The following is a 220,787-nucleotide window of genomic DNA, read 5'->3' as shown; positions in this document are numbered from 1 at the left end:
GGATATGAGGGGTCGTATGACCGGGTGGCTGCCTTCAGCAGGCAATGGAAGGTGGGTCAAATGGAGAGGGTCAAATCTGCGAGCAAATCAACATCCATGACCTCACGTTCGCCGGACGGCGATGCCCGAGATCCACAAATCTTTGTTGTTCTAGCTACAAATATTCTTTGTTTCTAATCCTCTTGCCTGAACCTTATGATGTCTTGGCCACTTGGCAGGTGGAGATCAAGGGCCCGGACCGCATCTTCAACCGCCACCATCCACCCGGATTCCCGAATCGATATGCATTGTAAAACGCTCAAAGAAAGATCATGTGTTCGCGCCGTATGCCCGCCGTTCATTTTCAATCTCCTGCTGCGCGCCACGGCACGTCGCACGCAGTAGAGGGAACTGCCTGCTCCCTTCCGTTCATCGCGTATGCATGCCTGGTACTGCCGGCGCTCACGCTCACTTCCGCGCCCGCATCGCAACTGGCCTGGTCCGGTTCAGCGCATGGGGGGCGCTCCCTTGAATCGGCGATTACTGTAGAAGGAAAGAACGATGAAAGAAGAAGAAATTCGTCAGCAAGCCTATGCCATGCCGTTCACGAGCCCGGCCTTTCCCAGGGGGCCTTATCGTTTCAATGACCGGGAGTATCTGGTCATCACCTACCGTACCGATGTGGACAAATTACGTGCGGTAGTTCCCGAACCCCTGGAAATCGATCCCGACCAGCCCTTCGTGAAATACGAGTTCATGCGGATGCCGGACTCTACCGGATTTGGCGATTATACGGAATCCGGACAAGTCATTCCGGTGAGATTCCAGGGGCGCAAAGGCAGCTACAGCCATTCCATGTTCCTCGACGATGACCCGCCGATCGCCGGTGGGCGCGAATTGTGGGGCTTTCCCAAGAAGCTGGCCAAGCCTTCCCTGAAGGTCGAAACCGACTGCCTCGTCGGCACGCTCGATTATGGCTCGGTGCGGGTGGCAACAGCCAGCATGGGATACAAGCACCACCGGCTGGACTTGGAGTCACTGCTTGCCTCCCTTGCCACGCCGAACTTCCTGCTCAAGATCATCCCGCACGTCGATGGCACGGTGCGTATCTGCGAACTCGTTGAATACCATCTCGAAGACATCGAGCTGAAATGGGGCTTCAGCGGACCGGCGGCGCTCTCCCTGACCTCCCACGCACTGGCCCCGGTCGGTGACCTGCCGATCCAGGAGATCGTATCGGCGGCGCATTTCAAGGCCGACCTCACGTTGGGCTTGGGCAAGGTCGTCCACGACTACCTGCGCTAATCCATTCGTCACACACCATAGGGATAGAAATGCGTCTCGACAATAAAGTTGCCATCGTCACCGGTGCTGCCAGCGGCATCGGCAAGGAAATCGCCCTCACGTTTTCCCGTGCAGGCGCCAAGGTCGCCATCGCCGACCTCAATCTGGAAGCCGCCGTCGCAACGGCAGCGGAAATCGAAAAAATCGCTGGCAAGGGGCAAGCCATCGGTGTAGCGATGGATGTGTCCAGCGAAGAGCAGGTCAACACTGGCATCGACAACGTGGTCCGCCACTTTGGCCGCCTCGACGTGCTGGTGAGCAATGCGGGCATTCAGATCGTCGCGCCGCTGGACCAGTTCGATTTCGTCAAATGGAAACAGATGCTGGCCATCCACCTCGATGGCGCCTTCCTGACCACCAAGGCCGCACTGCGCCACATGTATCAGCTCGGTAATGGCGGCAGCATCATCTATATGGGCTCCGTACATTCGAAGGAAGCCTCCTTGCTGAAGGCCCCCTATGTGACTGCCAAGCATGGCCTGATCGGCTTGGCCAAGGCGGTGGCAAAGGAGGGCGCCAAGCATGGCGTGCGCGCCAATGTCGTCTGCCCGGGCTTCGTCCGTACACCGCTGGTGGAAAAGCAGATCCCCGAACAGGCGAGCACGCTCGGCATTTCCGAGCAAGACGTGGTAAAGAACGTCATGCTCAAGGAGACCGTCGACGGCGAGTTCACCACCGTCCAAGATGTGGCCGAAGCCACCCTCTTCTTTGCAGGTTTTGGCAGCAATGCGCTGACCGGACAATCCCTAGTCGTCAGCCACGGCTGGTTCATGCAGTAATCCACGAGAGCGACAATGCACAAGCCCCATTCCCGTCCCGCTGCAAGGCAATCCGGTAAAGGACGCAGCTCCTTCGAATGCATCGCATTGGTCCTGCAGGGGGGAGGTGCACTGGGCTCCTACCAAGCGGGCGTTTATGAGGCGCTGGCCGAAGCCGAAGTTCATCCGGACTGGATTGCGGGTATCTCCATCGGCGCGATCAATTCCGCCATCATCGCCGGCAATGCTCCGCAGGACCGGGTCGCGAAGCTCAAGGGCTTCTGGGATTGCATCACTGCCAATCCGGTCCTGGATATGGCCGTGTTATCCGAAGTCTATGGTCCGAACGGTGACTTTGCGCGGGGTCTGTTCAACCAGCTCAGCGCCGGCATGGCGCTCTTCAAAGGGGCGGCGGGGTTCTTTGAGCCGCGCCGGCCGTCGCCCTTTTTTCATCCCAATGGTAGCCTTGGTGCGACCAGCTTCTACGACACCTCCGCATTGAAGGGGACGCTTGAACGCTTCATCGATTTCGACCGGATCAACAGCAGGGAAACACGCCTGAGCGTGGGTGCCGTCAATGTCCGGACCGGCAACTTCACGTATTTCGATACGGAAACCCATCTGATCCGGCCAGAGCACATCATGGCAAGCGGCTCCCTGCCACCTGGTTTCCCGGCAACCGAAATCGACGGTGAATTCTATTGGGACGGTGGACTGATCTCGAACACGCCACTGCAATGGGTCGCGGATGGTCCGACGCGCCAGGATACCCTCGCCTTCCAGGTTGATCTGTGGAGCGCTGAAGGCAACCTGCCCGGCAACCTGGTCGATGTCACGACCCGCCAGAAAGACATCCAGTATTCCAGCCGCACACGCAACGCGACCGATCATTTCAAGCGCGTGCAGCGGGTGCGCGGCGCATTGGCCAACCTGCTGCAGAAGCTGCCGCGCCAATTGCAGGACATGGAAGGAATGGAGCTGCTGCGGGAGGTGGCCGATCACAAGGCCTACAACATCGTGCACCTGATCTATCGTTCGCGCCAGTATGAGAGCCATTCCAAGGACTACGAATTCTCGCGGCTGACCATGCAGGAACACTGGCAGGCAGGATATGAGGATGCCGTGGCGACGCTGAAGCACCCTGAGATATTCGAGCGGCCGTCGAACCAGGAGAATGTAACGATCTTCGACAGGCTGGGGAAAAACCGGCGCGCCTGAGGTGGTCGGAGGCCATTTGATGGACGATAGGTTTTCCGTTTGGCTAACCTGGGAGTACCGTCACCGCTGCCATCGGCAGCAGTGACAATCGTATCTGCTCGCGGAGCGGAACGGACTGGTTCGCCAGATGGTGAGAATAAATTGAATAACAGGTTCATCGATCCCGCACTCATGCATATGCTCGTCTACCTTCATGAGGAAGGCAGTATCAGTGGCGCAGCCAAGTGTATGCATCTTACCCAGCAGGCCGTGAGCGCGCAGCTCAAACGGCTGGAGGAATTGGCCGGCCGGCCGCTGGTCTGCCGACAGAATCAGCGGATAGAACTTACCCCTGATGGTGAGGTGGTCCTGCTGGCGGCAAGAAAGGTGGTGGATATCGCCAATCGTATCCGCTACCAGTTTTCCAACACGCCGCTGGATGGTTCCGTACGCTTCGGATTTACGCAGGGCTTCAGCCTGCCCATGCTGTTTTCCTTGCTCAGCGAGCTGCGCCGTGCCCAGCCTCGCCTGGAAGTGCGCTGTGAGACCGGCCGTACCAGCCAGCTGCTGACCAAGCTGGAGGCCGGCGGGCTCGATGTGGTGTTGGGGGCGCAAGCCGATGGGAATACCCAGGGGGAAGTGATGCGCCGCGAGCGCTTGGTGTGGGTCGGCGACCTGCATCACCTGGTGCGCCCAGGAATGACCATCCCGCTGGTGGTCCTGCCTGCACCGACTTTCATCCGTGAACATATCTTCGACACGCTCAGCTCGGCCGGTCACAAGTGGACCGTGCATTTCGAAAGCGACGATCCCGCCTCGCTGCGAACGGCGATCCGTTCCGGGTGGGGGATTTCCCTGTTCAACGAAGAAACCGTGCGGAGCGATTTCACCCTGCCTCATGCCATGGAGACGACGCTGCTGCCATTTCCCGGTTACGTCGAATTCTTCATGCGCTACAACCCGCTCAGGAACGATGCACTGATCCACTCCTTCGCCTCGGTGCTGCGCAACGTGCTCAACAGGCCGGAGGGCATCTAGTCCGGTGTTACGAGAAATCGGTCATGGAATATGACCGCCTTCCCTTCAAGGAACGCGGCCATATCCCATGCACCTTCAGCAGCGCAAGCTCAGATTGGATTGACCGCAGCGTGCGCGTAATAGCCGGCAATGGCGCTGATCTTGCGGTCGGCACCTCCATCATGGGCGTACCCGACCGTCACTGGCCTGCGGGGTCAGATCCTGGTCGCATTCCGCTTCCCAGCCGCCCCCCAAGGCCTGTGCCAGGCTGACCGTGGCGCTGAGGCGATCGGCGCGGGCCTGCACCTCCAGCAGCTGCGCCGAGAGCAATCCGCGCTGCGCATCCAGCTGTTCCAGATAGGGCGAATAACCGGCGCGGTAGCGTTTGCGGCTCATCGCCAGGGCTTCGCGCAGGGCCACCTCCTGCTCCTGCACGGCCTGTTGCTGGGCCTGGGCTGCGCGTACGGCGGCCAGTGCATCCTCCACGTCGCGCCAGGCCACCAGCACGGCTTTCTGGTAGGCATACGCGGCTTCATCGCGGCGCGCAGCGGTGGCGTCGGCTTGCGCGCGCAGGCGTCCGCCATCCAGCAGCGGCGCCAGGATGCTGCCACCGGCGGAGAAGATCGATAGCGGATCAGGCAGGAGGTTGGAGCCCACCACGCCGCCGCTGAGGCCGATGCGCAGCGAAGGCATCAGCGCTGCGCGGGCGGCATCCAGGCTGTGGTCTGCCGCCACCAGTTGCTGTTCGGCCTGGTAGATGTCCGGCCGCTGGCGCAGCAACGCGGCGGGTTGGTCGGGCCGGATCGCTGGCAGCGCGAGTGTCTGCAGGCTGGAGCCTGGGGCCAGCGGTAGCGCGGGCTGGCCGGCCAGCAGGCTCAAGGCATTTTCATCGCGGCTGATCGCCATCCGAGTAGAGGCGATGAGCTGCTCGGCAGAGGCATATTCGGACTGCGACTGCTCCACTTCGAGCCGGCTGGAATAGCCCTGCTGGGCGCGTCGCCACGCCAGTTGCAGGGATTCGCCGCGCATTTGCAGGGTCTGCTTGAGGACCTCCAGGCGAGCCTCGTGGGCGCGCAAGGCGATGTAGGTGCTGGTGGTGGTGGCGATCAGTGCCAGCCGCAAGGTACTGCGCGCGGCGTCAGTGGCCAGCAGGGTGGCGCGTGCAGCGGCATCCTGGTCGGCCAGACGGCCGAAGAGGTCCAGTTCGTAGGACAGCGACAGCTCCGCTTGCCACGCATCCTGGACGCGCGCACGCCCGAATGCATCGACGTCACCTTGGTGTGCTCCCATGCCCGAGGCCGACAACGAAGGCATGCGCTGCGCCGTAGCGAATCGGCTGGAGGCACGCGCCTGCTGTACGCGTGCAGCGGCCATGGCGAGATCGCTGTTGCCGGCCAGGACCTGGTCCACCAACTGGTCCAGGACCGGGTCCCCAAAGGCTTCCCACCAGCGCGAAAGGCTGATGCCTGATGTGGGGAGCAGCGGCTCGCGCCATTGCGCCGGCAACGTCACGGCAGCCTGTTCCGGCCGCCCGGGACGAGGACCGGCGCAAGCCGCCAGTACGACTGCCAGGGCCACCAACGTAATCATTTTCGCCGAGCGGGCAGGCCTGGTCATCGCTTCTGCTCCACCATGCGACCGGGGTCGACCGTGGCCTCCACCGACATGCCGGGGCGCAGCAGGGCCGCAGAGGCCGCGTCATCGAAGACGATCTTCACGCCGATGCGCTGGGGAATCTTGACGAAGTTGCCGGTAGTGGTATCGGGCTTGATGGCCGCGAATTCCGAGCCTGCTGCGGGTGCTAACAGCTGCACGCGACCGGATAGACGCCGTCCTTGCAGTGCATCGATGCGCACTTCGGCGTATTGCCCCGGGCGCATCGCGGCGGTCTGCGCTTCCTTGAAATGCGCCACCACCCAGCGCTCGGCCGGCACCAGTTGCAGCAGCGGCGTACCGTTGGTGACGTACTGGCCCAAACGCACGCCGACTTCGCCGAGCTGTCCATCCTCGGCGGCGCGGATCACGGTGTTGTCCAGGTCGATCTGCGCCAGCCGCAGTTGCGCGCGTGCAGCCTCCACATTGGCGACCAGCGCGTCGCGTCCGACTTCGACGGTACGCAGGTCTTGCCGGGCCATGTCAACTGCGGCGCTGGCCTGGCGCACCTGGGCCTCGGCCTGGGCGTGGGCCGCCAGGTTCTGGTCGCGTTCACGCAGCGCTACCGAACCATCGGAGACCAGTTCATCGACCCGCGCCAGATCCACACGGGCGCGCTGCAATTGCGCCTGCGCGTTGGTCAGCGCGGCTTCCTGCGCGGTGATGGCGGCAGCCCGTGCGCGTCTTGCCTGGGTGGCGTTTTCCAGCTGGGCGATCTGCGCGGCCACGGCGGCTTTGGCCTGTTCCAACCTTGCGGCATAGATGCGGCTGTCGATGCGCACCAGCACCTGGCCGCGCTGCACCTGCTGGTAATCCTTGACCGCTACCTCCACCACGTAGCCGCTGACCTGGGGCGCGATCATGGCGGTACGGCCGCGTACGTAGGCGTTGTCAGTGCGCTGGAGCGGGTCGTCGAAAGGCGGCAGGTGCCAGCCGCGCAGGACCAGCAAGACGGCAGCGGCCAGCACCACCAGTGCCAGCACCAGGCGCAGGCGCGACACCTTGGGTGGCAGGCCAGCGGGGGCGCGTGAAGATGTTTCGGGAAGGTTGGTGTTCATGCTGCGTGCTCCGGTCCCCGGCGTGCTGCACGCCGACGGCCATAGGTTTCACAAGCCAGATAGGCGGCCACTGCCAGGGCGGCCAGCGCCACCAGGCGGAAGACATCGTTGTAGGCCAGCGTGTTGGCTTCGGTCATGAGCGATTGCATTAGTGCGCCGCTGCCTTGCGCCAGCCGTGCGGCAATCTGCGGATCGGAAGCCAGCAGGCGCTCGGACATCACTTGCGCATGCACCTTGGCCATGATGGTCTGGACGCTGCCGAGCAAGGCTGAACCGGCCAGCCCACCGATGTTCTGGGTGATGCTGAACAGGACGATGAAACTGACCAGGTGATCGGCACCGCGCGCCCTCATGCGCAGGAAACCGAACACCAGCGTGGGACCGACGAAGAGCGTTGTACCGAAGGCCACCAGCGACTGGCTGAGATAGAGTTGCGGCGGACGGGTGAGACTGTTGCTGCCGCTGTCCAGCCAGGCGGCCAGGGCGATGGCGAGCGCCGCCGCCGCAACCTGCCATGACAGGTTGCGTTCCGACAACGTGAGTGTGGCCGCAATGATGCCGAGGAACATGGCTGCGGTGACCGCGAGGAAGAGACCATGCAACTGGTCGTTGTTAAGGCCGCCGGCACTGAGCAGGCCGACGGCGCCATAGGTCTGCTCAGCCAGTGCGATGCGTACCAGGAAGGCCACCATGGCGAAGCGCACGATGTCGCCCGTCAGCATCCAGCGCAGTTGCAACAGCGGGCGGGCGCGTTGACGCTCGATCATCCAGGCCGCGCCGGCCAGCACCACCGCGCCGGCCAGCGCCAGGCCCAGCCAGGGCGTATCGGTCCACCACAGGATGCGGCCCAGTCCGAGTACCGCCGAGAGCAGCAGCCCGGCCGGTACCAAGAGCGAGACCGTCACCAGGTCCATACCCTCGAAGGCCTGACTGCGCTCGCTGGGCGGAAGCGGCACCAGGGTCATGGCACCCATCAACACCAGGGCGATGAGCAGCTCGGTCAGCAGTAGCCCTTGCCATTGCGAAACGGCTAGGAAATCCAGCGACATCAGGCGCGCCAGCGGCGGCCCGAATTGCGGCAGGCTCACGCCGAGCACCAATGCCAGCGGCCGGGCTTTCAGCGAGAAGACCTGCAGCAGGTGATAGATGGTGGTCGTAGTCAGGGCCGCTGCGGCCAGGCCGCAGGCGGCGCGCACGACGATGGCTGCCGCCAGTCCAGGCAGGCACAAGTGCAGCAGGGCGGCCAGGACATAGGTCGCCAGCAGGGAGAGGGTGACCTGGGGGATGCCGAATTGCGCGCGCGCTTTGACGAGGACCAGATTGGCGCAGGCGTTGAAACCGACATAGACCGCCGGCAGCAGGCTGGCTTCGGCCGTGTAGAGACCTTGTCCGCCGGCCAGGTTGGCGATGTTGACGTTGACCATGCCATTGCCGAAAGTGGCCCCGATTCCGGCCAGTACGGCGATGGCAGCATAGGCGGCACGGCGCCAGAGGGCATGCGTGGCGATGTAGGGCGAGCCTGGAAAGGCTGGCGCTTCCGGCACAGCGGGCATGGGGCGTTCTGGTGTTCGGTCAACCATGGCAGGGCGGCGCGGCAGAGAGGGGCTAAAGGGAGCTCAGTGATGCCGTGACAGCTCGGGCGCCTTAGTTGATGGGCGTGCGGTCGCGGCTTTGTATTGCTGCCATGGTACTGAGGGGAGTCGGTGATGAGAAACAAAAAATATTTGTGGTGGCTACAAAAGTTATTTGTGTGCAGGCGATGCAGGCATATCAATCACCAATCATTTCGAAGCACAACTCGCGCGGCAAGCGTGAACTGACCCCATAAAGTTGGGCGGTCAATAGCCGGTTAAGGCCTCAAGGGTGGCATTTCTTTCGGCATTGGCGACATGCCTTCCGCCATCACCGACACGACATTCAAGCCCCCACCCCTCTCTCACTCCGCCAATCTCGCCAAGATAAACATACGCTGGAACGGCAGCAAGGTACTGCCATCCGTGCGCGGCGGATAGGCCAGTTGCATCCGGCGCGCATAGTCGGCGCGAAAATTGCGCAGCTGTTCGCCTTCCATTTTTTCAAGGTAGGGCCGCAGGCTGCTGCCGCTGGCCCATTCCAGCACCGGGTCGGCTCCCTTGAGGATATGCAGGTAGGTAGTCTGCCAGATGTCCAGAGCCGTCACCCGTGGCCGCAGCAGGTCGTAGTAGGCGCCCATGTCCAGTACATTGCGCCGCTCCGACACCTCACCCAGCACACCGGCATAAGCGGGCGAGCGTGCCAGCTCCACCTGTGCCAGTCGCAAGGGCGCGTCGTGCATGATCGGCATCTGCACCGCCAGGCAACCGCCCGGATTGAGGAAGGACAACAAGCGCGGAAACAGTTGTTCGTGATCCGGCAACCATTGCAAGGTGGCGTTGGTGTAGATCAGGTCCAGCTTGTGCTCGGGCGTCCAGCGATTCAGGTCAGCAGCGATGAAGCGCCCCCGTGGCAGGTTCGCGCGTGCCTTGGCCAGCATGTCCTCGGATCCGTCTACGCCGAGCACATCCGCTTCGGGCCAGCGCTGCTGCAACAAGGCGGTCAGGTTGCCGGCTCCGCAACCTAGATCGAGGATACGCGCCGGCGTCTGCGCTGGCAGATGCACCATCAGGTCCAGCGCGGGACGCAGGCGTTCTCCACCGAAACGCAGATACTGGGCGGCGTCCCACTGCACCTGGATTTGCTTGGGGTCTTGATGGTCGGGCATGCCTTGCTCCTCTGAGGTTCTGTGGATCTCTGATTCAACGATTCAAACGGCAGTCCAGGGTCTGCCACGGCTCGCCCGCAGATGCGCCGCGCCGGCCTCGCTGAGCGTCACCTCGGCCACACCGCCGGGCGTATGCAGACGCGTCAGATAACCGCGCGCGTTTGCCTCTTCCCATACCGGCAGGCGGGGACACGAGGTGCGCCAGATCTCGATCACCTCGCTGTAAGGCCGTGCGTCAGCGCCTATCCATTCGAGAAGATCGAGCACCAGAGGCCCGACGGCATCGTAGGCGTCCGCTTCGGTGGGGCCGCGCCGGGCCTGACCAAGCACCTCCGGATTGACGACGTGTATCGGATGTCCGCCCGCAAAGGACACGATCTGTTCGAAGATGTCGCTGAACTGCAGCTCGAACTCGTCTTCCGTCACGTAGCCGATATGGGGAGTACACACCACGTTGGGCATGTGCAGCAGGGGATGCTGCGGATCCCGCAACGGCTCCTTCTCATAGACATCCACAGCGGCCATGCCGGGCCGGCCGGCGTGCATCGCCTGCTCCAGCGCGCCCGGGGCAATCAATCCGGCGCGGCTGGTGTTCACCAGCAGGGCTGAGGGTTTCATCCGGGCCAGGTCGTGCGCCGTGACGATGCCGCGCGTGGCTGGCACCAGGCGCATATGCAGTGACAGCACGTCGCAGGTCTCGAAGAAAGCCTGCTTGTCGGGAGCGACGTCCCAGCCATCTTGCCGGGCGCGCAGTTGCGAAGCGTCGCTGGCCCAGATCAATACCTTCATGCCGAAGGCCGCACCGTAAGCCGCCACCTCGGCGCCAATACGCCCATATCCGTAGATGCCCAGCGTTCGCCCGCGCAAGGTCTTGCCCACGCCGATCTGCCAGCGCCCCTCCTGCAGCGCCCGCATCTGTTGCGGGATCTGGCGCATGGCGGCAAGTATCAATCCCCAGCTCAGTTCGGCGGCGGCGTACGACGGGGTATCGGCATGCTGGTTCGAGGAGACGATCACACCGTGCGCAGTGCAGGCATCGATATCGATATGAGGGAAGACGCTGCGCTGGCTGATCAGGCGCAGTTTCGGCAGGCAGGCGATGAGCGCTGCACGGATCTGCGTACGCTCGCGGATCAGAACAAGCACCTCGGTATCGCGAAGACGCTCGGCCAGCGCATCCACGTCCTGCACGTGATCGTTCCAGATGGTCACGGTATGGCCGTCCAGCTTGCGAAAACAGGGCAGGCCGCGCAGCGTGTCGAAATAATCGTCCAATATGGTGATGTTCATGATTGGCTTCCCTCCTGGCTGACTGCTATCTTGAGCGCGTCAGGTCAGGCGGTAAAATGAAATTATTTCGGAGATTAATAAGTTTCTCTTATGAAAATAGACATCCTCGGTGTGCAGGCGTTTATCGCGATTGCCGATCAGGGCAGCTTCCAGGGGGCCGCCGATGCCTTGCATGTGACACAGACAGCGGTGACCTTGCGTTTGCGCAAGCTTGAGGATTTCCTCGGTGTCACGCTGATGGAACGCACCACACGTTCAATCGCTCTTACCGAAATCGGGCAGGACTTCCTGCCCCAGGCGCGCCGCCTCCTGACCGAACTGGCCGGGGCGCTGGTCGAGATTCGCGAGTCCGGCATCGCCAGACGGGGGGACGTCTCGATCGCCTGCGTACCCACCGTGGGCGTGCAGTATCTGCCGCGCATCATGCAGGCCTACTCGGCGCGTTATCCGCACAACCGCATCAAGATTCTCGATCACGCTTCTTCCGCCGTGGCCGAGGCGGTGCTGCGTCGGGAGGCGGAATTCGGCATCAACGTTGCCCGGGAACATCATCCTGAACTGGTCAGCCTTCCACTCACCGAGGATCGCTACGTGCTGATCTGCCACAAGGATCATGCTCTGGCCAGACGGCGGCGCATCGCCTGGACGCAACTGCAATCCCATCCGCTGATCTTTGCAGGCGAGGTGAGCGGCAATCGGGCCTTGCTTGATCCCGCACTGGAAGCCCATGGCATCGCCTTGCGTTCCTTCTACGAAGTGCAGCGCAGTTCGACCGCAGTGGGGCTGGTGGCGCAGGGTGTAGGCGTGGCGGTGGTGCCACAGCTGGCCATCCAGGAAGGCGCCTATCCCCATGTGCGCATGGTCAAACTCGTCGACCCTGTCGTGTCTCGGCACCTGGTGCTCATCACGCGCAAGACTGCGCATCTGTCACCGGCAGCCCAGGCGCTCTACGACATGATCCGTGAGCAGGAAGGCGGTCGCTGACGCAGAGACGGAGCAACAGGTCATGGACACCCCGCCACTCCCTGCGCTTCGGGCGGTCCCGAGGCAGCCATGTCTTCGGCCCATTCCGCTCTGATGTTATCAGTCTGATACTGCACTATTGCAAGTCTTCTGGCATGTTAATGTCAGAGCAATATTTCGACCCATTTGTTGATACCGGCGATGCGTAACGCGCCGCCAGGCTGGCAATTGCCTGGGCAAATGCGTAGATGGCGTGAGGGGACACAAGAAGATGATGAATTATTTTAAGAATCGACGTCTTCCCAAAAAAATGTTCAGCGTCATGCTGGTGATGCGAGAGACCTTTATTCTGATGCTCCCGCTCTATCTGCTCATGTCTGTACTGGAGCTCGCGATGACGCTGGTCTCCACGCACACGAACCAGGCAGACCTCTACTTCACGCTTCAGCAGATATCCAATCCGATCAAGGACGCCCTTCCCTTCGTGGTCGCAGCTCTCCTGGGATACAAGCTGGCGAAGTTCAGGAAGATGGAGCCCGCACTGGTCGGCGCCACCAGCGGCGTGAGTCTGGCCGTCGTCTTGTGGTCCATCAGGGATAGTGGTGACTGGTCGACCGCCGCCATACTGCCGAGCGTCTACAGCATTGCCCTGCCTCTTTGGACCGTCTTCTTGTACAGCCTGGTGAGGCGACTCCGTTTTCTGTCGGTCGACGTCAAGGTGGTGAGTCATCTCCTGGCCGGCAGCCTCAACGGGATAGTGCCAACGATCGTCGCAGTCCTGGTCAACGCGCTGGTATTTCACTATCTGTCCGCATCGTTGATTGCAGGCCTGGAAAGCTTCAGTGACTCACTTAACCATCTCCCCCTCCTGATCCAGGGAAGCATTCGTATCGTTGCCGTGCACGCGCTATGGTTTATCGGCATTCACGGCAATTACGTCTATACCAGTCTGACTTACGGAAACGATCTTGCCCAGGTGGTCGTCAATGGATTCACGCTGGGCAGCCTGCTCAATACTTTTGTCCTGTTCGGGGGGGCAGGCGGTACGTTGGCGATGCTGCTGGCCATAGCGCTGCGCCGGCGCACCATGCGGGAACAACTGGTGGCCAAGATATCCTTGCCACTGCAGTTTTTTAACATCAACGACATCCTGCTGTTTGGATACCCGATTGTCTTCAATCCATATCTGCTGATTCCCTTCATTGCGTTCCCACTGCTCGGTTTTTGGTTGGCCTATGCCGCCGCCGTGTTCAATCTCATCCCGCTGACAGAGAACGTGCACTGGATTCTTCCGTTCGGCCTGAATGCATGGACAGCCGGCGGTGGCAGTATCGTCACCGTCATCTTCCAGCTGGCGATGCTCGCACTGGGCGCTGCCATCTACTACCCGTTCCTGGCCTGGGAGAATGGCGATGGCATCAAGAAGAAATTGCAGCGGGTCTTCGCCACGGATGATCTTCCGGAAGCACGCCTTGATGTTCCCGAAGACGCCTATGTGATCCGCCAGAAGTCTGCCTTGCAGTCACACGCACAGGCCATGGAAGCCTTTCGCCTGTTGGCCGAGGGATCGCTTGAATTGTGGTACCAGCCGCAAGTGGATGTGCGGACCATGCAGATCTATGGCTTTGAGGCGCTGCTGAGGCTGCGCATGGCCGATGGAACAATCATCGGCCCCTGGTTCATCCAGAAACTGGAAAGCGCAGGATATTCCGATGTCCTCAACAACTGGGTCATCAACCGGGCGATAGAAGACCTGGGCGTCTGGCAGGAAGATGGTTTTACGCCCCGGATAAGTATCAATCTCACGGCGGATTTCCTGGCGTCAGATGAAAAGGTCATGGCGCTCTTGGCGCAGGTGGAAAAACGCGTGATCGACCTGAACCTGGAAATGCTGGAGAGCTCATTCACGGAAAAATTCGCGGATCTTGCCGGCAACATAGAGTTGCTGCGCTCTCGCGGACTCACCTTGTCGATTGATGATTTTGGTACCGGTTACTCCAATCTCGGTTTGCTGCACAAGATCGGTATCGATAGCGTCAAGCTGGACAAGAGCCTGATTGCGGATATAGACAAGCCACGTGGCCAGCTACTCTATCAAGAGCTATGCAAGCTGCTCAAGGCATTTGGCTACAGGCTGGTCGCCGAAGGCGTGGAGACCGAAGAGCAACTCGCTTTCGTCAGGCAATGCAACGTCGATATCGTGCAGGGTTGGTACTTTTCCAAAGCACTGCCGCCAGCGCTGGCGCGTACTTATTCTCCTGTGGAGGCGTCCTCACATCATCAAGACGACAGGAAGAGGACCTAAGTGACCTTGCCGGCAATCCTGGCCGTAGCCATGCCACGTGGCGCCATCAGCCTACATTGCCGCCTTTGGACGTCTGCCCCGCACTCTGATGCGACAGCAGATAGTCGGGCGCCGTGTTCATGATGTGCAGCGACTGCTCAACCACCTTAGAGAACACCGGGCCCGCCACCACCGCACCGAAGTAGGCTCCCGCGCTTGGGGCGTCGATGGTCACGGCGACAATCACGTCGGGATGTTCAATGGGCGCGATGCCGGCGAAGGATGCGCGGTACTTGCCGGCGGCATAGGCCCCGCCGATGGCTTCGCGCGAGGTGCCCGACTTGCCGCCGACGGAATAGCTGGGCGGCTGCAGGCGCGATTTCCGGTCACCGGAACCGGCGGCAATCCAGAGCATATGGCGCATCTCGGCCGCGACCGCGGGCGAATAGACATAGGTCCCCTCGGGTGCCGCATCGCGCTTGAGGATGGAGAGCGGCAACACCTTGCCATCATTGGTAAAGGCCGTGTACGCGTGCGCCAGCTGCAGCAGCGACGATGACATGCCGTAGCCATAGGCCATGGTGGCCTGCTCGATCGGCTTCCAGGTCTTCCAGCTGCGTAGCCGCCCCGGCGTCACCCCCGGGAATTCGATATCGGGCCGCTGACCAAACCCCAGCTTGGTAAAGGTGCTCCACATTTCCTGCGCCTGGAGCTTTTGCGAAACGACGGTCATGCCGATGTTGCTGGATTTCTCGATCACCCCCTCCATCGTCAGCACGCCATGGTCGCTCACGTCGGAGATGGTGGCGCCAGCGAAGCGGTAACGGCCTGGCGAGGTGTTGATGGTCTCCTGTGGCGTCACGCGATGAAGCTCAAGGGCCGTGCCCATGGTGATCGGCTTCATGACCGAACCGAGCTCGAACGCATCGGTCACGGCACGATTGCGCAGGGCGCTTCCGGAGAGGTTCTGCCGCTGGTTCGGGTCGTAGGTGGGATAGTTCGCCAGCGCGAGAACCTCGCCGGTGCGGGCGTTGAGAACCACCACGCTGCCGGCCTTGGCCTTGTTGTCCTGCACGGCTTCGCTCAGGTCCTTGTAGGCCAGGTACTGGATCCTGCTATCGATGGAAAGCTGGATGTCCTGCCCGTTCTTCGGCGACACCTGATTGTCGATGTCCTCGATCACCCGGCCCAGCCTATCCTTGATGACGTGCCTGGAGCCGGGCTGTCCGCTGAGCTCCTTGTTGAATTCCAGCTCGATGCCTTCCTGTCCCTTGTCCGCGATATTGGTGAAGCCCACGATGTTGGAAGAATATTCAGCCTCAGGATACTCGCGCTTGTATTCGGATCCGAAGTACAGCCCCTTGACCTTGAGCGCTGCGACCTGCTGGGCGATCGGGAGACTGAGCTGATGGTCGATCCAGACGAAGGAGCGTTGCTTGTCATTGAGCTTCTGTGACAGCTCGGTCGCGGGCAGACCCAGTATGTGCGACAGGGACGCAAGCTGGTCTGCGCTCAACTCCAGGTCCTGCGGCGTGGCCCAGAGATTTTTCGCCGGTGCGCTCTCGGCGAGAATCTGGTTGTTCCTGTCCAGTACCCGGCCCCGGTAGGCGGGCAACTCCAGGGAGCGGGCGAAGCGTATCTCTCCCTGCTGTTCATAGAAGTCGTGGTCGGCGATCTGCACCCAGATGGCACGCAGGACAAGCGCGAGAAATGCCAGCGCGAAGGTAAACATCAGCAGCGTGCTCCGTCCGGCCGGCAGCTTCTTGTTCAACAATGGATTGGAGGAAAACTTGACGTACCTGGCGATTCTGGGTTTCTGCATTTCAATCTCATGCGCGGCTTCGGGCGCTAGAGCCTATCACTTTCTGCGGCTTTACATTTGAGACGGCACCTTCGAGCACTGGCCATCCACTTCAGGTGACCGGCATGCGGGAATCCGTGGATGCGCTCATCGTCATGTGGTTACGCAATAAGTACGAAAAATGTACATTTCGCCACATCAATTATTTCCTCGCAATAACTATTGGACACCGTTCGGGACAGCAAAACACGTCGCAATAGCCACTTCAGGAAATTTAACCGGACAAACCTCGCCAAGGACGCGCAATCCATACGTGACGATTTACGATTTATGGCAAGATCTGACATCACAGAAAATCCCGCTGCCTGAAGTCGTCGCCACCCAGGCTGCGACCACGGTAACCGAACGATGATGCCAGCACTGCCCCCTTCACCAACGATCAGCGTGGCCCTCGTCGAAGACGATACCCACGTCCAGATCGCGTTCCAGCACGCGCTGGCACAGGCCGCCGACATGCACCTGCTCTCGGTGTCCGGCACGCTGGCGCAGGCACGGCTGGCGCTCGCAGCGGCTGCGCCGGATGTGTTGCTGGTGGACATCGGCCTGCCCGACGGCTGCGGGATCGAACTGATCCGGCTCGTCCATGCACAGTATCCACAGTGCAATATCATGGTCTGCACCACCTTCGGTGACGAGGACCACGTCATGCAATCCATCGAGGCCGGTGCCTCGGGTTACCTGCTCAAGGACAGCGCGGCCGCCAATATCGTGACGGAGATCCGCAACCTGCAGGCGGGCGGCAGCCCGATCAGTCCGCTGATCGCGCGCCAGGTGCTGCTGCGCTTCCGGGGCAATGCCGCCAGAAATCAGGCTGCTGTTCCCGCCGTGCAGGCAGTCGCCGAAAGCGCCAGGCAAGAAGCACCGGCAGGCCTGTCGGCACGTGAAACGGAAGTCCTGGAATTCATCACGCGCGGTTTCACCGCCGAGGAAATCGCCGGCCTCATGGGCATCACCCGCAACACCGTACTCACCTTCATCCGCCGCATCTACGCCAAGCTGGAAGTCCATTCCAAGACCGAAGCCATCTTCGAGGCCCGCAGCCGCGGCTGGATCCGTACATGACATCGCCAGGCAGCACGTACCGCCGGCATGGGCTCACGGCCTGGCCGGGCAGCATGCTGCTGATGCTGCTGGCGCTATTGCTGCTGTGCGTGCTGCTGGCACACGCCAGGCCGGCAGCGGCCATGGCGGTGCAGCATCTCGACCAGGCCGAGATGCTGGTCACGCCGCCGTCCCAGTCCAGACCGCTGACGTCCGTCTTCGATGCCACGACCTTGCCCGGCCAGTGGACACCGGTCTCCCTGCCGCACCGCTTCGTCCTCCCCGCCAGCCCCGGGGCGGCCGTGACGCCTGGCATGGCAACGGTCTGGTATCGCCTGGCACTTCCCCCCCTGCCGGCCACCCATGACGAGATCTCGCTACACCTCTTGCGCTGGCAGGCCGCCGGGCAACTGGCGGTGTACGGCGATGGCAAGCTGCTGTACCGCTCGCGCGGCACACCGACCTGGAACCACTTCCGCCACCCCGCCCTCTTCATCCCCCTGCGCGATACCCCCGAAGAGCCGCTGCCGCGTAGTCTGCTGATCCGCCTCGATATCTATTCCGGCGCCACCGGGGCCATCTCCTCGCTCTACGTGGGCGACAGCGACGACATCTATCCGCGCTTTGTGCTGCGCGAATGGCTGGAGTACCAGCTGCCCTTCATGATGAGCGCCGCCTTCCTGGCCGTGGGCCTGTTCTCGTTCTGCGTGTGGCTGGTGCGGCGCCAGGAGCCCATCTACCTGCTGGTGTTCATCATCGCCGTGTGTACCATCACGCGGCGCTGGCATTTCTTCGCCAGCCTGGAATCACTGCCGATCTCCGACCAGTGGTTCGGCTGGCTGACCTACAACGCGTTGAACTGGCAGATCGTGGCGCTGCAGTTCTTCTCCTGCCTGCTGCATAAACGGGATCACCGCTGGTTCAATCGCGGCATGATGGCCTTCTCCCTGGTCATGAGCGCGGCCACGCTGCCGCTGTCGAGCCTGCAGCCGGGCATGGTGCTGCTCAAGCCCATGCTGTATGTGGGGCCGATCCTGTTTGCCATCGTGATGGTGGTGCGCAGCGTCATCGACAGCTGGCGCAGCCGCTCGCTGGAGGCCTGCCTGCTGGCGGGCTGGATGACGACCAGCCTGCTCTTCGGCATCTATGACTGGTTCAAGGTCAAGAACCAGTTCGATATCGAGGGTTTCTACCTGACACCGTATTCGTCGATGATGATGTTCATCGTCATCCTGTACATCCTGTTCCGCCGCTACGTCAACGCCATCGCCGAGGCCGAGCGGGGCAGGCAGACCCTGGCGATGCGCCTCCTCCAGCGCGAGGCCGAACTGGCAGAAAGCTACGAACGCCTGCGCGACGTGGAGAAGGCGCAGACCCTCAGCATGGAGCGGCAGCGCATGATGCAGGACATGCACGACGTGCTGGGCCTGTCCCTGATCGGTGCCTTGCGGCGCGTGGAACATGGCAAGCTGGACGAACATGAGGTGGCGCAGATCCTCAGCGCCTGCATCGACGACCTGAAACTGGCCATCGACTCCCTGGAACCGGTCGATGCCGACCTGCTGCTGTTGCTGGCCACGCTGCGCTTCCGCCTGGGCAGCCGGCTTGACGCCAGCGGTATCACGCTGCTGTGGCAAGTCGATACCGTACCGCCCCTGCCCTGGCTGGATCCGCGCCATGCCCTGCATATCCTGCGCATCCTGCAGGAGGCGCTGGGCAACATCATCAAGCACACCGGTGCCAGCGAGATCGCGGTCTCCACGCAGGCCGACGAACGCAGCGTCCAGGTGGTCGTGCGTGACAACGGTGGTGGCTTCGATCTCGAAGAAGGCCTGGCCAGGGGCGGCAAGGGCTTGCGCAACCAGATGCGCCGGGCCGAGACCATCGGCGCGAAGATTGAATGGCGGCAATGGACGCAAGGAACGCTGATGGTGTTGCACCTGCCTCTGGTGCAGTAGGCGACGAGAAGATCCTCCCCGGAATCCATTTACCGGGATAAGGGATTCCGGGGCGGGAAAGTCCGGCCGGGTGACCGGAGACATGCACCGACAAGGTCGCAGCTTGCCAGGCATACGCCGCAACCTTTATTTCTGACCTCGTGGTTGCAGCGGCGGGACGGTGAAGAACGCACATACCCGTGTCCGGGATCTGGCGGCCAGCAGAATGTAAGCGCAGCCGCAGCAAACGTATGTCCCCAGTTCTGGGGACAGGCTTGCACTGACAAGCAATGGCTCGCCAGTCTCTATCCTGGCTGCAACTAGGTTCGCCGCTTGGCGGCGTACATGGCCTCGTCGGCACGCGCCATGAGGGTGTGGAAATCACCAATGCCATCGGCCGGCAGCGTGGCCACGCCAATGGAGACACGCAATGCCTGCAGCGGCCAGCTGGCGCGCGCGAGCGCTCCCTGGATGCGTTCGCTGACGACCTGGGCGCCTTCCACCGGGGTATCGGGCAGGATGACGGCGAATTCGTCGCCGCCATATCGGGCCACGAAATCGCTGCTGCGCAAGGGCATGGGCAACAACTCGCCCAGCCGCGCCAGGGCCGCATCGCCCGCCTGGTGCCCATGGGCATCGTTGTATTGCTTGAAGCGGTTGACGTCGATCATCAGCAGCGACAGCGGCGCGCTATGACGCAGGTGACGGCTCCACTCGTGCTTGAGATGCTGGTCGAAGGCGCGCCGGTTGCCCACGCCGGTGAGGCAATCGGTGAGGGCCAGGCGTTGCAGGCGTACCAGTTCCTGCCAGCTGTCGAGCTGGCTGGCCAGCTGCCGCGCCAGCAAGGCATGCATCTCGCGCTGCGCCTGGTTCAGTTGCCGCGGCTTGTGATCGAACAGGCAGAGCGTACCGAGGTATTGCCCGCCAGCATTGCCGAAGGCCACGCTGGCATAGAAGCGCACATCGGGCATGGCTTCCCTGATCATCGAGGCGGCATAGGGCGCGTGCAATTGCAGGTCCTCGATCTCGGTGAGGGCACCGGCACGATCGAGCGAGGCTTCGCACAGGGAGAAATCGAGATCGCTGCGCATGGCTTGCGTCTGGCCGGGCAGCATCCACCACTGCGACCGGGGAAAGCCGCGTTCGCGGATCGGGCCAGGTCCGCTGCGGCCGACATTGCCCATCGTCGTGCGCAGCAACGACACCATGGAGATCGGCACATCCCCCATCCTGCGGGCCATCAGGGTGATGTCGCTGAACAGGCGTCCGAGTGCTTCGTCGCTGTCCTGGAACGATGTCGACGAACGCGGGATGATGAGATCCGGTCCAGATTCGACAAGGGTTTCCGGGGCATGGACGATCATGTTCTGTTCCTGGTGGCGAGGGCGGGAGCGCGACGGGAAATACGCCGAAAGCGCAATGTAATGCCGCCATCCCCCCCTGCCTATCCCCAGTTCTGGTGACAAGCCCTGTCTTGCATCTTTCCTATAATTGGGCATCCGCCAGTCCATCGGGGCCCGTGACAACGCGCCCGCCGACGACACCAGCCCATCCATGCCATCCACACCGACCAGCCTTACCGCGCCTGCCAGGCCATCGCCGATCCGCGTGGCCCTGGTGGAAGACGATGCCGGCTTTGCCGGCAGCCTGGCTGCGACCTTGCAGCAGGCCGACGATCTGCGCCTGATCGCGGTCGCCGCGACCCGCAATGAAGCCATGGTGCTGCTGGAACAGGCCGCGCCGGATCTGCTGCTGGTCGAGCTGGGCCTCTCCGATGGCGCCGCCATCGACGTCATCGCTCATGCCAGCGCGGCGTGGCCGCGGTGCGCCATCATGGCCTGTACCACCTTTGGTGAAGAGGGAGATGTCCTGCGCGCCATCGAGGCCGGTGCGCATGGCTATCTGCTCAAGGATAGCAACGCCGCCACCATCCTGTGCGAACTCCGTAACCTCCATCGCGGCGGCAGCCCCATCAGCCCGCTCATCGCCCGACGCATCCTGGCCAGGTTCCGCCCGGCACCGACCAGCACGGTCTTGTCCGAACGCGAAATGAAGACCCTGGAATGCATCACCCAGGGTTACACCGCCGATGAAATCGCGCGGCGCACGGCCGTGCCGCCGCACACCGTGCTGGCCGACATCCGGCATGTCTACGCCATGCTCAAGCTACCGGCGCGCGTGCAGGCCGGCGATCCCCGGCAAAGGCATGCCCTGCTGGCGCAATGATGCAACAGGCCGGCAAGGCAAGCAGACGACAAGACGGGAAAGGCCCAACCGCTCAGTCGCGGCGACTGCTGCACAGGTGATCCGGCGCAATGCCGGCGATGCTGGTCACGCCCAGCATGCCCATGTCGCGCCGCACTTCCTGGCGGATCAGTTCCAGCGCATGGGCCACACCGGCCTCGCCGCCGATGGTTGCGGCATAGTTGAACGGACGGCCTATCCACGCCGCCCTCGCCCCCAGGGCCAGCGCCTTCAGGACATCGGTACCGCGCCGCACACCACTGTCGATCATGACCGGGAAGTCCCCCGCGGCCTCGACCATCTCCGGCAATACCCTCAACGGAGCGACGCTGCCATCGAGCTGGCGGCCGCCATGGTTGGAGACGATGACCGCATCGGCGCCAATGGCCTTGGCGCGGCGCAAGTCAGCCACGTTGAGGATGCCCTTGATCACCAGCGGCCCTTTCCACATGGCACGCACGCGCAGCACATGCTCCCAGTTCAGATGCCCGCGATCGGCAAAGTCGCGCAGCACGCTGGAAGACATGATGGGCGCACCGCGCGTGGCGTAGTTGTTCTCGAAGTGCGGCATGCCGTGATGCAACAGCGTGCGGGCAAATGTCCCCAGCAGCCAGCGCGGATGCGTCACGCCCTGCCAGGCTAGCGCCAGGCTAGGACGCAGGGGGGTGGAAAAACCGGCGCGTATATTGTTTTCGCGATTGGCGGTGACCGGTGTGTCCACCGTCAGCACCAGCGTTTCCACGCCGGCGGCCTGCACGCGCCGGATCAGCGCATCGATCTGCTCCTGATGACCGGGCAGGTAGGCCTGGAACCAGGTGCCGGGCGCGGCCTGCATGACTTCCTCCAGGCGGATCAGCGAGGAGCCGCTCATGATGCACAAGGCCCCGGCCTTGCGCGCAGCTACCGCCAGGGCAATGTCGCCACGATAGCTGGTCATGGCGGCGATGCCCATGGGCGCCACGCCCACCGGCATGGTGTAGCGCTGGCCGAACAGCTCGACCGAGGTATCGATGGTTGATACGTCCACCAGGACATTGGGCTTGAAAGCGTAGTGGCCGTAGGCCGCGCGATTGGCGTTGATGGAGACCTCGTCCTCCACCGCCCCCGAGACGTAGGCGAACAGGGGCTTGGGCAGGCGCTTCCTGGCGGCGTTCTCGAAGTCATGCAGCGACAGGTAGCGTTTCAGGGCGTGGGCAGTCATGCGATGGGCGAGGTCAATGGAATCAATGCGGTCGATGGGCAAGGAGGCGGCAAGCCGGACTACGATACCTCAAAGGCCGAAAGGCTTCAGGACCTTGTCCAGCCAGGCCTGCTCGACGCGTCCATTGGCGATCTCGGCGCGGATGCCGTCCTCCAGCTCGGCGGTCTTGCGCGCCGCCGTGATGAGGGCCTCGGCCTGCTCTGGCGGGAAGGCCACGATGCCATCCTCGTCACCGACGACGATATCGCCAGGCCGCACCACCTGGCCATCGATGCTGACTGGCACGTTGATCTGGCCGGGGCCATTCTTGTAGGGACCACGATGGCTGACAGCGCGCGCATAGCAGGGGAAATCCGCCTGCGCGAAGGCCGCCGTATCGCGCACCGCGCAGTCCAGCACGAAGCCGGCGCAGCCGCGTTGCTGCGCGTACAGCATGATCAGTTCGCCCACCAGCGCATTGCTGGTCTCGCCGCCGCCATCGACCACCAGCACATGGCCAGGCTGCATCATCATCAGCGCCTTGTAGATCAGCAGGTTGTCGCCGGGGCGGGTCTTGACGGTCAGGGCGGTACCGACCAGCTTGCGCGAGCGATGGATGCGTTGCAGCCCGGTGATGCCCGAGAGCCGCTGCAGGTTGTCGCTCAGGTGCGAGACCACGATGCCCTCCAGCGCCGCGACGGTGGCAGCGGGCGCCAGCGCGGGGGCGGGATGGATGAGGAAAGAGGGATGGCTCATGTCGGAGGCTTTCAAAAGACGGAGAAGCGGGTTCAGTCCTGCACCGGCTCGGCGATGGTGAGCAGCACCAGGAAACTGATCAGGGAGCCGATGGCCATGAAGGAGAACACGTAGTCCCAGCCGTAGTTGTCCAGCAGCATGCCGGTGGCCAGCGGGGCTATCGCACCTCCGATCTGGCCGCCCATGTTGACCACCGAACTGGCGATGGGGAAGGTCTTGCGATCGGCCACGCCCATGGGATAGGCCATATAGGCCGAGAAGCCGAAGCTGAGCAGGATGCCAGTAGCAAAGAGCAGCATGCCGTAGCTCAGGGGATCGGCCGGCGAATGGATCAGTGCGTACATCATGCCGGCAGTGGCCAGGGCCGAGAGCATCATGCCGGGCTTGCGACGACGCGCCAGCAGCCGGTCCGAGACCAGGCCACCGAGCAGGTTGCCAATCACCGCACCCACCCAGGGGGCGGCTGCCACGAAGCCCATGTTCATGACGGAGAATTTCTTGACCGACAGCAGGTAGGTCGGGATCCAGGCCAGCAGCACATTGGAGATGCCCAGCTGGAAGCAGTAACCCAGTGCGCAACCCAGCACGTTCCAGGAGCGGAAGACACTCTTGTTGTCGGTCAGCGGTGCCAGCTTGCGGGCACGCACCAGGGTATCCAGCCAGGCCGGGGCTGCACGGCTGGCCCGCACCGGGGTCGCTGCGGCAGTCACGGTAGTCGCGGCGGTGGCCACCGGCGTGGCGCCAGTGATGTAATCCAGCTCGGCCTGGTTCACGCGCGCACTCTGCGCCGGATGTTCGGTCACCAGGAAATACCAGATGACCGAAAACAAGATCCCCGGTACGGCAAAGACGATGAAGATCTCGCGCCATCCCCACAGCGCGATGATGGCCGCACACAGCGGCGGCACGATCACCGGACCGAACTTCACCGACGAGAGGAAGATGCCGGCGGCGGTACCCTTTTCATGCGGCGGGAACCAGTTGTTGATGGTCGCCGCGATGCCCACCGGCAGCGGTCCCTCGGCCAGTCCCAGGGCGAAGCGATAGATCTTCAGGCCGATCACCGAACTGGTGGTGCCGAGCAGGCCGGTGAAGACCGAGGTCAGCAGCATGGCACCGGTGAAGATGCGGCGCACGCCGAAGCGGCTGGTGGCAAACCCCGCCGGCAACTGCGCCAGTGCATAGGCAAACAGGAACAGGCTCAGCAAGGCGCCGGCCTGGGTATTGCTCATCGCGAACTCCTTGCGGATGAAGGGCAAGGCTACCCCGATGTTGGCGCGGTCGGCGGCGGCAATGGTGTAGATGAGGAAGATCAGTGCGGCCACTACCCAGCGAAAACGGGTGGGGCGGCTAAGGTTGGCAATGGGCGATGGGGATGCAGCCTGGGCTGTCGGTTGCGACATGCGATGGTCTCCGTGCTCTGGTGTGGTGGCGTCCAATGCTTCTGCGGCATTGCTTGACGATTTGCTTGCTGTGGGCGATTCTAAATAGGATAGACAGCCACGTAAAACGACTTGATTGACCATAATATAGTCATCAAAAGACTATTTGATTTCCTCCTGCCTTTCATCCCTGCGTCCCGGAGACCATGTTCCCTCACGCCATCGATACCTTCCTGGAGATCGTCCGCACCGGCAGCCAGAGCGCCGCGGCCGATACCCTGAACCTGACCCAGACCTCCATCAGCAAACGCATCCGTGCGCTGGAGGACGAGTTGGGCATGCAATTGCTCGAACGCGGCAAGGGCATCCGCCAGGTCCGGCTCACGCCCAGCGGCGAGGAGTTCCTGCGCATCGCCGAGCAGTGGCACCTGCTCTCGCGCGAGGTCAAGATCCTGGGGTCGCAGGGACCGCGCCTGAGCCTGACCATCGGCGCGGTGGATAGCCTGAACGTATTCGTCTTCCCGCGCCTGTATCGTCAGCTGCATGCCGAGCACCCGTCCATGAAGATCGAGATCCGCACGCTGCACTCCGACGAGATGTACGAGAAGATCGAGCAGCGCCAGCTCGACCTGGCCTTCACCCTGCGCGAGCGCAGCCATCCCAACGTCAAGGTGGATGTCTTCTTCACCTCGCCCATGGTGGTATTGAGCCTGCGCGGGGGCAGATCGAAAGCGCTCCGGAAGGTGCGCCCGCAGGATCTCTCGGCCGACCACGAACTCTTCGTTCCCTGGGGCCGCAGCTTCGATGCCTGGCACGACCACTGGTGGGATCCGCTGACGCCCTCGCGCATCAAGCTCGACAGCGGTTACCTGATCCTGTCGATGCTGCACCATCCCGATCAATGGGCCATCGTGCCGCGCTGGCTAGCGCAGGCCAGCCTGGCCAACGGCCCCTACCTGATCCGCGAACTCACCGATCCGCCACCGCCGTATACTTGCTACCGTCTCTCGCACAGGCAGTCCACCAGCGGCATGGCGCGCAGCATCGCCATCGTCGACAGTCACTGCCAGCGATTGTTTGGCAACGGGATCGGCGCCGACTTCCCCGGCTGGTGAGGCCGCTGGCCATGACGATCGTGCAGCGCTGCGACAGTGAATCCTTCTTGCATCTAGTACTGTGAGCACCATGACCTTGAAGCAACTTGAGGCGTTCTATTGGGCTGCCACCCTGGGCAGCTTTTCCATCGCCTCCACTCGTCTCAACATCACCCAGTCGACCCTGTCCAAGCGCCTGGCCGAACTGGAAACCTCGCTGGGCGTGTCACTCTTCGATCGCTCTGCGCAGCGCTCGGTGCTGACCGAGCATGGCCAGCACATCCTCGATCACGCGCACCGCATCCTGGTCATGGAGGGTGAACTCAAGGCCCTGCTGGACATGCCGCAACCGCTGAGCGGCACCTGTCGCTTTGGCGTCAGCGAACTGACGGCGCTGACCTGGTTCCCCAAGTTCGTCTCGCGCATCAATGCCGAACATCCCCTGCTGGTGCTGGAACCGTATATCGACCTGGCCTCGGCGCTGGAGAAAAAACTGCTGCGCGGCGAGCTGGATTTCGCCATCCTGCCGCGCACCGCCTCCGACACCACCCAGCTCTCGGCGATCCCGCTGGCCACGCTGGAGTTCGCCTGGATGTCGTCGCCCCGGCGCATCGCCGCCGGCAAGGTGCTGAGCAAGAAGGATATCCAGCTGCATCCCGTCATCACCATGACCAGCGAGTCGAGACTGACCGAGTCCTTCCACCTCTGGGCGGCACAGCATGGCGTGCCGGCGCGCCGGGTACTGGCCTGCAACAGCCTCAGCGCCATCGTCGGCCTGACAATCGCCGACGTCGGTATCAGCTTCCTGCCGCGCCACTTCCTCCAGCCCATGGTGGACCAGCACAAGCTCAACGCCTTCCAGTGCGATCCGCCCCTGCCCTCGATCGAGTATTGCCTGCGCTGGCGCAGCGACGACACCCGCGCCCTCGTCCCCAGCCTGGCCAGCCTGGCCCAGCAGGAGGTCGACTACACTCTCACCTACGGCTTCTGAGGCTGGCCGTTCAGGCCAAGGTCTCGTTGACGCCGATCACGCCGGCCGCGCGCAGCGCCTCGTCCAGCCAGGGCGAGACCAGGATGCCGTCCTCGATTTCCTGGATGCGCTGAGCCTCGGCCTTGAGTTTCTTTTCTGCCGCGGCCAGCACGCTGTCAACGTCGCGACGGGGAATAACGACCACGCCATCGGCGTCACCCACCACCAGGTCACCTGGCTCCACGGCCACATCGCCAATCGAGATGGCCTGGCCGATACGACCATCCAGGCCCTTGGTCGGACCAGCCGGATTGCGGCCGGCGGCGAACACCGGGAAGGGACCGTCGTTCAGGGTATCGACATCACGCGCGGCACCATCGACCACAAAACCGCCCAGCCCGGCCGCCTGCGCCTGGGTCACCATCAGCTCGCCGAACAGCGCGCTGGACTCATAGCCCTTGCCATCGACGATGATGATGTCGCCCGGCTTGGCCAGCGCCAGCGCAACGTGGAACAGCAGGTTGTCGCCGCCGCGCACTTCCACCGGGAAGGCCGGACCGGCCAGCTTCATGGCGGGCACCAGCGGCTGCACGCGGGCGTTGAGCGCACCACGGCGGCCGGCCACGTCACAGAGGATGGCGGCCTGGTAGGCACGCGCCCTGGCTACCTGGTCAGCGGATACGCGTTCGAATTCGGCGACGTTGTCAAACTTCGTGGTCTTCATGATGAGATCCTGTTGTAGAGAGAAAAGAGAAATCGCCCTGCCTGCTCAGGCGGCCCGCACGAGGTGCGCCGGCTGCCGACCAGCCAGCACATCGATGCAGGCCTGCGCCGCGCCACTGCCCATGCGCAGCAGCGAGTCACGGCTGCTGCCGGCGACATGCGGCGAGCCGACGAAGTTGGGCAGGTCCAGCAGCGGATGGTCGGCCGGTGGTGGCTCCACCTCGAAGACATCGCTGCCGGCTCCGGCGATGACGCCGTCGCGCAGGGCCGCGTGCAGGGCGACCTCGTCCACCACGCCACCACGTGCGGCATTGATGAGGATGGCGGTGGACTTCATGGCCGCCAGCTGGGCGGCGCCGATCAGGTGGCGGGTGCTCTCCAGCCGTGGCACATGCAGGCTCAGCACATCGGCCTGGCGCAGGATGCTGTCGATGTCAGCCACCCGGGTCGCACCTGCAGCGGCGAAGGCGGCATCGCCGGCATAGGGGTCATAGGCCAGCACCGCCGCGCCGAATGCGCCCCGGAAGAGACGACTGGTGCGGCTGCCGATATCACCCAGGCCGATCAGGCCCAGCGTCTTGCCGCCCAGCTCCAGGCCGTCCTGCACGGGGCTGCCGGCGCCATCGCGCAGCTTGCCGTGCGACAGCGGGATGCGTCGCGCCACCGCCAGTGCCAGCGCCAGCACGTACTCGGCGACCGCATCGGCATTGGCGCCGGGCGTGTTGGTGACCAGGATGCCGCGCTGGCTGGCGGCGGCGAGATCGATGTTGTCCACGCCGCTGCCATGCTTGGCCACGATCTTCAGGCGACGCGCCTGGGCCAGCTCCGGCGCACGGACCGGGAAGGTACGCACGATCAGCGCCTCGGCCTCGACGCACCAGTCACGCTCGCGCGAGGCCGGGAAGTCGACGACCTCGTGTTGCTGCCGGAGTTGGGTGACCGCCTCGGGGGCGATGCGGTCCATGATGAAAATTGCCATTGACTGCCTTACAGAAGAAGAACGCGTTGAAGCGATACCGGATCAGGCCTGGACCGTCTTGCCGGTGCTACCCACAGCGGGCTCGGCGACCCGGCTGCGCGGCCGGGGTTCGATCATGCTCAGCACCAGGAAGAAGGTGATCAGCGAACTCAGCGCCAGCAGGCCGAACACCCAGTCCCAATCGAGGTTGTCGAGAATGACGCCGACCACGAAGGGGGTGAAGGCGCCGCCCAGCGAGCCGGCGAAGTTGACGATGGAAGCGGCGAACGGCACCTTTTCCTTGGTAGCGATCCCCATGGGATAGACCAGGAAGGTGGAGTAACCCAGGTTGAGCAGCACGCCGGCCACGAAGAACAGGGCCGCCAGTGCGGTCGGCTCGCTGGGCGCGGCGATGAGGGTGTACATCATCACCACGGTCGCGGCCGAGGTGATCAGCATCACCGGCTTGCGACGCTTGCCGAAGAAATTGTCCGACAGCCAGCCGCCCAGCAGATTGCCGACGATGGCGCCGACCCAGGGGGCGGAGGCGACCACGCCCATCTTCATGATGGAGAAATGCTTGACCGACACCAGGTAGGTCGGCACCCAGGTCATGATGGCGTAGGTGATGCCGACCATGAAGAAGTAGCCCAGCGCGCAAGCCCAGACATTCCAGGAACGCAGGATCTCGGCATTGCTCTTGAGCAGTTCGATCTCGCGCAGGCGGATCAGCTTGTCCAGCCAGCCGCCAGAGACATGCGCACGGCCCCGGCCGGTCTGTGCCACCGCGCCCAGGGCAGCCGACTCCTTGATGTAGGCCTGCTCCTGCGGCGAGCACTTGCTGACCTCGGAAGGATCGTCGCGCACCAGCCAGTACCAGAGGAAGGCACTGAGGAAGCCCGGCACCGCAAAGATGTAGAACACTTCGCGCCAGCCATAGTGCAGCATCAGCCAGGCGCACAGCGGCGGCACGAAGGCCGGCGCGAACTTGATGGCCGACATGAACACGCCCGTGGCCAGGCCTTTTTCATGCGGCGGGAACCAGCGGTTGATGGTGGAGACGATACCGATATTGATCGGCCCCTCGGCCGCGCCCAGGATGGCGCGTGACGCCTTGATCTGGAAGGCGCTGCCGGCGGCACCGGTGAGGAAGGTCGACAGCGAGGTCAGGACCATCGAGCCGACCAGGATCTTGCGGATCCCGAAGCGTTCGAACAGGTAGCCGGCCGGGATCTGGATCAGCGCGTAGGTGATGTAGAACAGGCTCGCCAGGGCGCCGACGTCGGTATTGCTGAGATGGAAGTCCTTGCGGATTTCGGGGATGGTGACACCGATGTTGGCGCGGTCGGCGCCGGCAATCATGTAGGTCACGTAGATCATGACAAGCACGAGCCAGCGATAGCCGGTGCGCTTGCTTGCAGCTGCAGTAGACATGTCTCTCCTCTTCTGGGTCGGCCCGTCGGATGCGGGCCTTACAGGGAGGAGATGCTAGTGCAAGCCTTGCTGCGGGAGGGAGTGAAATATATCGATTCCGGGATAGTCGGAAATGTCACCGTCACCGCCATCACCGGCCCGGGCAGGAACTTGCTCCTGCCCGGCGATCATCTCAATACCCGATCTCGGCGGCGATCGTGACCACCACCACGGCCATCACGCTCAGGGCCAGCACCAGCGGCAAGGCGAAGCGCACCCACTGGCCGTAGCCGACCCGGGAGATCGCCAGGAAGGCCAGCGTCAGGCCAGAGGAAGGATTGATGATGCCCATGATGCCATTGCCCAGCAGGAAAGCCAGGACACAGGTCTGCCCGCTCAGGCCCGAGAGGTGCGCAATGGGCGCCAGGATGGGCATGCTGATGGCGGCCTTGCCCGAGGTCGAGGGCACCAGCAGGTCCAGCACGGCCTCAATCAACATGATGCCGCTGCCCACCACGGCGCGGCTCTGTCCTTCCACCAGGGAGGCCAGCTTCACGATGACGGTATCGAGCACCATGCTGCGCTGGAGGACCAGCTCGATGGTGGCGGCCAGGCCGATGAGCAAGGCCGCCAGCATCATGCCCTTCATGCCCTGCACGAAGGCGTCGGCCGCCTCGCGCGCACCGAGCCGGCCGACCATGGCGATGACCATGGCCAGGGCAATGTAGAAGGCGCTCAGCTCGCCGTTGTGCCACTTGAACTCGGGCGCGGCCCAGACCAGCACCAGGGTAGCGGCGGCAATCACCAGCAACACCGCCTTATGGACGCCCGCCAGCCGGGGGACGGCCTGCACCTCGGTGATAATGGCGTAGCCCGAGCCGCGCAGGCGATAGAGGAAATAGGCCACCGCCATCACGATGGCCAGCACGAATACCACCAACCGCAAGCCCGCGCCGCTGAACAGGGGCACCGAGGCAATACCCTGCGCCACTGGCAGCACGATGGGATTGCTCACCGAGGCCACGTAGCCCAGCTTCGCGCCGAAGGCCAGCATGGACAAGGAGAGCAGCGGGCTGATCTTGAGCCGCTCGCCCAGCGCCAGCACGATGGGCAGCAGCACCAGGTATTCCGACATCAGGCCCAGGAAGGTACTGCCCAGCCCGATCACGGTGATCAGCAGGGGGCCCAGCACATACAGGTTGCCGCGCGAGGCATGCACCAGCCGGTCCAGGCCGGCATCGAGCGCGCCGGTACGCTTGAAGACCTCGAACATGCCGCCCACGAACATGACCATGAAGATCAGCGCCGAGGTCTTGGTGAGCCCGTCGGGAATGGCCCGCAGCAACGATACCGCCGTGGCCGGATAGGCTCGCTCGACACTGCTGGCCGGGGTCGAGAGCGAGAACAGGGTCAGCAGGTCGTTGTGCTTGTCGATGGCCTGGTAACTACCCGGCTCGACCAGCTTGCCGTTGCGGGCGAACTGCCCGGCATCGAGCAGGTAGGTCAGCGACATGGCCATCACCAGGATGCCCAGCATCATCAGGATGGGATGCAGCGTGCGCTTGTGGGGTGTCGCCCCCTCGGCGGAGATGGATGGATTCACGTTGTTGTCTCTCTCTTCAAGGTCAGGAAATCTTGTGTCCCAGTTGTCGCGACAGCTCACGGGCGGCTTCGCTCATCTCGCGCACCAGCTCGGGCAGCGCCTTCTTGTGATAGCGGCTTTCGACAATCGACATGCCCAGCGCCGCCAGCACGTTGCCGCGCGCATCCATTACCGGCACCGCAATGGCGACGGCGCCGGGGGTGGCTTCGCCCTGGCTCAAGGCATAGCCGTTCTCGACGATGGCGGCCAGCTCCTCGTGCAGCGCGGCCGCATCGCTGCGGGTGCGTCCGGTGAACTGCTTCAGCGGACGCTTGAGCAGGCGCTCCCGTTCGGCCTCGGGCGCATAGGCCATCAGCAGCTTGCCGGACGCGCCCACATGGACCGGCCGCCGATTGCCGATCACGCCATGCACCCGCACTGCATGGGTCGACTCCACCCGGGCGATGCAGACCGTCTCGAAACCGTCCCGCACCCGCACCTGGCAGGCTTCGTTGAACATCTCCACCAGCTTGAGCAGCGGCGCCTGGGCGGCGGCGGCCAGGTCGATCTGGCGGCCGGCGGCCAGGCCCATCACCAGCGCCTGGGTGCCCAGGCGATAGACCGCCGGATCGCCCACCCGCTCCACCAGCCGGTGGCCGGCCAGCGTGGTCAGCAGGCGGAAGGCCCGCGAGGTGTTCATGTCGGCGCAGTCGGCCAGCTCGCTCAGGTTCAGACCCGGTCGGTCGGTGATGATGGCCAGCAGTTGCAGGGCTGAATCCACAGAGGCAACGGTGTAGTCGTTCATGGTCGATGTGCGATGTTCGGTGTAGGGACGGAGGCGCAGATGTCAGGGTCAGGCCGGGAAGGCGCCGGCGGGATCTCCAATGACCGCAGCGAAATGCACCAGGAAGCGATCGATATCGGCTTTCAGGCGTGGATAGTTGGCCGATTTCTCGCCGCTGCTTTCCTGCATGTACAGGGCGCGGTTGATCTCGATCTGGATGCTGTGGCACCCCTGCGCCGGCGCGCCGTAGGTGCGCACGATATCGCCGCCGCGATACGGCGTATTGACCAGGGTGCGGTATCCCATGGCGCTGAACTGGTCGGCGATCCACTGCGTGGCACGCGGATCGGCGCTGCTGCCCAGGCGGTCGCTGATGACGAAGTCGGGACGGGCCTGGCCGGCATCCTCGTTCATGGCATTGCCGGTCGATTTCATCGAGTGCAGGTCCAGGTGCCATACCTGGCGGTGCGCCTGCAGGGCGGCATCGATGAGTTGCCGCAATGCCTGACGGTAGGGCAGGTAGTAGTGGTGGAGACGGTTCTCCACCTCGGCCACGCTCAGTGCGCGGTCGTACATCGGGATGCCGGGCAGCGCAAAGCGGCGGATCAGGCCCTGGCCGCGCCGGCTGTAGTCCGACGGCTGGCTGGGATGGGGCCAGGGCGTGGCCATGAGCGCCGGATCGATGTCATCGGCGGCGCGGTTGGCGTCGATATAGGTGCGCGGGAAGCGCGCGCACAGCAGCGGCGCGCCCAGCGCGGTGGCCGACGACCAGAGCTCGTCCAGATAGCCGTCCCATCCGGTGCGCACGGCCTCGACCGGCGCGGCCGGGCGGAAGTCATCCGGGAAGCTGAAACCGCTATGGGGCGAATCCAGCACCAGCGGGATGGAAGGCGCCAGCGCGGGCTGGATGAAATAGGCGGGATGATTGGCGTTCATTTTTTATACAGTAAAAATATGTTTTCACTATTTAAAAACACTGTCACCGTTTTGTCAAATCGCGCCTAAGTCGTTGTTGTCGAAGTACTTTTTTCCACCCTGCCGGAGCGAGGTCGTAACTGGCGCAACTAGCGCATCCGGAAAAACGGAATGCAGGAACGCCAAATAAAAAAGCCGGATACCGCAACACGGTATCCGGCTGACGGAGCAGGAGAGACGCTCCAAAGCAAACAAAAAAATCCCTGCGACGGTATGGCAGGATCAGAAGGAGTGCTTCACCCCCAGGTTGATGCCACGGTTGCCGGTCCCAGTATCGGAGGCGTTACCGACGAAAAAGGTATTGGCGGCGGCGACGTTCTTCCTGCGCATGTAGGCAATGACGCCATAGAGTTCGGTGCGCTGCGACAGCGCGTGGTAGACGCCCAGCGCATATTGGTCCACGTCGGCATCGCTGGTGGAGCGGTCATTGTGGTAAATGATCGATGTCGCGAAACGGTTGCTGCCCAGGGTGTAGGTCGCGCCGACGAGCAGGTCACGGCTGTTCAGGCCGCCATCGCTGTTGTTGAGCGCATAGCCGGCGTGCAGCCTGAGCGCGCCGATCAGGTAGGCGCCCAGCAAGGCGCGCGAGCGGGTCGTACTGAGTGGCGTGCTGTTCAGGGTGGGGGCATCATTGAAGGTCGCATAGACCAGGCGCGCTGCCAGCGGTCCATTGGCATAGGCCAGTTCGCCGTTGAGATTGCGCCCCGCCGCTTCGCGCCCGGCTACCTCGCCTGCGCCGTACAGGGCATTGACATTGAAGCCGCCAAAGACCGGGCTGGTATAGCGGACGGCGTTGTTGATGCGGGTGCCTGCCATCTGCAGGATGTTGTTGGCGCGTCCTGCCGAACCGGTCTTGAAGGGATCGGCCACTTCATTGACCGCGAGGTAGAGCAGCGAATACTGGCGACCGACCGACACCGCACCGAAACCGCCATCCAGGCCGACATAGGATTGCCGCCCGAAGATGCCGCCACCGGCGTTGAGCGAGCCATCGTCCGTATTGAAGCCGGTTTCCAGCACGAAGCTGGCGCCCATGCCGCCACCCAGGTCTTCCCTGCCCTTGAAGCCGATGCGCGATCCGGCCGAGGCGCCGCCGCTGATCTTGGCGACGCTGCCGTTCTTGCCGCCGTTTTCCAGTACCAGGCCGCTGTCGACCACGCCGTAGATCGTGACCGAGGACTGCGCCTGTGCGGTGCCGGCTGCGCACAGTGCGAGCGCGACGAGTGTTTTCTTCATGTTGTCTCCGAGGTTTTCCGAGCTTGTTTTCGGGATTGTTATTGGTCGCCGGTCTTCAAGACCACGCGACCGATCTTTGGCACGATGACCAAATAGCTGAACACGCCCAGTGCGGCATGCGCGCCGACGAACACCAGCGCATAGGTAAAGGAGCCCTTGACCGCCACCAGGTAGCCGATGATGATCGGCGCGACGATGCCAGCGATGTTGCCCACGCAGTTGAAGAGCGCACCGGTGAGGCCGATGATTTCCTTGGGCGAGGTATCGGCCACCACGGCCCAGCCCAGTGCGCCCACGCCCTTGCCGAAGAAGGCGATCATCATCACGCCCACCACGACCCACTGGCTGTCGGTGTAGTTGGCCAGGATCATGATGCTCGACAGGCCCAGTCCGGCGACGATGGGGATCTTGCGCGCCCAGGTCAGCGTGAGGCCGTGCCGGATCAGGCGGTCCGAGACGAAGCCGCCCAGCAGGCCGCCGATGAAACCGCAGATCGCCGGCAGCGAGGCGATGAAACCGGCCTTGAGGATGGACATGCCGCGCTCCTGCACCAGGTAGATCGGGAACCAGGTGAGGAAGAAGTACGACAGCACGTTGACGCAATACTGGCCCAGATACACGCCCAGCAGCATGCGGTTGCCCAGCAACTGGCGCAGGTAGCGCCAGTCGGACTGGCCTTTGGCCTGCGGCTGTGCCGGTGCGTGGTCCATGTTCACCAGCGCGCCACCGGCGGCGATGTAGTCGAACTCGGGCTGGCCGATGCGACGATGCTTGCGCGGGCTGTCGATGACGCGCAGCCACGCCAGCCCGATCAGCACGCCCAGGCCGCCCATGAACAAGAACACGTGCTGCCAGCCGTAGTGGAAGATCACCCAGCCCATGATGGGCGCGAACAGCACCACGGCGAAATATTGCGCCGAGCTGAAGATGGCCGAGGCTGTACCGCGCTCGGCGGTCGGGAACCAGGCCGCCACCAGGCGACCATTGGCCGGGAAGGACGGCGCCTCGGCCAGGCCGACCAGGAAGCGCAGCACGAACAGGCCGGCGATGAGATTGGCCGGTCCCAGCACTTCGACGGTACCCTGCAGCGCCGTGAAGCTCGACCACAGGATGATGCTGGCCGCATAGACGCGCCGGGAACCGAACCTGTCGAGCAACCAGCCGCCCGGCAACTGTCCGATCACATAGGCCCAGCTGAAGGCTGAAAACACGTAACCCAGCTCAATGGGGCTGATCCCCAGTTGCGCCCTCATCGACGATGCCGCCATGGAAAGAATGGCGCGGTCGGCGAAGTTGAAGGTAGTGACCACGAACAGCATGAACAGGATCAGGTAGCGGACGTGACCGACCTGGGCCTTTGCTGACGCCTGGGCAGGCGCTGCCGACTGCAGGTCGGCGCTGCGATCTCTCTGATTCACGTTTTTCTCCTCGGTATGCAGCGGCCTGCCCGGCTGGGCGGCCACCTTGTTTCTTGTTGTATTGGGGGGAAGCGGTTGGGCGGGGATGCCTCAGATGCGGTGGGAATCCACCTTCCATTCGGCAGCCTTGGCCGACAGCGTGAAACCCAGTCCCGCTTGCTTAGGCAGCTGCATGCAGCCGTCGGCGATGGTGAGGCGTTCATTGAAGGCCGGCTCCAGCCATTCGATGTGCTCGACCCAGCTTTCATGCGGGTAGGCGCAGGCCAGATGGATATGCACTTCCATGACGAAGTGCGGCGCCAGCTTCAGGCGCTGCAGGTCGGCCACGGCCATGATCTTCAGGAAGGGAGTGATGCCGCCGATGCGCGGTGCATCCGCCTGCAGATAGGTGACCGAACGCTGCTTGATCAGCTCATGTACCTCGGCCACCGAACTGAGCATCTCGCCGGTACCGACCGGCGTATCCAGGCGCGAGGTCAGCTCTGCGTGACCTTCGTAGTCATAGGCGCTGAGCGGCTCCTCGATCCAGGTCAGGTTGAATTTTTCCAGTGCGCGGCCGGCGCGCAGGGCGTAGCTCAAGTCCCATTGCTGGTTGGCATCGACCATCAGCGGCACGTCCGGGCCGATGTGCTCGCGCACGGCGGCCACGCGGGCCAGGTCCTTGGCCAGGTCCTTCTGCCCCACCTTCAGCTTGATGCCGCCGATACCACGCGCCAGCGAGGCGTCGACGTTCTTCAGCACTTCGTCGATCGGTGCATTCAGGTAGCCGCCGGAGGTGTTGTAGCACGGCACCGCATCGCGATAGGCGCCCAGCAGCTTGCCGATGGAGACACCAGCCTGCTTTGCCTTGAGATCCCACAAGGCGATGTCGAAGGCGGCGATGGCCTGCACGGTCACGCCGGTGCGCGCCACCGACGCGCCGATCCAGGCCATCTTTTCCCACAGGCGGCCGATGTCGCTGGCGTCTTCGCCGATGAGCACTTCGGCGATTTCCCGGGCATGGGCATACAGCGCGGCGCCACCGGCGCGCAGCGAATAGCTGAAGCCGAAGCCCTGGCCGCCCGCTTCGGTGTGGATGGTAGCCGTCAGCATGTCCACGTGAGCCAAGGGCTTTTGCTTGCCGGCAAGTACCTTGGCATCGCTGAGTGGCTTGTTGAGGGGCACCTTGTACAAGGCGATATCGACGTTCTTGATGGTGTTCATGCGGCCTGTCTCCGAAAAAACCGTGAAAAGATGGACGCAGTATTGCAGGATCACGGATCATCGTCAATCGATCATGCATGATCCATGATGCCTGATGTATGGTTTTTGCCAAAAATGGTAAGATCGCCCGATGAATTCCCCGCGCCCCAAGACCCCGATCAAACTCGTCAAATCTCCCCTTTCCGAGCTCGCCTACATCGAGCTGAAACGGCAGATCCTGGACCGCGAGCTCCTGCCCGGGGACCGGCTCAACATCGACGCCCTGTCGCGCTCCTGCGGTATCAGCACCTCACCCCTGCGGGAAGCGCTGGCGCGCCTGACGGCCGAGGGCCTGGTGGCCTTCGCGGCCAATACGGGGTTTTCGGTGGAGTCGCTGCCGGATGCGCAGAAGATGGCGCAGATGATGGATTTCCGCCTGCTCATGGAAGAGCATTGCGCACGCCTGGGCGCCGACAGGAAGGATGCGGACACGGCCGCCATGTTGCAGCAGCTGCATCACGAGATGGTGGCCCTGCGCAAGAGCGGCGTCACCTACCAGGAGCACCGCGCCTACATCGACCTGGAACAGCGCTTCCACCAGGCCATCGTCGATAGCGCCGGCAATGACAGCATCTCCCATGCCTATCGCAACCTGCACCTGATCCTGGCGGTCTCGCGCCTGTCGGTGGTATCGGGCAGCAACCAGGTCGGCAGCGATGCCGCCATGCAGGAACACCAGGAAATCGTCACCGCCTTTGCAGAGGGCGATGGCGCACGGGCGGCGGCAGCGGTGCGGGGTCACTTGCAGGGCGCGGCGCAGCGCATGGCGCCGCATGCCTGAAGCGGTCCGCAATAGCACTTTGCGCAGCGCTATCCGCATCTCTTCGAATCCCCTAGAATTCAGATGGATACGGCTTATTCCATCTAGAAAATGAATATCAAGTTACGCAGGATAGAAGTCTTCATGGCGGTAGTCCGGCACGGTGGCTTCTCCGCTGCCGCCACTGCCCTGCACATCGCCCAGTCGGCCGTCAGCATCGCCATGAAAGAACTGGAACGCGAGATCGGCAGCACCCTGTTCCTGCGTACCCGCCGCACGGTCGAACTCACCGACAGCGGCCGCCTGCTGCGTGACCGCGCGGCGCCGGCGATGGCCTTGCTGGCCGGCGTGAAAGACGAGATCCGCAGCCTCGACAACCTGTCCATCGGACAAATCCGCATCGCCGCGCCAGCCATGGTGACCCAGTTCGCGCTGGGCGATGCAATCGTTTCCTTCATGCAGCAACATCCCGGCATCCGCATCCGGGCCTTCCAGGCGGGCGCGCTGGAGATCGAGGAACTGGTGCGCACCGAAGCGCTGGACTTCGGCCTGACCGCCTATCGCGGCGCGCAGGTGGATGTCGAATCCGAACCGCTGTGGAGCATCGACAATGTGGCCTGCATGTCCACGACCATGGCACAGCAGCTGCGCTGCTCCTCCAGCATCGGCTGGAAGAAGTTACTGGGATGTCCGCTGGCGGCCTATCCGCAAGGCCATCACCAGCGCGAACTGATGGAGCGCTACGCCGCCCGGCTCGGCATTGCCTTGAACATCGTCCTCGAATCCGACAATCCGGCGCTGCTGCTGTCGGCCGTGCGGGCAGGCCACGCCGCCACGACCCTGCCCTTGCCGGCAATTGCCAGCGAGCCCGACATCCAGCCGCTACGACTGCCCCATGAAGAAGGTGACCAGCTCAAGGTCGGCCTGTGCTGGCCAGCCGGACGGCCACTGAGCCGGGCCGCACGGGCCCTGCTGGAACATCTGCGGGCCTACCCGCAGCAGATCCGCAAGGGCCGCAAGAAGGGATAGGCCGACGGCGTCCCCACGCCGCCGGCCCGGCAAGCGTTCAGGTGTGCTTGCGCAGGAGGCCCAGCAGGATCGCCGCTGTCTCGGCGGGGAACTGGTCCACGAAGAAATGACCTCCCGGCAGCGAGACAGGTTCGGTATCGACACAGCGCTTGCGCCATTCAGCCGGAATATCGAAGAGCTTGCCCATGGCACCATTGGCGCCATAGAACACCAGTGTCGGACAAGCCACCTTGGTCCCGATGTCGGAACTGTCGTGCTGCAGGTCGATGGAAGCACCGGCCCGGTAGTCGCAGCAGGAGCCATGGATCATGTCCGGCTTGCGCCAGGACGCACGATAGGCCGCCAGCATCGCCGGATCGAAATCCGATACGCGCGTTGCGCCCCAGCCCAGCAGGCAGGTTTCATAGAACAGATCGGGATTGGCGCCGATCATCTGCTCCGGGAACGGCGCCGGCTGCTGCAGGAAATACCAGTGCCAGTAGGAGGCCGCCACCAGGCGATTGGTATCCATGAACATGGCGTGGGTGGGGACGATGTCCATGACGGTCAGGGTCAGGACATTGTCGGGATGATCCAGCGCCATCCGGTGCCCCGTCCGTCCACCACGATCGTGGCCGATCAGATGGAAGCGCTCGAAGCCCAGCTTCTGCATGAGTGCGCGCTGGTCCTGGGCGAAGGTGCGGAACGAATAGTTGTCGTTGTCCGGCAAGCCCTTCGGCTTGCCCGAATCACCATAGCCGCGCAGGTCGGCACAGACCACCGTGTAATGCTGCGCCAGGATGGGCGCCACTTTTGTCCACATCGCCCGGTTCTGGGGAAAGCCGTGCAGCAGCAACAGCGGCGGCCCATTGCCGCCGATGGAATAGGCAATGCTGACTTCACCGACATTGATGTAATCATTTCTGAATCCTGGCATCTCCACTTTCGTCTCCTCTGTTGAAACACGTATCGGGTTACGGCAATCGCATTCACGCGCCAGCACCTGCGCAAAGCGGATGACCCGCTCCATGACGCTGGCCGCACAGGCTTCGGGCCGGATGCGCCAGTCGTCGATGACACAATCGCCGCCCGGGCTGGCGCGCAGCAGCGCCACCCCCAGCTCACGTTGTCCGGTATGGACGATGATGACCATGGCGTTGTCATCGTCATAGCGCTGGCGAAGATCCGGCACGTGGCCCACTTCCCGTGGTGACGGGAAGAAGCCCTGGACCAGGCGTTCATCGCGCGGCCATTCGGCAATGCGTACGTCAAGGCCATCACCTTCCCCGCCATGCGAGACTGGTGCCATGAACGCATCAGGCAAAGGCGTAGCCAGGCAGCCCATCGGGACGCTCCTGCAAACGGGAAAATGGGAGATGTTGCTAGGCCGTCTGGGCCAGGGCCTTCTGGCTGACCCTGGCGATGAACCTGTCGCCATCGACGATGTAGCGCTCATGCGTTCCGGCGCCGATGAGCTCCTGGCTGTCGTAGCACTCCACGACGAAGCGCAGCCGCTTGCCGTCCACTTCCACCAGCTCCACCGATGCCGTGACCGCCATGCCCACCGGCGTGGCCGCGCAATGGCTGACGTCGACATGGGTGCCCACCGTGCGCTCGCCCGAGGCCAGGAATGGCTTGAGTGCCTCCACGCAGGTCCACTCCAGCAAACCCACCATGAAGGCCGTGGCGAACACTGGAGGCATGTCGGCAAAGCCGCTGAAGCAGGTCGACATGGCCGGTACTGTCAGGGCCTCGGTGACGACGATACGTTCTTCATGGCGCAGGCCGGGGGCGAGCGTGTCAGGCATCACGGTCTCCCTGAACACGGCCGTCGACGCGGCCCGCGCGGATGGACAGCGGCCAGGTGACGCGCCGGCGCACGGCCGGATCACCCCATTGGCGGCGCAGTTCGGTGGCAAAATCATCGGCCGGGTTGCCGCCCAGCGCTTTCTGTGCGGCCTTCACGGCCGACCAGGTATGGATGTAGCCGATCAGGTCGTCCACGTTCCACTGGACCTCGATGGCCAGCGGTGGCAAGTCCAGCGGCGCGAAGGGAAAGGCGAGGCTGGCATAGCCCTCTTCCACATGGCGCCGCTCCGGCGGCCAGTAGGGGCCGATGGTCTGGTAGTAGAACTTCTGCACGATCTCATCGATCGGGCCTTCCACATGCAGCACGCCGTAGGTGATCAGGGCGATCACGGCCCGCTCCCGCGCCACCCGGCGCACCTCGGCATAGAACTTGTCCAGGTCGAGCCAGTGCGCGGCTTGCGCCACGGTGACCAGGTCCACGCTGGCATCGGGCAGGCCGCTCTCCTCGGCCAGGGCGGCGCGATAGCTCACCCCCTGGCACGGCGTGGCCGCCGCTATCTGTGCGGCGCTGGCATCGGTGGCGATGACTTCCCCGAAGCGCTGCGCCAGCAGGACCGACAGCTGGCCAGTGCCGCAGCCGCAATCCAGCACGCGCTCCTGCGCCGGGCTGATGCCGGCCAGCGCATCCACCAGTGCGGACGGATAGGTCGGACGATGGGCGGCATAACCCGCCGAACCGGTCGAGAAATGATCCTTGAAATTGCCGTTGCTCATGGGGCTCTCCTGCTTAGCGATGATTCATATACTAAGTCGATTCAAGCCATTCATTGCATATAACTTTTATATGGATTCCATCGCCCGGGCAGAACGATCGTCGCCAGGCGCCAGCCGAGCCGGGTTGCCGGACGTGGCGGTCATCCGGGCAGAAAAGTAGGTACTGAACTTACCTTGCTCGTGGAGGGCAGGACGTGGGCAGGACGCCACAGTCGGTGAAGGGAGAATGGAACGGAGAGAAAGGAAGGCAAGGTGGCGGCACGCGGGATGCCGCCACTGCGGAACGCCTATGGCGCTGCCGACGACATCCACCCCCAGCGCGCAAAGATCTTGCGTCCCTCCTCCGAGGCCAGGTAACGCACAAACTCACCGGCTTCGGCGACGCTCTTGCCCCGGGTGGTCAGGACCACCCCGGTATCACGATAGATGCGATAGGGTTCCTCCACCTCCACCAGTTGCGCCAGCGCGGGGTTGGCGACCTGCCAGATGTTCCAGATCAGCCAGGCATCGATATCGGCGTGGGTGGTCCACATCTCCCTGGCGGCAGCGCTGTTGGCCGCCTCCGGCAAGACCATGTTGCGGCGCAATTGCCGCACGGTCTCGATATCGCCCCGGCGTCCGGCCACGTCTTCCCACAATCCGGTCTGCCCTGCACCAGCCACCGCCAGCACCTTCACGCCGGGTTTCAACAGGTCGCCGAAACCCTGGATATGGCGGGGGTTACCGGGGCGCACGAGGATCGCGACGGGTCGCAGGTACAGGGGCTCTACATCGTGCAGGTCGAAGGCACCGGGCAACGCCTTGGCGAAATCACCCATCATGTTCTCGGCGCCGCTGAAGACGATATCGGCATCGTCGCGCGCACGCTCCACCCATTGCGGCGTCGGGCCGGCCACCACATTGACGGTGACATGGTGCAGCTTGCCGAAGCTGGCGGCGGCTTCCTTCATCGCCGGGGCGGGTCCGCCCGGACCATAGACATGCAGGGTGACCGGTTCGGCCATGGCCGATATCGAGGCGGCCATCAGGAGGCCAGCCAGTACCGCGCCCAGCGAGGAGAAGCGGCGCAGTGGGGACATGCTCGTACTCATTGTCTTATCTCCGGAGAAATCATCGTTGAATGGTTTCTGCCGAGGATAGGACGCGAAGGGGCGCGATCGCATGACAATCGGATGACAATATCGACATCTTTCTGACCAGTGCTGACCCGGGTCATCCGCCGCGCCACTGTCACTGAGCCATCACTGTGCCGCCAATGCCCGCCCGATCACCATTCGCTGGATGTCGTTGGCGCCTTCGTAGATCTGGCTGATGCGCACATCGCGGTAGATGCGCTCGACCGGGAAGTCGCGCGTATAGCCCACGCCGCCATGGATCTGGATGGCGTCCGAGGCGATCTTCTCGGCGGCCTCGGAAGCAAACATCTTGGCCATGGAGGCTTCCTTCAGGCAGGGCAGCCCCTGATCCTTCAGGGTGGCCGCGCGCCAGACCAGCAGGCGGGCGGCGTCGAGCTGGGTGTTCATGTCGGCCAGGCGGAAGCTCACGGCCTGGTGCTCGATGATGGGTACGCCAAAGGTCTCGCGCTCCTTGGCATACCTGAGCGCGGCCTCGAAGGCGGCGCGCGCCATGCCCACGCTCTGCGCGGCAATGCCGATGCGGCCTGCCTCCAGGTTGGAGAGGGCGATGCGATAGCCCTCGCCTTCGGCCCCCAGCAGCGCGCTGGCGGGTACGCGGCAGTTTTCCAGCAGGATCTGTACGGTGTCGGAGGCATGCTGGCCCATCTTTTCCTCGGTACGGCCGACGATGAAACCGGGCGTCTTGCACGGCACCAGGAAGCAGGAGATGCCACGCTTGCCGGCCGCCTTGTCGGTGACGGCAAAGACGATGGCGACCTCGGCATGCTTGCCGCTGGTGATGAACTGCTTCACGCCATTGAGCACATAGTGGTCGCCGTCGCGCTCGGCGCGGGTGCGCAGGGCCGCCGCATCCGAACCGGTATGCGGCTCGGTGAGGCAGAAGCAACCCAGCATCTCGCCCCGGGCCAGCGGGATGAGCCATTCCTGCTTCTGTGCCTGGCTGCCGTATTTCTGCGTGATGCCGCAGGCCAGCGAGTTCTGCACCGAGACGATGGTGGAGGTGGCGCCATCACCTGCGGCAATTTCTTCCAGCGCCAGCACCAGGCTCATGTAATCCATACCGGCGCCACCCCATTCTTCGGGCACGCACATGCCCATGGCGCCGAGCGCGCCCAGCTCCTTGAGCGCCTCGGCGGGAAAGGTGTGGTGGACATCCCAGTCGGCGGCGAAGGGCGCCAGCCGCTCCTGGGCGAACGCGCGCATGGCGTCGCGGATCATTTCCTGTTCGGATGTGAGTATCACGGGGTCACCTCTGGTTGGGCTGTGGACAAATCAACTGCTGGTCAGAACACGGCCTCACAGCATTTCAACGGCCACCGCCGTGGCTTCGCCACCGCCCAGGCACAGGCTGGCGATGCCGGTCTTCTGGCCACGCTGGCGCAAGGCACCCAGCAGCGTGACCAGGATGCGTGCACCCGAGGCGCCGATGGGATGGCCCAGCGCGCAGGCGCCGCCGTGGACGTTGATGCGGTCCACGTCGATATCGAGTTCGCGGCTGACTGCCATCGGCACGGTGGCAAAGGCCTCGTTGATTTCAAACAGGTCGGTGCTGCTGCGGTCCAGGCCGGTCCTGGCGAAGAGCTTGCGGATCGCACCGATGGGTGCCCGCGGGAAATCGGCCGGCGCGCCGGCATGGGTGACGTGGCCGAGGATGCGGGCAATGGGCGTCAAGCCCAGCGCCTGTGCCCGCGATTGCGTCATCAGCACCAGTGCGGCCGCGCCATCGGAGATCGAAGACGAGTTGGCCGCCGTCACCGTGCCGCCGGCGCGGAAGGCCGGCTTGAGGCTGGGGATGCGGTCGAGCTTGACCGAGAGCGGGCCTTCATCGGTGCTCACCACGGTACTGCCCTTCTTGCCGGCCACCTCGATGGGGGCGATCTCCCACTGGAAGCGCCCTTCCTCGATGGCCGCCCGGGCAAGCTGGGTGGAGCGGATGGCAAAGGCATCCTGTTCTTCGCGGGTGAAGCCCATGGCGGTGGCGCAGTCTTCGGCGAAGGTCCCCATGAGGCGACCGCGATGCTCGTCCGAATAGGCATCTTCCAGGCCGTCGAAGAACATGTGGTCGATCAGCCGGTCATGGCCGAGCCGGTAACCGCGACGCGCCTTGGGCAGCAGGTAGGGGGCATTGCTCATGGATTCCATGCCACCGGCCACGACGATGGAGGACGATCCCGCCAGGATGCTGTCATGCCCCAGCATGACGGCCATCATCGCCGAACCGCAGACCTTGTGGATGGTGCTGCACGTGACTTCCACCGGCAGACCCGCGCGCAAGGCCGCCTGGCGTGCCGGCGCCTGGCCCAGTCCGGCCTGCAGCACGCAGCCCATGAAGACCTGGTCGACCTGGTCTGCGGCGATGCCGGCGCGGGCGAGCGCCGCCGCAATCGCATGGGCGCCCAGTTGCGGCGTGGGAAGATCGGCCAGCGCACCCTGGAAATTGCCCATGGGTGTGCGGGCGGCCGAGACGATGACGATGGAGTCGTTGGCCATGTTGGCCTCCTTCATGGTTTCAGTGGTTGTCGCTGGCGGCACGGCCGCTCAGCGGGAATTCATGCGCAGTGCGCCATCCATGCGGATGACTTCGCCGTTGAGATACTGGTTCTGCAGGATGTGCTCCACCAGCGAGGAAAACTCGGAGGGCTTGCCCAGGCGCGGCGGGAAAGGCACGCTCTTGCCCAGCGACTCCAGCACCTCCGGTGGCATGGCCAGCATCATCGGGGTCTCGATGATGCCGGGCGCGATGGTGACCACGCGGATGCCATGGCGCGCCAGGTCACGCGCCATCGGCAGGGTCATGGCGACCACGCCCCCCTTGGAGGCGGCATAGGCGACCTGGCCCATCTGGCCATCGAAGGCGGCAATGGAGGCTGTGTTGATGATCACGCCGCGCTCGCCAGAGGCGTCCGGCGTGGACTGGCTGATGTACTGCGCCGCCAGGCGGGCCATGTTGAAGCTGCCGACCAGGTTGATGTTGAGGGCGCGCAGGAAGCTGTCCAGCCGGTGCGGTCCGTCCTTGCCCAGCAGCTTTTCGCCGGGCGCGATGCCGGCGCAGTTGACCAGGCCCACCACCTCGCCCATGGACGCGGCGGCCGCAAAGGCGGCCTCGGCACTGGTCTCGCTGGTGACATCGGTCTGCACGAAGCGGGCCTGCTCGCCCAGGAAGGCTTTCCATTTCTCGCCGGCCACCGGATTGATATCGGCCAGCAATACCTTGGCCGATGCCTTCAGCAGCGCCTCGGCCGTGGCCGCGCCCAGGCCGGAGGCGGCACCGGTGACGACATATACGCCCTTCTTGATTCCCATGATGAGTCCTCGTTCAGATGTCAGGTGGTGGCCGGTGCGCCTGCAGCGGCCCGGTCGGCTTCGCGCTTGCGCAGCACGAATCGTTGTAGTTTGCCACTGGGCGTCTTGGGCAGGGCATCGACGAACTCGATGGCACGCGGATAGGCATGCGCCGACAGGCGCCGCTTGACGTGCTGGCTCAGTTCCTCGGCCAGGGCATCGCTGGCCTGGAACGCCTCCCTCAGCACGATGAAGGCCTTGACGATCTCGGTGCGCTCCGGGTCGGGCACGCCGATGACGGCCACATCGGCCACGGCCGCGTGCTCCAGCAGCGCGCTTTCCACATCGAAGGGGCCGATGCGGTAGCCCGAGGAGGTGATGACGTCGTCGGCGCGGCCGATGAAACTGATGCTGCCGTCGGGCTCCAGCTCGACGTTGTCGCCGGTGGCGTAGTAACCGCCGGCGATGGCCGGGGTCTCCTGCTGCCAGTAGCCGCTGAACCACAGCAGCGGCGAGCGGGCGATGTCGATAGCCAGTTCACCGGGCTGGTTGGCGCCCAGTTCGCGGCGCTCGTCGTCCAGCACCACCACACGGTAGCCGGGCATGGCATAGCCGGCCGACCCCGGCTGTACCGGATGGGCCAGGCCATGGTGATTGTTGACCACCATGCCCAGCTCGGTCTGGCCGTAGTGGTCGTAGATGGGCGTGGCCAGGGCGCTGTCGAACCAGCGCATCACCTCGGCATTGAGCGGCTCGCCGGCACTGCTGACGACGCGCAGCCGCCCCTTGCAGGGCGCCGCCGCCTCGTCACCGGCGGCCATCATCATGCGATAGGCGGTGGGCGCGCCGGCCAGGCTGGTGATGCCCAGGCGCGCGATGAGCGCATAGGCACCCTCGACCGTGAAGGCGGCTTCGTTCAGGGTGGTGGCATGGCCCAGCACCAGCGGACCCAGGACGGCGTAGTACAGGCCATAGGCCCAGCCGGGGTCGGCGATGTTCCAGAACCTGTCTTCGGGCAGCAGCCCCACGGCATCGCGCATGTAGACCGAGAAGGCCTGCAAGGCGCGCAGCGGCACCGGTACCCCCTTGGCGGCGCCAGTGGTGCCGGAGGTGGACATCATCAGCATCAGGTCCGAGCCCCGGCGCATCACCGGGGCAAACTGGTCGGACTGCGCGGCCATCTGCGTGTGGAAATCGAGATCGCCGGGCAACAGGCTCTCAGGCGTAGTGCCGACCGTACAGACCAGCGGGCAGGCCGGCAGGTCCGCCAGCTTCTGGCGATTGGCGGTATTGGTGACCACCAGGCGGGCGTTTGAGACTTGCAGGCGATGCTCGATGGCCTTGGGGCCGAAGGCGGTAAAGAGCGGCTGGTAGACGGCACCGGCGCGCAGGGTACCCAGGATCGTCACCAGCAGCTCGGGCGTGCGCGGCAGCAGGCCCGCCACCACGTCACCGGCACCGATGCCCTGCTGCGCCAGCAGGTTGGCGAAGCGGGCCGAGGCTCGGCTCAGTTGCGCAAAGCTGTAGGCCTGGTGCCGGCCATCGAGGGCGATGTAATCCAGCGCCACCTTGTCGCCATCGATATGACGGTCGCAACATTCGACACAGGCATTGATGCCGTCCTCGAAGTCGCCCTGGAATTGCCCGGTCACCCGGGCGAGGCTGAAGCCGGCGACGGCTTCGGCATAGTCGCGATGAGTGCGATGGTTGCGATGGTCGCGATGACCCACATACGGCTTGGACACGCCTGTCTCCTTTATCAGAATGAACGCTGATTTCTTGTTTTGTGCGTATGCTGCGGATACTAGAGACCCCAAAGCTGGCAGGCAATGACATAACTTGCCTCATAATCTGACTGCTTTTGCCATATCCCGAGGAAACGATGGATCCCCACAGCATTGCCTACTCATTCGTGGAAGACGCGCTTGGATGCCTGTCGCGACAGGGCTTTGCGACTGATGGCGCGCTGCGCGCCGCCGGCCTGGAGGGCGGGGCGAAGGAGGCGGTGACTGCACTGCAATATGGCAAACTCTGGCGCGAAATTGCGCGCCAGAGTGACGATGAGTTCTTTGGCCTGGCGGCGCGACCGATGCGGCAGGGCAGTTTCACCCTGATGTGTCATGCCGTGCTGCACACTGGCACGCTGGCCCAGGCGCTGCATCGGGCGCTGCGCTTCCTGCGCATTGTGCTCGACGAGCCCTATGGCGAGCTGCGGGTCGAAGATGGGCGAGCGCAGATCGTGCTGGTCCGCAACCGCTCCCCCTACCCGGCCTTCGCCTACCGCACCTTCCTGCTGCTGGTGCTGGGCCTGGCCTGCTGGCTGGTGGGCCGGCGCATCGCGCTGCAGCGCATCGACTTTGCCTGTTCCATCCCCGAGGAGCGGCCGGATTACCTGCAATTCTTCGGCGTGCCGGTGCATTTCGGCCAGCCCCGTTGCGTGCTCAGCTTCGATGCCGCCTACCTCGACCTGCCGGTGATCCGCAACGATGCGGCGCTGCGGGCGTTCCTGCGCGAAGCGCCGGGCAACCTGCTGGTGCGTTACCGGCACGACACCGGCTGGGTCACGCGCTTGCGCGCCCATCTCAAGGAAAAAGCGCCGGCCGACTGGCCGGACTTCGATGCGCTGGCTGCGCAGCTGGGCGTGTCGGCGGCCACGTTGCGGCGCCGCTTGCGCGAGGAAGGGCAGAGCTTTGCCTCGCTCAAGGATGAGATTCGCAGCGGCCTGGCCCAGACCCTGCTGCGTCAGGGCGAACTGAGCGTGGCCAGCGTGGCCGCGCAGTTGGGCTTTACCGAGCCCAGCGCGTTTCACCGGGCGTTTCGCAAATGGACGGGACTGAGCCCGGGGACCTTCAGGCGGGATCTGCAGGAAGCCCGCCCCCCCGCCTAGGCGCTTCGCAGCGCCCCAGGGGTAGGTCAGCTACCCGCGCTGGAGCGCTCCAGGCGCATGGCAATGACGAAGCGGTCCGAGGGATGGGTGGACACGCTGACCTCGAAGACCTGCCCGGCCGCATCGATGTACTGGCGGATGATTTCCAGTCCGGCGCTGCCGGGAGTGACTCCCAGCGCGTCAGCGGCTTGCGCCTCGATCAGGATGCCGCGCACCACCTGGCGGATCTCGGCCACGCGGCGGCCATAGCGGCGCTCGATGAGCGCGCTGATCAGCGTGGCCGGCTCGGCGCGCACCATCTCACCGATATCGGCGTATTGCGGATCGACATAGACGTCGGTCCAGCCCACCGCCTGCCCGCCGGCGCTGTCGGCGCGCAGGCTGGAGATGCGCAACCAGCGCGAGTGCGCGGCACATCCCAGCTTCTTGGCCAGGGCCGCATCCAGGGTGGTCTCGCCGATGCCCTGCACCGCGCGCACATTGCTGGTGCCGAATTGCACCAGGTCTTCCAGCGAGCCCAGCGAAGGACGGAAGTCGTTCTTGGGCGTGGCTGATTCCACCCGCGTCCCGGCGTTCTTCTTGCGCGACACCAGACCCAGTTGCTGCAACTCATGCAAGGCCGCACGCACCGTGTGGCGACTGGTGTTGTACATCCCGCACAACTCCAGTTCGCCCGGCAGCACGCTCCCGACCGGGTAGCGTCCGGCGGCGATGTTCTCGGTCAGGTCCTGGGCAATCTCGGCGAAATGCGGCTTGGTGGCTGGATGTTTCATGGCGTCTTCGGTTGTGGCCGGGATTGTACGCCGAAATAGCACTTGCCTTATATGTTCGGACATATTAGAGTAAATATGTTCGAACATATAGAATTGCCGGCGATCCGCCAGCACCGGCGGAGGCCGGCTTGTCAGGCAACCCAGAGGAGATGTCATGTCCAGCTTCATTCCGGCGGCGAGCACCGTCGTCGATTCCATCCTGTACCGCGACGCATTCGGCACGGCCGCCATGCGCGCAGTGTTTTCCGACCAGTCGCTGATCCAGCGCTACATCGATGTGGAAGTGGCCCTGGCCAAGGCTGAGGCGCGCGTCGGCGTGATCCCGGCCGAGGCCGCCGAGGCGATCGCGCGCGAATCGAAGATCGAGCGCATCGATTTCGACCACATGCGCCACGAGACCGACATCGTCGGCTACCCCATCCTGCCGCTGGTGCACCAGCTGGTGGCCATGTGTGGCGAGGCGGGGCGCTACGTGCACTGGGGCGCCACCACCCAGGACATCATGGACACCGCCGTCGCCCTGCAGGTACGCGATGCGCTGGACATGATCGATGCCGACATCCGCGCCCTGCGCGCCATCCTGGCCGACCTGGCCGCGCGCCACCGCGACACGCCCATGGCCGGCCGCACCCACCTGCAACAGGCCCTGCCGGTGACCTTCGGCTACAAGGTCGCCATCTGGCTGGCCATGTTCGACCGCCACCAGGAACGCCTGGCGCAACTGCGCCCGCGCGTGGCCGTGGTGGAGTTCGCCGGTGCCGCAGGTACCCTGGCCTCGATCGGCGCCAAGGGCTTCGAGGTACAGCAGGCGCTGGCCGAGGAACTCGGCCTGGGCGTGCCGGCCACCACCTGGCACGTGGCACGCGACGGCCTGGCCGAAGCGGTCAACCTGCTGGCGCTGGTCACCGGTTCGCTGGGCAAGATCGCGCTGGACATCATGATCATGGCCTCCACCGAGTTCGCCGAAGTCTATGAACCCTTCGTCAAGGGTCGTGGCGCCAGCAGCACCATGCCGCAAAAGCGCAACCCGATTTCCAGCGAACTGATGCTGGCCGCCTCCAAGGCGGTGCGCCAGCATGCCGGTCTGATGGTCGATGCCATGGTGCAGGATTTCGAGCGTGCCACCGGCCCCTGGCATGCCGAATGGATCGCCATTCCCGAGAGCTTCATCCTCAGCGCCGGTGCCCTGCACCAGGCCAAGTTTGCGCTGGGTGGCCTGATCGTCGATACCGAACAGATGAAGCGCAACCTGGGCATCAGCCGGGGCCTGATCGTGGCCGAGGCCGTGATGATGGGCATGGCGCCGCACATCGGCCGCCAGCAGGCGCATGACGTGCTGTACGACGCCTGCCGCACCGTCAACGACAAGGGCGGCACGCTGGCCGAGGCACTGGCGGCGTTGCCGGAGGTGACCGCGCATTTCGACCGCGCCGCCATCGACCGCATGACCGACCCGGCCAATTACCTGGGCCTGGCGCCAAAGATGGTGGACCGCGCGCTAGCGCAGTCGGCCGGCCGCTGAACCGACGGCGAGGAGAAGACAATCATGACTGCACAACAAGATCGCCACGACGACATCATCGCAGCCCCGCGCAAGCTCCCCTGGTACCGCAAGCTCGGCACGCAAGTGCTGATCTCGCTGGTGCTGGGGATCGCGGCGGGCCTGCTCTTTCCTAAATTCTCGACGCAACTCAAGACGCTGGGCGACATGTTCCTCTCGCTCATCAAGTGTGGCGTGGCGCCGCTGGTGTTCCTGACCATCGTCCACGGCATCGCCTCGGCCGGCGACATCCGTAGTGCCGGCCGGGTCGGCTGGCGTTCCATCGTCTATTTCGAGGTGGTCTCCACCTTTGCCCTGGTGCTGGGCCTGCTGGCGGGCAACCTGCTGCAGACCGGCGCCGGCATGGCGGCGGTGGCCGGCGCGGTGGCGGTCCCGGTGGCCGCGACCAAGGCGGCGCCGCAGGGCTTCCTGGAATTTTTGCATCACATCGTGCCGGACAACTTCATCGGTGCCTTCACCAAGGGCGAGTTGCTGCAAGTGGTGGTGCTGGCGGTGATGACCGGCATCGGCGTGCTGGCCATCCCCGAGCGCAAGCGCTTGAAAATCAATGAAGGCCTGGACCAGATCTCCGAGATCCTGTTCTCCTTCATCAACCTGGTGATGAAACTGGCGCCCATCGGTACCTTTGGTGCGGTGGCCTATTCGGTCGGCAGCAGTGGCACGGCGGTACTGATCGCGCTCACGCAGCTGGTGCTGAGCTTCTATGGCGTGGTGCTGCTGTTCGTGCTGCTGGTGCTGGGTGCGGTGGCACGCCTGGCGGGTTTCAGCCTGTGGCGCTTCCTGAAGTACATCAAGGATGAGATCTTCATCGTGCTCGGCACCGCCTCCTCGGAGAGCGCCCTGCCGCGCCTGCTGGTGAAGCTGGAACGCCTGGGCTGCGGCAAGCAGACCGTGGGCCTGGTACTGCCCACCGGCTATGCCTTCAACCTGGACGGTACCTCGATCTTCATGGCCATGGGGGTGATGTTCATCTCGCATGCCTATGGCGTGCCGCTGTCCTTCGACCAGCAGATCGGCATCCTGCTGCTGATGCTGCTGACCTCCAAGGGCGCGGCCACGGTCTCGGGCGGATCCTTTGTGGTGTTCGCCGCCACCGTGACCTCCACCGGCCTGCTGCCCATCGAAGGTCTGGCGCTGATCTTCGGCGTCTACCGCTTCATGTCGATGGCCATCGCCACCTGCAACACCGTGGGCAATAGCGTGGCCACGGTGGTCATCGCCAAGTGGGCCGGCACCTTCGATGCCAGCGCCGCCGAACGCCATCTGTATCCGGAGCGCCATCCCGGCACCGCCGCAGCCGACGAGGCGCTCAGCGCATCGGTGCCGTTGCGGCAATCCGGCGGCAAGGCCTGATCTCGCTCGCCTCCCTCACAGGCGGTCGGCTTCGATGATCGCCTGGGCAAACTCGGCCGGCGCTTCCTGCGGCAGGTTGTGGCCGATGCCGCCGCCCAGCGTGTGATGCGCATAGGGGCCAGCGAAACGCTTGCGGTAGGCCGCCGGATCCAGGTGCGGCGCGCCGTTGGCGTCGCCCTCCAGCGTCACGGTCGGCACCGTGATGGTGGGGAAGCTGCCCAGGCGCTGCTCCAGCGCATCGTACTGGGTCTGCCCCGGCACCAGGCCCAGGCGCCAGCGGTAGTTGTGGACCACGATGGCCACATGGTCGGGATTGTCGAAGGCGGCGGCGCTGCGGGCGTAGGTGGCTTCGTCGAAATTCCACTTCGGTGAGGCGGTCTTCCAGATCAGGCGGTTGAAGTCACGGCGATACTTTTCGTAACCGGCCACGCCACGATCGGTGGCCAGGTAGAACTGGTACCACCAATCCAGCTCGGCCTGCGGCGGCAAGGGCTGGCGACCGGCATCGACATTGGTCATCAGGTAGCCGCTCACCGACACCAGCGCCTTGACCCGCTGCGGCCATTGCGCGGCGATGATGCAGGCGGTGCGGGCACCCCAGTCGAAGGCGCCGAAGATGGCGCGGTTGATCTTCAGGGCATCCATCAGGGCGATGATGTCCAGTGCCACCACGGCTTGCTGGCCGTTGCGTGCGGTGCTGTCCGAGAGGAAGCGCGTGCTGCCATAGCCGCGCAGGTACGGCACGATGACCCGGTAGCCGGCCGCCGCCAGGACGGGGGCGACGTCGACGAAGCTGTGGATGTCGTAGGGCCAGCCGTGCAGCAGGATCACCACCGGTCCGTCGGCCGGGCCGGCCTCGGCATAACCGACGTTGAGCAGGCCGGCATTGATCTGGCGGATGGTAGCGAAGCTGTTGCCGGAAGCGGCGCTGGCGGACCCTGTGCTCAGGGTGGCCTCGGCGGCGCGCGCCAGGCTAGGCAGGGCGAACTGTGCGGCGGCCAGGGTGGCTGCGGTGGCGCCGAAGAGGCGGCGGCGTTGGATATTGATTTCTTGGGACATCACATTCTCCGGTTGCGTGGAAGGGGCAAGACGGAGAATGCGCCGTGGATGTATCCGGCTTGTGTACCGGAAATGGCCTCCTTGCAAGCCTGTGTAGCGGACATGCCGCCAGATACATTGGGATACGCAAGCCTCAGCGCAAGGACGACAGCAGCAGCTCGGCCTCCAGTCCGGGTTGACCATCGCTGCGATTGCGCAGTGTCAGCGTCCCCTCCAGGGCCGCGCTCAGTTGCTGTGCAATGGCCAGGCCCAGGCCGGCGCCCCCGGTCTGGCGGTTGCGCGAGGACTCCAGCCGGAAGAAAGGCTGGAACACCGCCTCCAGCTGATGTTCGTCAATGCCGGGACCGGGATCGCGGACCAGGATCGCCACCGATCCGCCGTCCAGCTGGCGCACCTCGACCTCGGCGGCACCGCCGAACTTGAGGGCGTTGTCGATCAGGTTGCCCAGTATGCGGCGCAAGGCATGCGGCCGGGTCGCCAGCGCCAGCGTCGCCAGCGCGGCGTGCAGGGACACCGCGCGGCCGGTGTCCTGATAATCGAACACCATGCTCTCCAGGAACGAGGCCAGATCGATGCGTACCGCCTGCTCGGTGCTGCCGTGGGCGCTGCGCGCATAGGCGATACCGTCCTGCACCAGCCGTTCGATCTCGCCCAGGTCATTGATGAGCTTGTCACGCTCCACGCCGGGATCGGCCATCTCGGCGCGCAGTTTCATGCGCGTGATCGGCGTCTGCAGATCGTGCGAAATGGCCGCCAGGATCTGCACCCGCTCCTGCAGGTAGTGCGAGATGCGCTCGTGCATGGCATTGAAGGCCTTGGCCGCGTGGGCTACCTCGGCCGGGCCGTCTTCCTGCAAGGGTGTGGCATGGCGGCGCAGGTCCAGGCCGTCGGCGGCATCGGCCAGATCGGCCAGGGGCCGTAGGGCCTGCCGCACCGCAATCCAGCTGCACAGCACCAGCAACAGCAACTGTGCCACCAGCACATAGGGCAGCCATTGCGTGAGCGGTTTCATGGCGGGCGTGATATCCACCGCCAGGGCGCTGCCGTCGGAGAGCCGCAGGTGGGCCTGCAGGTGCTCGCGCGGCCCCGGCAGGGTCTGCATCTGGAAGGGATAGCGGCTACCCAGGGCGGCATGGATCTTGGCGGCGATGGCCTGCGCGCGCGCGGACAGCTCGTTGCTGCCCGCCCTGCCCTCGCCGATCACGTAACCATAGGTGGCCCGTTGCAAGGGGCCGATCCAGGCGGGGCGCTCGGCAGCCGGCAAGCGGTCCAGGATGGCCACCGAGGTCGCCACGTCGTTCTCCAGGGTATCGAGCATGACCTCGCGGGCCGCGCTGTAGCGCTCGAAGAACAGCACCGAGAACGACAGCACATGTGCCAGCGCCAGCCCCGCCAGCAGGATCAGGAACAGCCGCGCGCGCAAGGTGCGGGGGCGCCGCAGCAGCGCAGCAGGGGCAGCAGCAGTCACGAGCGCGCCTCCTCGATGGTGACCGGCATCGAGAAGACATAGCCTTCGTTGCGGATGGTCTTGATGTAGCGCGGCTCGCGGGCATCGTCTTCCAGGCGCTGGCGCACCCGGCTCACCAGCAGGTCGATGGAGCGGTCGAAGATCTCCGCGCCACGCCCCTGGGTCAGGCTGAGCAACTGGTCGCGGTTGAGCACCCGCTGCGGATGATCGACGAAGACCCGCAGCAACCGGTACTCGGCGCCGCTGAGGGTGACCACCATGCCATCCGGCGCCAGCAGGTTGCGCTCGCTGGTATCCAGGCGCCAGGTACCGAAGCGCAGCATCTTGCCGGCCTCGCTGACCTGCAGGTTGGGCGGCAGCATGCGGGTGCGGCGCAGCACCGACTTGATGCGCGCCAGCAGCTCGCGCGCGGCAAAGGGCTTGGCCAGGTAGTCGTCGGCGCCCATCTCCAGGCCGATCACGCGGTCGGTCTCCTCGGCACGCGCGGTCAGCATGATCACCGGGACGGCCTTGTGCTTGCCGGCGCGCAGCTCGCGACACAGTACCAGGCCATCGTCGCCGGGCATCATGATGTCCAGCACCACCAGGTCCACCGCATTGCTGGCCAGGAAGGAGCGCATCTGGCGGCCATCGGCGGCGACATCCACGCGCAGGCCGTTCTTCTTGAGGTAAGCCGCTACCAGTTCCCGGATCTCCCGGTCGTCGTCGACGATGAGGACGTGATCGATGTGTTCCACTTGCCTGCCTTTCGTATGCGTGTCGGTTGGATGGCCAGCCTGTCTTTTACGTGGTGCAGCGCCATCGCGCAAGCACCGCACCGGGGGGATTTGTACCTCAATGTATCCGGAGTACGGATCGACACAGGGACTGACACTTGCGCCCCGTCACGACACATATCCGATACACGGGCGCGGTTTCATGCGGGGGTCGCCACACAGATGACGTTTCCCCGTCCCGGAGCCTTCCATGATCCTCTATCTTGCCGCCTTCCTTGGCGGACTGCTGACCCTGCTCAGTCCCTGCATCCTGCCGGTCCTGCCCTTCCTGCTGGCGCGTGCCGGCCAACCCTGGCTGACCGTGCGCCTGCCCATGCTGGCCGGCATGGCGCTGGTCTTTGCGGCCGTGACCACGCTGGCCTCGGCCGGCGCGGCCTGGACCGTGCAGCTCAACGATATCGGCCGCAGCGCCGCCCTGCTGGTGATGGCGCTGTTCGGCCTGGCGCTGCTGTGGCCGCCGCTGGCGGTCCTGCTGGGCGTGCCGGGCGTCGCGCTGGGTAACCGCCTGGCCGACCAGGCCACGCGCCATCGCCATGCCATCGGCAACTCGCTGCTGCTGGGCGCGGCTACGGGCCTGCTGTGGACACCCTGCGCCGGCCCCATCCTCGGCCTGCTGCTCTCGGGCGCCGCCTGGCAGGGCCCCGGTATCGGCAGTGCCACGCTGTTGCTGGCCTATGCGGCCGGCGCGGCCACCGGTCTGGGCCTGGGCATGTTTGCCGGCGCCCGGCTGATGAGCGTGACCCGCCGCCTGCGGCCTGCCAGCCAGTGGCTGCAGCGCGGCCTGGGCGTGGCCGTGCTGGCCGGTGTCGCCAGCGTGGCGGCAGGCGCCGACCTGGGCCTGCCGGGTAGCAGCGGCGCCACCGAACACCTGGAAACGCTGGTGCTCGACACCCTCGCCCCCAGCCGGGGAGCGACGGGCGGCGAGAACACTCGTCCCTACCGCAGCCAGCTCCCGGTACAGGGCCAGCTGCCATCGCTGGAGGGTGCGGTCCAATGGCTGAACTCGCCACCGCTGACCGCCGAGCAGTTGCGCGGCAAGGTCGTGCTGGTGGATTTCTGGACCTATTCCTGCATCAACTGCATCCGCACCCTGCCCTATGTCCGTGCCTGGGCCGAGAAGTACAAGGATCAGGGCCTGGTGGTCATCGGCGTGCACACCCCGGAGTTCGCCTTCGAGAAGAAGATCGACAACGTCAGGAAGGCCGTGGACGAATTCCATCTCGGCTTCCCGGTGGCGGTCGATAGCGATTTCCGTCTCTGGCGCGCCTTCGACAACAACTACTGGCCGGCCTTCTACCTGGCCGATGCCCAGGGCCGGCTGCGCTATCACCAGTTCGGTGAAGGCCACTACGCGCAATCGGAACAGGCCATCCGCGAGCTGCTCCGGGAAGCCGGCAGCGACCAGGCTGCAGCGGCGCTCTCCGCCCCCGACGCCCCGGGCATCCAGGCCGCACCCGACCTGGCCCGGCTGGAGTCGGATGAAACCTATCTCGGCTATCGCCAGGCCAGCGGCTTCACGGGCCGCCCAGGGCTGCGTGCCGATGTCGCGGCGGATTACACCGCCGTGGAACCGGGCCTGAACCAGTGGAGCCTGGCCGGCAACTGGCGGGTCGGCGCCGAGGCGATCACGCTGCAACAGGCCGGCGGCAGCATCCGCTACCGCTTCTCGGCACGCGACCTGCACCTGGTACTGGGTCCGGCCGAGGATGGCCGTCCGGTGCGCCTGCAGGTGAGTGTCGATGGCAAGCCGCCCGGTGCACTGCACGGCAGCGACACCGACGCCGCCGGCAATGCGACGGTGACCCGTACGCGGCTGTTCCAGCTGGTGCGCCAGCGCGGCGATGTCGGGCCGCATACCTTCGAAGTGCGCTTTCTCGATCCGGGCGCGACGGCCTATGCCTTCACGTTCGGCTGAGCCCTCCCGGCTATTTCCTCTTCCCCAACCCACCAAGGAAACACCATGAAACTCTATCTCAACGAGATCTCCTCAGCCGCCTCGCGGGTCCGTATCGCGCTGGCCATCAAGAACATCAACGTCGAGACCGTGGCCGTCACCATCCTCGGTGAGCATCCGGAAAACCGCAGTGCCGACTACCTGCGCATCAATCCGCAAGGCCTGGTGCCGGCGCTGGTGACCGACCAGGGCACGCTGATCACGCAATCCATCGCCATCATCGAATACCTGGACGAATGGCAACCGGAACCGCCCCTGCTGCCACAGGACCTGGAACTGCGCGCGCTGTCGCGCTCGGTCGCCATTGCCATCGCCGCCGAGATCCACGCGCTGGTGCCGCCGCGCATTGCCCGCCGCCTGGCGGCCTTGCCCGGGGTGGATGCCGCCGTCATCGCCGACTGGAACCGCCACTGGACCGTCGAAGGCCTGGGCGCCGTCGAACAGCTGCTGCAAACCCGCCGCGCCGGTCCCTACATCGGCGGCCAGCAGCCGTCGCTGGGCGATATCCTGTTGTTCCCGCAGGCCATCAATGCCGAGCGCATGGGCATCGATCTGGCGCAATGGCCGACCCTGGCAGCCATCCACGCGCGCCTCAAGGACATCCCCGCCTTTGCCGACAACGCCCCGGCACCGCGACGATAGGCCGCCAGGCCGGCGGTGCTGCTTAGAAATATCGAATACACGCATTCGATATTTGCATTGGAGCCGCCGCCGCCGGCTCGCTACACTCTGAAGGCATATCAGCCCTCCCGTGAAGCGATCATGGCCAAGACCCTCTACGACAAACTCATCGACAGTCACCTGGTGCGTCCCCTAAGCGACGATGGCAGGCAGGTGCTGCTCTACGTCGACCGTACCGTCCTCAACGAATACACCTCGCCACAGGCCTTCACCGGCCTGCGCCAGGCCGGGCGACCGGTGTGGCGGCCGCAGGCGGCGCTGGGCACGGTGGACCACGTCAATCCGACGGCGGCCCAGCGCAGCGCGCGCATGCCCGATGCCGGTGCGGCACGCCAGACCAGCTACTTCGCCGAGAACTGCCGCGATTTCGGTATCGAACTCTTCGACGTCCTGCATCCGCTGCAGGGCATCGAACACGTCGTCATGCCGGAGATCGGGCTGGTGCTGCCGGGCATGGTGATCGCCGCCGGCGACAGTCACACCACCACCTACGGCGCCCTGGGGGCGCTGGGTTTCGGCATCGGCACTTCCGACATCGAGCACTACCTGGCCACCCAGACCCTGGTCTACCAGCGCCTCAAGACCATGCGCGTGAGCGTCAACGGCAGGCTGGGCGCGGGAGTGCGCTCCAAGGACATCATCATGGCGCTGGTGGGCAAGATCGGCGCAGCCGGCGCCACCGGTTACGCGCTGGAGTTCCAGGGCGAGGCCATCGCGGCCTTGAGCGTGGAAGCGCGCATGACCATCTGCAACATGGCCGTGGAATGCGGCGCACGCGGCGCCATCATCGCCCCCGATGACAAGGTGCTGGACTACCTGCGCGGTCGTCCGCGCGCGCCCCAGGGCGCGCTGTGGGATGCCGCCGTGGCGGCCTGGCGGCAACTGGCCAGCGATGCCGACGCCGTCTTCGATGCCGAGGTGCAACTGGACGCCGCTGCGATCGCCCCCATGGTGACCTGGGGCACCAGCCCCGACCAGGCCGTGCACATCGACGCCATCCTGCCCGACCCCGCCGGCGAAGCCGATCCGGCGCGCCGCCAGGGCATGCAGCGCGCCCTCGACTACATGGGCCTGCGGGCCGGCCAGCGGGCGGACTCGATTGCCATCCAGCGCGCCTTCATCGGCTCCTGTACCAATGCACGCATCGAGGACTTGCGCGATGCGGCGCAGGTCCTGCGTGGTCGCAAGATCGCCAGCGGTGTGCTGGCCATGGTGGTGCCTGGCTCCTCGCAGGTGCGGCGCCAGGCCGAGCAGGAGGGACTGGACCAGGTCTTCATCGCCGCCGGTTTCGAGTGGCGCCAGTCGGGCTGCTCGATGTGCCTGGCCATGAACGACGACATCCTCGCCAGCGGCGAACGTTGCGCCTCCAGCACCAACCGCAATTTCGAAGGCCGCCAGGGTGCCGGTGGCCGTACTCACCTGATGAGCCCGGCCATGGTGGCCGCGGCCGCCATCGCCGGCCATCTGGCCGATGCCCGCCGCTACCTGGAGGAAAACTGACATGGCCGCATTCACCACCGTCGAGGGGATCGCCGCGCCGCTGCCGGCGGCCAACATCGATACCGATGTCATCATGCCCAAGCAATTCCTCAAGGGCATAGACCGTAGCGGCCTGGATCGCGGCCTGCTGCATGATCTGCGCTTTGACGACGGCGGCCTGCCGCGCAGCGATTTCATCCTCAACCAGCCGGCCTGGAACGCTGCCAGCTTCCTGGTGGTGGGGGACAACTTCGGTTGTGGCTCCAGCCGTGAGCACGCGGTCTGGGGCCTGATGCAATATGGCGTGCGCGCCCTGATCGGCACTTCCTATGCCGGCATCTTCTTCGACAACTGCGCCCGCAACGGTCTCTTGGCCATCACCCTGCCGCCAGCCGAGGTGGCCACGCTACTGGCCCGCGTGGCCCAAGCCGACAGCAACCGCTTGACGATCGACCTGGCGCAGCAGACCATCACGGCAGCGGACCTGGCGATCCACTTCGACATCGATCCGCTGCGCAAGCAGGCCCTGCTGCTGGGGCTGGACGCGGTCGGCCAGACCCTGGCCCTGCGCGACGATATCCTGGCGTTCCAGGAGCGACATTTCGAGACCAGCCCATGGTTACGTTGAGCAAGGACACGCCGCAGGCATTTTCGGAGGCAGGTGACTCGCCCTTCCTGGAAGGCTTTGCGCTACGCGATTTCACCACCGCCACGGGCGTACGCATCCGCTTCGCCATGGCCGGCAGCGGCCCGGCGCTGCTGCTCATCCACGGTCATCCACAGACCCATGTGACCTGGCGCAAGATCGCCCCCGCACTGGCACGCCGCTATACGGTGGTGGCGCCCGACCTGCGCGGCTATGGCGACAGCGACAAACCCGAGGGCGGGCCGGACCACGTCAACTATGCCAAGCGCGCCATGGCGGCCGATCTGGCCGAGCTGATGGCGGCACTCGGGCAGCCGCGCTATGCGGTGGTCGGCCATGACCGTGGCGCCCGTGTGGCGCACCGGCTGGCGCTGGATCATCCACAGGCGGTGAGTCGGGTGGCGCTGTTCGACATCGCCCCCACCGCCACCATGTATGCCCGCACCGACAAGGAATTTGCCACCCGCTATTTCTGGTGGTTCTTCCTGATCCAGCCCTACCCGCTGCCGGAACGGCTGATCGAGGCCGATCCCGAGTTCTTCCTGCGCAAGCATATCGATGGCCAGAACAAGATCGCCGGTGCCACCGAGCCCGCCGCCTTCGCCGAATACCTGCGCTGCTACCTCGATCCACGCACGCGCCACGCGATCTGCGAAGACTACCGCGCCGCCGCCGGCATCGACCTGCAGCATGACGAGGCCGACCGCGACCAGCGCATCAGCGCACCGGTGCTGGCCTTGTGGGGTGGTCGCGGGACGGTGGGGGCGCTCTATGACGTGCTGCAGACCTGGCGCGAGAAAGCCCTCGACGTGCGCGGTCGCGCACTCGATTGCGGTCACACCTTGCAGGAAGAATTGCCGGAAGACGTACTGGCCGAGCTGGATCAGTTCCTGGCCGACTGAGCGGCACGCTCGACCACGCGCTCCCAGAAGCGCTCGGCCGCACGCGGCTGGCGCACGCGGGGGCGGAACAGATGGATCTCCAGCCTGACCTCGTCACCGGCATCGCCCAGCTGCACCAGGCGGCCGGACTGCAGGTCTTCGCCGACCAGGCTCAGCGGCGACCACACCACACCGCGGCCATCACGCGCCATGGTCACCAGCATGGTCGCCAGGTGCGAGGAGAACACCGGCTCCGGCAAGGGCGGGCGCTGGGCCGCCTCCCAGGCTGCCTTGAGGATGCGGCCCATGCCGGACGAATCCGAATACGCCAGGAAGGGGCCGCTGCGCAGCACATCGCTGCCCGCCAGCGCCGGCGCGGCCACCGGCACCATCACATCCTCCCCCAGCATGACCGACTTGAAGCGATCGCCCGCCAGCAGGTTGCTTGCCGCACGGTGGTGATGACACAACAGGAACTGCACCGCGCCATCGATCATCAGGCGCTCGCAGGCCTGCATGCTGTCGGCGGTCCACTGGATGGTGGACATGAGCGGCTCTTCGCGCTCCAGCGTGCGCAACCAGGGAGGAAAGAAACTCAGGGACAGGGCATGGGTGGAGGCGAACAGCAGTTTCTCGGTCACCGCCTGGGCCGCGCTCAAGGCATCCTGGCGGCCGGTTTCAAGCTGGCGCAGCACTTCCTCGGCAAAGGGTTGCAGGCGCTCGCCGGCCGGCGTGAGCTGCACCACGCGGGCGGCACGGTCGAATAGCGGCGCGCCAACCCAGTCTTCCAGGCAGCGGATGCGGCGGCTGAAGGCGGGCTGGCTGATGGCCCGCTCCTCGGCCGCGCGTGAAAATCCCCCCGTGCGAATGACGGCGACGAAGTCTTCCAGCCAAGTCGTGTCCATGTCGTGCTGCCGCTCCCTGTATCGTTGCACTGGCCGCCTCGTGCGGCAACGTGCGTGGCTGGCGCATTTTAGCGCGCCCTCCGGGACTGGCAAGCAGGTCGATGCACTCAGACGCCGGCCAAGACCACCAGGCCAGGCACCGGCTGCTGCATTTCCACGCGCAGGCTCTCCTCCTGCATGATGGCCACATGAAAGCCGGCGGCGCGCAAACCCCGCTCCAGGTAATCGCGCCGATGGCGGAAGCGACCGCTGGGGTGCAGGAAGTAACCCTGCCCGGCGATATCGTCGTCCACCTCCGCCGTCTCGGCGGTGAAGAAGAAATAGCCGCCATCGCGCAGGGCATGCCGTGCCGCTGCAAAGAAACGCTCCAGTCCGCCGCAATAGATCACCACGTCACAGGCGGCGATCAGGTCGTATTGCCCGCCCTGCCCTTCCATCCAGTCGCTGGCCTCGACCTGGGCCAGATGATGGTAGCTGCCCCGTTCGCGCGCATGGCGCAACATGTTGGCCGACAGGTCCACGCCGTCGAGCCGGCGCGCGCGGGGCGCCAGTACCGGTGCGCACAGGCCGGTGCCACAGCCAACGTCGAGGATGTCGCCTGCGGCCCTGGCCGGCCCCATGGCGCCCTCCAGCAGGCGCGCCAGGATCTGCGGGCCTCGGTATTCCAGGTTGCCCACCAGGTTGTGGTCGAAGTTGTCGGCGTAGTCGTCGAAGCGCCTGGCGACGTAGTCCTGCGAGGCCGAGGTCACCGGTGCGCCGGCGTAGGCGTCAAGCATGTGGCGCGCCACCGGATTGGCCGGCTCGTCGGCCAGCCATTGCCGGCACACCTGGGCCGCCTCATCGACCTGGCCCAGAAAATAATAGGAAATGGCCAGCATCTCGGGCGACTTGCCCTCGTGCGGCGGCAATACGTAAGCCTGGCACTGGTAGCGCGAGGCCTGCATGCGCTCACCGGTTTGCTCGTAGAGCGCCGCCAGTTGCAGCATGGCCGGCGCCAGCTGCGGCGCCAGTTCAAGGGCGCGCAGCAAGGCCTGGATCGCCTCGGCATGCTGGCCCTGCTCGCGCAGGGCAGCGCCGCAATTGTTCCAGAACTGCGCATCATCGGGACGCAACGCCAGCGCCTGCCGATAGGCGGCCACAGCCTCGCCGTAGCGCCGACAGGCAAACAGCACGTTGCCCTGGTCATTGCACCAGTCAGCCTGTTGCGGCGCCAGCACTGCCGCCTGCTGCAGGCTGGCCAGCGCCTCGTCGTGGCGGCCATCCTGGTGCATCAGGATGCCCAGGTAATGCAGCGCCGCCGCATGGTCGGCATCGAGCTCCAGCAGGACGCGATATTCCTGCTCGGCCTCGGCCAGTTGACCGGCGGCATGCAGCCTGAAGGCCTCCTCGAAGGTCTGTGCCATGAATTCCGTCAATTCCCCTGCGTGCGACATCGTTGTCCCCTCCGCGTGACCGACAGGCCACGGTGCGATTGCGTCACCGGGATTGCCCGGCATGGATGCGACGGTCGCAACACTGCGTCCGTCTGCCCCCCAAATTCGCCGGTCAGGCTGTCAGGGTTACAGGGATTGAGGGAAAATGTCGAACAATATTTTTTACGCGGACTGTAACCGGACCGGCGGCCCCAGCGAATGGCTAGGGCGACGTGTCCTCAGGCAGGTCGCCCATGTCCACGACCCATTCACTGTTGATCCGGAGCCCGCATGAACCTGCTTTCCCTGTGGCAGCGCGCCACCCGCCGCTCCCCGGCCACCTCGCGGAACGCTGCGTCTTCCCCCGATGAACAACTGTTGTTCAGCCTGTATCTGCTGGCCTGGGCGGTCGAGGCGCGCGATCCCTATACCGGTGGGCACCTGTGGCGCGTGGCACGTCTGTCGCGGCTGCTGGCCGAGGCCGCCGGGCTGGATGCCGCCACGGTCGCGCGCATTGCCATCGGCGCCTTCCTGCACGACCTGGGCAAGATCGGCATTCCCGACGCGGTACTGGGCAAGAAGGGCCGGCTCGATGAGGCCGAGTACGCCGTCATCAAGACCCATCCGGAAATCGGCCAGCGCATGTTGGCCGGCCATCCGCTGGCCGCCCTGGCCGAAGATGCCATCCTGCTGCACCACGAGACACCGGACGGGCGCGGCTACCCGTATGGCCGGCGCGGCCACGAGATCCCGCTGGTGGCCCGCATCGTCGGCATCTGCGACGCCTTCGATGCCATGACCAGCAGCCGCCCCTACCGCAACGGCATGCCCATCGCCCGCGCCATGGAGATCATCGAAGAAGAACTCGGTCGCCAGTTCGACGCCGAACTGGGTCGGCGCTTCATCGGCCTGGCCGACAACCCGGCGCTGGCGCATATCGTCGGCCACAGCGACCAGGGCATCCCGCTGCAATGCTGCACCATGTGCGGCCCCATCGTGGTGCGACCGCGCCAGGCCCGCGACGGCGATGCACTCTACTGCCCGGCCTGCCATAGCGAGTACACCATCACCGGTGACACGCTGCTGGCCACCGGTCGCCAGAATGCCGCCCGCGCGCTGGCGGCCACGCCCGATACCGATCTGATCGGACGGCTGGTGGGTGAAAGCGTGGCGGTGCTGGCATAAGGGGTCCATGCCGGCTTCCCGGCGAGCGGGTTTCACGAGAAAATCACGCATTGTGCATTTCCCGTTAGCATGACTCTTGCTTGCCCTCCGGCAGATCCCTCTTTGCAGCCCCGACCATGAACAACGTCCTCAACTACCTGATCACCGCCCGCCGCTGCGAGGTGGAAGAACTACAACGCCTGGCGCGCACCTGCGAGCTGGTGCTGACCGTGGGCAAGCTGATCCACTGCCTGCAGCAGGAACGCGGCGTCTCCAACATCTACCTGGGCTCGCGCGGCGAGCGCGACGCCGCCCAGCGCCAGGAACGGGTAGCCGCCAGCGAAGCGGCCCAGCAGGAATTCAATGCCTGGCTGCAATCGACCGAACACGACAATGCCTTGAGCAACGGCGCCCGCCTCTACACCCGCATTGCCTTTTCCCTGCATGCGCTGGCCGGACTGCCACAGTTGCGCGCCGACATCTCGGCCCTGACCATCACCGCCGCCCAGAGCTACGAACGTTTCAAGACCCTGGTCGGCGCCTTGCTGGCGCTGGTCTTCGAGGCCGCCGACGTGGCCGTCGATCCGCAGATCTCGCGCCTGCTGGTGGCGCTGTTCAACCTGATGCAGGGCAAGGAATTCGCCGGCCGCGAGCGCGCCGCCGGCGCAGCGGCCTTTGCCTCGGGCAAGATCACGCGCGAGCAGGAACAGACCATCGAATACCAGATCGAGATGCAGGAGCAGGCGCTGCGCCGCTTCGAGTCCTTCGCCGAAGGTTTCCGCAACGAATGGACTGCCATGCAGGCCACGCTGCCGCTGGCCGAACTGGAACGCCTGCGCCGCAAGCTGCTGACCAGCCACGAACGCCCGCTGGATGCGGAACTGGCCGAGGACTGGTACCGCTGCTGCTCCCTGCGCATGGACGGCCTGCACCAGGTCGAGATCCACCTGGCCGGCTATGTACAGACCCAGTGCCGGGACAAGATCGTGGAACTGCAAAAGGGGCTGGACGACCAGGCGCTGCTGCCGGGCCAGCAGGAACCCGTCGATCCGCTGGCCTCGCTGGAATCCTTCGCGCCCGGGCTGGACGCCGGTGTCGGCCCGCACCTGGCGCACTCCATCGTCGATATCCTGCGCACCCAGTCCGAGCGGCTGCAGAACCTGACCCAGGAGCTGGCCACCGTGCGCGAGAGCCTGGAAGAACGCAAGCTCATCGAACGCGCCAAGGGCGTGCTGATGATGAAGCAGGGCTTGAACGAAGAAAGCGCCTACCGCCTCCTGCGCAAGCACGCCATGAACCAGAACCGGCGCATCGCCGAGGTGGCGCAGGCCATCCTGTCGCTGACCGAGATCCTGCCCGACGCCTAATTTCCTAATGGAACCACTTCAGCAGCAGCGTCGCTAGCACCACCATCAGCGCCCCACCGATGCGGGTGGAGATCTGCGCGAAGGGCATCAGTCCCATGCGATTGGCGGCCGACAGGATCGCCACATCGCCGGTGCCACCCAGGCCGCTGTGGCAAGCCGTGACGATGGCCGACTCCACCGGATACATGTTGAGCCATTTGCCCACCAGGTAGCCCGAGAGCACCAGCGCCACCACGGCACTGGCGCAGATGGCCACATAGGCCAGCGAAAACGAATGCGCCAGGTCCTTCCACGAGACGAACAGCGCGCCCAGGCCGACCAGGATCGCGAAGGTCAGGTTGGAGGAGACGAACTTGTACATCTGGTAGGCGCCCAGTTCCATGGACGGTGGCACTACCCGGCTGACCTTGAGCAGGGCCGCTGCGACGATCATCAGGATGGGGCCGGGGATGCCGGTATAGAGCGAGAGCAGCGAACCCAGGATAAAGAAGGCGCAACTGATCAGCAGCCCCGCGCCCATCAGGCTCAGGTTCAGCGGCGCATCGATGTGCTCGTTGTGCAGCAGCGTCTGGTCGTCGCCACTGCGCACCAGCACCCCATTGCCGCTGATGCCGGGACGCTTCTCGCCCAGCCATTTCAGGATGCCGCTGGAGAGGATCGCCACCACGTTGCCCACCAGTGCGGCCGGCACCATCATGGCGATCAGGCCATCCTGCGAACGTCCGAGGATTTCCGCATAGCCGATCGACAGTGGCAGGATGCCTTCACCGATGCCTCCACCCACGATGGGTACGATGATGAAGAAGAAGGTATGCATCGGGCTGTAGCCGAAGGCCAGCCCCACCAGCATGCCCACGACCACGGCGGCGATGGTGCCCACCAGCAGCGGCAGGAACATGCGCATGAAGCCCTGCACCAGCACCCGGTGATTCATGCCCAGGATGCTGCCGGCCACCAGGCAGGCGATGTAGAAGTACTGCAGGTTGGCGGTCTTCATGGTGGTGGTCAGGGCCCTGAGCATGTCGGCATGCAGCAGGTCGTAGCCGATCAGCGCCGAGGGGACGAACAGGCAGAGGATGGCCGACCCGCCGATGTGCCGCAGCACCGGAATGCGCGAGCCCACCTCGCCCAGCAGGAATCCCAGCAACATCAGCACGGCGAAGCCGCCGATCATGTCGTTGGGCAATTTGCGGTTCAGTGCGGCCAGCACGGTGATGGCCGCCAGCACCAGGAAGACCGGCACCGGCAAGGGGCCGATACGGTATTGCAGCAGGGTGGACGCAAGACCGGGCTTGCCGTTCTCTTTGTCCATGGCGAAGGATTTCATGGTGTCTCCTGTTGGGATGGCCACTGGACGTGATTGTTATGGGTAGGTGTCCAGCGACCGGATCGTCTCGATCTGCGCCGACCGGCGCAGCGTTGCCTTGGTCAGTCCTGCGCATGCCCGCACAGCGCTGGTGGGGGCATGGGAATTGACAAGCGGAAGTGTAATAATGAATTGGATGTTCATAATAAACATGAACGTAATCCATCATTAATCTGAAATGAATAATTGACGGCAATATTCTGGAATGATCCGCAATGGACAAGCTCTCCGACCTTGAATTCTTTACCCGGCTGGTCAAGCACGGTTCGCTGGCCGCGCTGGCGCGCGATATCGGCGTGACGCCACCGGCGGTGACGGCGCGGCTGGCGCAGCTGGAAAAGCGCCTGGGCGTGCGCCTGCTCAACCGCACCACGCGCCGCATCAGCGTCACCCATGAAGGCGAGGTCTACCTGGAGACCGGCGCGCGCATCCTCGACGAACTCAATGAACTGGAAAAGCGTGTCTCCAGCAGTCGCGGCTCACCGCGCGGCAAGCTGCGCGTCAATGCCACCTTCGGTTTCGGCCGGCGGCATATCGCCCCCGCCATCGTCGCCTTCGCGCGCCAGTATCCCGAGGTCGAGGTCCAGCTGGAGCTGACCGACCGCAGCGTGAACCTGGCCGACCAGGCCTTCGATATCGGCATCTGGTTCGGCACGGTGCCGGACTCGCGCCTGGTGGCGCGCAAGATCGTCAGCAACAGGCGCCTGCTGTGCGCCGCCCCGGCCTACCTGAAGGCGGCCGGAACGCCCACGCAACCGCGCGACCTGCAAAGCCACCAGTGCATCATCCTGCGCGAGAGCGATGCCGCCTATGGCACCTGGCACCTGCAGCGCGGCAACAAGGTCGAGACGATCAAGGTGCGCGGTGGCCTCAGCACCAATGACGGCGAAGTCGGCGTGCTCTGGGCGAGGAGTGGCTTCGGCATCCTGATGCGCTCGCAGTGGGATATCCACGAGCACCTGCAATCACGACAGCTGGTGCCGGTGCTCAGGGAATGGGCGCTGCCCAGCGCCGATGTCTATGCGGTCTATCCGGAGCGGGCCAATCTCTCGGCCAAGGTCAGCGCCTTTGTAGAATTCCTGACGGTATGGTTCGGCCGGCATGCGCAGTGGGTGGCGGCATAGCGTGCCGCCCGTGGCTCAGATGAACTTTGCATCGCTCGCCCAATGTGCCGGGAACTCCGCCGACGCCAGCGCCGGTGCGCAGGCATGGGCCTGGTAGCTGGCCACCTTGTGGAGGATGAAGGCATCCTCTGCCATCATCGCGTCAAGGGCGTCGCGGTCGGCGCAGCAGGCCAGCACCATGCCTCCGGTCTTCGATTCCAGCGGGCCGGCGAAGATCACCCGGCCCTGCCGGACGTTCTCCACCAGCCAGGCCTTGTGGGGTTCGAGGTGCTGGTTGACTTCCTCGATGGGGCGCGTGTAGGTCAGCAGGATGGCATAGATCATGATGTTCTCTCCAGGGCAGTCGATCAGGGGAATCGGCAAATCAGTTTGCAAACAGACCGGCGACGACGACTGCAACGCCATCGAGTGCCTCGCGCATGGACTTGCTGCGCAGCTCGGCCCCCTTGGTCAGCAATTCGGCGCGCACGAAGCGCACGCGCTGGATACCGAGGAAACCGAAGAAGGCCTTCAGGTAGGACTCCTGGTGATCCATCACCTGCGCCGGCCCGCTGGAATACATGCCGCCGCGCGTGGAAGCCACGATCACCGCCTTGTCGCCGGACAGGCCGACGGGGCCGTTCTCGGTATAGCGGAAGGTGCGGCCCGGCTGGGCAATGCGATCGAGCCAGGCCTTCAGCTGGCTGGGGATAGAAAAGTTGTACATCGGCACACCCAGCACGATCACGTCGCTGTCCAGCAATTCGCTCACCAGGGTCTCGGAGAGCGCGTGTTCGGCGCGCACGGCGGGATCCTCGGCGACCGTGCCGGGCTGGCGAAAGCCAGCGGCAATGGCGCCATCCAGGTGGGTGATGGGTGTCTGGGCCAGATCACGCACGCTCACCTGGGCGGTCGGATGCAGGGCGAGCAGCTCCTCGACCACGGCGGCGCTGAGTACGCGCGAGGCCGAGGCTTCACCGAGGATGCTGGAGTCGAGATGGAGGATCTTCATGGCAAGGACCTTTCGGAAAAAGGGAAAAGGGAAAAGGAAAAATGGAAAAGCACGGGCTCACGATACCCATCGCCCGCGTGTGCCACTAGTCGCCGCCGCTGCACCAGATCGTTCCATCCATAGGACAATCCAGCCCCTATAATCAAGTCTTCCCTTCAAGGCAGCGTCCTCCATGGAAGATCTCAATGACCTGGCCCTGTTTGCCGCCGTGGTGGTGCACGGCAGTTTCTCCGCGGCAGCGCGGGCATTGAACATGCCCAAGTCGCGCATCAGCCGGCGCGTGGCCGAACTGGAGCAGCGACTGGGCGTGCGGCTGCTGCAACGTTCCACGCGGGTGGTGCGCGTCACCGATGTGGGCTCGGCCTTCTTCACCCATTGCGAAGCCATGACCAATGCCGCGCGCGCGGCGGTGGAAGTGACCGAACATGCGGGAGCCAGGCCGGCCGGACGCCTGCGGGTAAGCTCCCCGATGGGCGTGGCGCATATCTTCCTGGCGCCGCTGCTGGCGCGTTTCATGACGACCCACCCCGATGTCCGGCTGGAACTGGAATTGAGCAACCGGCGGGTCGATGTGATCGGCGAGGGTTTCGATGTGGCCATGCGGGTGCGCAGCACGCTGGAAGACTCCAACCTGGTGGTGCGTACCTTCGGCGCCAGCCAGCAGATCCTCACGGCCAGCCCGGCCTTCATCCGCGCCCATGGTCCCTTCGCTGGCATCGCCTCGCTGCAGGGCCTGCGCGGACTCGGCCCCGGCGGCATGCCGGGCGAGCCGTCCTGCTGGCGGCTGCATGGGCCGGACGGCGAAGTGGCCGCGATCGACTATGTCCCGGCGCTGCAGACCGATGACGTGCACCTGATGATGGCTGCGGCCATCGGCGGCGCCGGCCTGGCCGTGCTGCCCTTCAACGTCTGCCACCAGGCGATCCGCGATGGCGCGCTGGTGGCGCCGCTGCCGCAGCACCGGGCGCCGGCACACCAGCTGCATGCGGTGTTTCCCTCGCGACGCGGACTGGTGCCGGCGGTGCGCGCCTTCATCGAATTCCTGGCCGTGGAACTGTCACAGACCATGCAGCAAGAAAACCAGGCGCTACAGGAGCTGCTGGCCACCCCGAACTGAGAAAGCGCGCTAGAGCACGCCCCGCCACAGACGTCGTTGTTCGCCCGCCGGATCGGCCACCACCCGGTTCGCGCCGGCCGCCAACAGCATGGTCGGCCGCTGCGCCAGCTGGTAGCGCGGCCAGGACGGCAGCGTTGCGTGGGCCGGCTTGCCGTCGCGGATGAAGGCCACCCAGGCCTGGTGCACCATCCGGGAAAAATCGCGGAGCGAGGGGGTGGGCCGGTAGAGCATCTCCAGGAAGGGTTCCTGGAAATTCGACCAGACGATGGGCAGGTCCGAGGCATGCACGGCGAAACCACGGAAGGGTTCCTCGGCCGACTCCTGGTCGAAGCGATACAGGTAGCCCTCGCCGCCATTGCCCACATGCGCTTCGGCCAGGCGCAGCATCGGCACCCAGTATTCTTCCGCGCTCAATAGCTGGATACGCCGCAGGAAATCATGCTGCTCCGGGAAGGCCTGCCGGTAGCGCTGCGCCATGCTGTCCATGGCCGCCACATCGAGCTGCGCCATTTCCCTGGAGAGGATGGCTGCCGTGCCGCTCTCGCCCTGACGATAGGCCGCCAGCAATTCCGGGCGGAAGAAGATCAGCGCCTCGTCGCGGTTGCTTCCCATCAGCAGGCGCAGATGGCGCGATGCCCCCTGCTCCAGGCTGGCCTGCGGCGAACGCGTCAGGTAGCTGCCATCGATCACCGCGCGGAAGGCGAAGTTGCGCGTGTAGGCGCTCGTTGCCGCGATCTGTGCCTTCATCAGTTGCCCGGCCGGACGGCCCAGCAGCAACTCGCGCAACGCCCCCCTGCCCGCCTGTTGCTGCAACTGCTCGCCGAACAGGCGCGCCACCTTGTGTGCCTCATCCAGGGCATGCGTGGTGAGCGCGCCACCGCTCTGGATCACGGCTTGCTGGAACAGACCACGCGCTGCCGGCAATCCCAGCAGGGCCGATACATTCTTGCCGCCCGCCGATTCGCCCCCCACGGTGACGCGGCCAGGGTCGCCACCGAAGGCCCGGATGTTGTCCCGTACCCATTCCAGGCCCAGCACCTGGTCACGCAGTGCATTGTTGCCCGAGCCGTGATACGCCTCACCCAGCAACTCGCCCAATTCCAGGAAACCGAAGGCCCCCACGCGATAGCCGATGGTGACGCAGACCACGCCATCCCTGGCGAATTGCGCGCCGTCGTAGATCGGCTGGCTGGTGGCGCCGTAGATATTGCTGCCGCCATAGATCCAGACGAAGACGGGATGCGGTCCCGGTGTCGCCGGCGCCCAGACATTGAGATAGAGGCAATCCTCCGAGGGCAAGGCATCGCCGATGAACTTGCGCCCGCTCTTGGCCAGCAAGCGCTCCGGCTGCATCGGCGCCGGCCCGAAGGCGAAAGCATTGCAGGGCCGGTCGAAGGCGGGATGCGGCTGCGGCGCACGAAAGCGCAAGGCGCCCGTCGGCGGCAGGGCATAGGGTATGCCCTTGAAGGCCAGCACCTGGTCATCGGCGGCTCCGCGAATGGGACCTCCCGGCGTATCCAGCGTGATGGCACGACGCTCTTGCGCCTGTTCCGGCGCCGCCCATACCGGCCCGCCAAGCGACCCGAGTCCCGCAGCCAATCCCGCCCCCTGTTGCATGAAGCGTCGTCGTCCAGTTTGCATGTCCAGTCCTCCTTGTCGTGATGATGTGTTGACGCCCGGTCCGCGCCTACTTGTTCACCAGCCTGGCGGGAACAGCGCCGATCACGATGGCGGCGCCCGCCACCAGCACGCCGGCAAGCACATACAGGCCGATGCTGGTGCTATGGGTCTGGTCCTTGACCCAGCCGATCAGGAAGGGACTGACGAAACCCGCCAGGTTGGCCACGGAATTGATCAGCGCGATACCGGTGGCCGCTGCCGCACCGCCCAGGAAGGCCGTGGGCAGGCTCCAGAATAGCGGTGCCAGCGACATGATGCCGGCCGAGGCAAAGGACAGCGCGGCAATGGCAAGCCCGGCCTGATTGCCGAACCAGGCACTCAGCGTCAGTCCGACCGCACCGATGAACATGGCCACGGCCAGGTGCCAGCGTCGCTCCAGCTGGCGGTCGGCACTGCGGGCGAACAACACCATGGAGACCGCGCCGACCGCGAAGGGAATCGCCGAGAGCAGGCCCACCGACAGCAGGTTCTTGATGCCGGCAGCCTGGATCAGCGAGGGCAGCCAGAAACTGATGCCGTAGTTGCCCATGGCGCAGGCAAAGTAGATGGCGCACATGATCCATACCTTGCCATTGGAGAAGGCCGCGCGTACCGAATGATCCAGCTTGCCGGCGGCATCACTGCGGATATTTCTTTCCAGGATGGCCTTCTCGTCTTCATCGAGCCAGCTCGCGCCGCGGATACTGTCATCCAGATAGAACAGGACGACGATGCCGACGATCAGCGAGGGCAACGCCTCCAGCAGGAACAGCCATTGCCAGCCGGCCCAGCCATGGCCGGTGCTGCCGAAGGAGCCGAGGATCCAGCCCGAGAGCGGCCCGCCGACCACGCCCGAGATCGGGATGGCGGTCATGAACAGGGCCGTGATCTTGCCGCGCCGGCGCGCCGGATACCAGTAGGTCAGGTAGAGGATGATGCCGGGGAAGAAGCCCGCCTCGGCCACGCCCAGCAGGAAACGCACGACATAGAAGGCCGTGGGCGTGGTCACGAAGGCCGTCATTGCCGACAGGATGGCCCAGCTGATCATGATGCGGGCGATCCAGCGCCGCGCACCATAGCGGTACAGCAGCAGGTTGCTGGGGACCTCGAAGAGGAAATACCCGACGAAGAACAATCCCGCGCCCAGGCCATAGATGCTGTCGCTCCATTGCAGGCTGCCCAGCATCTGCAGCTTGGCGAAGCCGACGTTGACGCGGTCGAGGTAGGCCACCACGTAGCACAGGAACAGGAAGGGGATCAGGCGCCAGGTCACCCTGGCATAGGTCTTGTTCTCGAAGTCCTCATCTGCGGCGCTTGCCAGTCCGGATGCGATCGTACTCACGCTAGTCTCCTTGTCATGCCGGAAGCGCCCCGCGATCTGTGTCGGATGGCGCGTTCACTCTCTGTTGATAAAAATTTATATTTTTTGCTGCTTATTTTTCAGTCGCCAGCACACCGCGCTGGATCTGGTCGCGCTCCAGCGATTCGAACAAGGCCTTGAAGTTGCCCTCGCCGAAACCTTCGCGATAGTTGCCCTTGCGCTCGATGAATTCGAAGAACACCGGCCCCAGCAGAGGCTCGGAAAAGATCTGCAGCAACAGGCGCGGCGAGCCGCCTTCGGTGCTGCCATCAAGCAGGATGCCGCGCGCCTGCAGCGCATCGACCGGCTGGCCGTGACCGGGCAGGCGTTTTTCCAGGTTGTCGTAGTACTGCGCATTGGGCGAGGTCAGCAGCGGGATGCCCGCCAGCTGCAGTTGGTCGATCGCTTCCAGCAGGTTGTCGGTCAGCAGGGCGATGTGCTGGATGCCCTCGCCATTGAACTGCATCAGGAATTCCTCGATCTGGCCGCCGCCCTGCCTGGCTTCCTCGTTCAGGGGAATGCGGATCAGGCCATCGGGAGCGGTCATGGCCTTGGAGGCGAGACCGGTGTATTCGCCCTGGATGTCGAAGTAGCGAATCTCCCGGAAATTGAACAGCTTGCCGTAGAAGTCGGCCCAGTAGGTCATGCGACCGCGATAGACATTGTGGGTCAGGTGATCGACCACGCTGAAACCATGGCCGCGCGGATGGCGCTCCACACCCGGCAGGAATTCGAAATCGACGTCATAGATGGACTTGCCCTCCTCGTAGCGGTCGATCAGGTACAGCGGCGCGCCGCCGATGCCACGGATGGCGGGCAGGCGCAATTCCATCGGTCCGGTCGGGATATCCACCGGCTGCGCCCCCAACTCCAATGCACGGCGATAGGCATGATGCGAATCGCGCACGCGGAAGGCCAGGCCGCAGGCGGAGGGGCCATGTTCGGCGGCGAAGTAGCCCGCCTGGCTGCTGCTGTCGCGATTGATGATGAAGTTGATACCGCCCTGGCGATACAGCGAGACATCCTTGGAACGATGGCGCGCCACTTCCACGAAGCCCAGCTTCTCGAACAGCGGCTCCAGCACACCCGGCGTGGGCGAGGCGAACTCGACGAATTCGAAGCCGCACAGGCCCATGGGGTTATCGAAGAGATCTGACATGCTTGGTTTCTCCCATCAAAGGTCGGTCGTTAAAATCGGGGTAGCTCGGGGAAAGGCAGCGCGTCGCGCGCCACCTGCATGGCGCCGAACTCGGCGCAGCGGTGCAGGGTCGGGATGGCCTTGCCGGGATTGAACAGGCCATGTGGATCGAAGGCGGCGCGCAGGCGATGGAACAGGTCCAGTTCATCCGCCGAGAATTGCCAGCACATGCCATGCAGCTTCTCGCTGCCGATGCCATGTTCGCCACTGACGGTGCCGCCCTCGGCCAGCACTTCCCGCAGGATGGCGTCGGCCAGGCGCAGCGCGCGTTCTTCCTCTCCCGCCACGGCGCTGTCATAGAACAGCACCGGATGCAGGTTGCCGTCACCGGCGTGGAAGCTCTGCGCCACGGCGATACCGTGCTCGTCCGAGAGCGCCATGATGCGCTGGAGTACCCGGCTCAGGACGCGGCGCGGCACGGTGCAATCGGCGACATAGAGATCACTGGCACTGCGCAGCAAGGCCGGCAGCACATTCTTGCGTGCTGCCCACAGCTGGGTGCGCTGCGTCTCGTCATCGGCCTGCCGGGTCTCGATCACGCCGAGCGCACGGAAGATGGTGCGGATCTGCGTGGTCGCCTCCTCGATATCATCGGCTTCGCCATCGAGCTCGCACAGCAGCGCGCCAGCGGCCTCGATGCGCAAGGCCAGTATCGGCGAGTAGCGATGGGCGGCCTGCAGCGAAGCCTGGTCCATGATTTCCAGCCCGGCCGGAACGATGCCGGCGGCGATGATGCGCGAGACCGCGTCGCAGGTCGCCTCGATGTCGGGAAAGAATCCCAGCAACACGCGCACCGCCTGCGGCGTGGGCAACAGTCGCAGGCGTGCCTGGGTCACCAGTCCCAGCAAACCCTCGGACCCGCAAACCAGCGCCAGCAGGTCCAGTCCGGGCTGGTCCAGGCTGCCCTCGCCCAGCGCCAGTACCTGCCCCTCGCCGCCGACCATGCGCAGGCCGGCCAGGTTGTGGACCGTCAGGCCATACTTCACGCAATGCACCCCGCCGGCGTTCTCGGCGATATTGCCGCCGATGGTCGAGGCCACCTGGCTGGAGGGGTCAGGGGCGAAGAACAGGCCCTCACCCGCCGCCTCCTGCGAGACCACGATATTGCGCACCCCCGGTTGCGCCAGCGCCTGCCGGGCCAGCGGATCGACCATCAGTTGCCGGAGGCGGTTCATGGCCATCACGATCCCCTCGGCAACCGGCGTGGCGCCGCCCGACAGGCTGGTGCCGGCGCCACGCGGCACCAGTGCGATACCGGCCCGCACACACAGCGCGACCAGGGCCGCCACCTCCTCCTCGCTGCCAGGCAAGACCACGGCCAGCGGTCGCTGCTGCAGATGGAACAGGGCATCGCACTCGTAGGGCGCGACCGTCTCGGGATCGCTCAAAACCCACTGCGGACCGACGATGGCACACAGTGCATCGATGAATTCGCGCGGCTTCATGCCGGCTCCTGCGGCAAACGTTCGGCCAGCAGTTCCAGCCAGTGCCTGACCGGCACCGGGCTGTTCTTTTGCAGGTGCAGGATGCAGCCGACATTGGCCGACGCGATCGCCTGCGGTTGGCCCGCCATCAGCTTGGCCAGCTTCCTCTGGCCGAGTTCGTCCGCCAGCGCCGGCTGCAGGATGGAATAGGTACCGGCCGACCCGCAGCACAGATGGCCGTCCTTGACGGGTGCCAGCCGGTAGCCGGCCCGTTGCAGCAGCAACTCGACCCGGCCCTTGAGGCGCATGCCATGTTGCAGGCTGCAGGGGGGATGGAACGCCAGTGTCTGCTGCTCGTCCGCCAGCGGGGCCAGCGCCAGGTCGGCGCAACCCCACAGGGCGCCGACCAGCTCCACCGGATCGCGCAGCAGCGCGCTCACGCGCCTGGCCTTGGCGGCATAGTCGGGATCATCCTTGAGCAGGTGGGCGTAGTCCTCGACCATGCTGCCGCAGCCGCTGGAGCTGAGGACGATGGCCTCGGCCCCGGCCTCGATCAATGGCCACCAGGCATCGATGTTGCGGCGCATGGCCTGCGCCGCCTCCGCGGGCGCGCCCAGGTGCTGGCTGATGGCCCCGCAGCAGCCGGTACCGCCGACTTGTACCAGCGCTACCCCGAAGCGGTCGAGGATGCGCGCCAGGGCGACATCGTAGCCGGGCGCCACGGCCCCCTGCACACAACCGCCCAGGGTCAGGACGCGGCGTGCATGCCGGGTCTGCGGCCAGGCCGGGGGCGGCGCCGGACGCACCGGGATCTGCGCGCGCAACCGCGCCGGCAACCATCGGCGCAAGGCCCACCCCATCCGCAAGGCCGCCCCCAGCAAGCGGCGGCTTTCAAGGCACGCCGCAACAGGGCGCGCCTGCTACGATCGAAGGCCGTGCGCGGGACACGCAACTCGACCTGCTGGCGGCCGATATCGATCAGCTGTCCATATTCCACGCCCGATGGACAAGCCGGTTCGCAGGCCCGACAGCCCAGGCAACGGTCCAGGTGGTCGCGCGTGCGCTCGCTCACAGGTGCGCCCTGCAGCATGTCGCGGATCAGGTAGATGCGACCGCGCGGGCTGTCCAGTTCATGATCCAGCACGTCGTAGGTCGGACATACCGAGGTGCAGATACCGCAATGCACGCAGGAGGAGAGGATGCGTTCGGCATCCGCCGCGGCGGCGCTGCCGGTCATCCATTGATCGAATTCGACTCGCATGGGATTGCCTGTCTTCAGAAGGGTGGATACATGCGGCCGACGTTGAAGATCCCGCGCGGATCGAACACGTGCTTGAGCCGCCCATGCAGCGCCATCACGGCGGGCGGCAATGGTCCGAATACCCCGTCGCGACGCTCCCCGGCCGTGCCATGGGCCCACAGGCTGGCATGGCCGCCGTGCGCGCGCGCCCAGCCGGCGATTTCCTGCCCGGCCGTCACTGGCGCCCAGACCCAGCGCAGGGCGCCGGCCCAGTCGATGGCACTGGTCACGACCGGGTGCAGATCCATCTCGGGTGACCCCGGGCGTACCGAGACGCGCCACAGGCGCAAGCGCGCGGCGCCGTCGCCGACGTCGCCCTCAGGCGGCTGGAAGAAGGAATGGGTCTGCTGGGTGAAGGCTTGCCAGAACGATTGTGAGGCCTGCGCATCCAGCAGCTCCCCGCCCTGGCGCGCCAGGAAGCTACGCACCCCATGGGCCGACCCGCTGCTGCGCAAATGGAGACAGCCATCGACATGGACTGCCGCACTCAGGAGGCCGGGGCCGCTGGGCAAGCTGCGCAGGATCTGCAGTGCCTGTCGCGGCGACACCGCCAGCAGCGTGGTCAGCTCCACCGGCGCACGCGCAATCACGCGCAGCGAGACTTCCAGCAACGGCCCCAGGATGCCGAGGCTGCCGGCCATCAGGCGCGCCACATCGAAGCCCGCCACGTTCTTGACTACCTGCCCGCCGAAGCGCAGCTCGCGCCCCATTCCGTCGAGCATGCGTACACCCAGCAAATGATCGCGCAAGGCACCTGCGAAGGGCCGGCGCGGGCCGGACCAGCCCAGCGCCACGGCGCCGCCGATAGTCGCCCCGCTGGGGGCCGGCGGCTCGAATCCCAGCATCTGCCCGCGCTGCGCCAGGACCCGGTCGATCTCGGCCAGTGGCGTGCCGGCACGCACGGTGATGACCAGGTCATCGGGTTCATAGTGGACGATGCCGCGATAGGCTTGCAGCGACAGGCTTTCCCCCACAGGCAGGCCGGCGAAACCACGGCGCGTGCCGGCACCCTCGATGGCCAGGGCCTGCCCCAGGCGCGCGGCGGTGCGGATGCGGTCCTGTATCGCAGCGAGCCAGCGATCGGCATGGAATGCCTCGCCGCCCAGCTCTTCACACACCATGTTGTCGTCGTTCTCGCTCACCTTGTCTCCTGCCTGCCTCGCTCTTGCGGCTCAGTGACGAGGATGGTAGTGAGCCCTCGACGGCACAACAAGCGAGTTCTTTTCGCCTATTATTGAGCTTTGCTAAAGAATACGAAGTATTGATATCTTTTATTCGATATAACGATGAACCTGACCATCAAGCAACTGCGCGCCTTCCTGACCGTGGCTGACACCGAGAGCTTCAATCTCGCGGCCAAGCGCCTTCACCTGACCGCCGGCGCCATCAGCCTGGTGATCAAGGAACTGGAGGAAGAAGTCGGCTTCCCGCTGTTCGACCGCACCACGCGGCGAGTGGCCCTGTCCAAGGCGGGACGCGAGTTCCGGCCGGCGGCCGAGCGCGTACTGCGCGAGCTGGGCGTGGCCATGCTCACGGCGCAGGACGTCAAGAACAAGACCACCGGCGTAGTACGCGTGGCCGCGCCGCTGTTCGTGGCCAGTGCCCTGATGCCGCAGGCCATCGCCGCCTACCGCAAGAGCAAACCGCGCGTGCAGGTAAGGCTGGTCGACTGCGCCGTGGAAGAACTGGTCGGTGCGGTCGAGGGTGACCATGTGGATATCGCCGTCGGTCCCGACCGCGCCACCGGCGAAAGCGTGCGCCGCGTGAGCCTGTACGAAACGCCCTGGGTGCTGTGGTGCGCGGCCAGCAATCCGCTGGCGCGCCGCAAGAAGATCACCTGGGCCGCCCTGGCCAGGCATCCGAGCGTGGTCGCCAGCCACGACTACGCCACCCACGTCGCCAAGGCCTTGCACGCGCTTCCCCCCGACCGGCATTTCACGCCCAGCCATACGGTCACCCATCTGTCGACGGCGCTGGGACTGGCCGCAGCCGACCTCGCCGTCACCTTGTGTCCGGCCTACGTCGGTGTGCTGGCACATGCCTTCGGGCTGGTGATGCGACGCATCGAAGAACCGGAGGTGATACGCGAGATGTCGATCTACCTGCCGACGACGCGCTCGCTGACGCCGGCGGCATCGGCCTTCGTCGATTTCCTCGGGCCGTTCCTGAGTGAACGTGCGCAAGCGGACCTGAAGCTGGTGGATACCCGGCCGTGACCGGGCGGCCTTGGAACCTGCGAGTCACCCGCCTCAGGCCAGCTGCATGGCCGACTCAGCGACCTGTCTGCCTGGCCGCCTCCCTGGCGGCATGATCGATCAGGCGGGCAACCTCCTCCGTGTGCGACAGGAAGGACATATGGCTGGATCGGATCGCGACGATATGGGCGCCGATACGCTCGGCGATGACTTGCTGCACCGTGGCGCGCAGGGCCTGGTCGTCGTCCGTTTTGAGATACCAGCTGGGCTTGTCGTGCCAGGCCGCATGCGCGACCTTCTCGCCCAGGGCCGCGGCCACGATGGGCTGCTGCACGGCGACCAGTTGCCGTGCCGTCTTCAGGGGCAGGTCGGCCGCCATGAATTGATGGAATTGCTGCGGGTCATCCATCCAGACCCGCCCTTCCGGGTCTGGCGACAAGCCATTCATCGGAGCATCGATCTTCGTCATCAGGTCCTGCACCGACTCCGCGCTATCAGGAGCCAGCGCCGACAGATAGACCAGGCCTTTGACATTGGCGGCATTACCGGCCTGGGTGATGACGGCACCGCCCCAGGAATGGCCGACCAGCAGCACGTCACCGCTCTGCCTGCGCAAGACCCGCTCGGTGGCGCTAACGTCGTCGGCCAGCGATGTCAGGGGATTCTGCACGGCAGCGACGTGGTAACCCATGGCTTGCAGCCGCGTGATCAGGGGCAACCAGCTGGAGCCATCGGTCAAGGCGCCATGCACGAGAACGATATTGTGCACGGCAGGCGTCGGCTTGGATGCCGCCGCCATGGCCGGGTGAGCGGCCACCACCAGGCTCAGGCTGATGGCCGCGGCGAGCAAGCGCAGGGGATGAAACGGGGTTCGCATCTTGATACTCCAGGAAAAATCGACCATTGCAGTCTAGTCAGCCATGGGCCCCTGGATAAGATGGCAAACCAGACATAAATCATGCAAAATCCGCCAACCGCTATTGCTGCCTGACGAGGATGACTCATGCGCATCGCCATCGTGGCTGTCGAGGGCAGCCTGCTATCGGCCATCACTGGCCTGGCCGACCTGTTCTGGATGACCGACCAGGCCCTGCGCACGCCGCCGGTCGACCTGCTGGCCGCAGCTCCCGCACGCACCACGGTGCGTTTCGAGACGGTCATCGTCAGCGCCGATGGCAAGGCGCTGCGCGATCCCCAGGGACGCACGATCCCGGTCGATGCGGCCTTCGACGATGCCGGCAACTGCGATGCCGTACTGGTGACGGGCATGGCGCTCGGGCCAGATGGACTGCCTCCCGATTCTGACAGCATCCGGGCAGCGGCTGCCTGGCTTGACCGCCATCACCGCGACGGCACCCTGACAGGGGGCGCCTGCGCCGGCACCTTCGTGCTCGGACAGGCCGGCCTGCTCGATGGCCGGCGCTGCACCACCACCTGGTGGCTGCATCGGGTCTTCCAGCAGCGTTTTCCCAAGGCGCGGCCAGTCTGGGGGACGGCGGTGGAGGAGCAGGATGGCGTGGTGACCACCGGCGGTCCCCTGTCCTGGATCGACCTGGCGCTGCACGTCATCAAGCGCCTCGCCGGTCCCGAGATTGCCAGGCTGGCGGCCGACATGTCGGTGGCGGACAGCCTGGCGCTGCCACAGCTGATCTACGCCCCGCGGGGCTACATCAATGCCACCGACCCGTTGCTGATGAAGGCCGAGCAGATTGTGCGCCATGCCAATCCTGGCCTGACGGCAACGGAACTGGCGCTGGCATTGAACATGAGCGAGCGCACCTTGCATCGGCGCATCAAGCGCATCACCGAAGAATCACCCAAGGAATTCATCATCCGCGTGCGCATAGAAACCGCCTGTGTCCTGCTGGAAGTGCCGGGGACGAGCGTGAAGCAGGTGGCGTTGAAATGCGGCTACAAGGAAGAGGGTTCGTTCCGGCGCGCCTTCACGCAACTGACCGGCAAGACGCCCGCGCAATACCGGCGCTGGTCCGGCATGCGCAATACCGACACCCGGCAGGACAGCGTGGCCGCTGCCGGAGAGGTGCTCCCTTTGCATTCCCTACCACGATGAAAAAGACCGACCTCCGCACCCTTGACCTGAACCTGCTCAAAGCCCTGGCCGCGCTGCTGGACGAGCGCAATGTGACCCGCGCCGCGGCCCGCCTGGGCGTGACGCAACCCGCCATGAGCGGCATCCTCACGCGGCTGCGCGAGAACTTCGACGATCCGCTGTTCTCGCGCACCCAGCGCGGCATCGTACCCACGCCGCGCGCGCTGGAACTGCAGCAGCCATTGCAGCGCATCCTCGGCGAGATCGACGGCCTGCTGCATCCCGCCGTCTTCGACCCGGCCACGGCAACGCTGGACTACACCGTCGCCGCCACCGACTATGCGCTGCGTGCGATTGCCGTGCCGTTCCTGACGGCGCTCAAGCAACACGCACCGCAGGTGCGCGTGGCGCTGGCCTCGGTGGAGGACGGGCCGCTGCAGGAGCGGCTGGAACGCGGCGAGATCGACCTGGCCCTGAGCACGCCCGAGGCCACGCCACCGGGACTGCATGCGCGCAAGCTGTTCGAGGAGCACTACGTCTGCGCACTGCGCGCCGGTCATCCGGCTGCGCGTGGCCGACGTCTTTCCTTGCGGCAGTTCTGCGCGCTGGAACACGCGCTGGTGTCGTATGCGGGCGATCCCTTCCATGGCGTCACCGATGAGGCCCTGGCACGCCTGGGACTGCAACGGCGTGTGAGCCTGTCGGTCAAGCGCTTCCTGGTCTTGCCCGACATCCTGCGTGCCACCGACATGGTGGCCGTGGTGCCGCAGCGACTGGTGGCGGGTGTGGAGGGGCTAAAGCTGCTGGCGCCACCTTTGCCCATCCCGGGCTTTACCAAGATCGCGGCCTGGCACGAGCGCAGCCACCGCGATCCGGCCCAGCGCTGGTTGCGCCAGCTGCTCTTTGCCAGCTGCGGTCGCCCGGCCCTCGACGCCTAGCTCCGCTGCGCCTGACGCGTAGCGGCCACCAGGCCGGTGAGCCATTCCTGGTGGGCATTGAGCATGGGATTGGGGAGAGTCGCCGCCAGTTCACGGGCGGGCTGGCCGTTCTGGGTCTCTTGCGTGAGGATACGCACGCGGCCACCCTCCAGGTCCTCGAACAGCCAGGCGTGGTGGACGTCCAGCCGATGCTGCGCATCACCCTCGACCCAGCCATGCCAGGCCACGCGACCGGGCTGGCCGGCTGCAGGCGGCTGGTATTCGACGACCTCGGCCTCGACTGGGAAGCCGAAGGTGGTGAAGCGAAAGCGCGCACCCGCCGACAGCAGCGGGCCGCTACCGTCATGGAAGCGGATCTCGCTGGCATTGCCGTAGTAAGCGGGCCAGGCACGCGTGTCATCGAGCAGGGCCCAGGCTTGCGCGGCCGACAGGCCGGGGACGATCACTTCATTGGACACATAGTTGTCGGTATGACCCGGCAGGTAGGCGGCAGGCCAGGCGATGGCTGCCTGGGTGACGGTGAAGGTGGTGGTGGTGACGGGGGTATGCATGGCAATTCCTTGGTGATGAATCAGGATGAGCGGCCCATGATGCGCCGCTTCCTGTCATCAATCCAATCCTGAAAAATGATTGCTGACATCATTTGAACTGATATCAGGACCACGTCCCCCACCCTCCATCAACCCGTCATGCCACGGCCACGGCCGCCTTCTGCGCCAATCCCCAGCCACAATAGAAGGCGATATGCGCCAGTGCTTCGCCGAACTCGCCCTGGGTCAGCCCGTGATGCATGGCCAGCGCCAGGCCGGCAGGCAGGCGTTCCACCTGGCCCAGCGCCGCCCAGGCGGCCAGGGTGGCCAGTGCACGCTCACGCGGGGCCAGGCCGGGGCGTCGCCAGAGGTCCTGCAGCAGCAGCTCGTCGGTGAAATGCACCAGCGCCGGCGACACGGCATCGGCCTGCTGCAGGCCGAACAGGGCATCGCGCAGCGCCGCCGGTACCACGTCCTCCAGCTTGCTCAGCTGCGGCGCGGCGGCGGCCTGCAGGTCCGGGGCCACACCGCGCTGGGCAAACACCTCGCGCACGGCGGCGACGGCGCCAAAGGCATTGGCCAGGCTGGCGTAGAACCCCAGATGGGTCAGCAGTTCGCCGATCTCGTCGGGTGTGAGACCGCTGTCGAGCGCCTTGTTGAAGTAATGGGGATAGGCCAGCGTCGCATTGCGCGCCACCAGCGCCGACACCGTCACCAGCGCACGGTCGCGCGCGCACAGGCCGGGGCGATGCCACAGCTCGTCCACGACGCGTTGCTGCGTGTAGGTACTCAATGCCGGCGCGACGGTGGCGATCATCGCGAACAGGGACTGGCTGGCGGATTCATGGGCCATGATGGAGTCCTCCTGGTCGGCCGGCTCAGGCGCGGCCATTGGCGAACTGTGCGGCCACCTCGGTCACGCGCTGGCCCAGGTAGGCAGCGGTGTCCAGGTCGCTCTGCCCCGGCGTGACATCGGCCGGGGCATCGTCGGATTGCGCCATCGCGCCCAGCCAGCCGCCGATGCGGTTCATCTCGTCGCCGCTCTTGCCGGGGAACAGGTCGATGCCGGTCCAGAGCATGCCCTGCTGGGCCGCGAACAGCGCCATGGCCAGCAGCGAATTGAGCTTGTCGCCATGCAGCGCGCCGGAATTGGTGAAGCCGGCCGCGACCTTGTTGCGCCAGGTCTGGGGGATCCAGGACTTGCGGGTCGAGTCTTCCATGAACTGCTTGAAGCGTGCCGAGATGGTGCCGTTGTAAGTGGGCGAACCAAAGATGATGGCTTCGCTGCCGGCGATGGCCTCCCAGTCCACCTTGCCCTGCGACAAGGGAACCAGGATGGCGCGCGCGCCGCTGACCCGCTCCACGCCGCGTGCCACGGCCTGTGCCAGTTTTTCGGTATGGCCGTAGCCGCTGTCGAAGACAATGCTGATGTTCATGATGAGTCCTGTGGATAAATCAAATCGGGGAGTGGCCCTGGGCCGGGACGACAATGCACATTCTGGGCTTACTGATTGCGTCGATGAAGACCGGTAATGATTTAAGATTCATCAACTTCAACTTAACAATCGGTTTTCTGCGGAAGGCGGTTCTCCATGGATACTTCGCAGCGCGTGCGCGCCATCATGTCCTTCGTCCAGGCTGCTGACGCCGGCAGCTTCGCGGCAGCGGCACGGGCGCTGGGGATCTCCTCGGCGGCGGTCAGCCAGAACGTGGCCGGGCTGGAGACGGCACTGGGCGTGCGCCTGATGAACCGCACCACGCGCAGCCTGAACCTGACCGAGGAAGGCAGCGCCTTCCTGCGCCAGGCACGCATCGCCCTCGACGCCCTGGACCAGGCCACCGATGCGGTCGTGGCCGCGCGTGCCACGCCTACCGGCAAGATCCGCATCTCCACCAGTGCCGCCTTCGGACGCGAACAGTTGCTGCCGCTGCTGCCGGGCCTGCTGACGCAGTACCCGGCCCTGACGGCCGAGGTGGATTTCGATGACCGCATCGTCGATCTGGTGCAGGAGGGCTACGACCTGGCCCTGCGCGGCGGACGCATTGCCGATTCCTCGCTGGTGTCGCGCCAGGTATGCCGGATGAACCTGATCCTGGTGGCCACGCCCGCCTATCTGGAGCAACACGGCGTACCGCGCCGGCCGCAGGACCTGACCCGGCACCGCTTGATCACCCGCAAGTTCCTGGGGGGCCGCGTCTCGCCCTGGAACTTCGTGGGCAGCGATGGCAGCATGACCACCCTCAACACCGACCATGCCTTGCTGACGCTATCCTCGCCGGAGTCGCTGGTACAGGCCGCGCTGGCCGACCTGGGCGTGGCCGAGGTCGGCGTGCATCACGCCTGGCACCATCTCCAGCAGGGCGAGCTGAAGATCCTGCTGCCCAGGACGCACCATCCCGGCAGCTACGAGATGAGCCTGCAATATCCGCACCGCGCGCTGGTGGCGCCGCGTGTGCGGGTGGCGGTGGAGTATCTGCTGGAACGCTTCGCGGCCATGGAAGCGCTGCATGTGCCGCTGGCGTCGTTGCGCAAGTACGCGGCGTAGGCAGCATGCGCAGCCGGATTGATTAGTCCTGCTAATAGGTCCATGCAATCCAGGCCACCTAGTCAAGGCGTGCGCTGCTTGCGACACTGTGGCCATGGCCCACATCGGCCAGACGACATCCGCCCCCCTCCACGCTGACACCACCATGACTGAACAACACCTCCCGGCCAGCCAGCTGGCCCTGCTTCCCATTGCCGCCTTCACCGCCACCGGCGACCTGGAACGCCTCGATCCTGCCCTCAGGCGCGGTCTCGATACCGGCCTCGACATCAGCCAGCTGCGCGAAGTGCTGGTGCAGCTGTATGCCTATGCGGGCTTTCCGCGCAGCCTCAATGCACTGGGTGTGCTGATGAAGATCGTCACCGAGCGCCGCCAGCAAGGCATCGAGGATGCACCCGGCCACGCGCCCGTGGCGCCCATTCCCACCGGCACCGACCTGCTGGCCGCTGGCACGGCCAACCAGACCCGGCTCGCGGGCGCACCGGTGACGGGGCCGCTGTTCGACTTCGCGCCGGCCATCGATCTCTATCTCAAGACCCATCTCTTCGGCGACATCTTCTCGCGCGACAACCTCGACTGGCGCAGCCGCGAACTGGCGACCGTGGGCGCGCTGTCGGCCCTGGCCGGGGTGGAGCCGCAATTGCAGGCGCATGTGCGCATCAGCATGAACGTCGGCTTGAGCGCCGCGCAACTGCGCCAGGCCGCCAGCGTCCTGGCGCAGGCCGTCGATGCGGACAGTGGCCGGCGCACTCTGCAGGCGCTGGAACGCCACCTGGCACCGGCCCCATAAGCAGCCTGCCGATACGGCATAAAAAAACCGGACTGGCGCATGACGCGCCAGTCCGGTTTTCGTTTGTGCCTCCCCGCTGGGCGAGGAGCCGGGACGATCAGGCCCCCATCGTGGCGTTGTCGATCACGAAGCGATACTTGATGTCGCCCTTGAGCATGCGCTCGTAGGCGGTATTGATGCCGTCGGCCGCGATGAGTTCGATATCGGCCACGATGCCGTGTTCGGCACAGAAGTCCAGCATTTCCTGGGTTTCGGGGATGCCGCCGATCATGGAACCGGCAATCGAGCGGCGCTTCATGATCTGCAGGAACACATTGGGCGAGGGATGCGGTGTCGCCGGTGCACCCACCAGGGTCATGGTGGCATCGCGCTTCAACAGCATCAGGAAGGCATCCAGCTCGTGCGGTGCGGCCACGGTATTGAGGATGAGATCGAAGCTCTTGGTATGGGCCGCCATTTCATCCGCATTGCGCGAGACCACCACTTCATCCGCGCCCAGTGCCTTGGCATCGGCGCGCTTGGATTCGGAGGTCGTGAAGGCCACCACATGCGCGCCCATGGCATGGGCGATCTTGATGCCCATGTGGCCGAGGCCGCCGATGCCGACCACGCCGACCTTCTTGCCGGGGCCGGCGCCCCAGTGGCGCAGCGGCGAGTAAGTGGTGATGCCGGCACACAGCAGCGGCGCCACGGCGGCCAGGTCGGCCTCGGGGTGGCGGATGCGCAGCACGTAGCGCTCATGCACCACGATCTGCTGCGAGTAGCCGCCCATGGTCCAGCCCGGCGCGTCGGGGGTGGCGCCGTTGTAGGTGCCGGTCATGTTGTCGCAATAGTTTTCCAGGCCGGCATCGCAATCCTCGCAATGCTGGCAGCTGTCGACGATGCAACCCACACCGACCAGGTCACCGACCTTGTAGTTCTTGACGTGGTCGCCGACAGCGGCCACGCGACCAACGATCTCGTGGCCGGGAACGCAGGGGTACTGGGTACCGGCCCATTCGGAGCGGACCTGGTGCAGGTCGGAGTGGCAGATGCCGCAATAGGCGATGTCGATCTGGATGTCGTGCGGGCCGGTGGCACGGCGGGTGATGTTCAGGTGTTCCAGCGGCTTGTCGGCTGCGTGGGCGCCATAGGCATGTACTTGCATGGGATCTCCTGGAGTAGGCTGGCGTTGAAAGCGGGCAGGCAGCCGGTGGGCAGGCCTGCCGGGAAACACTGGATTGTGTCGCGGGCCGCGGGCCAGGGACAGACCCAATCCGCTGCGATTCTTGCCTATTCATCCGGCAGCAGGCCGGCGTTGCGGCCATCGCCGGTGGGCCATTGTGCCTCATCTGCGCCATCGGCGCCGGGCAGCCGTGATCCGCGGTGGGTTGGTCAGCGGGACCTTGCCTTTGGTTCCGGAAAGGGGCTGGTTCAGCTTGTCCAGCGGGTCCTATTCGGTCGGCAACACCTTGCGTGGTCGCCCTCCTTTGCGGCCGTTCTCACGCACCGCCAATGCCTTGGCCGCGCTGCTGCGGCTGCCATTGCGGGCGGCGACAACCGTGACAGCCAATGCCATCAAGGGCGCGCTAGCCGCTACCAGGCCGGCGATGGACACATGCAGATCCTGTTCCTCCAGGCATAAGGCACTGCCACCGTAACCAATCACGATGCGACCCAGTTCAGCTGTGCTGAGCCTTACCAGTTCGGGATAGTTGTTGATTGGCAGCAGGATCGCCGCATTGTCGGCAAAGCCCACCACCAATGCCTCGTGCTGAGGGAGATAGCTGACCTGCGTGGCCTGTAGCGTGATGCTGCGGCGCCTGCGACCTTCCGCAACGGCGCGCTCCCACGACGCTGGCGTAACGGGTTCATTGTCGCGTTGCTTTGCCTTGATCGTTGTCATCGCTCGATTTCCAAGGGGCTGGATTGCCCCGCAAGTTGCAATATCGTCCTGTCCTGCCAAGGGTCGAAACGTGCCGAAACAATGTCGATGGCGGCCGGTCGATATCGCTGCGGACTGACAACCTCTTCAGCCTCTCCATCCCACTGCTGGTTATCCAGGCACACCGTGTGCCTGCTCAGCCACCAACGTTCCCGGGCTCGCCACAGGTGAGCAGGTTGCTGGATCACTTGTCGCAACTCTTCTGCCAAAGCCATACTCGGCCCGCGCCTGCCCGGAACGACATCCCACAGTTCGACGCCGTTGTGCCAGAAACTGAAGCGATAACGGGCATCCCATTGTGGGGTTCCTACATGCACATGCGGCGGGCAATGCTCATTTCTTGTCAGCACGGAAATGACCAGCCCCTTATGCGAACAAATTCTCATAAACCTAACTGTTAGGTTATCTGGATAATAGACCCGATCCTGAACCCGTGCAAATGCCACACGCGCCCTTTCGTCAAGGGCGCGCAGGTTCAACAGCGTATTTCGGGATGGGATAACGGATGCGACGGCGATGACCGCCAGTTCGCAAGCGGAAGAGGCTAGAACAGGAGGGAGGTAGACGTCAGCAGCGACACAAAAGTATCGCCGCCCCATTCAATTTTTTCAGTCCCGCACCCCCAGCCGGTACACCGTGGTCTGGCGGTACACCTGCCCCGGGCGCAGGATCACGGCTTCCTGATAAGGCGTGTTGACCTGGTCGGGATAGGCCTGGGCCTCCAGGCAGAAACCATCGTGGATGGCATAGGCCTGCGGCCCCCGTCCCTGCACGCCGGCCAGGAAGTTGCCGCTGTAGAACTGCAGGCCGATCTCGGTGGTCGAGACCCGCAATTCACGGCCTGAACCGGGATCGTAGACCGTCGCGACCTCTCGCAGCGGCTGCGCGACGCGGCCCTCGCCGGCCACCGGTTCGCTCTCGGTGTGCAGGCAGTAGCAGTGGTCGAAGCCGCCGGCCAGCTTCAGCTGCGGGTCGGGCCAGTCCAGCCGGGGGCCGATGGGGGCGGGCTGGCGGAAGTCGAAGGCGCTGCCGGCGACCTCGGCCTGTTGCTGCGGGATCAGGCTGGCATCGACTTGCAGGTAGGCGTCGGCATCGATGGAAATGACGTGGTCGCGAATGTCGCAGGCGCCACCGTTGAGGTTGAAGTAGGCGTGCGAAGTCAGGTTCAGCGGCGTGGGGGCATCCGTGGTGGCGGTGTAGTCGATGCGCAACTGCCCGTCCTCGTCGAGCCGGTACAGCACCGAGGCCATCACATTGCCCGGGAAACCGGCCTGGCCGTGCGGCGAGACCAGCATCATGCGCAGGCCTTCGGGGTCGGGCTGGGCCTGCCACAACTGGCGGTGGAAACCGTCGGTGCCGCCGTGCAGGTGGTTCTCGCCTTCGTTGCAGTCGACCTGGCAGGGCTGGCCATCGAGCGTGAAACGGCCCGCGGCGATGCGGTTGCCCCAGCGGCCGACGATGGCGCCGAAATAGGCCGGGTTGTGGCGGTAGTCCTCGACCCGGGCAAAGCCCAGCAGGATGTCGGCTTCACGGCCGTAGCGGTCGGGCGCCCACCAGTTGATCATGCTGGCGCCGAGGTTGCTGATGCTCACGCGCATACCACTGTGGTTGCGCAGGGTATAGAGCTGGATGCCGTCGGCCGTGGTGGTGTGGGAGAGGGTGAAGTGCGTCATTTTGTGGATTCGAGGAGGGATGTCCCTGCGGGTTTCTTTTTGGGCCGGGAGGTTGGCTGGGGCTGAAGCTGTGGCTGGGACGACGATGCGACAGGTGCTGCGGCCTGCTCCAGCCCGGCGGCGAATTGTTCCTGGTACTCCCTGGGCGTGCAGCCCAGTTCGCGCTTGAAGACGGCATGCATGTACTGCACCGAGGTAAAGCCGCAACTGATGGCGATCTCGGCGGCGTGGCTGCCAACCTGTTCCAGCAGCCGCTTGGCGGCATCGAGCTTGAAACGCAGGATCTCGTCATGGACGCTGCGGCCCAGCTCGCGCCGGAAATACCACTCCAGCGAGGAGCGCGAGATGCCCACGTAGTCCGCCACCTGGTCGGTCTTGATGCCCTGGCAGGCGTACTGGCGGATGAAGTGCAGCGCCTGCATCACATGCGGGTGATTGCGCACCTCGTGGCGGCTGGAGGCCAGCACGTTGATGCCCACCGGCGGCACCAGGATGCGGGTATCGGGAAAGCGCGCACCATGCAGCATCTGGTGCAGCAAGTGGGCGGCGGTACGGCCCATTTCGACGCTGCCCTGGATCACCGAGCTCAGCGGGATGCGCGTCAACACCCGCGCCAGCGGATCGTTGTCGATGCCGATCAGGGCCACCTGCTCGGGCACCGCGATGCCGGCGAACAGGCAGGCCTGCAGCAACTGCCGCGCGCGCGCATCGGTGACGGCGATGATGCCCACCGGCTTGGGCAGGCTGCGCACCCAGGCGATCTGCTGCTCCACGGCGGTGTCCCAGGATTGCGCGCTGGTGCCCACGCCGCGATAGATGTGGCCGGTGATGCCGTCAGCCTCGGTCAGGCCGGTGAAGATGCGCTCGCGCTCCTGCGCCCAGCGGTTGCAGTCGGACTCGGGCAGGCTGAACAGGGCGAAATGCTGCAGCCCGGCTTCGATCAGGTGGTCATAGGCCAGCTTGACCATCTTGACGTTGTCGGTGGCGACGTAGGGCCGGTTGGCCGGGTACTGGGCGGGGTCGGCGTAGGAACCGCCGATGGCCACCACCGGCAGCTGCACGCCCTGCAGCGCGGCCGTAGTCACCGGGTCGTCGAAGTCGGCAATGATGCCGTGGCCGGCCCAGCGCTCTATGCCCTGCGGACGGCAACGGAAGTCCTCTTCCAGGTACAGGTCCCAGGACGCACGCGTGCTGCTGATGTATTCGCCGATGCCGGAAATGATTTCCCGGTCGAAGATCTTGTTGCCGTTGAACAGCAACGCAATCCTGTGCACCGTTGGCACTTTTGCCACGTTTTGTCTCCTGGTCCGCCGGTGCTGCAGGAGTGCGCCCCGGTCGTTCTTCTCTGGATGTTTGCTTGAGTGACGGATTGTAGCGAGCCATCGTCGAAATGGCTGCTATGTGCTCCTGCAACAAAAAGAATCACTAAGCCACTTGGTGAATTTCGTAATTGTAGAGGTGATTGGCCCGGCGCTAGTATCCCCCTCGCATCATCCCTCGGCGCGGTCATTTCCGGCCAGCCGCCGTCCCAGGCGGCGCGGCAGGCCGCTGGACCTGAATGCAGGTCCACTTCCACCGGGCTGCGCCGCTTCAAAAAACATAATCATTCCAATTCAAATCGGAGACTGGACTATGAAGGCAATGCTGAAGAAAACCGTGTTGGCCCTGATGGCCGTGACCACCCTGTCGATGGTGGCCACGAGCGCGATGGCCGATGCCAAGAATCCCAAGATCGGCTTTTCCATCGATGACCTGCGCGTGGAACGCTGGGCGCGCGACCGCGATTTCTTCACCGCCGCCGCCGAGAAGCTGGGCGCCAAGGTGTATGTGCAATCGGCCGATGCCAGCGAGCAACGCCAGATCTCCCAGATCGAAAACCTGATCTCGCGTGGCGTGGACGTGATCGTGATCGTGCCCTTCAACGCGACCGTGCTGACCAACACCATCAAGGAAGCCAAGAAGGCCGGCATCAAGGTGCTGTCCTATGACCGCCTGATCCTCAACGCCGATGTCGACGCCTACATCTCCTTCGACAACGAGAAGGTCGGTGAAATGCAGTCCGAGGGCATCCTGAAGGTCAAGAACAAGGGCAACTTCTTCCTGCTGGGCGGCTCGCCCACCGACAACAATGCCAAGATGTTCCGCGAAGGCCAGATGAAGGCCCTGAAGCCCTACATCGACAAGGGCGACATCAAGATCGTCGGCCAGCAATGGGTCAAGGAATGGAACCCGACCGAAGCCCTGTCCATCGTCGAGAATGCGCTGACGGCCAACAACAACAAGATCGATGCCATCGTGGCCTCCAATGACGGCACCGCCGGTGGCGCCATCCAGGCGCTGGCCGCGCAGAAGCTGGCCGGCAAGGTGCCGGTCTCGGGCCAGGATGCCGACCTGGCAGCGGTCAAGCGCGTGGTGGCCGGCACCCAGACCATGACGGTCTACAAGCCCCTGAAGCAGATCGCCTCCGAAGCAGCCAACCTGTCGGTGCAACTGGCGCGCAACGAGAAGCCGACCTACAACGCCCAGTACGACAACGGCTTCAAGAAGGTCGACAGCCTGCTGCTGAAGCCCATCCTGCTGACCAAGGAAAACGTCAAGGTCCTGGTCGACGACGGCTTCTACACCCAGGCCCAGATCGACGGCCGTTGATCTTGGTGTGAAGCATGCCGGTGCGGATATCGCGCCGGCATCGCTGCCGGCGCCAGTGGCGCCGGCTCCCGACGCTTCCCTACGAGAGAGCAGGCATGTCCCAGTATCTGTTGCAAATGAAAGGCATCGTCAAGACCTTTGGCGGTGTGCGCGCCCTCGACGGCATCGATCTTGCGATCCGTGCGGGTGAATGCGTGGGCCTGTGCGGCGAGAATGGCGCCGGCAAATCCACGCTGATGAAAATCCTCTCCGGTGTCTATCCGCACGGCACCTGGGAAGGCGAGATCCTGTGGGAGGGCAAACCCCTGCAGGCGCAGTCGGTGCGCGACACCGAGGCCTCCGGCATCGTCATCATCCACCAGGAACTGATGCTGGTGCCCGAACTGTCGGTGGCCGAAAACATCTTCATGGGCCACGAGATCACCCTGCCCGGTGGACGCATGAATTACCCGGCCATGTATCGCCGCGCCGAAGAACTCATGCGCGAGCTCAACATGCCCGACATCAACGTGGCCCTGCCGGTGTCGCAATACGGCGGCGGCCACCAGCAGCTGGTGGAAATCGCCAAGGCGCTCAACAAGGATGCGCGCCTGCTGATCCTGGACGAACCCTCGTCGTCGCTGACCGCCTCCGAGATCGCGGTGCTGCTCAAGATCATCAAGGACCTCAAGGCGCGTGGCGTGGCCTGCGTCTACATCTCGCACAAGCTCGACGAAGTGGCCGAGGTCTGCGACACCATCTCGGTGATCCGCGATGGCCGCCACATCGCCACCACGCCGATGCAGGAAATGGATGTGGACAAGATCATCACCCAGATGGTCGGGCGCGAGATCACGGCCATGTATCCCGAGCGCAAGCACGCCATCGGCGAGGTCGTGCTGGAGGCGCGCAACATCACCTGCTTCGACGTCGACAACCCGCGCCGCAAGCGGGTCGACGATGTCTCCTTCTCGGTACGACGCGGCGAGATCCTGGGCATCGCCGGACTGGTCGGTGCCGGCCGCACCGAGCTGGTGTCGGCGCTGTTCGGTGCCTATCGCGGGCGCTATGAAGGCCAGGTCTGGCTGGAAGGCAAGCTGGCCGATACCGGCACGCCGCTCAAGTCGATCCGCCAGGGCCTGTGCATGGTGCCCGAGGACCGCAAGCACCACGGCATCGTGCCGGACCTGGACGTGGGCCAGAACATCACGTTGACCGTGCTGGGCCGCTTCTCGCGCGGCAGCCGCATCGACGAGAGCGCCGAGCTGAAGACCATCCAGGACGAGATCGGTCGCCTGCGCGTGAAGACTGCCAGCCCCTTCCTGCCCATCACCGGCCTGTCGGGCGGCAACCAGCAGAAGGCCGTGCTGGCCAAGATGCTGCTGGCCCGGCCCAAGGTCCTGATCCTGGACGAACCCACGCGCGGCGTGGACGTGGGCGCCAAGGCCGAGATCTACCGCTTGATCTCGGACCTGGCCAAGGAAGGCCTGGCCATCATCATGGTCTCTTCCGAACTGGCCGAGGTGCTGGGCGTGTCGGATCGCGTGCTGGTCATCGGCGAGGGCAAGCTGCGTGGCGACTTCGTCAACCAGGACCTGAGCCAGGAGACCGTACTGGCCGCCGCCATCAACCAGTCTGCCCCGCCCGCGCCCCTGCGCGCGACGGCGGGATGAAAAAACTTAGAAAGTGAATCAGGTATGACTGCAAGCAATTCCGCCAACATGGCGCAACTCAAGCTGGTCTTCGGGCGCTACAAGATCATCGCCCTGCTGATCGCCATCGCCATCATCTGGGGCTTCTTCAGCTTCATGACCGATGGTGGCTTCCTCACCCCGCGCAACCTCTCCAACCTGCTGCGCCAGATGTCGGTGACCGGCATCCTGGCCTGCGGCATGGTGCTGGTCATCATCGCCGGCGAGATCGACCTGTCGGTCGGTTCGCTGCTGGGCCTCCTGGGCGGCGTGGCCGCCATCCTGGATGTCACCTATCACCTGCCGCTGGCGCTGAACCTGGTACTGGCCATGGGCTTCGGCCTGGTCATGGGCCTGCTCAACGGCTACCTGACCGCCTACCTGGGCATCCCCTCCTTCATCGTCGGCCTGGGCGGCATGCTGGCCTTCCGCGGCATCCTGCTGGGCATCACCGGCGGCATGACCATCGCTCCGGTGTCGGACAACGTGGTCTACCTGGGCCAGGGCTACCTGCCGCCGATGGTGGGCACAGCGGTGGGCGTGGGCCTGTTCGCGCTGGCGCTGGTGCTGACCTGGATGCGCCGCGTGAACCGTACCCGCCACGGCCTGCCGCTGGCCGCGCTGTGGCGCGACGGCCTCAAGGTGGCCGTCATCGGTGTGGTGCTGCTGGGCTTCGTGCGCACGCTCAACAGCTATGACGGCATCCCCGTGCCGGTGCTGCTGTTGCTGGCGCTGCTGGGCCTGTTCAGCTACATGAGCACGCAGACCGTGTTCGGTCGTCGCATCTATTCGGTGGGCAGCAACATGGAAGCGACCCGCCTGTCGGGCGTGAACGTGCAGGCCGTCAAGCTGTGGGTGTTCGGCATCATGGGCCTGATGTGCGCGCTGGGTGGGCTGGTCAATACCGCGCGCCTGGCGGCCGGCTCGCCCTCGGCGGGCAACATGGGCGAACTCGACGCGATCGCGGCCTGCTTCATCGGCGGCACCTCCATGCGTGGCGGCTCCGGCACCATCTATGGCGCGCTCATCGGTGCGCTGGTGATGGCCAGCCTCGACAACGGCATGTCCATGCTGGACGTGGGCACCTACTGGCAGATGATCGTCAAGGGCAGCATCCTGGTGCTGGCCGTGTGGGTCGATGTGAGTACCCGTTCTAGCCGCTGATTAACGAAATACGGTAGCACCCACTACCGTTCGGACTGAGTAGCGGCGCAGCCGCGTATCGAAGGCGCTCCCCGGTTTGACGACGGAACGCAGCGATCCCGGCGCCTTCGATACGGCCCTCACGGGCCTACTCAGTCCGAACGGTCAGGGATGGCGCGATACAGTTTTCCGACTATTCAGACTAAATCAGACTAAATTTTTTACGTGCCGCACCGGCGGCCCGTCTTACTTCCTGGAGTCACCCAGCATGACCGCAGCAAACCAACCCGAACACGCCGTCTATCCCAGCCTCGCTGGCCGCAAGATCATCATCACCGGCGGTGGCAGCGGCATCGGCGCCGCCCTGGTACAGGCCTTCGTGGCACAGCAGGCGCAGGTGTTCTTCCTCGATATCGCCGCCGAAGCCTCGCAGGCGCTGGTGGCCTCGTTGCAGCAGGCCGCCGTGCCGCCGCGCTTCTTCCCCTGCAATCTGATGGACCTGGACGCCCTGCGCAGCACCTTCGCCGAGATCGGCCAGATCGCCGGCCCCATCGACGTGCTCATCAACAATGCCGCCAACGACGACCGCCACAAGACCGAGGACGTCAGCCCGGCCTACTGGGACGAGCGCATCGCGGTCAACCTGCGCCACCAGTTCTTCTGCGCGCAGGCGGTGATGCCCGGCATGCGTAGCCAGCAGCGCGGCGTGATCCTCAATTTCGGTTCCATCTCCTGGCGCCTGGGCCTGCCCGACCTGACCCTGTACATGACGGCCAAGGCCGGCATCGAGGGCATGACACGCGGTCTGGCACGCGACCTGGGACGCGACGGCATACGCGTCAACGCCATCATCCCGGGCGCCATCCGTACCCCGCGCCAGACCCTGCTCTGGCACACACCTGAAGAAGAGGCGAAAATCCTGGCTGCGCAATGCCTGCCCGCCCGCGTCGAAACGCATCACGTCGCCGCACTGGCGCTGTTCCTGGCGTCCGACAGCGCGGCCATGTGTACCGGTCGCGACTATCACGTCGACGGGGGCTGGCTGGGCGCTTGAGCTTCTCCCAACTTCGCCTGCGGGCCCAAAAGGATTCCATGAACAAGCCAACTGCCACACCCCGTCGCTTCCGCTCCCAGGACTGGTTCGACAATCCCGACCACATCGACATGACCGCGCTGTACCTGGAGCGCTTCATGAACTACGGCATCACCGCCGAGGAACTGCGTTCGGGCCGGCCCATCATCGGTATCGCCCAGAGCGGCAGCGACATCAGCCCGTGCAACCGCATCCACCTGGAGCTGGCCAAGCGCGTGCGTGATGGCATCCGCGATGCCGGTGGCATCCCCATGGAGTTCCCGCTGCATCCGGTGTTCGAGAATTGCCGCCGCCCCACCGCCGCGATCGACCGCAACCTGTCCTACCTGGGCCTGGTGGAAATCCTGCACGGCTATCCCATCGATGCCGTGGTGCTCACCACCGGCTGCGACAAGACCACGCCGGCCCAGATCATGGCGGCGGCTACCGTGGATATCCCGGCCATCGTGCTCTCCGGCGGTCCCATGCTGGACGGCTGGCTGGATGGCGAACTGGTCGGCTCGGGTGCGGCCATCTGGAAGGGCCGCAAGCTGCTCTCGGCCGGCGCCATCGACAACGCCAAGTTCCTCGACATCGCCGCCGCCTCGGCGCCCTCCTCGGGCCACTGCAACACCATGGGCACGGCCTCCACCATGAATGCCATGGCCGAAGCGCTGGGCATGTCGCTGACCGGCTGCTCGGCCATCCCTGCCCCCTATCGCGAGCGCGGCCAGATGGCCTACGAGACCGGTCGCCGCATCGTCGGCATGGCCCATGAAGACCTGCGTCCCTCGGCCATCCTGACGCGCGACGCCTTCCTCGATGCCATCGTGGTCAATGCCGCCATCGGCGGCTCCACCAACGCCCAGCCGCACATCATGGCCATGGCGCGCCATGCCGGCGTGGAACTGCATTCGCAGGACTGGATGGACTATGGCTACGACGTGCCGCTGCTGCTGAACATGCAGCCGGCCGGCAAGTTCCTGGGCGAGCGCTTCCACCGTGCCGGCGGCGTGCCCGCCATCATGTGGGAGCTGGAACAGGCCGGCAAGCTGCGCACCGGGCGCGTCACCGCCACCGGCCGCAGCATGCGCGAGAACCTGCAGGGCCGCGAAACGGCCGACCGCGAAGTGATCTATCCGTTCGCCGCCCCACTGCGCGAGCGCGCCGGCTTCCTGGTGTTGAAGGGCAACCTGTTCGACTTCGCCATCATGAAGACCAGCGTCATCTCGGACGCCTTCCGCCAGCGCTATCTCAGCACCCCCGGCCAGGAAGGCATCTTCGAATGCCGCGCCGTGGTCTTCGATGGCTCCGACGACTATCACTCCCGCATCAACGACCCGGCGCTGAACATCGATGACAACACCCTGCTGGCCATCCGTGGCGCGGGTCCGGTGGGCTGGCCCGGTTCGGCCGAGGTGGTCAACATGCAACCGCCTGACGCGCTCATCAAGCGCGGCATCTCCACCCTGCCCACGCTGGGTGATGGTCGCCAGTCCGGCACCTCCGACAGCCCCTCCATCCTCAATGCCTCGCCCGAGAGCGCGGTGGGGGGCGGCCTGGCCTGGCTGCGCGATGGCGACCGCGTGCGCATCGACCTCAACACCGGTGAGTGCAACATGTTGATCAGCGACGAGGAACTGGCACGCCGCCAGAGCGAAGGCATCCCGCCGGTGCCGCCCAGCCAGACGCCATGGCAGGAGATCTATCGCAGCACCGTCGGCCAGCTGGAGTCCGGCGCCTGCATGGAACTGGCCGTGAAGTACCAGGGTGTGGCGCAGGTCATGCCGCGACATAACCACTGACATGCTGACCCTGCACCGTGAAACGCGCCTGGCGGTAGCTCCGCCGATAGCGCCCCCGATCAAGCCCAGAAAGCCGATGCGCATCGACGCCCATCAGCATTTCTGGCGCTACCGTTCGGAGGACTATCCCTGGATCGGTACCGGCATGGACCTGCTGGCACAGGACCGCCTGCCCTACCAGTTCCAGCCGCTGCTGGAGGCGCAGGGGCTGCATGCCTCGATCACGGTGCAAGCCTGTCCCGGTCGGGAAGAGACCGCTTTCCTGCTGGAGATGGCGCGGCGCGACAAGCGCATCGCCGGCATCATCGGCTGGGAAGACATCGCCCGACCGGACCTGGCCGAGCAGATGGAACGCTGGGGCCGGGCCAAGTTTCTTGGCCTGCGCCACCAGATGCAGGACGGCGACGGCCCCGATGGCGCTTCGCTGCAGAACCGCTTCAGCCAGGGCATGCAATGGCTGCAGGCGCGCGGGTATGTGGTGGATGTGCTGGCGCATGAGCGCCAGCGTCCGGCGCTGCGCCAGTTCTGCGCGCGCCACGACCAGCACTGGCTGGTGCTCAATCACCTGGGCAAGCCGGCCTTGAAGGAATTCCGCAAGGGCCGCGCTGCCTTCGAACGCTGGCGCCAGGAGTTGCGCGAGCTGACCGCCATGCCCCATGTGGCCTGCAAGATCTCGGGCCTGCTGACCGAGGCTGACTGGCTGCGCGGCTTGTCCATGCGCGACTTCGATCACATCGTGCAATGCCTGGATACCGCGCTGGAACTGTTCGGTCCGCAACGCCTGATGTTTGGCTCGGACTGGCCGGTATGCCTGCTGGCCGCTTCCTATTCGCGGGTGGTGGCGGTAGTGCGCGAATGGTCGGCCACGCGCCTGTCGGCCGCTGACCAGGAAGCCCTGTGGGGCGAATCCTCGGCCACGATTTATGACCTGATGACATAAGCTTCTGAGGCGACGCCTTTTCGTTGTCACCCTTCAAGTTGAATGACATATTCCCTCGTCCCGGCACGTGCACAATCTGGACGAGGAGACCAAGATCAAACGCCTCAAACGCAACCTGACCCTGACCATCGGATCGCTGGCGCTCATGTCGGTGGTAGTCACTTCCAGCGTTCTCTATCAAAGCTACACGCAGGTGGAGCGGGTCGCGGTGGACAACGCGCTCAACGTGGCGCGCATCGCGCAGCGCTCAATCTCGCGCAATGTCGAACTGCTCTCGCTGGCGCTGGACAACCTGGCCTGGCGCTACCGGCATACGCAATTGCATGCGATGCAGGAGTCCCAGAAGCTGGACTTCCTCCTAGGTGAAAAGATCGAGGCCAGCTATATCGCGGCACTGGGCGTGCTCGACGCCGATGGTTCGCTGGTGGCGGGCTCCCCCTCTCTGGCGGAAATCCTGCCGGGGCAATATGGCGAGAACGCCTTCTTCACCACCCATCGCGACCAGGCCAGTCCCGGCCTGTACATCTCGGCACCGCTGACCATCCGCCTGGAGCGCCGCATGCAGGCGGTGGTGCTGTCCAGGCGCCTGGACCAGGAGGATGGCAGCTTTGCCGGCGTGGCTTTCATGGTGCTGTACCTGGATTATTTCCGCGACCTGTTCCAGGGCCTGTCGCTGGAGAAGGATGGGGTGATGTCGCTGTACTCGCTGGACGGCATCGCCTACATGCGCCTGCCCTACAACGAATCCTTCATCGGCTCGCGCATCGACAACGTCTCTCTCTTCAGGAAGTTGCTGTCCAACGCCGAGCAGTCGCCCCCGCAAGGCAGCTACAACGTGCGTTCCCGCCAGGATGGCGTCAGCCGCCTGTATGCCTATGTGCGCGTGCCGGACACGCAATGGGTGGTCTTCATCGGCCATACCCATGGCGCGGTCTTCCATGAATGGTTCAGGATGCTCTATGCGGTGCTGTTCCTGATGGCCGCCTTCAGCATCGCCAGCCTCTATCTGCTCATACGGCTGCGCCAGGAATTCACCCGCCGCAGCAAGATCGATGAATTGCTGGAAGAGCAAGCCCGCGTCGACAAGCTCACCAACCTGCTGAACCGGCGCGCCCTGGATGAAGTGACGCACGATGCCTGGTGCAAATGCCAGCGCAATGCCACCGCTCACTTTTCGCTGCTGTTCATCGACGTGGATTTCTTCAAGCTCTACAACGATACCTATGGCCACAAGGCCGGCGACTATGCGCTCATTGCGGTGGCGCGCTGCATCGCCGGCGCGATATCCCGGCTATCGGACAAGCCGGGACGCTATGGCGGGGAAGAGTTCCTGATATTGCTCGACGAGACCAGCCTGGCCGGTGCCGAGCATGTGGCCGAGCGCATCCTCAACGCGGTGCACGCACTGAAGATCCCGCACCAGCGCAGTCCGTTTGGCCGGCTGACGGTCAGCATCGGCATCTCCAGGCTGCAACACGGGCTGCACCAGGATATCGAGGATGTCATCAAGGACGCCGACGCTGCCCTCTATCACGCCAAGAACAACGGGCGCAACAAGCTGCACATCATGCTGCGCGAGACGCGCCTCAGTTCAGTGAGCAGTTGAGCCACTTGGCAATGCGCACGCCATCCAGGCGCGAACCATCGGCGGTATCGCTGCCCAGCATGGTGACGATCACCGGACGACGGTCATGCACCAGCAGGCGCAGCACCATGTTGTGGCCGGACTCGTTGATGAAGCCGGTCTTCTGCACGCTGGCATTGACCTGGCCATAGCGGATGAGGCGGTTGGAATTGATGTATTGCAGCTGGCCACGACCGATGTTGATGATCTTCTGCTTGTCCAGCGAATCACTGCGGATCAGCTGGTAGCGGTTGGCCGCCTTGACCATCTCGGCCAGCTCACGAGCGGTGGAGACATTCTCGGGAGACAGCCCGGTAGCATTCTCGAAACGGGTATGCGGCATGCCCAGCGCCTGGGCACGCGCGTTCATGGCGGCGATGAAGGCCGGACGCCCTCCCGGATAATCGCGGCTCATGGCGGCTGCGGCGCGGTTCTCGGACGACATCAGGGCGATGTGCAGCATGTCGGCGCGCGACAGGCTGGATCCCACGTTCAGGCGCGAGGTGGTGAACTTCAGGTTGTCCAGGTCATCTTCGGTGACTTCCAGGCGATTGCCCATGGGCAGTTGCTTCTGGTCCAGCCAGACCATGGCCGTCATCAGCTTGGTGACCGAGGCAATCGGCGCCACGGTCTCGGCATTGCGTTCGAAGAGGGGCGTGCCGGTCTCTTCATCGAGCACATAGACCGAGCGCGAGAAGACGTGCCGACGCGAGGCTTCGGTAAAGCCGCAACGCGAGAGCAGCTCGGGCTTGGCGGGTGCGGCGGCCTTCTCGGCCGGTGCCGCGGCCACGGCAGCGGTGGCAGCGGTTGCCGCAGCCGCGCCGGTGGCCGCAACGGCCGTGGCTGCGCGGCCACGACGACGGGCATGGGAGGTAGCGCGTGGCGTGCTGGCGACGGCAGCCTTCTTGCGTACCGAGCGCTTGCGGCCCTTGGTGCCAGTGGCGGCGGCACGATGCTTGCCGCTGCTGGCCACGGTGGCCTGGGCATCCGCGGCCTTGGCCGAGACCATGGTCAGGAACATCAGGAAGACACTGCACAGGACCAGCCTGGCGATGGCGCCAGCCTTCGCCAGGGCCGGCAGGAACAGGGTGAAATCGTCGGTCATTCGGGGCTGCGGCGTGCTCAACATCGTCAGAAACCTTGGTTGGTGCAATTAAGGGCAAGTCATCGGTGACCGGCCATGATACGGAAACTTGCTCTTTGGTGCAGCATCTGGCTTGCCCCGCAAGCAGTGATGACAATAAGACAAGCCCAGGCATCGATAAAATTGCTTCCCCGGCTGCAACCGGGCGGCGCATAATCTGTCCATTCACGACCGGACGCATCCCGCGCCGGTCTTCGACATCAGCCTGACACCCCGGATATTCCAGAGCGCCACGTTTTTCCGATTTCACCGATCTCCCAGTCATGTCCAATCTCATCGTGCACGGTGGCCGCCCCTTACGCGGCGACATCATTCCTTCCGCCAACAAGAACGCCGTCCTCCCCATCCTCTGCGCCACGCTGCTGACCGACCAGCCACTGCGTCTGGTGGGCATCCCCGAGATCACCGACGTCAAGAAGATCCTGGAGATCTTCCGCGTGCTGGGCAGCGAGGTATCGGTGGACTTTGCCAGCGGCATCCTCGACCTGCACCACCGCGACACCCGCTTCGACCCCAAACAGCATCACCTGCCCGAGGAGATGCGCTCCTCCATCATGCTGGTGCCGCCGCTGCTGGCGCGCTTTGGCGTGGCGCGGCTGGAAAACGACGTCAAGGGCTGCACCCTGGGCGTGCGCGAGATCGATCCCCATGTGGAAGTGTTCCAGCGCTTCGGCGCCCGGGTCGAGAGCCATCCCGATTCGCTCATCATCCGCACCCCCGGCAGCATGCAGGCCAACCACCACTGGCTGGACTATGCCTCGGTGACCACCACCGAAAACTTCGTGCTGTGCGCAGCCGCCGCCGAGGGCGAATCGGTCCTCACCAATGCCGCCTCGGAACCGCACGTGCAGGAGTTCTGCCGCTTCATGGCCATGATGGGCGTACAGATCGACGGCATCGGCACCTCGCGCGTGACGGTGCGCGGTGGCGGCAAGCTGGGCGGCGGTGAATTCCGCTTCGACGAAGACTTCCACGAAATCGCCACCTTCCTGGCGCTGGGCGCCATCACCGGCGGCCAGGTACGGGTGCGCAACAGCGCGCCGGAGCAGTTCCCGCTGATCGACCGCACCTTCGCCAAGTTCGGCGTGGAAGTGGTGCACCAGGATGGCTGGTCGCACACCCGCCAGAACGGTCCGCTGAAGGTGGTCAAGCCCTTCACCAGCAATATCCTGACCAAGGTGGAAGCCGCGCCCTGGCCTTACCTGCCGGTGGACCTGCTGCCCATCTTCATTGCGCTGGGCGTCAAGGCCGAGGGCAATACCATGTTCTGGAACAAGATCTATGACGGCGCCATGGGCTGGAGCAGTGAGCTCTCCAAGTTCGGCGCCCACGTGTTCCTGGGTGACCCGCACCGCCTGATCACCTTCGGCGGCCTGCCGCTGTCCCCGGCCTCGGTGGAAAGCCCCTACATCATCCGCGTGGCCATTGCGCTGTTCATGGTCGCGGCCAGCATCGAGGGCCGTTCGGAAATCCGCAATGCCCTGCCGATCCGCCGCGCCCATCCCAAGTTCGTGGAAAACCTGCGTTCGCTGGGCGCGGTGGTGGACTGGGTCGAGGAAGACTGATCCCCCTCTGCGCACTCATTCCTGCAGTTTATCGTTTGGAAAATAAAAGCAAATAGTCGCTGCCCGCGGGGCTGGCTAGACTCCCTGGAACCGCTCATGCGCCCCTGCGGCGCATGAGCGCTGACAAGAACAATCCTCCAGGAGACCCATCCCCATGGTCAGCAGACGATCCCTTCTCGCGGGCGGCGCCCTTGCGCTTGCCGGACTACGCGGCGCGGCGGCGCAAGCCGTTCCCAATTCGGCCGGTACCCGGCCGCCACGGCTACAGGCGCCCCGACTGGCCTGCGACAGCCACCACCACATCTACGATGCACGCTTCCCGGCCTCGCCACACTGGCGTGGCGGTCGCCCGGACGGCGCCACCGTGGCCGACTACCGGCTGCTGATGGCCAAGCTGGGCATCCGCCGGCACGTGGTGGTGCAGCCCTCCACCTATGGCAGCGACAACCGCTGCCTGCTGGATGCCCTGGGACAGTTCGGCCAGGAGGCGCGCGGCATTGTGGTCATCGAGGATGAGGTGGAGCTGGCCAGTCTACGCGAGATGGACCAGCTGGGCGTGCGTGGCGTGCGGGTCAATTTCCTGTCGGCGCAAAGCTGGGGCGAGACCACCGTGGACCGGCTGCAGCGCACCGCCGCGCGCATCGCACCGCTAGGCTGGCATGCCCAGATCCTGATGTCGGGCGAGCAGATCGCCCGCCACGAAGCGGTACTGGCGGCCTTGCCGGTACCGGTGGTGATCGACCACCTGGGCCGCATCCCGCAACCGGCCGGGTTGGATCATCCCGGTGCGCGTGCGCTGTTGCGCCTGCTGGCCGCCGGCAATACCTGGATCAAGCTCTCCGAACCCTATGCCGACACCCTGCAGGGCGCGCCGGACTATGCCGACACCAGCCTGCTGGCGCGCGCCTACCTGGAGGCCGCGCCACACCGCGCGCTCTGGGGCAGCGACTGGCCGCATCCCACCGAGAAGATCAAACCCGACGACGCCGTGCTGTTCGACCTGCTGGCAAGCTGGGCGCCGGACGCCGCCCTGCGTGAACGCATCCTGGTCGATAATCCGGCGGCGCTGTTCGGGTTCGCCTGAGCATTTGCGCATGACGGCAGGGGCCTGCGCAAATGCTCAGGCCTCGCCCAATACCGACAGCATGGCCTGCAACCCCGACGAGATATCGTCGGGACGCCAGGCCGCCGCGATCTCCAGCTCCAGGTGCCTGGAAGCATTCGTCAGCTCCTTGTACACCACGTCCTTGTGCGGACTGTTCTTGACCTGCGCCGGCAGCAGCGTCACGCCCAGGCCCGCCGCCACCAGGCTGACCATGCTGGCCATCTGCCAGGCCTCGGTACTGACGCGCGGGCTGAAGCCGGCCTCGTCGCAGGCCATCAGGAACTTCGAATGAAGACTGGGGCTCTTCCCCGCCGGGAAGACCAGGAAGGATTCCTCCGCCAACTCTTCCAGCCGCAATGACGGCGCCGCTGCCAGGCGGTGATCCTTGGGCAGCACCGCCACGAAACGCTCGACCTCGATGACCCGCAGGTTCAGGTCGGTGGCATTGCTCAGGGGGACCCTGACGATGCCCAGGTCGATCTTGCTGGCATGCAGGCTCTCGATCTGCTCCACCGAAATCTGTTCGCGCAGATCCACATGGATGGCCGGGAAGGCAGCCCGGAACCTGCGCAGCAGCCGGGGCAGGAATTCATAACTGACCGACCCCATGAAGCCGATGGTGATGTTGCCCGTCATGCCCACGCTGGCACGCCGGGCGATGTCGATGGCGCGCTGTCCATGGGCCATCAGTTCGCGCGCTTCTTCCAAGAAGGCGCTGCCGGCCGGCGTCAGCAATACCGAGTGCCGCGAGCGCGCGAGCAACTGGACGCCGACTATCTCTTCAAGATTCTTGATCGCCTGGCTCAGGGGCGGCTGTGCCATGTGCAGGCGAGCAGCGGCACGACCGAAATGGAGTTCTTCTGCAACGGCGATGAATTGTGAGAGCAAGCGACCGTGAATCATGGTGGGACATTTCTTGTATCAGGATGGACAAATCATGTATTGGACGAAACCCGCGCACTACCACACACTTTTCCAGACCACCGGAGCCGCCACAGGCCATTGAACGCTGACACAACCGAGCCGGCGCCGGATTCGCGTAAATAATAACCCCATGGGGGAGACACATGCTTGCTTTGACCGGACTCATCGCAGTCCTTGCCTTGCTCACGCTGATCCTCACCAAGCGCATGTCGCCGCTGGCCGCGTTGATCGCCGTGCCGGTCGTGGCGGCGCTGGTCAGCGGCTTCGGGCTGCAGACCTCCGCCTTCATCCTCAAGGGCATCACCAGCGTGGCGCCGGTGGTGGGGATGTTCATCTTCGCGATCATCTTCTTCGGCATCCTCACCGACGCCGGCATGCTGGACCCGATCATCAACAGGATCCTGCGCATCGTCGGCGCCAGGCCACCGCGCATCCTGATGGGGACCGCGCTGCTGGCGCTGCTGATCCACCTCGATGGCTCGGGCGCCGTGTGCTTTCTGGTCACCATCCCGGCCATGCTGCCGGTGTACGAGCGCCTGAAGATGGACAAGCGCCTGCTGGTCTGCATGGCCGCCATGGGGGCGGGCGTGAACTTCCTGCGCTGGGCGGGGGTGACGATACGGGCATCGGTGGCCCTGCATATCCCCGTTGCCGACATCTTCAAGCCACTCCTGGCCGTCCAGGGTGCGGGCCTGGTCTTCGTCTTTGCGACCGCCTATATCCTGGGCAAGCGCGAGGAACGCCGCCTGGGCCTGCGCTACGACGGCGAGGCATTCACCATCCCGCCGCGGGTACTCACGGCCGAGGAGATCGCGTTGCGGCGCCCGGCGCGCTTCTGGCCCAACCTGATCCTGACCCTGATCGTGATGGGCAGCATGATCACCGGCAGGTTCGATCCCGTCGTGATGTTCATGATCGGCACCGTGGTCGCCCTCTTCATCAACTACCCCAACGCGGATGAACAGCGCCGGCGTATCGATGCGCACGCCCGCGCGGCCCTGATGATGGCCAGCGTGCTGCTGGCCGCCGGCGCCTTCACCGGCATCATGTCCGGCACCGGGATGCTCACTGCCATGGCCAACGAGGTGGTGAAGATCATTCCGTCCGGCCATGCGCATCACATCCCGTTCGTGCTGGGCCTGATCGCGATGCCGCTGAGCCTGCTGTTCGACCCGGATTCCTTCTATCTGGGTGTGCTGCCGGTGGTCGCCGGCGCGGCGGGACAACTGGGGGTACCGCCTATCCAGGTCGCCCAGGCCGCACTGCTGGGCCAGATGACGACCGGCTTCCCGGTGAGCCCGCTGACGCCCGCGACCTTCCTGCTGGTGGGACTGGCCGGGGTCGAACTGGCGGAGCACCAGAAGTTTTCCATCCCCTTCCTGTTCGGCGCATCCGTGGTCATGACGATCGCCAGCGTGATCTTCGGGGTATTCCCGCTGTGAAGAAAACAAGAAACAAGAAACAAGGAGCAATGAGATGACAGATGAACGCGGCGGACCACTGGCCGGCGTCAGGATCCTCGATCTGACATCGGTGATCATGGGACCGTTTGCCACCCAGATCCTGGCCGGACTCGGTGCGGAGGTGATCAAGGTCGAATCCCCCGAGGGCGACAACATGCGCCATGTCGGCCCGATGAACCATGCGGGCATGGGCCACATCTTCCTGCATGCCAACCAGGGCAAGCGCAGCGTGGTGCTCGACCTCAAGCACGAGGACGCGCGCGCGGCGCTCCACAAGCTCATCGCGCGCAGCGATGTCATGGTGTCCAACATCCGCCCCCAGGCCCTGGCGCGGCTGGGCCTGGACTACGATACCTTGAAGCTGGCCCATCCCCGGCTGGTGCATGTGTCCTGTTGCGGCTTTGGGCAGGACGGTCCCTATGCGGCCAGGGCAGCTTACGATGACCTGATCCAGGGTGCCTCGGGCATCTCCTGGCTGATGAGCCAGTCCGGTGCCGCCTCGCCGCGCTATGCCCCGACCACCCTGGGCGACCGGGTCACCGGACTGCATACCGTGTATGCGATCACTACTGCCCTCTACGAGCGGGAACGTTCGGGGATGGGGCAATCAGTGGTCGTCCCCATGTTCGAGTCGATGGTGCAATTCGTCCTGGGCGATCACCTGGGTGGACTCAGCTTCGATCCCACCAATGGCGAGCCCGGCTATGCACGATTGCTGACCGAGCATCGCCGTCCCTACGAAACACGGGATGGCCACCTTTGCGTACTGATCTACAACGACAAGCAATGGAAGGCCTTCTTCGCGGCCATCGGTCAAGCCGAACGCTTCGACAGCGATGCCCGTTTCAGCACCCATACCAACCGCGCCCGGCATATCGGCGAAGTGTATGCCGAGGTCGCGCGGCTGATGCGCGAGCGCACCACGCAGCAATGGCGCACCTTGCTGGACGCCGCCGACATTCCCAACATGCCGATGAATTCGCCCTACGATCTGCTGGACGATCCGCACCTGCAGGCGGTGGACTTCATCCGGCATGTCGAGCATCCCACCGAGGGGCCGCTGCGCACCCCCGGCAATCCCACGCAATGGTCGCGCACGGCATGCGCGCCCGCCTCTCCGGCACCGGGACTCGGTGAACACACGGCCGAGGTACTGGAAGAACTGGGATACACCCCCGACGACATCGCCGCGCTGCGCCGGCGCGGCGCAATGGGAAACACCTGACAAGGAACAAGCATGGACTTTGAACTGGATGAGGATCAACAGCAGATCTGCGACGCGGTAGAACGCGTCTGCGCGCCCTTCGATGCACAGTACTGGCTGCACAAGGATCGCGAGGGAGGCTTTCCCGAGGACTTCCACCAGGCGCTGGCGCAGGCGGGATGGCTGGGTATCGCCATGCCGCAGCAATACGGCGGCGCCGGGCTGGGCATCACCGAGGCGGCATTGATGATGCAGACCATCGCGGCCACCGGCGCAGGACTCTCGGGCGCCTCTGCGGTCCACATGAACATCTTCGGCCTGCATCCGGTGGTGGTCTTTGGCAGCGACGCGCAAAAGCAGCGCTGGTTGCCGCCCCTGATTGCCGGGCAGGACAAGGCCTGCTTTGCTGTGACCGAACCCAACACGGGCCTGAACACGCTCAAGCTGAAGACGCGCGCGGTGCGCCAGGGCGACCACTACCATGTCTCGGGACAGAAGGTCTGGATCTCCACTGCGCAGGTCGCCAACAAGATCCTCCTGCTGGCGCGGACCACGCCGGTGGAGCAAGCCCGTGGCACGCAGGGACTGTCACTGTTCTATACCGACCTGGATCGTAGCCGCATCGATGTCCGCGAAATCGACAAGATGGGCCGCAAGTGCGTCGATTCGAACGAGCTGTTCATCGACGACCTGCGCATCCCCGTGGAAGACAGGATTGGCGAGGAAGGCGAGGGATTCAAATACATCCTGCACGGCATGAATCCCGAACGCATCCTGATTGCCTCGGAGGCCGTCGGCCTGGGCCGGGCGGCGCTGAAGCTGGCCGCCCAGTACGCCAATGAACGCATCGTCTTTGATCGCCCCATCGGCCAGAACCAGGGGATCCAGCATCCGCTGGCGCGTTCGTGGATGGAGCTGGAGGCCGCCCATCTGATGGTGCTCAAGGCGGCATCACGCTACGACGCCGGCCGCAACTGCGCCGCCGAAGCCAACGCCGCCAAGTATCTGGCCGGCGAGGCTTGCTTCAACGCCTGCCAGAACGCCATCCTCACCCACGGCGGCATGGGATTCGCCAAGGAATATCATGTCGAGCGCTATCTGCGCGAGGCATGGATTCCGCGACTGGCGCCGGTGAGCCCGCAACTGATTCTCTGCTTCATCGCCGAGAAGGTGCTGGGCCTGCCGAAATCCTATTGAGACCGGGCCGCCGCAGCGTCAGTGCTAGGCCTGCTTGACCGCACCGGCCGTGGCCACCCGCGACTTCCTGCTCAGGAACAGCAGGATGAGCACGCTCACCACCGACATCCCCACCATCGGCAGCAGCGCCAGCGCATAGCTGCCGGTGGACTCCTTGACCCAGCCATAGACGTTGACCATGAGCCCGCCGCCAATGAGGTTGGAGACCGCATTGATCCCGGCCAGACCGGCCGCCGCCGACCCGGTGGCCAGCCAGCCGGTGGCCATGGCCCAGAACGGTCCCTTGAAGGAGTAGGCACCGATGAGCACCAGCGTCAGCAGCAGCACCACCAGCGCGAGCGAATGGAACAGGTTGGCCAGCACCAGGCCGCCACCGATGAGCATGAGCGGAATGGCGGTATGCCAGCGACGCTCGCCGCTACGGTCCGAATGACGGCCCCACCAGACCATCAGCACCGAGGCGATCAGATAGGGAACCGAGTTGACCAGGCCGGTCTGCATCACCGACAGGCCGAAGGACTTGAGCAACTGCGGCTGCCACACGTTCAATACCGACCCCGCCGCCGAAGCACAGGAGCAGACCAGCGCCATGCCCCATACATGCGGCATGCTGAAGAGCTTCCACAAGGGGATATGTACCTTGGCAGCGCGGCTGGCGGCTTCCTTGTCCATGGTCGCGGTGAGCCATTCGCGCTGGCGGGCATCGAGCCACTTCGCCTGCGCGGGCCGGTCGGTCAGGAAGAACAGGCAGACCCCACCCAGCAGCACGGTCGGCAGGCCTTCGAGCATGAACAGCCAGTGCCAGCCACGCAGGCCACCCGCACCATCCATCTGCAGCAGCAGCGCCGACACCGGCGAGGCCACGAAGCTGGCCGCCGGGATCGCCACCATGAACAGCGCCACGATGCGGGCGCGGTAGGCCGACGGGATCCAGTAGGTCAGGTACAGCACCACGCCGGGGAAGAAACCGGCCTCGGCCGCCCCCAGGATGAAGCGCACGAAGTACAGCGAATTGGGACCCTGCACCAGCGCCGTGCTGGCCGAGATCAGGCCCCAGGTGATCATGATGCGCGCCAGCCACTTGCGCGCGCCGAACTTCTGCAGCGCCAGGTTGCTGGGTACCTCGAAGATGAAATAGGCGATGAAAAACAGGCTGCTGGCAAAGCCGAACATCCTGGGCGACAGGCCGATGTCGTGGTTCATCTGCAGCGCGGCCATGCCGATGTTGCCACGGTCGATGAAGGCGAACAGGTAACACAGCATGAGGAAGGGCAACAGGCGCCAGGTGACGCGGCGCACGGTGTCCCGTTCCAGCTGCTTGTCGTCGATGATGGTCTCCATGGGTCTCTCTCGGAAGGAAGGGGCGCCGCCTTGTCCTGGCGGCTGGCCCCGTGGTGATTATGGATCAGGCCGGCACGGCTTGTGTGGTTTGTGCAGCCTGCGCTTCCAGCACCGCCAGCACATTGCTGGCCGCCCCCGTCCCCATGGCGACATAGGCGTCCTCGGTAACCCCGCCGATGTGCGGGCTGAGGATGACGTTGGCGACATTCTGCAAGGGATGCGGGGCGGCGAAGGGTTCCTTCTCGAAGCTGTCCAGGCCGGCTGCGCGCAGCTTGCCCGAGGCCAGCGCGGCGATCAGGGCCTGCTCGTCGATGAGGCCGCCACGGGCGGTGTTGACCAGGATGGCGCCATCCTTCATGCGCGCCAGCGAGGCGGCATTGATCATGTGACGGTTCTCGGCGGTCAGGGGGCAATGCAGCGAGAGCACGTCGGCGCGCTCGAAGAGCGTCTCCAGGTCGGCCAGTTGCACGCCGGCCGGGGCTTCCTTGGCGAAGGGATCGTAAGCCAGCACCTGCATGCCCAGCGACACCGCCGTGGCCGCCACGCGGCGACCGATGGCGCCGAAGCCGACCAGGCCGATGGTACGTCCCTGCAGCTCCAGGCTCTTGTGGGTGGACTTGTCCCAGTGACCCTGGCGCATGCGCGCATCCAGGCCCACCACGTTCTTGGCGCAGGCCATCACCAGCGCCCAGGTGTGCTCGGCCACGGCCGGGGCATTGGCACCGGCCGCCGCCTTCACTGCGATGCCGCGTGCTTGTGCGGCCTGGCTGTCGATGGTGTCGATGCCGGTACCATGCTTGGAAATCACGCGCAGGCCCGGGTTGGCGTCCATGACGCGCGCGCTCACGCCGCCGTAGCGCACGATGATGCCCACCGGCTGGTGCTGCTGCGACAGCCGCACCATGTCATCCTCGGTCGGCTTGGCGCCGGCATAGACCAGTTCATAGTCACGCAGGATGGCCACCGCCGCCGGCGCCAGGTCCACGCCGGTGACGATCACCACCCCCTTCTTGGCGACGCCGCTCACAGCGATTCTCCTTCGGCCAGCACGCCGCCCTTGCGCAGCGCGCCTTCCAGCCAGGAGGGACGCAGCGGGCCACCGGTGCGGATCTCGGTCAGGCGCTTGGTCTCGTCGGCCACCTTCTTGGCGGCAGCGGCCAGCAGGGAGGCGGCCTTCTCGCGCTCGACCACCACCACGCCGTCGGCGTCGCCGACGATCAGGTCGCCCGGTTGCACGCTGGTGCCGCCCACCGACACCGGCCAGTTCACGCGGCCGGCGATGTTCTTGGTGGGACCATTGGGATTGGCGCCCACGGCATAGACCGGGAAGCCGATCTCGCGCAGCGCCTCGGTATCGCGCACCGAACCGTAGATGATGATGCCGGCCAGGCCGCTGGCCTTGCACTGGGACACCATGATCTCGCCCATCAGCGCGCAGGTCTCGTCGCCCTTGCCATCGATGACCAGCACGTCGCCCGGCTTGGCGATGGCCATGGCGGCGTGGATCATCAGGTTGTCGCCGGGACGCACCTCGACCGTGATGGCGGGACCGGCCACGCGCATCGATGGCGACAGCGGCGCGATGCGGCTGCACAGGGTGCCACGGCGACCGGCCACGTCGGCCAGGATGGAGGCGGCGAATTCGGAGGCCTGGGCGACGATGCCGGCGTCGACGCGTTCGATGTCGCGGATGAAATCGGGTTGGGTGCTCATGATGATCCTTTGCTTTTACTGGAAGTTGGCGATGTGTAATGCATGTGTGATGCAGCAATATGTGATGCGGCCCGTGCTGAAGCTCAGGCGTGGGAATACATGGGCAGGCCGGCTACCGGCACGTCGGCGCGCAGGATGGATCCGGTCTGGGATTCGGTGATGAAGAGGCTCTTGCCCTGCGGCCCGCCGAAGGCCAGGTTGGTGGTGGAGATACCGGCGTTGGAACGGATCCGCAGCAGCGGCTCGGCGAACTTGGAGAGTCGCCAGATGGAGCCGAAACCGGTATGGGCGATGTAGAGGCAGCTCTCCGAATCCAGCGCCAGGCCGTCGGGCCCGGCCATGCCGCCATGCAGGTTGGCGAACACCCCGACCTTGCCGACCACGCCGTTGTGGTGCAGCGGGATGCGCCAGATCTGCTGGGCCCGGGTCACCGCCACCAGCAGGTGGTTCAGCGCCGGGTCGTAGACGATGCCGTTGGGGCTGGGGATGGTATTGATGAGGCAACTGAGCTGGCCTTCCGGCGAGAGCTTGTAGACGCGCCCGGTGGGATCCTGCAGGCCGGTCTGGCCCTGGTCGGTGAAATAGATCTCGCCCTGCGGGCCGAACACCAGGTCGTTGACGCCCTTGAAGCCTTCCGAGCCGACCGTCTCCAGCAGCGGCGATACCACGCCGGTATCGGGATCCAGTTGCACCAGGCCGCGCTTGTAGTCGGTGATGACGATGCGGCCGCTCTTGTCGATCTTCAGGCCATTGGGCCAGCCATCGTATTCGGTGACCAGTTCCCACTGGCCCTCGGGCGAGATGCGGAAGATGCGGCCATACGGAATATCGGTCACGTACAGGCGGCCCTGGCGGTCGAAGGACGGCCCTTCGAGGAAGGAATCGATGGGCAGGCCGCCGCGGTTGGCGTCGCCCCAGCTATTCTTCCTGGGCTTGCGGAAATGATCGGGCAGGCGCGTGAAGACGGTGGTCTCGACCACCGGGGGCGGTGCGAAGAAGCTCATGCTGTTTCCTTGGAGGTGGAGTTGCCCGCGCGCGCCGGATCGCCCAGCGCCAGCGTGATGACCGCGCCCAGCAACAAGGCGCCGGCCACGAAGATCAGGGGATAGGTAAAGCCCTGGGTCGATTCCCGGATAAAGCCGATCACCGACGGTCCGACGAAGCCGCCCAGGTTGCCGATGGAGACGATCAGGGCCAGTCCGCCGGCGGCAGCGCGGCCGGTCAGGAAGCCCGAGGGGATGGCCCAGAAGGTGGCCTGGAAGGCCAGGATGGAGGCCACCGCCACGGTGATGGCCAGCATCTTCAGCAGCGGCGTATGCAGGAAGGCCGAGATCGCCAGCGACACCGCCGCCAGCACGATGGCACCGGCCACGAGGAAGAGGCGGTTGCGGCTGCGGTTGGCCAGGCGCGCCCACAGCGTCATGGCGATGGCGCCCACGATGTAGGGCACCGCTGCCACCAGGCCGACCTGATGCGCGGGCAGGCCGAACTCCTTGATGATCTGCGGCAGCCACAGGCCGATGCTGAGCGAGCCGATGATGCCGCAGAAATTGGCCCCGGCCAGGGCGAACACACGCCAGTTGGTGAAGGCATCCTTCAACTTGTTGCCATGGCGCGCGGCCAGCACGTTCTGCTCGTTGGCCAGTTCGCCTTCCAGCCATTGCTTCTCGGCCGGGGTGAGCCAGCCGGCCTTGGCCGGACGATCCGGCAGCAGGAACAGGCACAGCACGCCCAGCGCCACCGCCGGTACGGCTTCCAGCAGCAACAGTACCTGCCAGCCCTGGAAGCCCCACATGCCGTGCAATTCCATCAGCGCGCCCGAGAGCGGCGAGCCGATGATGTTGGCCACCGGGATGCCGACCAGGAAGAAGGCAGTCGCCTTGCCACGCCAGGCGCCCGGGAACCATTGCGTGAAGTACAGGTAGATGCCCGGCGTGAACCCGGCCTCAGCCATGCCCAGGAAGAAGCGCGCCAGTGCAAAGCTCTTGGGGCCGACCACGAAGGCCGTGGCCATGGAGATCACACCCCAGGAAATCATGATGCGCGAGATCCACATGCGCGCGCCGAAGCGATGCAGCGCCAGGTTGCTGGGGATCTCGAAGAAGAAATAGCCGATGAAGAACAGCCCCGCGCCCAGGCCGAACTGCGAGGGCGTCAGACCCAGGTCGCGGTTCATGGTCAGGGCAGCGAAGCCGACATTGATGCGGTCCAGATAACTGACCACGTAGCACAGCAGGATGAAGGGAATCAGGCGACGCATCACCTTCTTCATGGTGGCCGTTTCACTCACGGCGGCGCTGGCCGCCGCAGAAGCTGGCGCTGGCGCTGGCGTCATGGCCGGGTTGGCAGGGTTGGAGAGCTGGTGCATGGCCTTCCTTCAGAAGTGGTACAGGCGCGCCGGATTGGCCACCAGCACGGTATAGAGGGTCTCGGGCGAGCCCAGCCAGGTGCTCATCACATCGAGCAGGCGGGCGTCGTCGGGCTTGTGCGGTTCGGTCGGGTGCGGCCAGTCGCTGCCCCACACCAGCTGGGTCGGCGCAAGCTGCACCAGCGCGCGCGCCAGCGGGGCGACATCGGCGTAGTCCGGGGCACCGCTCTTGCTGTAGAGATAGGCGCCGGAGAGCTTGACGCTGGCGCGCTGCTCGCGCATCAAGCCGCCCACGAAATCGAACACCGGGTGCGCCGCCGTGGCCTGCAAGGGAATGCGCGCGAAGTGATCGAACACCACCGGCACCGCCAGGCGCGCCAGCAAGGCACGGTTGGCCAGCAGGTCGTCGTTGGACATGTTGATCTGCAGATGCCAGCCCAGCGGCGCCACCCGGCGTGCCAGCGGTTCCATCATCGCCACCGTGGTCACCGAGCCCAGCGCCAGGTTGAAGCGCAGGCCGCGCACGCCGGCGCGGTGCAGGCGCTGCAGCTCTTCATCGGTGACGGCATCGTTGACCACGGCCACACCGCGCGCGCTGGATCCGAGTTGCGCCAGGGCATCCAGGGTGCAGCGATTGTCCACACCGTAGGCCGACGGCGTCACCACCACGTTGCGCGTCGTGCCCAGGCGCTGTTGCAGGCGGCGGTACATGGGTACCGTCGCATTGGGGTGCAGCAACTTGGCACCCGGCGCCCAGGGGAAGCGATCATCGTAGATGTGCATGTGGCAATCACAGGCATCGGCCGGCAGGCTGACGCTAGCGCGTTCGCTGCCAGCGGAATGGGCGTAGGCGGCCTCCTGGGCCAGCAGCGACGGGGCGTAGGCAGCGCTGCCTACGGCGGCGGCCAGTGCGGCACTGCGGCGCAGGAACTGGCGCCTGGATGGGGGTGTGTGCATCGGACTTGTCTCCATGGTTTCCGGCGCCGCGAATGTGTGATCGAGCGGGCGGGGTTATTGTTTGGAGGCCAGTCTACGTGCCGGAATATTTAATGTATATTTGCTTTTATTTTACAAACCATAAATCTCAGGAATGAATCATGGACTTCCGCGATCTTCGCTATTTCGAGGTCATCGCCGAGGAAGGGCATGTGGGCCGCGCCGCCGAACGGCTCTACAAGACCCAGCCCGCGCTGACCAAGTGCATCGACCGCCTGGAAGATGAGCTGGGCGCGCCGCTGTTCGAGCGGGTGGGACGCGGCATCCGCCTGACCGCCGTGGGCCAGGCCCTGCTGAACCGGGCGCGCCGCATCGGCCTGATGATGGACGAGACCGCCCGCGAGATCGGCGACTACGCCAACGGCCGCGAAGGCAACATCCGCCTGGGCTGCATCCCCACGCTGGCCGAGCACATCCTGCCGGGCATCTGCGAGCAGTTGCTGGCCGAGGCACAGAAGGTCACCATCGACCTCAAGGTCTCGATGAACGACGCCCTGCTGGCAGGTCTCAAGGCCGGCGAACTCGATATCGTGCTGGGACCGATGATCCAGAACGACGAGGTCTTCCAGACCGAAGAGATCATGCAGGACCAGATGGTGGTCATGGCCAGCGCCAGCCACCCGATCTTCGGGCAGAAGATCCGCCTGCGCACGCTGCTGGAGTACCAGTGGGTGCTGCCGGCCACCTCGGTACTGAGCCGGCAATGGCTGGACAATGTCTTCGACCGTCACCATCTGGCGCGGCCCTCGGTGCAGATCACGCCCACGGTGCTGAACATGATCATGCCCCTGATCGAGCGCAGCAACCTGCTGGGCTTTGCCTCCAAGCTGAACCTGGAAGCCGGGCGCGGCAATCTGCGCGAAGTGCCGCTGAAGGAAACCACCATGCTGCGCCGCATGGGCCTGACCTACCGGCGCGACATGTACCTGTCGCCGGCGGCGCAGCGCCTGATCGGCATCATCCGCCGCCAGACCGGCACGCCCGCCAACTGAGGAGGAGAGATCCATGCTGCTCAGCTTCATCCCCACCCGCGCCGAGGATGCCGAAGAACTGGTGGCCATGCGCATCGCCGCCATGCGCCCCAGCCTGATGGCCGTCGGCCGCTTCGACCCGGAGCGTGCGCGCATGCGCTTCCTGTCCACGTTCGTGCCGGCACAGTGTTTCTTCATCATGGGTGACCAGGGCCAGGGGCCGCTCGGTTTCTTCTCGCTGCGACGCGAGGAAGATTGCCTGAAGCTGCAGCATCTCTACCTGCTGCCCGCATGGCAGGGAGGAGGCCGCGGCGGCCAGGTGCTGGAGCGCATCCTGGCCTGCGCCGACCGGCTGGCATTGCCGGTGAAGCTGGGCGCGCTGCGCGGCAGCGATGCCAACCGCTTCTACCAGCAGCATGGGTTCGTGCAGGTGGAGGAAGAAGAATGGGATATCCACTATGTCCGCCAGCCCGCCGCCACGATGGTGATGGGAAGCCCGCAGGACGATCTGCTGCAGATGCTCACCGCCATTCCTGCAAAAAATCGGTAACCGGAGTAAATTATATAAATCATTTACTTCTACGCGAGGAGCATCCACCTCCCTCCTCATCCACAAGGAGATTCCCATGATCCCTGAAATGGACGTCATCCTGCGCCTGGGCGTGGCTGCCATCCTCGGCAGCCTGATCGGCATCGAGCGCGAGCGCCTGTCCTGGGCCGCCGGCCTGCGCACCCACATGCTGGTCTGTGTCGGCTCCAGCCTCATCATGCTGGTATCGGTCTATGGCTTTTCCAACATCCTGCAATCCGACAAGGTGGTGCTCGATCCCTCGCGGATGGCCGCGCAGGTGGTGTCGGGCATCGGCTTCCTGGGGGCGGGCTCGATCCTGCTGCGCGGGGAGATCATCCGTGGTCTCACCACGGCCGCCAGCCTGTGGACGGTGGCGGCCATCGGGCTGGCCGTGGGCGGCGGCATGTATGTGGCGGCCGTGGCCGGCACGGCCATCGTGCTACTGATCCTGGCTGGCATCAAGCCACTGGAGCGGCGCTATTTCGCCGACAAGCAAAAGCGCGGCATCACCTTCCTGGTCCATGCCGACACCTTCAACATCGGCCACCTGCACACCCTCATGGGTGCCTCGGCCGGACGCGTGAGCAAGTTCCTGGTCAAGCGCGAAGCCGACGGCAATGGCTATGACGAGGTCGCCATCGTCCTCTCGCATACCTCGGAGAAGGAATTCGACCGCATCGTGCAGGGTTTCCTCAAGCTTGAGGGCATCAAGTCCTTCGACTATTCCGACCTCTGAGCGGCCTCGCATGGCCGGCCATCGGCGCAGCTCGCCAATTGCCGTAGGAGTGCAGGAAGAAAACAGGGCGACTTGCCGGAAGAGATCCAGCAGCACTTGAGCCAGTCTTATAGAATGGCCCTCTCCCTTTCTAGAGAGCCCCCATGGCCATCACCACCTTCCTGTTCGACCTCGACGGCACGCTCATGGACAGCGATGCCCTGCACCACGCCGCCTTCAATACCATCCTCGCGCGCTGGGGCCGCGAGGTCGACGTGGATTACTACAAGACCCACATCATGGGCGCGTCCAACGCCATGATCTTCGACCATCTCTTCCCCGGCATGCCGGCCTCGGAGTACCTGCCGCTGGCCGAGGAAAAGGAACAGCTGTTCCGTTCGCAGCTGGACCAGCACGTCGAGCCGACACCGGGCATCGCCCGCCTGCTGGAGCACATCGCCCGCATCGGCGGACGCAGCGCCGTGGTCACCAATGCGCCGCGCGCCAATGCCGAACTGATGTTGAAAGCCACCGGCCTGGCCGGGCGCTTCGATGCGCTGGTGATCGGTGACGAGTTGCCACGCGCCAAACCCGATCCCCTGCCCTACCTCACCGCCCTGCAACTGCTGGGCGGCCGCGCCGACGAGGCGGTGGCCTTCGAGGATTCCAGCTCGGGCGTGAAAGCAGCCAGCGGCGCAAAGGTATGGACCTACGGCATGCTGGGTGGACTGGACGAGACCCGCCTGCGCGCCGCCGGCGCCCACGCGGTGATCCGCGACTTCAACGGCCAGCCCCTGTGGGACAAGCTCGCCGGCTGACCCGGGGCCTGACAGGCCCTAGTCCAGCCCGGCGCGCACGCGCAACTGTTCGAAGCGATGATCCGGCAGGAACCACAGCAATGCCAGCAGGACGTGGATGGCGGTAGCGCCCAGGGGACTGGGCAGCGCCAGCGGAATGGCCAGCGCATAGAGCAGGATGGACAGTGTGTTCTTGCGCCCCTGCCCGATCACCGCCGCCCGCAGCGGATGATCGGCTTCGCTGTGGCGCAGGGCGCGCTTGAGCAGCAGGAAGGACACCGAACACATCAGCAGCACCAGCCCGTAGCAGGCCACCGGCACGCTTTCGCGATGATGGCCGGCAACCCAGCCGGTGACGAAGGGCAGCAGCGACAGCCAGAACAGCAGGTGCAGGTTGGTCCACAGCACTCGCCGGTCGACCTGGGTGGCGACCTGCAGCAGATGATGGTGGTTGACCCAGTAGATGCCCACGTAGACGAAGCTGAGCAGGTAGCTCAGCAGTGGCGGCAGCAAGGCCAGCAGGTCGGCCAGCGCGGCGCCACGGGGCGGCTGCAAGCCCAGCACCATGATGGTGATGGCAATGGCGATGACACCATCGCTGAAGGCTTCCAGGCGCGACTTGTTCATTTGCCGGCAGCGGCGTTGGCAGGCGGCTGTCCGAACTCCCACACCACCAGGACCACCAGGATCAGCACCGGCACCAGCAGGCCGGCAAAGCCGATGGCGTGGTAGGCGAAGGCCGCCGCAATGGCGCCAATGCCAAAGGACAGCACCGGCCAGACGAACTTGATGCAGCGCTCGGTGGTGCCGGCATCGGCCGCCCCGCGCAGCATGTCGACCAGGTCGATGACGACCTGGGTCACGTTGCCCGTCATCAGCGAGGTCGGCGCCAGGTGCGCCAGCAGCAAGCGGCTGATGGCGCTGTGCACGCCCATGGAAGCGGTACCCAGGAGGCCGGCGGCCATCACCCAGCCGGCCGTGGGCGACTGCACCGGCGCGGCGGCCATGCCGCAGACCATGAAGCCCAGCAACAGCACCAGCTGCAACAGGAAGGACCAGGCCAGCGCACGCCCCTGGCGACGCTGGATGGCGGCGATCGCCAGGCGCGCCACGGCCACACCGACGATGAAGGCGGGGAAGGCCAGGAACTTCAGCAGGATGGACATCTGCGAACTGTCGGCCAGGGCCGCCCCGATGAGGATGAAGTTGCCCGTCACATGGGCCGTGAACAGGCCAAACAGGGCGATGAAGCCCAGTGTATCGACATAGGCGGCGAGGAAGGCCAGACCGGAGGACTGGAGGCGGTTGCGCTGGGCTGCATTCATGGACGGCTCGCTTCGGGATTCGGAAATCAGGATTCAGGGGCAAGGCCGCCTACCTTAGCACTGGCGCGCGCGGCCGCCCATTATCTCTACGGATAGGCAGGTGCTTGCCGACCAGGCAATATTTCCCAGAATCATCGATGCGGGCACATTTTTTACAAAAAACAGCATCTTTGTACAATCCAAATCCGCCATGAATGCCGATGATGGGCGTCAGCAGCTGGCAAGGCCCTGCCTTGCCCACCGACTCCCGCAACCCAGCTGACGGACAAGCCCATGGAAAGAATCGTATTCGTCGTCGATGACGATGGCATGGTCAGGACGGCCCTGCTGCGCCTCCTGGCCTCGGCCGGACTGGCCGCGCGGGGCTTCGCCTCGGCGCAGGAGTTCCTGCAGACGCCGCTGCCGCCGGCACCCTGCTGCCTGTTGCTGGACATGCAGATGCCGGGGCCGGATGGCTTCGAGGTAGTCCGCCAGCTGGAGCAGCGCGGCGACGCCCTGCCGGTGATCTTCATCTCCGGCTACGGCACGATTCCCGTGACGGTACAGGCCATGAAGGCTGGCGCGCATGAGTTCCTGACCAAGCCCATCCAGGACGAACGGCTGCTGGACGCGGTCGGGGAAGCCCTGGAAATCGCCGAGCGGCAATTGCTGTCGCGGGTGGAGCATGCGGCCAGCACCTCGCGCCTGGAAACGCTCACCCCGCGCGAGCGCGAAGTCCTGGAACTGGCCATCGGCGGCCTGCTCAACAAGCAGATCGCCACCGAGCTGGGCATCAGCGAAATCACGGTCAAGGTCCACAAGCGCCGCGTGATGGACAAGATGCAGACCCGCACCCTGGCCGACCTGGTGCGCACGGCCGAGCGGCTGCAGATCCATTCGGCGCGGCAGCGCTAGTCGGGCTCAGCTGACTTCTGGAAAGCCTCTCATCAAACGACGTGCGTGCGAGCGAGTCCCGCTCGGGACGTCATTTGTCGCTATCAACGACCGCTTTGAGAAATGCGGCAACATCCACCGGCGATTGCTCGCGCCCCAGCTTATCCCCGCCAAGCATCACGCCATAGCTCAGGCAGCGCCTGGATTCTGCGGTGGCCTCGGCCCCTGACAAGGTTTGCTCATCCTTGCGCATCGTGAATCTGTTGGTGTCCAGATCATAGGTACCGTGGCAATCGCGTGCGCTCGTTGCCGCCCTGACGACATGCAATCGCGTCGGCCTGTCAAATGCGTGATATGCGTCGGGGTAAGTCTTCAGCGTGACCTGCGCGCCTTGCTGGCGCAGATCATCGGCGTAGCTCACACAGGGGGCTGCCGGCGTGTAATTGTCCTTGCCGCCGAGCAGCATCAGTATGGGCGCGCCATCCAGATGTGCCGATGTGTAGTGCACGCCACATCCGGGATAGAAGGCGATATGGGCGGCAAAGTGCAAATCGTCGTCGATCACGGCGCGGCGAAATGGATCGAGCGCCGAATACAGTGCGGCAATCCCCCCGCGCGAGAAGCCCATCACGCTGATTTTTCTCCTGTCGATACGCGGATCCGCCGCCAGCAGGCGTAGCGCAAAGTAGGCATCGGCTATCCCCGCAGTCATCGACAGCTGGCTCTGGTCTGCCTCGGTATTGGAGATGCCTCTTCCGGTAAAGCTGTCGACCACGAAGCTGGCAAATCCCATCGCGTTCAAGCGTTGCGCCCAGACCATTTCGCCGGGATTGACACCGCTGCTTCCATGCAGGATGACGACCGCCGGAACGGTAGACGTCATCGCGTCGGGGAAGCTCAGGCGTCCTGTAATGGAGACCTTGTTGTCGGCAGTACGCTCCACGAAATCCCTGATCCGTGTGGGCGTGACTGACTCGAAGGTGATGGTGCTTGCATGGCCTTCGTCTGGAGTAAAGGGCGTGATTGACGCCGCGCATGCACTGCCCATGCTGAGCATGAACATGACGATGATCGGGAGAATTTTATAAATTCTTATCCGTTTGAGATGAGATGGATACATCAGTTCTCCCGCTTTTGCGCTCTCTATGTGACTCAATGGTCCGCCTTGGTCGATACCCCGTGGTACGTGAGCTTTCCTCAAGGACTTCCGCTGCTGGGCGATAGCGGTCAGATGGTATTCAGATCTAGAAATTCTCCAGACTCAGCGTCATAAAACCTAGCGCCCAACTGACTACAAATCGACTTGATCACCAGCATTTCCTCCACTCCCCAAACACCTGATACAGAAATTGTCCGTGGATCTGCACTTTCCTCTTCGCCTTCAATGCTCATCTCTAATGCCAAATGTTCGTTCTGCGAAAGAGATTTCTCAACGAGATTCTGTACCAACGGGCGAGGGCCGAGTGGGATTGGAACCCAATTTTGAGGTAGCTCCTTCAACTCTCGCTTTTCAACAATAATCAAACCGATGCTGCTCATGCATATTCCCCGGTAGCTAAAAATTCTGTCTCTGGCCGATTGCGGACACACAGAGTAGTCCCCGCTTCTTACGTCACACTACTCCCCACCAGGATTGCCTCTGATCCGAATTCGGACGGTGATTGATCCCAGGGTAGATCGCATCTTCAAGCGTTATATTTACTTCAGCTGGAACCTTAGTGCACATAGCTTGAAATGCGGCGTTATCCTGCACTTCCTGCTTGAAGCGCTGCAATTCATCAACGCTCCAACAGGCTATAGACCAGGTTCCGTGTGGTAGCACGTCCCTTATGACATCCATGTCCCACTTGTAGCAAAGCCTCAAGCGAAGCCTTATTGCTCGTCGGACTTGATGTGAAGAGTCAGATACAGGCAGCCGCAGTAGGCGGATCAGGCCGATTTCCAATCGGGTACCTCTGCCGTGGTCTGTTACGTCTTCATACGCAACCAACGCATCGCCATCTTCATGATGAACTTCGATTTCTGCCTTTGTACTCCAAAAATCCGACATTATTTCCAATGCGTCGGGCAGTCTCAGAGCAGCTAGTTTGAGACCTCTAGATCGTACGAATGCGCGAAGTAATTTATCCATCTAATGTTCTATTTATTCAGATGTTTGGTTTTGGCCGATTGTCGTCACGCCGGTTTTGGCAACGGACTACCATCTTCAAAAGCGCCTAGTTCACTACGTGCCATGAGAACCAGCTTCTCAATCAGCGGAAATGGTAGCCCGTCTGTAAACAAAGAAATTGTGAACGAATGATCAGCGTCGCATCTGAAGACTTCGGCAAGGACTTTGCCGATGGAATCTACCAGTTCCACGCCTAGCCCATCACGGATAACGTCCGACGCTATCTGAAACCGATATTCCATACTGCCCTTTCTAAAGATTCGGAACGTCCGTTACTGGCCGGAAGCGGCCAGCGTCATGAACGCTAGTCGTTGATGGGAAGCAGTAGCTCCGACCCTTGAACATCGACCGTTGCAATGTTCTCCTTGATCGCGAGTGCCGCGATGTTATCAATGAAGGCGACTCTATCCCCGGGGCCTCGGACCGTCACATGCAATGAAGTGTCGCTCAGTTTCAGTTCAAAACTCATCTCATCGTGAATTGCGATTCCAGTCTCCCCGGTCCAGTCCACAGGGCCAAAAAAACGATCTGCCATCTTTTTGTAGTCGGCTGCGCCAAACTGGCTGTCCACCTCAATGTCATCCATGCAAAGAGGATAACCGTGGGACTTTATAAGGATGAAATCCAGGCTCATTGCTTCTCCTTTGAAATCCTGATTTTTAGCGTTTGTTTGTTTCAGATTCTGACAGCGGTTGCCCTGCGCTGAACGTCCGCCGCCGAAAGAAGGTTTTCTAGAGATGGCTGTGAGCAACGAAGAAGTGCAGAGTCAATCGACTAATTTGGGGCAAACATATCCAATGTTCTTTTCAGTAAGGATGTTTCGTACCCATGACTCACTCTCCAATGGCCAAGCATCAGCAATATGAGCAACAGAATCTGACGGCGAGAAATAAAAGCTAAAGATCGCTTGCTTACCCACCAAATTCTTATCTATGACGGTATCTGCTCGCTCATTCGTCTCCGTTGGATTAGGAATCTTTCCGGTACGCCGGAGTATCTCCCGAAACCAGTTGCTCTCTTCTTGTTCTTCTGCTCGTGACAACGGAATTCGTCCAGTCATCCTCCCGGTATAAATCTCTCCCGGTTCGACAGGGCGCATCATGGCGCCCGCGACGCTTACATCACCGGCCCGCTGGGCAATCACCTTATCTATTTTCAGTTTTAGATTCACACCTTTTAGAGATACCCCGCAGATAGCTGGATCACGCGCTTCATCTTCACGCGAACAGAGATTCCTACCAGCAGAAAGTACTGTGGCTATGACAATTTCATCCTTTTCACAAACTATCTGTTCAGGCATCGCTGGTGACATAGCCATCGTATTGCTCTGGACAACCGACAAAATGATAAATGCGATTCGTATAACTAGTGGCGTTCGAGTTGTCTTCATTGGACTTGATCCATTGGATTTTTCATTGAAGATGCTGTTCAGCTTGCTCTTTGATCGACCGATTTTGGCCGAAAGCAGCACTGACGAAATTGCAATGGCCCGTGTGTCAGGGCCGCTCACAACCGGCGTCAAGATCAGATTGACCGCTGGTGCCGAAATTCCAAATGAAGCAGCGGGTAAGGACGTCCTTGACCGTCTATTTCTGATCGACCTGTTTCGACGAAACCCAGGTGCAAGTAAAAAGCGGATGCCTGCTCGTTTTGTTCGTTTACATCCGTCGTCAGAGAAGGCGATAAAGTTAATGCGTACTCGACCAGGCCACGGCCAATACCTTTGCCATGATGGGCGGGATCGATAAACAATGCCTCCATGTGCGAGTCGTCCAGTAACATGAAGCCCAGCGGCCTGTCGTTCTCGTCAACGGCTAATAGCAATGGAGCAGCTGGAAGAAAATCCCGGACTTCACTGGCAATTTCCGCATAATCTGTCTGACTCAAAAAATCATGCGTGGCCAGTACTGCATTCCGCCAGATTTCCAGTACCCGATCGCCATCCTTGCGATGTGATTTTCTAATATTCATCATTCGTCTCTAGGTAATAGCCGGCGGTATCGAGTTAGTGCTGACAAAATCGATATCGAATTCTTCACACTCAAATTCATCCGGCGGTTCCCAAAGTTTGCTCGCGATCTCAAATATGTGATCCGGCACAAGCATCGAAAATGTGGGACCTTGCTCCTCATTCCTTCGCCGGACACGTTCGCGACGAAGTTCCAGAGGTGCATCAAGCACATGCATACGAAGTGAAAATCCCTCGTCTATGATTCGTCGGCAAAACGCCATTCGCGGTGATTGTTGGATCAAGCCGAGTTCCAATACAACATCTCGCCTTGAATCCAGTATTTTTTGGCTATGCATCCAGATCAGCTCTAACAAACGCTCTTTGCGCTGGATATACCATGGGACGAAATCACCTTCGGGACGATCCGGACTAAAGAGCTTGGCGAACCATTCGTCGAGCGGAATATGTACACCGCCGATGTTTTCGGCCAAGACAGTACTGAAGGTGGATTTGCCAGCCCCGACTGGGCCTTCAACGAGATGCACTTGATTCATTGCGTGAGTTTTCAGTACCAGGATACAAGTGTATGCGGATCACTGGATGTTTGGAATTGGCCGAGAGTTGCCGTCGCTCTGTCACTCTGGCCGTCCAGCGACCGCCAGCCTGATTCCGAAGCCAATGAGCAGCGACGCATACGTCCAGCGCTGTATTGCCTGCACCAGCGGCTTACGGTTGACCCAATGGCCGAGCGCCACTCCGGTAAATACATACATGGTGTCGAACAACAGCCCCATGAAAACAAGAACGATACCTAGCCACAGAAACTGAAGACCAATATCGACGCCGCCGGCGTGAACGAATTGCGGCAAGAGCACGGAACAGAACAAAAGCGCTTTGGGATTAGTGATGTTAGTCAGCAGGCCGCGCCATGCTGCTGTCCGATAGACGTTGGCGGCGGCCGGAGCGCCGTTGTTTACATCGACCATCAACGACCTGGATCTTGCCAGCTTGATCCCCAACCAAATCAGGTAGGTCACACCGATCATCCTGACAAGCTCGAAAGCCCACGGTGCGGTTCTGAGCAATGTCGCCAATCCGAAGGCCGCAAGCGTGACGTGCGCAGCGCGTGCCAGGCCTAGTCCCGCAGCTGCGGCAAATGCCGCCCGCTTGCCCTGGCTGCCGGAGGTCTGCAGGATGACAAGCATATCCGGGCCTGGCACGAGGTAGACCGCGGCAAGCGCGACGACAAACATCCAGATGTTTTGCATGCTCTATCCTTCCGAGATGAGTACCCATGCAGGCGTACGTCGAAGTTGGGAATGCTACTGTCTTTTTATCTGGATGTCCGCTTCCGGCGGCGCATCTCTTCTGCTGATGGCTTCCTGCGCGTCAACATCGATCTGAAATACGAGAGTCCCAACCGTTATTTCCCTTACATTTTCCAGCAATACTTAGTTAAGCACTTAACTTAACAATAAAGGGAGTTTTTTGGGGGGGGTATGTCGATCGACGCCAAGAGCGGCGCTGCCGATGTTAGGCGCACTGCGTCAGCCGAGGCTCAGATGAAGCCTGGACTGGTGTGGCATTGGAAATGCGTTCGCTGCTGGCGCGAACGGCACAAAGACAAACGGCCCGGTTGCTTGCGCAACCGGGCCGTCAAGGCAAGACTGAAACTGGCTGTCCGGAATCAGGACTTGCGGCGACGCAGGGACACCAGACCCATCAGGCCGATACCGAAGATGGCCAGCGAAGCCGGTTCCGGTACGTTGTTGAAGTCGGTGATACCGGATTCGTTGTTGATCGCCACTGAGGTGAACGAGCCAGCGCAACCATTGGTGGCACCGCCGGTGCTCACGTTGGTATTGCCGTTGCAGCTCAGGCCTTGCGAGGTGTTGTTGAAGGCGCTGAACGCGAACTGGTAGAACGGATTCGGCGAGATGAAGAACAGCTGGCCGGCAGCGGTCAGGTTGAAGTTGGTGTTGATGTTCTGGAACGCGCCACCCAGAGCATTGATACCGGCGGTGCCTGCAACAACTTCAGTGACCGTACCCAGCAGAACCTGGGTGCCCACGGTATTCACGCTGGCGTTGGTGTTGACCGTAGCCTTGTTGTAGGTGTTGTCATTGCCCGGATCTCCCCACAGGTTCAGCGTGATCGAGGTGACCGCGCAGCTCACGCCCGGTGCCAGGAAGGAGCTGCAGGAGAAGGTCTGGGTGAAGGTGGCATAAATGCCGTAGTCGAAATTGTCACGGGTGATGACCGCGCTGATGCCAGAGTCGTTCAGGCTGAAGGAGGTGTAGTCGATATAACCGACACCCGTGTAGTTGTAGGCGCCACCGCTGGTACCGGTGTAGCTGATGCGCGCCGACGACACGCCATTGAGCGAGTCAGCGGTGAAGATACTACCTTGCGTAGCCAGGCCGTTGCTGTTCGGATTGACGGTGAAGGTCGGAGTGGCATGGGCCGCGACAGCTGCAACGGTCAGGAAGGCAGCAGCGGTAACGGTACGCAGTTTTTTCAGGCTGATCATATTGGTCCCCAGGTGAGATCTCAAATACGTTAATTTCGGATGACGGCTTAAAACAGATGATTTTTCGATCAAGACATTTCGCGCATTAAACCGTTCCGACTTGTTTGATGGCAACTTGTTCGTCTTCGATGCAAAGTATTAAGCAATCAGCGTGCCAGAAATTTTTATACTTTAAATTCAATCACTTACAACAATCCTCACGACGGAATGATGGATTTCTGACCCAGGGTGTAAAGAAATCCGGCACAACAAAATAGCCATCATGAAAATCATTTGCCGGGAATCAATAGCCGCTGACGTGGGCCTGACGAATGCCTTGGCGGATGGGAAGGGGCGCCTGCCTCGGTACGAATGCGCCGTGCAGGCCAGGCCACTCGGGAATTTCCTGAGCGGCCTGTGTGTTTTCTAGGGAATATCACTACAGCCAACCAGAAAGGCATTGCCTAAGATGACTTCATCTTGAGGAGATCATCATGTTCACCACCTTCCTGCTGACCGTCATTCTCTCTGGCCTGATCACCGTGGTCCTGTCTTCACTGGGCGTCTACCTGTTTGCCGAGTCGAAGTGGCGTCACCATCCGCTGGCGCACAGCGTCGGCGAGCTGGCAGGCCCGATCCCGGTCTGACCCATTCATTCAGGCGGTGCTGCCACTGCGCGCCGCTATCCCTGTCTCCCTGAATCCTGGTGGATTTGGTTTGTATCCCCGGTCAAGCGACCGGGGATTTTTTTTGCCTGGAATCAATAGGGCACAGTCACATGGACAGGGCCGTCAGGCCGACGTGCGTCCCGATTCGAACAGGAACCAGGCGCGCTGCTCGGCTTCGTCGATCCAGTTCTCCAGCAGGCTGGCACTGGCGACGTCGCCGTGCTCGTCGCACAGCTCATGGGTTGCCATCATGAAACCGACCAGGCGCAGGTTGTCCTCGCGCAATTCGGCCAGCATGTCCGAGGGGGTCACGAAGTCGCTGTCGTTGTCGGACAGGCGCTGCAGCCGGCCGATGTGGCCGGTGGAGCGCAGCGTGGTGGCGCCGATCTTGCGCACCCGCTCGGCCACCGCGTCGGTGACGGCGATGATCTGCTGGGACTGGTCGTCCAGCAGCAGGTGGTAGTCGCGGAAATGCGGCCCCGACATGTGCCAGTGGAAATTCTTGGTCTTCAGATACAGCGCGAAGATGTCGGCCAGCAGCATGGTGAGCGCGCCGCCGATCTCCTGGCTGGCTTGTGGCGAGAGCAGGCTGGGGGTGGCCAGCGGCGCCAGGCGGCGCTGTTCCAGTTGCTGGCGTTGGGAGGCGTCCAGGGTCATGATGCTCAGCCCTCCAGGAAGGCCAGCAGATCGGCGTTGACCTGATCCTTGTGGGTGAAGCACAGCGCGTGCGGCGCGCCGGCATAGACCTTGAGCTGCGCACCCGGCACCTGCTGCGCGACCAGCTTGCCGGTGGTCTCGAAGGGGACGATCTGGTCGTCGTCACCGTGGATGACCAGGGTCGGGAAGCTGAACTTGTCGAGGTCGGCGCGGAAGTCGGTCTGCGAGAAGGCCGTTACGCAATCGATGGTTCCCTTCAGCGAGGCCAGCATGGCGATATTGAAGGTCTGCGCCAGGATGCCGGCGCTGACCTGGTGGCCGGCGCGGTTGGTGCCGAAGAAGGGGGTGGCGAAGTCACTGATGAACTGGGCGCGGTCCTTTGACAGGCCAGCCTTGATGCCATCGAAGACGGCGGCGGGCACGCCTTGCGGGAAGTCCGCCGTCTGGCCGAAGATCGGCGTCACCGCGCCCAGCAGCGCGGCCTTGGCCACACGCTTGTTGCCGTGACGGCCGATGTAGCGCGCCACATCGCCGCCGCCCATGGAGAAGCCGACCAGGGTGGCGCCCTGCAGGTCCAGGTGATTCATCAGTTCGGCCAGGTCGTCGGCGAAGGTGTCGTAGTTGTAGCCGTTCCAGGGCTGGCTGGAACGACCGAAGCCGCGACGGTCATAGGCGATCACGCGATAACCGCGCTGGGCCAGGAAGTGCATCTGGTATTCCCACATGTCGCCGTCCAGCGGCCAGCCGTGGGCGAAGACGACCGGTTGGCCGCTGCCCCAGTCCTTGTAGTAGATCTCGGTGCCGTCGCGGGTGGTGAGGGTGCTCATGGGTATGCTCCTTGGGTGAGGTGTCGTGGCCGATACCGGTGGGTGCGGACCGCGTGGAGAAGCCGCCCGGCGGTTGACCGGGCAGCGGGAAACGATGAGGGAACCAGCGATGGAGCAGCCCATCGCCGGCGGGATGGATCCCCGGTCCTAGCGCGAAGCCGAGGACGGGAGGGGAGCCGTGGCCGTGGTCGATGCTGCGCCCAGGCCCCAGCGGCCCGGACCGCACAGTGCGATGGCCGTGAAGATCACCAGCAGCAGCCAACCGAACTGGCCTTCGGCGATGCTCCAGCCGGGATGCACGGCCAGCATGGCCACCAGCAGCACGCCGATGATGGGCAGGCAGGCCAGGCGGGTGAAGAGGCCCAGGGCGATCAGCACCGGGCAGACGGCTTCGGCCAGGATCGCCGCCCACAGCGAGAGCGCCGGGCCCAGGCCGAAGGGGTCTTCGATCACCGATAGCTCATGTGCGTAATGCAGCAGCTTGGGCAAGCCATGCACATAGAACAGCATGAAGCTGCCGGCCAGCCGCAGGAACAGCAGGCCCAGGTCCAGCGGTGGTACCGGCAGCGCCCGCCGGCGGGGGATGGGGTGCGCCTGCATGATCAGAACGCGAAGCAGCTGCAACCCAACGCGCCCCAGAAGCCGGCGAAGTTGGAGACCGGGACGCTGGACTTGCGCGCCACATCGTGGGAGTGACCATGCACGCCGCAGGAACCGACGCAGGCATGCGGCAGGGTTGCCTTCTTCTGGCGGGCAGCGTCGGTCTTTGCCACGGCACGATAGTGACCCGGCACCTTGGCCACGGGCGACCACTCGGGCAGGACCGGGATCTCGCCCGGACCATGCGAGGAGAACGCGCCGGTGCCATAGACCACCTTGCCGCCGAGCACCGTCATCACCGATTCGATACCCTTGATCTCATCCTCGTGCACGCTGAAGAAGTCGGCCGACAACACTGCCAGGTCGGCCAGCTGGCCGGCCTGGATGCGGCCCTTCTTGTCCTGTTCGCTGGAGAACCAGGCGCTGCCGGCCGTCCACAGTTCCAGTGCGGTCTCGCGCGGCAGGCGTCCGGCGGCACCGTAGAGCTTGGCGCCGCCGACGGTGCGACCCGACACCAGCCAGTACAGCGCCGTCCAGGGGTTGTAGCTGGCCACGCGGGTGGCGTCGGTACCGGCGCCGACCGGCACGCCCATCTCCAGCATCTTGGCGATGGGCGGGGTATGTTCGGCCGCTTCCACGCCGTAGCGGTCGATGAAGTATTCGCCCTGGAAGGCCATGCGATGCTGGATGGCAATGCCGCCGCCCAGTGCCCGCACGCGCTCGATGTTGCGCTCGGTGATGGTCTCGGCGTGGTCGAACATCCAGTGCAGGCCATCGAAGGGGATCTCGCGGTTGACCTTCTCGAACACGTCCAGCATGCGCGCGATCGATTCGTCATAGGTGGCGTGCAGGCGGAACGGCCAGCGGTTGGCCACCAGGTGGCGCACCACGCGCTCCAGCTCGTCCTCCATGCCATCGGCCAGCTCGGGGCGCGGCTCCAGGAAGTCCTCGAAGTCGGCCGCCGAGAATACCAGCATCTCGCCGGCGCCGTTGTGGCGCAGGAAGTCGTCGCCATCACCCGGCTTGACCATGCTGGTCCATTTCTGGAAGTCGGCCAGCTCGCCGCCCTTGCTCTGGGTAAAGAGGTTGTAGGCGATGCGGATGGTGAGCTGGTCGTCGGCAGCCAGCTTGTTGATGATCTGGTAATCGTCGGGATAGTTCTGGAAGCCGCCGCCGGCGTCGATGGCACTGGTCACGCCCAGGCGGTTGAGCTCGCGCATGAACTGGCGGGTCGAATTGACCTGGTACTCCTGCGGCAGGGTCGGGCCCTTGGCCAGCGTGGCGTACAGGATCATGGCATTGGGACGGGCGATCAGCATGCCGGTCGGGTTGCCCGAGGCGTCACGCACGATCTCGCCACCCGGCGGGTTGGGCGTGTCCTTGGTATAGCCCACGGCCTGCAGCGCGGCGCGGTTGAGCAGGGCGCGGTCATACAGGTGCAGCACGAAGACCGGGGTATCGGGCGCGGCGGCGTTCAATTCTTCCAGGGTGGGCAGGCGCTTCTCGGCGAACTGGAACTCGGTCCAGCCACCGACCACGCGCACCCACTGCGGATGGGGGGTGCGCGCGGCCTGGTCCTTCAGCATGCGCAGGGCGTCGGCCAGCGAGGGCACGCCTTCCCAGCGCAGTTCCAGGTTGTAGTTCAGGCCGCCACGGATGAGGTGCAGGTGGGAGTCGTTCAGGCCGGGGATGACGGTGCGTCCGCCCAGGTCGATGACCTGGGTGCCGGATTGTTTCAGGCGCATGACATCGGCGGTGGCGCCCACTTCGATGAATTTGCCGCCACCGATGGCGACGGCCTCGGCGATGGGGTTCTGTCTGTCCACGGTATGGATGTTGCCGTTGATCAGGATCAGGTCGGGAGAAACACTGGCTGCATGGGTCATGGGAGCTCCGATGGGAAAGCGACGGCGATGGAGGTGGCGATGACCGCATATCGATGCCGGGACAGATGACAAACGTGGCAATCCCATGCGGCCTGGTTGGTATTCGTAGTGTGCATGCAGTGTGCAAAAACGCGGTCATGGCGTCTAGCTATACGAACAGATAATGGCAGGTACCGGTCGGCTTGCCTATGATCGCCTCCGGCAGTGCCGCTCTCTCCCGGCCGGCGCTGACCCGCCCTCCTCCACTGACCCACTACCTTGGGAACGATCATGACCACCAATACCAAACTCGACGTGCTGACCCCGACCAACTGCCAGCTCATCATCATCGATCATCAGCCGCAAATGGCCTTCGGCGTGCAATCGATGGATCGCCAGGCGCTGAAGAACAACGTCGTCGCCCTGGCCAAGTCGGCCAAGGTGTTCAACATCCCGACCGTCATCACCACCGTGGAAACCCAGGGCTTCTCCGGCTACACCTATCCGGAGCTGCTGTCGGTGTTCCCCGAGCACGACATCCTGGAACGTACCTCCATGAACTCCTGGGATGACCAGAAGGTGCGCGACGCCCTCAAGGCCAACGGCAAGAAGAAGGTGGTCGTGGCGGGCCTGTGGACCGAAGTCTGCAACAACAGCTTCGCCCTGTGTGCCATGGCCGAAGGCGACTACGAGATCTACATGGTGGCCGACGCCTCCGGCGGCACCTCCAAGGAAGCCCACGACTACGCCATGCAGCGCATGATCCAGGCTGGCGTCATTCCCGTGACCTGGCAGCAGGTGATGCTGGAATGGCAGCGCGACTGGGCCCGCAAGGAGACCTACAGCGCCGTCATGGACATCGTGCGCGAACACTCCGGTGCCTACGGCATGGGCGTGGACTACGCCTACACCATGGTCCACAAGGCCGACCAGCGTCCGCACGGCAACCAGAAGACCCTGGCCCCGGTGCCGGCCAAGTAAGCCATTGCTGTCCATCGCCGCCACGGTTCCTGTCGGGGCCGTGGCGGTCCTGACGAGGAGCTGGCCATGTCCGCTTATCTGATTTCACTGGGCGCCGGCATTCTGATCGGCGTGTTCTATGCGCTGTTCAAGGTGCGCTCGCCGGCGCCACCGGGCATCGCCCTCATCGGCCTGCTGGGCATGGTGCTGGGTGCGAGCCTAGTCACTGGCGTGGCCCACCTGCTGGGCGCCTGAACGGGAGAGTGCATGAAACCCTACCTGATTTCCCTGTTGATGGGGGTCCTTGCCGGCCTCATCTACGCCGCCTTGCAAGTGCCTTCGCCAGCACCGCCGGTGATTGCCCTGCTGGGCTTGCTGGGCATGCTGATCGGCGAGCAATTGGTACCCATCGTGCGGCGCAAGCTGGCCGGTGAAGCGCTGACGGCAGCGTGGTTCCACCGTGAGTGCATTCCCAAGATCACCGGCGCGCCGCCACCGGAAGAGCCTTGAGCCACAGCAATGAGCAGTACGTCGTACCAGGCCATAGAGCCGACACCTTCGGGTGAACCAGATACGCCATCAGCACGCCACGCCGGACACACCGGCACGCACGACTCCAGCGCTGCGGCCACGGCCGCGCGCATCCGTTTCCGCCGCTGCCAACGGCGGGAAGGGCTACCGCCGACGCCATGCCGCGACCCGCGCATGACGCTGGCCTACGGCTGACGATGATGAGCGAAGGGGACAACACGCCGGCATCGCATCGACCGATTGCGGTCATCGATGACGACCAGGGGGTACGCACGGCCTTGTGCAATCTGCTGGATTCGGCCGGGTATCGAAGTTGCAGCTTTGCTGCTGCCGAGGATTTCCTGGCGGCCGATTGCCTGCGCACGGCCGCCTGCGCCATTGTCGACCTGCGGCTGGCACGCATGAGCGGCTTCGAGCTGGCCGAGCGGCTGGCGCTGCTGCGGCCCGCCCTGCCGCTGCTGTTCATGTCGGCCCAGGCCACCCATCGTCAGCGGCAACGCGCCCTCAGCCTGGCGCTGCCGCTGCTGGCCAAACCGGTACATGCCGATACCCTGCTGGCACTGCTGGCGCATGCCCTGCGCCAGGACCGCAACTGAGCACAGGATGCGGCACAATGCTGGCCTGAGCCACCGTCCCCTGGAGCATGCCTTGCCCCGCACCTTGCCGCTTTCCGAAAATGACGACGCCCTCTTCGATGCGCTGCGCGCGCTGTCGGCGCTGCTGGATCCCGTCACGCTCAAGCCGGCCATCGTTCGCGCCGCCTGCGTGCTGGGGGAGGCACAACGCTGCCTGCTGGTGCGCAGCGAAGCCGGCCTGCCGCTGGTAGCGGCCGAGGCGCTGCGCTGTGGCGACGATGTCTATAACGCGCGCCGCCATCGCCTGGCCGAGAGCGCCGAACTGACCACGGCGCCGCTGGCCCTGCCGCTGGTGCATGGCGGAGAAACGCTGGCCACGCTCTATCTGCAGCGCGACAGCGCTCCCGATGCGGCCACCCGCCATCGCTTGGAGCAACTGGCCTCCCACGCCGCCATCTGCCTGGCCAATGCCCGGGCGCATGCGAAGGTCCTGCAGGAGAATGAACAACTGGCCTGTGCCGAGCGGGAGCTCCGTACCAGCCAGGAACAGCTCAAGCAGGGCGAGCGCTTCAACCACACCGGCAGCATGCGCTACCTGGTACGCGAAGACCTGATGTTCTGTTCCGAGGAGCTATGCCGCATCTATGGCCTGGCACCGGGGCGCAACTGCATCAACTACGATGAATTCGCGGCGCTGATGCATCCCGACGACCGCCACGAGGTCATCGACACCGTCAATGCCGCCGTCGCCATGGGCGGCACCATCCGCCTGGAGCACCGCATCTGTCGCCAGGATACCGGCGAGGTACGCTACATCTCGGGCATCGGCAAGCCGGTGTGGGTCGATGGCAGCTTTGTCGAATACGTGGGCACGGCCACCGACATCACCGTGCGACGGCAGGCCGAATATGCCATCCGCTCGGCGCAGATCGACATGGAACGCGTCTCGCGGGCCAACACCGTGGGCCAGCTCACCGCCTCCATCGCCCACGAGATCAACCAGCCGCTCATGTCCATCGTCGCCAATGCCGGCGCCAGCCTGCGCTGGCTGGACCGCGCCGTACCCGACCTGGAGCACGCACGCGCCGGCCTGCGCGACATCATCGCCGAAGGGCAACGCGCTGCCGGCATCATCACCGGGCTGCAGGGCCTGGCGCGCAACAGCACGCCGGTCTTCGAGCGGGTCGATGTCCATGCGGCCATCCACCACATCCTGGCCCTGTCGCGCAGCGAACTGGAGCGCCGCGATATCTCGCTGGTGCTGGCCCTGAACCCGGCCGAGCTGCATGTACTGGGAGACCAGGTCCAACTGCAGCAGGTGCTGCTGAACCTGGTGGTCAATGCCATCGAAGCCATGGCCGGGATGAGCGCGGGCGTGCGGACCTTGCGCATCTGTTCGCGCTGCTGCAACGAGCAGCATGTCGAGGTCTGCATCGAAGATAGTGGCGAGGGCATCCCGGCGCAGGCGATGCCGCGCGTCTTCGATGCCTTCTACACCACCAAGCAGGATGGCATGGGCATGGGACTGGCGATCTGCCGTTCCATCATCGAAAACCACCGGGGTCGCCTGCGGGTGGCACCGGCCCAGCCGCGCGGCACGGTGTTCTGCTTCAACCTGCCACGCGTGCCCTAGCGCAGGCCGCGCCGCCAGGCGCCGGGAGCACTGCCGACCACCTGCGAAAAGACCCGGCTGAAATGGCTCTGGTCATAGAAGTCACAGGCCACCGCGATCTCCGCCAGCGGCAGGTCGGTATTGCGCAGGTACTGGCGCGCCATCTCCACCCGCTGCAACAGCAGCCACTGGTGCGGCGTATAGCCGGTGCTGGCCTTGAAGGCGCGCAGGAAATGGCTGGCCGACATATTGCATTCGCGCGCGATGGCGGGGATGGAGACATCCCCCTTGACCTTCTCCAGCAACATCATCTTGGCGCGCTCTTCATGCAGGCGCGACAGACGCACGCTACGCGCTGCCGTCTCGGGAGCGCCGCCATAGCGTTGCAGCAAGTGGGTGCCCAGTGCCACGCCAAGCTGGTCGGCGAAGAGGATGCTGTCGGAATCGGGACGCGCCAGCGCCGGGGCCAGCGCCTGCGCCAGGTGCTGCAGCACTGGATCGTGCTGGCCGGTAACGCTGCGAAGACCGTTGATGCGGCGACCGCTTTCGCTGCCGGCCTGCTCAAACCAGGCCGGTGGCAATTCCACCAACAGGAAATCGAAGGCGCCATGGATGTCGGCGCGGTAGTCCTCGGAGAAATCGCGGAGATAGATGCCGCCCCGTTCGAAGTCGTGCTGCGCGCCGTGACGGCCACGGAAGATGCTGCGACGGTGCCGGGACGACATCGATATCCCCAGCAGGAAGCCGCGTTCTGACGCCGGTGTGCGCACCTGGGAGATCTCGTCACCGGCGACGCGCTTGCGGTAGAAACTGAAATCGCTGCCCTGCAGTTCCTCGCTCTGCTGCAGACGCGAGGCCATGCAGCCCAGCGAGTCGCTGCGGGGCGCGGAGGGGGTGGCGGGGGTGACAGGAGTCGAAGCCGGCATGACGGAACCTCTTTCTGGTCGTGGAGACCGGTTGGCGTCTGCGCGCCTTTTCCCGAATTCTACACAGGCCTGAGAAATTCCGTGTGAGGATCTAGCCAGTCTCGGCTGACCACCCCGACCAGCGCGCCATCAGTGCGATTGCACAGGGCACGGTGCAGTGACCGGCATGGCCGAGCTGGGCAGGCCAAAGACGCGGTCGAACAGCAGGTTGAAGAGGTAGGTATAGACCATGAAGAAGACGATCAGCCCCAGGTCCAGCACGAAGGCATCCCACAGGCTGATGTCCAGCCACCAGGCGAACAGCGGCACCAGCATCAGCACCAGCCCACCCTCGAAACCGATGGCATGGGCGGCGCGGCGGGCGAAGTTGCGTCCGCGCACGCTCTGACGCGCCTCCCAGCGCTCGAAGAGGCCATTGAAGATGAAATTCCACAGGAAGGCCACGGTCGACGAAGCCACCGCCGCCGCGGTCGAGTGCGCGCTGTCGTGGCCGGCGATGACGGCCAGGCCGAAGGTGGTAAAGACGATCGCCAGCGCCTCGAACAGGCAGGCATAGACGAGCTTGCGTTTGAATCCTTGCATGGTTTTCTCCTGATGGCAGGTCTGGCGCTGGCTGTGGATAAGACAAACAGGACCGGGCCTTGGGTACGGAAGCATTCTATGGTTTAATTTTTGATAGAAGAAATCAGCTTCTTTCAATTTTTCTGATAGGTAAAAACCACCATGGCTTTCTCCAGCGACAACGTCAGGGTCTTCCTGGCCGTGCTCGACAGTGGTTCCTTCTCGGCGGCTGCGCGCCAGCTGGGCCGGGTCCCCTCTTCGGTCAGCATGACCATCAGCCAGCTGGAGGCAGAGCTGGACCTGGTGCTGTTCGACCGCACCGCGCGCGATGCGCGCCCCACCGACATGGCACGCGCGCTGGAGCCCGATGCGCGGCTGCTGGCCAGCACCCTGCGCCAGCTCGACGCGCACGCCCTGGCCATGCACCAGGGACTGGAGCGCAAGCTCACCCTGGCGGTAGCCCCGGAACTGCTGTCGGTGCCGTGGGCCCGGCCGCTGGCGGTACTGGCCGATGAGTTCCCGTCTCTGGAGGTGGAGGTGCTGTCCTCGCCCCAGGCCGACGCCATGCGCATGCTCTATGACAACACCGCGCAACTGGCGCTGGTGTTCGAGCGCCATGCCGGCAACGACCGCGAAGCCTTCCAGGAATTCAGCAGCGAAATGCTGGTGGCGGTGATCGCTCCCGAGCATCCGGCCCTGCGTCGCAAGAAGCGCAAGCTGCGCTACGAAGACCTCTACGACATCCGCCAGATCGCCGTGGCCAGCCGCGATGCCAGCGTGTCGGATCCGCGTTTCTTCCTGGCGCGGCAGATCTGGCGTACCGACAACCACCTGGCGACGCTGTCGCTGGTGCGCGAGGGACTGGGTTGGGCCTACCTGCCGCACAGCCTGGTGCAGCCGCAGATCGAGGCCGGCACGCTGGTCGTGATCGACTTCGACAACATCAGCAACCAGCAAAGGCTGTGGGTGGATGTGGTGTGGAGCAAGGACCGCCCCCTGGGCCTGGGGGCGCAGCGCTTCGTGGCGCTGATGCGGGAGATGGCGCCGTCGCGGCGCAAGCGCCGCTGAGGCCGCGCGCCATCCCTCCTGTCCGGTTCAGGGGATGAACTTGGTCTGGCGCTTGGCGGCCAGCAGTTTCACCAGCAGCTGGTCGCGCTCGGCGGCGATGTCGACGGCGGACTTGCCTTGCATCTGCTGCGCCACGCCTTCGCGCAGGGTCGCCTTGAGCGACTCGGTGATGGCCGGCGTCCCCAGGTCGGCCCACCAGCTTTCGATGGGGGGCCCCAGGTGGTCCAGCATGTGGCCAATGCCACCCTCGCCACCGGACATGTCCAGGTTCATGAACGGCCCCATCAACGCCCAGCGCAGGCCCGGTCCGTAGGCAATCGCGGTATCGACATCCTCGGTGCTGGCCACGCCCTGCTCGACCAGGTGGAAGGCTTCGCGCCACAGCGCCGCCTGCAGGCGGTTGGCGATATGGCCCTTGACCTCCTTGCGCACATGGATGGCCTTCTTGCCGATGGCCGTGTAGAAGTCCAGCGCGCCCTGCACCGCCTGCGGTGAGGTCAGCGCGCCGCCGATGACTTCCACCAGCGGGATCAGGTGCGGCGGATTGAAGGGATGGCCCAGCACCACCCGCTCAGGATGCGTGCAGGCAGCCTGCACCTTGCTCATCAGCAGGCCCGAGGAACTGGAGGCCAGGATCACATGGGCCGGCAGGGCCGCATCCATGCGCTGGAACAGGGCGATCTTGAGATCCTCACGCTCGGGGCCGTTCTCCTGCACGAAGTCGGCACCGTCCAGGGCATCTTCCAGCCGCTCGCAAAAGCGCAGGCCCTGCTGCGATGCGCCCGGCGCCAGTCCCAGCACTTCCAGGCTGGGCCAGTGGCGCGCCACGGCCTCGCGCAGTTTCTGCTCCGCGCCCGGCATGGGATCGGTGGCCGTCACCTCCAGTCCGCGCGCCAGGAAATAAGCCACCCAGCTGGCGCCGATGACCCCGGTGCCGACCACCGCCACGCGGCGCACCTGCTGTTGGCCAGCCGGGCTGGTCACTTGTTGTTGCTGCATCTGTCTCTCCTAGTGTTGTTGCTGTTGGCGTCAATGCGGGGAATCAATGATCCCGGCCCGACGTGAATAATGTAGGGAATTCTCGATTTTATTCGAGGAATTTTGACGAGCTTTACGCAACCCTTCGGCTACGATACCGCAACAACATCAACGCCAATGTGAAGCACACTTCAAGGCTTGCCTTCTCCATGTTCATGTATCTTCCTTTCCTGCTGGCCTTCCTGACCGTCATGGGTATTGCCATGGGCTGGAGACTGCTGAGCAACAGCCTGTGGCTGGCCACGATGGGTCTGGTCCTGTGGTGGTTCTGCAACCATCTCGCCAAGCCGCCAGGCTTTACGTTCTGAGCGGGAGCAAACAGCATGGACCGCTCCGTCGTCTTCGTACCGCGCGAACCGGTCCTGCCGGGTGGCATCATCCTCAATGCCCTGTGCCTGCTAGCCATCTGCGGCTATCTCGGCACGATCCTGTATGTCCACTCAGCCCTGCAGGAGCCGCCCGACTCCCTGTGCCTGCTGGAGCGTACCGGCATCATCCTCACCGGCATGGGCTTCATGAAGAACCTGCGCCATGGCGTCAAGAGCGCGCACTACGGCGTGGCATTGCTGGGCGCGCTGGCCACCGGTGCAATCGCACTACGGCATATGTCGCTGCATGTACTGCCAGGCCAGCAGGCCGACGGGCCGATGCTGCTGGGTCTGCATTTCTATACGCTGTCTGCCTTGTTTGCCCTGCTGGCTGTGACCATCATTGCCGTGCTGCTGGGCGTCAAGAGCGCCGAGTATCCGGCCACCCTACTGTTGCTGCAAAGTGCCGAAGCGCCGGATCGGCCTTACCGCAGACCCTGGGGACGCATCCTGACCTGCCTGCTGTTCATGCTCACGGTGGGTGCCAATCTGGTGTCGATGACGAACCAGTGCGGCGGCACCGGCTGCAACGAGGAACTCATCGATGCGCTGCAACTGCGCTGACCCGGACTCAATGACAGCAGCAAAAAAACGGCGCGCACCAGGCATCCCTCCCGGTGCGCGCCGATCAATAACGGCTCAAGACTATCCTGCCCGGCGCACGCGCCGGGCCTCTTCCACGACGATCAGAAGCGGTGCTGCATGCCCAGCGTGGTACCGAACTGGCTGGTGCCATAGCCCACGTCGTCACGCGACAGACCCACCAGCTGGTTGTTCTTGGCCTTGGCATAGGCCGTGCTCATGTACAGGTCGGTGCGCTTGGACAAGGCGTACTTCAGACGCAGCGAGTACATGATCGGGTCGGCGTCGTTGGTCACGTTCTTGATGTTCTGGTAGTAGACCGTGCCGATGACCGTGAAGGCGGGCGTGACCTTGTAGCTGGCGCCACCCCAGAAGAAATCGCTGCGCAGGTCGGTGGCACCGGTGGCCAGGGTCTTCTTGTAGTAGCGATAGCCCAGGTTGAATTTCCAGGCATCGTCGAGCTGGTAGCCACCGGCCAGGTGGGCGGTGGTGGTCTTGTCGTAGGCGCCGTTGGTGCCGGCAGTGCCATTGACGCGATCGAAGGTACCGGCCAGGCTGAACGGACCGGTGCCCCAGCCCAGGCCCACGCCGTACTTGGCGCTGTCGCTGTTGTTGCCGGCGACTTCGCCGAAGCCGTACATGGCGCCGACCTTCACGCCACCGAATTCACCCTGGTACTTCACCAGGTTGGACACGCCGGTGGGCATGCCATCCTTGCGGCCACCGGTAGCACCGGCCGACGTCACCCACGAATAGTTGGCCGAGTAACCCATGGGGTCGAAGGGCAGGATGAAGTCATAGGTGGTCGAGAACGAGCGACCGGCGATCACGCGACCGAAGCCGCCTTCCAGGCCGACGTTGGACTGGCGGTTGAAGAGCTGGTTGGCGTCGCCATCCAGGGCGCCGGTATCGAGCTTGAAGCCGTTTTCCAGCTGGAAGATGGCCTTGAGACCACCGCCCAGGTCTTCCGTGCCACGGAAGCCGATGCGCGAGGTGTTCATCGTGCCCGAGCTCAGGCGGGTCACGCTGCCGCCCTTGGCGCTGGCGTTGTTGACGAATTCCACGCCCGAATCGATCAGGCCATAGACGGTGACGCTGGTCTGTGCCTGGGCGCTGCCAGCGGCAGCCAGGGTGGCGAGTGCGGCGGCAGCCGCGAGGTGTTTCTTCTGCACTGAAATCTCCTTGGTTGAAAGCAGTTTGATGTGCGCCGGACGATGCGAGGGCATCGATGGCGTCTTCTGGTCATACGCCGGTGGGTACCCGACGTGGTAATGGCGCGCACGGCGGGTGGCCGGGCGCGCCGTACTTCATTGCTCGCCGTGAACGGCTGCGTCCTGCCTTGCTCAGAAGGCCCACAGCGCCTGTTCCGGCAGCGACAGCCAGTACTCGCCCTGGTCCAGGCGCTGCGGCGCGTAGGCGCGCAGGCCGACCGCGCCGGCGGCGCCGCCCTCGACCTTGAAGAGGCACTCCCAGCGGTCGCCCAGGTACATGCAGGTGGAGAGCGGCAGGCGGATCGCATTGCCGCTCTGCTCGCCCGAGATGCGCACCTGCTCGACGCGGATGATGCCGGTCAGTTGCTGGCCGGGCTGGGCATCGCTGCGACCACGCAGGGTCGCCACGGCAGTGCCGCCATCGAGCCTGACGGTGACGCGCTCGCCGTCGCGGCTGACGACCTCGGCGGCCAGCTTGTTGTTGCTGCCCATGAATTCGGCGGTGAACAGGGTGTTGGGGGTCTGGTACATGCTCTGCGGGCTGCCCTGTTGCTCGATGCGGCCGTTGTTGAGCAGCAGGATGCGGTCCGAGATCGCCATCGCCTCGCCCTGGTCGTGGGTCACCATCAGCGCCGACAGACCCAGGCGCACGATCAGTTCACGCAGGAAGGCGCGGGCCTCCTCGCGCAGCTTGGCGTCGAGGTTGGAAAGCGGTTCGTCCAGCAGGATCACCTGCGGGTTGTAGACCAGCGCGCGGGCAATCGCCACGCGTTGCTGCTGGCCGCCGGAGAGCTGGTGCGGATAGCGCTCGCCCAGATGGCCCAGTCCCAGCTGCGCCAGCACCGCCTTGACGCGGGTGGCGATCTCGGCCGACGACGTCTTGCGCAGCTTCAGGCCATAGGCCACGTTGTCGGCCACGGTCTTGTGCGGCCACAGCGCATAGGACTGGAACACCAGGCCCAGGTTGCGTTCCTCGGCGGGCATCTCGAAGTCGCGCGCGCCATCGAAGACGCGCCGGGTGCCGATGTCGATGGTGCCAGCCTTGGGCGACTCCAGCCCGGCGACCGCGCGCAGCAGCGTGGTCTTGCCGCTGCCGGAGGGGCCCAGCAGGGCGACCACTTCGCCGCGCTGCAATTGCATGGAAACGCCCTTGAGGATGGGATTGGCGTGCGCGCCGCTGCCATAGTCGAGGTGCAGGTCGTTGACGGAAAGTTCGGTCATGATGATTCCTTTAATCTAACAAGGCATCGGCGCAACGCTGGGCGCCGATGCGTGCAAATCGGACGGGGTCAGTCGTGCAGCTTCACGCCGAAGCGCAACGCGATCCCCAGGCCCACGGCCACCAGCGTGATGTTGATGAAGGACAGCGCCGCCACCAGTTCCACCGCGCCTGCGGCCCACATGGAGACGATCATCGAGCCGATCACCTCGGTACCCGGCGAGAGCAGGTAGACGCCGGTGGAGTACTCGCGCTCGAAGATCAGGAACACCATCAGCCAGGCGCCGATCAGGCCATAGCGCACCAGCGGGATGGTGACGTCGCGGGTGACGCGGGAGCGCGAGGCGCCCACGGCACGGGCGGCTTCTTCCAGTTCCGGCCCGACCTGCAGCAGGGCGGTATTGATCAGGCGCAGGCCATAGGCCATCCACACCACCGAGTAGGCCAGCCAGACCGAGAAGATGGTCGAGCGCAGGCCGCGCAGCGCCGGGATGAAGCTCTCCACCAGCCACAGGGCGACGGGGTTGTCGATGCCCTTCAAGGCCGAATCCAGCAGCGAGGGCACGAACAGGAACACCCACAGGAAGGACAGGCCGGCCAGCAGGCCCGGCACCGCACGCGGCACCAGCACGCTGTAGTCGAGGAAGCGGGTCACGCCATCCTGCTTGCGATGCATGGCCAGGGCGATGGCGGTATAGCAGGCCACGGCCAGGGCACCACCGATGACGCCGATCAGAACCGTGTTGATGATGCCGCGCACCAGCGAGGGCTGATCCCAGACGTTGCGCAGGTTCTCCAGCGTCAGCACCTCGCCCAGGTTCACGCCATCGCCCCAGTGCGAGACGAAGGTACGCAAGGCGATGCCCGAAAGCGGGATCACGACCGTGAAGAGCAGCCATGCCGCGATCAGCACAAAGGCCACCCAGCGCCACTTGCCCAGCGGCAGCGCCTTCTGGCGCGCGCCCTTGCCCTTGATGGCCACGTACTTGTTGGCCGAGCGCAGCAGCCAGCGTTGCATCATCACCAGCGGCATGGTCACCGCCACCAGGCACACGGCCACCGCCGCCATGAGGTGATAGGACGGCGTACCCAGCTTGTTGGTGAGTTTGTAGAGATAGGTCGGCAAGACCAGGTGGCCTTCCGGATCGCCCAGCACCAGCACCAGGCCGAACACCTCGAAGCCGAGGAAGAACACCAGCACGCCGGAGTAGGCCAGCGCCGGCATGATCATCGGCAGCGACACGTTCAGCGCCACCTGCAGCGGCGAGGCACCGGCCACGCGGGCGGCTTCCTCGACGTCCGAGCCCAGGCTCTTCAAGGCCGAGGAGGCGTACAGGTAGACGTGCGGCACGTGGGTCAGACCGGCGATGAGGACAATGCTGGGGAAGGCGTAGATATTCCAGGGATCGCCCTCGATGCCGATGGCCGACAGCAGGTTCTTGAACCACACGGTATAGAAGCCCACCGGTCCCATCGACACCACGTAGCCGAAGCCGATCACCATGGGCGAGACGAAGATGGGCACCATCAGGGCCGGGGCGATCCAGTTGCGTCCGGGCAGGTCGGTGCGCACCATCAGGAAGGCCAGCATGCCGCCCAGCGGCACGGCGATCACGGTCAGGCCGGCGGCCAGCGTGAAGCCATTGATGAAGGCCTGGCGGAAGTCGGGATCATCGAAGATGAAACGGTAGGAATCCAGGGTCAGTTCCTTGACGGGCGCAAAGAACGGCGCCGACAGGAAGCTCTGGTAGAAGATCAGCAGCAGCGGCACGAAGATGGCCAGTGCCGCCAGCAGCACGACCAGCGCGCGCGGCCAGTTCAGGCGCAGGCGGCGGGCTGGCAGCGTGGCGTCGCTGCGAGGTAGCGTGGTGGAGGATTGCATGTTCTCGCCTTATGGTTCGGCTGGTGGAGTACGGTTCACGGATGCGCAGGCAAAGCGGGGGCGAGGGAGCAGCAGATGCTGCGCTCCACCCCGGTCAATCGTTCAGGCTTTTCTTGCGCGGGGACGGGATCGCGTTCCCGTCCCGGCAGGGCTTACTTCCTGGTGGCGTCCTTCCACTGCTTGAGGAAGTCCAGGCGCTTCTTCTGGTCCAGGTATTCCAGCAGCTCGGTGGAGACCGGCATGGGCTTCAAGGCCGAACCCAGTTGCTTGCTCAGCTCGGCCGAGGTGGTCGCGCCGGTGACGTCGCCACGGATGGCGAAGAGCTGCGCGTCATTGGCGATGATGGTCTGGCCACGCTTGGAGAGGATGTAGTCCACCCACAGCTTGGCGGCGTTGACGTTCTTGGCGGCCTTGTTGATGAAGATCACGCGCGAGAGCACCAGGTTGTAGTCCTTGGTGAAGGCCACGCCGATGGACGGATCCTTCTTGGCGCGCACCAGGGCGTAGGGGCCGAGGATGTTGTAGCCGATCAGGTTTTCACCCGAGGAGATCCGTTCGAGCATGGTGCCGGTCGACGATTGCACGCGTGCCGACACGCCACCCATGGCCTTGGCAAAGTCCCAGAACTGCGGGTTGTACTTGAGATCGTAGGTCATGAGGCTGAAGCCCACGCCGGATTTCTCGATATCGTAGGTGGTGACCTTGGTCTTGAACTTGTCCTGCTTGCTGGTGAGCAGCTGGGTGAATTCGGCGTGCGTGGTCGGCACTTCGGACTCGGGCACCAGGCGCTTGTTATAGACGATGGCGGCGGGCTCGAAGGTGGTGCCGTAGGCGGTGTCCTTCCAGTTGGCCCAGCCCGGCAGGTGCGAGGCCTCGGGCGACTTGTAGCTCATCGCATAGCCTTCGGCGGCCAGCTTGACCTGCAGGTCCATCGAGGCCGACCACATCACGTCGGCGGTGGCGCCACCGGCAGCCGCTTCGGAGATGAAGCGGTTGTAGGCTTCAGTGGAATTCATGTCGTTGTACTCGACCTTGACGGCCGGATAGAGCGCGCTGAAATCCTTGATCAGCGACTCGGCGGCCTTGGAGTCGGTGGTGCTGTAGATCACGATCTTGCCTTCCTTCCTGGCGCCTTCGATGACCTTGGCGTAGTCGGCCGGATAACCAGCCGGGGCAGCGGCCGGTGTGTCGGCATGCGCCACACTGCTGAAAGTGACAGGCAAAGCGAGGGCCAGACCGAGCGCCAGGCTCAGGCGACGTTGATGCAACATGGATTCTCCTTGATGATGTAAGACGGCCGGTGCCGGCAAGCCCACAGGGCACGCCTGGCGGCGTGTGTGGCAATGCTTGTCAGCGCACCAGACCCAACTCCTGGGACTGCTTGCGATATCGCGCCACCGTCTGCGCGACGTAATCCGAGAGCGGCTTGCCGGTCATGGCAAAAGGCTGCAAGCCGCCCAGACTGCGCTGGCGATCGAAGGCGGGATCGGCCAGGGCCTTGTCGAAATACCGTACCCAATGCTGGTAGCTGGCCTCCGAGGCATGCGGGCTCATGTAGAAGCCACGGATGATCGGCCACACCACCTCATACCCCTGCTCGCGCGCCGTCGGGACATGCTGCAGCAGGCCCGGCAGGCGCTGTTCCGAGAGCACCGCCAGTATCCTGACGCGGCCTTCGGCGATGAAGTGCGCGGCTTCCGAGGCGTCCCCCGAGATCACCTGCACGTGGCCGGCCTGCAGCGCCGCGAAGGAATCACCGCCACCCTCCAGCGCCACGAAGCGGAACTGGCGCGGCGCCATGCCCGCACGCGCGGCCAGCATGGAAAACTTCAGCCAGTCCTGGCTGCCCACCGTGCCCGACAGGCCCACGGTGATGCTGGCGGGATCCTTGCGCATGGCCTCCAGCAACTGCTTCAGGTCATGCCAGGGTGCATCGCTGCGCACGGCCACCATGCCGTGATCGATGCCGATGCCGGCGACCCAGCGCACGTCACCCACTTCGGCGCGGCCATACTTGCCCTGCGCCAGCCCCAGCAGGGAACCGCCCGAGAAGGCCACCAGGCTGTCCGGCCCGCCGCGTCGCTGCGCGGCCACCGAGCCCCAGGCCACCGCACCGATGCCACCGGGCAGGTAGCTGAGAGTGAAAGCGTCCTTGCGTCCCTGCTCCTGCATCACCCGGCGCAACAACTTGCACGAGGCATCCATGCCGCCACCGGGCTTGGCCGGTACGATGCACTCCACCGCCAGTGCGCACGGCAGCACGCACGCCAGCAGGCATGCGGCCAAGACAGTGCGCCAGCGACTCGCCTGCATGGCGGGTCAGAACAGGATGGGATGCGGTGCTGCGGGATGGAAGGTCATGCGGCGTCTCCGGGATGGTTTTTTTGAATATGGGCGCATCGTACAAGAAAAGCCTTTCAGTCGGCTTTCAGTGAAGCTGTCGGTGTACCTGTCGCGCTACGCAGTTTCCGCAATTGTCAGATGCTGACGTTTCAAAGACGGCGGGCCATCTGTTAGCATCCGCGCTTGAGACAAGTGGCCACAGCACAATGACACAATGACACTGTGACAGTGCGCCACACCGACAAGACAAAATCAAAAGGCGGCATCATGCGCATCCTCCTGGTTGAAGACCATATCGAACTCTCGCGCTGGCTGGCCAAGGCCATGCGCGACGCCCACCTCACCGTGGAATGCGCCCACAACGGCGCCGATGCCGACAGCCTCCTGCTCACGCAAGACTATGCGCTGGTGATCCTGGACCTGACGCTGCCGCGCATGGATGGACTGGAAGTCCTCAAGCGCATGCGCGGCCGTGGCAACCGCACACCGGTGTTGATCCTGACCGCACGCGGCGGCCTGGCCGACCGCGTCAGCGGCCTCAACATGGGCGCCGACGACTACCTCGCCAAGCCCTTCGAACTGGAAGAGCTGGAGGCGCGCATCAAGGCGCTGTTGCGACGTTCGCAGAACAATGAAGCGCTCACCCTCACCTGTGGCGCACTGAGCTTCGACACCATCTCGCGCACCTTCAGCTATGGCGGCGAGCTGCTGGCACTGACCCCACGCGAGCATGCCGTGCTGGAAGCGCTGATGGTGCGCAATGGCCACACCGTGCCCAAGGAAAAGCTGTTCCAGCAGGTCTTCTCGCTGGAGAACAACGCCAGCATGGATGCCATCGAGATCTACATCCACCGCCTGCGCAAGAAACTGGAGCAGGGTGGCCCCGGCCGCGTGGGCATCACCACCCTGCGCGGCCTGGGCTATCTGTTGCAGGTCGTGCCATGACCCAGGCGGTGCGCCGCCTCGGTAACCTGCGCAGCCAGCTGGTGCGCTGGCTGCTGATTCCGCTCACGCTGCTGGTGGCGGTGGATGCGGTCTCGGTCTACTACAACGCACTGGAAGTGGCCGACCTGGCCTATGACCGCTCGCTGCTGGCCTCCACCCGCGCGCTGGCCGAGCGGGTCGCCATCGTCGATGGCCGCGTCACGGCCGATGTGCCTTACGTGGCGCTGGACAGTTTCGAGACCGATACCCTGGGTCGCATCTACTACAAGGTCACCGGACTGGAGGGGGAACTGGTGTCGGGCTACGGCGACCTGCCGCCGGTGCCACCGGAGGTGAAACGCTCCGAGGTCTACCCTGCGCTGGTGCGCTTCTACCAAGCCGACTATCACAACCAGCCCATCCGCATCGCGGCGCTGCTGCAACCGGTGTATGACGACAGCATGCGCGGCATCGCCCTGATCCAGGTCGGCGAGACCATGGAGGGGCGCCATGGCATGACGCGCAAGATCCTCTTCGATACCTTGTGGCGGCAAGGCACGCTGGTGACGGTGGCGGCCCTGCTGGTGTGGTTTGCGGTGCGCTTCGTGCTGCGTCCGGTGATGCAGTTGCGCGGCGAGGTGGAGTCGCGCTCGCCCACCGACCTGTCCGGATTCGATCCGGCGCTGGTGCACAAGGAAATGCGCCCGCTGGTGCTGGCCATGAACGGCTACATGGAACGGCTGCAGACCCTCATCAATGGCCAGCGCCGTTTCATCGCCGATGCCTCCCACCAGTTGCGCACGCCCCTGACGGTCCTGAAGACCCAGGCCGAACTGACGCTGCGCGAACTGCGCCGCGAGCAACTTGACGCCAACGAGATGCGCGAGCTGGTGCAGGGCATGGCCCGCACCACCGATTCGGCGGTGCAGCTGGCCAACCGGCTGCTCACGCTGGCACGCGCCGAGCATGGCGCCGCCGAAGGTGGCACTACCTGGGTCTCGCTCACCGATGCGGCCCGCCAGGTGGCGCTGGAGCTGTCGCAGCTGGCGGTGGAACGCGGCATCGCCCTGGCCTTCGATGAAGAAGGCGACATCGGCATCCAGGCCAATGCGCTGTTGTTGCATGAGCTGATAGTCAACCTGCTGGACAATGCCCTGCGCTATACCCCACCCCAGGGCCAGGTCACCCTGCGCGTGCGCGCCGCCAGCGCGGCCGGCCAGCCCACCGGCGCGGTACTGGAGGTGGAAGACAATGGCCCCGGCATCGCCGAAGCCGAGCGGGAGCGCGTGTTCGAGCCCTTCTACCGGGCCGGCGCCACCCAGCATGTCAACCCGGGCGGCACCGGTCTGGGCCTGTCCATCGTGCGCGAGATCGCCGCCCTGCACCACGCCAGCGTGACGCTGGATACCCCGCGTTCAGGGCAGGGCCTGGTGGTGCGGATTGCCTTTCCGGGGGTGGTGCAGTTGCGAGCCTGAGCCGGCACCTAGTTAGCACTGTTCCCAGTCCCCGCCATCACCAGCCATGGCCTTGCCCCCCCCCGCACCGGCTTGGCTGACCTCCCCTCCAAGACTACTTGATGAAAGAAGGAAAATACGGCTCCACGAGCGTCAACTTTTCAACATCAACAGAAAAATATTTTTCGCTATACGGCATATTTCCGTCATCCATCTCTCTAACACGGCCGTCATGTCGAAAGCCAAAACGTTCAAAGTACCGATGGGCTCGGTGAAATCTGGAATCGGACCAAAATTCAATTTTGGAGAGGTTTGAGCATTGAGCCTGCAGAATTGCCCAGTTCATCAATATATTTCCCCATTTTGTTGATTTGCTCGCAGATTTGACCCTCTCCATTTGACCCACCTTCCATTGCCTGCTGAAGGCAGCCACCCGGTCATACGACCCCTCATATCCCAGCTCTCTTAAGTCCAGGAACATCTGTTTCAGGGTCCTTCTTTGCTTCCGAGATTTGATCGCCTCTGCGCTGAGCCAGGCGGAGAGCCTGGCGGTGAATTCATCGAGCGAGCTTGGCGAACGCCTTGCTGGATAAGCGGGTTCGCTGACATCGGATCGGATGTAGCGGCGAACAGTGTTGCGGGAAATGTCGAGCCTGCGGGCGATTTCCCGAATTGAGATGCGGTCTCTGATGTACCAGCGTCGAATAATTCCAAGTAGGGCCACGTCTATCACTCCGTTCTCCCGCTCGCTGTGATGAGCAGGATTGTGGTCTAAACATGGGTCAACTTTGGATGCAAATTTCCTGGGAAAGTGGGTCAGTTTTCAATGCAAATCAACAGCTGCTCCTAAAAATATTGTCCCAACAATCTCTTAGCTAATCCAAGTCGATAGACCGTCTGACTATTGATGCAGCCCACAAGCCTCACACCGATCAACTCTAGACCTTCTTACTTTCCCGGCATGCTTACTCCCCCTTATTGATTTCTGAAATCGCAAGGGAGACTAGTGAGAAGCTATTGGCTCTCCGAACTTCAATATCCGCATGCCGAGAAAATCTCCTATGACATTGAACGCTGATTTCATGTGGGAGCCTATCGAATATCTTCTGAAAATAGAGGTCGATTAAATCGTATGAGATTTGATAGACGTATCAATGAAATACGGAAAAACTAGTTAACAGGGCGATGCGGGCATAGCGTTCGTCCACGATCTCCTTGCTGGCTGCCCCCGCGCTGTACAAGCCGATCAATCCAGCCACCGCAATGATCCCCATGACCACCAGCAAGACGCTGAAGGCAATCGTCAGTCGGGTACTGATCCTGATGTTCTTGATATCCATGTCCCCCTCTCGCATGAGTGCTTGCCCCTGTCGCGCACGGTCTTGGCAGGCCTGCCATTGCGACGGGAAGAGGCAAAAAAAAATCGCCGCCACGTTGACCGTGCACGGCGATTCCAGTCACTACTGCATACGTCGGGATGCCTTGCTGGCAGCCACTTCCGGGTTTATTTGCTGACCATTTCTGCAGCACGGTATCACACGGTCAGCGGCGGTCAGCAATGGCCTCAGACGATGTGTCCGATACGGGCGATGACGGCTTCCCGCACCGAACCGGTGGTGACGAAGCGATGCGCCGCCTGGATGTCGTCATGGAACCAGCGATCCCCGTCCAGGCAAGCCGGGATCTGGCGGCGGATTTCCGCATAGGCGGCCTGCGTGCCCTGGCCAAGCTCGAAGCCCTTCAGCAAATCCTCGGTCATGGTCAGCGCCTGCGCGGCCAGCAGCATTTCCACGCCGACGATGTATTGCGTGTTCTGCACCACCGTCATGGCCTTGCGCGCGCACCAGGTCGAGTTGGAGATGTGGTCTTCGCTATTGCCCTTGGACGGAATGCTGTCCACGCTACCCGGCATGCACAGGGTGCGGTTTTCCATCACCAGCGAACTCATCGAGCATTGCACCACCGGATAGCCGGTGTTCACGCCACGGATACCGCTCATCAGGTTGCGTGGCAAACCCCACGACAGGGTCGGGTCGATCAGGCGGGCGATGCGGCGCTCGCAGATGCTGCCCAGGTCGGTGATGGCCATGGCCAGCAAATCCATCGCCTGCGCCAGGTACTGGCCGTGGAAGTTGCCGCCGGAGATGATCTCGAAGCCCTCGCCGTCTTCCTTGTTGAAGATCAGCGGATTGTCGGTGGCGGAGTTGGTCTCCTTCTCGATGATGGTGTCGATGTAGTCCAGCGCATCGAACACCGGGCCATACACCTGTGGCGCGCAGCGCAGCGAATAGACGTCCTGGATGCGCGCGGTATAGGGGATGTCGGTGCGACGCAGTTCGTCCGGCAGTTGCACGGCACGGGCCTCATGGGTGGTGCGGGTGGAGCCCTTCAGGAGCGTGCGGATCACCGCCGCCGTCTTGATCTGGCCCGCATGCGGACGCGCCTGCTGGATGCGCGGATCGAAGGCCGCCATCTCGGCGCGCATCGCTTCCAGTGTCAGGCCCAGCGACAGGCAGGCATCGGTGAGCAGGTGACGGGCATCGTGCGCGGCCAGGATGGCCACGGCCAGTGAGGCGGTGCAACCGTTGATCAGCGCCGAGGCATCCTTGGCCTTGAGGTCGAACCTGACCGGGCCGATGCCGGCCAGCTCGATGGCTTGGGTGGCGCGCATGCGCTGGCCCTGGTACATCACCTCGGCCTCGTCGAAGCCGGCGATGGCGGCGGCCAGGTAGGCCAGCGGTGCCAGGTCACCGGAGGCGCCCACCGAGCCCTTCTGCGGCATGATCGGGTGGATGCCGGCATTGATGAAGGCCAGCAGGCGATCCACCACTTCCACGCGCGGCGCGGAATAGTTGGAGGCGAAGGCATTGGCGCGCAAGAGCATGGTGGCGCGGCTGACCTCTTCCGAGAAGGGCTCGCCGATGCCGCCGCTGTGGGCGCGAATCATCTGGGTCTGGAACAGCTCGATGTGCTCGACCTTGATACGGGTGTCCTTGAGCAGGCCCACGCCGGTGTTGAAGCTGTACATCATCGGCGCTTCATCGTGCATCCAGGTGCTTTCGATGTAGTCGCGGCTTTGCTTCAAGGCAGCGCGGGAAGAGTCGGCCAGGGCCACCTTCAGGTGCGGCGCGCGGGCCACGCTGATGACTTGCTGGGCGGTGAGGTTGAAGCCGTCGATGGTGATGGTGTGCATCGTCTTGATCCTTGATCCGTAAAAGTTGTACTGGGTGAGCCTGCTACTTGCCGTGCACGGCTCAGGGCTGGAACTGCTCGACCAGGCCGCTGAAGACCTGGGCCGCGATGGCGGCGTCGTCCTCAGTCATGGTCTCGTCGGGGTGGTGGCTGATGCCGCCATTGCCACAGCGCACGAACAGCATCGCCACATCGGCGATGGCGGCCAGCGCCATGGCATCGTGGCCGGCGCCGGAGGGCAGGTGACGCACCGGCCAGCCGGCCGCCGCGATCGCCTGTGCCAGGGCCTGCTGCAGACGCGGTGCGCAAGGCACGCTGCTGGCTTCATGGGTCTGGCGCAGGGTGATCTCGACCTGGCGGCGCGCAGCGATGCGCTCGATCTCGGCGCAGACCTCGGCCACCGCCGAGAGGCGATCGCTATCCTGTTCGGCGCGGATGTCGATGGAAAACGTCGCCAGCCCCGGCACCACATTGGCCGCGCCCTGCACTACTTCCAGCATGCCCATGGTGCCGACCAGCCCGGGCTTGATGCTGCAGCGACGTTCGATATACAGGCCGATCTCGGCAGCGGCCATGGCCGCATCACGACGCATGTGCATGGGCACCGTGCCGGCATGACCGGCCAGGCCGCGCACCTCGGCCATGAAGCGCGTGGCCCCGGAGATGGCGGTGACCACACCCACCGGCAGGTCTTCGTTGAGCAGCAGCGGACCCTGTTCGATATGCACCTCGACGAAGGCCGCCACCGCCGTGCGCGGCCAGGCATCGGCGGCGATGCGTTCGGGATCGAAGCCGGCGGCACGGATGGCCTCGCGCATGGTGAGGCCCGCGCTATCGCGGTTCTCCAGCACGGCCTGGTCAAACGTGCCGGCCACCGTACGGCTGCCCAGCAGGGTGGCCTTGAAGCGCACGCCCTCTTCCTCGGCAAAGCCGATCACCTCGACGGGAAAATCGAAGCGTCGCCCCTGGCGGTGCCACTCGGCGATGCAGGCCACCGGCAAGACGATGCCCAGGTTGCCGTCGTACTTGCCGCCATTGCGCACGGTATCGAAGTGCGATCCGGTCACCAGGGCTGGCGCCGATTCACAGCCCGGCCGGGCGTCATAGCGGCCGATGACATTGCCGGCGTTGTCACGCCGCACCGTCATGCCGGCCTGCTCCATCCACTCGACCAGCTGGCGGGCGGCGGCCTGGTGCTCGCCGGTGAGGTAGGTACGGGTCAGCATGTCGGCCGCTTCACTGTGCTGCGCCAACTGCTCGGCCCACTGCATGGCCTGGCGGCCACTGTGGCGGAATTGCCCTGGAACATCGTTCATCGCGTCTCCTTGTGGATAAGTCAGATCGAGGTCTCGATTGTCTGCACATTTATTTTGTACATTTTTATTGTATTCAACTTTTGTATGCAATATAGTCTTCTGACGCCACCGCACATCAAAAAAATCACCAGCGTTGGCAAACTTTCAATAAAACGATAACTGGAGACAACGGTGAGCAAACTATTCAAGTCCTTGTTCGGGCAAGTGGTACTTGCCCTGGTCGGTGGCATCATCATCGGTCTGTTGTGGCCCGATTTCGGGCAAAGTCTTAAACCCCTGGGCGATGGCTTCATCAAGCTCATCAAGATGATCATTCCGGTGATCGTCTTCTGTGTGGTGGTGCAGGGCATCTGCGGCGCCTCTGACCTGAAGAAGGTCGGCAGCGTGGGCGTGAAGGCCATCATCTATTTCGAAGCGGTGACCACCATTGCGCTGCTGCTGGGCCTGGTGCTGGCGATGGTGGTGCAACCCGGTGCGGGCATGAACATCGACCCCGGTAGCCTGGATGCCAGCAGTCTGTCGAGCTACATGGCCAATGCCGGCAAGGTCAAGGAAACCGGCTTTGCCGAGTTCATCATGAAGCTGATCCCGGCCACGGCAGTGAGCGCCTTCACCTCCGGTGACGTGCTGCAGGTGCTGCTGATCTCGGTGACCTTCGGCTGCGCGCTGCTGCTGATCGGCGAACGCGGTGCACCGGTGGTGTCACTGGTGGGCGCACTGTCGGACACCTTCTTCAAGTGCATGTCTTTCTTCATCCGCCTGGCACCCCTGGGCGTGCTGGGCGCGATTGCCTTCACGGTCGGCAAGTACGGCATCGGCTCGCTCAAGCAGCTGGCGCTGCTGGTGCTGCTGTTCTACGGCGCGGTGATCTTCTTCGTGCTGGTGGTGCTGGGCGGCATCCTGCGTGCCAGTGGCCTGTCCATCTTCAAGCTGATCCGCTACCTGCGCGAGGAGCTGGTGGTGGTGCTGGCCACCACGTCTTCCGATAGCGTGCTGCCGCAGATCATGAAGAAGCTGGAGCACATGGGCATCAAGAAATCCACCGTGGGCCTGGTGATCCCCACCGGCTACTCGTTCAACCTGGATGCCTTCTCGATCTATCTCACCATGGCGGCGCTGTTCATTGCCCAGGCCACCAATACCCACCTGTCCATGGGTGACCTGGCGGCCATCCTGGCCATCGCCCTGGTGACCTCCAAGGGCGCGCACGGCGTGCCGGGCTCGGCCATCGTGATCCTGGCGGCGACGCTGACCACCATCCCCGCCATTCCCGTGGTGGGCCTGGTGCTGGTGCTGTCCATCGACTGGTTCATCGGTATCGCCCGCGCCCTGGGCAACCTGCTGGGCAACTGCGTGGCCACCGTGGTCATTGCCAGCTGGGAAAAGGATATCGACAAGGTCCGCGCCCGCGCCGTGCTCAATGGCGAACAACTGGCACCGCTGGTGGACGACAGCGAGCCCGTGCAGGTGCCGCACATCGTCGGTGGACACGCCCAGGCGTAAGCCCGGGCGAGGCGGCGCGCGCATGGGCATGGACAGGGTGGGTGGCATGGATAGTCAGGGGTGCAGCGGGGACAGTGGGTACAATAGGCAGCATCGCCCCCGTGGCACCCAGACCAAGCCGCTTTCCATTGCCATGACCGATTCCGCGCCCGCCCCCGACAGTTCCGACGCCATTGCCCGCGATATCGCCGCCAACATCGCCGAACAGCGCCTGCCGCCGGGCGCCAAGCTGCCCGAGGAAGCGCTGGCCCGGGTCTACCAGGTCAGCCGCACCAAGATCCGCTCGGCGCTGGTGATGCTGGCCAAGGACAAGCTGGTGGACCTGATCCCCGACAAGGGCGCCTTCGTCAGCAAGCCCACCGTGGAAGAGACACGCAACATCTTCTTCGTGCGGCGCACGCTGGAGGCGGCCATGGTGCGGCAATTCGTGGCACGCGCCACCGCGGAAGACTACGCCCGACTGGACGCCCACCTGGAGCAGGAACGGCAGGCCGTCAAGGATGCCAACATGCAGGTGCGCTCCAGCCTCCTGAGCGACTTCCACATCCTGCTGGCCAGGATCGTGGGGAACGAGGTACTGACCGATATCCTGGAAAAGCTGGCCGGCCGCAGCGCCCTCATCACCATGCTCTACCAGTCCAGCCGCGATGCTGCCTGCTCCAACGAGGAGCACAGCGCCTTCATCGCCGCCGCCCGTGCCGGCGACGCCGACCGGGCGGTGGAACTGATGGAACATCACCTGCTGCATGTGGAACAGGCGCTGATGGTCGAGCCGCCCTCGGGACCGCGCAAGGACCTGCTGCGTGAATTGCTGTCCTGAACGTGGAAACGATCTCGTCCCGCACTCGCACAAAGTTAGTAAGCAGGCATCTGCTGCACTGAACAATCCTTGCTGGACGGGGATTTCAGCCCGATTTTCCTGACAATTCATTTACAGAATCGCCGTCCATTGGCGATTACATCAATAGACGGTGAAAAGCCGCTGTATTCCCCATTTGTGCCTGTACGCCGCGCAGCCACACTCATGCACCGGCCCGCCATCCGCATCCAAGAACAACAACACGGGCCGCTGACGGATATAACGCTAACTCCTCCAGAGACTCCACCATGTTCAACACCATCAAAGCGCGCATCCTGTTCTACACGATCACCCTGCTGGTCGCCAGCCTGGCCGTCGTGGGCACCGTCTCCTTCTTCATCATCAAGGTCGACAATGACCGCTCCATCGAGCGCAACGCCGAGGCCGTGGCCAGCGGCTTCGGCTCGACCATCGACGAATGGGTTGCGGCCAGGACGGCCATGACGGTGGCCTCGGCCGACGGTGTCTCGCAGGCCGATCCGGTGTTCGTGATCAAGCAATTGCAAAAGAGCGGCGGCTTCTACGTCACCACCCTGGGGCGCGAAGACAAGACCGCCTTCACCTCAGCCGCCGAGGGCCTGCCGGCGGGTTACGACCCGACCGCCCGGCCCTGGTACAAGCAGGCGGTGGCCGCCGGCAAGCCGGTGCTGACCAAGCCGTACACCGACGTGGCGACCAAGAAGCCGATGGTGTCCTTCACCGCCCCGGTCATGCAGAATGGCCAGCGCACCGGTGTGGTGGCGGCGGCGATGTTCCTGGACGGCGTCTCGGACGTGGTGCGCTCCATCCACCCGACCCCGGCCAGCTTCGCCTTCCTGGTCGACCGTGATGGCCTGATGCTGGCCCATCCGGACGGCCAGTGGGTCAACAAGCCGGCCAAGGAATGGAATGCCGAACTCACCCCGGAACGCCTGGCCAGCCTGGGTGGCCAGGGTAGCGATAGCAAGGCCAACGAAATGGCGCTGGACGGCGCGACCAAGCTGATCAAGGGCATCCCCATCAAGGGCACCGAGTGGACACTGCTGCTGGCCATGGACAAGTCCGACGTGACCGCCGGCATGCGCAATGCCATGCGCTCGGCGGTGATCGCCCTGGTGGTGGTGGCGCTGGTGGCCGCCGGCATCATGAGCCTGATCACGGCGGCGGTGTTCCTGCGCCTGTCGCGCGTGCGCCGCGCCATGGACAGCCTGTCCTCCGGCAATGGCGACCTGACCCTGCGCCTGCCAGAAGAAGGCCGCGACGAGGTCACCCAGATCTCGCACTCCTTCAACCAGTTCGTCAACCAGATCACCGGCATCCTGCAGGACGTGCGCCGCAGCAGCGATACCGTGAAGATCTCCTCCACCGAGATCGCCAGCGGCAACCAGGATCTCTCGGCGCGTACCGAGCAACAGGCCGGTGCCCTGGAAGAAACCGCCTCGGCCATGGAAGAGCTGACCTCCACCGTGCAGCAGAACTCGGAGAACGCCAAGCGCGCCAACCAGCTGGCCAGCACCGCCTCCGAGATCGCCGCCGAGGGCGGACAGGTGGTGGGCAACGTGGTGGCGACGATGGAAGCCATCAACGCCTCCTCGCGCCAGATCGCCGACATCATCACGGTCATCGATGGCATCGCCTTCCAGACCAATATCCTGGCCCTGAACGCGGCCGTGGAAGCGGCCCGTGCGGGTGAACAGGGGCGCGGCTTCGCGGTGGTGGCGTCGGAAGTGCGTTCGCTGGCCCAGCGCAGCGCCCAGGCCGCCAAGGAAATCAAGCTGCTCATCGACAACTCGGTGGCCAAGGTGGCCGATGGCGGCGTGCTGGTGGCCAAGGCCGGCCAGACCATGGACCAGATCGTCACCAGCATCCGCGACGTGAGCGTGATCGTCAGCGAGATCGCCCATGCCAGCGCCGAACAGAATGGCGGCATCCAGGAGGTCAACCTGGCCATCACCCATATCGATGAAGGTACGCAGCAGAATGCGGCACTGGTCGAGCAAGCTGCCGCCGCCGCCAAGTCGCTACAGGACGAGGCGCATCGTCTGTCCACGCTGGTAGGCGGCTTCAAGATGTAATTCGTAGCGGAGAGCCGCAATGAAAAGGCCTGTACCGCATGCACGGTACAGGCCTGCCGGACTTTCCTGCTCAGGCTGGTCGCCTCAGGTGATGGAGGACGACACCTTCCACAGGTCGACATCGCCATCGGTGGCATGGCGGTCGATCTGGGCCAGTTCCTCGGCGCTGAAGTCGAGCTTCTTCACGGCATCCAGCGAATCATCGAGTTGCTCCACGGTGCGCGCACCGATCAGGGCGGACGTCACGCGGGCATCGCGCAGCACCCAGGCGATGGCCATCTGTGCCAGCGTCTGGCCACGCTTGCCGGCGATCTCGTTCAGGGCGCGGATGCGCGCCAGGTTGTCTTCCGAGAGCATGCGCTGCGGCAGCGACGGTGCACGCGTGACGCGCGCGCCTTCCGGCACGCCGGCCAGGTACTTCGAACTCAAGAGGCCCTGCGCCAGCGGCGAGAAGCCGATGCAACCCACGCCCAGTTCCTGCAGTGCCGGCAGGAGGCCGCCTTCGATGCTGCGGTTGAGCATGGAATAGTTGGGCTGGTGGATCAGCAGCGGCACGCCTTCGCTCTTGAGGATGGCGGCGGCCTTGCGCGTGAGCTCGGGCGAATAGGACGAGATCCCCACATAGAGCGCCTTGCCCTGGCGATGCAGGTGGGCCAGCGCGCCCATGGTTTCTTCCAGGGGCGTATCGGCATCGACGCGGTGCGAATAGAAGATGTCGAGATAGTCCAGGCCCATGCGCTTGAGGCTCTGTTCACAGCTGGCGATGAGGTGCTTGCGCGCGCCGCTGGGGCCGCCATAGGGACCCGGCCACATCTGCCAGCCGGCCTTGCTGGAGATGACCAGCTCGTCACGATAGGGCGCGAAATCCTTGGCCATCCAGCGGCCGAAATTCTCTTCGGCCGAACCGGCCGGTGGGCCGTAGTTGTTGGCCAGGTCGAAGTGGGTGACGCCGCGATCGAAGGCGCGACGCAGCACGGCGCGGCCGGTTTCGAAATTGTCGACGCCGCCGAAGTTCTGCCACAGGCCCAGCGAAATGGCCGGCAACAGCAGGCCGCTGCGGCCGGTGCGGCGATACGGCATCTTGCCGTCGTAACGGGAGGGGTCGGCGATATAGCTCATGGGTCTCCTTGTTGGACTGGGTGCGATCGGGTGCAGATGCAAAACGAGGGGGATCGTGCGCGCGAAAGTCTACGCCGCCACCGGCCATTTTTTAAATGGATTATTCCGATGCGATTTATCTGTCTGGCAGATGGATCATCTGCGCGACCCGCTTAGCGCGCCGGCAGGATGATGGTGGCGATCAGGCCGCCCTCGGGATGATTGCGCAGCAGCAGCTCGCCACCGTGGGCCTGCACGATATTGCGCGAGATACCCAGACCCAGGCCCATGCCGCCGCTGTTCTGGGCGCGTCCATGCTCCAGCCGCACATAGGGCTGGAACAGCGTCCCCATGGCGTCCTCCGGCACGCCGGGGCCGTGGTCGCGGATCTCGATCTCGACCAGGTCGGCCTGTGTGCCTGGCGAGGGACGGATGCTGATCTCCACCTTCTGGCCGTAGTACAGCGCATTGTCGAAGAGATTGCCGATGGCGCGCTTCAGGGCCAGCGGCTTGGCCATGACATTGATGCCGCAGGGCGTGAAGGCGATCTCGTGACCGGCCAGGTGGGCGTCGCGGATCATGCGCAGCACCAGCGCATCAAGCCGCACTTCGGTGCGATTCTCGTGGATGTCGCTGTCCTTGACCGATTGCAGGGCGCCCTTGACCATCATGTCCAGCTCGTCGAGGTCATCGTGGAACTCGGTGCGCATGGCGTCGTCGTCCATCAGTTCGGTGCGCAGCTTCAAGCGCGTGATCGGCGTGCGCAGGTCATGCGAGATCGAGACGAACAGGCGCTCGCGGTCTTCGAGGTAGCGCTTGATACGCTCGCGCATGCCGGAGAAGGCGCGCGCGGTCTTGACGTATTCGCGGCTGCCGGTCTCGGGCAGGCTGGGCACGGTCTCACCCTTGCCGAAGGCTTCGGCGGCATCGGCCAGGGCGGCCAGCGGGCGCGTGGTCCAGCGCACCACCAGGATGGTCAGCAGCAGGATGGCCGCCAGCGACAGGCCCTGCAGCACCAGCCGGTCCAGCCAGAGCGGGTTGTCGCTATCCAGGAAGTAGGGATTGGGCATCAGCGCCGCCAGGTAGATCCAGCGGCCACTCTCCACCTGCATCTGGATCACCAGCACCGGCGCCGAATTGGGCTTGGTCAGCAGGATGTGCTGCACCCAGTTGTCGGGCAGGTCGCCTACCGTCAGGCCATCGGTGGAGACCTGCAGGCCGTCGGGCCAGGCAAAGCCCAGCCGTGCTTCCGGCAGGAAGGGCAGGTCTTCCTGCAGGGTCTGCGCGGCCACCTGGATGGCGATGCCGGCCAGGCGACTGTCGCCGATGGACTTGACCGGCACCGCGCCGGCGTTGGCGTTGATGAAGAAGCGGGTGCCGCCCATCTCGCGCAACTGCTGGATCATCAGCGGCCGGTAGTTGGGCGGCAAGGTCATGAAATAACGGATCGCCGCCGCCGCGCTGTGGGCCAGGTGCTGTGCCGCCACGCGGGTCTCGGCTTCGGACTTGCTGCGCAATTGCACGGCCCAGATCAGCCCGCCTACCAGCTGCGTCACCAGCACGCCGAGGATCATCACCACCGACAGGCGGCCCAGCAGCGAATCGGGCAGCATCCAGTCCAGCAGCATCGCCAGCCGGCGACGCAGGCCGGGCCGGGTGGCGACCAGGAGCGGCGCTACCGGGGCGCCCGTCTCAGGCGGCTGCGGCACTGACGTCAGCCGAGAAGACATAGCCGGCGCCGCGCACGGTCTTGATCAGGTGCGGCTGGCGCCCGCCATCGTTCAGGCGCAGGCGCAGCTTGCTGATCTGCACATCCAGCGAGCGGTCCAGCGGGCCGGCGTCGCGTCCACGGGTTTCCTCGCAAAGCAGGCTGCGGTCCAGCACGTCGCCGGGATGCTCGACGAAATACTTCAGCAGCTGGTAGTCCATGCCGGTCAGCGCCACCACCTGGCCTTCGCTGTCGGTCAAGGTGCGTTCGACGGTGTCGAGGGTGAAACCGGCGAAGCGGTAGTAGCGCGGTGCGGCGCTGCTGTCGATACCGATGCGGCGATGGATGGCCTTGATGCGCGCCAGCAGCTCGCGCGGGCTGTAGGGCTTGGCGATGTAGTCGTCGGCGCCCAGTTCCAGGCCGACCACGCGATCGGTCTCGTCGGAGCTGGCGGTGAGCATGATCACCGGCACGTTGGACTTGCGCCGTACCGCCTTGCACAGGGCAAAGCCGTCGGTGTCGGGCAACATCACGTCCAGGATCACCAGCGAGAGCTCATCGGCAAAGCGCTGGAACTCGGCCAGGAAGGCCGCGCCGTCATGGGCCAGGCGGACCTCGTACTGGTTCTTTTCCAGGTAGGCCTTGAGCAGGGTGCGGGTCTTCTGGTCATCGTCGACGATCAATATCTTGCGCGTCATGTTGCTGCTCCATCTCCAAAGTCTTAGTCGTTGCGATTGCGCGAGAGCGTCCGCGCAATGGCTGCAAATCGTTTCTGTGTCTGTTCCTCGGTGATGGTGCGGTCGAGGAAGAAGCGCTGCACCTCGGCCACGATGGCATCCTTGGTGGTGTCGTCGGTGGCCATGCGGTGCACCAGGCTGGGGGCCTGGAAGGCCGGCCCCTTGCTGAAGGTGCGCCAGGAATCGCGGGCGCAGCGATCCATGTGGGGATCGGGTGTGCGCAGTACCGGGATGGAACCCTTGATCCTATTGTATTCGGACTGCACCGCCGGCGACATGGTGATCTGCGCCAGCGTTTCCTGCATGGCCTGGTGCGTATAGTTGCCGGCGAACATGGCCAGGGTGTCGGTACTGTAGAGGTGGTACTCGCCCGTGCCGGGCGCCGGCGCACAGCCGAACTGCTGGTCCACCACCATGCCCCAGGCATTGAGTTCGCCACGCGCCCAGTCACCCATGATCATCATGGCCGCTTCGCCGCTGACCATGCTGCGCGCCACCTCGGTCCAGGGCCGCTCGCGCACCGGCTGCGGCATGGCCACCGCCAGGCCACGCAGGCGCTTCAGGATGTGCAGCATGCGCGCATCCAGGAAGGCCGCTGGGCTCATGTCCACGAACAGGCGCCGGTAATAGGCCGGTCCGCTCTCGGCCAGGGCCAGGTTCTCGAACAGCGTGGCCAGCTGCCAGGCCTCGGCGCTCTGGGCCAGCGGGACGATGCCTGTACCCTTCAACTTCTCCACGATCTGGTCGAATTCTTCCCAGGTCCTGGGCGGCGTCAGGTTGTAGCGCTTGAAGATGGCGGTGTTGTAGAGCAGCGAATTGATGCGGTGGATGCCCAGCGGCGCGGCCACCACATGACCATGATTGTTGATGAGCGACCAGACGGTGGGAAACATCTGCTTTTCCCAGTTGCCGGGCACGGCCACGTTGTCCAGCTCCAGCAGCAGGCCCAGGTCGGCCCATTCGGCGAAGACCACGCCATTCAACTGGGTGACCTCCGGTGCGCGATTGGCCAGCACCATGCTCTTCAAGACCTTGGCCGCGCCCATGCCGGCGCCCCCCGGGATGGCCACGTCGCGCCATTGGATGTCCTGGCGCGCCAGCTGGTTCACCACCACGTTGATGGCCTGGCGCTCGCTGGCCGAGGTCCACCAGTGCAGCACCTGCAGCGAACCGCTCGTGACGGGCGGGCCGAACGATTGCGCCTGCACGGCGGCGATGGGCAGGCCCATCAGCATGAGCACCGGCAGCACCGGCAATACCAACGGCAACAGCGCGCGCAGGCAGGCCTCGGCCACTCGCGTGAGGGCCGGGCCGGTGCGTGCGTTCGCGGGCCGTTTCTTTCTTATCATGATGGTGCTTGTCTCCAAACCGGAACAGACTATAGCCGGCTGCCTGCCAATGCGCAATTTGCGACAGCTCCGGCAAAGCCTTTGGCACGTCTTGAAAATGATGAACTCGCTTTATCTCTTGTAAAGAAATGTAAGCCTACCTGAGCTTGTCTTGTCCCCACCCTCCGGCCCATGCTGCCCCCGGCACCCCATGCTCTCCCCTTGGCGGTCACGTCCCCATGTTGCATGACGTGTAAGGATATGTAATCCGGATAGCCGTCTGAAAACATGGATTTTCCTTGTGAATCAATGACTTGGGATAGACAGCATGATCCTGCCCGGCGCGTTCGCATCACATGCCACCCCGGTGCTAATGTCACGGCGCTTCACTGCCTTTCTGCTGTTCCCCGGCTGTCCTCACCAGCGCCAATGCAGCTATCTCTAACAAAAACCAAGGAGACCTTTGATGCAGACCGTCAAGAAAACGGGACGTTTTCCCCTGCTCCACCGCAGCGCCCTGCTGGCCGCCTGCGCCCTCACTGTCGGCCTGGCTAGCCATGCCGTGCAGGCCGGCAACCTGACCATCGAAAGCTGGCGGGTCGATGACCTGCCGCTGTGGCAGGATGTGCTGATCCCGGCCTTCGAGAAGAGCAATCCCGGCATTACCGTGAAATTCTCCCCCACCGCGCCTACCGAATACGACTCCAGCCTGGCCGCGCGCATGGCAGGCGGCACCGCCGGTGACCTTGTGGCCTGCCGTCCCTTCGACGTCTCGCTGTCGCTCTACAACAAGGGCCACCTGGAAAAGCTCGATGGCAAGCCCGGCATGGAATACTTCTCGCCCGCCGCCAAGGCCGCCTGGCAGAGCGATGACGGCAAGGACACCTTCTGCATGCCCATGGCCTCGGTGATCCACGGCTTCTTCTACAACACCAAGATCTTCAAGGAATTGAACCTGGAGCCGCCCAAGACCGAGGCGGAATTCTTCAAGCTGCTCGATACCGTCAAGGCCTCCGGCAAGTACACGCCGCTGGTGATGGGCACCTCCGAGCAATGGGAATCGCACCAGGTGCTCTTCACCGGCATCGGCCCCAATTACTGGAAGGGTGAGGAAGGCCGCAAGGCGCTCATCGCCGGCAAGGCGAAGTTCACCGATCCGCAGTTCGTGGCCGCCTGGGACTATGAAGCCAAGCTGGGCAAGTACCTGCCCAAGGGCGCCTCGGCCCAGACCTACAGCGACAGCCAGAACATGTTCGCGCTGGGCAAGGGCGCGGTCTATCCGGCCGGTTCCTGGGATATCGCCTACTTCAACGGCAAGCTGGACTTCGCTGCCTTCCCGCCACCGGTGCCCAAGGCCGGCGACGCCTGCTATATCTCGGACCACAACGACATCGGCATGGGCATCAACAAGAAGTCCAAGAACAAGGATGACGCCTACAAGTTCCTGGCCTGGCTGGGTTCGCAGGAGTTTGCCGATCTCTATACCAACAAGGTCACGGGCTTCTTCTCGCTGTCGAACCACCTGATCTCGGTGAAGGATCCGATTGCCAAGCAGATGATGGGCTGGCGCAAGAACTGCGCCTCCACCATCCGCGTCAATTCGCAGATCCTCAATCGCGGCACGCCCAGCATGGAAAACGAGATGTGGAACGTCAACGCCCAGGTCCTCAACGGCAAGCTGGCGCCCAAGGATGCCGCCGCCAAGATCCAGGCCGGCTTCGCCAAGTGGTACAAGCCGCAGCAGTGATGCCCTTGCATTGACAACGTAACCCGCCGTACGGAGCCAAGGACGCAGCAAGACGTCCGCTCCCCCTCAGGAGACCTCGTGAAAAAAATCCGCGCCTGGCAACTGGCGATCCTGCTTGCGCCTGCCCTGCTCATCTATGCGCTCTTCAGCGCCCTGCCCCTGGCCGATACCCTGCGCCTGGGCTTCTACACCGCAAACGATGCGGGTGTCAGCAGCTTCGTGGGCTTGGACAACTACCGCACCATCCTGTTCGACCCCGACTGGTCGGCCGCCTTCTGGAATGCGATGTGGAACAACATCAAGTTCTTCTGCATCCACATGGCCCTGCAAAACCCGATCGGTCTGCTGCTGGCCACGCTGTTCAGCCTCAAGGGCCTGCGCGGAGCGCGCACCTACCGCACGCTGATCTTCCTGCCGACCTTGCTGTCGGTGGTGATCATCGGCTTCATCTGGCAACTGATCCTCTCGCCGCTGTGGGGCGTGGGTGAAAAACTCATGGGCTTAGTCGGCCTGGCCGACTGGTTCGGCCCCTGGCTGGGACAGGAATCCACCGCCCTGCTGACGCTGTCGCTGATCTCGGTGTGGCAGTACGTGGGCATCCCCATGATGCTGATCTATGCGGCGCTGCTGGCGGTGCCCGAGGAAGTGCTGGAAGCCGCCCATGCCGAGGGGGCCAGTGCCATGCGCATCTTCTGGCAGATCAAGCTGCCGCTGATCTATCCGACCCTGGGCCTGGTGACCATCCTCACCTTCGTGGCCAACTTCAATGCCTTCGACCTGATCTATTCGGTCAAGGGCGCGCTGGCCGGCCCCAACTATGCGTCGGACCTGCTAGGCACCTATTTCTATCGCACCTTCTTCGGCTACCAGGCGCAGATCGGCAGCCCCACCATGGGCGCGGCCGTGGCTACGCTGATGTTCCTGGTGATCCTGGGTGGCGTGGGTGCCTACTTCGTCCTGGTGCAGCGACGCCTGACCCGCTATGCGCTCTGATTCCAAGGACCCTTCCATGACCGTTTCCGCTACCGCCGGCGCGCCGACCGCGCCCACCCTGGTGCAGCGCAGCTTCGGCCAGGCCGGCCACCTGTGGGTGCATGCCGTACTGTGCCTGTATGCGGTGATCGCCCTGTTCCCCATCGCGCTGATCCTGATCAACTCGGTCAAGACCCGCAATGCCATCTTCGAAGGACCGATGGCTCTGCCCACGGCCGAGACGCTGACCTTCTCGGGCTTCCAGAAGGTGCTCTCGGGCACCCACTTCCTGCTCTACTTCGGCAACAGCCTGGTGGTGACCGTGGGCGCGCTGGTGCTGATCGTGCTGTTTGGCGCGATGGCAGCCTGGGCGCTGTCGGAATACCGCTTCCCCGGCAACCGCGTCATCAACTTCTTCGTCGCCATCGGCATCATGATCCCGATCCGCCTGGGCACGGTGTCGATCCTGCAGCTGGTGGTGGCGCTGGACCTGATCAATACGCGCACCGCGCTGATCCTGGTCTATACCGCCCAGGGCCTGCCGCTGGCGGTGATGATCCTCTCCGAGTTCATGCGCCAGATCCCCGGTGAATTGAAGGACGCGGCGCGCTGCGATGGCGTGGGCGAGATCACCATCTTCTTCCGCGTGATCCTGCCGCTGCTGCGTCCGGCCATTGCCACGGTGGCGGTGTTCACCATGATCCCGGCGTGGAACGACCTGTGGTTCCCGCTGATCCTGGCGCCCGGGGAAGACACCCGCACCGTCACGCTGGGCGTGCAGCAATTCATCGGGCAATACGCCACCGACTGGAATTCGGTGCTCGCCGCGCTGTCCATGGCAGTGATTCCGGTGCTGCTGCTGTACATGGCCTTCTCGCGCCAGCTCATCCGCGGCCTCACCTCCGGCGCCGTCAAATAACACTCAGGAATCGATATGGCACATGTAAGCATAGACAATCTGCGCAAATCCTATGACGGCCGCTCCGACGTGCTGGCCGGCCTGAACCTGGATATCCGCGACGGCGAATTCTGCGTGCTGGTGGGCCCCTCGGGCTGCGGCAAGTCGACCCTGCTGCGCATGCTGTGCGGGCTGGAAGAGATCAGCGGCGGCCAGCTCAGTATCGGCGGCCAGGTGGTCAATCACCTGCCACCGGCGGAGCGCGGCATCGCCATGGTGTTCCAGAGCTACGCGCTGTATCCGCACATGAACGTGTACAAGAACATGGCCTTCGGCCTGAAGGTGGCCGGCAGCAGCAAGAGCGAGATCGACGAGCGCATCCGCCACGCCGCTGCCATCCTCAAGATCGACCACCTGCTGCAGCGGCTGCCGCGCGAACTCTCCGGCGGCCAGCGCCAGCGCGTGGCCATCGGTCGCGCTATCGTGCGCAAGCCACGCCTGTTCCTCTTCGACGAGCCACTCTCCAATCTCGATGCCGCCCTGCGCGTGCAAACCCGGCTGGAGATCGCCAAGCTGCACCGGCAACTGACGGCCACCATCGTCTACGTGACCCACGACCAGGTCGAGGCCATGACCCTGGGCGACAAGATCGTGGTGATGCACGAAGGCCGCATCCAGCAGGCCGGCAGTCCCCTGGAGCTGTACCAGCAGCCGCAGAACCTGTTCGTGGCCGGCTTTATCGGTTCGCCGAAGATGAACTTGATGAAGGGCGTGGTCACACGCGCCGATGGCAGCGGCGTGCAGGTCGAGATTGCCGGCGGGTTGCGCCTGCTGGCCGATGTCGATGCCGGCAGCGTGCAGGTGGGTGATGCGGTCACGCTGGGCCTGCGCGCCGAGCAGATCCGCGAAGGCGCGGGCGATGGTCAGGTGCTGCAAGGCGTGGTCAACCTGGTCGAGCATCTGGGCGAGGCCAACTTCCTCTACCTGACGCTGCAGGGCGGCCAGGACATCGTGGTGCGTGGCGATGGCAATCGCAGCGTGGAGATCGGCCAGCCACTGGCGTTGTCGGTGGACAGCCATGCCTTCCATGTCTTCGATGCCGATGGCCTGGCGCTGCGTCGACGCCATCCCGGCAACCTGCAATCGGCACGACGCCAGGCGGCCTGAACCATGACGGACATCGCCTACCTGATCGGCGTGGATGGTGGCGGCACCAAGACCCTGGTGCGTCTGGCGCGCGCCGACGGCAGCGTGCTGGCCCAGGCCAGCGGCCCGGGATCGGCACTGCGCAATGGCGCCACCCGAGCCTGGCGCGCCATCGAAGACACCATCGCACAAGCCTTTGCCCATGTCGGACTGACCGTGCCGGCCCCGGCCACCCTGGCCGTGGGCATCGGCATCGCCGGCCAGAACGTGGTGCAGTGGGCGGCCGATTTCCAGTCGCAGGCACCGCACTTCGGCGCACTGCAGATCGTCAACGATGGCGTGGCGACCCTGCTGGGCGCGCATGGCGGTGAACCCGGCGCCATCATCGCGGTGGGTACCGGCACCATCGGCATCGCGCTGGACATCGATGGCCGCCAGCGTGTGGTCGATGGCTGGGGCTTTCCCAGCGGCGACGATGGCAGCGGCGCCTGGATCGGTCTGCGCGCCCTGCACCACGCCCAGCATGCCCTCGATGGCCGCGCCCTGCGCGGTCCACTGGCCGACGCCATGCTGGCACTGTGTGCCAGCGAACTACCGGCCGTACCAGAGGACAGCGGACGCGACGAGCGCGCCACCCTGCTAGACTGGCTCGCCCAGGCCGACCAGGCCGCCTTTGCCCGCGCCGCCCGGCCGGTGGTGCAGCATGCCGGCCTGGATCCGGCTGCCGATGCCATCCTGCATGCGGCGGGCGCCGAGATCAGCCTGATGGTGGCAGCGCTCGATCCGCTGCAGCGGCTGCCGCTGGCGCTGTGCGGTGGTCTGGCGCAAGCGCTGCAAACCTATCTCGATGCCGGCCTGCGCCAGCGCATCGTCCCGGCCCGCGCCGATGCCGCCGATGGCGCCCTGCTGCTGGCACGGCAGGGCATGGCCACGATCAGCAACCAGGAGAATCCCGCATGAGCAGCCTCCATACCCTGCAAGGCAATGTCCTCACGCCGCAAGGCTGGGTCCATGGCGACATCGTCTTCGATGAGCGCATCCGCTCCGTCGAAGGCCAGGCGCTGCGCCGCGAGCCGCGCATCATCGACGAGGGCCACTACATCCTGCCCGGCTTCATCGACCTGCACGTGCATGGCGGTGGTGGCCGCGACGTGATGGAAGGCGGCGATGCCGTCGATGTGCTCAGCCGCCTGCATGTGCGCCACGGCACCACCAGCCTGCTGGCCACCACCATGACCGCGCCGCTGGACGAACTGGAACGGGCGCTCAAGGCCATCGGCCCCGTCTGCGCCGGGCGTCGTGCCGGTCATGCGCGTGTGCTGGGGGTGCACCTGGAAGGCCCCTACATCAATCCCGGCAAGCTGGGCGCGCAACCCGACTTCGCCATCGAGGCCTCGCTGGAACAGGTCGATTATCTCAACAGCCTGGCACCGCTCAGGCTCATCACCATCGCCCCGGAAGTGGACGGCCATCTCAAGCTGGTCTGCAAGCTGGCCAATCGTGGCATGAAGGTGCAGATCGGCCATACCGCCGGCAGCTACGACGATGGTGTGGCCGCGCTGGCGCATGGTGCTTCGGGCTTTACCCACCTGTTCAATGCGATGAGCGGTTTCCATCATCGCGAGCCCGGCATGGTGGGGGCGGCGCTGGCGCATGCGAAATATGCGGAGCTGATCCCCGACCTGCTGCACGTCCACCCCGGTGCCATCCGCGCGGCACTGCGCGCCATTCCGCGCCTGTTCTGCGTGACCGATTCGACCGCGGCGGCCGGCATGCCCGATGGCGACTATGCGCTGGGCCGCCAGGTGGTGCACAAGTGCGCCGGTGGCGTGCGCCTGGACGACGGCACCCTGGCCGGCAGCATCCTGACCATGGACCAGGCGCTGCGCAACCTGGTCTCGCTGGGCATGGAGGTGTCCGAGGCGGCGCTGCGCACCTCGACCTATGCCGCCGATTACCTGGGCCTGGCCGATCGTGGCCGGCTCTCCGGTGGCTGCCATGCCGATATCGTGGTGGTGGACCGCCAGTTCGCCATCAAGGCAGTTTATGTGGAAGGAGAAGAGATTGACCTCGCTGATGCTTAAGGAAGCCCGTTCGGCCGCCGACTACGTGGCCGTGCAACTGAGCCGTGACCAGGCCCGCTATGCCGAGCTGGGCCGCCAGTTGCGCGCCGCGCCACCGGCCAACATCGTCACGGTGGCACGCGGCAGTTCGGACCATGCGGCGGCCTATTGCGCCTATCTGGTGATGGCGCGCCTGGGCCGCATCGTGGCCTCGCTGCCGATGTCCCTGGTGACGCTGAACCAGGCGCCGCTGATCGTGCGCGACGCGCTGGCCATCGCCATCTCGCAATCGGGACAGAGCCCCGATGTGGTGGAACCGGTCCGGTATTTCCGCGCCGGTGGCGCACGCACGGTGGCCCTGGTGAACCATGAGGATTCGCCCCTGGCCGAGGCGGCCGAATGGAGCATCCCGCTGCATGCCGGCATCGAGTCCAGCGTAGCCGCCACCAAGAGCTTCATCGCCAGCCTGGTGGCCGGCGCCCTGCTGACCGGCCACTGGCAGGACGACGCCGCTTTCCTGGCGGCCATCGCGCAATTGCCCGATGCCTTGCGTATCGCAGCCGAGTGCGACTGGAGCAGCGCGGTGCAGGCACTGGCCCCGGCCGACCGCCTCATGGTGGTAGGTCGCGGCACCGGCTTTGCACTGGCACTGGAAGCCGCGCTGAAATGCAAGGAGACCTGCGCCATCCAGGCCGAAGCCTTCAGCGGCGCCGAGATCAAGCATGGGCCGATGGCGCTGATCGAGGAGGGTTATCCGCTGCTCATGTTCGCCACCCGCGGCCCCAGCCAGGCCGGCATGCTGGCGCTGGCCGAGGAGATGCGCCAGCGTGGCGCCAGGGTGTTGCTGGCCGCCCCCGAAGACGTACAGCAACGTGACCTGACCCTGCCGATGGCGGCCACGCCTGACCTCGACCCCATCGTCGCCATCCAGGCCTTCTATGTGATGGCAGCGCAACTGTCGGTGGCGCGCGGCATGGATGCCGACCAGCCTCGCCACCTCAACAAGGTGACTCGTACCAGCTAGCGACACCGCCGTTCCGGGCCGGACCTCCATACCGGCCTGGAACGCCCGCCCCGTCAGCGTTTTGTCAGTAGAAAGACGCGGGCGGGGCCAGAACCTTTGCGCTCCTTCACGTTCGAAGAAGGACAATCAGCCCGGCTGTTTCTTTGCGGCCAATACTGTTGGCGTGGTGCTGTTACATCCGATACATCGGCTCACAATTGCACGTCAACGCCACCGGCGAACGTGCCGTTTCCACGCTATCGGGCAGGCCATCCCTCCCTCTTCCTGACCGGGCCAAGGACAACATCATGACCAAGAACCGCCATCACGCCATCGCCTTGTCCGCCACCTTCGTGGCGGTGTTGCTCGCACTTTCCGGCTGCAACAAGACCGACAGTGTGCCCACTCCCACGGCCGCCGCCGGTGCGCCAGAGACGCCCACCACGCCGGCCTACACGCCACCGACGGCGGACCAGCTCTCGCAGATGGTCGCGCCCATCGCACTGTTCCCCGACAAGCTGGTGGCGCAGGTGCTGGCCGGGGCCACCTATCCGGACCAGATCAGCAGCGCCAACCAGTGGCTGGGCCAGAACCCGGCGCTCAAGGGTGATGTCCTGCAAGCCGCCGAAGACAAGGAACCCTGGGATGTCAGCGTGAAGTCGCTCACACAGTTCCCGGCGGTGCTCTCGCAGATGGCCTCCAATCCGGACTGGACACGCCAGTTGGGCGACGCCTTCGTCAATGATCCGAATGACGTGATGAATGCCATCCAGGCACTGCGCCAGCGCGCCCAGCAGGCCGGCAACCTCAAGAATTCAGGCCAGTTGCGGGTGGCCAGCGTGGCGCGTGCGGCCGAGCCGGCACAGTATGTCAACGCGCCCGGCGCGCCGGTGGTCTATGCCGGGGCACCGGTGGTGCCGCCGCCGCCCGAGACCATCGTCATCGAATCGGCCCAGCCCGATACCGTCTACGTACCCCGCTACGATCCGGCCGTGGTCTATGGCGGGCCGGTGCCGGTCTATCCGGGTTATGCCTATCGTCCGCCCAGCCCGGTGGGCAACGAGATCGTGGTGGGCGCCCTGTCCTTCGGCGTGGGTATCGTCGTGGGCGAGGCCATCAGCCATCATGGCGACTGGGGCTGGCATGACTGGGGCATGCACTGGGGTGGTCCGGTCGAGCGCGACCGTCCGGCATCGGACTGGCAACGGCCGGCCGTGGTGTACAAGAATACGACCTATGTGTCGCATTCCACCACGGTGATCAACCGCGTCACCAACAACGTGACCGTGAACAACACGCGCATCACCAACAACACCAGCAACACCAATAACTTCAACAACAACACCAGCAACGTCCGCAATACCACCAACGTCAACAACGTCAATACCGTCAACAACGCCCAGACCCGCATCGAGAACCGCCAGGAGCCCGCGCCCCGTGCACAGCCAGCGGCCACGCCGATGAGCATGCCGCACTTCACGGCCGGCGATACGCGTCCGGGGGCGGCGCCCAATGCGCATGCGCAGGCACAGGCGATGGCAGCGCCTCACGAGCGCGCGCAGCAGGAAGCGGCCATCCAGGCCCAGGAGCACCAGCGCGAGCAGGAGCAACAGGAGCAACAGGCCGAGGCGAACCGCCGCAAGATGATGGAAGAAAAGGCCGCGCCCGCACCCGCCACCCATGCGCCGGAGATGAAGGCAGCCAACGTGAAGCCGCAGCCGGCACCGGCCGAGCACAAGGAGAATGTGCCGCCTCATCCTGCCCGCGAGCTGCAGGCAGCACCGGCCAGGGCGCCTGCCCAGAAGCCTGAGGCGGAAAGGCCGCAAAACCATGCCGCCCAGGCGCACGAGGTCGAGAAGAACGTCGAGAAAAACCTCGGGAAGGGTGCAGAAAAGCACGAAGAAAAGCGCGAAGAACCACGGGAAGGCAAACCCGAGGCGAAACACGAAGACAAGAAGGAAGAGGGCCACCACGAACCCGAGAAACACAACGGCTAGGCCGTGTGCGATGCCAACGAGGGCCGCCTGCGGGCGGCCCTTTTCATGGCAAGACAGCTTGCATCAGGCGCCGGTGCGATCCGGATCGCTACGCTCATCCAGCGTCAGCTGCAGGAAGGCCAGGTCCAGCCATTTGCCGAACTTGGTACCGACCTGCTGCAGATGCCCCACCTGGGTGAAACCGAGCTTTTCATGCAGGGCGATCGAGCCGGTATTGCTGGCGTCGATGCCCGCCACCATGACGTGCTTGCCCAGCGCGCGGGCACGTGCGATGAGCGCTTCCATCAGGGCCACGCCCAGGCCCTGGCCACGATGATCCTTGTGGACATAGACCGAATGCTCGACCGTATGGCGATAGCCATCGAAGGCGCGCCAGTCGCCGAAGCTGGCATAACCCAGCACCTTATCTCCCTCGACCGCGATCAGCACCGGATAACCGCTCTGGCGCCGGGCGGCAAACCAGTCCTGGCGGTTCTTGTCATCCACCTGGGTGTCGTTCCAGATGGCCGTGGTATTGACCACGGCGTCGTTGTAGATCGGGGTAATGCCGGGGATGTCGGCCAGGTCGGCGTCGCGAATCTGCATGGTGTTCCGTATCAGAGAGCAGTGAAGAAAAAAGACGATGGCAGCAGTGTAGCCGAAGACGGCTGTTGCAGATGGCACAGGAAAGATGAGTCCTAGGACATCGGACATGTAGAGGTGTTACAATCCCGCATTGCCCGCCAAGTGGCGCCCGCTGTTCCGGCCTTATCCGGATGACAAGATCGCGGGAACAAGAAATGCCAGCCCCGCAGGCTGGATGCTAGACCGGAGACGAGTTGATCCACTCTGAGATTCCGGCACATGGCTAACTCCATATCCATTACCCAGACCATGGCGTCCCCGCTGGCGCCCTGCACTTGCCCCTGTTTGCGGCAGGTGGCTTCCCCACACGACCTGATTGCCTGCCCATCTAGACTCCACTCTCGATGCGGGAAGCAACACGTCGGAATTGGCCAAAACGGACGACGCTAAGCGCCGCGATCTCCCCCCTTGCGTGCGTGCCCCGGTGCGTTGCGCTACTTGTTTTCCACCCACTCCACACTGCCTCCACCATGACTACCAAGTTCAGTCCCTCGCGCCGCGCCGTTCTGGCGGCCACCGCAGCGGCCGTTCCCATCGTCGCGATTCCGCTGCTCAAGCCAGCCCGGGCCGATGGCCTGGAAGGCATCGAGCTGCAACACTACAAGCCGGTGTTCTTCGACGATGCGCAATGGATCTTCCTCCTGGCCGCCTGCGACCGCCTGATCCCCGCCGAAGGGCGCGGTCCCGGCGCGCTGGAAACCAATGTGCCGGTCTTCATCGACCAGCAGTTGCACACCGGCCTGGGCAGCGACATCTACCTGCAGGGCCCGCACCAGCCGGATGCGCCCGCCACGCTGGGTTTCCAGATTCCCTATGCGCCGCAGGACGTCTACCGCATCGGCATCAAGCTGACCCAGCAGATCAGCCAGCAGCAGCACGGCAAGCCCTTCGAACAACTGGAGGCCAAGGACAAGGATGCACTCCTGACCGCGCTGCAAAAGAACGGTGTCGATTTCGCCGCGCTGGGCGAGACCGCGATGAAGCCTTCGCAGTTCTTCGGCCAGTTGCTGGGCGATACCAAGAACGGCTACCTGGCCGACCCCATGTATGGCGGCAACAAGGACATGAAGGCCTGGGTCGCCATCGGCTTCCCCGGCGCGCGCGCGGCCTATACCGAATGGGTCGACCAGCACAACGTCAAGTATCCGCTGGGTCCCGTGAGCCTGTCGGGCAAGCGCGCCTGATGCGCGCAGCCCGTCCACGTTCACGCCTGCAACCTCTTACCGATTGAATCTCCATGCCTAACATCACCAACGACGACGTCGACGTCGTCATCGTCGGCCTCGGCTGGGCCGGCTCCATCATGGCCATCGAACTGGCCCAGGCCGGCCTGAAGGTACGCGCCCTGGAGCGCGGCCCGGACCGTCCGCCCGAAGACTTCGCCTATCCCAAGCCGGCCGACCAGTACGGCTACGCCACCCGCAACAAGGTCTTCGCCACCCCGCGCGATGCCGCCCTGACGGTGCGCTACAACACCGCGCAACAGGCGCTGCCGACCCGCAAGTGGGGCGCCTTCGCGCCCGGCACCGGCGTGGGTGGCTCGGGCCTGCACTGGACCGCCGTGCTGATCCGCCCCACGCCCACCGACATCAAGCTCAAGACCTACGCCGACCAGGCCTACCGGCACAGCAATCTCGATCCCGAGATGCGCATCAAGGACTTCCCGTTTACCTGGAACGAGATCGAGCCGCACTACGATTTCTTCGACAAGGTCTGCGGCCTGTCGGGTAACACCGGCAACCTGCGCGGCCAGATCCAGCCGGGCGGCGATCCCTTCGAGGGCCCGCGCTCGAACCCCTATCCGCTGCCACCGCTGCATGACACCTACAACAGCAGCCTGTTCGCTGACGTGGCGCGCAAGCTGGGCTACCACCCCTTCCCCAATCCGTCGGCCAACGTCTCCACGGCCTGGACCAACCCGTATGGCGCCCAGATCGCGCCCTGCAACTACTGCGGCTTCTGCAGCAAGTATCCCTGCCTGAACTATTCCAAGGCCTCGCCGCAGACCACCATCCTGGACGTGGTCAAGCGCATGCCCAACTTCGACTACAAGGTCAACGCCAACGTCATCCGCGTGGACCTGCATGCCGACAAGAAGACCGCGCGCGGTGTGACCTACATCGACGAGAACAAGAAGGAAGTGTTCCAGCCGGCCAAGATCGTGATCCTCTCCAGCTTCCAGTTCGCCAACGTGCGCCTGATGCTGCTGTCGGGCATCGGCAAGCCCTACGATCCCATCACCGAGACCGGCGTGATCGGGCGTAACTACGCCTTCCTCTCCAATGGCGGAGCGACGCTGTTCTTCAAGGACAAGAATTTCAATTCCTTCGCCACGGCCGGGGCCACCGGTGAGATGTTCAACGACATCTCGCCGGGCAACTTCGACGATGGCATCAAGCTGGGCTTCATCGGCGGCGCCAAGATCCACAGCTCGCAAGCCTCGGGCGCGCCGATCGGCACGGCACTGCCGCCGGGTACGCCAAGCTGGGGCCAGGGCTGGAAGGAAGGCATGATCGATTGGTACGACCATTCCATGAAGATCAGCATCACCACCACCTGCATGTCCTATCGCGGCCACTTCCTGGACCTGGATCCCAACTACCGCGACCCCTGGGGCCAGCCACTCTTGCGCATGACCTTCGACTGGCGCCAGAACGAGCTCAAGTTGCAGCGCTACCTGCGCGACATCGTGCTGAAGATCTCCAAGGAGCTCAACCCGGATCACCTCTCCGAAGGCTTCCTGGGACTGGACTCGCACTGGGACATCACCAAGTACGTCTCCACCCACAACGTGGGCGGCGCCATCATGGGGGACTCGCCGCGCGACTCGGCCCTGAACAAGTACCTGCAATCCTGGGATGTGCACAACGTCTTCGTCCCCGGCGGCAATGCCTTCCCGCAGAACTTCCAGGCCAATCCCACCGCCACCATCGGCGCCATCACCCTGATGGCCGCCCAGGCGATCAAGACGCAGTACCTGAAAAATCCCGGCCCGCTGGTCCAGGCATGAGGCGCGACGACATGAAAAAACTGACATCCCTTTTTGCGTCCCTGGCCTTGTCGCTGGGCGCCCTGGCCAGCGCCCACGCGGCTGACCAGGACGTGGTGGCGCGCGGCCAGTACCTGGCGCGCGCCGGTGATTGCATGGCCTGCCACAGCGCGGCGGGCAAGCCATCCTTCTCGGGCGGCCTGGCCATCGACAGCGGCCACGGCACCATCTATTCCACCAACATCACGCCCGACAAGGAACACGGCATCGGCAACTACAGCGAGACCCAGTTCGCCGCTGCCGTGCGTCATGGCGTGCGCGCCGATGGTACGCAGCTCTACCCGGCCATGCCCTATCCCAGCTATGCCAAGGTGAGTGACGAGGACATCCACGCCCTCTATAGCTACTTCATGCAGGGCGTCAAACCGGTCGCCACCACGCCGCCGGCCTCCAGCATGAGCTTCCCCTTCAATATCCGCTGGGGCATGAAGCTGTGGAATGTCTTCTTCGCCAATGACAAGCCGTTCAAGGAGCAGGATGGCTGGAGCGCCGAGATCAAGCGCGGCGCCTACCTGGTCGAAGGCCTGGGCCACTGCGGCAGTTGCCACACGCCGCGCGGCTTTGCGATGAACGAGAAGGCCAGCGACAGCAGCCAGGCGCAGTTCCTCTCGGGCGGTGACCTCAATGGCTGGGCCGTGCCCTCCCTGCGCGGCATGCCGCACTGGAGCGCACAGGACATCGTCGACTACCTGCAGACCGGTCGCAACAAGACCGCCTCGGTGGCAGGCGAAATGAGCCTGGTGGTGGAGCACAGCACCGCCCATCTGAAGCCCGAAGACCTGCGGTCCATCGCCGCCTACCTGAAGACCCTCTCGCCGGTGGTGGCCAGCAAGAGCGGCAGCGTCACGCCGCAAGGGGCCGATGCCACGGCCAAGAAGCTGACGGCCGCCAAGGACCTGACTCTAGGTGAGCGCCTCTACCTAGACAATTGCGCGGCCTGCCACTTCGTCAATGGCCGGGGTGCACCGGGCATCTTCCCGGCGCTCGATGGTGCGACCGTGGTCAACGCCGACAACCCCAGCGCACTGCTGCACGTGATCCTGGCCGGCGCGCGCACGCCCTCGACCGAGAAAGCGCCCTCGATCCTGGTCATGCCGGGCTTCGCGCATCGCCTCTCGGACAAGGAAGCCGCAGAGCTAGCGAGCTTCGTGCGCCAGGGCTGGGGCAACCAGGCCGGCGCGGTATCGGAGAGTGAAGTGAGCCGCATGCGCGCGGGAATCGCCAAGCACGGATCCTGATGCCTCTGGCATTGCGCTGACAGGCTGGACTGTCTGAAGGCCCGCATGGGGACATGCGGGCCTTTTTTCATCCCGGAATTTTTGCGCTTGAACCCACACAAATTTCCGAACCGCCGGGGAGATTAGGCGCGTGCTCTTGGCAAACCATCCCGCCGTGAAAATAATGCGTCGGATCGCCCCTTGGCGGCCCCCGAAATGGCGATCGAAAAACACCGCAGAACTATCAAATTTTTTGATACCCTTATTCATAGTTGATATGCACATCAATTTTATTGATAGGACCACCAGATGAGTGCCAAGAAGGTCATTGAGAAATTCGGTGGTCAATCCGCATTGGCCCGCCTTCTGGGCATCCAACAGAGCGCCATATCGTACTGGGTGAAAAAAGGGCTCATTCCTGCCAAATGGCATGGGCAACTGTTGGACGTCGCCAGCAACAACGGGATCATCCTCGTGCCGGCCGATTTCATTACCACAGAGGATGCCCCCGTCCCGCTCACAGCGGGCGCAGGCAGGGCCGAGGTTGCCCCGGAAGCGGACGGTGCCGAGCCGCGCGGCAATTCCCATTTCCTGTTCTACACCTCCGGAGACGGGAAGGTGAAAGTACAAGTCATCGTGGAAAATGAAACCGTCTGGTCATCCCAGAAAGGACTGGCTGAAATCTTCGGTGTGGACGTGAGAACGGTCAGCGAGCATCTCCGCAATATTTTTCATAGTGCGGAGCTTGAGGCAGCCTCAGTTATCCGGAAATTCCGGATAACTGCCCTTGATGGAAAAAATTATGAAACAAGCTTTTATAACCTCGATGCCATCATTTCCGTCGGTTATCGCATCAACTCCCACCAGGCAACGCAATTCCGGAAATGGGCAACCACCGTTCTGCGCGACTATCTGATCAAGGGATTTGCGCTTGATGACGACCGGCTCCGGCAAGCAAACCAGCTCTTCGGAAAAGATTACTTTGATGAGCTGCTCGAACGAATCAGGGAGATCCGGGCCTCCGAGCGGCGCTTCTATCAAAAGATCACCGACATCTACAGCCAGTGCAGCATTGATTACGACAAGGATGCACCAATCACCCAGCGTTTCTACGCGCACGTGCAAGACAAGCTTCACTACGCCATCCACGGCCATACCTCAGCCGAACTCATTGAACGGCGGGCGGATGCCTCAAAGCCGAATATGGGCCTCTTCTCTTACAAGAACGAGAAATCCGGTGGCAAACTCACCCGGCTGGACGTCACTGTCGGCAAGAACTACCTCGATGAAGAAGAGCTGGACAACCTCAATCGGCTGGTCAGCATGTACCTCGACTTCGCCGAGAATTTTGCAAGACGGCATATCCCGATGAAAATGCAGGAATGGGCGGACAAGCTGGATGGCTTCCTGAGGTTCAACGCCTACGAGGTGCTGGAAGACCATGGCCATGTACGAAGAGAGACCGCAGAAAAGAAGGCCTTCGCCGAATTCGAAAAATTCAGGGTGACCCAGGACGCGCGATATCAATCCGATTTTGACAGGATGGCCGATCAGATCCAGCGCAACAAGCGTCTACCCAAGGAATAGATGCCGTCCAGCCTCGCTGCACCTTGAACGGATATTTCGTTTAAATTCCAGGTATTGCCTCAGCCCATTCCAACCAGAACACTTTTTCATGAATTCCACCTACGGCGCCACCTATCGCGGCAAGCACATCAGCGTCTCCTGCACGCAGCAACGGGACGGTGACGTACTCTGCGCCGTCAGCATCGAAGGGGCGGCGGCGCCCGGCCTGCGGGGCAACCCGTTCGGCTCGGTGGCCTCAGCGCAAGTGGCCGGGGTGGGCTATGCCCGCGCGGTCATCGATACCCTGCTCGATAATGACGTGGCCGAGCATCACGGCTATTTCATCCGGGTCAACAGCACCGAACAGCTCGACGGCACCTGGGTGGGCAACTACCAATTGCATCGCAATGACAATCCAGTGGCCTTCCGTCGCGTGGTGTGCGACGACTTCAAGGGCAATACCTCGGTGGAGGCGGAGCAGCATGCCATGGCCACGGCATTTGGCGCCGTGGATGCCGACATCGCGGCAGGCAAGCTCTAGGCAACAAACGCCGCTCAGGCCGCCAGCTTGCGACGCCGACCAGGGGCTTTCTCGCCCTGCGCCAGGATGGCCGGCAGCAGACCCGGGAAGCGGCTTTCGATCTCGGTACCGCGCAGGGTGTTGATGTGGGTGGTGCCATTGCTCTCGGTACGCACCAGCCCTGCCTCGCGCAGGACCTTGAAGTGGTGCGACACGGTGGACTTGGGACGCCCGCCATCGAGCTCGCCACAGGTGGCGCATTCCACGCGGGCAAGATGGCGCACGATCTCCAGGCGGATCGAATCGCTCAGCGCATACAGCACGCGCTCCAGCACGAACTCGTCAACGGCAGGGTGTTTATAGGGACGCATCTGCAGGATGATACACCTTGGGTTATACTCCTTCCATAGTTCGAATATATTCGAACCAACGAAGCATCACCGGAGATTGCACTCCGCGATCCGCAAGGGCAAGCCGCCCTTGTCTGATGAGCCCTCTTTTCTTTCGACAGGAATCCACATGTCCGCACTGTTCCAACCCTTCAAGCTCAAGGACCTGAGCCTGCGCAACCGTATCGCCGTCCCGCCCATGTGCCAGTACATGGCCGTCGATGGCAAGGTCAACGACTGGCACCTGTCGCACTACGCCAGCATCGCCCGTGGCGGCGCCGGCCTGGTGATCGTCGAAGCCACCGCCGTGGCGCCGGAAGGCCGCATCACGCCGGGTTGCACCGGCATCTGGAATGATGACCTGGCGCAAGCCTTCGTGCCGGTGGTGCAAGCCATCAAGGCGGCAGGTTCCGTGCCGGGCATCCAGATCGCCCACGCCGGCCGCAAGGCCAGCGCCAACCGTCCGTGGGAAGGCGACGACCACATGGCCGCCGACGATGCCCGTGGCTGGGACACCATCGCCCCGTCGGCACTGGCCTATGGCCGTGGCTTGCCCAAGGTCCCCAAGGCCATGAGCATTGACGACATCGCCCGCGTGCGCCAGAACTTCGTCGATGCCGCCATCCGCGCACGCGACGCCGGCTTCGAATGGCTGGAGCTGCACTTCGCCCACGGCTATCTGGCGCAGAGCTTCTTCTCGGCGCATTCCAACCAGCGTGATGACCTCTATGGCGGCAGCGTGGAAAACCGCGCCCGCTTCCTCATCGAGACGCTGCGCGCAGTGCGTGAAGTCTGGCCGGAGAAGCTGGCGCTGACGGTGCGTTTCGGCGTGATCGAATACGATGGCCGCGACGAGCAGACGCTGCTGGACTCGATCTCCGTGGTGCGCGAATTCAAGGCCAGCGGCATGGACATGATCAGCGTGACCATGGGCTTTACCATTCCTGATGTACAGATCCCCTGGGGTCCGGCCTTCCTCGGCCCGATCGCCCAACGGGTGCGTGAAGAAGCCGATATCCCGGTCTCCTCGGCCTGGGGCTTCGGTACCTCCGAACTGGCCGAGCACGCTGTCAAGTCGGGGCAGCTGGATCTGGTGATGGTGGGTCGCGCCCACCTGGCCAACCCGCACTGGACTTACCAGGCCGCCAAGGAACTGCGCGTGGAGCGCCCTTCGTGGACGTTGCCGGCGCCCTATGCGCACTGGCTGGAACGTTACTGATGCGCTGAAGGGCGGCGCTGCGCTGCCGTCCCGCTGTTTCCCTGAATCCCGGTGGATTTAGTGGGAACAGGCCCTGGTTCCCCGGTCACGTGACCGGGGATTTTTTTTGCCGAGGATCAATAAAACAGCAAGGAGATCAAGGGCACGCTGGCCAGCAGCAGGCAGCCGAGAAAGGCGGCGAGGAACAGCAGTTTCTTTTTTCTGGTAGCCATGGAGTACCTGCAAGGATGGGAATGCGCGCAGTGTACCGCGCCACCGCCCTCGCGGTCATCCTCCTGGAGGTTCAGGCCTGGCCGTTGCAACCGTAGCGGCGGAAGCCCTCGCGCTCGCGCAGGCGTTCAAAGTAGGCCGCCACCGCCGGCAGATCGGGATGCTCGAAGGGGGTACCGAACCAGCGATTGACCGACAGCCCCACCGGGATATCGGCCAGCGTGAAGGCCGCGCCGGCCACGTAGCCGCCGGTGTGCTGTAGCTGCTGCTCCAGCACGCGCATATGGCGCGTCCAGTTGGCGATCGACGCCGCCACCAGCCTGGCATCGTCATGCTCGGGCGACTTGCGCACCAGCGCCATGAAGGCCTGGCTCCAGCTGCGGTTGAGGTCGCTGGCCTGCCAGTCCATCCACTGGTCCACACGCGCCCGCTGGCGCACATCGGCCGGATAGAGCGGGGCGGCACTGCTGGCACCGTATTGCCCAGCCAGATAGCGCAGGATGCTATTGGACTCCCACAGCACGAAGCCACCGTCGTCGATCACCGGCACCATGGCATTGGGATTCATCGCCAGGAAGACCGGCTCGCTGGTGGAACGAAAGCCAGCGCCCCAGTCTTCGCGTGCGAACGCAATCCCCATTTCCTCACAGGCCCACAGGACCTTGCGTACGTTGATGGAATTGTCGCGGCCGTAGATCTTGAGCATGCTGTCTCTCCGATGGAAATGCGTGGCAAAGAGCATCAAGACTATCAGCCCCGGCGCCCGGACAACATGTACAGTTGCCGGCCAGCGCCCGGTACAACTGTTGCGTCAGCGCAAGTGGCCCGGTGGAAACACTGCAACTGTACCGGGACGCCGGGCGAGCACCAGGTTTAGACTCATGATCCGATTGTTGCGCCTTTTCGATGACAGCGGCCGGCCACGGCCATGTCATGAGCCCATGTCCTCATCCAATCTCTTCAAGCTCCTGCTGCTGGCTGCCATCTGGGGCACCAGCTTCATGCTCATGCGCATTGCCGCTCCGGTCTTCGGCCCCATGCTGACCACCTTCGGCCGTGCCTCGCTGGCCACCCTGGCCCTGCTGACCTATGCCCGCGCGCGCGGCGTGCCGCTGCACTGGCGCCGCAACTGGCTGCCCTACCTGGTCATCGGCGTGTTCAATACCGCCCTGCCCTTCGCGCTGTTCGCCTGGTCGGCCCTGCATATTCCCTCGGCCTACATGGCGACGATGAATTCACTGGCGCCGATCTTCACGGCGCTCTTCGGCTTCCTGCTGCTGGGCGAAAAGCTGAGCCCGGTGCGCTGCCTGGCCTTCGTGCTGGGACTGGTGGGCGTGGCCGTGCTGGTGGGCATCGGTCCGGCCCCGGCCGATGCGATGGTCATTGGCGGCGTGCTGGCGGCCATGGGCGCGGCGGTCAGCTATGGCTTCGCGGCCACCTTCACGCGCATGCGCGCCGGCGGCATCTCGCCCATCGCCATTGCCACCGGCAGCCAGTTCGCGGCGGCGCTGTGCCTGCTGCCGCTGGCCCTGCCCGCCATGCCGCACGCACTGGTCGCCGGCACGCTGCCGGCATTGCTGGCTGTACTGGTGCTGGGGATAGTCTGTACCGGCATCGCCTATGCGCTGTTCTTCCAGCTGATCGCCGCCGAAGGTGCCACCAAGGCCATCACCGTGACCTTCCTGGTACCGATGACCGCTTCGCTGTGGGCCTGGTTGCTGCTCGATGAGCCGGTGACCTGGGGTACCGTTGCCGGCATCGCCATCGTACTGCTGGCCACCGCCACGGCGCTGCGTGCCAAGCCCGTCATGAGCATCAAGGGCAAGGCCACCGCCTGAGCCGGACACGAAAAAAAACGGGCGCTGCAGATCCAGTCTGCAGCGCCCGTTTTTTATTCCTGCGCCCTTACCAGCCGTACTTCGCGCAGGCCTTGCGGTAGGCCAGCCCGGCCAGGGCCACGTCTTCCAGGCCGATACCGATGGCCTTGTAGATGACGATGTCCTCGGGCTTGCGCTGGTAGGGCATGCTGCCGTCAACGGCCTGGGCCAGTTCTATCACCTGCGTCCAGTCGAACACGCCCGGCGCGCATTGCACCAGATCGCCGGCTTCCTGCTGGGCTTGCGGCTTCCATTCGACGAACAGCGCGGCGGCACGACCGATGGCGGTGTCGTCCAGTTCGCGCACATTGGCCTTGGAAGCACCCACGGCCGCCACGAAGGTACCGGGACGCAGCAGCTTGCCATCGAACAGCGGCGTGCTCGCCCGCGTGACCGTGACCAGCACGTCGGCATTGGCGGCGGCCTCGTCGATCTCGACGGCGCGCGCCGGCACGCCCAGCGTGCGGGTGATGTCATCGGCCAGCGCCTGCTGGCCCGACAGGCCGGCCACCAGCACCTCCTTGAACTTGCGTACCTGCAGCAGCGCCGGGATGTGCGAGCGCGCCTGCACGCCCGTACCGATCACCGACAGCACCGCGGCATCGGGACGCGCCAGCGCATCGCAGGCCACGGCGGTGGCGGCAGCCGTACGCAGGCCGGTCATGGTGTCGCCCTCGATGGTGCACAGGGGCGCGCCGGTCTCGGTGGAAAACAACTGGATGACGAACTTGAACTGGCCCTTGATCGTGGTATAGACCTTGGCGCCGGCGATGCCGGCCGCCGGGATCACCGCGCCCATCATCGACAGCATCACGCCATTGGAAGCACTGGTGCGCACGCGTCCCTGGTGCGCGCCCTCGGCCGCACCGGCAAAGGCTTCGCGCATGGAGGCGATGGCGTCTTCGGTGGTGAGCAGTTCGCTGATCTGCTGGTTGGTCAGGAATTTCATGGTGCTGTCCTTCAGTGTGTTTCGGTGTAGGAGTCCCCGATGGGGAAGAGATCAGTGCGAGCCGTGCTCGGACTTGAGGTAATTCCAGATGCGGTCGATGTCGGGATTGGCGCCATCGATACGGCGATAGACGCGGATATCCATCTCCTCGCACCACAGGCCCTGTTCCAGCGCCTCGCTGTCATTGGGTGCGATGGCCAGGGTCAGCTTGCCCTCGGCGATCTCGCGCGCCACTGCGCTGGCCGGCAGCCAGGCGATGCCATGACCTTCCACGGCCATGCTCTTCAGGCCCTCGGCGAGATCGGTCTCGAAGCGGCGGAACAGGTGTACGCGACGCGGGCTGGAGTGCAGCGCCTTCTCGACGATGCGCGAGAGCGAGGAATACGGCGAATAACTCAGGAAAGGCTGCGGATCATTGGGCGTACCCGGCAACACGTACTTGGGCAGGCCACCCGCCAGCGTCTTCACGTAGGGGCGCAGCGGCTCCTTGCCCAGCGAGAGCACATCGTAGCGCTCGGTATCGAGGGCGATGCCCTGCTGGCGATGGTCGTAGCAGATCAACAGATCGCAATTGCGCTCGACCAGGGCCATCACGGCGTCATGCACGTTGCCGGCGATGACGGTGGTGGCGATGGCACCGATCTTCTTCTCGATCTCGGAAAGCAGCTTGGGGAACACCGTCAGCAGCAGCGTATGCGGCATCGCAAAGCGCACCGCCGATTGCGCGCCGGCCAGTTGCCCGCGCAGCACCAGGCGCGCCTGCATGGACTGGTTCAGCATCTCCTTGGCGATCGGCACGAAGGATTCGCCGGCGGGTGTGAGCGTACAGGGGTAGGAAGAACGGTCGAACAGCTCGGCGCCCAGCCAGGTCTCCAGCGAGCGGATGCGGCGGCCGAAGGCCGGTTGCGTGACATTGCGCAGCTTGGCCGAGCGGCTGAAGTTCAGCGTCTCGACCACCGAGAGAAAGTCCTCCACCCATTTGATTTCCATTGTCCCCACCCCGTTGGCATGCCGCGCAAAGCAGGCGGCGAATCTGTCGGGCCCGATGCGGCATAGCGCCGGCAAGCCCTCCCTTGGACGCCTGCAACTATACCGAAACGGCACTGCCGGCGTCCCATGCCATTTTGGCATAGAGCGCGCCAGATGGGGGATTGCGGTCTACCCGGCGGCCTGCGGAGGAATACCCCGGCGCCGTCCCGGCATGGCCGAGGCCATCACCCTGACGCCCAGGCAGAAATGGAAACGGCACGCCGGAGTGCGGCGTGCCGTTTCTGGGGTGAACCCTGACGGATTCTCAAGCACAACAATTACCATCGAGGCAATCACCGTGCGCTTCGCGCCGCTGGCGCAAGCGGGCACGGCGACTGCGCACGCGCTGCGATACACGATAGAGCGCGCGCTGGGTCAGCATCATGGACAGCGTACCCACGCTGAACTCGGCTGCGATCAGCAAGGCCACCAGGGCCGCGAATTGCAGGTAGATCCGTGGATAGACGGACAGGCTACGCGAGAACAGTTGGTGCAGCATGATGGTTTCCTCGTTGTTGTTGTACTTGCTGACTTGCTTGTGATGCTTCTTCTATCTACTTGCTTGCCGGCTGACCCGGCGGCTGGGGGAAGCGGCACCCGCCGCATCCTCCCGCCTGGCTGCAATCAGGCACCAGCGTAGGTCGAAGCCGACACGCTACCGGCGGTTTGCAGGCCGCTGTTGGCCGGAGCCGAGGTGCTGGCCGGGAACACCGAGTCAGGCTGGTTGGCCAGGCCTTGTTGATCTGCCTTGACCAGTTCGGCCTTCACGGCAGCACGGGTGGTGTGGGAAACGAAAGGCTTTTCAACCGGATACGGTGCTTCGGCGAAAGCGACGGACGAAGCGGACAGGGCCAGGACGGCGGCGATAATGGTCTTTGCGGACATGATGTTCTCCTTGAAGGTTCAGTGAAGCCGATCCGCTATCGGATCGACGAAATCGGGTACATGTGTCGGTTGTGTGAGATGACATGTGCCTCTCTCTCAGAACCGCATCGTTTCTTGCGTTGCGATGTCGTTCATCGATGGACTGAAGTCTACGGAAGGGAGGACGGCAGAAAAACCCGCGCCAGGAGAATTGAGTGTTCCGGGAAGTGGAACAATCGCTTGTGACTATGTCGCCGTTCAGGAAAAGGCTATCGGCAGATGATCTTGATTGATAGGCGAAAAGCCACGCCGGCACTGGGATTGCGGCTGGTTTTGCGGTTCCCGGCGCAAGGCCGGAAGCAAAGCACGGCAATGCTGCCATGACGGCGGAGAATGTCTGCTATCACGACACGAAATACCTGGGTGGTATCAGGCGATGTTCTTGAAGGGCGTGGGGCGGTCGTTCTCTTCGGCGATGATCTGCATCTCGCCGATGCGGTTGCGCATTTCTTCCCAGGGATGCGTGGGCAAGCCGTCATCGCTGGCGTGGACGCGAGGCAGGGGACGTTCCATGAGCTCCCGGACATCGCGCTCGGCACGTTCCTGCCCGCGCTGTTCCAGGGCGATGAACAGGACGATGGTAGCGACCAGGCCCAGCGCGCACAGCACTAGCGCCGCATAGATCGAATACTGCATGATGATGCCGATCCAGCCCATGTCTCGCTCCACCCCGATATGCTTGATTTGAATGAGCGCATGGTAGCGCCATCATCACGAGGGCGACATCAGGAAATGTCTGAGTCGACAAGCCGCGACAGTTGCTTGCATGGATGCAAACGCATCGCTCATGCCAATGGCAGGATCTTCTCCGCCACACCCGCCCCCAGAGGCGCCAGCAGGGCCTGCAATTCCTCTTCACCGAACTTGATGGCGCCGGCGTCGTCGCGTCCCAGCATGCCCTCGGCCAGCGCCGATTTGCGGGCCTGCAGCTCCAGCAGGCGCTCTTCGATACTGCCTTCGATGACCAGCTTGTAGACGAATACCTGGCGCGTCTGCCCGAGGCGATGGGCGCGTGCGATGGCCTGCTCTTCCACGGCCGGGTTCCACCAGGGATCGACCAGCACGACGGTGTCGGCGGCGGTCAGGTTCAGGCCCACGCCACCGGCCTTCAGGCTCACCAGCAAGAGCGGCGCCTGGCCGGCCTGAAAGCGCGCAATCAGCTCGCCCCGGTCGGCCGGGTCGGTGGCGCCGGTGAGCGACAGGCAGGGCAATTGCAGCGCCTGCAGTTGTGCCTCGATCAAGGCCAGCATGCTGGTGAATTGCGAGAACACCAGGATGCGCCGGCCCTCTTCCACCAGCGCCGGCAGCATGTCGCGCAGCCATTCGATCTTGGCGCGTTCTATGCCCTTGGGCATGCGGCCCTGCTTGAGTAGGTAGGGATCGCAGCAGACCTGGCGCAGCTTGAGCAGGGCATCCATCACCGTCACCTGCGAGCCGCCCAGTCCGCGCCGCTCCAGCGCACGGCGTACCTGCTTGTCGGCGGCCAGGCGCACGCTCTCGTAGAGTTCGCGCTGGCGGCCCTGCAATTGCAGGCGTTCGATGATCTCGCTGCGGGCCGGCAATTCCTGCAGCACATCCTGCTTGCGCCGGCGCAGGATGAAGGGCCGCACACGCTGCGCCAGCAGGCGGGCGCGCACGGTCTCGCCCTGTTCCTCGATGGGCTTGCGCCACAGCCGTGCAAAGCTGCGCGCGTCACCCAGGAAACCGGGCATGAGGAAATGGAACTGGCTCCACAACTCGCCCAGGTGATTCTCCAGCGGCGTGCCGGTCATGCACAGGCGATGCCGGGCGCGCAGGCGGCGCGCTGCCGCGGCGCTGCGCGAGGCGGCGTTCTTGACGGTCTGTGCCTCGTCCAGCACCAGCAGGTGAAAGCGCAAGGGCAGCAACTGGTCCAGGTCGCGCCACAACAGCGGATAGGTGGTCAGCACCAGGTCGGCCTGGCCGGCGGCCACCGCCGCGACGTGCTGCGCCCGGCCTTCGCCATGCAGCACCTGCACACGCAGGGAGGGGGTGATGCGGCGGGCCTCCTGCTGCCAGTTGAACAGCAGCGAGGTCGGCACCACCACCAGTGCCGGCAGGTCCAGGCGACCGGCTTCTTTTTCGATCAGCAGGTGGGCCAGTACCTGGGCGGTCTTGCCCAGGCCCATGTCGTCAGCCAGGATGCCGGCCAGGCCCTGTGCACGCAGGTATTGCATCCAGGCCACACCTTGCAGCTGGTAGGTGCGCAAGGTCAGGCCCAGCCCTTGCGGTGGCGCCACCGGCTGGACACTGCCGGCCGCACGCAGGCGCTGCGCCAGCGCCAGCACGCTGCCCTGGCCGCTCATCTGCCAGGGGGCGGCGCCATCCAGCGCCTGCAGGGCGGCGTGGATGCTGTCGAGCCGGTGCGCATCCCAGGGCGTGAGCTGCAGCGGTCCATCCTTGCGCCTGAGATCGACCAGCAGGTCCAGCAGGGACAGCACCACCGCCTTCAGCGGTCCGGCCATGGCATCGATGCGGCGACCGCCGGGGGCGCGCAGGGAGATGACGGCATGGGGATCGATGCGCTCGACCTGCTGCGCATCGGCCCAGCGCGGATCGCGGCGCAACAGGTCGGCCACCATCGGCGCCACGTCCATGACCGCGCCATCGACCTCGATGCCGATGGAGAGCAGCCAGCGCCCCGACGGGTCGAGGCCGTCGAAGATCTCGCTGGAGAAGGCCCGCTCCTGCAAGGGCGCCGCCACTTCGCGCTGAAGCACCTCGCCGGTGTCGCTGCTGACGATGAAACGCCAGGCCGTCACCGGGATGCTCTCGTGCGCAAAGCCGGGCCGGGCGCGCAGGGTCCAGCCCATCTGCTGCAGCCGGGGCGCCTGGTCGGCCCAGAAATCGCCGAAGAAATCCTCCTGCACCAGCGTCCACAAGGGGCCGGCATCGTGCAGCGGATTATGGGCGCGCCATTGCAGGGCGTCTTCGCGCAGGGGCAGCAGGCCCAGTTCGCGTATCCATTCCAGCGCGGCCGATTCGGCGGCGTGGTCACGCGTGATGTGGGCGGGGGTGTAGGTCGGCTCGTCCTCGCCATGGCCGGTCGGTGCCGGCGTGCTCCAGCGCTGCGCGCCCTCGCCATAGACCCAGTCGATCTGTGCCACCGTCACCATGGCGCCACGTGGCCCGAACAGGCCGTGCGCGCGCATGCCCAGCAGGCCGTCGCCACGCGTGAGCGTCTGCAGGCTCAGCCGGGGATGGAAAGTGCTGGTGGATGGAGAAGTCGGGGAAGACGCCATGCTGCCGGGAAATATTGCCGAAGCGGCCATTGTAGGGCGCTTCGCCGCTGGCGTGCAGGCGAAAAAACTAATATTGCAAACGGGAAAAACTTATTTTGCCGGGGGCGTGATGCAGAAGTCCAGCATGCCGAAGGGGGTACGGCCTTCGCCGGTCGCCCACACCCAGACCGCCCAGCACAGCAGGCCGCACACCAGCAGCAGGGCCAGCACGATGTGCAGTCCGGAGGCCTTGCGCAGGAAGCTTTCGAGGCGGTCGAAGAGAGCGGTCATGGCAAACGATAACAGCGGTGGAAAAGAAGTCTTATTCTATCCAAGCCATCGCCGCCCCGGAATGGGACAAATTGACGCAGTGTCAGCCTGGCAATGGTCCAGCAAGCAAGCGGGGGATCCTTGCCTGGCGCGCTCTTGCGTACGACACGCGAAATTGCGTTACCCTTCTGCACTTCCCCCTCGCGAAACCCGCCATGCGTACAGCCCTGCTCATCATCGACGTTCAGCACGCCCTCTGTACCGGTCCCGACGCCGTCGACAACGGCGACCGCACCATCGCCAACATCAACCTGCTTTCGCAAAAGGCCCGTGCGGCACGCGCACCGGTGATCTTCGTGCAACACGAAGACCAGGGCACGCTGGCGCATGAGAGCCCGGGCTGGCAGCTGGCTACCGGGTTGCAGCATACCGAGCAGGACTTGCGGCTGCGCAAGCGTGGCTCGGACGCCTTCCACCAGACCGACCTGCAGGCCATGCTGAAGATGCGTCATATCTCCGATCTGGTGATCTGTGGCATGCAAACTGAGTTCTGCGTGGAATCCACCGTGCGTCGCGCCCTGGCGCTGGGCTATCCGGTCACACTGGCGGCCGACGCCCATACCACCGCGCCCAATGGCGTGCTGTCGGTGGCCGACGTGGTGGCTCACCACCATGCCACGCTGTCCAACCTGGGTGCCTATGGCGTGCGCACGACGGTACGCCCGGCCCAGGACATCAGCTTCTGAGCCAACGCCAGCAGATCAGAAACGCTGCGGGCTGAACGGCGCCAGGTCGATCTCGGGCGCCTGCCCGGCCAATAGCTGGCCGACGATGCGGCCGGTGCGGGCCGAGCAACCCAGTCCGATGTGCCCATGTCCGTAGGCATGGATGATGTCGCTGCTGGCGCTGGCCGGGCCGATGCAGGGCATGCCGTCGGGCGTGCTGGGACGGCGTCCCAGCCAGAACCTGACATCGCTTTGCGGTAGCGTGCGCGGCAGGCCGGGGAAGAGCTTCAGGGCGATGTCGCGCATGATCTCGCCACGTCGCCAGTCCGGTGCGGCCTCGAAGGAGGCGAACTCGACCTGGCCGGCAATGCGCAGGCCCGTCTCCATCTGCGTGGCGATCACCTTGAACTCCGACACCATCATCGGCGTGCGCGCACGCGCCTCTTGCGCGTGGCCGCTGATGACGGCGTGGTAACCGCGCTCGCTCTCCAGTTGCACGTGGTCACCGGCCTGCGCCGCCAGCGCCTTGGAGCGTGCACCGGCGCTGATCACGGCGGCGTCACAGGCGATCTCGCCCTGCGCCGTCAAGACCGCCTTGAGCCGTCCCTGCTCCAGCCTGAACCCGGTGGCGGCAGCCTTGACGTGGTGCGCACCACGCGCCAGCGCATAAGCCTGCAGGGCTTGCATGTAGGCGCCCGGATTCTTGCAGTGGCCGGCTTCATCCACCTGCACGGCAAATCCGAAGGCCGGGTCCAGGTCGGGCTCGCGCTGGCGCAGGGCCTCGCCGTCCAGCTCGGTCCACTGTATGCCCAGTTCGCGGCGCACGCCCCAGCCGAAGGCATCACCCTCGAACTGCTGGCGCGAGCGATAGACGTGCAGCACGCCCGAGGTATCGATGAGGTGACCGACCCCGGCACGGCTGGCGATTTCGTGATGCAGCGTGCGCGCATCCACCACCAGCGTGCGCAAGGCACGGGCGGTGCTGCGGATGCGCTCGCGACGGGCACTGGCCAGGTTGCGCAGCAGCCAGGGCGTCAGCCGTGGCAGGTAGCGCCAGCGGATGGACAGGGGACCGATGGGATCCATCAGGTAGCCCGGCACCTTCTTCCACATGCCCGGCTCCACCGGCGGGATCACCGAGTGCGAAGACAGCCAGCCGGCATTGCCATAACTGGACGCTTCCTCGCTGCCGGGCTCGTTGAAATCCAGCAGGGTGACCTGCAAGCCCTGGTCCAGCGCATGGATGGCGCTCATCAGGCCGACGGCACCGGCGCCGATGACGACGACGTGGCGGGGAAAGGAGATTTCCGGGGTGGAAGACATGGCAGTGGTGTGCGGGAGAAAGCAGCATCATACGGGATCTGCGCTGGCGCTGGATTGACCGCGATGACGGCCAAGCCCTATGATCGGCGCTCACCCAATACCAGGAGATGCAGCATGATCGACCACACCGGCGTCATCGTCAGCGATTTCGACCAGAGCAAGGCCTTTTACCAGAAGGCGCTCGCCCCTATCGGCTATACCCTGTTGATGGAATTCCCCGCGGCCGTGACCGGCCATACCGACGTGGCCGGCTTTGGCGAGAACGGCAAACCCGATTTCTGGATCAGCCGTGGCACGCCCAACCAGCCGCCCCTGCACATCGCCTTCCGTGCCGAGACGCGCGCGCCGGTCGATGCCTTCCACGCCGCAGCGCTGGCCGCAGGCGGCCGCGACAATGGTGCGCCCGGCATCCGCGCGCACTATCACCCGGATTACTACGGCGCCTTCGTGCTGGACCCCGATGGCCACAACATCGAGGTGGTCTGCCACTGTCCTGCCTGAGGCTACGCACCTGGCCCCGCGCGGATCCGCACAAGGTCGAGCTTGACAGGATCCGCGCGGCGATGGACGCTTGCCTTCCCTCCCCCCTTCGCAGAGGAACCATGCCATGAGCAGCTCCAACACCGTGCGCCTGTACCGCGTGCTGCGCGCCAAGCCCGAACGCATCTATCGCGCCTTCCTCGATCCCGATGCCATGGTCAAGTGGCTGCCGCCGCATGGCTTCACCGGCAAGGTCCATCACATGGACGCGCGGGTGGGCGGCTCGCACCGCATGTCGTTCACCAATTTCAGTACCGGCAGTTCGCACTCCTTCGGTGGCACCTATGTGGAGCTGCTGCCCAACGAGCGCATCGTCTACACCGACAAGTTCGATGACCCGCAATTGCCCGGCGAGATGAAGGTCACCGTCAGCATCGCCGCCACTCTCGTGGGGAGCGCCCTGACCATCGTGCAGGAAGGCATTCCGCCGGCCATCCCGCTGGAGTTCTGCTACGCCGGCTGGCAGGAATCGCTGCAACTGCTGGCGCAACTGGTCGATCCCGAGATTCCCAACGGCGCCTGAATGGCCGTCAATGCTCAGTCGTTGTAGACCTGCGTGCGCGGCTGGTAGGGCTGGCCATTGATACGCCGCACCTGGTGGAAGGCCGGCGCCTGGAAGCGCTGGCTGAGGATGTCGCGGCGGCCATCGTAGTAGACCGACTCCACCCCCAGCAGGCCCAGGACGGTATGTTCCATCTGGTCGGTCTGGTAGGGCCGGTATTCCAGCTGCGCCTTGTCTTCGGCGCTCTTGCCGGTGAATGAGCGGGTCCACAGCAGCATGGGGATTTCATAGCCGCTGGCGTCCGCGACCGACTGCCCGGCGTGGTTGCGGGTATGCCCGACCTCCTGCGCGTGGTCGGACGAGAACAACAGGCTGGCATTGTCGCCGGGGGCTGCGCGCATGGTCAGGCGCAGCATGTTGGCCAGCACCACGTCATGGTAGGCGATCGCATTGTCGTACTCGTTGCGCAGCTGCCGTATCCACGGCGAACGCGCATCCTTCTCCAGCTTCTCCGTCACCGCATCGCGCACGCCGTCGAAGCGCGCGTAGTCATCTGGATAACGCATGTCATAGGTGGGATGCGCCCCCAGCAGATGGACCACGATCAGCTTGCGCGGCGCCGGGTCGGCCAGCGCGGTCTCCAGGCCGGGCAACAGGTTGCCATCGAAATTGTTCTCGCCACGACCGGCACCCTTGTTGATGAAGACCTGCTGGTCGGCACGCCTGGCCACTAGGCCCAGCCAGCCATCATTGGGCGCCTGGTTGGATAGCCAGATGATGCGAAAACCCGCTTCCCGCGCCAGCATCAGCACATCGGGCTGGCGGCTCCAGGCCTGCGGATCGTCCAGGTCGGCCGGGGTGAGCATCTTCATCAGCGAGGCCATGGTGGCCGGCTCCGAGGAGACCACATCGCGGAAGACGATCAGCTCCTTGCGCATCGCCTCCAGCATCGGCGTGGTATTGCGTTCATAACCGTACAGCGACATGTTGGCGCGATTGATACTCTCGCCGATCACCCATACCAGGGTATTGCGCTGCGCTCCCGCATAGCGCACCTGCCAGTCGGATGTCTGCGCCATGTTGCGGGCGAGATCCTCTTCCATGCGCTCGGCCTGGACCATCTGGCTGCGATAGTCGAGATAGCGGATGGGCCAGAACAGCAGCGGGTTTTCCTTGGCCATGGTGGGATTGAAATGCAGGCCGATGAAGATCGCCAGCAGGCTGCCGATGGCGACGATGCCGCGTGCGCGCCATGCGGGCGTCGACCTACGCGCTTCGACGCCGGCAAGATGGCGCTCCACCCGCCACAGCAGGCCGCACATCAGCAGCAGCACGCCCAGGGCCTGGGCCACGTCGCGCCAGTTGTGGCGCAGGAATTCGCTGCTCTCGCCGGGATTGGTGTTGAAGAGGGCTTGCAGCACCAGCAGGGGATTGGGACGCAGCCCGAAGTAGTCGCGCAGGAAACCCTTGAGCGCCGCATCCAGGAAGAACAATCCGATGATGGCCAGCGTCACCGCCGAGAACCATTGCGGTCGGCGCCGCAAGCCGGGAACGACCAGGCACAGGCCGGCGATGCCCGGCAAGGCGGTGGCCATCAGCACGCTGCTCTTGGCCAGTTCGTTGGCGCTGATCATGCCCAGCGCCCAGAAGATCAGCAGGCCACCCAGGCCCGCCAGCAACCGCTTGACTAACTTGTTCAATGCTTGCTTTCCGCCGCCCCGCCCGGCAAGATGTTATGGAAATGACATTTACATGCAGGCAGCAGCGCTTCCCCGGCCAATGCTGCGCGCATGACGCACCTTGTGCGATGCTGCGCGATAGGACAAGCTCGGCGATAATTTGTTTCCGTCACGGCCCCGGGCCGGGATGCAAGACGCTCAAAAGCGCCGCCGGTCGTACCGGCATCCCCCTCACGAAAGGAAGATCATGCGTACCCTCTTCAACAGTTTCTTCGCCGGCATCATCGGCCTGGCCGCCTGCACCGGCGCCTCGGCCCAGGGCGTGTACGACGACTGGGCCTCGGTCAAGGCACCCGCCGCGCCGGCCTTGTCGAAGGTGACCATCGATCCGGCCACCACCGCCCTGCTGGTGCTGGATATCGCCCGCCAGACCTGCAATCCGGAGTCGCGTCCGCGCTGCGTGGCCATGCTGCCCCGTGTGGAAAAGATATTGGCCCTGGCTCGCGAAAAGAAGGTAACGGTGATCTACACCCTGGGCGGCAACGCCAAGCCCAGCGACATCTGGCCCCAGGCCGCGATGCTGGGTGATGAACCGCTGATCAAGTCCGGACCGGACAAGTTCGTCAACACGGACCTGGAAAAGCTCTTGCACGACAAGGGCATCAAGACCGTCATCTGCATCGGCGCCGCGGCCCATGGCGCGGTGCTGCATACGGCCGCCAGCGCGGCCTTCCGTGGCTTTGACGTGGTGGTACCGGTGGACCTGATGGCGTCGGACACCGCCTATGCCGAGCAATACACGGCCTGGCACCTGGTCAATGCGCCACGCCTGGGCGAGCGCGTGAAGCTGACCCAGCTGGACTGGATCAACTAAGCCTGCTCCCCCCGGCCATCAGGCGAAGCCGAACAGCTGTGCCGCCGTAGCGCCAGTGATGGCGCTGCGGTCCTGCGGGTCGGTCACCAGCGCCGTGAACTGCTGCCAGCTGTGGGCGTAGTCGGTCATGCTTTCGTGCTGGGTATGCGGCCAGTCGCTGCCCCAGAGCAGGCGATCGGTCCCCAGGTGCTGGCGCAGCAGCGGCCAGGCCTGGTGTGCAAAGTGGGCGCCAGCCACGTTACCGCCATTGCGGTAGGGCGCCGACAGTTTCACCCACACCTGGCGCGAGGCGCCACTCTCCAGCAGATAGCGGAAACCGGGATCGGCCACACCCAGCGCCGGATCGACCCGGCCGAAGTGATCCACCACCACCTTCAGCCCCATCTCGATCAGGGGCGGCAACAGCAAGGGCAAATCGGCTGCTTCGCGATGCACTTCCACTTGCCATCCCAGCGCGGCGACACGTTCCAGCGTGGCGCGCCAGGCACCGCGAAAATCCGGCAGCGGCGCACCACCGACCAGGTTGAAGCGGATGCCGACCACCCCACCCGCCTTCAGCGCCTGCAGCGCGTCGTGGCCGACCCCGGCATCCACCATGGCAATGCCACGCAGGCGCTGCGGAAAGCGCCGCAGCGCTTCCAGCATGTAACCGTTGTCGCTGCCCAGGAAGCTGGGTTGCACCAGCACGCCATGGTGCATGCCATGTGCATCCAGCCGGGCGACATACTCCTCGACGGTGACATCATGCGCCGGCGTATAGCGACGCCCGTCGGCCATGGGCAGGCTGCGCGTGAAGACGTGGGCGTGCGTGTCGATGCGCAGGGCCTCGTGGCTTGCTGGCGTGGTCATGCGGCGGTTTCCATCTGGCGGCCACGGGTCTCGGGCAGCATCAGCACGGCCACTACCACCAGCGAATAGGCGATGGCGGCATCGATACCGATGGCCTGGCCCAGTGGCATGGAGTCGCTCATGTGACCCACCAGCACCGGGAAGCCGGCCGAGGCCACGCGTCCGAAGTTGTAGCAGAAGCCCACGCCGGTGCCGCGAATGCCGCTGGGGTAGAGCTCATTGAACAGCGCCCCCAGGCTGGCCGGGATGCCGGCAGCGAAGAAGCCCAGCGGGAAGCCGCACACCAGCATCTGGGTATCGGTCAGCGGCAGGAAGATGTAGCACAGCACGGTCACCACACAGCAGACGGCGAAGGAGGCCACGGTGCGACGACGGCCGATACGGTCCAGCAATTGCGCGCTGGCGATACAGCCACACCAGAAGGCGACGATGATGACGGCCAGGTAGCCACCGGTGCCCAGCACCGAGAGGTGCTTCTCGGTCTTCAGATAGGTCGGCAACCAGGTCATCAGCGCATAGTAGCCACCGTGGGCCCCCACGCCCAGGAGGCTGCCGATGACGGTCAGGCGCAGCACGTCAGGCCGGAAGATGCCCACCAGCGGATTGCTGGCCGGCTTGCCGGCGGCGGCCTTGCGACCGGCCAGGAAGGCATCGGTCTCGGGCACCGAGCGGCGTACGTAGACCACCAGCAGGGCCGGCAGCAGGCCGATGACGAACATGGCGCGCCAGGCGGTTTCCTGCGGCAGGAAGGAGAACAGCACCGAGAACAGCAACACCGCGCCGCCCCAGCCGACTGCCCAGGCGCTTTGCACCGTGCCCATGGCGCGACCGCGATGCTCGGCGCGGATGGTCTCGGCCATCAGCACTGCGCCAGCGGCCCACTCGCCGCCGAAGCCGAAGCCCTGCAAGGCCTTCAGCACCAGCAGTTGCGGATAGTTCTGGGCGAAGGCGCTCAGGAAGGTGAACAGCGAAAACCAGAGGATGGTGACCTGCAGCGTCTTCACGCGTCCATAGCGATCCGACAGGGCGCCGGCGAACCAGCCGCCGATGGCCGAGGCCACCAGGGTGGCACCGCTGATGAAGCCGGCATCGGCCTTGCTGAGGGAAAAAGCCGCGATCAACGCGGGAATGGCCAGGCTGAACATCTGCACGTCCAGTGCATCCAGCGCCCATCCGCTGAAGCAGGCCCAGAAGGTCTTGCGTTCCTTGGCAGTGACCTGCCGATACCATGAAAACATTGTCTCGTCCTCTACGCTGAAGGCGTACGGCTGGCATGGTCCCACATCCGGGATGGCGCCGGCAGTCGCACGAAGCTGGTTGATTGATATTGATTTTGTTGGATACTCATATAGACATATATATGAGTTGGCATAAGATAACACAGGCGGAGACCCGCAACAATCACCGGCCGTGCGGACAAGCCACGCCGGAATGCCGGCATTGTGAGCCCCGCGCCGGGGAGGTAGACTGGGGGACTTTCCATTTTGCAAGGTCAGTTTCACCATGCTTGACCAGACCGGTGCCGATTCGCGCCTGCCGCTTTACTTGCAGTTACGCGACCTGCTGGCCGCCCAGATCCGTGCCCAGAAGTGGCAACCGGGCCAGCCCATCCCGTCCGAAGCCGAATTGAGCCAGACCTACCAGATGGCGGTGGGCACGGTGCGCCGCGCCGTCGAGACGCTCATGGCCGAGGGCCTGGTGGAGCGCACCCATGGCCGTGGCACCTTCGTGCGCAAGGCACGCTTCGACAATTCGCTGTTCCGCTTCTTCCGTTTCGAGACGGCCGATGGCCGGCCGCTGGCGCCCAAGAGCGTGATCGTCAGCCGCAAGCTCATCGACGCCCCGCGCCAGGCCGCCGAGGCGCTGCATCTCAAGCCCAAGGTCAAGGCCATCGAACTGCTGCGGTTGCGCACGGTGGAGCAGCAACCGGTATTGGCCGAGAACATCTACCTGTGCGCGCAGCGCTTCAAGGCCCTGCTGGAGAAGGCCCCGGAAGATTTCGGCGACCTGCTCTATCCGCTCTACGAGCGCGAATGCGGCCTCATCGTCGCCTCCGCGCGCGAGACCCTGACGGTGGAAACCGTCACCAAGGCACAAGCGCAGCTGCTGGGCCTGCCGGAGAAGACACCGGTGGTGGTGATCGAACGCACCGCCCTGGGCTCGGACGGCCAGCCGCTGGAATGGCGGCAGTCGCGCGGGGCGGCGAGCAAGTTCAGGTATAGCGCGGAAATCCGGTAAGCAAGACGGCGTGTGCTTGCCTTGTTCGACTACCATCGGCGTTGGGGCGAAAAAGCGGGACATGCTGCAAAATCACCACACTCCATTTGAAATCCCCGAGCACTCTCGATTACCATCGACGCTCAGCCCACGACTTCATCACCATGCACACGAAGCCAACCGACCACTGCAACGCATCCGCCGCACCAGCGGCCGGCGTCGTCGTGTCCGGGCTGAGCACCAAAAAACGCTATCTCCGCTGACGGGGATATCACGTCCCGTCCGGCGGATCGCCAGGCGGGACTGAATCGCACACCTTCTCTTCATTCAGACCTCGTCCGGCGCCCTGCCGACGGAACGGCTTTTTTCTCAACCGTTCTTTACGAGGCAAACATGCAAACAGGTTTTACCGGCGTCTGGATTCCCATCATCACGCCGTTCGACGGCGAACACATCGATCACACCGCCCTGGCGAAGCTGGCGCGCCACCTGGCCGCACAGGGCATCGCCGGCCTGGTGGTGGGCGCCACCACAGGCGAAGGCATCCTGCTGGAACCCGCTGAACAGGAAGCCCTCCTGGCCACCCTGCGCAGCGCCGTCCCCGGCCTGCCGCTGGTGCTGGGCCTGTCGACCGCCTCGACCCGCGATGCAGTCCAGCGTGCGCGGGCACTGGCACGACTGCAACCGCAAGGCCTGCTGGTGACGCCGCCACTGTATGTGCGCCCATCGCAAGAGGGCATCCGCCGCCATATCGAAGAAGTCGTGCAGGCGGCCGACCTGCCGGTGCTGGTCTACAACATCCCCTATCGCACCGGTTGCCAGGTGGAGCTGGAGACATTGCAGCAACTGGCCCGCGATCCCCGCGTGGCCGGTCTCAAGGAATGTGGCGGCAATCACGAGCGCATGCAGCGGCTGGTCGCGGAGACCCCGCTGTCCATCCTCAGCGGCGACGACAGCCAGAACTTCATGGCCCTGTGCCTGGGTGCGCATGGCGTGATCGCGGCGTCGGCCCATGTGATGCCGCACTGGCATGTGCGCATGCAGGCACTGATCCGCGACGGCCAGTTGGCGCAGGCGCGCCGCATCGCCGATGCCTTGCAGCCGGTGGTGCGCGATCTCTTCGCCGAGCCCAGCCCGGCTGGCCTGAAGGCGCTGCTGGCCGAGGATGGCTGGTGCACATCCGAGCTGCGCCTGCCCTTCCTGCCGGCCAGCGCAAACTTGCAGGCAAGACTGCGACAACATCGCCAGGCCTTGCTGGCACAGTCCTTCTGATCCCCCTCTCTTCAGGAAAACCACGATGAACAATGCCCCGTTCCACCTCTACGTCGACGCACAATTCGCCAGTCCCTACGCCATGTCGGTCTTCGTGGCGCTGCAGGAAAAGCAGCGGCCCTTCACGCTCCATACCGTCGACCTCGACGCCGGTGCCAACAAGGCAGAGGCCTATGCCCGCCTGTCGCTGACCGCGCGCGTCCCCACGCTGATGCATGGCGAACTGGCCCTGTCGGAATCCTCGGCCATCACCGAATACCTCGACGAGATCTTGCCCGGTCTGCCCCTCTACCCCAGGGATCCCGTGCAAAAGGCCCGCGCCCGCCAGATCCAGGCGTGGCTACGCAGCGACCTGATGCCGATCCGCGAGGAGAGGAATACCCAGGTCCTGTTCTACGGTGTGAAGAAGGCGCCGCTGTCGGCCGCGGCCGTGGCGGCGGCGCAAAGGCTGTTGCGCTTTGCCGATCAGCTGCTACCAGCGCATGGCGGACAGCTGTTTGACCAGTGGAGCATCGCCGATGTCGATCTGGCGCTGATGCTCAATCGCCTGGCCCTGCATGGCGATGCCGTGCCGCAGCGGCTGGCGGACTATGCGCAGGCGCAATGGCAACGGCCCTCGGTGCAGGCCTGGCTGGCGCAGGAGCGTCCGCCCCTGTAGGCCACTGTGGCGCCCTCGCCCGGCGGGGCGCCATGGCCTGCGCTTAGTCGTGCGGACAGCCGAGCCGGTCTGCCAGCTCGGTGAAGCCATCGACCACGATATCCCAATCCTCCTCGGGCAGCAGGTCGATGCGCTGGTCGGGGCCATGCTCGGTGGGCCGGCGTACGAAGATGGTCTTCAGGCCGCAGGCACGCGCGGCCCGCAGGTCGCCATTGTGGGCTGCGACCAGGGCCAGCTGGGCGGGTGCCACACCGGCCGCCTCGGCCGACTGCAGATAGACCTGTGGCTGCGGCTTGTAGGCCTGAGCGATCTCGGCGCCCAGCACCAGATCCCATGGCAGGCCGGCATGACGGCCCATCTGCATCATGCCGGCCAGGTGGCCGTTGGAAATCGTCACCAGCGGATAGTGGCGCTTGAGCCTGCGCAAGCCATCGCGCACGTCGGGCCAGGGGTCGAGGCGATCCCATGCGCGGGTGAAGTCGGCCAGTTCCGCGTCATCGAGCGCGGCCGGGTCCAGTCCATGGCCCTGCAGGATGCGCTCCAGGCTCTCGCGATGCAGGACTTCCAGCCTGACCCATGGACGTTGTCCGCTGCGCACGCTCTCCAGTTGCGGTTGATACCAGGAGCGCCACTCCACGGCGAAGGCGACCGGATCGATGGCCAGGCCATGGCGGGCCAGGAAGGGCTCGGCCTGGCGGGCAATACTGTTGCGCCAATCGACGACGGTGCCGAACACATCAAAACCCAATACCTGCACCTCGGACAAGGCTGGCTTCATCGCATGATCTCCATAGGAATACGCATGATCGAAGCGCCAGTATAGGGGGCTTTCGCACAGCAGGATGGTATGGGCCGGTATGGGCCGGTATCAGCCGGAAACGAAAAAAAGGGCGGCCCCTTGCAGAGCCACCCTGTGCCTCTCCCTTGCATCCGGGAGAGGCCCCACCGCTGGAATGATTTATATTATTTTCAGATTGCTGCCTCAGGCGATCGCATCCGCACGCGGACGGGCGATGGCGAACACCACCACGGCGGCCAGCAGATCGAAGGCCGCCAGCAGCACGAACAGCGGGCTGTAGCCGATCTGCGTCACCAGGATACCGAACAGCAGCGTGAACAGCGTCGCGCCCAGGTAGCCGCTCATGCCGGCCAGGCCGGTCGCGGTCGCCACCTGGCTCTTGGTGAAGACGTCGGAGGTGATCGAATACAGCGCGCCCGACAGGGTCTGGTGGGCGAAGCCGCCGATGGAGAGCAGGCCGATCGCCACATACGGGCTATCGACCAGGCCCACGCAGGCCGGTCCGATCATGGCCAGGCAGCCCACCAGCATGACCAGCTTGCGCGAGGTGAACAGCGACACCTTCAGGTGCTTGTGGAACAGCGGGCTCAGGTAACCGCCCAGCACGCAACCGATGTCGGCGGCGAGGAAGGGCAGCCAGGCGAACATGGCGATTTCCTTGATGTTCATGTGGCGCTCGGTGGCCATGTACAGCGGAATCCAGGCATTGAAGGTCTGCCAGGCCGGTTCCGACAGGAAGCGCGGAATGGCGATGGACCAGAAGTTCTGGCTGCGCACGATCTTGGTCCAGCTCTCGCGAACCACTTTCTCGGGGGTCTTTTCCTGGCCATCCAGGATATAGGCGCGCTCTTCCGGCGAGAGCAGCTTCTGGTCACGCGGGCTCTTGTAGAACAACATCCACAGGAAGAACCAGATCACGCCCAGTACGCCCACCACCACGAAGGACATCTTCCAGCCGCCGTGCAGGATGGTCCAGACCACCAGCGGCGGTGCGCACAGGGCGCCGATGGAGGAGCCGATATTGAACCAGCCGATGGCGACCGAGCGTTCCTTGGCCGGGAACCACTCGGTGGAGGCCTTCACGCCACCGGGAATGCCGGCCGCCTCGGTCACACCCAGCAACGCCCGGAAGAAGGCCAGGCTTTGCCAGCCGGTGGCCAGGGCTGCGGCCGCGCAGACCAGCGACCAGGCCAGCGCAAAGATGCCGAAACCGATCTTGGTGCCCACCACGTCCAGCACGTAGCCGGCCACCGGCTGCATGAAGGCATAGCAGATCTGCCACGCCACCACGATGTAGGAATACTCCTGCGTGCTCATGTTGAGCTCTTTCATCATGGTCGGGGCGGCCACCGACAGGGTGTTGCGGGCCAGGTAATTGACGATCAGGGCCAGGGTGACCAGCGTCACCATGTACCAGCGGATTCCTCTTACATACTTCATGGCGTCTCCAAAGGGTTTTTCTTCAAATGGGTGTTCGGGGCGGACGGCCGGCCAGGGCTCCGCCTGCGTGAACCGTGGATGTCACGCAGGTATGCTGCCGTTGGCCCGGCATGGCGCAGGTCATGTGCTTCATGGCCGTCTCCACATTGTCATTTTTATTACTTTATGGTCAGCTTATTTATACGACGTCGTATAAGTAAGCATAAAATTAGTCCGACTAATTTCGAATGCAGGTGGACAACTCTAATGATGCAGGCGCTGGAAGTCAACCGAAATCCATCCTAATTACTTGCCAGAAATGGCGTTATGGCGGGTATTGCAGGTTGACCCCGCTTTACGGGAGTGAAGGCTTGCGCCACGGGGCGGAGTCCTTCATAGTGTCCGCAGAAGAACTCCCGACCAGCAGTCATCGTACATGTCAGATCCTATCCTCAGCACTCCTGCCACGGCGCGGACCAGCCGGCTCAGCCGTTCAGAACACATCTGCAAGCAGATCATCGCTTCCATCCTGCGCGGCGAGCTGGGCGAGAACCGCAAGCTACCGACCGAAGTCGAGCTGGCCGAGCGCTATGAGGCTTCCCGCACCACAGTGCGCGAGGCCCTGTCGCGCTTGCGTTCGGAAGGCATCGTGGTATCGCGGCGCGGTTCGGGCAATTATGTGCAGCGGGTGCCGACCCTGCAGACCCATGCCAGCCCGCAGATTGCCAGCATCCACGACGTCGAACGCTATTACGCCTTTCGCGAATGCGTGGAGGTGGGCGCCGCCGGCATCGCCAGCCTGGCGCGCCAGGACGAGGATGTGGAATTGATGCGCGATTCGCTGCAGGCGCTGCGGCGCGCGCAACTGGCCGGACAGACCGGGGTGGACGAGGACCTGGCGCTGCACATGGCCATCGCCCGCGCCAGCCGCAATCCCTTCTTCATCTCCACCATCGAGCATTCGCTGGGACCGATCCGCCAGTGCATGGAGCTGGCGCAGAACCTGGGTTCGCCGCAGGCCGGCGAGCGCATCCAGACCATCGACGATGAACACCATGCCATCGTGCAGGCCATCGCCGAAGGCTCGCCCGAACGCGCCGAAGCGGCCATGCGGGCGCATATCGGTCATGCGCGCATGCGTATCTTCGAGGGCGGTTGAACGTCCCCGGCAGGCGCACCGCTCAGTAATCCGGGCCGAGCAGGTATTCCCTTACCAGTTCGCGGGCGCGATGCAGCCGGCTCTTCACCGCGCCTTGCGGCTCTCCCAGGCGCCCGGCGATTTCAGCGATGGTGAGTTCTTCGAAGTCCCGCAACAACACCACTTCGAGATAGTGCGCCGGCAATGATTCGAGTGCGTGCGCCAGGTCGATGCGCAAGGCCTCGTCGCTGCGGCGTTCCAGTTGCTGCTCGGCAGCCTGTTCCGGCAGCGGCGCATGGCGGGACATCATGCGCTGCAGTTTGTGGCACTCCCGCTTGATGACCGTAAAGAGCCACGACGAAAACGCCACCGCCGCCTTGAGGCTGCCGACCTTGCGCGAAATGATCAGCAAGGATTCCTGCACGGCGTCATCGACATCGCTGGCCTGGCAGTGCCTGCGCGCATAGCGCCGGGCGTCGGCCTGGCACACCGCAAGCAGGCGGGAAATGGCCACCTGGTCGCCACTCTGGGCGGCCAGGATCAGGTTGTCCCGCTCGCTCACGGCGCCGTTCATGGCTGGCGTTCTTTGTCGAGCTTGCGACCAACCAGCGCACACATGGGACAGAAACCCACCAGGCCGCTCATGGCCAGCATCACGCCGACCACGCCAGCGCCAATGGCCAGTACCGATCCGCCCCAGTTCAGGGCTGCCACGGCCAGCGCCACCACGCCGATGAGCACGCGCAGGATGCGTTCCCCGGTGGGGACATTCTTCATGTAGAACATGTCATTCTCCTTTGATGATTGCAGGTTCGAGGACATTCCTCTCCTGCTAGGAGTGCGGCAACCGGGGCAAACGGTTCGCGACTGGAAGAATATTTTTTTCAGGACGCCGGCGTGCCGGTGCCGTCAGCGCTGCGCCGTGATCGGCGGCGCCGACTCGACCCTGACCCCAGGCAGGTTCTCGAAGGCATGTCGTCCGGCATGGCCGGGCATGGCATCGGTGATGAGGGTCCAGGCTTTCTCCACCGGCGTCCAGTGCTGCTGGCTGTCGCGGTTGAGCTTGTCGCCGGTGACCAGCACGTAGACCGTGGCGGCCTGGCGGATGATGCATTCCTTGAGGTAGGCCTGCTCCACCGTGGCTTCGCACAGGCCGCGTCCGGGCACCACGCCATCGGCCCCGAGGAAGGCCTTGTCGAAGGTGAAGCGTGACAGGCCCAGCTGGGCGATGGGCCCGAAGGTGCTCATGCTGGAGGGGCGTACATCGCCACCGATCAGCGTCACGCCGACCTGGCTGCCGGCCAGCGTCTGTACCACCAGCAGGTTGTTGGTGACGACCTTGATTCCCTGCCGCGCGAACAGTGCCTTGGCCAGTGCGGCGGTGGTAGTGCCACCATCGAGGAACAGGGTGTCGCCCTCGACCACATGGGCGGCGGCGGCTTGCCCGATGGCATCCTTCTCGGCCTGGAAGCTGTGGCTGCGCTGCTCCAGCGATTCTTCCGGCGCATGCGTGCTGACCGAGGCGGCGCCGCCATAGGTGCGCAGGATCAGACCTTCGTCGGCCAGGGCGCGCAGGTCGCGGCGCACGGTCACTTCGGAAATGCCGAAGTGGTCGCACAGGGCGGTCACTTCGGTCATGCCCGAGAGGACGGCCTGGACCATGGCCTCGCGGCGGCGGGTTACTTTCATAGCGGATCGGGAATCAGGGTTGGGGTGGCTGCCGCTGCACCTGTACATGACATCGGCGCAGGCGGCCAGCCCCGAGTATACCCACTTCCGCTGCCGATCCGCCGCTTGCTGCTGCTTGCTGCTGCTCGTCAGGCCGGGATGCCGGTACCGCTGCGCGCCAGCAGTTGCCAGCCCTGCCCTTGCCTGACCCAGCACAGCAAGACCTTGAGGTGGCTGCGGCTCTTCTTCTCGTCGTTGTTCACCACGTCATAGATGTGGCGCACGATGCCGACCTCGCCGACCACATCGACGGTCTGCTCGGAGGTCGCCACGCTCAGGTAGCGCTGCTTGCCAGCCACGGTGGAGAGCAGCACTTCCTTGGTCCACACCCGGCCATCGGAGTGCGAATAAGTCATGTGATCATGCAGCAGTGCCGTCAAGACCTTGCCATCGCCTTCCTGCAGCGCGCGGCGCAGTGCCTCGCTGGCCGCTTCCAGCGAACTGTTGTCGGCCGCCGAAGCGGAGCTGCTCATGCCTGCTGCTGCAATGCCGGTTCCCAGTGCCACCAGTGCCTCCCTGCGTGTGATGCCGCTCTTGTCCATGTGATCTCCTTGTGTTGTGTTGTCTTGCGTTGTGTTGCGTTGTGGCTGGATGCCGGATTCAGGCCGCCGCCGCCACGTCCTGCGTGACCCAGCTTTCATCGACGGTGACGTACTTGATGTTCTGGCGGAAGTAGGTGTACGCGATATGCAACTTGCCATCGGCAGATTGCACGATGGAAGGATAGGAATATTCGCGGTTGAGCTTCTCGGCCGAATTGTTGGTCATGCAGTAGCCGTCGCCCACTTCCAGGTTACGCATGGCCGGCCAGGTGCGACCGCCATCATAGGAAATGGCCAGCGTCATCGGCGCGCGCGGTGCGCCCCAGAAGGCAGTGCCACGTTGCGAGGCCGATTGCGCGACCAGCTCGCCGCTGTCTTCCGAATCCTCGATATCGTCATACAGGGAGGCGCGGCGCTCGGTGCTGTTGGCCGCACTGCTGTGGTTGAACACCAGGCCCAGGTGGCCGTTGGCCAGCGCCACGAACTGCACCGAAGAATTGTTGTTGGGCAGTTCCAGCGCCTGCGGTGCGCTCCATTGCACGCCATCCTCGGAACGGCTGCTGTAGACATGGTCGGCCCAGCGGCTGCGATACAGCGCCAGGAAACCGCCTTCCTTCAGGGGCTGGATGTTCATGTGCACGCAACCTACGCTGCCCGGCACTTCGTGCGCACTCCAGTGCTGGCCGCCGTCGGTGGAACGCATCACCATGCTGATATCGTCGTTGCCCGACCAGCGCTCGCCCTCGGCCACGCGGCACATGAAGACCGGGCACAGCCAGGCGCCGTCGGCAGCCACCACGATGGGCTGGCGCACGAAGGTGCCGGGGGTGTCGAACAGGGTCTCGATCGGGCCCCAGCTGCGGCCCAGGTCGGAGGAGATACGGCGACGCACGATGGACGTGTTCTGGTGGCCCGACAGCTGCGCGGTGTAGATCAGCCACAACTTGCCGTCCGGCGCCTCGAAGAACACCGGATTCTGCTCGGAACGGCTGGCGTCTTCGGACAGGCGCTCCGGTTGTGTCCAGGTATCGCTGCCGACGGCCAGGCGCGAGACGTAGATCGAGATATCGGGAATGCCTTCCTGGGTGCCGCCGAACCAGGCGCACAGCAGGTCGCCATTGGATAGGGCAATCAGGTTGGCGGCATGGTTCTGCACGGTCATGGCCGGCAGGTGCGCCTCGCGGCGGGCGGCGTCGGCAGCGGCCTGGTGGACCTGGCCGGCGGCGCTGGTGATGGACTGGCTCATCTTGTCATCCTCTATCGTTGTTGCTCGATGTTGCTTGTCATTACTGTTCGCGCGCCGCGTCTCAGTGCTGCTGACGGGCCGCCTGGCCCAGTTCGGGCGCGGCATGTTCCTGCTTGTCCCCCGGGGTGGACGGGAAGATCAGACGCTCGATCACCATCACCAGGGCCGGTGCGGCCAGGGCGATATACATGTTGTCGATGCCGAAGGGGTTGTCCAGCAGGTACCAGACGCTGGTGGCAATGGTCGCCAGCACCAGCGCCGCGATCGCACCGCGGGCACTGTTGAAGAAGGGCAGGTAGATGCCCATGAGCGCCACCACGGTGACCGTCAGGCGCAGAGCGCGGGTGAAGAAGGACAGCGCCAGGATCTGCGGCACGAACAGCACGAAGATCAGCGGGAGGAAACCCACCACCAGCGAGATCCAGCGGGTGGCGGCCAGCTCACGCTCGGGCGTGGGCTGGTAGCGCGGCACGTAGAAATCCTTGACCACCAGGGAGGCAATGGCCAGCGCCACGGTACTGACCGACACGAAGATGGAGGCCACCAGCGACACCGTCACGATGCCCGAGAGCACCGGGTTCATATGCTGCAGGAAGATCGGCAGTGCATACAGGCCCTTGATATCGGGGAACAGGAACTTGGCAGACACGCCCAAGAGGCCCAAGGCCAGCGCGATCGGCACGCACAGGGCGGCGGCGATCAGGGTGGACTTGCGCGCATCCTCGCCGGAGCGGGCGCCCGAGATGGCCTGGATGATGAACTGGGTGGAGAAGATCGCGCCGGCCGTACCGATGATCCAGGCGCCGATGGTGCCGCCGCCCAGGGCGCCATTCCAGGTGAAGTAGTGCTCGGGCATGCTGCTGACCATGGGTGCGATGCCGCCGGTCATCGACAGCGCCACCCACACCAGGATACCGATGCCGATGATCTTGACCGCGCTATGGAAGATGGTCACGTAGAGCACGCTCTTCAAGCCGCCGTAGGCGAAGTAGACGGTACTGACGATGGCCGTGATGATGGCCGCGGTGGGCAGGTTCACCTTGAGCACGGTGGAGATGGCCGCCGCGCCGCTGACGTAGTTGCCGACGTTGACGATCAGGAGCGCATAGATCATCACGGCAGAGACCACCAGCTTGGCGGTCTTGCCGTATTTCTGGGCGACGAAGCCGGAGATGGTGAATTCGCCCGACTTGTAGAGCCGCTTGGCCATGAACAGGCCGAACAGCAGGAAGCCGATGGAGGCCGCGATCACCGACCAGGAGGCGGCGATGCCGACCTTGAAGGCCTCCTGCGAGGTACCGATGGTGGACTTGGCGCCGATGAATTCGGACATCAGCAGGATGGCGATCACCAGCGCCGGGGCGGCGCGTCCGGCCACCATGAATTCGCCGGTGGTCTTGCTGCGCAGGCGCACGCTCAGCCAAGAAGTGGCCAGGATATAGACGACGACCATGGCGATGATGATGGCCGTGTCCAATGCTCCAAACTGGTTCATTGTGTTCTCCTCCCGATCCTCGAAGACCGGATAAAGTTATAAATAGTTTTCACTCGCTGCCGGCCACCGGGGCCGGCAGCGCGATCAGGCTGCCAGGGCAGCGCGGCGCGTCGCCAGGTCTTGTGCCTGCTTGAGCGCTTCCAGCATGCTTCCTTCGTCGGCGATACCACGGCCGGCGATATCGAAGGCGGTACCGTGATCCACCGAGGTACGGATCACCTGCAGGCCGACGGTCACGTTCACACCGGCTTCCAGGCCCATCACCTTGACCGGGCCGTGGCCCTGGTCGTGGTACATCGCCACCACCACGTCGAAGTCGCCACGACCGGCGCGATAGAACAGGGTGTCGGCCGGCAGCGGGCCTTCCACGTCCCAGCCGCGTGCACGCAGCACCTCGATGGCGGGGATGATCTTCTTCTCTTCTTCACCGTAGCCGAACAGGCCGTTCTCGCCGGCGTGCGGATTGATGCCGCACACGCCGATGCGGGGCTGCGAGATGCCGGCACGCACCAGGGTGTCATGGGCGCGTTCGATGGTCCGTTGCACCAGGCCGGGTTCGATGCGGTTGATGGCGTCGATCAGGCCGATGTGGGTGGTCACGTGGATCACGCGCAGCTTGGGCGCTACCAGCATCATCGAGACTTCCGGCACGCCGGTGAGGTGCGCCAGGATCTCGGTGTGACCGGGGAAGATATGGCCACCAGCGTGCAGCGCTTCCTTGTTCAGGGGCGCGGTGCAGATGGCATCGAGCTCGCCGGCCGAGGTCAGTTCGACCGTGCGGGCGATGTACTGGAAGGCGGCATTGCCGGCCACGGCCGAGAGCTGGCCGTAGGGCAGGTCTTCGGGGATCAGGCCCAGGTCGATGCAGTCGATCTCGCCATAGTTGAAGCGCGCCTCGGCGGGGCTGGCGATGGCACGCACCGACAGCGACACGCCGGTGATGCGGCCGGCGTCGCGCAGACGCTTGGCGTCGCCGATGACCAGCGGGCGGCAACCCTGGTAGACCTCGCGGCGGGCCAGGCTCTTCATGATGATTTCCGGGCCCACGCCGGCGGCATCGCCCATGGTGATGCCGATAACCGGACGGTATGTCATAGCTTCTTCTCCAGTGGATGGGCGCGCGGCGTCATGCAATTGCCGCCACGCGCGGTAGAGGGTGTCGGGCTGGCCGAAGCCGCCCGCCTTGGTAACGACGGGGAAGGCGCGTCCCTGGTGCAGGGCCTGCATCAGCGGCACGCCGGTATCGATCTCGGCGACGATCTTCATGTGCTGCACACCCATGTTGGCGAGCATGGCGCGCGCGGTCTCGCCGCCGGTGGCAATGAGACCTGCGGCGTGCTGCGCCACCGGCCCCAGGTGCGTTGCCAGCTGTCGCGCCAGGCGCGCGCCATCGGCGACCGCCGCACGCTGGTCCTGGCTCAGGGACACCAGCACGCTGCGACCGTCCTGCAGGGTCTGCGCCACTTGCTGCGCCAGCGCGTGCGCGCGCTCGGACGCGGGATCGAGCAGCGCGGCGGCATCGATCTCGAAGGCCTGCAGCGCAGCGCCGGCCCGCATCGCCAGGGTCTGTGCCTGGGCATGCGAGACGCTGGACATGCTGCCGACGATGGCCAGCACGGCGCCGGAATGTGTTGCGTCCGCGGCCGGGATGGCCGGGACGGCATCCGCCACCGGCGCAGCATGCAAGGCCCGCACCAGTGGCGTGGCCAGGCCGGCCGAGCCGACCCAGTACAGGCCTGGCACCGGAGCCGAGGCCTGGGCGATGCAAGCCAGGTCGTCGGCGCTCTCACTGTCGCAGACCAGCGCCTGGCAACCCTCGGCCTGGCAGGCCAGGATGCGTGCGCGTACCTGTTCGGCGCCCTGGTGCAGCGTCGCCAGGTCCAGCAGCGCGACCTTCATGCCGGCTTGCGCCAGCATCGCCACCAGGTCGGCACGACCGGCGATCTGTTCGTTGCGCCAGACTTCGGATTCTTCCACCGGCACGCCGAAGACGAACTGGCGGCCTTGCACCGTCGTGCGGCCGGCCGCCGGAAATGCCGGCGCGACAATCGCCATGCCGGCCTCGGCGAGCGCTGCGATCTCGGCGGCGACATTGCCACGCAGGGTGGAATCGATCTTCTTGTAGAGCTTGCGGCCAGCGAGGTTGGCGCGGCAGGCGGCGGCATTGATGCGCGCGGCCTCCTCTGCCCCCATGGCGCGGGTATCGGCATCCAGCGCCAGCACGTCGGCCTCGGCCAGCGCGGCGTCGGCTTGTACGCCCAGCACCACCACGCTGTCCAGGCCGACATTGGCGCAGGTCACGGCGCAATCGGCCGTGCCCGACAGATCGTCACCGACGATCAGCAGGCGCGCACGACCGGTGGCGTGGCTGGTCATGGCAGCAGCCTCTTGTAGATGGCCTTGATGTCATCGTGGCTCAAGACCTTGGGATTGTTGCCCAGCAGGCGCTTGACCTTGGAGGCGGCCACGGCCAGCGGCTCCAGGTGTTCTTCGGAAACGCCGAAGCTGCGCAGGTCCTGCGGGATCTCCAGCACGGCAGTCCATTCGCGCAGGCGCGCCAGCAGCTTCTCGGCGGCGACCTGGTCGCTGTCGTCATGACGGGCGATGGCCAGCGCATGCGCCACCTGGGACAGGCGCCCGACGATGGCATCGAGGTTGAATTCCATCACGTGCGGCAACAGCATCGAGTTGGCCACGCCGTGGGTGATATTGAACATGCCGCCCAGCGGATAGGCCAGCGCATGCACGGCGGCGGTGCCGGCCGCGGTCAGCGCCAGGCCGCCATACATGGAGCCGATCAGCATGGCCTGGCGGGCCGGCAGCGATTGGCCGTTCTGGTAGGCCTCGACCAGGTTGGCACCGATCAGGCGCATCGATTCCATGGCGAACATGTCGCTGATGGGATTGGCCTTGGTGGAGATATAGGATTCCAGCGCGTGGATGAAGGCATCCATGCCGGTAGCGGCCGTGATGGGCTTGGGCAGGCCCACGGTGAGCTTGGCATCCAGGATCACCAGTTGCGGCAACAGGTGGCGACTGACGATGCCGACCTTCAGCTCTTCATCGGGAAGCGTCACGATGGCATTGGGCGTGACTTCCGAACCGGTACCGGCCGTGGTCGGCACCAGCACCAGCGGCACGCCGGGCTGCTTGATCAGGTCCACGCCCAGCCACTGGCGCAGCGGTTCTTCATTGGTCAGGCGCACCGCGAACAGCTTGGCCGCATCCAGCACGCTGCCGCCACCGATGGAGAGCACCGCATCCGGTGCGAAGGGCGCGATCTGGTCACGGAACACCGTCTCCACATTCTCGATGGTCGGCTCGGGTTGCACGTCGCGCACCACCAGGGTCTGCACGTCTTTCCTGGCCAGCGCCTCGACCACGCGCGCCACCACGCCCATCTGTTCGATCACGGGCTGGGTGATGAAGGCGATGCGGCGCACCGGGCGATCCAGCAGGGCCAGCTTGTCGGCCAGTTGATCGAGGCTGTCGGGACCGTGCACGACGTGCTTGACGGTCTGGAAGTGGTAGGAAGTGCTCATGTCGTCCTGGTCGTAGGCGTTGCGGTTGGCGTTGGGTGAGGCGCGATTCAGTTCACGCGCGGATAGGCGGCGATGGCCTTCTTGAGGCGTTCCAGGGCCGCTTCATCCAGCGGCAGCACCGGCGAGCGGGCCGGGCCGGCGGGCATGCCCAGGAGACCGGCAGCGGTCTTGAGGACCACCGGCAAGGTACCCAGCGCGAACGCATCACGCAGCGGACGCAGTGCTTCCTGGGCCTGGCGGGCGGCGGCGATGTCGCCCTTCTGGAAGTTGTTCCAGATCGACATCACCATGCTGGGCACGGCATTGGTGGTCGCAGCGACCGCACCATCGCCACCGGCGATCAGGGTCCACAGGATCATCGAATCGGTACCGGTGAAGACGGCGAAATCGTCGCGACGCAGGTTGATCAGCTGCAGCAGGCGATCGAAGTCGCTACCGCTGTCCTTGATGCCACGGATGTTGGGGATCTCGGAGAGGCGACGCACGGTATCGACATTGAGCTGCACGCCGGTCTTGGCCGGGATGGTGTAGAGCATCACCGGCAGCGCGGTGGCACGGGCGATGCTGTCGTAGTGCTTGAACAGCTCGGGCTGGGTGGCGCCGTTGAAATACGGGGTGATGACGGAGAGGCCATCGACACCCTGGTCCTGCATCTTGCTGTTGAGGGCGATCACTTCGCGGGTGGCATAGGCGCCGGTGCCGGCGATGACCGGTACGCGACCGGCCGACTGTTCCACGGCGATGCGCGCCACGCGCAGTTTCTCGGCTTCCGACAGCGAGATGAATTCGCCATTGGTGCCCAGCACGAACAGGCCATGCACACCGGCATCGATGAGGCGGTCAACCAGCGTGCGCAAGCCCGCTTCGTCGACTTCCTCGTCGCGGGTCATGGGCGTGATCAATGCAGGGACGATGCCCTTGAAAGTGAGGGACATGTGATATCTCCGTCTGTTCTTGTCGCGACCGGTTCGATCCGGTCCGGTGGGTGGGAAAGATGCCTGCCGGCCTAAAACGATCGGTTCGATCATTTTGTTATCAGGAAACCTTGCAAGGCAATCGCTCAACGATTTTTTTGATCAAGATATACCGTGACGCAGCCGAAATCAAGTGTGAAAACGATCTTTTTGATCGAAGCATTCGATCAAAAGTGGAAAAAGGAGGGATTTTGTTTCCTGGAGACTAATTTTTGTCCGGCCCGGTGAATGAAACGATCATTCTGCCTGTCACCATGACGGTGTAATGGAGGAAGAAAAACGACCGGATGGGCGCCACCCGGTCGTCATAACGACGGCTTATTGCGGGTTCTGGACGGTCGCCGGCAGGTCGCGGCCGTGGTACTTCTTGTAGATGGCATTGAGCTTGCCGTTCTTCATGTTGGCCTTGACCCAGTCATCCAGCCATTGCTTCAGGCGCGGCTGGTTCTTGTTCAGGGCGATGCCCAGATCGAAGGCTTTTTGCTCGAATTTCATTTCCAGGTTCTTGCCCGGCGACTTCTTCTGCATCTCCTGCAGATTGGAGGGCGTACTGGAAAACACCTCGACCTGACCGGTCACCATGGAGGTGATCAGGGTGGCATCGTCCTCGTAGCGCACCACCTCGGCACCCTTGGCGTTCTGTGTGGTCAGGGTGTCGTTGGGCGTGGCGCGGGTAACACCGACGCGCTTGCCCGCCAGGTCGGCGTAGTCCTTGATGGCCATGCTCTTGGGGCCGCCGATGATGAGGCTGATGACCGCATAGGGGGTGGAGAAGTCGATGACCTTCACGCGTTCCGGCGTGATCGAGAGCGACCCGATCACGATGTCGGTGCGGTTGGACTGCAGGGTGGGCACGCGTGCGGCATTGGTGACACCGGTCAGCTCCAGCTGCACGCCCAGGTCCTGCGCCAGCAGGCGCGCGGCTTCGACGTCGGAGCCGGACAGTTGCAGCTTGTCGTCGGTGAAGCCGAACAGTGGCGTGCTCATGGTGGTGGCGATGCGGATCTTGCCGGCCTTCTTGATATCGTCCAGCTGGTCGGCCAGGGCGGCGTGCGTACACAGGCCCAGGACCAGGGCGGCGATGCTGGTGCGCGACCAGCGTCCGATGTTGCGATGTTGCATGGTGTGTCTCCGTTGTTTTAAGTGGTTGGACATGCAGGGGCAAATCTGTGCGCTACAAGTCGGCCGCCAGGAAGGCCTGCAGCTCGGGGGTATGCGGATGATCCAGCATCTCGCCGGGGCCGACTTCCCAGACCCGGCCCTGGTGCATGTAGATGATGCGATCGGCCACGCGCTTGGCGAAGTTCATCTCGTGCGTCACCAGCAGCATGGTCATGCCGCCGGCGGCCAGGTCTTCCATCACGCGCAGCACTTCGCCGGTCAGTTGCGGATCCAGTGCCGAGGTCACTTCATCGAACAGCATTACCTTGGGCGACATCGCCAGCGAGCGCGCGATCGCCACGCGCTGCTGCTGGCCGCCCGAGAGTTGCTCGGGATAGGCGCCGGCCTTCTCGTCCAGGCCGACCTGGGCCAGCGCCGCCATGGCCACGCGGCGGGCCTCGGCGCGGTCCTGCTGCTTGACGTGGCGCAGGGCCAGCATGACGTTCTCCAGCACGTTCAGGTGAGGGAACAGGTTGTAGCTCTGGAACACGATGCCCACTTCGCGGCGTAGGCGATGCAGGTCCACCTGCGGATCGTCGACGCGGATGCCGGCCACCTCGATGCTGCCCGAATCGATGGTCTCGAGCCGGTCGATGCAGCGCAGCGCGGTGCTCTTGCCGGAACCGGATGCGCCGATGATGGCGATCATCTCGCCACGCGCGACCTCGAAGGACACGCCCTTCAAGACCTGGTTGTCGCCAAAGCTCTTGTAGACCTGGTCCAGCCTGACGATGATGGGCTGCGCCTCCTGGGCGGGCGCGACGGTACGCAGTTGCGTGACCGCTTCCGGTTTAGCGATTGCCGACATTGAGCTTTCTCTCCATGGATGCGCTCCAGCGCGATAAGGGGTAGCAGAGCAGGAAATAGAAGGTGCCGACCAGCACGAACACCAGGAAGGGCTGGAAGATCGAGTTGTTGATGATGACCCCGGCATGCGTCAGTTCGACGAAGCCGATCACCGAGCCCAGCGAAGTCAGCTTGATCAGCTGCACCAGGAAGCCGATGGTCGGCGGCAGCGACAGCCGCATGGCCTGCGGGATGATCACCAGGCGCAGCGTCTGCCAGCGCGTCAGCGACAGGCATTCCGAGGCCTCCCACTGCGGGCGCGGCATGGCTTCCACGCAGCCGCGCCAGATATCGCCCAGGTAGGCGCTGGCATAGACCATCATGGCGATGGCGGCCGCCACCAGCGCCGGCAGCACCAGGCCATACACCGACAGGCCGAAGTAGACGATGAACAGCAGGATCAGCAGCGGAATGCCCTGTATGCATTCAATGAAGAGCGTCGCCGGCAGGCGCAGCCAGGCACGCGGCGAGATGCGCGCCAGCATCACCAGGAAGCCGCCGATACCGCCCAGCACGAAGGCCAGTGCCGACAGCACCAGGGTCCAGCCGATGGACTGCACCATGAAGAAGAAATAGGTCCAGGTAAAGCCGCCCATCATGAGGTCCTCCCTTCGGTCCGTACCGCTGCCACGGCCGCCACCACCGGGCGTGCCGGCGCATGCACATAGGGGGTGTGCGCCAGCGGCGCCAGGCTGGCCGGATCGCCTGCCGGTCGCTGCGATACCGGGCTGCGGCGGCCCTGTGCGGCGGCGCGGCGCAGGGTGCGGCGACGCTTGAAGATGGTCTCGCCCACCGCATGGGCGATCAGCTTGACCAGGATCGCCAGCGCCAGATACAGCGCGGCCACGACGATATAGGTTTCCAGCGAGCGGAAGGTATCGGACTGCACGGTGTTGGCGATGGCCGTGAGTTCCTCGGCGGAGATCTGCGAGGCCATCGCCGAGGCTTGCATCATCAGCAGGAACTGGCTGGTCAGCGCCGGATAGACACGCTCGATGGCCGGCTGCAACATGACATGCCAGCGTATTCGCCAGGTCGACAGGCCCAGGCATTGCGCTGCCTCGATCTGCCCGCGCGGCACCGAATCGATGCCGGCGCGGATGATCTCGGCGGCGTAGGCGGCAATGTTGACGATCATCGCCAGCACCGCCGCCGCGAAGGTGGGCATGTGGATGCCCAGGCTGGCCAGGCCGAAGTACAGCAGGAAGATCTGCACCAGGAAGGGGGTGTTGCGCACCACCTCGATGTAGCCGCTACAGGCGCGGGCGACCAGCCGGTTCGGACTGTTCTTGGCGAAAGCGACAATGACGCCGATGGAAACGCCCGCGATCACCGCCACGGTGGTCATCTTCAGCGTCAGCCAGGCACCGCGCAGGAACACGGGCCAGTAAGGCGCAAGACTGGAAAAATCGAGAGAAAAATTCATGGCTGCCGGGTCCGTCAAGGGTTCGGGAATCCGGACATCCGTGCGGCGCGTGCGCGATCCTGCTGCGTGCGGGCGGCCCGGTGCTCCGGGTACGACCTTGCTGCGATTCAGGTAAAGCGATTCGTCAAGCGACTAGCTGCTGCCATGCCGCGCGGCCCAAGCTGCCAGCCGCCACGGCTACCACTCGGTAAAACGGGATAGTGCGAAAAAGAAAAAGACTGCCTCAGCCAGCCAGGGGATCGAAGGGACCGGCAGCGGTAAAGGCACCGCCCTGCATGGTCGCCACCGGATCGTCGGGGGCGGGCTGCGGTTGCGCCTCGACCTTGGCACGGAAGATCTCCGAGCTGTCCTTGGGCGCATAGCCCAGATGGGCGGCGTAGCGGTTGTCCCACCAGGTCTTGGCGTTGGCCGACATGCCGTAGACCACCGTATGGCCCACGCCCGGAATGAACAGGGCACGACGCAGCAACTGCTCGAAGTCGTCCATGCTCATCCAGCTGGCCAGCATGCGGCGGTTGCTCGCCTCCGGGAAGATCGAGCCGATGCGGATGCTCACCGTTTCCACGCCATAGCGGTCGAAGTAGAACTGCGCCATGTCTTCGCCATAGGACTTGGACAAGCCGTAGTAACCATCCGGACGCTTGATGTCATGCGCATCGATACGCTCATCCTGGCCATAGAAACCGGTGACATGGTTCGAGCTGGCAAAGATGACACGCTTGACGCCATGGCGACGCGCCGCCTCGTAGATATGGAAGACGCCCTTGATGTTGGCTTCCAGGATTTCCTCGAAGGGCCGCTCCACCGAGACCCCACCCAGGTGGATGATGGCCTCGCAGCCAGCCACCATGGCATCGACCGCAGCGCGGTCGGCCAGGTCGCATCCCAGCGCTTCTTCATGGGCGGCGGCCGGACCGGCCGCCTGCATGGCCGAGGCCAGGTCGGCCACCCGCACCACATCAGCAAAGCCGGCCAGGCGGGCGCGCAACTGCTTGCCCACGCCACCGGCGGCACCCGTCAGCAAGAGCCGGGAAAAGCGCGCCGTCTGCCACGCGCCGAGGTCGTCTGCTCCGCTCATGCGGCTTGTCTCCAGGGGATCATTCATCGTTGTTCTTGTACGCTACGGTTCAAAAAAGGGGCGCCGATCAGGCAAACCCGATCTTGTACGTTGTCGTATCACTTGGACGGGATTATTCCCCGCCGCCTCCGTACTTGTCAATCAGATTCAAGGACAGGAAATCTCGCCGCCGCGATGTAGGAAATACTCGCGAAATCCTCACGCAAAAAATCATCTTCTATCAATAAAACGACGCCATTTCTCATTATCTCCATGAAAATGGCATCAAATTCCGAAACCTCTGGTGACGTTAATCGCTCTCATTTACAATTCTTTCCCATTCGGGAAAACACCCTGTGCCGGCGCTGTCCGGAGAGGGGATGAACGCGGCATTCCCAAAGCCTTTTCGCCCGTCCGGCTGCGCCGCGAAGCCGGACCCTGACCACAAGAACAGAAAAGTAGCGAACGCCATGAATTCCCTTTCCCGCTTCAAGATCGGGACGCAATTGCGTCTCGGCTTCGGCACCGTGATCGTGCTGATGCTGATCCTGATTTCCTTTGCCGTCATGCGCATGAACGCCATCTCGGCGGCCGTCAAGCACCAGGAACAGGTCACCGCCACCCGGCTGGAACCGCTCTACGTCGCCCGCGAGGCACTGGACCAGACCGGCATGGCCGCGCGCAACGCCTATATCTTCCGTGACCAGGGCGACGCCCTCAAGGAACTGGCCCTGCTGGACGAACAGAAGGCGCTCTACCTCGATGCCCTGCGCCGGCTGGAGCCGGTCTTCGCCGGCAACACCCAGTTCGACAAGGCCAGGAGCGGCCTGCTGGCCATGGCCAAGGAACTCGAGCGCCCGCGCAAGTACCGCGAGGACGGCCAGATGGAGGCCTATGGCGAATTCCTGGTCAAGGAATGCAGTCCGCTGCGCCGCCAGATCGTCCAGGACATCGACGTGCTGCTCAAGTCGGTACAGCGGGAAAACCAGCAAGCCAGCGACCTGGCCGCCGATCTCTTCGACAGCTCGCTGCACCTGATCATGGTGTGTGCCGGCGTGATCCTGGTGGTCTCGATCGGCACCGCCTGGCTGATCCGCAAGAGCCTGCTGGGCCAGCTCGGCGGCGAACCGCGCTATGCGGTGGAGATCGCCGGGCGCATCGCCCACGGTGAATTGTCCACGCCGGTGGAGACCCTGCCGGGCGACCAGTCCAGCCTGCTCTACGAGATCCGCATCATGCGCGACAAGCTGGCCGCGCTGGTGCAGCAGGTGCGCAGCGGCACCCATACCATCGCCGGGGCATCCTCGGAAATCGCCATGGGCAACCAGAACCTGTCCGAGCGCACCGAACAGCAGGCCGAGACGCTGGAGAAGACCGTGGCCGCCATGGAAGAACTGACGCTGGCCGTGCGTCGCAACGCCGACAACGCCCGCCAGGCCAACACCCTGGCCGGCTCCGCCTCCAGCGTGGCCAGCGAAGGGGGCTCGGTGGTGCAGCAGGTGGTCGATACGATGAGCCTGATCGATGCCTCCTCGCGAAAGATCGTGGACATCATCGCGGTCATCGATGGCATCGCCTTCCAGACCAATATCCTGGCCTTGAACGCCGCCGTGGAGGCCGCCCGCGCCGGCGAGCAGGGACGTGGCTTTGCCGTGGTGGCCTCCGAGGTGCGCTCGCTGGCCCAGCGCTCGGCCTCGGCCGCCAAGGAAATCAAGACCCTCATCGACAGTTCGGTCGCCAGTGTGGCCGATGGCAGCCGTCTGGTGCAGCAAGCCGGCGGCACCATGGAAGAAGTGGTCGCCAGCGTGCAGCGCGTCACCGCCGTGGTGGCCGAAATCAGCGAGGCCAGCCAGGCGCAGACTCACGGCATCCAGGCCATGAACGACGCCATTGCACGACTCGACGAGAACACCCAGCAGAACGCCGCCCTGGTGGAGCAGGCTGCGGCGGCGTCGCAATCGATGAGCCAGCAGGCCGATCACCTCAGCGAACTGGTG

At 64.4% G+C, this 220,787-nt stretch carries 206 protein-coding genes (1 of these 206 cut by a window edge); 85 read left to right on the top strand and 121 right to left on the bottom strand.

What is annotated here, in order from left to right; all coding sequences use genetic code 11:
* Window positions 1–540: 540 nt before the first annotated feature.
* The 4 genes from ACIPHN_RS05720 (at window position 541) to ACIPHN_RS05705 (ending at window position 4,316) form a co-directional block, all read left to right on the top strand.
* Window positions 541–1,284, top strand: a complete 744-nt coding sequence (locus ACIPHN_RS05720) for an acetoacetate decarboxylase (protein WP_400434041.1) — start codon at window positions 541–543, stop codon at window positions 1,282–1,284.
* A gap of 29 nt (window positions 1,285–1,313) precedes the next feature.
* Complete coding sequence (locus ACIPHN_RS05715; protein WP_400434039.1) at window positions 1,314–2,102, top strand: 3-hydroxybutyrate dehydrogenase; 789 nt, start codon at window positions 1,314–1,316, stop codon at window positions 2,100–2,102.
* Window positions 2,103–2,117: 15 nt separating this feature from the next.
* Window positions 2,118–3,299, top strand: a complete 1,182-nt coding sequence (locus ACIPHN_RS05710; protein WP_400434036.1) for a patatin-like phospholipase family protein — start codon at window positions 2,118–2,120, stop codon at window positions 3,297–3,299.
* Window positions 3,300–3,440: 141 nt separating this feature from the next.
* Window positions 3,441–4,316, top strand: a complete 876-nt coding sequence (locus ACIPHN_RS05705) for a LysR family transcriptional regulator (protein WP_400434033.1) — start codon at window positions 3,441–3,443, stop codon at window positions 4,314–4,316.
* 159 nt (window positions 4,317–4,475) lie between these two features.
* Here ACIPHN_RS05705 and ACIPHN_RS05700 read toward each other — a convergent pair whose 3' ends face one another.
* The 5 genes from ACIPHN_RS05700 to ACIPHN_RS05680 form a co-directional block, all read right to left on the bottom strand.
* The gene (locus tag ACIPHN_RS05700; protein WP_400434030.1) at window positions 4,476–5,873 is read right to left on the bottom strand and encodes an efflux transporter outer membrane subunit; all 1,398 of its coding nucleotides are present in this window, start codon (window positions 5,871–5,873) and stop codon (window positions 4,476–4,478) included.
* A 35-nt stretch (window positions 5,874–5,908) separates the two neighbouring features.
* Window positions 5,909–7,006: an HlyD family secretion protein gene (locus ACIPHN_RS05695; RefSeq protein WP_400434027.1), complete on the bottom strand. Its 1,098-nt coding sequence runs from the start codon at window positions 7,004–7,006 to the stop codon at window positions 5,909–5,911.
* The gene (locus tag ACIPHN_RS05690) at window positions 7,003–8,559 is read right to left on the bottom strand and encodes an MFS transporter (protein ID WP_400434023.1); all 1,557 of its coding nucleotides are present in this window, start codon (window positions 8,557–8,559) and stop codon (window positions 7,003–7,005) included. The genes ACIPHN_RS05695 and ACIPHN_RS05690 overlap by 4 nt, the downstream gene beginning before the upstream one ends.
* 383 nt (window positions 8,560–8,942) lie before the next feature.
* On the bottom strand, window positions 8,943–9,746 hold the full coding sequence (locus ACIPHN_RS05685; RefSeq protein WP_400434021.1) for a methyltransferase domain-containing protein: 804 nt from the start codon (window positions 9,744–9,746) through the stop codon (window positions 8,943–8,945).
* Between the two features lie 42 nt (window positions 9,747–9,788).
* The gene (locus ACIPHN_RS05680) at window positions 9,789–11,036 is read right to left on the bottom strand and encodes a D-2-hydroxyacid dehydrogenase family protein (RefSeq protein ID WP_400434018.1); all 1,248 of its coding nucleotides are present in this window, start codon (window positions 11,034–11,036) and stop codon (window positions 9,789–9,791) included.
* 90 nt (window positions 11,037–11,126) lie between these two features.
* Here ACIPHN_RS05680 and ACIPHN_RS05675 point away from each other — a divergent pair, with 90 nt between their 5' ends.
* Both ACIPHN_RS05675 and ACIPHN_RS05670 read left to right on the top strand, forming a co-directional pair.
* Entirely contained in the window at window positions 11,127–12,020 is an 894-nt protein-coding gene (locus ACIPHN_RS05675) for a LysR family transcriptional regulator (RefSeq protein ID WP_400434016.1), read from the top strand.
* A 250-nt stretch (window positions 12,021–12,270) separates the two neighbouring features.
* Window positions 12,271–14,304, top strand: a complete 2,034-nt coding sequence (locus tag ACIPHN_RS05670) for an EAL domain-containing protein (RefSeq protein ID WP_400434013.1) — start codon at window positions 12,271–12,273, stop codon at window positions 14,302–14,304.
* Window positions 14,305–14,350: 46 nt separating this feature from the next.
* Here ACIPHN_RS05670 and ACIPHN_RS05665 read toward each other — a convergent pair whose 3' ends face one another.
* The gene (locus ACIPHN_RS05665; protein WP_400434011.1) at window positions 14,351–16,105 is read right to left on the bottom strand and encodes a peptidoglycan D,D-transpeptidase FtsI family protein; all 1,755 of its coding nucleotides are present in this window, start codon (window positions 16,103–16,105) and stop codon (window positions 14,351–14,353) included.
* A 423-nt stretch (window positions 16,106–16,528) separates the two neighbouring features.
* On the opposite strand from ACIPHN_RS05665, the gene ACIPHN_RS05660 reads away from it, so the two are divergent.
* Both ACIPHN_RS05660 and ACIPHN_RS05655 read left to right on the top strand, forming a co-directional pair.
* Window positions 16,529–17,206 (top strand): response regulator, encoded by a 678-nt coding sequence (locus ACIPHN_RS05660; protein ID WP_400434008.1) that lies wholly within the window; start codon window positions 16,529–16,531, stop codon window positions 17,204–17,206.
* Window positions 17,203–19,143: a sensor histidine kinase gene (locus tag ACIPHN_RS05655; RefSeq protein WP_400434005.1), complete on the top strand. Its 1,941-nt coding sequence runs from the start codon at window positions 17,203–17,205 to the stop codon at window positions 19,141–19,143. The genes ACIPHN_RS05660 and ACIPHN_RS05655 overlap by 4 nt, the downstream gene beginning before the upstream one ends.
* 299 nt (window positions 19,144–19,442) lie before the next feature.
* Here ACIPHN_RS05655 and ACIPHN_RS05650 read toward each other — a convergent pair whose 3' ends face one another.
* Window positions 19,443–20,486 carry a GGDEF domain-containing protein gene (locus ACIPHN_RS05650; RefSeq protein ID WP_400434002.1) on the bottom strand — a complete coding sequence of 348 codons (1,044 nt, stop codon included), beginning with the start codon at window positions 20,484–20,486 and terminating at the stop codon, window positions 19,443–19,445.
* 190 nt (window positions 20,487–20,676) lie between these two features.
* Here ACIPHN_RS05650 and ACIPHN_RS05645 point away from each other — a divergent pair, with 190 nt between their 5' ends.
* On the top strand, window positions 20,677–21,348 hold the full coding sequence (locus tag ACIPHN_RS05645; protein ID WP_400433999.1) for a response regulator: 672 nt from the start codon (window positions 20,677–20,679) through the stop codon (window positions 21,346–21,348).
* A 52-nt stretch (window positions 21,349–21,400) separates the two neighbouring features.
* On the opposite strand, the gene ACIPHN_RS05640 is transcribed toward ACIPHN_RS05645, so the two are convergent.
* From ACIPHN_RS05640 to ACIPHN_RS05630, 3 genes are all read right to left on the bottom strand, one after another.
* Window positions 21,401–22,567: an alpha-hydroxy acid oxidase gene (locus ACIPHN_RS05640; protein ID WP_400433996.1), complete on the bottom strand. Its 1,167-nt coding sequence runs from the start codon at window positions 22,565–22,567 to the stop codon at window positions 21,401–21,403.
* A gap of 69 nt (window positions 22,568–22,636) precedes the next feature.
* Window positions 22,637–23,302 (bottom strand): RraA family protein, encoded by a 666-nt coding sequence (locus ACIPHN_RS05635; protein ID WP_400433993.1) that lies wholly within the window; start codon window positions 23,300–23,302, stop codon window positions 22,637–22,639.
* 32 nt (window positions 23,303–23,334) lie between these two features.
* Window positions 23,335–24,705: an MFS transporter gene (locus ACIPHN_RS05630; protein ID WP_400433991.1), complete on the bottom strand. Its 1,371-nt coding sequence runs from the start codon at window positions 24,703–24,705 to the stop codon at window positions 23,335–23,337.
* A 185-nt stretch (window positions 24,706–24,890) separates the two neighbouring features.
* On the opposite strand from ACIPHN_RS05630, the gene ACIPHN_RS05625 reads away from it, so the two are divergent.
* Window positions 24,891–25,799 (top strand): LysR family transcriptional regulator, encoded by a 909-nt coding sequence (locus ACIPHN_RS05625; RefSeq protein ID WP_400433988.1) that lies wholly within the window; start codon window positions 24,891–24,893, stop codon window positions 25,797–25,799.
* 70 nt (window positions 25,800–25,869) lie between these two features.
* Complete coding sequence (locus ACIPHN_RS05620) at window positions 25,870–26,769, top strand: LysR family transcriptional regulator (RefSeq protein ID WP_400433985.1); 900 nt, start codon at window positions 25,870–25,872, stop codon at window positions 26,767–26,769.
* Between the two features lie 10 nt (window positions 26,770–26,779).
* Here ACIPHN_RS05620 and ACIPHN_RS05615 read toward each other — a convergent pair whose 3' ends face one another.
* The 9 genes from ACIPHN_RS05615 to ACIPHN_RS05575 form a co-directional block, all read right to left on the bottom strand.
* Complete coding sequence (locus ACIPHN_RS05615) at window positions 26,780–27,472, bottom strand: RraA family protein (protein ID WP_400433982.1); 693 nt, start codon at window positions 27,470–27,472, stop codon at window positions 26,780–26,782.
* Window positions 27,473–27,517: 45 nt separating this feature from the next.
* Complete coding sequence (locus ACIPHN_RS05610) at window positions 27,518–28,450, bottom strand: hydroxyacid dehydrogenase (RefSeq protein WP_400433980.1); 933 nt, start codon at window positions 28,448–28,450, stop codon at window positions 27,518–27,520.
* 42 nt (window positions 28,451–28,492) lie between these two features.
* On the bottom strand, window positions 28,493–29,863 hold the full coding sequence (locus ACIPHN_RS05605) for an MFS transporter (RefSeq protein ID WP_400433977.1): 1,371 nt from the start codon (window positions 29,861–29,863) through the stop codon (window positions 28,493–28,495).
* Window positions 29,864–30,035: 172 nt separating this feature from the next.
* Window positions 30,036–31,445: a YfcC family protein gene (locus ACIPHN_RS05600; RefSeq protein ID WP_400433975.1), complete on the bottom strand. Its 1,410-nt coding sequence runs from the start codon at window positions 31,443–31,445 to the stop codon at window positions 30,036–30,038.
* Between the two features lie 22 nt (window positions 31,446–31,467).
* Window positions 31,468–32,229, bottom strand: a complete 762-nt coding sequence (locus ACIPHN_RS05595; protein WP_400433972.1) for an IclR family transcriptional regulator — start codon at window positions 32,227–32,229, stop codon at window positions 31,468–31,470.
* A gap of 48 nt (window positions 32,230–32,277) precedes the next feature.
* Complete coding sequence (locus ACIPHN_RS05590; protein WP_400433969.1) at window positions 32,278–33,144, bottom strand: N-formylglutamate amidohydrolase; 867 nt, start codon at window positions 33,142–33,144, stop codon at window positions 32,278–32,280.
* 261 nt (window positions 33,145–33,405) lie between these two features.
* Window positions 33,406–34,419 (bottom strand): porin, encoded by a 1,014-nt coding sequence (locus tag ACIPHN_RS05585; protein WP_400433966.1) that lies wholly within the window; start codon window positions 34,417–34,419, stop codon window positions 33,406–33,408.
* A gap of 38 nt (window positions 34,420–34,457) precedes the next feature.
* A complete protein-coding gene (locus ACIPHN_RS05580; RefSeq protein WP_400434062.1) occupies window positions 34,458–35,738 on the bottom strand; it encodes an MFS transporter in 1,281 nt (426 codons plus the stop codon).
* A 189-nt stretch (window positions 35,739–35,927) separates the two neighbouring features.
* On the bottom strand, window positions 35,928–37,040 hold the full coding sequence (locus tag ACIPHN_RS05575; protein ID WP_400433963.1) for a mandelate racemase/muconate lactonizing enzyme family protein: 1,113 nt from the start codon (window positions 37,038–37,040) through the stop codon (window positions 35,928–35,930).
* Between the two features lie 130 nt (window positions 37,041–37,170).
* Between ACIPHN_RS05575 and ACIPHN_RS05570 the strand changes: the two genes are divergently transcribed.
* Entirely contained in the window at window positions 37,171–37,860 is a 690-nt protein-coding gene (locus ACIPHN_RS05570; protein ID WP_400433960.1) for a GntR family transcriptional regulator, read from the top strand.
* Window positions 37,861–37,950: 90 nt separating this feature from the next.
* Window positions 37,951–38,868: a LysR family transcriptional regulator gene (locus tag ACIPHN_RS05565; RefSeq protein WP_400433957.1), complete on the top strand. Its 918-nt coding sequence runs from the start codon at window positions 37,951–37,953 to the stop codon at window positions 38,866–38,868.
* Between the two features lie 37 nt (window positions 38,869–38,905).
* Here ACIPHN_RS05565 and ACIPHN_RS05560 read toward each other — a convergent pair whose 3' ends face one another.
* The 8 genes from ACIPHN_RS05560 to ACIPHN_RS05525 all read right to left on the bottom strand — a co-directional run bounded on the left by ACIPHN_RS05560 (window position 38,906) and on the right by ACIPHN_RS05525 (window position 47,593).
* Window positions 38,906–40,156 (bottom strand): alpha/beta fold hydrolase, encoded by a 1,251-nt coding sequence (locus ACIPHN_RS05560; protein WP_400433955.1) that lies wholly within the window; start codon window positions 40,154–40,156, stop codon window positions 38,906–38,908.
* Window positions 40,157–40,229: 73 nt separating this feature from the next.
* The gene (locus ACIPHN_RS05555) at window positions 40,230–40,655 is read right to left on the bottom strand and encodes a thioesterase family protein (RefSeq protein ID WP_400433952.1); all 426 of its coding nucleotides are present in this window, start codon (window positions 40,653–40,655) and stop codon (window positions 40,230–40,232) included.
* Window positions 40,648–41,430, bottom strand: a complete 783-nt coding sequence (locus ACIPHN_RS05550) for a class I SAM-dependent methyltransferase (RefSeq protein WP_400433949.1) — start codon at window positions 41,428–41,430, stop codon at window positions 40,648–40,650. The genes ACIPHN_RS05555 and ACIPHN_RS05550 overlap by 8 nt, the downstream gene beginning before the upstream one ends.
* Window positions 41,431–41,717: 287 nt before the next feature.
* Window positions 41,718–42,509: a substrate-binding domain-containing protein gene (locus ACIPHN_RS05545; RefSeq protein ID WP_400433946.1), complete on the bottom strand. Its 792-nt coding sequence runs from the start codon at window positions 42,507–42,509 to the stop codon at window positions 41,718–41,720.
* Between the two features lie 162 nt (window positions 42,510–42,671).
* Window positions 42,672–43,808, bottom strand: coding sequence for an acyl-CoA dehydrogenase (locus ACIPHN_RS05540; RefSeq protein ID WP_400433943.1), 1,137 nt, complete (start codon window positions 43,806–43,808; stop codon window positions 42,672–42,674).
* 54 nt (window positions 43,809–43,862) lie between these two features.
* Entirely contained in the window at window positions 43,863–45,056 is a 1,194-nt protein-coding gene (locus ACIPHN_RS05535) for an acetyl-CoA C-acyltransferase (RefSeq protein WP_400433940.1), read from the bottom strand.
* Window positions 45,057–45,104: 48 nt separating this feature from the next.
* Window positions 45,105–45,869 carry an SDR family NAD(P)-dependent oxidoreductase gene (locus ACIPHN_RS05530; RefSeq protein WP_400433937.1) on the bottom strand — a complete coding sequence of 255 codons (765 nt, stop codon included), beginning with the start codon at window positions 45,867–45,869 and terminating at the stop codon, window positions 45,105–45,107.
* Window positions 45,870–45,889: 20 nt separating this feature from the next.
* The gene (locus ACIPHN_RS05525) at window positions 45,890–47,593 is read right to left on the bottom strand and encodes an AMP-binding protein (RefSeq protein WP_400433934.1); all 1,704 of its coding nucleotides are present in this window, start codon (window positions 47,591–47,593) and stop codon (window positions 45,890–45,892) included.
* A gap of 137 nt (window positions 47,594–47,730) precedes the next feature.
* Here ACIPHN_RS05525 and ACIPHN_RS05520 point away from each other — a divergent pair, with 137 nt between their 5' ends.
* Window positions 47,731–48,735, top strand: coding sequence for an AraC family transcriptional regulator (locus tag ACIPHN_RS05520; RefSeq protein WP_400433932.1), 1,005 nt, complete (start codon window positions 47,731–47,733; stop codon window positions 48,733–48,735).
* A gap of 26 nt (window positions 48,736–48,761) precedes the next feature.
* Here the strand turns inward: ACIPHN_RS05520 and ACIPHN_RS05515 are convergent, their stop codons facing one another.
* Window positions 48,762–49,508, bottom strand: coding sequence for a GntR family transcriptional regulator (locus ACIPHN_RS05515; protein WP_400433929.1), 747 nt, complete (start codon window positions 49,506–49,508; stop codon window positions 48,762–48,764).
* A 154-nt stretch (window positions 49,509–49,662) separates the two neighbouring features.
* Between ACIPHN_RS05515 and pcaB the strand changes: the two genes are divergently transcribed.
* Both pcaB and ACIPHN_RS05505 read left to right on the top strand, forming a co-directional pair.
* Window positions 49,663–51,030 (top strand): 3-carboxy-cis,cis-muconate cycloisomerase, encoded by a 1,368-nt coding sequence (gene pcaB, locus ACIPHN_RS05510; protein ID WP_400433926.1) that lies wholly within the window; start codon window positions 49,663–49,665, stop codon window positions 51,028–51,030.
* Window positions 51,031–51,054: 24 nt separating this feature from the next.
* The gene (locus ACIPHN_RS05505) at window positions 51,055–52,422 is read left to right on the top strand and encodes a cation:dicarboxylate symporter family transporter (protein ID WP_400433923.1); all 1,368 of its coding nucleotides are present in this window, start codon (window positions 51,055–51,057) and stop codon (window positions 52,420–52,422) included.
* 15 nt (window positions 52,423–52,437) lie between these two features.
* Here ACIPHN_RS05505 and ACIPHN_RS05500 read toward each other — a convergent pair whose 3' ends face one another.
* The 3 genes from ACIPHN_RS05500 to ACIPHN_RS05490 form a co-directional block, all read right to left on the bottom strand.
* A complete protein-coding gene (locus ACIPHN_RS05500; protein ID WP_400433920.1) occupies window positions 52,438–53,481 on the bottom strand; it encodes an alpha/beta fold hydrolase in 1,044 nt (347 codons plus the stop codon).
* Window positions 53,482–53,614: 133 nt separating this feature from the next.
* Window positions 53,615–54,949, bottom strand: a complete 1,335-nt coding sequence (locus tag ACIPHN_RS05495; protein WP_400433917.1) for an ATP-binding protein — start codon at window positions 54,947–54,949, stop codon at window positions 53,615–53,617.
* Window positions 54,946–55,686, bottom strand: coding sequence for a response regulator (locus ACIPHN_RS05490; protein WP_400433914.1), 741 nt, complete (start codon window positions 55,684–55,686; stop codon window positions 54,946–54,948). The genes ACIPHN_RS05495 and ACIPHN_RS05490 overlap by 4 nt, the downstream gene beginning before the upstream one ends.
* Before the next feature lie 229 nt (window positions 55,687–55,915).
* Between ACIPHN_RS05490 and ACIPHN_RS05485 the strand changes: the two genes are divergently transcribed.
* The 5 genes from ACIPHN_RS05485 (at window position 55,916) to ACIPHN_RS05465 (ending at window position 61,387) form a co-directional block, all read left to right on the top strand.
* Window positions 55,916–57,640, top strand: coding sequence for a cytochrome c biogenesis protein DipZ (locus ACIPHN_RS05485; protein ID WP_400433911.1), 1,725 nt, complete (start codon window positions 55,916–55,918; stop codon window positions 57,638–57,640).
* Between the two features lie 45 nt (window positions 57,641–57,685).
* On the top strand, window positions 57,686–58,321 hold the full coding sequence (maiA, locus tag ACIPHN_RS05480; protein WP_400433908.1) for a maleylacetoacetate isomerase: 636 nt from the start codon (window positions 57,686–57,688) through the stop codon (window positions 58,319–58,321).
* Between the two features lie 117 nt (window positions 58,322–58,438).
* The gene (leuC, locus tag ACIPHN_RS05475; protein WP_400434060.1) at window positions 58,439–59,860 is read left to right on the top strand and encodes a 3-isopropylmalate dehydratase large subunit; all 1,422 of its coding nucleotides are present in this window, start codon (window positions 58,439–58,441) and stop codon (window positions 59,858–59,860) included.
* Between the two features lies 1 nt (window position 59,861).
* Window positions 59,862–60,467 carry a 3-isopropylmalate dehydratase small subunit gene (gene leuD, locus ACIPHN_RS05470; protein ID WP_400433905.1) on the top strand — a complete coding sequence of 202 codons (606 nt, stop codon included), beginning with the start codon at window positions 59,862–59,864 and terminating at the stop codon, window positions 60,465–60,467.
* A complete protein-coding gene (locus ACIPHN_RS05465; protein WP_400433903.1) occupies window positions 60,455–61,387 on the top strand; it encodes an alpha/beta fold hydrolase in 933 nt (310 codons plus the stop codon). The genes leuD and ACIPHN_RS05465 overlap by 13 nt, the downstream gene beginning before the upstream one ends.
* Here the strand turns inward: ACIPHN_RS05465 and ACIPHN_RS05460 are convergent.
* Window positions 61,369–62,271, bottom strand: a complete 903-nt coding sequence (locus tag ACIPHN_RS05460; protein ID WP_400433900.1) for a LysR family transcriptional regulator — start codon at window positions 62,269–62,271, stop codon at window positions 61,369–61,371. The genes ACIPHN_RS05465 and ACIPHN_RS05460 overlap by 19 nt on opposite strands.
* Before the next feature lie 107 nt (window positions 62,272–62,378).
* Window positions 62,379–63,704, bottom strand: a complete 1,326-nt coding sequence (locus ACIPHN_RS05455; RefSeq protein ID WP_400433897.1) for a tetratricopeptide repeat protein — start codon at window positions 63,702–63,704, stop codon at window positions 62,379–62,381.
* A 270-nt stretch (window positions 63,705–63,974) separates the two neighbouring features.
* Here ACIPHN_RS05455 and ACIPHN_RS05450 point away from each other — a divergent pair, with 270 nt between their 5' ends.
* The gene (locus ACIPHN_RS05450; RefSeq protein ID WP_400433894.1) at window positions 63,975–64,868 is read left to right on the top strand and encodes an HD-GYP domain-containing protein; all 894 of its coding nucleotides are present in this window, start codon (window positions 63,975–63,977) and stop codon (window positions 64,866–64,868) included.
* A 116-nt stretch (window positions 64,869–64,984) separates the two neighbouring features.
* A complete protein-coding gene (locus tag ACIPHN_RS05445; RefSeq protein ID WP_400433892.1) occupies window positions 64,985–66,214 on the top strand; it encodes a nitrate- and nitrite sensing domain-containing protein in 1,230 nt (409 codons plus the stop codon).
* Between the two features lie 4 nt (window positions 66,215–66,218).
* Here the strand turns inward: ACIPHN_RS05445 and ACIPHN_RS05440 are convergent, their stop codons facing one another.
* A complete protein-coding gene (locus ACIPHN_RS05440; RefSeq protein ID WP_400433889.1) occupies window positions 66,219–67,541 on the bottom strand; it encodes a 2-hydroxycarboxylate transporter family protein in 1,323 nt (440 codons plus the stop codon).
* Window positions 67,542–67,795: 254 nt separating this feature from the next.
* Between ACIPHN_RS05440 and ACIPHN_RS05435 the strand changes: the two genes are divergently transcribed.
* Window positions 67,796–68,704 (top strand): LysR family transcriptional regulator, encoded by a 909-nt coding sequence (locus tag ACIPHN_RS05435; RefSeq protein WP_400433886.1) that lies wholly within the window; start codon window positions 67,796–67,798, stop codon window positions 68,702–68,704.
* A gap of 15 nt (window positions 68,705–68,719) precedes the next feature.
* On the opposite strand, the gene ACIPHN_RS05430 is transcribed toward ACIPHN_RS05435, so the two are convergent.
* Together ACIPHN_RS05430 and ACIPHN_RS05425 are read right to left on the bottom strand one after the other, a co-directional pair.
* Window positions 68,720–69,028, bottom strand: a complete 309-nt coding sequence (locus ACIPHN_RS05430; RefSeq protein ID WP_400433884.1) for a YciI family protein — start codon at window positions 69,026–69,028, stop codon at window positions 68,720–68,722.
* Window positions 69,029–69,068: 40 nt separating this feature from the next.
* Window positions 69,069–69,695: an FMN-dependent NADH-azoreductase gene (locus tag ACIPHN_RS05425; RefSeq protein ID WP_400433881.1), complete on the bottom strand. Its 627-nt coding sequence runs from the start codon at window positions 69,693–69,695 to the stop codon at window positions 69,069–69,071.
* A gap of 172 nt (window positions 69,696–69,867) precedes the next feature.
* Between ACIPHN_RS05425 and ACIPHN_RS05420 the strand changes: the two genes are divergently transcribed.
* On the top strand, window positions 69,868–70,812 hold the full coding sequence (locus ACIPHN_RS05420) for a LysR substrate-binding domain-containing protein (protein ID WP_400433878.1): 945 nt from the start codon (window positions 69,868–69,870) through the stop codon (window positions 70,810–70,812).
* A 9-nt stretch (window positions 70,813–70,821) separates the two neighbouring features.
* On the opposite strand, the gene ACIPHN_RS05415 is transcribed toward ACIPHN_RS05420, so the two are convergent.
* The 7 genes from ACIPHN_RS05415 to glcE form a co-directional block, all read right to left on the bottom strand.
* The gene (locus tag ACIPHN_RS05415; protein ID WP_400433875.1) at window positions 70,822–72,453 is read right to left on the bottom strand and encodes a carboxylesterase/lipase family protein; all 1,632 of its coding nucleotides are present in this window, start codon (window positions 72,451–72,453) and stop codon (window positions 70,822–70,824) included.
* Window positions 72,454–72,499: 46 nt separating this feature from the next.
* Window positions 72,500–73,813, bottom strand: a complete 1,314-nt coding sequence (locus ACIPHN_RS05410; RefSeq protein ID WP_400433872.1) for an MFS transporter — start codon at window positions 73,811–73,813, stop codon at window positions 72,500–72,502.
* 91 nt (window positions 73,814–73,904) lie between these two features.
* Entirely contained in the window at window positions 73,905–74,990 is a 1,086-nt protein-coding gene (gene hppD / locus ACIPHN_RS05405) for a 4-hydroxyphenylpyruvate dioxygenase (RefSeq protein WP_400433870.1), read from the bottom strand.
* Window positions 74,991–75,019: 29 nt separating this feature from the next.
* Entirely contained in the window at window positions 75,020–76,474 is a 1,455-nt protein-coding gene (locus ACIPHN_RS05400) for an FAD-linked oxidase C-terminal domain-containing protein (RefSeq protein ID WP_400433867.1), read from the bottom strand.
* Window positions 76,471–77,313 carry a glycolate oxidase subunit GlcF gene (gene glcF / locus ACIPHN_RS05395; protein ID WP_400433864.1) on the bottom strand — a complete coding sequence of 281 codons (843 nt, stop codon included), beginning with the start codon at window positions 77,311–77,313 and terminating at the stop codon, window positions 76,471–76,473. The genes ACIPHN_RS05400 and glcF overlap by 4 nt, the downstream gene beginning before the upstream one ends.
* On the bottom strand, window positions 77,202–77,714 hold the full coding sequence (locus ACIPHN_RS05390; protein WP_400433861.1) for a 4Fe-4S dicluster domain-containing protein: 513 nt from the start codon (window positions 77,712–77,714) through the stop codon (window positions 77,202–77,204). Before ACIPHN_RS05390 ends, glcF begins: the two co-directional genes overlap by 112 nt.
* Before the next feature lie 14 nt (window positions 77,715–77,728).
* On the bottom strand, window positions 77,729–78,895 hold the full coding sequence (gene glcE / locus ACIPHN_RS05385; RefSeq protein WP_400433859.1) for a glycolate oxidase subunit GlcE: 1,167 nt from the start codon (window positions 78,893–78,895) through the stop codon (window positions 77,729–77,731).
* A 144-nt stretch (window positions 78,896–79,039) separates the two neighbouring features.
* Here glcE and ACIPHN_RS05380 point away from each other — a divergent pair, with 144 nt between their 5' ends.
* Entirely contained in the window at window positions 79,040–79,969 is a 930-nt protein-coding gene (locus ACIPHN_RS05380; RefSeq protein ID WP_400433856.1) for a LysR family transcriptional regulator, read from the top strand.
* Window positions 79,970–80,024: 55 nt separating this feature from the next.
* Here ACIPHN_RS05380 and ACIPHN_RS05375 read toward each other — a convergent pair whose 3' ends face one another.
* Window positions 80,025–80,825, bottom strand: a complete 801-nt coding sequence (locus tag ACIPHN_RS05375) for an alpha/beta fold hydrolase (protein WP_400433853.1) — start codon at window positions 80,823–80,825, stop codon at window positions 80,025–80,027.
* 126 nt (window positions 80,826–80,951) lie between these two features.
* On the opposite strand from ACIPHN_RS05375, the gene ACIPHN_RS05370 reads away from it, so the two are divergent.
* Together ACIPHN_RS05370 and ACIPHN_RS05365 are read left to right on the top strand one after the other, a co-directional pair.
* Window positions 80,952–82,019: a GlxA family transcriptional regulator gene (locus ACIPHN_RS05370; protein ID WP_400433850.1), complete on the top strand. Its 1,068-nt coding sequence runs from the start codon at window positions 80,952–80,954 to the stop codon at window positions 82,017–82,019.
* Complete coding sequence (locus ACIPHN_RS05365; protein WP_400433847.1) at window positions 82,016–82,936, top strand: LysR family transcriptional regulator; 921 nt, start codon at window positions 82,016–82,018, stop codon at window positions 82,934–82,936. Before ACIPHN_RS05370 ends, ACIPHN_RS05365 begins: the two co-directional genes overlap by 4 nt.
* On the opposite strand, the gene ACIPHN_RS05360 is transcribed toward ACIPHN_RS05365, so the two are convergent.
* The 3 genes from ACIPHN_RS05360 to ACIPHN_RS05350 all read right to left on the bottom strand — a co-directional run bounded on the left by ACIPHN_RS05360 (window position 82,933) and on the right by ACIPHN_RS05350 (window position 84,902).
* Window positions 82,933–83,487, bottom strand: coding sequence for an SRPBCC domain-containing protein (locus ACIPHN_RS05360; RefSeq protein WP_400433843.1), 555 nt, complete (start codon window positions 83,485–83,487; stop codon window positions 82,933–82,935). The two genes, ACIPHN_RS05365 and ACIPHN_RS05360, sit on opposite strands and share 4 nt — an antisense overlap.
* A gap of 136 nt (window positions 83,488–83,623) precedes the next feature.
* Entirely contained in the window at window positions 83,624–84,319 is a 696-nt protein-coding gene (locus tag ACIPHN_RS05355; RefSeq protein ID WP_400433840.1) for a carboxymuconolactone decarboxylase family protein, read from the bottom strand.
* Between the two features lie 25 nt (window positions 84,320–84,344).
* Complete coding sequence (locus tag ACIPHN_RS05350) at window positions 84,345–84,902, bottom strand: flavodoxin family protein (protein ID WP_400433837.1); 558 nt, start codon at window positions 84,900–84,902, stop codon at window positions 84,345–84,347.
* Between the two features lie 156 nt (window positions 84,903–85,058).
* On the opposite strand from ACIPHN_RS05350, the gene ACIPHN_RS05345 reads away from it, so the two are divergent.
* Together ACIPHN_RS05345 and ACIPHN_RS05340 are read left to right on the top strand one after the other, a co-directional pair.
* The gene (locus ACIPHN_RS05345; RefSeq protein WP_400433834.1) at window positions 85,059–86,012 is read left to right on the top strand and encodes a LysR substrate-binding domain-containing protein; all 954 of its coding nucleotides are present in this window, start codon (window positions 85,059–85,061) and stop codon (window positions 86,010–86,012) included.
* Between the two features lie 145 nt (window positions 86,013–86,157).
* Window positions 86,158–86,802 (top strand): carboxymuconolactone decarboxylase family protein, encoded by a 645-nt coding sequence (locus tag ACIPHN_RS05340; RefSeq protein WP_400433831.1) that lies wholly within the window; start codon window positions 86,158–86,160, stop codon window positions 86,800–86,802.
* Window positions 86,803–86,899: 97 nt separating this feature from the next.
* On the opposite strand, the gene ACIPHN_RS05335 is transcribed toward ACIPHN_RS05340, so the two are convergent.
* From ACIPHN_RS05335 to ACIPHN_RS05315, 5 genes are all read right to left on the bottom strand, one after another.
* Window positions 86,900–87,949 (bottom strand): NAD(P)-dependent alcohol dehydrogenase, encoded by a 1,050-nt coding sequence (locus tag ACIPHN_RS05335; protein WP_400433828.1) that lies wholly within the window; start codon window positions 87,947–87,949, stop codon window positions 86,900–86,902.
* Between the two features lie 285 nt (window positions 87,950–88,234).
* Window positions 88,235–88,687, bottom strand: a complete 453-nt coding sequence (locus ACIPHN_RS05330; protein ID WP_400433825.1) for a DUF2442 domain-containing protein — start codon at window positions 88,685–88,687, stop codon at window positions 88,235–88,237.
* A complete protein-coding gene (locus tag ACIPHN_RS05325; protein ID WP_400433822.1) occupies window positions 88,684–89,205 on the bottom strand; it encodes a DUF4160 domain-containing protein in 522 nt (173 codons plus the stop codon). Before ACIPHN_RS05325 ends, ACIPHN_RS05330 begins: the two co-directional genes overlap by 4 nt.
* A gap of 129 nt (window positions 89,206–89,334) precedes the next feature.
* Window positions 89,335–90,399, bottom strand: a complete 1,065-nt coding sequence (locus ACIPHN_RS05320) for an aldose epimerase family protein (RefSeq protein ID WP_400433819.1) — start codon at window positions 90,397–90,399, stop codon at window positions 89,335–89,337.
* Window positions 90,396–91,691: a XylR family transcriptional regulator gene (locus tag ACIPHN_RS05315; protein WP_400433816.1), complete on the bottom strand. Its 1,296-nt coding sequence runs from the start codon at window positions 91,689–91,691 to the stop codon at window positions 90,396–90,398. The genes ACIPHN_RS05320 and ACIPHN_RS05315 overlap by 4 nt, the downstream gene beginning before the upstream one ends.
* A 340-nt stretch (window positions 91,692–92,031) precedes the next feature.
* Between ACIPHN_RS05315 and xylF the strand changes: the two genes are divergently transcribed.
* The 7 genes from xylF (at window position 92,032) to ACIPHN_RS05280 (ending at window position 101,284) form a co-directional block, all read left to right on the top strand.
* Window positions 92,032–93,048, top strand: coding sequence for a D-xylose ABC transporter substrate-binding protein (gene xylF / locus ACIPHN_RS05310; protein ID WP_400433813.1), 1,017 nt, complete (start codon window positions 92,032–92,034; stop codon window positions 93,046–93,048).
* A gap of 95 nt (window positions 93,049–93,143) precedes the next feature.
* Window positions 93,144–94,700 carry a D-xylose ABC transporter ATP-binding protein gene (gene xylG, locus ACIPHN_RS05305; RefSeq protein WP_400433811.1) on the top strand — a complete coding sequence of 519 codons (1,557 nt, stop codon included), beginning with the start codon at window positions 93,144–93,146 and terminating at the stop codon, window positions 94,698–94,700.
* A 24-nt stretch (window positions 94,701–94,724) separates the two neighbouring features.
* Complete coding sequence (locus tag ACIPHN_RS05300) at window positions 94,725–95,882, top strand: sugar ABC transporter permease (RefSeq protein WP_400433808.1); 1,158 nt, start codon at window positions 94,725–94,727, stop codon at window positions 95,880–95,882.
* A gap of 247 nt (window positions 95,883–96,129) precedes the next feature.
* Window positions 96,130–96,915 (top strand): SDR family NAD(P)-dependent oxidoreductase, encoded by a 786-nt coding sequence (locus tag ACIPHN_RS05295; protein WP_400433805.1) that lies wholly within the window; start codon window positions 96,130–96,132, stop codon window positions 96,913–96,915.
* A gap of 38 nt (window positions 96,916–96,953) precedes the next feature.
* A complete protein-coding gene (locus ACIPHN_RS05290) occupies window positions 96,954–98,738 on the top strand; it encodes an IlvD/Edd family dehydratase (protein ID WP_400433802.1) in 1,785 nt (594 codons plus the stop codon).
* A 1-nt stretch (window position 98,739) separates the two neighbouring features.
* A complete protein-coding gene (locus ACIPHN_RS05285; protein ID WP_400433799.1) occupies window positions 98,740–99,678 on the top strand; it encodes an amidohydrolase family protein in 939 nt (312 codons plus the stop codon).
* A 67-nt stretch (window positions 99,679–99,745) separates the two neighbouring features.
* Window positions 99,746–101,284 (top strand): diguanylate cyclase, encoded by a 1,539-nt coding sequence (locus ACIPHN_RS05280; RefSeq protein WP_400433796.1) that lies wholly within the window; start codon window positions 99,746–99,748, stop codon window positions 101,282–101,284.
* Here the strand turns inward: ACIPHN_RS05280 and ACIPHN_RS05275 are convergent.
* Window positions 101,265–102,431 carry a serine hydrolase gene (locus ACIPHN_RS05275; RefSeq protein WP_400433793.1) on the bottom strand — a complete coding sequence of 389 codons (1,167 nt, stop codon included), beginning with the start codon at window positions 102,429–102,431 and terminating at the stop codon, window positions 101,265–101,267. The two genes, ACIPHN_RS05280 and ACIPHN_RS05275, sit on opposite strands and share 20 nt — an antisense overlap.
* Window positions 102,432–102,709: 278 nt before the next feature.
* Between ACIPHN_RS05275 and ACIPHN_RS05270 the strand changes: the two genes are divergently transcribed.
* Complete coding sequence (locus tag ACIPHN_RS05270) at window positions 102,710–104,011, top strand: UDP-N-acetylglucosamine 1-carboxyvinyltransferase (RefSeq protein WP_400433790.1); 1,302 nt, start codon at window positions 102,710–102,712, stop codon at window positions 104,009–104,011.
* A 154-nt stretch (window positions 104,012–104,165) separates the two neighbouring features.
* Window positions 104,166–105,095 carry an amidohydrolase family protein gene (locus ACIPHN_RS05265; protein WP_400433787.1) on the top strand — a complete coding sequence of 310 codons (930 nt, stop codon included), beginning with the start codon at window positions 104,166–104,168 and terminating at the stop codon, window positions 105,093–105,095.
* Window positions 105,096–105,131: 36 nt separating this feature from the next.
* Here ACIPHN_RS05265 and ACIPHN_RS05260 read toward each other — a convergent pair whose 3' ends face one another.
* A complete protein-coding gene (locus ACIPHN_RS05260) occupies window positions 105,132–106,019 on the bottom strand; it encodes a LysR family transcriptional regulator (RefSeq protein WP_400433784.1) in 888 nt (295 codons plus the stop codon).
* A gap of 164 nt (window positions 106,020–106,183) precedes the next feature.
* On the opposite strand from ACIPHN_RS05260, the gene ACIPHN_RS05255 reads away from it, so the two are divergent.
* From ACIPHN_RS05255 to ACIPHN_RS05245, 3 genes are read left to right on the top strand one after another with little or no spacing between them, the layout of a single operon-like run.
* A complete protein-coding gene (locus ACIPHN_RS05255; RefSeq protein WP_400433781.1) occupies window positions 106,184–107,482 on the top strand; it encodes a CitMHS family transporter in 1,299 nt (432 codons plus the stop codon).
* Window positions 107,483–107,516: 34 nt separating this feature from the next.
* The gene (locus tag ACIPHN_RS05250; RefSeq protein ID WP_400433779.1) at window positions 107,517–108,728 is read left to right on the top strand and encodes a CaiB/BaiF CoA transferase family protein; all 1,212 of its coding nucleotides are present in this window, start codon (window positions 107,517–107,519) and stop codon (window positions 108,726–108,728) included.
* Window positions 108,729–108,740: 12 nt separating this feature from the next.
* On the top strand, window positions 108,741–109,904 hold the full coding sequence (locus ACIPHN_RS05245) for an acyl-CoA dehydrogenase family protein (protein WP_400433776.1): 1,164 nt from the start codon (window positions 108,741–108,743) through the stop codon (window positions 109,902–109,904).
* Window positions 109,905–109,928: 24 nt separating this feature from the next.
* On the opposite strand, the gene ACIPHN_RS05240 is transcribed toward ACIPHN_RS05245, so the two are convergent.
* The 6 genes from ACIPHN_RS05240 to ACIPHN_RS05215 all read right to left on the bottom strand — a co-directional run bounded on the left by ACIPHN_RS05240 (window position 109,929) and on the right by ACIPHN_RS05215 (window position 116,283).
* Complete coding sequence (locus tag ACIPHN_RS05240; RefSeq protein ID WP_400433773.1) at window positions 109,929–111,245, bottom strand: MFS transporter; 1,317 nt, start codon at window positions 111,243–111,245, stop codon at window positions 109,929–109,931.
* Between the two features lie 64 nt (window positions 111,246–111,309).
* Window positions 111,310–112,272, bottom strand: a complete 963-nt coding sequence (locus ACIPHN_RS05235) for a hydroxyacid dehydrogenase (protein ID WP_400433771.1) — start codon at window positions 112,270–112,272, stop codon at window positions 111,310–111,312.
* A complete protein-coding gene (locus ACIPHN_RS05230; RefSeq protein WP_400433768.1) occupies window positions 112,269–112,958 on the bottom strand; it encodes an RraA family protein in 690 nt (229 codons plus the stop codon). The genes ACIPHN_RS05235 and ACIPHN_RS05230 overlap by 4 nt, the downstream gene beginning before the upstream one ends.
* 83 nt (window positions 112,959–113,041) lie before the next feature.
* Entirely contained in the window at window positions 113,042–113,962 is a 921-nt protein-coding gene (locus ACIPHN_RS05225; RefSeq protein ID WP_400433765.1) for an SMP-30/gluconolactonase/LRE family protein, read from the bottom strand.
* The gene (locus tag ACIPHN_RS05220; protein ID WP_400434058.1) at window positions 113,959–115,293 is read right to left on the bottom strand and encodes an MFS transporter; all 1,335 of its coding nucleotides are present in this window, start codon (window positions 115,291–115,293) and stop codon (window positions 113,959–113,961) included. The genes ACIPHN_RS05225 and ACIPHN_RS05220 overlap by 4 nt, the downstream gene beginning before the upstream one ends.
* Window positions 115,294–115,335: 42 nt before the next feature.
* Window positions 115,336–116,283: an amidohydrolase family protein gene (locus ACIPHN_RS05215; RefSeq protein WP_400433762.1), complete on the bottom strand. Its 948-nt coding sequence runs from the start codon at window positions 116,281–116,283 to the stop codon at window positions 115,336–115,338.
* A 140-nt stretch (window positions 116,284–116,423) separates the two neighbouring features.
* On the opposite strand from ACIPHN_RS05215, the gene ACIPHN_RS05210 reads away from it, so the two are divergent.
* The 4 genes from ACIPHN_RS05210 to ACIPHN_RS05195 all read left to right on the top strand — a co-directional run bounded on the left by ACIPHN_RS05210 (window position 116,424) and on the right by ACIPHN_RS05195 (window position 119,397).
* The gene (locus ACIPHN_RS05210) at window positions 116,424–117,314 is read left to right on the top strand and encodes a LysR family transcriptional regulator (RefSeq protein WP_400433759.1); all 891 of its coding nucleotides are present in this window, start codon (window positions 116,424–116,426) and stop codon (window positions 117,312–117,314) included.
* Between the two features lie 13 nt (window positions 117,315–117,327).
* On the top strand, window positions 117,328–117,843 hold the full coding sequence (locus tag ACIPHN_RS05205) for a GNAT family N-acetyltransferase (protein WP_400433758.1): 516 nt from the start codon (window positions 117,328–117,330) through the stop codon (window positions 117,841–117,843).
* A 76-nt stretch (window positions 117,844–117,919) separates the two neighbouring features.
* Window positions 117,920–118,600, top strand: a complete 681-nt coding sequence (locus ACIPHN_RS05200) for an MgtC/SapB family protein (RefSeq protein WP_400433755.1) — start codon at window positions 117,920–117,922, stop codon at window positions 118,598–118,600.
* A 143-nt stretch (window positions 118,601–118,743) separates the two neighbouring features.
* Window positions 118,744–119,397 (top strand): HAD family hydrolase, encoded by a 654-nt coding sequence (locus ACIPHN_RS05195; protein WP_400433753.1) that lies wholly within the window; start codon window positions 118,744–118,746, stop codon window positions 119,395–119,397.
* A gap of 18 nt (window positions 119,398–119,415) precedes the next feature.
* On the opposite strand, the gene ACIPHN_RS05190 is transcribed toward ACIPHN_RS05195, so the two are convergent.
* Both ACIPHN_RS05190 and ACIPHN_RS05185 read right to left on the bottom strand, forming a co-directional pair.
* Complete coding sequence (locus ACIPHN_RS05190; protein WP_400433750.1) at window positions 119,416–120,003, bottom strand: TMEM175 family protein; 588 nt, start codon at window positions 120,001–120,003, stop codon at window positions 119,416–119,418.
* A complete protein-coding gene (locus tag ACIPHN_RS05185; RefSeq protein ID WP_400433747.1) occupies window positions 120,000–120,701 on the bottom strand; it encodes a YoaK family protein in 702 nt (233 codons plus the stop codon). Before ACIPHN_RS05185 ends, ACIPHN_RS05190 begins: the two co-directional genes overlap by 4 nt.
* Before the next feature lie 273 nt (window positions 120,702–120,974).
* On the opposite strand from ACIPHN_RS05185, the gene ACIPHN_RS05180 reads away from it, so the two are divergent.
* The gene (locus ACIPHN_RS05180; protein WP_400433745.1) at window positions 120,975–121,595 is read left to right on the top strand and encodes a response regulator transcription factor; all 621 of its coding nucleotides are present in this window, start codon (window positions 120,975–120,977) and stop codon (window positions 121,593–121,595) included.
* A 70-nt stretch (window positions 121,596–121,665) separates the two neighbouring features.
* Here the strand turns inward: ACIPHN_RS05180 and ACIPHN_RS05175 are convergent, their stop codons facing one another.
* The 9 genes from ACIPHN_RS05175 to pepA all read right to left on the bottom strand — a co-directional run bounded on the left by ACIPHN_RS05175 (window position 121,666) and on the right by pepA (window position 128,225).
* Entirely contained in the window at window positions 121,666–122,694 is a 1,029-nt protein-coding gene (locus ACIPHN_RS05175; protein WP_400433742.1) for a dienelactone hydrolase family protein, read from the bottom strand.
* A 107-nt stretch (window positions 122,695–122,801) separates the two neighbouring features.
* Window positions 122,802–123,113, bottom strand: coding sequence for a hypothetical protein (locus ACIPHN_RS05170; RefSeq protein ID WP_400433739.1), 312 nt, complete (start codon window positions 123,111–123,113; stop codon window positions 122,802–122,804).
* A gap of 73 nt (window positions 123,114–123,186) precedes the next feature.
* Window positions 123,187–123,705 (bottom strand): hypothetical protein, encoded by a 519-nt coding sequence (locus ACIPHN_RS05165; RefSeq protein WP_400433736.1) that lies wholly within the window; start codon window positions 123,703–123,705, stop codon window positions 123,187–123,189.
* 343 nt (window positions 123,706–124,048) lie between these two features.
* Window positions 124,049–124,378: a hypothetical protein gene (locus ACIPHN_RS05160; RefSeq protein WP_400433733.1), complete on the bottom strand. Its 330-nt coding sequence runs from the start codon at window positions 124,376–124,378 to the stop codon at window positions 124,049–124,051.
* A gap of 132 nt (window positions 124,379–124,510) precedes the next feature.
* Window positions 124,511–125,266 carry a hypothetical protein gene (locus tag ACIPHN_RS05155; RefSeq protein WP_400433730.1) on the bottom strand — a complete coding sequence of 252 codons (756 nt, stop codon included), beginning with the start codon at window positions 125,264–125,266 and terminating at the stop codon, window positions 124,511–124,513.
* A gap of 2 nt (window positions 125,267–125,268) precedes the next feature.
* Entirely contained in the window at window positions 125,269–125,718 is a 450-nt protein-coding gene (locus ACIPHN_RS05150; protein ID WP_400433727.1) for an acetyltransferase, read from the bottom strand.
* A gap of 6 nt (window positions 125,719–125,724) precedes the next feature.
* A complete protein-coding gene (locus ACIPHN_RS05145) occupies window positions 125,725–126,249 on the bottom strand; it encodes an AAA family ATPase (RefSeq protein ID WP_400433724.1) in 525 nt (174 codons plus the stop codon).
* 81 nt (window positions 126,250–126,330) lie between these two features.
* Window positions 126,331–126,963, bottom strand: a complete 633-nt coding sequence (locus ACIPHN_RS05140) for a LysE family translocator (protein ID WP_400433722.1) — start codon at window positions 126,961–126,963, stop codon at window positions 126,331–126,333.
* A 419-nt stretch (window positions 126,964–127,382) separates the two neighbouring features.
* Entirely contained in the window at window positions 127,383–128,225 is an 843-nt protein-coding gene (pepA, locus tag ACIPHN_RS05135) for a flocculation-associated PEP-CTERM protein PepA (protein WP_400433720.1), read from the bottom strand.
* A 473-nt stretch (window positions 128,226–128,698) separates the two neighbouring features.
* Between pepA and ACIPHN_RS05130 the strand changes: the two genes are divergently transcribed.
* On the top strand, window positions 128,699–128,851 hold the full coding sequence (locus ACIPHN_RS05130; protein ID WP_400433718.1) for a hypothetical protein: 153 nt from the start codon (window positions 128,699–128,701) through the stop codon (window positions 128,849–128,851).
* 144 nt (window positions 128,852–128,995) lie between these two features.
* Here the strand turns inward: ACIPHN_RS05130 and ACIPHN_RS05125 are convergent, their stop codons facing one another.
* The 4 genes from ACIPHN_RS05125 to ACIPHN_RS05110 all read right to left on the bottom strand — a co-directional run bounded on the left by ACIPHN_RS05125 (window position 128,996) and on the right by ACIPHN_RS05110 (window position 132,842).
* Window positions 128,996–129,529 (bottom strand): Dps family protein, encoded by a 534-nt coding sequence (locus ACIPHN_RS05125; RefSeq protein WP_400433715.1) that lies wholly within the window; start codon window positions 129,527–129,529, stop codon window positions 128,996–128,998.
* Between the two features lie 5 nt (window positions 129,530–129,534).
* On the bottom strand, window positions 129,535–130,356 hold the full coding sequence (locus ACIPHN_RS05120; protein ID WP_400433713.1) for an alpha/beta fold hydrolase: 822 nt from the start codon (window positions 130,354–130,356) through the stop codon (window positions 129,535–129,537).
* A 147-nt stretch (window positions 130,357–130,503) separates the two neighbouring features.
* Window positions 130,504–130,956 (bottom strand): DoxX family protein, encoded by a 453-nt coding sequence (locus ACIPHN_RS05115; protein ID WP_400433710.1) that lies wholly within the window; start codon window positions 130,954–130,956, stop codon window positions 130,504–130,506.
* A gap of 2 nt (window positions 130,957–130,958) precedes the next feature.
* Window positions 130,959–132,842, bottom strand: coding sequence for an amidohydrolase (locus ACIPHN_RS05110; protein WP_400433707.1), 1,884 nt, complete (start codon window positions 132,840–132,842; stop codon window positions 130,959–130,961).
* Window positions 132,843–133,112: 270 nt separating this feature from the next.
* Here ACIPHN_RS05110 and ACIPHN_RS05105 point away from each other — a divergent pair, with 270 nt between their 5' ends.
* From ACIPHN_RS05105 to ACIPHN_RS05085, 5 genes are all read left to right on the top strand, one after another.
* The gene (locus tag ACIPHN_RS05105) at window positions 133,113–133,802 is read left to right on the top strand and encodes a hydrolase (RefSeq protein WP_400433704.1); all 690 of its coding nucleotides are present in this window, start codon (window positions 133,113–133,115) and stop codon (window positions 133,800–133,802) included.
* A 66-nt stretch (window positions 133,803–133,868) separates the two neighbouring features.
* Complete coding sequence (locus ACIPHN_RS05100) at window positions 133,869–134,036, top strand: DUF1427 family protein (protein ID WP_400433701.1); 168 nt, start codon at window positions 133,869–133,871, stop codon at window positions 134,034–134,036.
* 12 nt (window positions 134,037–134,048) lie between these two features.
* The gene (locus ACIPHN_RS05095) at window positions 134,049–134,291 is read left to right on the top strand and encodes a DUF1427 family protein (RefSeq protein WP_400433698.1); all 243 of its coding nucleotides are present in this window, start codon (window positions 134,049–134,051) and stop codon (window positions 134,289–134,291) included.
* A gap of 179 nt (window positions 134,292–134,470) precedes the next feature.
* Entirely contained in the window at window positions 134,471–134,908 is a 438-nt protein-coding gene (locus tag ACIPHN_RS05090) for a response regulator (RefSeq protein WP_400433695.1), read from the top strand.
* Window positions 134,909–134,915: 7 nt separating this feature from the next.
* Window positions 134,916–136,520 (top strand): ATP-binding protein, encoded by a 1,605-nt coding sequence (locus tag ACIPHN_RS05085; protein WP_400433693.1) that lies wholly within the window; start codon window positions 134,916–134,918, stop codon window positions 136,518–136,520.
* On the opposite strand, the gene ACIPHN_RS05080 is transcribed toward ACIPHN_RS05085, so the two are convergent.
* Window positions 136,517–137,425 carry a helix-turn-helix domain-containing protein gene (locus tag ACIPHN_RS05080; protein WP_400433690.1) on the bottom strand — a complete coding sequence of 303 codons (909 nt, stop codon included), beginning with the start codon at window positions 137,423–137,425 and terminating at the stop codon, window positions 136,517–136,519. The genes ACIPHN_RS05085 and ACIPHN_RS05080 overlap by 4 nt on opposite strands.
* A 129-nt stretch (window positions 137,426–137,554) precedes the next feature.
* Window positions 137,555–138,007 (bottom strand): PACE efflux transporter, encoded by a 453-nt coding sequence (locus ACIPHN_RS05075; RefSeq protein ID WP_400433687.1) that lies wholly within the window; start codon window positions 138,005–138,007, stop codon window positions 137,555–137,557.
* Between the two features lie 141 nt (window positions 138,008–138,148).
* On the opposite strand from ACIPHN_RS05075, the gene ACIPHN_RS05070 reads away from it, so the two are divergent.
* Window positions 138,149–139,054: a LysR family transcriptional regulator gene (locus ACIPHN_RS05070; protein ID WP_400433684.1), complete on the top strand. Its 906-nt coding sequence runs from the start codon at window positions 138,149–138,151 to the stop codon at window positions 139,052–139,054.
* A gap of 27 nt (window positions 139,055–139,081) precedes the next feature.
* Here ACIPHN_RS05070 and ACIPHN_RS05065 read toward each other — a convergent pair whose 3' ends face one another.
* Window positions 139,082–140,053: a 3-hydroxyacyl-CoA dehydrogenase NAD-binding domain-containing protein gene (locus ACIPHN_RS05065; RefSeq protein WP_400433682.1), complete on the bottom strand. Its 972-nt coding sequence runs from the start codon at window positions 140,051–140,053 to the stop codon at window positions 139,082–139,084.
* A 188-nt stretch (window positions 140,054–140,241) separates the two neighbouring features.
* Between ACIPHN_RS05065 and ACIPHN_RS05060 the strand changes: the two genes are divergently transcribed.
* Both ACIPHN_RS05060 and ACIPHN_RS05055 read left to right on the top strand, forming a co-directional pair.
* Entirely contained in the window at window positions 140,242–140,400 is a 159-nt protein-coding gene (locus ACIPHN_RS05060) for a hypothetical protein (RefSeq protein WP_400433679.1), read from the top strand.
* 15 nt (window positions 140,401–140,415) lie between these two features.
* The gene (locus tag ACIPHN_RS05055) at window positions 140,416–141,024 is read left to right on the top strand and encodes a disulfide bond formation protein B (RefSeq protein ID WP_400433676.1); all 609 of its coding nucleotides are present in this window, start codon (window positions 140,416–140,418) and stop codon (window positions 141,022–141,024) included.
* Window positions 141,025–141,146: 122 nt separating this feature from the next.
* On the opposite strand, the gene ACIPHN_RS05050 is transcribed toward ACIPHN_RS05055, so the two are convergent.
* The 5 genes from ACIPHN_RS05050 to ACIPHN_RS05030 form a co-directional block, all read right to left on the bottom strand.
* The gene (locus ACIPHN_RS05050; RefSeq protein WP_400433674.1) at window positions 141,147–142,214 is read right to left on the bottom strand and encodes a porin; all 1,068 of its coding nucleotides are present in this window, start codon (window positions 142,212–142,214) and stop codon (window positions 141,147–141,149) included.
* Window positions 142,215–142,385: 171 nt separating this feature from the next.
* Window positions 142,386–143,474, bottom strand: a complete 1,089-nt coding sequence (locus ACIPHN_RS05045; RefSeq protein ID WP_400433671.1) for an ABC transporter ATP-binding protein — start codon at window positions 143,472–143,474, stop codon at window positions 142,386–142,388.
* A gap of 68 nt (window positions 143,475–143,542) precedes the next feature.
* A complete protein-coding gene (locus tag ACIPHN_RS05040) occupies window positions 143,543–145,354 on the bottom strand; it encodes an ABC transporter permease (RefSeq protein WP_400433668.1) in 1,812 nt (603 codons plus the stop codon).
* Window positions 145,355–145,506: 152 nt separating this feature from the next.
* Window positions 145,507–146,625, bottom strand: a complete 1,119-nt coding sequence (locus ACIPHN_RS05035; RefSeq protein WP_400433666.1) for an ABC transporter substrate-binding protein — start codon at window positions 146,623–146,625, stop codon at window positions 145,507–145,509.
* Window positions 146,626–146,704: 79 nt separating this feature from the next.
* Complete coding sequence (locus tag ACIPHN_RS05030; RefSeq protein ID WP_400433663.1) at window positions 146,705–147,667, bottom strand: Bug family tripartite tricarboxylate transporter substrate binding protein; 963 nt, start codon at window positions 147,665–147,667, stop codon at window positions 146,705–146,707.
* Between the two features lie 297 nt (window positions 147,668–147,964).
* Between ACIPHN_RS05030 and ACIPHN_RS05025 the strand changes: the two genes are divergently transcribed.
* Complete coding sequence (locus ACIPHN_RS05025; RefSeq protein ID WP_400433660.1) at window positions 147,965–148,642, top strand: response regulator; 678 nt, start codon at window positions 147,965–147,967, stop codon at window positions 148,640–148,642.
* Window positions 148,639–150,096, top strand: a complete 1,458-nt coding sequence (locus ACIPHN_RS05020) for a sensor histidine kinase (protein ID WP_400433657.1) — start codon at window positions 148,639–148,641, stop codon at window positions 150,094–150,096. The genes ACIPHN_RS05025 and ACIPHN_RS05020 overlap by 4 nt, the downstream gene beginning before the upstream one ends.
* 94 nt (window positions 150,097–150,190) lie before the next feature.
* Here ACIPHN_RS05020 and ACIPHN_RS05015 read toward each other — a convergent pair whose 3' ends face one another.
* The 4 genes from ACIPHN_RS05015 to ACIPHN_RS05000 form a co-directional block, all read right to left on the bottom strand.
* The gene (locus ACIPHN_RS05015) at window positions 150,191–150,799 is read right to left on the bottom strand and encodes a winged helix-turn-helix transcriptional regulator (protein WP_400433654.1); all 609 of its coding nucleotides are present in this window, start codon (window positions 150,797–150,799) and stop codon (window positions 150,191–150,193) included.
* A gap of 427 nt (window positions 150,800–151,226) precedes the next feature.
* Complete coding sequence (locus ACIPHN_RS05010) at window positions 151,227–151,415, bottom strand: MCP four helix bundle domain-containing protein (RefSeq protein ID WP_400433651.1); 189 nt, start codon at window positions 151,413–151,415, stop codon at window positions 151,227–151,229.
* 224 nt (window positions 151,416–151,639) lie between these two features.
* Entirely contained in the window at window positions 151,640–153,268 is a 1,629-nt protein-coding gene (gene hutH, locus ACIPHN_RS05005; RefSeq protein ID WP_400433648.1) for a histidine ammonia-lyase, read from the bottom strand.
* Between the two features lie 61 nt (window positions 153,269–153,329).
* Window positions 153,330–154,583, bottom strand: a complete 1,254-nt coding sequence (locus tag ACIPHN_RS05000; RefSeq protein WP_400433646.1) for an allantoate amidohydrolase — start codon at window positions 154,581–154,583, stop codon at window positions 153,330–153,332.
* A 171-nt stretch (window positions 154,584–154,754) separates the two neighbouring features.
* Between ACIPHN_RS05000 and ACIPHN_RS04995 the strand changes: the two genes are divergently transcribed.
* The 3 genes from ACIPHN_RS04995 to ACIPHN_RS04985 all read left to right on the top strand — a co-directional run bounded on the left by ACIPHN_RS04995 (window position 154,755) and on the right by ACIPHN_RS04985 (window position 158,999).
* A complete protein-coding gene (locus ACIPHN_RS04995; protein ID WP_400433643.1) occupies window positions 154,755–156,086 on the top strand; it encodes a C4-dicarboxylate transporter DctA in 1,332 nt (443 codons plus the stop codon).
* A 133-nt stretch (window positions 156,087–156,219) separates the two neighbouring features.
* Window positions 156,220–156,906 (top strand): GntR family transcriptional regulator, encoded by a 687-nt coding sequence (locus ACIPHN_RS04990; protein ID WP_400433640.1) that lies wholly within the window; start codon window positions 156,220–156,222, stop codon window positions 156,904–156,906.
* 287 nt (window positions 156,907–157,193) lie between these two features.
* Window positions 157,194–158,999 (top strand): methyl-accepting chemotaxis protein, encoded by a 1,806-nt coding sequence (locus ACIPHN_RS04985; protein ID WP_400433637.1) that lies wholly within the window; start codon window positions 157,194–157,196, stop codon window positions 158,997–158,999.
* Between the two features lie 84 nt (window positions 159,000–159,083).
* Here ACIPHN_RS04985 and mgrA read toward each other — a convergent pair whose 3' ends face one another.
* The 4 genes from mgrA to ACIPHN_RS04965 form a co-directional block, all read right to left on the bottom strand.
* Window positions 159,084–160,118, bottom strand: coding sequence for an L-glyceraldehyde 3-phosphate reductase (mgrA, locus tag ACIPHN_RS04980; protein ID WP_400433634.1), 1,035 nt, complete (start codon window positions 160,116–160,118; stop codon window positions 159,084–159,086).
* A 152-nt stretch (window positions 160,119–160,270) separates the two neighbouring features.
* Window positions 160,271–161,806, bottom strand: a complete 1,536-nt coding sequence (locus ACIPHN_RS04975; RefSeq protein WP_400434055.1) for an ATP-binding protein — start codon at window positions 161,804–161,806, stop codon at window positions 160,271–160,273.
* Entirely contained in the window at window positions 161,790–162,503 is a 714-nt protein-coding gene (locus tag ACIPHN_RS04970; RefSeq protein WP_400433631.1) for a response regulator, read from the bottom strand. The genes ACIPHN_RS04975 and ACIPHN_RS04970 overlap by 17 nt, the downstream gene beginning before the upstream one ends.
* 23 nt (window positions 162,504–162,526) lie before the next feature.
* Window positions 162,527–163,891, bottom strand: a complete 1,365-nt coding sequence (locus ACIPHN_RS04965) for an ABC transporter substrate-binding protein (protein WP_400433628.1) — start codon at window positions 163,889–163,891, stop codon at window positions 162,527–162,529.
* A 445-nt stretch (window positions 163,892–164,336) separates the two neighbouring features.
* Between ACIPHN_RS04965 and ACIPHN_RS04960 the strand changes: the two genes are divergently transcribed.
* The 8 genes from ACIPHN_RS04960 (at window position 164,337) to ACIPHN_RS04925 (ending at window position 173,696) form a co-directional block, all read left to right on the top strand.
* Window positions 164,337–165,617: an ABC transporter substrate-binding protein gene (locus ACIPHN_RS04960; RefSeq protein ID WP_400433625.1), complete on the top strand. Its 1,281-nt coding sequence runs from the start codon at window positions 164,337–164,339 to the stop codon at window positions 165,615–165,617.
* Between the two features lie 78 nt (window positions 165,618–165,695).
* Window positions 165,696–166,610 carry a carbohydrate ABC transporter permease gene (locus tag ACIPHN_RS04955; protein ID WP_400433622.1) on the top strand — a complete coding sequence of 305 codons (915 nt, stop codon included), beginning with the start codon at window positions 165,696–165,698 and terminating at the stop codon, window positions 166,608–166,610.
* Between the two features lie 16 nt (window positions 166,611–166,626).
* Window positions 166,627–167,508 carry a carbohydrate ABC transporter permease gene (locus ACIPHN_RS04950; RefSeq protein ID WP_400433619.1) on the top strand — a complete coding sequence of 294 codons (882 nt, stop codon included), beginning with the start codon at window positions 166,627–166,629 and terminating at the stop codon, window positions 167,506–167,508.
* Between the two features lie 15 nt (window positions 167,509–167,523).
* Window positions 167,524–168,654 carry an ABC transporter ATP-binding protein gene (locus ACIPHN_RS04945; protein ID WP_400433616.1) on the top strand — a complete coding sequence of 377 codons (1,131 nt, stop codon included), beginning with the start codon at window positions 167,524–167,526 and terminating at the stop codon, window positions 168,652–168,654.
* A gap of 3 nt (window positions 168,655–168,657) precedes the next feature.
* Window positions 168,658–169,593: a BadF/BadG/BcrA/BcrD ATPase family protein gene (locus tag ACIPHN_RS04940; RefSeq protein ID WP_400433614.1), complete on the top strand. Its 936-nt coding sequence runs from the start codon at window positions 168,658–168,660 to the stop codon at window positions 169,591–169,593.
* Window positions 169,590–170,717 carry an N-acetylglucosamine-6-phosphate deacetylase gene (gene nagA, locus ACIPHN_RS04935; RefSeq protein ID WP_400433611.1) on the top strand — a complete coding sequence of 376 codons (1,128 nt, stop codon included), beginning with the start codon at window positions 169,590–169,592 and terminating at the stop codon, window positions 170,715–170,717. Before ACIPHN_RS04940 ends, nagA begins: the two co-directional genes overlap by 4 nt.
* Complete coding sequence (locus ACIPHN_RS04930) at window positions 170,710–171,720, top strand: SIS domain-containing protein (protein ID WP_400434052.1); 1,011 nt, start codon at window positions 170,710–170,712, stop codon at window positions 171,718–171,720. Before nagA ends, ACIPHN_RS04930 begins: the two co-directional genes overlap by 8 nt.
* Before the next feature lie 287 nt (window positions 171,721–172,007).
* Window positions 172,008–173,696, top strand: coding sequence for a DUF3300 domain-containing protein (locus ACIPHN_RS04925; RefSeq protein WP_400433609.1), 1,689 nt, complete (start codon window positions 172,008–172,010; stop codon window positions 173,694–173,696).
* Window positions 173,697–173,759: 63 nt separating this feature from the next.
* Here the strand turns inward: ACIPHN_RS04925 and ACIPHN_RS04920 are convergent, their stop codons facing one another.
* The gene (locus ACIPHN_RS04920; protein ID WP_400433606.1) at window positions 173,760–174,281 is read right to left on the bottom strand and encodes a GNAT family N-acetyltransferase; all 522 of its coding nucleotides are present in this window, start codon (window positions 174,279–174,281) and stop codon (window positions 173,760–173,762) included.
* 509 nt (window positions 174,282–174,790) lie between these two features.
* On the opposite strand from ACIPHN_RS04920, the gene ACIPHN_RS04915 reads away from it, so the two are divergent.
* The 5 genes from ACIPHN_RS04915 (at window position 174,791) to ACIPHN_RS04895 (ending at window position 180,693) form a co-directional block, all read left to right on the top strand.
* The gene (locus tag ACIPHN_RS04915) at window positions 174,791–175,504 is read left to right on the top strand and encodes a gluconate 2-dehydrogenase subunit 3 family protein (RefSeq protein ID WP_400433604.1); all 714 of its coding nucleotides are present in this window, start codon (window positions 174,791–174,793) and stop codon (window positions 175,502–175,504) included.
* Window positions 175,505–175,557: 53 nt separating this feature from the next.
* Window positions 175,558–177,330 (top strand): GMC family oxidoreductase, encoded by a 1,773-nt coding sequence (locus tag ACIPHN_RS04910; protein ID WP_400433601.1) that lies wholly within the window; start codon window positions 175,558–175,560, stop codon window positions 177,328–177,330.
* Window positions 177,331–177,341: 11 nt separating this feature from the next.
* A complete protein-coding gene (locus ACIPHN_RS04905; RefSeq protein ID WP_400433598.1) occupies window positions 177,342–178,607 on the top strand; it encodes a c-type cytochrome in 1,266 nt (421 codons plus the stop codon).
* 288 nt (window positions 178,608–178,895) lie between these two features.
* Entirely contained in the window at window positions 178,896–180,173 is a 1,278-nt protein-coding gene (gene rhuM, locus ACIPHN_RS04900) for a RhuM family protein (RefSeq protein ID WP_400433595.1), read from the top strand.
* 88 nt (window positions 180,174–180,261) lie between these two features.
* Entirely contained in the window at window positions 180,262–180,693 is a 432-nt protein-coding gene (locus tag ACIPHN_RS04895) for a hypothetical protein (RefSeq protein WP_400433592.1), read from the top strand.
* 14 nt (window positions 180,694–180,707) lie between these two features.
* Here ACIPHN_RS04895 and ACIPHN_RS04890 read toward each other — a convergent pair whose 3' ends face one another.
* Window positions 180,708–181,043, bottom strand: coding sequence for an ArsR/SmtB family transcription factor (locus tag ACIPHN_RS04890; protein ID WP_400433589.1), 336 nt, complete (start codon window positions 181,041–181,043; stop codon window positions 180,708–180,710).
* A 148-nt stretch (window positions 181,044–181,191) separates the two neighbouring features.
* Between ACIPHN_RS04890 and ACIPHN_RS04885 the strand changes: the two genes are divergently transcribed.
* Complete coding sequence (locus tag ACIPHN_RS04885; protein WP_400433587.1) at window positions 181,192–182,280, top strand: NADH:flavin oxidoreductase/NADH oxidase; 1,089 nt, start codon at window positions 181,192–181,194, stop codon at window positions 182,278–182,280.
* Window positions 182,281–182,563: 283 nt separating this feature from the next.
* Here the strand turns inward: ACIPHN_RS04885 and ACIPHN_RS04880 are convergent, their stop codons facing one another.
* The gene (locus ACIPHN_RS04880) at window positions 182,564–183,196 is read right to left on the bottom strand and encodes a glutathione S-transferase family protein (protein WP_400433585.1); all 633 of its coding nucleotides are present in this window, start codon (window positions 183,194–183,196) and stop codon (window positions 182,564–182,566) included.
* Between the two features lie 235 nt (window positions 183,197–183,431).
* On the opposite strand from ACIPHN_RS04880, the gene ACIPHN_RS04875 reads away from it, so the two are divergent.
* Complete coding sequence (locus tag ACIPHN_RS04875) at window positions 183,432–184,328, top strand: DMT family transporter (RefSeq protein ID WP_400433580.1); 897 nt, start codon at window positions 183,432–183,434, stop codon at window positions 184,326–184,328.
* A 67-nt stretch (window positions 184,329–184,395) separates the two neighbouring features.
* Here the strand turns inward: ACIPHN_RS04875 and ACIPHN_RS04870 are convergent, their stop codons facing one another.
* The 7 genes from ACIPHN_RS04870 to ACIPHN_RS04840 form a co-directional block, all read right to left on the bottom strand.
* Window positions 184,396–185,316 carry an ornithine cyclodeaminase family protein gene (locus tag ACIPHN_RS04870; RefSeq protein WP_400433578.1) on the bottom strand — a complete coding sequence of 307 codons (921 nt, stop codon included), beginning with the start codon at window positions 185,314–185,316 and terminating at the stop codon, window positions 184,396–184,398.
* Window positions 185,317–185,367: 51 nt separating this feature from the next.
* A complete protein-coding gene (locus tag ACIPHN_RS04865; protein WP_400433575.1) occupies window positions 185,368–186,306 on the bottom strand; it encodes a LysR family transcriptional regulator in 939 nt (312 codons plus the stop codon).
* A gap of 304 nt (window positions 186,307–186,610) precedes the next feature.
* A complete protein-coding gene (locus ACIPHN_RS04860) occupies window positions 186,611–186,844 on the bottom strand; it encodes a hypothetical protein (protein ID WP_400433572.1) in 234 nt (77 codons plus the stop codon).
* A 125-nt stretch (window positions 186,845–186,969) separates the two neighbouring features.
* Window positions 186,970–187,230: a DUF4148 domain-containing protein gene (locus ACIPHN_RS04855; RefSeq protein ID WP_400433569.1), complete on the bottom strand. Its 261-nt coding sequence runs from the start codon at window positions 187,228–187,230 to the stop codon at window positions 186,970–186,972.
* A gap of 408 nt (window positions 187,231–187,638) precedes the next feature.
* Window positions 187,639–187,926, bottom strand: coding sequence for a hypothetical protein (locus tag ACIPHN_RS04850; protein WP_400433566.1), 288 nt, complete (start codon window positions 187,924–187,926; stop codon window positions 187,639–187,641).
* Between the two features lie 128 nt (window positions 187,927–188,054).
* A complete protein-coding gene (locus ACIPHN_RS04845) occupies window positions 188,055–190,559 on the bottom strand; it encodes a DEAD/DEAH box helicase (RefSeq protein WP_400433563.1) in 2,505 nt (834 codons plus the stop codon).
* 60 nt (window positions 190,560–190,619) lie between these two features.
* Entirely contained in the window at window positions 190,620–190,799 is a 180-nt protein-coding gene (locus ACIPHN_RS04840; RefSeq protein WP_400433560.1) for a metallothio multi-domain protein, read from the bottom strand.
* A 194-nt stretch (window positions 190,800–190,993) separates the two neighbouring features.
* Between ACIPHN_RS04840 and ACIPHN_RS04835 the strand changes: the two genes are divergently transcribed.
* Window positions 190,994–191,524, top strand: coding sequence for a cysteine hydrolase family protein (locus ACIPHN_RS04835; protein WP_400433557.1), 531 nt, complete (start codon window positions 190,994–190,996; stop codon window positions 191,522–191,524).
* Window positions 191,525–191,539: 15 nt separating this feature from the next.
* Here ACIPHN_RS04835 and ACIPHN_RS04830 read toward each other — a convergent pair whose 3' ends face one another.
* Window positions 191,540–192,826: an NAD(P)/FAD-dependent oxidoreductase gene (locus ACIPHN_RS04830; protein WP_400433554.1), complete on the bottom strand. Its 1,287-nt coding sequence runs from the start codon at window positions 192,824–192,826 to the stop codon at window positions 191,540–191,542.
* Window positions 192,827–192,940: 114 nt separating this feature from the next.
* Here ACIPHN_RS04830 and ACIPHN_RS04825 point away from each other — a divergent pair, with 114 nt between their 5' ends.
* Window positions 192,941–193,327 (top strand): VOC family protein, encoded by a 387-nt coding sequence (locus tag ACIPHN_RS04825; protein WP_400433551.1) that lies wholly within the window; start codon window positions 192,941–192,943, stop codon window positions 193,325–193,327.
* A 106-nt stretch (window positions 193,328–193,433) separates the two neighbouring features.
* A complete protein-coding gene (locus ACIPHN_RS04820) occupies window positions 193,434–193,889 on the top strand; it encodes an SRPBCC family protein (protein ID WP_400433548.1) in 456 nt (151 codons plus the stop codon).
* A 14-nt stretch (window positions 193,890–193,903) separates the two neighbouring features.
* On the opposite strand, the gene ACIPHN_RS04815 is transcribed toward ACIPHN_RS04820, so the two are convergent.
* A complete protein-coding gene (locus tag ACIPHN_RS04815; protein ID WP_400433545.1) occupies window positions 193,904–195,568 on the bottom strand; it encodes a phosphoethanolamine transferase in 1,665 nt (554 codons plus the stop codon).
* A gap of 226 nt (window positions 195,569–195,794) precedes the next feature.
* Between ACIPHN_RS04815 and ACIPHN_RS04810 the strand changes: the two genes are divergently transcribed.
* Window positions 195,795–196,421, top strand: coding sequence for a cysteine hydrolase family protein (locus ACIPHN_RS04810; protein WP_400433542.1), 627 nt, complete (start codon window positions 195,795–195,797; stop codon window positions 196,419–196,421).
* Window positions 196,422–196,439: 18 nt separating this feature from the next.
* Here ACIPHN_RS04810 and ACIPHN_RS04805 read toward each other — a convergent pair whose 3' ends face one another.
* Both ACIPHN_RS04805 and ACIPHN_RS04800 read right to left on the bottom strand, forming a co-directional pair.
* Window positions 196,440–197,270: an amidohydrolase family protein gene (locus ACIPHN_RS04805; RefSeq protein WP_400433539.1), complete on the bottom strand. Its 831-nt coding sequence runs from the start codon at window positions 197,268–197,270 to the stop codon at window positions 196,440–196,442.
* A complete protein-coding gene (locus ACIPHN_RS04800) occupies window positions 197,267–198,508 on the bottom strand; it encodes an MFS transporter (RefSeq protein WP_400433536.1) in 1,242 nt (413 codons plus the stop codon). The genes ACIPHN_RS04805 and ACIPHN_RS04800 overlap by 4 nt, the downstream gene beginning before the upstream one ends.
* 265 nt (window positions 198,509–198,773) lie before the next feature.
* Here ACIPHN_RS04800 and ACIPHN_RS04795 point away from each other — a divergent pair, with 265 nt between their 5' ends.
* The 3 genes from ACIPHN_RS04795 to yfcF all read left to right on the top strand — a co-directional run bounded on the left by ACIPHN_RS04795 (window position 198,774) and on the right by yfcF (window position 201,417).
* Complete coding sequence (locus ACIPHN_RS04795; RefSeq protein ID WP_400433533.1) at window positions 198,774–199,508, top strand: GntR family transcriptional regulator; 735 nt, start codon at window positions 198,774–198,776, stop codon at window positions 199,506–199,508.
* Between the two features lie 372 nt (window positions 199,509–199,880).
* Window positions 199,881–200,759: a 4-hydroxy-tetrahydrodipicolinate synthase gene (gene dapA / locus ACIPHN_RS04790; protein ID WP_400433530.1), complete on the top strand. Its 879-nt coding sequence runs from the start codon at window positions 199,881–199,883 to the stop codon at window positions 200,757–200,759.
* A gap of 25 nt (window positions 200,760–200,784) precedes the next feature.
* Entirely contained in the window at window positions 200,785–201,417 is a 633-nt protein-coding gene (gene yfcF / locus ACIPHN_RS04785; RefSeq protein WP_400433527.1) for a glutathione transferase, read from the top strand.
* A 43-nt stretch (window positions 201,418–201,460) separates the two neighbouring features.
* Here yfcF and ACIPHN_RS04780 read toward each other — a convergent pair whose 3' ends face one another.
* Both ACIPHN_RS04780 and ACIPHN_RS04775 read right to left on the bottom strand, forming a co-directional pair.
* Window positions 201,461–202,195: a haloacid dehalogenase type II gene (locus ACIPHN_RS04780; RefSeq protein WP_400433524.1), complete on the bottom strand. Its 735-nt coding sequence runs from the start codon at window positions 202,193–202,195 to the stop codon at window positions 201,461–201,463.
* 204 nt (window positions 202,196–202,399) lie between these two features.
* Entirely contained in the window at window positions 202,400–203,656 is a 1,257-nt protein-coding gene (locus tag ACIPHN_RS04775) for an MFS transporter (protein ID WP_400433521.1), read from the bottom strand.
* A 415-nt stretch (window positions 203,657–204,071) separates the two neighbouring features.
* On the opposite strand from ACIPHN_RS04775, the gene ACIPHN_RS04770 reads away from it, so the two are divergent.
* Window positions 204,072–204,794: a FadR/GntR family transcriptional regulator gene (locus ACIPHN_RS04770; RefSeq protein WP_400433518.1), complete on the top strand. Its 723-nt coding sequence runs from the start codon at window positions 204,072–204,074 to the stop codon at window positions 204,792–204,794.
* 22 nt (window positions 204,795–204,816) lie between these two features.
* Here the strand turns inward: ACIPHN_RS04770 and ACIPHN_RS04765 are convergent, their stop codons facing one another.
* From ACIPHN_RS04765 to ACIPHN_RS04700, 14 genes are all read right to left on the bottom strand, one after another.
* A complete protein-coding gene (locus ACIPHN_RS04765) occupies window positions 204,817–205,347 on the bottom strand; it encodes an RNA polymerase sigma factor (RefSeq protein ID WP_400433515.1) in 531 nt (176 codons plus the stop codon).
* Window positions 205,344–205,559, bottom strand: coding sequence for a DUF2892 domain-containing protein (locus ACIPHN_RS04760; RefSeq protein ID WP_400433512.1), 216 nt, complete (start codon window positions 205,557–205,559; stop codon window positions 205,344–205,346). The genes ACIPHN_RS04765 and ACIPHN_RS04760 overlap by 4 nt, the downstream gene beginning before the upstream one ends.
* Before the next feature lie 123 nt (window positions 205,560–205,682).
* Window positions 205,683–206,462 carry a DeoR/GlpR family DNA-binding transcription regulator gene (locus ACIPHN_RS04755; protein WP_400433509.1) on the bottom strand — a complete coding sequence of 260 codons (780 nt, stop codon included), beginning with the start codon at window positions 206,460–206,462 and terminating at the stop codon, window positions 205,683–205,685.
* 128 nt (window positions 206,463–206,590) lie between these two features.
* Window positions 206,591–207,043 (bottom strand): nuclear transport factor 2 family protein, encoded by a 453-nt coding sequence (locus ACIPHN_RS04750; RefSeq protein WP_400433506.1) that lies wholly within the window; start codon window positions 207,041–207,043, stop codon window positions 206,591–206,593.
* A 58-nt stretch (window positions 207,044–207,101) separates the two neighbouring features.
* Window positions 207,102–208,289, bottom strand: coding sequence for an exo-alpha-sialidase (locus tag ACIPHN_RS04745; protein WP_400433503.1), 1,188 nt, complete (start codon window positions 208,287–208,289; stop codon window positions 207,102–207,104).
* Between the two features lie 61 nt (window positions 208,290–208,350).
* Entirely contained in the window at window positions 208,351–209,784 is a 1,434-nt protein-coding gene (locus ACIPHN_RS04740) for a sodium:solute symporter family protein (RefSeq protein WP_400433500.1), read from the bottom strand.
* An 84-nt stretch (window positions 209,785–209,868) separates the two neighbouring features.
* The gene (gene pdxA / locus ACIPHN_RS04735) at window positions 209,869–212,160 is read right to left on the bottom strand and encodes a 4-hydroxythreonine-4-phosphate dehydrogenase PdxA (RefSeq protein WP_400433497.1); all 2,292 of its coding nucleotides are present in this window, start codon (window positions 212,158–212,160) and stop codon (window positions 209,869–209,871) included.
* Window positions 212,157–213,326, bottom strand: a complete 1,170-nt coding sequence (locus ACIPHN_RS04730) for an iron-containing alcohol dehydrogenase (protein WP_400433494.1) — start codon at window positions 213,324–213,326, stop codon at window positions 212,157–212,159. Before ACIPHN_RS04730 ends, pdxA begins: the two co-directional genes overlap by 4 nt.
* A 47-nt stretch (window positions 213,327–213,373) precedes the next feature.
* Window positions 213,374–214,261: a 4-hydroxy-tetrahydrodipicolinate synthase gene (gene dapA / locus ACIPHN_RS04725; RefSeq protein ID WP_400433491.1), complete on the bottom strand. Its 888-nt coding sequence runs from the start codon at window positions 214,259–214,261 to the stop codon at window positions 213,374–213,376.
* A gap of 357 nt (window positions 214,262–214,618) precedes the next feature.
* Entirely contained in the window at window positions 214,619–215,422 is an 804-nt protein-coding gene (locus tag ACIPHN_RS04720) for a transporter substrate-binding domain-containing protein (RefSeq protein WP_400433488.1), read from the bottom strand.
* Window positions 215,423–215,474: 52 nt separating this feature from the next.
* Window positions 215,475–216,269 carry an amino acid ABC transporter ATP-binding protein gene (locus ACIPHN_RS04715; RefSeq protein ID WP_400433485.1) on the bottom strand — a complete coding sequence of 265 codons (795 nt, stop codon included), beginning with the start codon at window positions 216,267–216,269 and terminating at the stop codon, window positions 215,475–215,477.
* Window positions 216,253–216,906, bottom strand: a complete 654-nt coding sequence (locus ACIPHN_RS04710) for an amino acid ABC transporter permease (protein WP_198982286.1) — start codon at window positions 216,904–216,906, stop codon at window positions 216,253–216,255. Before ACIPHN_RS04710 ends, ACIPHN_RS04715 begins: the two co-directional genes overlap by 17 nt.
* On the bottom strand, window positions 216,903–217,733 hold the full coding sequence (locus ACIPHN_RS04705; RefSeq protein ID WP_400433482.1) for an amino acid ABC transporter permease: 831 nt from the start codon (window positions 217,731–217,733) through the stop codon (window positions 216,903–216,905). Before ACIPHN_RS04705 ends, ACIPHN_RS04710 begins: the two co-directional genes overlap by 4 nt.
* A 223-nt stretch (window positions 217,734–217,956) precedes the next feature.
* Window positions 217,957–218,811 carry an NAD-dependent epimerase/dehydratase family protein gene (locus ACIPHN_RS04700; protein ID WP_400433479.1) on the bottom strand — a complete coding sequence of 285 codons (855 nt, stop codon included), beginning with the start codon at window positions 218,809–218,811 and terminating at the stop codon, window positions 217,957–217,959.
* A 449-nt stretch (window positions 218,812–219,260) separates the two neighbouring features.
* On the opposite strand from ACIPHN_RS04700, the gene ACIPHN_RS04695 reads away from it, so the two are divergent.
* Window positions 219,261–220,787, top strand: the 5' portion of a protein-coding gene (locus ACIPHN_RS04695) for a methyl-accepting chemotaxis protein (RefSeq protein ID WP_400433476.1). The gene runs 108 nt beyond the window's last position; the window shows 1,527 of its 1,635 coding nt (coding positions 1–1,527); it begins with the start codon at window positions 219,261–219,263; its stop codon lies beyond the right edge, outside the window.

Source organism: Herbaspirillum sp. NPDC087042, from assembly GCF_044745245.1.
Lineage (GTDB): Bacteria > Pseudomonadota > Gammaproteobacteria > Burkholderiales > Burkholderiaceae_D > Herbaspirillum.
This window is presented reverse-complemented; position numbering and strand designations above follow the sequence as displayed.

Coding starts and splice junctions, on each gene's coding strand:
- ACIPHN_RS05105 (WP_400433704.1), top strand. CDS start 133,113: ATGACCACCAATACCAAACTCGACGTGCTGACCCCGACCAACTGCCAG.
- ACIPHN_RS05625 (WP_400433988.1), top strand. CDS start 24,891: ATGTTCCCTCACGCCATCGATACCTTCCTGGAGATCGTCCGCACCGGC.
- ACIPHN_RS05300 (WP_400433808.1), top strand. CDS start 94,725: ATGACTGCAAGCAATTCCGCCAACATGGCGCAACTCAAGCTGGTCTTC.
- ACIPHN_RS04850 (WP_400433566.1), bottom strand. CDS start 187,926: ATGGGCTGGATCGGCATCATCATGCAGTATTCGATCTATGCGGCGCTA.
- ACIPHN_RS05145 (WP_400433724.1), bottom strand. CDS start 126,249: ATGAATCAAGTGCATCTCGTTGAAGGCCCAGTCGGGGCTGGCAAATCC.
- ACIPHN_RS04710 (WP_198982286.1), bottom strand. CDS start 216,906: ATGATGGGCGGCTTTACCTGGACCTATTTCTTCTTCATGGTGCAGTCC.
- ACIPHN_RS05585 (WP_400433966.1), bottom strand. CDS start 34,419: ATGAAGAAAACACTCGTCGCGCTCGCACTGTGCGCAGCCGGCACCGCA.
- ACIPHN_RS05575 (WP_400433963.1), bottom strand. CDS start 37,040: ATGAACACCATCAAGAACGTCGATATCGCCTTGTACAAGGTGCCCCTC.
- ACIPHN_RS05175 (WP_400433742.1), bottom strand. CDS start 122,694: ATGTATCCATCTCATCTCAAACGGATAAGAATTTATAAAATTCTCCCG.
- ACIPHN_RS04890 (WP_400433589.1), bottom strand. CDS start 181,043: ATGCGTCCCTATAAACACCCTGCCGTTGACGAGTTCGTGCTGGAGCGC.
- ACIPHN_RS05545 (WP_400433946.1), bottom strand. CDS start 42,509: ATGTCCCCACTGCGCCGCTTCTCCTCGCTGGGCGCGGTACTGGCTGGC.
- hutH (WP_400433648.1), bottom strand. CDS start 153,268: ATGCACACCATCACCATCGACGGCTTCAACCTCACCGCCCAGCAAGTC.
- ACIPHN_RS05420 (WP_400433878.1), top strand. CDS start 69,868: ATGGAAGATCTCAATGACCTGGCCCTGTTTGCCGCCGTGGTGGTGCAC.
- ACIPHN_RS04895 (WP_400433592.1), top strand. CDS start 180,262: ATGAATTCCACCTACGGCGCCACCTATCGCGGCAAGCACATCAGCGTC.
- ACIPHN_RS05365 (WP_400433847.1), top strand. CDS start 82,016: ATGAAAAAGACCGACCTCCGCACCCTTGACCTGAACCTGCTCAAAGCC.
- ACIPHN_RS05450 (WP_400433894.1), top strand. CDS start 63,975: ATGAACCTGCTTTCCCTGTGGCAGCGCGCCACCCGCCGCTCCCCGGCC.
- ACIPHN_RS05555 (WP_400433952.1), bottom strand. CDS start 40,655: ATGCCTGACACGCTCGCCCCCGGCCTGCGCCATGAAGAACGTATCGTC.
- ACIPHN_RS05505 (WP_400433923.1), top strand. CDS start 51,055: ATGACTGCACAACAAGATCGCCACGACGACATCATCGCAGCCCCGCGC.
- ACIPHN_RS05590 (WP_400433969.1), bottom strand. CDS start 33,144: ATGAACGCCAATCATCCCGCCTATTTCATCCAGCCCGCGCTGGCGCCT.
- ACIPHN_RS05075 (WP_400433687.1), bottom strand. CDS start 138,007: ATGCAAGGATTCAAACGCAAGCTCGTCTATGCCTGCCTGTTCGAGGCG.
- ACIPHN_RS05270 (WP_400433790.1), top strand. CDS start 102,710: ATGTCCAATCTCATCGTGCACGGTGGCCGCCCCTTACGCGGCGACATC.
- ACIPHN_RS05370 (WP_400433850.1), top strand. CDS start 80,952: ATGCGCATCGCCATCGTGGCTGTCGAGGGCAGCCTGCTATCGGCCATC.
- ACIPHN_RS04745 (WP_400433503.1), bottom strand. CDS start 208,289: ATGAGCCAGTCCATCACCAGCGCCGCCGGCCAGGTCCACCAGGCCGCT.
- ACIPHN_RS04730 (WP_400433494.1), bottom strand. CDS start 213,326: ATGAGCACTTCCTACCACTTCCAGACCGTCAAGCACGTCGTGCACGGT.
- ACIPHN_RS05140 (WP_400433722.1), bottom strand. CDS start 126,963: ATGCAAAACATCTGGATGTTTGTCGTCGCGCTTGCCGCGGTCTACCTC.
- ACIPHN_RS04885 (WP_400433587.1), top strand. CDS start 181,192: ATGTCCGCACTGTTCCAACCCTTCAAGCTCAAGGACCTGAGCCTGCGC.
- ACIPHN_RS05160 (WP_400433733.1), bottom strand. CDS start 124,378: ATGAGCCTGGATTTCATCCTTATAAAGTCCCACGGTTATCCTCTTTGC.
- ACIPHN_RS05595 (WP_400433972.1), bottom strand. CDS start 32,229: ATGAACGACTACACCGTTGCCTCTGTGGATTCAGCCCTGCAACTGCTG.
- ACIPHN_RS04965 (WP_400433628.1), bottom strand. CDS start 163,891: ATGATAAGAAAGAAACGGCCCGCGAACGCACGCACCGGCCCGGCCCTC.
- ACIPHN_RS04715 (WP_400433485.1), bottom strand. CDS start 216,269: ATGTCGGCAATCGCTAAACCGGAAGCGGTCACGCAACTGCGTACCGTC.
- ACIPHN_RS05680 (WP_400434018.1), bottom strand. CDS start 11,036: ATGAACATCACCATATTGGACGATTATTTCGACACGCTGCGCGGCCTG.
- ACIPHN_RS05500 (WP_400433920.1), bottom strand. CDS start 53,481: ATGTCCCAAGAAATCAATATCCAACGCCGCCGCCTCTTCGGCGCCACC.
- ACIPHN_RS05195 (WP_400433753.1), top strand. CDS start 118,744: ATGGCCATCACCACCTTCCTGTTCGACCTCGACGGCACGCTCATGGAC.
- ACIPHN_RS04835 (WP_400433557.1), top strand. CDS start 190,994: ATGCGTACAGCCCTGCTCATCATCGACGTTCAGCACGCCCTCTGTACC.
- ACIPHN_RS05345 (WP_400433834.1), top strand. CDS start 85,059: ATGGATACTTCGCAGCGCGTGCGCGCCATCATGTCCTTCGTCCAGGCT.
- pepA (WP_400433720.1), bottom strand. CDS start 128,225: ATGATCAGCCTGAAAAAACTGCGTACCGTTACCGCTGCTGCCTTCCTG.
- xylF (WP_400433813.1), top strand. CDS start 92,032: ATGAAGGCAATGCTGAAGAAAACCGTGTTGGCCCTGATGGCCGTGACC.
- ACIPHN_RS05055 (WP_400433676.1), top strand. CDS start 140,416: ATGGACCGCTCCGTCGTCTTCGTACCGCGCGAACCGGTCCTGCCGGGT.
- ACIPHN_RS04945 (WP_400433616.1), top strand. CDS start 167,524: ATGGCACATGTAAGCATAGACAATCTGCGCAAATCCTATGACGGCCGC.
- dapA (WP_400433491.1), bottom strand. CDS start 214,261: ATGTCCCTCACTTTCAAGGGCATCGTCCCTGCATTGATCACGCCCATG.
- ACIPHN_RS04765 (WP_400433515.1), bottom strand. CDS start 205,347: ATGAACGGCGCCGTGAGCGAGCGGGACAACCTGATCCTGGCCGCCCAG.
- dapA (WP_400433530.1), top strand. CDS start 199,881: ATGCAAACAGGTTTTACCGGCGTCTGGATTCCCATCATCACGCCGTTC.
- ACIPHN_RS05100 (WP_400433701.1), top strand. CDS start 133,869: ATGTCCGCTTATCTGATTTCACTGGGCGCCGGCATTCTGATCGGCGTG.
- ACIPHN_RS05170 (WP_400433739.1), bottom strand. CDS start 123,113: ATGAGCAGCATCGGTTTGATTATTGTTGAAAAGCGAGAGTTGAAGGAG.
- ACIPHN_RS05210 (WP_400433759.1), top strand. CDS start 116,424: ATGGACTTCCGCGATCTTCGCTATTTCGAGGTCATCGCCGAGGAAGGG.
- ACIPHN_RS05115 (WP_400433710.1), bottom strand. CDS start 130,956: ATGCAGGCGCACCCCATCCCCCGCCGGCGGGCGCTGCCGGTACCACCG.
- ACIPHN_RS05180 (WP_400433745.1), top strand. CDS start 120,975: ATGGAAAGAATCGTATTCGTCGTCGATGACGATGGCATGGTCAGGACG.
- ACIPHN_RS05350 (WP_400433837.1), bottom strand. CDS start 84,902: ATGAACATCAGCATTGTCTTCGACAGCGGCTACGGCCATACCGAAAAA.
- ACIPHN_RS05150 (WP_400433727.1), bottom strand. CDS start 125,718: ATGATGAATATTAGAAAATCACATCGCAAGGATGGCGATCGGGTACTG.
- ACIPHN_RS05285 (WP_400433799.1), top strand. CDS start 98,740: ATGCTGACCCTGCACCGTGAAACGCGCCTGGCGGTAGCTCCGCCGATA.
- ACIPHN_RS04920 (WP_400433606.1), bottom strand. CDS start 174,281: ATGCAGATTCGCGACGCCGACCTGGCCGACATCCCCGGCATTACCCCG.
- ACIPHN_RS05665 (WP_400434011.1), bottom strand. CDS start 16,105: ATGCAGAAACCCAGAATCGCCAGGTACGTCAAGTTTTCCTCCAATCCA.
- mgrA (WP_400433634.1), bottom strand. CDS start 160,118: ATGAGCTATATCGCCGACCCCTCCCGTTACGACGGCAAGATGCCGTAT.
- ACIPHN_RS04930 (WP_400434052.1), top strand. CDS start 170,710: ATGCTTAAGGAAGCCCGTTCGGCCGCCGACTACGTGGCCGTGCAACTG.
- ACIPHN_RS05640 (WP_400433996.1), bottom strand. CDS start 22,567: ATGACTGCCCACGCCCTGAAACGCTACCTGTCGCTGCATGACTTCGAG.
- ACIPHN_RS05040 (WP_400433668.1), bottom strand. CDS start 145,354: ATGCAATCCTCCACCACGCTACCTCGCAGCGACGCCACGCTGCCAGCC.
- nagA (WP_400433611.1), top strand. CDS start 169,590: ATGAGCAGCCTCCATACCCTGCAAGGCAATGTCCTCACGCCGCAAGGC.
- ACIPHN_RS04845 (WP_400433563.1), bottom strand. CDS start 190,559: ATGGCCGCTTCGGCAATATTTCCCGGCAGCATGGCGTCTTCCCCGACT.
- ACIPHN_RS05485 (WP_400433911.1), top strand. CDS start 55,916: ATGATCCTCTATCTTGCCGCCTTCCTTGGCGGACTGCTGACCCTGCTC.
- xylG (WP_400433811.1), top strand. CDS start 93,144: ATGTCCCAGTATCTGTTGCAAATGAAAGGCATCGTCAAGACCTTTGGC.
- ACIPHN_RS05070 (WP_400433684.1), top strand. CDS start 138,149: ATGGCTTTCTCCAGCGACAACGTCAGGGTCTTCCTGGCCGTGCTCGAC.
- ACIPHN_RS05130 (WP_400433718.1), top strand. CDS start 128,699: ATGTTCACCACCTTCCTGCTGACCGTCATTCTCTCTGGCCTGATCACC.
- ACIPHN_RS04810 (WP_400433542.1), top strand. CDS start 195,795: ATGCGTACCCTCTTCAACAGTTTCTTCGCCGGCATCATCGGCCTGGCC.
- ACIPHN_RS05000 (WP_400433646.1), bottom strand. CDS start 154,583: ATGAACGATGTTCCAGGGCAATTCCGCCACAGTGGCCGCCAGGCCATG.
- ACIPHN_RS04775 (WP_400433521.1), bottom strand. CDS start 203,656: ATGAAGTATGTAAGAGGAATCCGCTGGTACATGGTGACGCTGGTCACC.
- ACIPHN_RS05635 (WP_400433993.1), bottom strand. CDS start 23,302: ATGAGCCATCCCTCTTTCCTCATCCATCCCGCCCCCGCGCTGGCGCCC.
- ACIPHN_RS05020 (WP_400433657.1), top strand. CDS start 148,639: ATGACCCAGGCGGTGCGCCGCCTCGGTAACCTGCGCAGCCAGCTGGTG.
- ACIPHN_RS04750 (WP_400433506.1), bottom strand. CDS start 207,043: ATGGACAAGAGCGGCATCACACGCAGGGAGGCACTGGTGGCACTGGGA.
- ACIPHN_RS05090 (WP_400433695.1), top strand. CDS start 134,471: ATGCCGCGACCCGCGCATGACGCTGGCCTACGGCTGACGATGATGAGC.
- ACIPHN_RS05620 (WP_400433985.1), top strand. CDS start 25,870: ATGACCTTGAAGCAACTTGAGGCGTTCTATTGGGCTGCCACCCTGGGC.
- ACIPHN_RS04700 (WP_400433479.1), bottom strand. CDS start 218,811: ATGAGCGGAGCAGACGACCTCGGCGCGTGGCAGACGGCGCGCTTTTCC.
- ACIPHN_RS05435 (WP_400433886.1), top strand. CDS start 67,796: ATGGACAAGCTCTCCGACCTTGAATTCTTTACCCGGCTGGTCAAGCAC.
- ACIPHN_RS05330 (WP_400433825.1), bottom strand. CDS start 88,687: ATGACAACGATCAAGGCAAAGCAACGCGACAATGAACCCGTTACGCCA.
- ACIPHN_RS04855 (WP_400433569.1), bottom strand. CDS start 187,230: ATGTCCGCAAAGACCATTATCGCCGCCGTCCTGGCCCTGTCCGCTTCG.
- ACIPHN_RS05080 (WP_400433690.1), bottom strand. CDS start 137,425: ATGCCGGCTTCGACTCCTGTCACCCCCGCCACCCCCTCCGCGCCCCGC.
- ACIPHN_RS05110 (WP_400433707.1), bottom strand. CDS start 132,842: ATGACCCATGCAGCCAGTGTTTCTCCCGACCTGATCCTGATCAACGGC.
- ACIPHN_RS05165 (WP_400433736.1), bottom strand. CDS start 123,705: ATGGATAAATTACTTCGCGCATTCGTACGATCTAGAGGTCTCAAACTA.
- ACIPHN_RS04830 (WP_400433554.1), bottom strand. CDS start 192,826: ATGTCTTCCACCCCGGAAATCTCCTTTCCCCGCCACGTCGTCGTCATC.
- ACIPHN_RS05460 (WP_400433900.1), bottom strand. CDS start 62,271: ATGGACACGACTTGGCTGGAAGACTTCGTCGCCGTCATTCGCACGGGG.
- ACIPHN_RS05225 (WP_400433765.1), bottom strand. CDS start 113,962: ATGAGCTTCTTCGCACCGCCCCCGGTGGTCGAGACCACCGTCTTCACG.
- ACIPHN_RS04865 (WP_400433575.1), bottom strand. CDS start 186,306: ATGGAAATCAAATGGGTGGAGGACTTTCTCTCGGTGGTCGAGACGCTG.
- ACIPHN_RS04770 (WP_400433518.1), top strand. CDS start 204,072: ATGTCAGATCCTATCCTCAGCACTCCTGCCACGGCGCGGACCAGCCGG.
- ACIPHN_RS05290 (WP_400433802.1), top strand. CDS start 96,954: ATGAACAAGCCAACTGCCACACCCCGTCGCTTCCGCTCCCAGGACTGG.
- ACIPHN_RS04985 (WP_400433637.1), top strand. CDS start 157,194: ATGTTCAACACCATCAAAGCGCGCATCCTGTTCTACACGATCACCCTG.
- ACIPHN_RS05570 (WP_400433960.1), top strand. CDS start 37,171: ATGAATTCCCCGCGCCCCAAGACCCCGATCAAACTCGTCAAATCTCCC.
- ACIPHN_RS05610 (WP_400433980.1), bottom strand. CDS start 28,450: ATGGCAATTTTCATCATGGACCGCATCGCCCCCGAGGCGGTCACCCAA.
- ACIPHN_RS05695 (WP_400434027.1), bottom strand. CDS start 7,006: ATGAACACCAACCTTCCCGAAACATCTTCACGCGCCCCCGCTGGCCTG.
- ACIPHN_RS05215 (WP_400433762.1), bottom strand. CDS start 116,283: ATGCACACACCCCCATCCAGGCGCCAGTTCCTGCGCCGCAGTGCCGCA.
- ACIPHN_RS05685 (WP_400434021.1), bottom strand. CDS start 9,746: ATGCCCGACCATCAAGACCCCAAGCAAATCCAGGTGCAGTGGGACGCC.
- ACIPHN_RS05360 (WP_400433843.1), bottom strand. CDS start 83,487: ATGCATACCCCCGTCACCACCACCACCTTCACCGTCACCCAGGCAGCC.
- leuD (WP_400433905.1), top strand. CDS start 59,862: ATGGCCGCATTCACCACCGTCGAGGGGATCGCCGCGCCGCTGCCGGCG.
- ACIPHN_RS05010 (WP_400433651.1), bottom strand. CDS start 151,415: ATGGATATCAAGAACATCAGGATCAGTACCCGACTGACGATTGCCTTC.
- ACIPHN_RS05655 (WP_400434005.1), top strand. CDS start 17,203: ATGACATCGCCAGGCAGCACGTACCGCCGGCATGGGCTCACGGCCTGG.
- ACIPHN_RS05535 (WP_400433940.1), bottom strand. CDS start 45,056: ATGGCCAACGACTCCATCGTCATCGTCTCGGCCGCCCGCACACCCATG.
- ACIPHN_RS05355 (WP_400433840.1), bottom strand. CDS start 84,319: ATGGCCCATGAATCCGCCAGCCAGTCCCTGTTCGCGATGATCGCCACC.
- ACIPHN_RS05035 (WP_400433666.1), bottom strand. CDS start 146,625: ATGTTGCATCAACGTCGCCTGAGCCTGGCGCTCGGTCTGGCCCTCGCT.
- ACIPHN_RS05250 (WP_400433779.1), top strand. CDS start 107,517: ATGACAGATGAACGCGGCGGACCACTGGCCGGCGTCAGGATCCTCGAT.
- ACIPHN_RS05120 (WP_400433713.1), bottom strand. CDS start 130,356: ATGAGCACCCTCACCACCCGCGACGGCACCGAGATCTACTACAAGGAC.
- ACIPHN_RS04940 (WP_400433614.1), top strand. CDS start 168,658: ATGACGGACATCGCCTACCTGATCGGCGTGGATGGTGGCGGCACCAAG.
- ACIPHN_RS05580 (WP_400434062.1), bottom strand. CDS start 35,738: ATGCTGTTCGTGGTCACTACCTTCAACTTCGCCGACCGCGCCATTCTT.
- ACIPHN_RS04820 (WP_400433548.1), top strand. CDS start 193,434: ATGAGCAGCTCCAACACCGTGCGCCTGTACCGCGTGCTGCGCGCCAAG.
- ACIPHN_RS05260 (WP_400433784.1), bottom strand. CDS start 106,019: ATGATTCACGGTCGCTTGCTCTCACAATTCATCGCCGTTGCAGAAGAA.
- ACIPHN_RS05720 (WP_400434041.1), top strand. CDS start 541: ATGAAAGAAGAAGAAATTCGTCAGCAAGCCTATGCCATGCCGTTCACG.
- ACIPHN_RS05440 (WP_400433889.1), bottom strand. CDS start 67,541: ATGAAATCCTTCGCCATGGACAAAGAGAACGGCAAGCCCGGTCTTGCG.
- ACIPHN_RS04880 (WP_400433585.1), bottom strand. CDS start 183,196: ATGCTCAAGATCTACGGCCGCGACAATTCCATCAACGTACGCAAGGTC.
- ACIPHN_RS05430 (WP_400433884.1), bottom strand. CDS start 69,028: ATGATCTATGCCATCCTGCTGACCTACACGCGCCCCATCGAGGAAGTC.
- ACIPHN_RS05520 (WP_400433932.1), top strand. CDS start 47,731: ATGGATCCCCACAGCATTGCCTACTCATTCGTGGAAGACGCGCTTGGA.
- ACIPHN_RS04860 (WP_400433572.1), bottom strand. CDS start 186,844: ATGCTGCACCAACTGTTCTCGCGTAGCCTGTCCGTCTATCCACGGATC.
- ACIPHN_RS04915 (WP_400433604.1), top strand. CDS start 174,791: ATGACTACCAAGTTCAGTCCCTCGCGCCGCGCCGTTCTGGCGGCCACC.
- ACIPHN_RS05240 (WP_400433773.1), bottom strand. CDS start 111,245: ATGGAGACCATCATCGACGACAAGCAGCTGGAACGGGACACCGTGCGC.
- ACIPHN_RS04755 (WP_400433509.1), bottom strand. CDS start 206,462: ATGAAAGTAACCCGCCGCCGCGAGGCCATGGTCCAGGCCGTCCTCTCG.
- ACIPHN_RS05230 (WP_400433768.1), bottom strand. CDS start 112,958: ATGAGCACCCAACCCGATTTCATCCGCGACATCGAACGCGTCGACGCC.
- ACIPHN_RS05095 (WP_400433698.1), top strand. CDS start 134,049: ATGAAACCCTACCTGATTTCCCTGTTGATGGGGGTCCTTGCCGGCCTC.
- ACIPHN_RS05185 (WP_400433747.1), bottom strand. CDS start 120,701: ATGAATGCAGCCCAGCGCAACCGCCTCCAGTCCTCCGGTCTGGCCTTC.
- ACIPHN_RS05710 (WP_400434036.1), top strand. CDS start 2,118: ATGCACAAGCCCCATTCCCGTCCCGCTGCAAGGCAATCCGGTAAAGGA.
- ACIPHN_RS05295 (WP_400433805.1), top strand. CDS start 96,130: ATGACCGCAGCAAACCAACCCGAACACGCCGTCTATCCCAGCCTCGCT.
- ACIPHN_RS05715 (WP_400434039.1), top strand. CDS start 1,314: ATGCGTCTCGACAATAAAGTTGCCATCGTCACCGGTGCTGCCAGCGGC.
- ACIPHN_RS05650 (WP_400434002.1), bottom strand. CDS start 20,486: ATGATCGTCCATGCCCCGGAAACCCTTGTCGAATCTGGACCGGATCTC.
- ACIPHN_RS05375 (WP_400433853.1), bottom strand. CDS start 80,825: ATGCGAACCCCGTTTCATCCCCTGCGCTTGCTCGCCGCGGCCATCAGC.
- ACIPHN_RS05690 (WP_400434023.1), bottom strand. CDS start 8,559: ATGCCCGCTGTGCCGGAAGCGCCAGCCTTTCCAGGCTCGCCCTACATC.
- ACIPHN_RS04875 (WP_400433580.1), top strand. CDS start 183,432: ATGTCCTCATCCAATCTCTTCAAGCTCCTGCTGCTGGCTGCCATCTGG.
- ACIPHN_RS05670 (WP_400434013.1), top strand. CDS start 12,271: ATGATGAATTATTTTAAGAATCGACGTCTTCCCAAAAAAATGTTCAGC.
- ACIPHN_RS04795 (WP_400433533.1), top strand. CDS start 198,774: ATGCTTGACCAGACCGGTGCCGATTCGCGCCTGCCGCTTTACTTGCAG.
- pcaB (WP_400433926.1), top strand. CDS start 49,663: ATGTCCAGCTTCATTCCGGCGGCGAGCACCGTCGTCGATTCCATCCTG.
- ACIPHN_RS05275 (WP_400433793.1), bottom strand. CDS start 102,431: ATGTTGAGCACGCCGCAGCCCCGAATGACCGACGATTTCACCCTGTTC.
- ACIPHN_RS05675 (WP_400434016.1), top strand. CDS start 11,127: ATGAAAATAGACATCCTCGGTGTGCAGGCGTTTATCGCGATTGCCGAT.
- ACIPHN_RS05265 (WP_400433787.1), top strand. CDS start 104,166: ATGGTCAGCAGACGATCCCTTCTCGCGGGCGGCGCCCTTGCGCTTGCC.
- ACIPHN_RS04925 (WP_400433609.1), top strand. CDS start 172,008: ATGACCAAGAACCGCCATCACGCCATCGCCTTGTCCGCCACCTTCGTG.
- ACIPHN_RS04990 (WP_400433640.1), top strand. CDS start 156,220: ATGACCGATTCCGCGCCCGCCCCCGACAGTTCCGACGCCATTGCCCGC.
- ACIPHN_RS04800 (WP_400433536.1), bottom strand. CDS start 198,508: ATGTTTTCATGGTATCGGCAGGTCACTGCCAAGGAACGCAAGACCTTC.
- ACIPHN_RS05415 (WP_400433875.1), bottom strand. CDS start 72,453: ATGCAAACTGGACGACGACGCTTCATGCAACAGGGGGCGGGATTGGCT.
- ACIPHN_RS05025 (WP_400433660.1), top strand. CDS start 147,965: ATGCGCATCCTCCTGGTTGAAGACCATATCGAACTCTCGCGCTGGCTG.
- ACIPHN_RS04705 (WP_400433482.1), bottom strand. CDS start 217,733: ATGAATTTTTCTCTCGATTTTTCCAGTCTTGCGCCTTACTGGCCCGTG.
- ACIPHN_RS04910 (WP_400433601.1), top strand. CDS start 175,558: ATGCCTAACATCACCAACGACGACGTCGACGTCGTCATCGTCGGCCTC.
- ACIPHN_RS05060 (WP_400433679.1), top strand. CDS start 140,242: ATGTTCATGTATCTTCCTTTCCTGCTGGCCTTCCTGACCGTCATGGGT.
- ACIPHN_RS05045 (WP_400433671.1), bottom strand. CDS start 143,474: ATGACCGAACTTTCCGTCAACGACCTGCACCTCGACTATGGCAGCGGC.
- ACIPHN_RS04905 (WP_400433598.1), top strand. CDS start 177,342: ATGAAAAAACTGACATCCCTTTTTGCGTCCCTGGCCTTGTCGCTGGGC.
- maiA (WP_400433908.1), top strand. CDS start 57,686: ATGAAACTCTATCTCAACGAGATCTCCTCAGCCGCCTCGCGGGTCCGT.
- ACIPHN_RS05560 (WP_400433955.1), bottom strand. CDS start 40,156: ATGGCACCAGTCTCGCATGGCGGGGAAGGTGATGGCCTTGACGTACGC.
- ACIPHN_RS05445 (WP_400433892.1), top strand. CDS start 64,985: ATGAACAACGTCCTCAACTACCTGATCACCGCCCGCCGCTGCGAGGTG.
- ACIPHN_RS04720 (WP_400433488.1), bottom strand. CDS start 215,422: ATGCAACATCGCAACATCGGACGCTGGTCGCGCACCAGCATCGCCGCC.
- ACIPHN_RS05380 (WP_400433856.1), top strand. CDS start 79,040: ATGAACCTGACCATCAAGCAACTGCGCGCCTTCCTGACCGTGGCTGAC.
- ACIPHN_RS05425 (WP_400433881.1), bottom strand. CDS start 69,695: ATGAAGATCCTCCATCTCGACTCCAGCATCCTCGGTGAAGCCTCGGCC.
- ACIPHN_RS05125 (WP_400433715.1), bottom strand. CDS start 129,529: ATGACCCTGGACGCCTCCCAACGCCAGCAACTGGAACAGCGCCGCCTG.
- ACIPHN_RS05630 (WP_400433991.1), bottom strand. CDS start 24,705: ATGTCGCAACCGACAGCCCAGGCTGCATCCCCATCGCCCATTGCCAAC.
- ACIPHN_RS05255 (WP_400433781.1), top strand. CDS start 106,184: ATGCTTGCTTTGACCGGACTCATCGCAGTCCTTGCCTTGCTCACGCTG.
- ACIPHN_RS05605 (WP_400433977.1), bottom strand. CDS start 29,863: ATGTCTACTGCAGCTGCAAGCAAGCGCACCGGCTATCGCTGGCTCGTG.
- ACIPHN_RS04840 (WP_400433560.1), bottom strand. CDS start 190,799: ATGACCGCTCTCTTCGACCGCCTCGAAAGCTTCCTGCGCAAGGCCTCC.
- ACIPHN_RS05200 (WP_400433755.1), top strand. CDS start 117,920: ATGATCCCTGAAATGGACGTCATCCTGCGCCTGGGCGTGGCTGCCATC.
- ACIPHN_RS05085 (WP_400433693.1), top strand. CDS start 134,916: ATGCGGCACAATGCTGGCCTGAGCCACCGTCCCCTGGAGCATGCCTTG.
- ACIPHN_RS05320 (WP_400433819.1), bottom strand. CDS start 90,399: ATGACGCACTTCACCCTCTCCCACACCACCACGGCCGACGGCATCCAG.
- ACIPHN_RS04760 (WP_400433512.1), bottom strand. CDS start 205,559: ATGTTCTACATGAAGAATGTCCCCACCGGGGAACGCATCCTGCGCGTG.
- ACIPHN_RS05340 (WP_400433831.1), top strand. CDS start 86,158: ATGACTGAACAACACCTCCCGGCCAGCCAGCTGGCCCTGCTTCCCATT.
- ACIPHN_RS05245 (WP_400433776.1), top strand. CDS start 108,741: ATGGACTTTGAACTGGATGAGGATCAACAGCAGATCTGCGACGCGGTA.
- ACIPHN_RS05400 (WP_400433867.1), bottom strand. CDS start 76,474: ATGAAGCCGCGCGAATTCATCGATGCACTGTGTGCCATCGTCGGTCCG.
- ACIPHN_RS05455 (WP_400433897.1), bottom strand. CDS start 63,704: ATGTCGCACGCAGGGGAATTGACGGAATTCATGGCACAGACCTTCGAG.
- ACIPHN_RS05615 (WP_400433982.1), bottom strand. CDS start 27,472: ATGAAGACCACGAAGTTTGACAACGTCGCCGAATTCGAACGCGTATCC.
- ACIPHN_RS04780 (WP_400433524.1), bottom strand. CDS start 202,195: ATGAAGCCAGCCTTGTCCGAGGTGCAGGTATTGGGTTTTGATGTGTTC.
- ACIPHN_RS04970 (WP_400433631.1), bottom strand. CDS start 162,503: ATGACGCGCAAGATATTGATCGTCGACGATGACCAGAAGACCCGCACC.
- pdxA (WP_400433497.1), bottom strand. CDS start 212,160: ATGACCAGCCACGCCACCGGTCGTGCGCGCCTGCTGATCGTCGGTGAC.
- ACIPHN_RS04950 (WP_400433619.1), top strand. CDS start 166,627: ATGACCGTTTCCGCTACCGCCGGCGCGCCGACCGCGCCCACCCTGGTG.
- ACIPHN_RS05550 (WP_400433949.1), bottom strand. CDS start 41,430: ATGAGCAACGGCAATTTCAAGGATCATTTCTCGACCGGTTCGGCGGGT.
- rhuM (WP_400433595.1), top strand. CDS start 178,896: ATGAGTGCCAAGAAGGTCATTGAGAAATTCGGTGGTCAATCCGCATTG.
- ACIPHN_RS05390 (WP_400433861.1), bottom strand. CDS start 77,714: ATGCGAGTCGAATTCGATCAATGGATGACCGGCAGCGCCGCCGCGGCG.
- ACIPHN_RS04805 (WP_400433539.1), bottom strand. CDS start 197,270: ATGACCACGCCAGCAAGCCACGAGGCCCTGCGCATCGACACGCACGCC.
- ACIPHN_RS05335 (WP_400433828.1), bottom strand. CDS start 87,949: ATGCAAGTACATGCCTATGGCGCCCACGCAGCCGACAAGCCGCTGGAA.
- ACIPHN_RS04825 (WP_400433551.1), top strand. CDS start 192,941: ATGATCGACCACACCGGCGTCATCGTCAGCGATTTCGACCAGAGCAAG.
- ACIPHN_RS05220 (WP_400434058.1), bottom strand. CDS start 115,293: ATGACGCCAGCGCCAGCGCCAGCTTCTGCGGCGGCCAGCGCCGCCGTG.
- ACIPHN_RS05465 (WP_400433903.1), top strand. CDS start 60,455: ATGGTTACGTTGAGCAAGGACACGCCGCAGGCATTTTCGGAGGCAGGT.
- ACIPHN_RS05645 (WP_400433999.1), top strand. CDS start 20,677: ATGCCATCCACACCGACCAGCCTTACCGCGCCTGCCAGGCCATCGCCG.
- ACIPHN_RS05190 (WP_400433750.1), bottom strand. CDS start 120,003: ATGAACAAGTCGCGCCTGGAAGCCTTCAGCGATGGTGTCATCGCCATT.
- ACIPHN_RS05205 (WP_400433758.1), top strand. CDS start 117,328: ATGCTGCTCAGCTTCATCCCCACCCGCGCCGAGGATGCCGAAGAACTG.
- glcF (WP_400433864.1), bottom strand. CDS start 77,313: ATGGGGTGGGCCTTGCGCCGATGGTTGCCGGCGCGGTTGCGCGCGCAG.
- ACIPHN_RS04740 (WP_400433500.1), bottom strand. CDS start 209,784: ATGAACCAGTTTGGAGCATTGGACACGGCCATCATCATCGCCATGGTC.
- ACIPHN_RS05515 (WP_400433929.1), bottom strand. CDS start 49,508: ATGAAACATCCAGCCACCAAGCCGCATTTCGCCGAGATTGCCCAGGAC.
- ACIPHN_RS05565 (WP_400433957.1), top strand. CDS start 37,951: ATGAATATCAAGTTACGCAGGATAGAAGTCTTCATGGCGGTAGTCCGG.
- hppD (WP_400433870.1), bottom strand. CDS start 74,990: ATGTCAGATCTCTTCGATAACCCCATGGGCCTGTGCGGCTTCGAATTC.
- ACIPHN_RS04960 (WP_400433625.1), top strand. CDS start 164,337: ATGCAGACCGTCAAGAAAACGGGACGTTTTCCCCTGCTCCACCGCAGC.
- ACIPHN_RS04870 (WP_400433578.1), bottom strand. CDS start 185,316: ATGAAATTCCTGACCAACCAGCAGATCAGCGAACTGCTCACCACCGAA.
- yfcF (WP_400433527.1), top strand. CDS start 200,785: ATGAACAATGCCCCGTTCCACCTCTACGTCGACGCACAATTCGCCAGT.
- ACIPHN_RS05065 (WP_400433682.1), bottom strand. CDS start 140,053: ATGCAGCAACAACAAGTGACCAGCCCGGCTGGCCAACAGCAGGTGCGC.
- ACIPHN_RS05530 (WP_400433937.1), bottom strand. CDS start 45,869: ATGGGAATCAAGAAGGGCGTATATGTCGTCACCGGTGCCGCCTCCGGC.
- ACIPHN_RS05030 (WP_400433663.1), bottom strand. CDS start 147,667: ATGCAGGCGAGTCGCTGGCGCACTGTCTTGGCCGCATGCCTGCTGGCG.